General features: G+C 51.9%; 205 protein-coding genes and 3 pseudogenes. 76 read left to right on the top strand and 132 right to left on the bottom strand.

The window, feature by feature from the left end; translation table 11 throughout:
• The 9 genes from BZG73_RS02370 to fkpA all read right to left on the bottom strand — a co-directional run.
• A partial coding sequence (locus BZG73_RS02370) for a GTP-binding protein (RefSeq protein ID WP_131826177.1) occupies positions 1 to 702 on the bottom strand: 702 nt, incomplete at its 3' end.
• Between the two features lie 100 nt (positions 703 to 802).
• Positions 803 to 2,899, bottom strand: a complete 2,097-nt coding sequence (fusA, locus tag BZG73_RS02365) for an elongation factor G (RefSeq protein WP_077667469.1) — start codon at positions 2,897 to 2,899, stop codon at positions 803 to 805.
• A gap of 75 nt (positions 2,900 to 2,974) precedes the next feature.
• Positions 2,975 to 3,445 (bottom strand): 30S ribosomal protein S7, encoded by a 471-nt coding sequence (rpsG, locus tag BZG73_RS02360; protein WP_025673237.1) that lies wholly within the window; start codon positions 3,443 to 3,445, stop codon positions 2,975 to 2,977.
• A gap of 97 nt (positions 3,446 to 3,542) precedes the next feature.
• Entirely contained in the window at positions 3,543 to 3,917 is a 375-nt protein-coding gene (rpsL, locus tag BZG73_RS02355; RefSeq protein WP_025673238.1) for a 30S ribosomal protein S12, read from the bottom strand.
• A 177-nt stretch (positions 3,918 to 4,094) separates the two neighbouring features.
• Complete coding sequence (gene tusB / locus BZG73_RS02350; protein WP_158010016.1) at positions 4,095 to 4,385, bottom strand: sulfurtransferase complex subunit TusB; 291 nt, start codon at positions 4,383 to 4,385, stop codon at positions 4,095 to 4,097.
• A 10-nt stretch (positions 4,386 to 4,395) separates the two neighbouring features.
• A complete protein-coding gene (gene tusC, locus BZG73_RS02345; RefSeq protein WP_077667467.1) occupies positions 4,396 to 4,752 on the bottom strand; it encodes a sulfurtransferase complex subunit TusC in 357 nt (118 codons plus the stop codon).
• Positions 4,753 to 4,759: 7 nt separating this feature from the next.
• Complete coding sequence (gene tusD / locus BZG73_RS02340; protein ID WP_077667466.1) at positions 4,760 to 5,152, bottom strand: sulfurtransferase complex subunit TusD; 393 nt, start codon at positions 5,150 to 5,152, stop codon at positions 4,760 to 4,762.
• Positions 5,149 to 5,838 carry a helix-turn-helix transcriptional regulator gene (locus BZG73_RS02335; protein ID WP_152795982.1) on the bottom strand — a complete coding sequence of 230 codons (690 nt, stop codon included), beginning with the start codon at positions 5,836 to 5,838 and terminating at the stop codon, positions 5,149 to 5,151. The genes tusD and BZG73_RS02335 overlap by 4 nt, the downstream gene beginning before the upstream one ends.
• Before the next feature lie 159 nt (positions 5,839 to 5,997).
• The gene (fkpA, locus tag BZG73_RS02330) at positions 5,998 to 6,780 is read right to left on the bottom strand and encodes an FKBP-type peptidyl-prolyl cis-trans isomerase (protein WP_046074783.1); all 783 of its coding nucleotides are present in this window, start codon (positions 6,778 to 6,780) and stop codon (positions 5,998 to 6,000) included.
• Between the two features lie 126 nt (positions 6,781 to 6,906).
• On the opposite strand from fkpA, the gene BZG73_RS02325 reads away from it, so the two are divergent.
• The gene (locus tag BZG73_RS02325; RefSeq protein ID WP_077667476.1) at positions 6,907 to 7,890 is read left to right on the top strand and encodes a WD40 repeat domain-containing protein; all 984 of its coding nucleotides are present in this window, start codon (positions 6,907 to 6,909) and stop codon (positions 7,888 to 7,890) included.
• Positions 7,891 to 7,902: 12 nt separating this feature from the next.
• Positions 7,903 to 8,124: a SlyX family protein gene (locus BZG73_RS02320; RefSeq protein ID WP_046074782.1), complete on the top strand. Its 222-nt coding sequence runs from the start codon at positions 7,903 to 7,905 to the stop codon at positions 8,122 to 8,124.
• A gap of 52 nt (positions 8,125 to 8,176) precedes the next feature.
• Here BZG73_RS02320 and slyD read toward each other — a convergent pair whose 3' ends face one another.
• Genes slyD through kefG form a run of 4 tightly spaced genes read right to left on the bottom strand, consistent with a single transcriptional unit; the run spans position 8,177 to position 11,305 of the window.
• Positions 8,177 to 8,668, bottom strand: a complete 492-nt coding sequence (slyD, locus tag BZG73_RS02315) for a peptidylprolyl isomerase (protein ID WP_046074781.1) — start codon at positions 8,666 to 8,668, stop codon at positions 8,177 to 8,179.
• A gap of 50 nt (positions 8,669 to 8,718) precedes the next feature.
• A complete protein-coding gene (locus BZG73_RS02310; protein WP_046074780.1) occupies positions 8,719 to 8,922 on the bottom strand; it encodes a YheV family putative zinc ribbon protein in 204 nt (67 codons plus the stop codon).
• A 9-nt stretch (positions 8,923 to 8,931) separates the two neighbouring features.
• Positions 8,932 to 10,731: a glutathione-regulated potassium-efflux system protein KefB gene (gene kefB, locus BZG73_RS02305; RefSeq protein WP_077667465.1), complete on the bottom strand. Its 1,800-nt coding sequence runs from the start codon at positions 10,729 to 10,731 to the stop codon at positions 8,932 to 8,934.
• On the bottom strand, positions 10,724 to 11,305 hold the full coding sequence (gene kefG / locus BZG73_RS02300) for a glutathione-regulated potassium-efflux system ancillary protein KefG (RefSeq protein ID WP_077667464.1): 582 nt from the start codon (positions 11,303 to 11,305) through the stop codon (positions 10,724 to 10,726). Before kefG ends, kefB begins: the two co-directional genes overlap by 8 nt.
• 197 nt (positions 11,306 to 11,502) lie before the next feature.
• On the opposite strand from kefG, the gene BZG73_RS02295 reads away from it, so the two are divergent.
• From BZG73_RS02295 to BZG73_RS02265, 7 genes are all read left to right on the top strand, one after another.
• Entirely contained in the window at positions 11,503 to 13,431 is a 1,929-nt protein-coding gene (locus tag BZG73_RS02295; protein ID WP_077667463.1) for an ABC transporter ATP-binding protein, read from the top strand.
• Positions 13,432 to 13,439: 8 nt separating this feature from the next.
• On the top strand, positions 13,440 to 13,916 hold the full coding sequence (locus tag BZG73_RS02290) for a TIGR02444 family protein (protein WP_101494451.1): 477 nt from the start codon (positions 13,440 to 13,442) through the stop codon (positions 13,914 to 13,916).
• Entirely contained in the window at positions 13,900 to 14,916 is a 1,017-nt protein-coding gene (locus tag BZG73_RS02285; protein WP_077667461.1) for a hydrolase, read from the top strand. The genes BZG73_RS02290 and BZG73_RS02285 overlap by 17 nt, the downstream gene beginning before the upstream one ends.
• 108 nt (positions 14,917 to 15,024) lie before the next feature.
• Positions 15,025 to 15,243 carry a YheU family protein gene (locus BZG73_RS02280; protein WP_046074774.1) on the top strand — a complete coding sequence of 73 codons (219 nt, stop codon included), beginning with the start codon at positions 15,025 to 15,027 and terminating at the stop codon, positions 15,241 to 15,243.
• Between the two features lie 56 nt (positions 15,244 to 15,299).
• Positions 15,300 to 16,169 carry a phosphoribulokinase gene (locus tag BZG73_RS02275; RefSeq protein ID WP_046074773.1) on the top strand — a complete coding sequence of 290 codons (870 nt, stop codon included), beginning with the start codon at positions 15,300 to 15,302 and terminating at the stop codon, positions 16,167 to 16,169.
• Positions 16,170 to 16,418: 249 nt separating this feature from the next.
• Positions 16,419 to 17,051: a cAMP-activated global transcriptional regulator CRP gene (crp, locus tag BZG73_RS02270; RefSeq protein WP_077667460.1), complete on the top strand. Its 633-nt coding sequence runs from the start codon at positions 16,419 to 16,421 to the stop codon at positions 17,049 to 17,051.
• A 131-nt stretch (positions 17,052 to 17,182) separates the two neighbouring features.
• Positions 17,183 to 18,049 (top strand): type 2 periplasmic-binding domain-containing protein, encoded by an 867-nt coding sequence (locus BZG73_RS02265; protein WP_077667459.1) that lies wholly within the window; start codon positions 17,183 to 17,185, stop codon positions 18,047 to 18,049.
• 69 nt (positions 18,050 to 18,118) lie between these two features.
• Here the strand turns inward: BZG73_RS02265 and BZG73_RS02260 are convergent, their stop codons facing one another.
• From BZG73_RS02260 to rpe, 9 genes are all read right to left on the bottom strand, one after another.
• The gene (locus tag BZG73_RS02260) at positions 18,119 to 18,910 is read right to left on the bottom strand and encodes a DUF1338 domain-containing protein (protein WP_046074772.1); all 792 of its coding nucleotides are present in this window, start codon (positions 18,908 to 18,910) and stop codon (positions 18,119 to 18,121) included.
• Positions 18,911 to 18,920: 10 nt separating this feature from the next.
• Positions 18,921 to 20,402 (bottom strand): succinylglutamate-semialdehyde dehydrogenase, encoded by a 1,482-nt coding sequence (astD, locus tag BZG73_RS02255; RefSeq protein WP_046074771.1) that lies wholly within the window; start codon positions 20,400 to 20,402, stop codon positions 18,921 to 18,923.
• Between the two features lies 1 nt (position 20,403).
• Positions 20,404 to 21,426, bottom strand: a complete 1,023-nt coding sequence (gene astA / locus BZG73_RS02250) for an arginine N-succinyltransferase (protein ID WP_077667458.1) — start codon at positions 21,424 to 21,426, stop codon at positions 20,404 to 20,406.
• A gap of 29 nt (positions 21,427 to 21,455) precedes the next feature.
• Complete coding sequence (locus BZG73_RS02245) at positions 21,456 to 22,673, bottom strand: aspartate aminotransferase family protein (protein WP_046074769.1); 1,218 nt, start codon at positions 22,671 to 22,673, stop codon at positions 21,456 to 21,458.
• Between the two features lie 368 nt (positions 22,674 to 23,041).
• Positions 23,042 to 23,617 carry an anthranilate synthase component II gene (locus BZG73_RS02240; RefSeq protein WP_077667457.1) on the bottom strand — a complete coding sequence of 192 codons (576 nt, stop codon included), beginning with the start codon at positions 23,615 to 23,617 and terminating at the stop codon, positions 23,042 to 23,044.
• A 92-nt stretch (positions 23,618 to 23,709) separates the two neighbouring features.
• A complete protein-coding gene (locus BZG73_RS02235) occupies positions 23,710 to 26,052 on the bottom strand; it encodes an ExeM/NucH family extracellular endonuclease (RefSeq protein WP_077667456.1) in 2,343 nt (780 codons plus the stop codon).
• Positions 26,053 to 26,274: 222 nt separating this feature from the next.
• On the bottom strand, positions 26,275 to 27,312 hold the full coding sequence (gene trpS, locus BZG73_RS02230) for a tryptophan--tRNA ligase (RefSeq protein ID WP_201247878.1): 1,038 nt from the start codon (positions 27,310 to 27,312) through the stop codon (positions 26,275 to 26,277).
• Between the two features lie 61 nt (positions 27,313 to 27,373).
• On the bottom strand, positions 27,374 to 28,054 hold the full coding sequence (locus BZG73_RS02225; protein WP_077667454.1) for a phosphoglycolate phosphatase: 681 nt from the start codon (positions 28,052 to 28,054) through the stop codon (positions 27,374 to 27,376).
• A 10-nt stretch (positions 28,055 to 28,064) separates the two neighbouring features.
• Positions 28,065 to 28,739: a ribulose-phosphate 3-epimerase gene (gene rpe, locus BZG73_RS02220; RefSeq protein ID WP_046074764.1), complete on the bottom strand. Its 675-nt coding sequence runs from the start codon at positions 28,737 to 28,739 to the stop codon at positions 28,065 to 28,067.
• A 150-nt stretch (positions 28,740 to 28,889) separates the two neighbouring features.
• Here rpe and BZG73_RS02215 point away from each other — a divergent pair, with 150 nt between their 5' ends.
• Entirely contained in the window at positions 28,890 to 29,078 is a 189-nt protein-coding gene (locus BZG73_RS02215; RefSeq protein WP_046074763.1) for a DUF2970 domain-containing protein, read from the top strand.
• 23 nt (positions 29,079 to 29,101) lie between these two features.
• Here BZG73_RS02215 and dam read toward each other — a convergent pair whose 3' ends face one another.
• The 9 genes from dam to pilM form a co-directional block, all read right to left on the bottom strand.
• Positions 29,102 to 29,932 (bottom strand): adenine-specific DNA-methyltransferase, encoded by an 831-nt coding sequence (gene dam / locus BZG73_RS02210; protein ID WP_046074762.1) that lies wholly within the window; start codon positions 29,930 to 29,932, stop codon positions 29,102 to 29,104.
• A 72-nt stretch (positions 29,933 to 30,004) separates the two neighbouring features.
• Positions 30,005 to 31,639 carry an AAA family ATPase gene (locus BZG73_RS02205; RefSeq protein ID WP_077667453.1) on the bottom strand — a complete coding sequence of 545 codons (1,635 nt, stop codon included), beginning with the start codon at positions 31,637 to 31,639 and terminating at the stop codon, positions 30,005 to 30,007.
• A gap of 11 nt (positions 31,640 to 31,650) precedes the next feature.
• Positions 31,651 to 32,730 (bottom strand): 3-dehydroquinate synthase, encoded by a 1,080-nt coding sequence (gene aroB, locus BZG73_RS02200; protein ID WP_077578255.1) that lies wholly within the window; start codon positions 32,728 to 32,730, stop codon positions 31,651 to 31,653.
• 19 nt (positions 32,731 to 32,749) lie between these two features.
• A complete protein-coding gene (aroK, locus tag BZG73_RS02195; protein ID WP_025739049.1) occupies positions 32,750 to 33,268 on the bottom strand; it encodes a shikimate kinase AroK in 519 nt (172 codons plus the stop codon).
• Positions 33,269 to 33,412: 144 nt separating this feature from the next.
• Positions 33,413 to 35,161, bottom strand: coding sequence for a type IV pilus secretin PilQ (locus BZG73_RS02190; protein ID WP_077667452.1), 1,749 nt, complete (start codon positions 35,159 to 35,161; stop codon positions 33,413 to 33,415).
• A 13-nt stretch (positions 35,162 to 35,174) separates the two neighbouring features.
• Positions 35,175 to 35,687, bottom strand: coding sequence for a pilus assembly protein PilP (locus BZG73_RS02185; RefSeq protein WP_077667451.1), 513 nt, complete (start codon positions 35,685 to 35,687; stop codon positions 35,175 to 35,177).
• Positions 35,684 to 36,295 (bottom strand): type IV pilus inner membrane component PilO, encoded by a 612-nt coding sequence (locus BZG73_RS02180; RefSeq protein WP_077606839.1) that lies wholly within the window; start codon positions 36,293 to 36,295, stop codon positions 35,684 to 35,686. Before BZG73_RS02180 ends, BZG73_RS02185 begins: the two co-directional genes overlap by 4 nt.
• Entirely contained in the window at positions 36,292 to 36,870 is a 579-nt protein-coding gene (locus BZG73_RS02175) for a PilN domain-containing protein (protein ID WP_077667450.1), read from the bottom strand. The genes BZG73_RS02180 and BZG73_RS02175 overlap by 4 nt, the downstream gene beginning before the upstream one ends.
• On the bottom strand, positions 36,861 to 37,775 hold the full coding sequence (gene pilM, locus BZG73_RS02170) for a pilus assembly protein PilM (RefSeq protein WP_077606837.1): 915 nt from the start codon (positions 37,773 to 37,775) through the stop codon (positions 36,861 to 36,863). The genes BZG73_RS02175 and pilM overlap by 10 nt, the downstream gene beginning before the upstream one ends.
• A gap of 142 nt (positions 37,776 to 37,917) precedes the next feature.
• Here pilM and BZG73_RS02165 point away from each other — a divergent pair, with 142 nt between their 5' ends.
• Positions 37,918 to 40,410: a penicillin-binding protein 1A gene (locus BZG73_RS02165; protein ID WP_077667449.1), complete on the top strand. Its 2,493-nt coding sequence runs from the start codon at positions 37,918 to 37,920 to the stop codon at positions 40,408 to 40,410.
• A gap of 86 nt (positions 40,411 to 40,496) precedes the next feature.
• On the opposite strand, the gene oxyR is transcribed toward BZG73_RS02165, so the two are convergent.
• Positions 40,497 to 41,405, bottom strand: coding sequence for a DNA-binding transcriptional regulator OxyR (gene oxyR, locus BZG73_RS02160; protein WP_077667448.1), 909 nt, complete (start codon positions 41,403 to 41,405; stop codon positions 40,497 to 40,499).
• 150 nt (positions 41,406 to 41,555) lie between these two features.
• Here oxyR and BZG73_RS02155 point away from each other — a divergent pair, with 150 nt between their 5' ends.
• The 3 genes from BZG73_RS02155 (at position 41,556) to BZG73_RS02145 (ending at position 44,225) form a co-directional block, all read left to right on the top strand.
• Complete coding sequence (locus BZG73_RS02155) at positions 41,556 to 42,287, top strand: glutathione peroxidase (protein ID WP_077667447.1); 732 nt, start codon at positions 41,556 to 41,558, stop codon at positions 42,285 to 42,287.
• A gap of 52 nt (positions 42,288 to 42,339) precedes the next feature.
• Positions 42,340 to 43,791, top strand: coding sequence for a dihydrolipoyl dehydrogenase (locus tag BZG73_RS02150; protein WP_077662622.1), 1,452 nt, complete (start codon positions 42,340 to 42,342; stop codon positions 43,789 to 43,791).
• A 161-nt stretch (positions 43,792 to 43,952) separates the two neighbouring features.
• Positions 43,953 to 44,225 carry a DUF3624 domain-containing protein gene (locus BZG73_RS02145; RefSeq protein WP_046074750.1) on the top strand — a complete coding sequence of 91 codons (273 nt, stop codon included), beginning with the start codon at positions 43,953 to 43,955 and terminating at the stop codon, positions 44,223 to 44,225.
• On the opposite strand, the gene BZG73_RS02140 is transcribed toward BZG73_RS02145, so the two are convergent.
• The 5 genes from BZG73_RS02140 to argC form a co-directional block, all read right to left on the bottom strand.
• Complete coding sequence (locus BZG73_RS02140; RefSeq protein WP_101494454.1) at positions 44,222 to 45,688, bottom strand: alkaline phosphatase; 1,467 nt, start codon at positions 45,686 to 45,688, stop codon at positions 44,222 to 44,224. The genes BZG73_RS02145 and BZG73_RS02140 overlap by 4 nt on opposite strands.
• Before the next feature lie 214 nt (positions 45,689 to 45,902).
• The gene (gene argH, locus BZG73_RS02135) at positions 45,903 to 47,783 is read right to left on the bottom strand and encodes an argininosuccinate lyase (protein WP_077667445.1); all 1,881 of its coding nucleotides are present in this window, start codon (positions 47,781 to 47,783) and stop codon (positions 45,903 to 45,905) included.
• A gap of 35 nt (positions 47,784 to 47,818) precedes the next feature.
• Entirely contained in the window at positions 47,819 to 49,030 is a 1,212-nt protein-coding gene (locus tag BZG73_RS02130; RefSeq protein WP_077667444.1) for an argininosuccinate synthase, read from the bottom strand.
• A 54-nt stretch (positions 49,031 to 49,084) separates the two neighbouring features.
• Positions 49,085 to 49,864 carry an acetylglutamate kinase gene (gene argB / locus BZG73_RS02125; RefSeq protein ID WP_077578253.1) on the bottom strand — a complete coding sequence of 260 codons (780 nt, stop codon included), beginning with the start codon at positions 49,862 to 49,864 and terminating at the stop codon, positions 49,085 to 49,087.
• A 9-nt stretch (positions 49,865 to 49,873) separates the two neighbouring features.
• Positions 49,874 to 50,884 carry an N-acetyl-gamma-glutamyl-phosphate reductase gene (argC, locus tag BZG73_RS02120; protein WP_077667443.1) on the bottom strand — a complete coding sequence of 337 codons (1,011 nt, stop codon included), beginning with the start codon at positions 50,882 to 50,884 and terminating at the stop codon, positions 49,874 to 49,876.
• 529 nt (positions 50,885 to 51,413) lie between these two features.
• Between argC and ppc the strand changes: the two genes are divergently transcribed.
• The 3 genes from ppc (at position 51,414) to BZG73_RS02105 (ending at position 56,122) form a co-directional block, all read left to right on the top strand.
• Positions 51,414 to 54,047, top strand: a complete 2,634-nt coding sequence (gene ppc, locus BZG73_RS02115; RefSeq protein WP_077667442.1) for a phosphoenolpyruvate carboxylase — start codon at positions 51,414 to 51,416, stop codon at positions 54,045 to 54,047.
• A gap of 184 nt (positions 54,048 to 54,231) precedes the next feature.
• Positions 54,232 to 55,509 (top strand): O-acetylhomoserine aminocarboxypropyltransferase/cysteine synthase family protein, encoded by a 1,278-nt coding sequence (locus BZG73_RS02110; RefSeq protein ID WP_077667441.1) that lies wholly within the window; start codon positions 54,232 to 54,234, stop codon positions 55,507 to 55,509.
• 64 nt (positions 55,510 to 55,573) lie between these two features.
• Positions 55,574 to 56,122: a PadR family transcriptional regulator gene (locus BZG73_RS02105; protein ID WP_046074742.1), complete on the top strand. Its 549-nt coding sequence runs from the start codon at positions 55,574 to 55,576 to the stop codon at positions 56,120 to 56,122.
• Positions 56,123 to 56,182: 60 nt separating this feature from the next.
• Here BZG73_RS02105 and metF read toward each other — a convergent pair whose 3' ends face one another.
• The 3 genes from metF to metB all read right to left on the bottom strand — a co-directional run bounded on the left by metF (position 56,183) and on the right by metB (position 61,014).
• Entirely contained in the window at positions 56,183 to 57,082 is a 900-nt protein-coding gene (gene metF / locus BZG73_RS02100; RefSeq protein WP_046074741.1) for a methylenetetrahydrofolate reductase, read from the bottom strand.
• Positions 57,083 to 57,344: 262 nt separating this feature from the next.
• Positions 57,345 to 59,786, bottom strand: coding sequence for a bifunctional aspartate kinase/homoserine dehydrogenase II (locus BZG73_RS02090; RefSeq protein ID WP_077667439.1), 2,442 nt, complete (start codon positions 59,784 to 59,786; stop codon positions 57,345 to 57,347).
• Positions 59,787 to 59,847: 61 nt separating this feature from the next.
• Positions 59,848 to 61,014 (bottom strand): cystathionine gamma-synthase, encoded by a 1,167-nt coding sequence (metB, locus tag BZG73_RS02085; protein WP_077667438.1) that lies wholly within the window; start codon positions 61,012 to 61,014, stop codon positions 59,848 to 59,850.
• Positions 61,015 to 61,200: 186 nt separating this feature from the next.
• Between metB and metJ the strand changes: the two genes are divergently transcribed.
• Positions 61,201 to 61,518: a met regulon transcriptional regulator MetJ gene (gene metJ / locus BZG73_RS02080; protein ID WP_046074738.1), complete on the top strand. Its 318-nt coding sequence runs from the start codon at positions 61,201 to 61,203 to the stop codon at positions 61,516 to 61,518.
• Positions 61,519 to 61,613: 95 nt separating this feature from the next.
• Here metJ and BZG73_RS02075 read toward each other — a convergent pair whose 3' ends face one another.
• Together BZG73_RS02075 and rpmE are read right to left on the bottom strand one after the other, a co-directional pair.
• Positions 61,614 to 62,867, bottom strand: coding sequence for a malic enzyme-like NAD(P)-binding protein (locus BZG73_RS02075; protein ID WP_046074737.1), 1,254 nt, complete (start codon positions 62,865 to 62,867; stop codon positions 61,614 to 61,616).
• 254 nt (positions 62,868 to 63,121) lie between these two features.
• Positions 63,122 to 63,337, bottom strand: a complete 216-nt coding sequence (rpmE, locus tag BZG73_RS02070; RefSeq protein ID WP_046074736.1) for a 50S ribosomal protein L31 — start codon at positions 63,335 to 63,337, stop codon at positions 63,122 to 63,124.
• Positions 63,338 to 63,553: 216 nt separating this feature from the next.
• Between rpmE and priA the strand changes: the two genes are divergently transcribed.
• The 7 genes and pseudogenes from priA to rraA all read left to right on the top strand — a co-directional run bounded on the left by priA (position 63,554) and on the right by rraA (position 71,290).
• Positions 63,554 to 65,755: a primosomal protein N' gene (gene priA, locus BZG73_RS02065; protein ID WP_077667437.1), complete on the top strand. Its 2,202-nt coding sequence runs from the start codon at positions 63,554 to 63,556 to the stop codon at positions 65,753 to 65,755.
• Between the two features lie 169 nt (positions 65,756 to 65,924).
• Positions 65,925 to 66,935, top strand: a pseudogene (cytR, locus tag BZG73_RS02060) (DNA-binding transcriptional regulator CytR); the annotation flags it as partial.
• A gap of 72 nt (positions 66,936 to 67,007) precedes the next feature.
• Positions 67,008 to 67,565, top strand: a complete 558-nt coding sequence (locus BZG73_RS02055; RefSeq protein ID WP_046074733.1) for an SPOR domain-containing protein — start codon at positions 67,008 to 67,010, stop codon at positions 67,563 to 67,565.
• Between the two features lie 150 nt (positions 67,566 to 67,715).
• A complete protein-coding gene (gene hslV / locus BZG73_RS02050; RefSeq protein ID WP_069361883.1) occupies positions 67,716 to 68,252 on the top strand; it encodes an ATP-dependent protease subunit HslV in 537 nt (178 codons plus the stop codon).
• Between the two features lie 2 nt (positions 68,253 to 68,254).
• Positions 68,255 to 69,586, top strand: a complete 1,332-nt coding sequence (gene hslU / locus BZG73_RS02045) for an HslU--HslV peptidase ATPase subunit (RefSeq protein WP_077606822.1) — start codon at positions 68,255 to 68,257, stop codon at positions 69,584 to 69,586.
• A gap of 160 nt (positions 69,587 to 69,746) precedes the next feature.
• The gene (locus tag BZG73_RS02040) at positions 69,747 to 70,652 is read left to right on the top strand and encodes a 1,4-dihydroxy-2-naphthoate polyprenyltransferase (protein ID WP_046074730.1); all 906 of its coding nucleotides are present in this window, start codon (positions 69,747 to 69,749) and stop codon (positions 70,650 to 70,652) included.
• 119 nt (positions 70,653 to 70,771) lie between these two features.
• Complete coding sequence (rraA, locus tag BZG73_RS02035) at positions 70,772 to 71,290, top strand: ribonuclease E activity regulator RraA (RefSeq protein ID WP_046074729.1); 519 nt, start codon at positions 70,772 to 70,774, stop codon at positions 71,288 to 71,290.
• 40 nt (positions 71,291 to 71,330) lie between these two features.
• On the opposite strand, the gene zapB is transcribed toward rraA, so the two are convergent.
• Positions 71,331 to 71,573 (bottom strand): cell division protein ZapB, encoded by a 243-nt coding sequence (gene zapB, locus BZG73_RS02030; RefSeq protein ID WP_046074728.1) that lies wholly within the window; start codon positions 71,571 to 71,573, stop codon positions 71,331 to 71,333.
• A 291-nt stretch (positions 71,574 to 71,864) separates the two neighbouring features.
• Here zapB and glpX point away from each other — a divergent pair, with 291 nt between their 5' ends.
• The 4 genes from glpX to BZG73_RS02010 all read left to right on the top strand — a co-directional run bounded on the left by glpX (position 71,865) and on the right by BZG73_RS02010 (position 74,956).
• Positions 71,865 to 72,872, top strand: a complete 1,008-nt coding sequence (gene glpX, locus BZG73_RS02025) for a class II fructose-bisphosphatase (protein ID WP_046074825.1) — start codon at positions 71,865 to 71,867, stop codon at positions 72,870 to 72,872.
• A gap of 119 nt (positions 72,873 to 72,991) precedes the next feature.
• Complete coding sequence (locus BZG73_RS02020; protein WP_046074727.1) at positions 72,992 to 73,612, top strand: helix-turn-helix transcriptional regulator; 621 nt, start codon at positions 72,992 to 72,994, stop codon at positions 73,610 to 73,612.
• 9 nt (positions 73,613 to 73,621) lie between these two features.
• On the top strand, positions 73,622 to 74,365 hold the full coding sequence (locus tag BZG73_RS02015) for a ferredoxin--NADP reductase (RefSeq protein ID WP_046074726.1): 744 nt from the start codon (positions 73,622 to 73,624) through the stop codon (positions 74,363 to 74,365).
• Between the two features lie 237 nt (positions 74,366 to 74,602).
• Positions 74,603 to 74,956 (top strand): DUF3135 domain-containing protein, encoded by a 354-nt coding sequence (locus BZG73_RS02010; protein ID WP_046074725.1) that lies wholly within the window; start codon positions 74,603 to 74,605, stop codon positions 74,954 to 74,956.
• A 2-nt stretch (positions 74,957 to 74,958) separates the two neighbouring features.
• Here BZG73_RS02010 and BZG73_RS02005 read toward each other — a convergent pair whose 3' ends face one another.
• Positions 74,959 to 75,321, bottom strand: a complete 363-nt coding sequence (locus tag BZG73_RS02005; protein ID WP_077578242.1) for a 5-carboxymethyl-2-hydroxymuconate Delta-isomerase — start codon at positions 75,319 to 75,321, stop codon at positions 74,959 to 74,961.
• Positions 75,322 to 75,585: 264 nt separating this feature from the next.
• Here BZG73_RS02005 and tpiA point away from each other — a divergent pair, with 264 nt between their 5' ends.
• A complete protein-coding gene (gene tpiA, locus BZG73_RS02000) occupies positions 75,586 to 76,353 on the top strand; it encodes a triose-phosphate isomerase (protein WP_046074723.1) in 768 nt (255 codons plus the stop codon).
• Between the two features lie 56 nt (positions 76,354 to 76,409).
• On the opposite strand, the gene BZG73_RS01995 is transcribed toward tpiA, so the two are convergent.
• The 3 genes from BZG73_RS01995 to BZG73_RS01985 all read right to left on the bottom strand — a co-directional run bounded on the left by BZG73_RS01995 (position 76,410) and on the right by BZG73_RS01985 (position 79,021).
• Complete coding sequence (locus tag BZG73_RS01995; protein ID WP_046074722.1) at positions 76,410 to 76,874, bottom strand: tRNA (cytidine(34)-2'-O)-methyltransferase; 465 nt, start codon at positions 76,872 to 76,874, stop codon at positions 76,410 to 76,412.
• A 63-nt stretch (positions 76,875 to 76,937) separates the two neighbouring features.
• A complete protein-coding gene (gene cpxA / locus BZG73_RS01990) occupies positions 76,938 to 78,338 on the bottom strand; it encodes an envelope stress sensor histidine kinase CpxA (protein WP_077667436.1) in 1,401 nt (466 codons plus the stop codon).
• The gene (locus BZG73_RS01985) at positions 78,326 to 79,021 is read right to left on the bottom strand and encodes a response regulator (protein ID WP_046074720.1); all 696 of its coding nucleotides are present in this window, start codon (positions 79,019 to 79,021) and stop codon (positions 78,326 to 78,328) included. The genes cpxA and BZG73_RS01985 overlap by 13 nt, the downstream gene beginning before the upstream one ends.
• Positions 79,022 to 79,188: 167 nt before the next feature.
• On the opposite strand from BZG73_RS01985, the gene BZG73_RS01980 reads away from it, so the two are divergent.
• The 3 genes from BZG73_RS01980 (at position 79,189) to pfkA (ending at position 81,761) form a co-directional block, all read left to right on the top strand.
• Positions 79,189 to 79,644: a Spy/CpxP family protein refolding chaperone gene (locus tag BZG73_RS01980; RefSeq protein ID WP_077667435.1), complete on the top strand. Its 456-nt coding sequence runs from the start codon at positions 79,189 to 79,191 to the stop codon at positions 79,642 to 79,644.
• Positions 79,645 to 79,721: 77 nt separating this feature from the next.
• On the top strand, positions 79,722 to 80,612 hold the full coding sequence (gene fieF, locus BZG73_RS01975) for a CDF family cation-efflux transporter FieF (RefSeq protein WP_077667434.1): 891 nt from the start codon (positions 79,722 to 79,724) through the stop codon (positions 80,610 to 80,612).
• A gap of 186 nt (positions 80,613 to 80,798) precedes the next feature.
• Positions 80,799 to 81,761: a 6-phosphofructokinase gene (pfkA, locus tag BZG73_RS01970; RefSeq protein WP_046074718.1), complete on the top strand. Its 963-nt coding sequence runs from the start codon at positions 80,799 to 80,801 to the stop codon at positions 81,759 to 81,761.
• 114 nt (positions 81,762 to 81,875) lie between these two features.
• Here the strand turns inward: pfkA and cysE are convergent, their stop codons facing one another.
• The 4 genes from cysE to BZG73_RS01950 form a co-directional block, all read right to left on the bottom strand.
• Positions 81,876 to 82,709: a serine O-acetyltransferase gene (gene cysE, locus BZG73_RS01965; protein ID WP_231637427.1), complete on the bottom strand. Its 834-nt coding sequence runs from the start codon at positions 82,707 to 82,709 to the stop codon at positions 81,876 to 81,878.
• Positions 82,710 to 82,825: 116 nt separating this feature from the next.
• Complete coding sequence (gene gpsA, locus BZG73_RS01960) at positions 82,826 to 83,845, bottom strand: NAD(P)H-dependent glycerol-3-phosphate dehydrogenase (RefSeq protein ID WP_046074716.1); 1,020 nt, start codon at positions 83,843 to 83,845, stop codon at positions 82,826 to 82,828.
• 9 nt (positions 83,846 to 83,854) lie between these two features.
• Entirely contained in the window at positions 83,855 to 84,334 is a 480-nt protein-coding gene (secB, locus tag BZG73_RS01955; RefSeq protein WP_046074715.1) for a protein-export chaperone SecB, read from the bottom strand.
• Between the two features lie 97 nt (positions 84,335 to 84,431).
• Positions 84,432 to 84,893 carry a rhodanese-like domain-containing protein gene (locus BZG73_RS01950; RefSeq protein ID WP_046074714.1) on the bottom strand — a complete coding sequence of 154 codons (462 nt, stop codon included), beginning with the start codon at positions 84,891 to 84,893 and terminating at the stop codon, positions 84,432 to 84,434.
• A gap of 478 nt (positions 84,894 to 85,371) precedes the next feature.
• Here BZG73_RS01950 and gpmM point away from each other — a divergent pair, with 478 nt between their 5' ends.
• Both gpmM and BZG73_RS01935 read left to right on the top strand, forming a co-directional pair.
• Positions 85,372 to 86,910 (top strand): 2,3-bisphosphoglycerate-independent phosphoglycerate mutase, encoded by a 1,539-nt coding sequence (gpmM, locus tag BZG73_RS01940; RefSeq protein ID WP_046074712.1) that lies wholly within the window; start codon positions 85,372 to 85,374, stop codon positions 86,908 to 86,910.
• 7 nt (positions 86,911 to 86,917) lie between these two features.
• Positions 86,918 to 88,051 carry a peptidoglycan DD-metalloendopeptidase family protein gene (locus BZG73_RS01935; protein WP_046074711.1) on the top strand — a complete coding sequence of 378 codons (1,134 nt, stop codon included), beginning with the start codon at positions 86,918 to 86,920 and terminating at the stop codon, positions 88,049 to 88,051.
• 84 nt (positions 88,052 to 88,135) lie between these two features.
• On the opposite strand, the gene tdh is transcribed toward BZG73_RS01935, so the two are convergent.
• The 3 genes from tdh to BZG73_RS01920 form a co-directional block, all read right to left on the bottom strand.
• Positions 88,136 to 89,164, bottom strand: coding sequence for an L-threonine 3-dehydrogenase (tdh, locus tag BZG73_RS01930; protein WP_100297960.1), 1,029 nt, complete (start codon positions 89,162 to 89,164; stop codon positions 88,136 to 88,138).
• 19 nt (positions 89,165 to 89,183) lie between these two features.
• Positions 89,184 to 90,380 (bottom strand): glycine C-acetyltransferase, encoded by a 1,197-nt coding sequence (locus BZG73_RS01925; RefSeq protein ID WP_046074709.1) that lies wholly within the window; start codon positions 90,378 to 90,380, stop codon positions 89,184 to 89,186.
• 193 nt (positions 90,381 to 90,573) lie between these two features.
• Positions 90,574 to 91,242: a TetR/AcrR family transcriptional regulator gene (locus tag BZG73_RS01920; RefSeq protein WP_077667433.1), complete on the bottom strand. Its 669-nt coding sequence runs from the start codon at positions 91,240 to 91,242 to the stop codon at positions 90,574 to 90,576.
• 103 nt (positions 91,243 to 91,345) lie between these two features.
• Here BZG73_RS01920 and rfaD point away from each other — a divergent pair, with 103 nt between their 5' ends.
• From rfaD to BZG73_RS01880, 8 genes are read left to right on the top strand one after another with little or no spacing between them, the layout of a single operon-like run.
• Positions 91,346 to 92,290: an ADP-glyceromanno-heptose 6-epimerase gene (gene rfaD / locus BZG73_RS01915; protein ID WP_077667432.1), complete on the top strand. Its 945-nt coding sequence runs from the start codon at positions 91,346 to 91,348 to the stop codon at positions 92,288 to 92,290.
• A gap of 45 nt (positions 92,291 to 92,335) precedes the next feature.
• Positions 92,336 to 93,316, top strand: coding sequence for a lauroyl-Kdo(2)-lipid IV(A) myristoyltransferase (gene lpxM / locus BZG73_RS01910; RefSeq protein ID WP_046074706.1), 981 nt, complete (start codon positions 92,336 to 92,338; stop codon positions 93,314 to 93,316).
• The gene (gene waaF, locus BZG73_RS01905; RefSeq protein ID WP_077667431.1) at positions 93,313 to 94,338 is read left to right on the top strand and encodes a lipopolysaccharide heptosyltransferase II; all 1,026 of its coding nucleotides are present in this window, start codon (positions 93,313 to 93,315) and stop codon (positions 94,336 to 94,338) included. The genes lpxM and waaF overlap by 4 nt, the downstream gene beginning before the upstream one ends.
• Positions 94,335 to 95,645: an O-antigen ligase family protein gene (locus BZG73_RS01900; protein ID WP_046074704.1), complete on the top strand. Its 1,311-nt coding sequence runs from the start codon at positions 94,335 to 94,337 to the stop codon at positions 95,643 to 95,645. Before waaF ends, BZG73_RS01900 begins: the two co-directional genes overlap by 4 nt.
• 1 nt (position 95,646) lies before the next feature.
• Complete coding sequence (locus BZG73_RS01895) at positions 95,647 to 96,813, top strand: glycosyltransferase (protein WP_077667430.1); 1,167 nt, start codon at positions 95,647 to 95,649, stop codon at positions 96,811 to 96,813.
• Entirely contained in the window at positions 96,806 to 97,708 is a 903-nt protein-coding gene (locus BZG73_RS01890; protein ID WP_158075259.1) for a glycosyltransferase family 2 protein, read from the top strand. The genes BZG73_RS01895 and BZG73_RS01890 overlap by 8 nt, the downstream gene beginning before the upstream one ends.
• Positions 97,709 to 97,723: 15 nt before the next feature.
• Positions 97,724 to 98,506, top strand: a complete 783-nt coding sequence (locus BZG73_RS01885; protein ID WP_077667428.1) for a glycosyltransferase family 2 protein — start codon at positions 97,724 to 97,726, stop codon at positions 98,504 to 98,506.
• A 4-nt stretch (positions 98,507 to 98,510) separates the two neighbouring features.
• Positions 98,511 to 99,545, top strand: coding sequence for a glycosyltransferase family 4 protein (locus BZG73_RS01880; RefSeq protein ID WP_077667427.1), 1,035 nt, complete (start codon positions 98,511 to 98,513; stop codon positions 99,543 to 99,545).
• Here the strand turns inward: BZG73_RS01880 and BZG73_RS01875 are convergent.
• Entirely contained in the window at positions 99,542 to 100,393 is an 852-nt protein-coding gene (locus BZG73_RS01875; RefSeq protein ID WP_077667426.1) for a glycosyltransferase, read from the bottom strand. The genes BZG73_RS01880 and BZG73_RS01875 overlap by 4 nt on opposite strands.
• A gap of 76 nt (positions 100,394 to 100,469) precedes the next feature.
• Between BZG73_RS01875 and waaA the strand changes: the two genes are divergently transcribed.
• Positions 100,470 to 101,729 (top strand): lipid IV(A) 3-deoxy-D-manno-octulosonic acid transferase, encoded by a 1,260-nt coding sequence (gene waaA / locus BZG73_RS01870; protein WP_077667425.1) that lies wholly within the window; start codon positions 100,470 to 100,472, stop codon positions 101,727 to 101,729.
• A 2-nt stretch (positions 101,730 to 101,731) separates the two neighbouring features.
• Here the strand turns inward: waaA and BZG73_RS01865 are convergent, their stop codons facing one another.
• On the bottom strand, positions 101,732 to 102,442 hold the full coding sequence (locus tag BZG73_RS01865) for a 3-deoxy-D-manno-octulosonic acid kinase (RefSeq protein ID WP_077667475.1): 711 nt from the start codon (positions 102,440 to 102,442) through the stop codon (positions 101,732 to 101,734).
• A gap of 119 nt (positions 102,443 to 102,561) precedes the next feature.
• Here BZG73_RS01865 and coaD point away from each other — a divergent pair, with 119 nt between their 5' ends.
• Positions 102,562 to 103,110 carry a pantetheine-phosphate adenylyltransferase gene (gene coaD / locus BZG73_RS01860; RefSeq protein WP_370517151.1) on the top strand — a complete coding sequence of 183 codons (549 nt, stop codon included), beginning with the start codon at positions 102,562 to 102,564 and terminating at the stop codon, positions 103,108 to 103,110.
• Here coaD and mutM read toward each other — a convergent pair.
• The 5 genes from mutM to radC form a co-directional block, all read right to left on the bottom strand.
• Positions 103,105 to 103,917 carry a bifunctional DNA-formamidopyrimidine glycosylase/DNA-(apurinic or apyrimidinic site) lyase gene (gene mutM, locus BZG73_RS01855; protein WP_077667423.1) on the bottom strand — a complete coding sequence of 271 codons (813 nt, stop codon included), beginning with the start codon at positions 103,915 to 103,917 and terminating at the stop codon, positions 103,105 to 103,107. The genes coaD and mutM overlap by 6 nt on opposite strands.
• Positions 103,918 to 103,934: 17 nt before the next feature.
• Entirely contained in the window at positions 103,935 to 104,414 is a 480-nt protein-coding gene (locus BZG73_RS01850) for a hypothetical protein (protein WP_046074697.1), read from the bottom strand.
• Between the two features lie 116 nt (positions 104,415 to 104,530).
• Positions 104,531 to 104,701: a 50S ribosomal protein L33 gene (rpmG, locus tag BZG73_RS01845; protein WP_046074696.1), complete on the bottom strand. Its 171-nt coding sequence runs from the start codon at positions 104,699 to 104,701 to the stop codon at positions 104,531 to 104,533.
• A gap of 13 nt (positions 104,702 to 104,714) precedes the next feature.
• Entirely contained in the window at positions 104,715 to 104,951 is a 237-nt protein-coding gene (gene rpmB / locus BZG73_RS01840) for a 50S ribosomal protein L28 (protein ID WP_046074695.1), read from the bottom strand.
• Between the two features lie 185 nt (positions 104,952 to 105,136).
• The gene (gene radC / locus BZG73_RS01835) at positions 105,137 to 105,820 is read right to left on the bottom strand and encodes a RadC family protein (protein WP_046074694.1); all 684 of its coding nucleotides are present in this window, start codon (positions 105,818 to 105,820) and stop codon (positions 105,137 to 105,139) included.
• 245 nt (positions 105,821 to 106,065) lie between these two features.
• Here radC and coaBC point away from each other — a divergent pair, with 245 nt between their 5' ends.
• Complete coding sequence (coaBC, locus tag BZG73_RS01830; RefSeq protein ID WP_077667422.1) at positions 106,066 to 107,316, top strand: bifunctional phosphopantothenoylcysteine decarboxylase/phosphopantothenate--cysteine ligase CoaBC; 1,251 nt, start codon at positions 106,066 to 106,068, stop codon at positions 107,314 to 107,316.
• Positions 107,317 to 107,512: 196 nt separating this feature from the next.
• A complete protein-coding gene (gene slmA, locus BZG73_RS01825) occupies positions 107,513 to 108,103 on the top strand; it encodes a nucleoid occlusion factor SlmA (protein WP_077578225.1) in 591 nt (196 codons plus the stop codon).
• Between the two features lie 63 nt (positions 108,104 to 108,166).
• On the opposite strand, the gene pyrE is transcribed toward slmA, so the two are convergent.
• Together pyrE and rph are read right to left on the bottom strand one after the other, a co-directional pair.
• Positions 108,167 to 108,808, bottom strand: a complete 642-nt coding sequence (gene pyrE, locus BZG73_RS01820; protein WP_046074691.1) for an orotate phosphoribosyltransferase — start codon at positions 108,806 to 108,808, stop codon at positions 108,167 to 108,169.
• A 95-nt stretch (positions 108,809 to 108,903) separates the two neighbouring features.
• Positions 108,904 to 109,623: a ribonuclease PH gene (rph, locus tag BZG73_RS01815; protein WP_077667421.1), complete on the bottom strand. Its 720-nt coding sequence runs from the start codon at positions 109,621 to 109,623 to the stop codon at positions 108,904 to 108,906.
• Positions 109,624 to 109,783: 160 nt separating this feature from the next.
• Here rph and BZG73_RS01810 point away from each other — a divergent pair, with 160 nt between their 5' ends.
• From BZG73_RS01810 to BZG73_RS01800, 3 genes are all read left to right on the top strand, one after another.
• Entirely contained in the window at positions 109,784 to 110,647 is an 864-nt protein-coding gene (locus tag BZG73_RS01810) for a YicC/YloC family endoribonuclease (RefSeq protein ID WP_069361928.1), read from the top strand.
• Between the two features lie 308 nt (positions 110,648 to 110,955).
• Positions 110,956 to 113,112 carry an ATP-binding protein gene (locus BZG73_RS01805; RefSeq protein ID WP_077667420.1) on the top strand — a complete coding sequence of 719 codons (2,157 nt, stop codon included), beginning with the start codon at positions 110,956 to 110,958 and terminating at the stop codon, positions 113,110 to 113,112.
• Entirely contained in the window at positions 113,109 to 114,479 is a 1,371-nt protein-coding gene (locus tag BZG73_RS01800) for a hypothetical protein (protein ID WP_077667419.1), read from the top strand. The genes BZG73_RS01805 and BZG73_RS01800 overlap by 4 nt, the downstream gene beginning before the upstream one ends.
• On the opposite strand, the gene BZG73_RS01795 is transcribed toward BZG73_RS01800, so the two are convergent.
• From BZG73_RS01795 to BZG73_RS01740, 12 genes are all read right to left on the bottom strand, one after another.
• The gene (locus BZG73_RS01795; RefSeq protein ID WP_077667418.1) at positions 114,463 to 115,998 is read right to left on the bottom strand and encodes a DNA cytosine methyltransferase; all 1,536 of its coding nucleotides are present in this window, start codon (positions 115,996 to 115,998) and stop codon (positions 114,463 to 114,465) included. The two genes, BZG73_RS01800 and BZG73_RS01795, sit on opposite strands and share 17 nt — an antisense overlap.
• A 96-nt stretch (positions 115,999 to 116,094) precedes the next feature.
• The gene (gene gntR / locus BZG73_RS01790) at positions 116,095 to 117,096 is read right to left on the bottom strand and encodes a gluconate operon transcriptional repressor GntR (RefSeq protein ID WP_077667417.1); all 1,002 of its coding nucleotides are present in this window, start codon (positions 117,094 to 117,096) and stop codon (positions 116,095 to 116,097) included.
• A gap of 109 nt (positions 117,097 to 117,205) precedes the next feature.
• On the bottom strand, positions 117,206 to 118,696 hold the full coding sequence (gene gndA / locus BZG73_RS01785; RefSeq protein WP_077667416.1) for an NADP-dependent phosphogluconate dehydrogenase: 1,491 nt from the start codon (positions 118,694 to 118,696) through the stop codon (positions 117,206 to 117,208).
• Positions 118,693 to 119,193 carry a gluconokinase gene (locus tag BZG73_RS01780; RefSeq protein ID WP_077606752.1) on the bottom strand — a complete coding sequence of 167 codons (501 nt, stop codon included), beginning with the start codon at positions 119,191 to 119,193 and terminating at the stop codon, positions 118,693 to 118,695. The genes gndA and BZG73_RS01780 overlap by 4 nt, the downstream gene beginning before the upstream one ends.
• A gap of 79 nt (positions 119,194 to 119,272) precedes the next feature.
• Positions 119,273 to 120,589, bottom strand: a complete 1,317-nt coding sequence (locus BZG73_RS01775) for a TRAP transporter large permease (RefSeq protein ID WP_077667415.1) — start codon at positions 120,587 to 120,589, stop codon at positions 119,273 to 119,275.
• Positions 120,582 to 121,139: a TRAP transporter small permease subunit gene (locus BZG73_RS01770; RefSeq protein ID WP_077667414.1), complete on the bottom strand. Its 558-nt coding sequence runs from the start codon at positions 121,137 to 121,139 to the stop codon at positions 120,582 to 120,584. The genes BZG73_RS01775 and BZG73_RS01770 overlap by 8 nt, the downstream gene beginning before the upstream one ends.
• Positions 121,140 to 121,201: 62 nt before the next feature.
• Positions 121,202 to 122,218: a TRAP transporter substrate-binding protein gene (locus BZG73_RS01765; RefSeq protein WP_046074670.1), complete on the bottom strand. Its 1,017-nt coding sequence runs from the start codon at positions 122,216 to 122,218 to the stop codon at positions 121,202 to 121,204.
• 287 nt (positions 122,219 to 122,505) lie between these two features.
• Positions 122,506 to 123,393, bottom strand: coding sequence for an ABC transporter ATP-binding protein (locus BZG73_RS01760; RefSeq protein WP_077667413.1), 888 nt, complete (start codon positions 123,391 to 123,393; stop codon positions 122,506 to 122,508).
• Positions 123,394 to 123,408: 15 nt separating this feature from the next.
• Positions 123,409 to 124,275: an ABC transporter ATP-binding protein gene (locus tag BZG73_RS01755; RefSeq protein ID WP_077667412.1), complete on the bottom strand. Its 867-nt coding sequence runs from the start codon at positions 124,273 to 124,275 to the stop codon at positions 123,409 to 123,411.
• An 8-nt stretch (positions 124,276 to 124,283) separates the two neighbouring features.
• Positions 124,284 to 126,110 carry an extracellular solute-binding protein gene (locus BZG73_RS01750; protein ID WP_077667411.1) on the bottom strand — a complete coding sequence of 609 codons (1,827 nt, stop codon included), beginning with the start codon at positions 126,108 to 126,110 and terminating at the stop codon, positions 124,284 to 124,286.
• A 46-nt stretch (positions 126,111 to 126,156) separates the two neighbouring features.
• On the bottom strand, positions 126,157 to 127,200 hold the full coding sequence (locus BZG73_RS01745; protein WP_046074668.1) for an ABC transporter permease: 1,044 nt from the start codon (positions 127,198 to 127,200) through the stop codon (positions 126,157 to 126,159).
• A 1-nt stretch (position 127,201) separates the two neighbouring features.
• On the bottom strand, positions 127,202 to 128,227 hold the full coding sequence (locus BZG73_RS01740) for an ABC transporter permease subunit (protein ID WP_046074667.1): 1,026 nt from the start codon (positions 128,225 to 128,227) through the stop codon (positions 127,202 to 127,204).
• Positions 128,228 to 128,906: 679 nt separating this feature from the next.
• On the opposite strand from BZG73_RS01740, the gene BZG73_RS01735 reads away from it, so the two are divergent.
• Positions 128,907 to 130,217 carry an MATE family efflux transporter gene (locus tag BZG73_RS01735; protein ID WP_077667410.1) on the top strand — a complete coding sequence of 437 codons (1,311 nt, stop codon included), beginning with the start codon at positions 128,907 to 128,909 and terminating at the stop codon, positions 130,215 to 130,217.
• A gap of 211 nt (positions 130,218 to 130,428) precedes the next feature.
• Here BZG73_RS01735 and BZG73_RS01730 read toward each other — a convergent pair whose 3' ends face one another.
• Together BZG73_RS01730 and BZG73_RS01725 are read right to left on the bottom strand one after the other, a co-directional pair.
• On the bottom strand, positions 130,429 to 131,532 hold the full coding sequence (locus BZG73_RS01730) for a glycerophosphodiester phosphodiesterase (RefSeq protein ID WP_235606003.1): 1,104 nt from the start codon (positions 131,530 to 131,532) through the stop codon (positions 130,429 to 130,431).
• Positions 131,533 to 131,663: 131 nt separating this feature from the next.
• On the bottom strand, positions 131,664 to 132,581 hold the full coding sequence (locus BZG73_RS01725; protein WP_077578191.1) for a phytanoyl-CoA dioxygenase family protein: 918 nt from the start codon (positions 132,579 to 132,581) through the stop codon (positions 131,664 to 131,666).
• Positions 132,582 to 132,960: 379 nt separating this feature from the next.
• Here BZG73_RS01725 and gmk point away from each other — a divergent pair, with 379 nt between their 5' ends.
• The 5 genes from gmk to recG all read left to right on the top strand — a co-directional run bounded on the left by gmk (position 132,961) and on the right by recG (position 139,000).
• Positions 132,961 to 133,584 (top strand): guanylate kinase, encoded by a 624-nt coding sequence (gene gmk / locus BZG73_RS01720; RefSeq protein WP_077666396.1) that lies wholly within the window; start codon positions 132,961 to 132,963, stop codon positions 133,582 to 133,584.
• 114 nt (positions 133,585 to 133,698) lie between these two features.
• Positions 133,699 to 133,971, top strand: coding sequence for a DNA-directed RNA polymerase subunit omega (rpoZ, locus tag BZG73_RS01715; protein ID WP_046074663.1), 273 nt, complete (start codon positions 133,699 to 133,701; stop codon positions 133,969 to 133,971).
• 27 nt (positions 133,972 to 133,998) lie between these two features.
• Entirely contained in the window at positions 133,999 to 136,098 is a 2,100-nt protein-coding gene (gene spoT, locus BZG73_RS01710; RefSeq protein WP_046074662.1) for a bifunctional GTP diphosphokinase/guanosine-3',5'-bis pyrophosphate 3'-pyrophosphohydrolase, read from the top strand.
• An 82-nt stretch (positions 136,099 to 136,180) separates the two neighbouring features.
• Entirely contained in the window at positions 136,181 to 136,882 is a 702-nt protein-coding gene (gene trmH, locus BZG73_RS01705; protein ID WP_077666395.1) for a tRNA (guanosine(18)-2'-O)-methyltransferase TrmH, read from the top strand.
• 39 nt (positions 136,883 to 136,921) lie between these two features.
• Positions 136,922 to 139,000, top strand: coding sequence for an ATP-dependent DNA helicase RecG (gene recG, locus BZG73_RS01700; protein ID WP_077667409.1), 2,079 nt, complete (start codon positions 136,922 to 136,924; stop codon positions 138,998 to 139,000).
• Here the strand turns inward: recG and BZG73_RS01695 are convergent.
• The 3 genes from BZG73_RS01695 to ompR all read right to left on the bottom strand — a co-directional run bounded on the left by BZG73_RS01695 (position 138,985) and on the right by ompR (position 141,524).
• Positions 138,985 to 139,380: a GntR family transcriptional regulator gene (locus BZG73_RS01695; protein WP_077667408.1), complete on the bottom strand. Its 396-nt coding sequence runs from the start codon at positions 139,378 to 139,380 to the stop codon at positions 138,985 to 138,987. The genes recG and BZG73_RS01695 overlap by 16 nt on opposite strands.
• Before the next feature lie 99 nt (positions 139,381 to 139,479).
• Complete coding sequence (gene envZ, locus BZG73_RS01690) at positions 139,480 to 140,805, bottom strand: two-component system sensor histidine kinase EnvZ (RefSeq protein WP_077578188.1); 1,326 nt, start codon at positions 140,803 to 140,805, stop codon at positions 139,480 to 139,482.
• 2 nt (positions 140,806 to 140,807) lie between these two features.
• Entirely contained in the window at positions 140,808 to 141,524 is a 717-nt protein-coding gene (ompR, locus tag BZG73_RS01685; RefSeq protein WP_046074657.1) for an osmolarity response regulator transcription factor OmpR, read from the bottom strand.
• 221 nt (positions 141,525 to 141,745) lie between these two features.
• Between ompR and greB the strand changes: the two genes are divergently transcribed.
• Positions 141,746 to 142,240: a transcription elongation factor GreB gene (gene greB, locus BZG73_RS01680; RefSeq protein WP_077667407.1), complete on the top strand. Its 495-nt coding sequence runs from the start codon at positions 141,746 to 141,748 to the stop codon at positions 142,238 to 142,240.
• A 90-nt stretch (positions 142,241 to 142,330) separates the two neighbouring features.
• The gene (locus BZG73_RS01675; RefSeq protein ID WP_077667406.1) at positions 142,331 to 144,628 is read left to right on the top strand and encodes a Tex family protein; all 2,298 of its coding nucleotides are present in this window, start codon (positions 142,331 to 142,333) and stop codon (positions 144,626 to 144,628) included.
• 63 nt (positions 144,629 to 144,691) lie between these two features.
• Here the strand turns inward: BZG73_RS01675 and BZG73_RS01670 are convergent, their stop codons facing one another.
• The 3 genes from BZG73_RS01670 to bioH all read right to left on the bottom strand — a co-directional run bounded on the left by BZG73_RS01670 (position 144,692) and on the right by bioH (position 146,467).
• Positions 144,692 to 145,165 carry a hypothetical protein gene (locus tag BZG73_RS01670; protein ID WP_046074654.1) on the bottom strand — a complete coding sequence of 158 codons (474 nt, stop codon included), beginning with the start codon at positions 145,163 to 145,165 and terminating at the stop codon, positions 144,692 to 144,694.
• A gap of 64 nt (positions 145,166 to 145,229) precedes the next feature.
• Positions 145,230 to 145,589, bottom strand: a complete 360-nt coding sequence (locus BZG73_RS01665) for a hypothetical protein (protein WP_046074653.1) — start codon at positions 145,587 to 145,589, stop codon at positions 145,230 to 145,232.
• A 98-nt stretch (positions 145,590 to 145,687) separates the two neighbouring features.
• Entirely contained in the window at positions 145,688 to 146,467 is a 780-nt protein-coding gene (gene bioH, locus BZG73_RS01660; RefSeq protein WP_077667405.1) for a pimeloyl-ACP methyl ester esterase BioH, read from the bottom strand.
• A gap of 39 nt (positions 146,468 to 146,506) precedes the next feature.
• Here bioH and BZG73_RS01655 point away from each other — a divergent pair, with 39 nt between their 5' ends.
• Positions 146,507 to 147,238, top strand: coding sequence for a ComF family protein (locus BZG73_RS01655; protein WP_077666391.1), 732 nt, complete (start codon positions 146,507 to 146,509; stop codon positions 147,236 to 147,238).
• Positions 147,239 to 147,274: 36 nt separating this feature from the next.
• A complete protein-coding gene (nfuA, locus tag BZG73_RS01650) occupies positions 147,275 to 147,934 on the top strand; it encodes a Fe-S biogenesis protein NfuA (RefSeq protein WP_152795962.1) in 660 nt (219 codons plus the stop codon).
• A 56-nt stretch (positions 147,935 to 147,990) separates the two neighbouring features.
• Here the strand turns inward: nfuA and dinF are convergent, their stop codons facing one another.
• On the bottom strand, positions 147,991 to 149,331 hold the full coding sequence (dinF, locus tag BZG73_RS01645) for an MATE family efflux transporter DinF (protein WP_077667404.1): 1,341 nt from the start codon (positions 149,329 to 149,331) through the stop codon (positions 147,991 to 147,993).
• 248 nt (positions 149,332 to 149,579) lie between these two features.
• Between dinF and BZG73_RS01640 the strand changes: the two genes are divergently transcribed.
• Entirely contained in the window at positions 149,580 to 149,828 is a 249-nt protein-coding gene (locus BZG73_RS01640) for a lipoprotein (protein ID WP_046074648.1), read from the top strand.
• Positions 149,829 to 149,832: 4 nt separating this feature from the next.
• Here BZG73_RS01640 and cyoE read toward each other — a convergent pair whose 3' ends face one another.
• The 4 genes from cyoE to BZG73_RS01620 are packed head-to-tail and all read right to left on the bottom strand — an operon-like array spanning position 149,833 to position 152,960.
• Positions 149,833 to 150,735 carry a heme o synthase gene (cyoE, locus tag BZG73_RS01635; protein ID WP_077578183.1) on the bottom strand — a complete coding sequence of 301 codons (903 nt, stop codon included), beginning with the start codon at positions 150,733 to 150,735 and terminating at the stop codon, positions 149,833 to 149,835.
• Positions 150,710 to 151,732, bottom strand: a complete 1,023-nt coding sequence (locus BZG73_RS01630; protein WP_077667403.1) for a COX15/CtaA family protein — start codon at positions 151,730 to 151,732, stop codon at positions 150,710 to 150,712. Before BZG73_RS01630 ends, cyoE begins: the two co-directional genes overlap by 26 nt.
• 2 nt (positions 151,733 to 151,734) lie before the next feature.
• On the bottom strand, positions 151,735 to 152,256 hold the full coding sequence (locus BZG73_RS01625) for a hypothetical protein (protein WP_046074645.1): 522 nt from the start codon (positions 152,254 to 152,256) through the stop codon (positions 151,735 to 151,737).
• Entirely contained in the window at positions 152,253 to 152,960 is a 708-nt protein-coding gene (locus tag BZG73_RS01620; protein ID WP_158075258.1) for an SURF1 family protein, read from the bottom strand. The genes BZG73_RS01625 and BZG73_RS01620 overlap by 4 nt, the downstream gene beginning before the upstream one ends.
• Before the next feature lie 45 nt (positions 152,961 to 153,005).
• Here BZG73_RS01620 and BZG73_RS01615 point away from each other — a divergent pair, with 45 nt between their 5' ends.
• Positions 153,006 to 153,212 (top strand): DUF2909 family protein, encoded by a 207-nt coding sequence (locus BZG73_RS01615; RefSeq protein ID WP_074213800.1) that lies wholly within the window; start codon positions 153,006 to 153,008, stop codon positions 153,210 to 153,212.
• Position 153,213: 1 nt separating this feature from the next.
• Here the strand turns inward: BZG73_RS01615 and BZG73_RS01610 are convergent, their stop codons facing one another.
• The 6 genes from BZG73_RS01610 to lexA form a co-directional block, all read right to left on the bottom strand.
• Positions 153,214 to 154,080, bottom strand: coding sequence for a cytochrome c oxidase subunit 3 (locus BZG73_RS01610; RefSeq protein WP_077667402.1), 867 nt, complete (start codon positions 154,078 to 154,080; stop codon positions 153,214 to 153,216).
• Between the two features lie 10 nt (positions 154,081 to 154,090).
• Positions 154,091 to 154,618, bottom strand: a complete 528-nt coding sequence (locus BZG73_RS01605) for a cytochrome c oxidase assembly protein (protein WP_077606765.1) — start codon at positions 154,616 to 154,618, stop codon at positions 154,091 to 154,093.
• Positions 154,608 to 156,209 (bottom strand): cytochrome c oxidase subunit I, encoded by a 1,602-nt coding sequence (gene ctaD, locus BZG73_RS01600; protein WP_077578180.1) that lies wholly within the window; start codon positions 156,207 to 156,209, stop codon positions 154,608 to 154,610. The genes BZG73_RS01605 and ctaD overlap by 11 nt, the downstream gene beginning before the upstream one ends.
• Positions 156,210 to 156,218: 9 nt before the next feature.
• Positions 156,219 to 157,328, bottom strand: coding sequence for a cytochrome c oxidase subunit II (coxB, locus tag BZG73_RS01595; protein ID WP_077667401.1), 1,110 nt, complete (start codon positions 157,326 to 157,328; stop codon positions 156,219 to 156,221).
• Positions 157,329 to 157,638: 310 nt separating this feature from the next.
• Positions 157,639 to 158,433 carry a class I SAM-dependent methyltransferase gene (locus tag BZG73_RS01590; protein WP_327294138.1) on the bottom strand — a complete coding sequence of 265 codons (795 nt, stop codon included), beginning with the start codon at positions 158,431 to 158,433 and terminating at the stop codon, positions 157,639 to 157,641.
• 120 nt (positions 158,434 to 158,553) lie between these two features.
• Positions 158,554 to 159,180 (bottom strand): transcriptional repressor LexA, encoded by a 627-nt coding sequence (gene lexA / locus BZG73_RS01585; protein WP_046074639.1) that lies wholly within the window; start codon positions 159,178 to 159,180, stop codon positions 158,554 to 158,556.
• Positions 159,181 to 159,393: 213 nt separating this feature from the next.
• Here lexA and plsB point away from each other — a divergent pair, with 213 nt between their 5' ends.
• Entirely contained in the window at positions 159,394 to 161,829 is a 2,436-nt protein-coding gene (gene plsB / locus BZG73_RS01580) for a glycerol-3-phosphate 1-O-acyltransferase PlsB (RefSeq protein ID WP_077667400.1), read from the top strand.
• Between the two features lie 52 nt (positions 161,830 to 161,881).
• On the opposite strand, the gene BZG73_RS01575 is transcribed toward plsB, so the two are convergent.
• From BZG73_RS01575 to BZG73_RS01520, 12 genes are all read right to left on the bottom strand, one after another.
• On the bottom strand, positions 161,882 to 162,181 hold the full coding sequence (locus BZG73_RS01575; RefSeq protein WP_077667399.1) for a PAAR domain-containing protein: 300 nt from the start codon (positions 162,179 to 162,181) through the stop codon (positions 161,882 to 161,884).
• Positions 162,182 to 162,190: 9 nt separating this feature from the next.
• On the bottom strand, positions 162,191 to 162,979 hold the full coding sequence (locus tag BZG73_RS01570; RefSeq protein WP_077667473.1) for a glycosyl hydrolase family 26: 789 nt from the start codon (positions 162,977 to 162,979) through the stop codon (positions 162,191 to 162,193).
• Positions 162,980 to 163,220: 241 nt separating this feature from the next.
• Complete coding sequence (locus tag BZG73_RS01565) at positions 163,221 to 163,520, bottom strand: PAAR domain-containing protein (protein ID WP_077667398.1); 300 nt, start codon at positions 163,518 to 163,520, stop codon at positions 163,221 to 163,223.
• A gap of 9 nt (positions 163,521 to 163,529) precedes the next feature.
• Positions 163,530 to 164,318: a glycosyl hydrolase family 26 gene (locus BZG73_RS01560; RefSeq protein WP_077667472.1), complete on the bottom strand. Its 789-nt coding sequence runs from the start codon at positions 164,316 to 164,318 to the stop codon at positions 163,530 to 163,532.
• Positions 164,319 to 164,559: 241 nt separating this feature from the next.
• Positions 164,560 to 164,859 carry a PAAR domain-containing protein gene (locus BZG73_RS01555; protein ID WP_077667397.1) on the bottom strand — a complete coding sequence of 100 codons (300 nt, stop codon included), beginning with the start codon at positions 164,857 to 164,859 and terminating at the stop codon, positions 164,560 to 164,562.
• Between the two features lie 9 nt (positions 164,860 to 164,868).
• Complete coding sequence (locus tag BZG73_RS01550) at positions 164,869 to 165,657, bottom strand: glycosyl hydrolase family 26 (RefSeq protein ID WP_077667471.1); 789 nt, start codon at positions 165,655 to 165,657, stop codon at positions 164,869 to 164,871.
• Positions 165,658 to 165,860: 203 nt separating this feature from the next.
• Positions 165,861 to 167,486, bottom strand: coding sequence for a hypothetical protein (locus BZG73_RS01545; protein ID WP_077667396.1), 1,626 nt, complete (start codon positions 167,484 to 167,486; stop codon positions 165,861 to 165,863).
• A complete protein-coding gene (locus tag BZG73_RS01540; protein WP_077667395.1) occupies positions 167,476 to 168,273 on the bottom strand; it encodes a DUF4123 domain-containing protein in 798 nt (265 codons plus the stop codon). Before BZG73_RS01540 ends, BZG73_RS01545 begins: the two co-directional genes overlap by 11 nt.
• A 3-nt stretch (positions 168,274 to 168,276) precedes the next feature.
• Positions 168,277 to 170,256, bottom strand: a complete 1,980-nt coding sequence (locus BZG73_RS01535) for a type VI secretion system Vgr family protein (RefSeq protein WP_077667394.1) — start codon at positions 170,254 to 170,256, stop codon at positions 168,277 to 168,279.
• Positions 170,257 to 170,366: 110 nt separating this feature from the next.
• Positions 170,367 to 170,885 (bottom strand): Hcp family type VI secretion system effector, encoded by a 519-nt coding sequence (locus BZG73_RS01530; RefSeq protein WP_077455008.1) that lies wholly within the window; start codon positions 170,883 to 170,885, stop codon positions 170,367 to 170,369.
• A 227-nt stretch (positions 170,886 to 171,112) separates the two neighbouring features.
• On the bottom strand, positions 171,113 to 171,967 hold the full coding sequence (ubiA, locus tag BZG73_RS01525; RefSeq protein WP_077667393.1) for a 4-hydroxybenzoate octaprenyltransferase: 855 nt from the start codon (positions 171,965 to 171,967) through the stop codon (positions 171,113 to 171,115).
• The gene (locus BZG73_RS01520) at positions 171,964 to 172,506 is read right to left on the bottom strand and encodes a chorismate lyase (protein WP_077667392.1); all 543 of its coding nucleotides are present in this window, start codon (positions 172,504 to 172,506) and stop codon (positions 171,964 to 171,966) included. The genes ubiA and BZG73_RS01520 overlap by 4 nt, the downstream gene beginning before the upstream one ends.
• Positions 172,507 to 172,663: 157 nt before the next feature.
• On the opposite strand from BZG73_RS01520, the gene BZG73_RS01515 reads away from it, so the two are divergent.
• Positions 172,664 to 173,080 carry a flagellar basal body-associated protein FliL gene (locus tag BZG73_RS01515; protein ID WP_046074635.1) on the top strand — a complete coding sequence of 139 codons (417 nt, stop codon included), beginning with the start codon at positions 172,664 to 172,666 and terminating at the stop codon, positions 173,078 to 173,080.
• Here the strand turns inward: BZG73_RS01515 and BZG73_RS01510 are convergent, their stop codons facing one another.
• From BZG73_RS01510 to BZG73_RS16300, 9 genes and pseudogenes are all read right to left on the bottom strand, one after another.
• The gene (locus BZG73_RS01510; RefSeq protein ID WP_046074811.1) at positions 173,081 to 173,875 is read right to left on the bottom strand and encodes a DeoR/GlpR family transcriptional regulator; all 795 of its coding nucleotides are present in this window, start codon (positions 173,873 to 173,875) and stop codon (positions 173,081 to 173,083) included.
• An 87-nt stretch (positions 173,876 to 173,962) separates the two neighbouring features.
• Positions 173,963 to 175,324: a glycerol-3-phosphate transporter gene (glpT, locus tag BZG73_RS01505; RefSeq protein ID WP_077667391.1), complete on the bottom strand. Its 1,362-nt coding sequence runs from the start codon at positions 175,322 to 175,324 to the stop codon at positions 173,963 to 173,965.
• 252 nt (positions 175,325 to 175,576) lie between these two features.
• Positions 175,577 to 176,407 carry a rhomboid family intramembrane serine protease GlpG gene (glpG, locus tag BZG73_RS01500; RefSeq protein ID WP_077667390.1) on the bottom strand — a complete coding sequence of 277 codons (831 nt, stop codon included), beginning with the start codon at positions 176,405 to 176,407 and terminating at the stop codon, positions 175,577 to 175,579.
• 20 nt (positions 176,408 to 176,427) lie between these two features.
• A complete protein-coding gene (gene glpE, locus BZG73_RS01495) occupies positions 176,428 to 176,766 on the bottom strand; it encodes a thiosulfate sulfurtransferase GlpE (RefSeq protein WP_046074632.1) in 339 nt (112 codons plus the stop codon).
• A 319-nt stretch (positions 176,767 to 177,085) separates the two neighbouring features.
• Positions 177,086 to 177,937, bottom strand: coding sequence for an RNA polymerase sigma factor RpoH (gene rpoH, locus BZG73_RS01490; protein ID WP_369795704.1), 852 nt, complete (start codon positions 177,935 to 177,937; stop codon positions 177,086 to 177,088).
• 133 nt (positions 177,938 to 178,070) lie between these two features.
• Positions 178,071 to 179,009 (bottom strand): permease-like cell division protein FtsX, encoded by a 939-nt coding sequence (ftsX, locus tag BZG73_RS01485; RefSeq protein ID WP_077667389.1) that lies wholly within the window; start codon positions 179,007 to 179,009, stop codon positions 178,071 to 178,073.
• Positions 179,002 to 179,670 carry a cell division ATP-binding protein FtsE gene (gene ftsE, locus BZG73_RS01480; protein WP_046074629.1) on the bottom strand — a complete coding sequence of 223 codons (669 nt, stop codon included), beginning with the start codon at positions 179,668 to 179,670 and terminating at the stop codon, positions 179,002 to 179,004. Before ftsE ends, ftsX begins: the two co-directional genes overlap by 8 nt.
• A gap of 2 nt (positions 179,671 to 179,672) precedes the next feature.
• Positions 179,673 to 180,392 (bottom strand): annotated as a pseudogene (ftsY, locus tag BZG73_RS01475) (signal recognition particle-docking protein FtsY); the annotation flags it as partial.
• A complete protein-coding gene (locus BZG73_RS16300) occupies positions 180,352 to 180,696 on the bottom strand; it encodes a hypothetical protein (RefSeq protein ID WP_077667387.1) in 345 nt (114 codons plus the stop codon). The gene BZG73_RS16300 and the pseudogene ftsY, both read right to left, overlap by 41 nt.
• A gap of 87 nt (positions 180,697 to 180,783) precedes the next feature.
• On the opposite strand from BZG73_RS16300, the gene rsmD reads away from it, so the two are divergent.
• Entirely contained in the window at positions 180,784 to 181,395 is a 612-nt protein-coding gene (gene rsmD, locus BZG73_RS01465) for a 16S rRNA (guanine(966)-N(2))-methyltransferase RsmD (protein ID WP_077606772.1), read from the top strand.
• Positions 181,396 to 181,405: 10 nt separating this feature from the next.
• Positions 181,406 to 181,672, top strand: a complete 267-nt coding sequence (locus BZG73_RS01460) for a DUF1145 domain-containing protein (protein ID WP_046074561.1) — start codon at positions 181,406 to 181,408, stop codon at positions 181,670 to 181,672.
• A 3-nt stretch (positions 181,673 to 181,675) separates the two neighbouring features.
• Here BZG73_RS01460 and BZG73_RS01455 read toward each other — a convergent pair whose 3' ends face one another.
• From BZG73_RS01455 to BZG73_RS01440, 4 genes are all read right to left on the bottom strand, one after another.
• Positions 181,676 to 181,975, bottom strand: a complete 300-nt coding sequence (locus tag BZG73_RS01455) for a putative signal transducing protein (protein ID WP_046074562.1) — start codon at positions 181,973 to 181,975, stop codon at positions 181,676 to 181,678.
• 1 nt (position 181,976) lies between these two features.
• Complete coding sequence (locus BZG73_RS01450) at positions 181,977 to 182,612, bottom strand: lysoplasmalogenase (RefSeq protein WP_046074563.1); 636 nt, start codon at positions 182,610 to 182,612, stop codon at positions 181,977 to 181,979.
• A gap of 139 nt (positions 182,613 to 182,751) precedes the next feature.
• A complete protein-coding gene (locus BZG73_RS01445; RefSeq protein WP_046074564.1) occupies positions 182,752 to 183,111 on the bottom strand; it encodes a DUF4145 domain-containing protein in 360 nt (119 codons plus the stop codon).
• A gap of 144 nt (positions 183,112 to 183,255) precedes the next feature.
• Positions 183,256 to 184,266, bottom strand: a complete 1,011-nt coding sequence (locus tag BZG73_RS01440) for an acyltransferase (protein WP_077667386.1) — start codon at positions 184,264 to 184,266, stop codon at positions 183,256 to 183,258.
• Between the two features lie 250 nt (positions 184,267 to 184,516).
• Here BZG73_RS01440 and BZG73_RS01435 point away from each other — a divergent pair, with 250 nt between their 5' ends.
• The 3 genes from BZG73_RS01435 to BZG73_RS01425 all read left to right on the top strand — a co-directional run bounded on the left by BZG73_RS01435 (position 184,517) and on the right by BZG73_RS01425 (position 188,182).
• Positions 184,517 to 186,115, top strand: coding sequence for an AbgT family transporter (locus tag BZG73_RS01435; protein WP_046074566.1), 1,599 nt, complete (start codon positions 184,517 to 184,519; stop codon positions 186,113 to 186,115).
• Positions 186,116 to 186,251: 136 nt separating this feature from the next.
• Positions 186,252 to 187,271, top strand: coding sequence for an alpha/beta fold hydrolase (locus BZG73_RS01430; protein ID WP_077667385.1), 1,020 nt, complete (start codon positions 186,252 to 186,254; stop codon positions 187,269 to 187,271).
• A 101-nt stretch (positions 187,272 to 187,372) separates the two neighbouring features.
• Positions 187,373 to 188,182 carry a Cof-type HAD-IIB family hydrolase gene (locus BZG73_RS01425; protein WP_046074567.1) on the top strand — a complete coding sequence of 270 codons (810 nt, stop codon included), beginning with the start codon at positions 187,373 to 187,375 and terminating at the stop codon, positions 188,180 to 188,182.
• A 47-nt stretch (positions 188,183 to 188,229) separates the two neighbouring features.
• Here the strand turns inward: BZG73_RS01425 and BZG73_RS01420 are convergent, their stop codons facing one another.
• Positions 188,230 to 188,685 (bottom strand): EVE domain-containing protein, encoded by a 456-nt coding sequence (locus BZG73_RS01420; RefSeq protein ID WP_077667384.1) that lies wholly within the window; start codon positions 188,683 to 188,685, stop codon positions 188,230 to 188,232.
• 96 nt (positions 188,686 to 188,781) lie between these two features.
• On the opposite strand from BZG73_RS01420, the gene BZG73_RS01415 reads away from it, so the two are divergent.
• Positions 188,782 to 190,284 carry a hypothetical protein gene (locus BZG73_RS01415; protein WP_077667383.1) on the top strand — a complete coding sequence of 501 codons (1,503 nt, stop codon included), beginning with the start codon at positions 188,782 to 188,784 and terminating at the stop codon, positions 190,282 to 190,284.
• A gap of 87 nt (positions 190,285 to 190,371) precedes the next feature.
• Positions 190,372 to 191,061 carry a tRNA-uridine aminocarboxypropyltransferase gene (locus BZG73_RS01410; RefSeq protein WP_077667382.1) on the top strand — a complete coding sequence of 230 codons (690 nt, stop codon included), beginning with the start codon at positions 190,372 to 190,374 and terminating at the stop codon, positions 191,059 to 191,061.
• A 57-nt stretch (positions 191,062 to 191,118) separates the two neighbouring features.
• Here the strand turns inward: BZG73_RS01410 and BZG73_RS01405 are convergent, their stop codons facing one another.
• The 5 genes from BZG73_RS01405 to ftnA all read right to left on the bottom strand — a co-directional run bounded on the left by BZG73_RS01405 (position 191,119) and on the right by ftnA (position 196,651).
• Positions 191,119 to 192,999, bottom strand: a complete 1,881-nt coding sequence (locus tag BZG73_RS01405) for a methyl-accepting chemotaxis protein (protein ID WP_077667381.1) — start codon at positions 192,997 to 192,999, stop codon at positions 191,119 to 191,121.
• A gap of 238 nt (positions 193,000 to 193,237) precedes the next feature.
• On the bottom strand, positions 193,238 to 194,422 hold the full coding sequence (locus tag BZG73_RS01400) for a BaiN/RdsA family NAD(P)/FAD-dependent oxidoreductase (protein WP_077667380.1): 1,185 nt from the start codon (positions 194,420 to 194,422) through the stop codon (positions 193,238 to 193,240).
• A gap of 76 nt (positions 194,423 to 194,498) precedes the next feature.
• Positions 194,499 to 195,620: a mechanosensitive ion channel family protein gene (locus tag BZG73_RS01395; RefSeq protein WP_101494449.1), complete on the bottom strand. Its 1,122-nt coding sequence runs from the start codon at positions 195,618 to 195,620 to the stop codon at positions 194,499 to 194,501.
• Between the two features lie 100 nt (positions 195,621 to 195,720).
• Positions 195,721 to 196,068 carry a universal stress protein UspB gene (locus BZG73_RS01390; protein WP_069361791.1) on the bottom strand — a complete coding sequence of 116 codons (348 nt, stop codon included), beginning with the start codon at positions 196,066 to 196,068 and terminating at the stop codon, positions 195,721 to 195,723.
• A 52-nt stretch (positions 196,069 to 196,120) separates the two neighbouring features.
• Positions 196,121 to 196,651, bottom strand: a complete 531-nt coding sequence (gene ftnA / locus BZG73_RS01385) for a non-heme ferritin (RefSeq protein WP_046074610.1) — start codon at positions 196,649 to 196,651, stop codon at positions 196,121 to 196,123.
• Positions 196,652 to 196,872: 221 nt separating this feature from the next.
• On the opposite strand from ftnA, the gene BZG73_RS01380 reads away from it, so the two are divergent.
• On the top strand, positions 196,873 to 197,298 hold the full coding sequence (locus BZG73_RS01380) for a universal stress protein (protein WP_077667379.1): 426 nt from the start codon (positions 196,873 to 196,875) through the stop codon (positions 197,296 to 197,298).
• A gap of 153 nt (positions 197,299 to 197,451) precedes the next feature.
• The gene (locus BZG73_RS01375) at positions 197,452 to 198,336 is read left to right on the top strand and encodes a carboxylate/amino acid/amine transporter (RefSeq protein ID WP_077667378.1); all 885 of its coding nucleotides are present in this window, start codon (positions 197,452 to 197,454) and stop codon (positions 198,334 to 198,336) included.
• Between the two features lie 83 nt (positions 198,337 to 198,419).
• Here the strand turns inward: BZG73_RS01375 and fre are convergent, their stop codons facing one another.
• The 5 genes and pseudogenes from fre to trxA form a co-directional block, all read right to left on the bottom strand.
• Positions 198,420 to 199,136 (bottom strand): NAD(P)H-flavin reductase, encoded by a 717-nt coding sequence (fre, locus tag BZG73_RS01370; RefSeq protein ID WP_046074576.1) that lies wholly within the window; start codon positions 199,134 to 199,136, stop codon positions 198,420 to 198,422.
• 144 nt (positions 199,137 to 199,280) lie between these two features.
• Positions 199,281 to 200,720, bottom strand: a pseudogene (ubiD, locus tag BZG73_RS01365) (4-hydroxy-3-polyprenylbenzoate decarboxylase); the annotation flags it as partial.
• Between the two features lie 74 nt (positions 200,721 to 200,794).
• Complete coding sequence (locus BZG73_RS01360) at positions 200,795 to 201,814, bottom strand: hypothetical protein (RefSeq protein ID WP_077667377.1); 1,020 nt, start codon at positions 201,812 to 201,814, stop codon at positions 200,795 to 200,797.
• Between the two features lie 136 nt (positions 201,815 to 201,950).
• Positions 201,951 to 203,216 carry a transcription termination factor Rho gene (gene rho / locus BZG73_RS01355; protein WP_077578169.1) on the bottom strand — a complete coding sequence of 422 codons (1,266 nt, stop codon included), beginning with the start codon at positions 203,214 to 203,216 and terminating at the stop codon, positions 201,951 to 201,953.
• 183 nt (positions 203,217 to 203,399) lie between these two features.
• Positions 203,400 to 203,726, bottom strand: a complete 327-nt coding sequence (trxA, locus tag BZG73_RS01350) for a thioredoxin TrxA (protein ID WP_046074579.1) — start codon at positions 203,724 to 203,726, stop codon at positions 203,400 to 203,402.
• 112 nt (positions 203,727 to 203,838) lie between these two features.
• Between trxA and rhlB the strand changes: the two genes are divergently transcribed.
• Both rhlB and gppA read left to right on the top strand, forming a co-directional pair.
• Complete coding sequence (rhlB, locus tag BZG73_RS01345) at positions 203,839 to 205,128, top strand: ATP-dependent RNA helicase RhlB (protein ID WP_046074580.1); 1,290 nt, start codon at positions 203,839 to 203,841, stop codon at positions 205,126 to 205,128.
• Positions 205,129 to 205,158: 30 nt separating this feature from the next.
• Entirely contained in the window at positions 205,159 to 206,673 is a 1,515-nt protein-coding gene (gppA, locus tag BZG73_RS01340) for a guanosine-5'-triphosphate,3'-diphosphate diphosphatase (protein WP_077578167.1), read from the top strand.
• A 68-nt stretch (positions 206,674 to 206,741) separates the two neighbouring features.
• Here gppA and prlC read toward each other — a convergent pair whose 3' ends face one another.
• Positions 206,742 to 208,784 (bottom strand): oligopeptidase A, encoded by a 2,043-nt coding sequence (gene prlC, locus BZG73_RS01335; protein ID WP_077667376.1) that lies wholly within the window; start codon positions 208,782 to 208,784, stop codon positions 206,742 to 206,744.
• Positions 208,785 to 209,067: 283 nt separating this feature from the next.
• Here prlC and gorA point away from each other — a divergent pair, with 283 nt between their 5' ends.
• Positions 209,068 to 210,423 carry a glutathione-disulfide reductase gene (gene gorA / locus BZG73_RS01330; RefSeq protein WP_046074583.1) on the top strand — a complete coding sequence of 452 codons (1,356 nt, stop codon included), beginning with the start codon at positions 209,068 to 209,070 and terminating at the stop codon, positions 210,421 to 210,423.
• Positions 210,424 to 210,458: 35 nt separating this feature from the next.
• Here gorA and BZG73_RS16110 read toward each other — a convergent pair.
• The coding region (locus BZG73_RS16110; protein WP_235606002.1) for a hypothetical protein at positions 210,459 to 210,666 on the bottom strand (208 nt) is incomplete at its 5' end.

Below are 210,666 nucleotides of genomic sequence, written 5' to 3'. Positions count from 1 at the left end.
TTGCTCAACACGACCAGTGACTACAGTACCACGGCCTTGGATTGAGAATACGTCTTCGATTGGCAGGATGAACGGCTTGTCGATCGCACGCTCTGGCTCTGGGATGTAAGAATCCAGCGCTTCAGATAGCTCAACGATCTTCTGCTCCCACTGCTCTTCACCGTTCAGGGCACCTAGCGCTGAACCTTGGATTACTGGGCAGTCGTCACCTGGGAAGTCGTACTCTGAAAGTAGCTCACGTACTTCCATTTCAACCAGCTCAAGCAGCTCTTCGTCATCAACCATGTCACATTTGTTCATGAACACGATGATGTTTGGAATACCAACCTGACGGCCTAGTAGGATGTGCTCACGCGTCTGTGGCATTGGGCCATCAGTTGCAGCAACAACCAGGATACCACCGTCCATTTGCGCAGCACCGGTGATCATGTTTTTCACATAGTCAGCGTGTCCTGGGCAGTCAACGTGTGCGTAGTGACGGTTTGGCGTATCGTACTCAACGTGAGACGTTGCGATGGTGATACCACGATCACGCTCTTCTGGTGCGTTATCGATTGACGCGAAGTCACGAGCAGCACCGCCGTGTACTTTTGCAAGTACCGTACAGATAGCTGCGGTCAGCGTAGTTTTACCATGGTCAACGTGGCCGATAGTACCAACGTTAACGTGCGTTTTCGTACGTTCAAATTTTTCTTTAGACACGATCGTCTTCCTTCCTAGTTGTGAGTTAACGGGCTTGGCCTAGTAACTCAGAAGTCAGTGTTTGATGCCGACCATGATGTCGGCATCTGGACCAAAATAATTAGCTACGCTCTGCGATCAGGGCGTCAGCGATGTTCTTAGGCACTTCACCGTACTCGCTGAACTCCATCGAGTAAGATGCACGGCCTTGTGTTGCACTACGTAGGTCAGTAGCGTAACCGAACATTTCAGACAGTGGAACCTGGGCACGTACGATCTTCAGACCCGCTGGGCCTTCGTCCATACCACCGATCAGGCCACGACGACGGTTCAAGTCACCAACAACGTCACCCATCCACTCTTCTGGCGTGGTTACTTCAACCTTCATCATTGGCTCAAGCATAACAGGTTGCGCGTCGTGAGCACCTTTCTTGAATGCCATTGATGCGGCGATCTTAAACGCCATTTCGTTAGAGTCAACATCGTGGTAAGAGCCATCGAACAAGGTTGCTTTAACGTCAAGTACCGGATAGCCAGCCAGTACACCGTTAGCCATCTGCTCTTCGATACCTTTAGCCACCGAGCTGATGTATTCACGTGGAACCACACCACCAACGATTTCGTCAACAAAGACAAAGCCTTCGTTTGGCTCTGATGGTTCGATTTTCAGCCATACGTGACCGTACTGACCACGACCACCAGACTGCTTAACGAACTTACCTTCAACTTTGGTGCTACCACGGATGGTTTCGCGATAAGCAACCTGTGGCTTACCAACGTTACACTCAACGTTAAATTCGCGACGCATACGGTCAACGATGACGTCTAAGTGAAGTTCTCCCATACCCGAGATCAGGGTCTGGCCAGACTCTTCATCTGACTCAACGCGGAAAGATGGATCTTCTGCCGCCAGTTTACCTAGCGCGATACCCATTTTCTCTTGGTCAGCTTTAGACTTAGGCTCAACCGCGATCTGGATAACTGGATCTGGGAACTCCATGCGCTCAAGGATAACTTTTGAATCTATCGCACACAGTGTATCACCCGTGGTTACGTCTTTCAGACCAACTGCTGCAGCGATGTCGCCGGCACGGATTTCTTTGATCTCTTCACGCTTGTTGGAGTGCATCTGCACGATACGGCCCAAACGCTCACGCTTTTGCTTCACTGAGTTATAGACAGTGTCGCCCGAGTTAACCACACCTGAGTAAACACGCATAAAGGTCAACGTGCCTACAAATGGGTCAGTCGCGACTTTAAATGCAAGCGCAGAGAAAGGTTCTTTGTCGTCTGCATGACGCTCAATTGGGTTACCGTCTTCGTCTTCACCCTTGATTGACTTCACATCAATCGGTGATGGTAAGAACTCGATAACCGCATCCAGTACTGCCTGAACGCCTTTGTTCTTAAACGCAGAACCACAGGTTGCCAGTACGATTTCGTTATCAAGGGTACGCTGACGCAGAGCTGTCTTGATTTCTTCTTCAGACAACTCACCTTCTTCAAGGTATTTGTCCATCAGCTCTTCAGAAGCTTCAGCAGCAGACTCAACCAAGAAGTTGTGCCACTCTTCTGCTTGCTCTTTCAGATCGTCTGGAATTTCTTCATAGGTATAAGTCATACCTAAGTCTTCTTCGTTCCAGTTGATCGCTTTCATTTTGATCAGGTCAATCACGCCCTTGAACTGGTCTTCTGCACCAATGTTCAAGTGAATTGGCACAGGGTGTGCGCCAAGGCGGTTTTTGATTTGATCAACAACACGCAAGTAATCAGCACCCGCACGGTCCATTTTGTTGACGAAGACCATACGCGGTACTTCGTATTTATCTGCCTGACGCCATACGGTTTCAGACTGAGGCTCAACACCTGATGAACCACAGAATACAACCACCGCACCATCAAGCACACGCAAAGAGCGCTCAACTTCGATGGTGAAGTCTACGTGCCCTGGGGTGTCGATGATGTTTACGCGATGTTGTTCAAATTGGTGATCAGATCCGTGCCAGAATGTCGTGGTCGCGGCTGAGGTGATGGTGATACCACGCTCTTGCTCTTGCGCCATCCAATCCATTGTTGATGCGCCATCATGCGTTTCACCAACTTTGTGATTAACGCCTGTGTAGAACAAGATCCGCTCGGTAGTCGTGGTTTTTCCGGCGTCTACGTGAGCACAAATACCGATGTTACGGTAGCGCTCGATAGGGGTTTTTCGAGCCACAATAGTATCCTCTTGCTAAGGTTAACCTTAGAATATGGGTTTGGCGTGCCCCGAGTGGGACACGCCATGAAGGCATTACCAGCGGTAATGTGCGAACGCTTTGTTCGCGTCTGCCATACGGTGAACGTCTTCACGTTTCTTAACAGCAGTACCTTTGTTTTCTGACGCGTCTAGCATCTCGCTTGCTAGGCGCTGAGCCATAGATTTTTCACCACGCTTACGAGCGGCTTCAACCAACCAACGCATAGCCAGTGCGTTACGACGTACAGGACGTACTTCTACTGGCACTTGGTAAGTTGAACCACCTACACGGCGAGATTTAACCTCGACCGCTGGGCGTACGTTTTCAAGAGCTTGTTCGAATACAGCCAAGTGCTCTTTACCAGAACGCTCAGCCATGATGTCTAGTGCACCATAAACGATTTTTTCAGCAGTTGACTTCTTACCGTCAACCATCAGGATGTTTACAAATTTTGCCAGCAATTCTGATCCGAACTTAGGATCTGGAAGAATTTTACGCTGACCAATTACGCGACGACGTGGCATGGATTATCTCCGTTGTCTTCTTCAGGTTTTATCCAAAACTTTTCAGTTTTTTCAAAATTCAATTGTTTGAGTGTTTGGCCTTACTTAACGGAATCCATTAAGACTTAGGACGCTTCACACCGTACTTAGAACGACCTTGTTTACGGCCGTTAACGCCTGCACAGTCTAGTGCGCCACGAACAGTGTGGTAACGCACACCCGGCAAGTCTTTAACACGACCGCCGCGGATAAGCACAACACTGTGCTCTTGCAGGTTGTGGCCTTCACCACCAATGTAAGAGGTGACTTCAAAGCCATTGGTCAAACGTACACGGCATACTTTACGCAGTGCAGAGTTTGGTTTCTTTGGAGTAGTGGTGTAAACACGAGTACATACACCACGTTTTTGTGGACACGCTTCCAACGCAGGCACGTTGCTTTTCGCAACTTGCTTCAAGCGTGGCTTGCGGACCAGCTGGTTAATAGTTGCCATTAAATAGCTCCTGATATTACTTAACGTATAAGTGTGAAAAATCTAGCCCCAATACAACAGGGACGCGAAATTTTAGGCGTCGGGGTATGGGGTGTCAAGATTTATACAGAGATCTTTGCATTGTTTGTTTTTCGAACAGCACGCGGGGGATTTTCACACGCGACAAAGACTAGCCGATTACCATGTCATTTGCGTGACATGTTCAGCACTCAAATCGACCAATTGATGCATATCAATCAGCTCAGCACGAGGGTGTAATGTATCGCCTAGCCCTCGTGCGTCCACATCATCTTTGAGCAAATAAACAGCATGAGTCTCGGTAAACAATCGGGTTGCCCACTCGCTCCCCGCCATCCCGGCGACGACGGCATCACTGATCAAGACAATCGCACTGTTCGACGGCGCGTAGTCTAAGCACTGTGCCAAGGCTTGACGGCTGTATGGTGAGTGTTTGACCAGGTGCAGCACGGCCTTCTCCTTAAAAATGTAAAATGCGATCGCAGCCTGACAGCTGCGTTTTGATTTGCGCGACGGATAACGCTTGAGTTGGCAGCACAGTCGAGGCTTGCTCAAGTCCTCGTGCGGTCAACGAGGCCTGACAGACATAAATCGCTTCGACATCACACAAAGGGAGCATTTTAAAACTGGCAATATAGTCGCGGCTCAAAATGTGGCTCGGTTGCTGCCCTTCAAGTAATTGAAAGACACCGTCGCCGATAAAAAACACCGCAAGGTTGTCAAAAAAGGCGGACGCGGCAAGCAGCGCATCAAGCCCTTCTCGACCACTCGCGCGACCGTGAGGCGCCGAGGAAAACACAAACCCTATTTGCATCACATCCCCCTTAAAACTGCATCACGCGGTCTGCGGTCAATAAAGCTTCCGCTAGCGCTCCGAGCCCCGCTTGTGAAAACCCCGCGGCCAAAGTGCTTTGCGCTAACCCATGTTGTGTCGCTTCCTGATCACTGATCACACCACGGCGCAGCGCCGCCGCCACGCACGTTTCCAGTTGCACCTGATGATCTCGCGCGAGGGTTTGCCATGCTGTCACCATATCAAATTCATCGTTGGCAGGCACCGTGGTCGCCATACCGTTTAACACGCCGTCTTGATAAAAGAACACCTTACTGACCTGATGTCCTGCTTCAATCGCCGCGCAGGCAAACTGATACGCGGTACGTGCCATCTGTGACCCATAAGCCGGCTCAGTCACCACTAACACATACTGCAAACTCATGACTCAGCCTCTTCGGTTTTACGTTGTCTGACGTAAAGGTACACCGTATGTTTAGAGATATTCAGCCGAGCCGCGACCCGATTAATGGCATCCTTGATATCAAAAATGCCTTTATCATAGAGCGCCATCACTATCTGGCGGTTTTTGGTGTTATTAGACACGCTTTTATCCGCGTTGACTTCTTCAACGGTACGCTCGACCGTTTGATCCACCAGCTCGTCAACATCACTGGCAAAGTTAACCGATGAGGCCGCTTGTTTAGCTTGGTCGTCGGGGATGAAGGCTTGCAGTACCTGAGAAAAAGGGGCATCTAAATTGATATTGATACATAACAGCCCAATGATGCGATTGTCTCCATTGCGAATGGCCACCGTGATTGATTTCATCAAGGTGCCACTTTTCGCACGCGTAAAGTAAGCGCGAGAAAAGTTGCGCTCGGACCCTTCGATATCACGTAGCATACGCAACGCTAAATCAGTGATGGGCGAGCCTACCTGGCGCCCGGTATTCTCGCCATTGGCAATTTTTATCGCCGATTTATTTAAATCGTCTAATGCATGCAGCACGATTTCACAGTGCTCACCAATCAAGGCGGCTAGCCCATCAACCACAGCCGAATATGACTGCAATATAATGCTGTCTTGTTGGTTGAGTGGATTGGGCTCAATGAGCTCACTTTCCGTCATAATGTTCGCGCCAAAACCCTCTGTCGGTACCACGTACGCCTATCCTTATTCGACCATGTCTCTTTTTTGTTCTGCGCTCAGTTTAACAGAATTCACGCCGAAAAATGTAAAAAGCCCCGGCTAGGCCGGGGCGAATGCTATACGACAAGACGGGGTGATTTAGCCTTCGCTGGCCGCTTCTTTGTTGCTATCGTCTTTAATTTCAAGTAATTCAACATCAAACACCAAGGTTGAGTTAGCCGGGATCGATGCGGTGTCTTGGTCGCCATAAGCCAACTCTGGCGGCACAACAAAGGTGAACTTAGAGCCTACAGGCATCAGCTGTACCCCTTCAGTCCAACCTGGGATCACACGATTAAGTGGGAACGTCGCAGGTTCACCACGCTCGTACGAGCTATCAAATTGCGTACCGTCAGTCAGAGTACCTTTATAATGCACCACGACGGTGTCTTCAGCTGATGGCTTCTCGCCATCACCCATGCTATCGACTTTGTACAACAGCCCAGAGTCAGTTTCCTTTACGCCTTCTTTTTGCGCGAACTCAGTGCGGTATTTTTCACCGTCAGCGATGGCGGCTTCTGCCTTTTCTTTCGCTTGTTGCTGCGCAAGCTTGGTCACACGCTGATCAAGCGATTGCAGTGCCGCTTGTGCTTGCTCATCGGTTAACTTTGACTCACCTTGAAAGACGTCTTGCACCCCTTGCAATACCACCTCTTTATCCAGTTCGAGACCAATCTCGGCCTGCTGCTCCAAATTGGCGTTGAGGTATTGTGCCAAAGAAGCGCCAATCGCGTAGGCTGCTTTGTCGTCTTCGTTCGCAAACGCTGCTTCGGCTTTTTCAGCCGCTTGGTTCGTTTGCTCTACTTTTGCGTCTTCTTGCTGACAGCCGACGGCAAAGGCAACGGTTGCCGCGAGTAGCGACATCTTCATTACTGATTTCATTGGGTACTCCGTTGATGGTAAGGATTAATCCTCGTATTGTATTTACTGACGCATCAACCATGCGAAAGCCTGTTTCTATCCATATACTCGTGGTTATATGGCTGCACACACTGGAACTCAAGTATGATGCCCAAAATCCGCCACATTGTTGGCATTTTTATTGTTTTAAGCACCCTGTTCGGCTGTTGGCAGTCTGGCAAAGAAGCCCAGCGCTGGTCAATCCACCCTAAGGGCGCCACCAGCTTTAGCCTGAGTCGAGACGGGCGATTTGCCCTACTCGCCTCGGACGAAACCGATATTGTGCTGTGGGACCTTGTCACCAATCAGCAGTTGGCGGAGCTGGGGCCGCAAGACCCCAATGCGAACCCCGTCGTGGTCAGCCATATTTCCGATAATAAACGCTACGCTATCACCGCAACGGCACAAAATTTTGCCGTTTGGGACCTGGCTTGGAGCCAGTCTCAGGGACTTTGGTCCATTTCTGACGGCATCATTCGCGATGCTGCGATCAGCAACAATGGTGAAAAGCTGGTGCTTGCCATGTCTAACGGCAAAGCATTATTCATCGACTTAGGCACGGGGAGGCGCCTAGAGTTCCTCGCGCATCGCGATAAAGTCAATGCGGTCGCGATTTCCCCCAATGGTGCTTACGTCCTGTCAGGCGGTAATGACCATCATGCCTACTTTTGGGATGCCGAGTCGGGACAAATTATCAACGACTTCGCCTATGATCAACGGGTTAAGCAAGTGGCCCTGCATCGTGACGGGCAATACGCGTTCGTCTCTGATGGCGGCAACCGCGCCGTGATTTGGGCCTTACCCAGTGGCGAGAAGGTGAGTGAGTTAGATATTTTCGCTCGCCAAGCCATATACGCCAGTGCCCGTTTTTCCGATGATGGCCGTCAGTTGGCGACGGGCACGCCTTCACAGCGGGTCGAGTTATGGGATGTACAAAGCGGTGAAAACATCGGCCGCTGGCAAGCCTTGGCACAACCAGACACTCGCCCGCCGAGCGCAGTCGTGTATGATGTGGCTATCGACCCCACCGGGCGAGTGATTTCCGGGACATCCGCCGGTATCGCCCAAGCTTGGTTAACCGACGCGCAATAGCGAGAGAGCAGTATGAGCGAGATTGATAAGTTACAGCAGCAAATCGACGACCTGGAATATAAGGTCGCTTTTCAAGAAGACACCATCGAGCAGCTCAACAGCGCGTTAACCCAGCAGCAGGGGGATATTGAGCGTATGACAGTGCAAATTCAATACTTAGTCAGTAAGTTAAAAAACATAGAGCCGGAAAACATTGCCAGCCAAGCAGAAGAAACCCCGCCACCACACTACTGATACGAAAAAGGCGCCATTCGGCGCCTTTCATTCACCACAGACGGATACCGTCTTAGTGGTCGTGACCACAGCTTTCACCGTCTTGGTGAATATGACCGTGAGACACTTCCTCTTCTGTCGCTTCGCGAACGTCAACCACTTCCACAGAGAAAGACAGGGTTTGACCGGCTAGCATGTGGTTAGCGTCAACCACCACTTCTTCACCATCAACTTCAGTCACTTCAACTGGGATTTGGCCTTGGTCAGTTTCTGCCATAAAGCGCATGCCCACTTCTACTTGGTCTACGCCTTGGAATACGTTAGCAGGTACGCGTTGTACCATGGCTTCTTGGTAGTCACCATAGGCTTCGTCTGGGCCTACAGTCACGTCAAAGCTCTCACCTTTTTCGCGGCCTTCCAGCGCGTTCTCAAGACCTACAATCAGGTTACGATGACCGTGCAGGTATTGGAGAGGCTCTTGTGCTGTTGATTCGTCAACAAGTGCACCATCTTCATTTTTTACTTGGTAAGCCAGGCTGACTACCACATCTTTTGCAATTTTCATGCTCGCTCCGAGACCGGAAGGTAAATGGACTGCCGATGATAACGGATCCCCTACTCCGGTTTAAAGATCCCAATGACATTCTCTGCTGACTCGGCACCAGAGTGTGACTGTTGTGCCGAATCAGGCAACCGACTATCATGATAATCGCAGCTGACACATTCTACTTTGTCAATATTATTTTCGCGCCACACTCGTAACGTATCGAGCTGTTGGCACGCTGGGCAAGCAGCCCCAGCAATGAAACGTTTTTTCACTTCAACACCTTACTCATCTCGGTTCCAACTTTGGTGCCGCTCACTATCACCGCGCATTTCTCGGTCAAAAATTTCTTCTAATTCTTTGCGCGCTTCCTTCACTCGAGAAGCCGTGGCCAAGTCTTCGCTGTGTTGCGGCAATAGATCTTGCAATACCCGCATATCCAACTTACGAAATAGAATTTCGGCTCGCTTGGCTTTGTACGGATGCATACCCAGTGACTCTAGCGTCTGTCTCCCGAGCTCAAGCGCCCCCAAAAAGGTTTCACGCGAGAATTGATCCACGCCCTGCGCCATCAATTGATAAGCCTCTACACGGCTCCTTGCCCGCGCCATTACTTTAAGGTTAGGGAAATGGCGCGCACAAAGATCAACAATTTCCATCACCTCATCAGGCGAATCAGTACAAATCACAATCGCTTCAGCGGTATGCGCCCCTGCCGCCCGTAATAAATCGAGCTGAGTTGCATCGCCATAATACACTTCATAGCCAAAGCGACGTAGCAGCTTAATTTGCGTCGGATCACGTTCTAATATGGTCACCCCAATTTTATTGGCGAACATCAACCGGCCCACCACCTGACCAAAGCGACCAAAACCGGCAATGATCACGCGCGCATCAGCTTGCTCAAACTGTCCTTGGGGCGGCGCCTCCTCTGGCTCGTTGAACGTGCGGGCAAACCAGCGTTGTTGAAGCGTCAGCATTAAAGGCGTGGTCATCATCGACAAGCTGACCACCACCAACAAAAACGCGTTTAACTCTTGGTCAAGCAAACCCTGGTTACGCGCCGCATTGAAAATGACAAACGCAAATTCTCCCCCTTGGCTGAGTAATACCGCCATTTGACTACGCGCTTTCGGTACGACCCCGAAGGCACGCGCCAAGCCATAAAGCAGCAAGGTCTTCACCAAAATTAACGCCGCAACCGCTCCCAGAATGGCCAGTGGATAGTCGAGCAATAAACCAAGGTCAACGGTCATTCCCACCGCAATAAAGAACAGCCCGAGCAACAAACCTTTAAAAGGCTCAATCGCGGTTTCTAATTCATGCCGGTATTCACTTTCAGCCAGCAGTACCCCAGCAAGAAAAGCACCTAGCGCCATTGATAACCCTAACGCTTGCATGGCGAGGGCAATCCCAATCACCAAGGCCAATGAGGTCACTGTAAATAGCTCGGTAACACCGCTCATAGCCACTAGACGAAACAGTGGGCGCAGCAAGAAATGACCGCCCACCAGCAAGATACCGATGCCAACAAACATCCATAATACGTCGAGCCAACTGCCAGCGCTGCCACCGGCAAGCGCAGGGATCATCGCGAGCATCGGGATCACCGCAATGTCTTGGAAGAGTAAGACCGCAAACCCCGCTTGCCCGGTTTCGCTGCGCATCAGGTGTTGATCTTCAATAATCTTCATCGCAATCGCGGTTGAAGAAAGCGCCAAGCCAACCCCAATTACCAACGCTTGCGAGAGTGTCAAGCCTGCCAATGCGCAAATCACACCGATAAACAACGCTGTGACCACGACCTGACTGCCCCCAAGCCCGATAATCGGCCGTCGCATCTGGAGCAACTTTTTGGGGTTCAACTCCAAGCCAATCAGGAAAAGCAGCAGCACCACGCCGAACTCCGCAAAATGGAGAATCGCATCCACATCACGGACTAGGCCCAGCCCCCAGGGCCCGATCACTATGCCTGCCAGCAAATAGCCAAGGACAGAGCCCATGCCCAAGCGCTGCGCCAACGGAACCGCAATCACCGCCGCCAATAAAAAGACAAAAGCCACCGATAAGAGGTTGTTATCCATCCTCTCCTCCTTGTTGCACCAGCGGATCGGCGAGCCAATCGGCATAAATCTCGGCAAACGCCTCGCGATCGGCATCGCCAACGCGACGCGCCCAGTGCAAGACCAACGGTGGGATCCAATACATCCGACATAATGAGGCGGTCAATTCAAAGGGTTGCAAGAGTTCAGCCATCGAATATTTATTGTAACCTTGTTGGCTAAACGCTTCGGCCGCCCCCCCGGTGGTCACTACAAAGCGACAGGTTTTACCTGCCAACGCATCCCCACCTTGACCATGTGCAAACCCTTTCCCTAGCACCACATCTATCCACTCTTTTAACAGCGCCGGACAGGAATACATTTGCAGTGGATGCTGAAAGACCAACACATCGGCGTCAGTGACCAACGCGCGCTCATAATGGACGTCCACCACAAAATCAGGGTATGCAGCGTAAATATCGTGCACGGTGACATGGGCCAGCGGAGTAATGGCCTCAATTAAACGACGATTAGCAACGGATTCATCGGGGTCGGGGTGAGCAAAAATCACCAGTACCTTGGGAAGAGAGGGGCTTTCAGCCTTATCTCGGGGCATAGGCTTCCTTGTCTTATGATTATGGTCAGAACGCAATCTGTTCATTTATTCCGTGTTTTTAACTTTAACACACAAATATGCCCCGTCTGTGTCTGACCAGTAGGATGACACGGTAGAATTTGGCAATCCCCGTATCAAGCTGGTATAACGACCGCGCAACAATGCGCATCCATCAACCCGAGACAGACTGAGTAATCATGATTCGCTTCTCCGACATTCAACTGCTTCGTGGTGGTAAGCCCCTGCTTGACCACACTTCAGCCACTATCTCACCAGGCGACAAAGTCGGCTTGGTGGGCAAAAATGGCTGTGGCAAATCTAGCCTGTTTGCCTTGCTCCGCCACCAATTATCCCTGGATGCCGGCCGTTGTGATTACCCAAGCCAATGGCAAGTGGCTTGGGTAGCGCAAGAGACCCCCGCACTTGATAAAAGCGCCCTTGAATATGTCATTGATGGCGACAGCGAATACCGCGAGCTCCAGCAAGCCCTACTCGACGCCGAAGCCCGTGATGATGGTAACGCGGTGGCGATGTTACACGACAAATTGGATGCCATTGGTGGCTACACCATTGAAGCTCGCGCCGCGAGTCTGCTTGATGGTTTGGGCTTTAGCCAACCCCAAGTCCACTGGTCACTCACCCAATTCTCAGGGGGCTGGCGAATGCGACTGAACTTAGCACAAGCGCTATTATGCCGCTCTGATCTATTGTTGCTGGATGAGCCTACCAACCACTTGGATCTCGATGCGGTGATGTGGCTGGAAAAATGGTTACAACAATACCCAGGCACCTTGGTGTTGATCTCCCACGACCGGGACTTTTTGGATCCTGTCGTCAACCGGATTATTCATATTGAGCATCAACAACTTAATGAATATACCGGTAATTATTCTGACTTTGAGCAGATGCGCGCGCAAAAATTGGCCCAACAACAGGCGCAGTACGAAAAGCAACAAAAGCAAATTTCCCACATGCAATCGTACATTGACCGCTTTCGCTACAAAGCGACCAAAGCCCGCCAAGCGCAAAGCCGGATTAAAGCGCTCGAGCGCATGGAGAAAGTGTTGCCCGCGCAATACGATAACCCGTTTAGTTTTACCTTCTTCACACCGGATGCCTTACCCACTCCCATTTTAATGATGGACAAGGTGGCGGCCGGTTATGATAAGACGCCCATTATTGAAAACATTCGCCTTAACCTGGTGCCGGGGGCGCGCATTGGCTTACTGGGGCGCAATGGTGCGGGTAAGTCGACCCTGATTAAACTCCTCGCGGGCAGCTTACCCGCCATGGCGGGCGAATTAACCTATTCACAAGGGGTGAAAGTTGGCTATTTTGCCCAACACCAACTCGATACGTTACGCATCGACGATACACCACTTCAGCACTTAAACCGATTGGCCCCCACCACCGCTGAGCAAACCTTGCGTGATTTTCTCGGCCGGTTTGGCTTTCAAGGCGACAAGGCGCTCGAGCCTATTGGCCCCTTCTCTGGCGGAGAAAAAGCCCGCCTTGTGCTCGCCTTACTGGTCTGGCAAAAGCCGAACTTATTGTTACTTGATGAGCCAACCAACCATCTGGACTTGGATATGCGCCAAGCGCTGACACTCGCTTTACAGTCCTACGAGGGCGCGATGGTGATTGTCAGTCACGATCGCTTTTTGCTGCGCGCCACCACCGATGATTTGTACTTGGTCGACAATGGCGCAGTGCTACCCTTTGATGGAGACTTGAGCGATTATCATCGCTGGCTGACCGATCAACAGCGCGCCGATCGCGCCGAGACCAAAAAACAAGCGGCCGCGGAGAAAACAGCGCCGCAACAAACACAGATGGATCGCAAAGCGCAAAAACGCCGCAATGCCGAGTTACGCAAGCAAACCGCGCCTTTGCGGAAAAAAATTGACAATCTCGACACACAGATAGAGCAACTCTCTGCCATTATCACTGACGCAGAAAATCAGTTGGCGGACCCTGACATTTATCACACTGATAATAAGGCGCAACTCACGGCGCAATTGCAACGTCAAGCGGATGCCAAATCGACGCTCGAAGAGGTGGAACAAGAATGGATGGAGCGACAAGAAGAGCTGGAAGCCCTGGAGGCGACATTCAATCAAAATTAACCCCTGGGATGGCGAACCCCGCCGACCTATGGCAGTTTTGTTTACATCATTATGGCAAGCCAGAGGTGAAGCAAGCTTGCCTCAGGCTCCAAGACGAGCATCAGGGCAACGTCAACCTTGCCTTATTACTCGCCTGGATTGAACAGCACGGCTATGGTCTTGCGCCCGAGAGCCTCACACAACTGAAGCACGCATTGAGCCGCTCTGAGCACTTACTGATTGCTTACCGTCATTTACGGCGTGACATCAAGCCGCGTGTCGGGAGTGGGCAATATAAAAAAATGCTTAACTTCGAGCTCAGCTTAGAAAAATTCCAACAGCAAGATTTAGTCGATGCCCTGAATCGTCAAACCTGGCTCACGGACACCGCCTCTCCTCTCGCCTACTATTGCCGTCAGTTGTCACCATCAGCACGCAACCTATACACATCACTGAAGGTGACACCCGCCGAGGAACAGGAAAGCAACCATGATGACACCGTTTAAACCCATTCCCAGCGCGCGGAATGCGCACCTGCAAACCTTGTTGCCTCGCTTTCTGCGTCGTGCCCCGCTTTTCACCCCTCGCTGGCAGCAATTTGACCTGCCCGATGGCGATTTTGTTGATCTGGCGTGGACGCATCAGCCGCAACCTGGACAGCCGATTGTTGTTTTATTCCATGGCTTAGCAGGCAGTTTTGACAGCCCGTATGCCAACGGCTTGCTCGCGGCCTTCCAACGCCAAGGTTGGTGCGGCGTGGTGATGCACTTTCGCAGCTGCAGTGGCCGCCTCAATCGTGCCGCGCGGACCTATCATTCGGGAGAAACCCAGGACGCACGCGCCTTCTTAACCCATTTGCGTCAAACCTATCCAGAGAGTCAAATTGGCGCGGTCGGGGTCTCTTTGGGGGGAAATATGCTGGTGCGTTACCTGGCCGACTATCACGATGACCCCATCGTGACCTGTGGTTGCGCCGTGTCACCGCCACTTGATCTTGCCGCGTGCTCGATGCGTATCCAGCAAGGCTTTTCCCGTGTTTATCAAGCCTATTTATTGCGCTCGATGCGACAAACCCTGGCGGAAAAGCTCACACGGCATCAGCAAGTAGGCCGATGGCACGCGGGGGAGCGCCCGGCGATAAACACCCTGTTCGAGTTCGACCAAACCGTCACCGCTCCGCTTCATGGCTTTGACGATGCCCACCACTATTATCGCGCCTGCAGTGGTTTATCGGTGCTCGACACCATCAAGGCCCCACTGGCGATTATTCATGCCAAAGACGACCCTTTTATGACCGACGCGGTGATCCCTACGTCCCCGTTACCCGCAAACATTGATTACCAACTCACTGAGCATGGCGGCCATGTTGGCTTTGTCGCCGGTAGTTGGCGACAGCCACAGTTTTGGCTTGAGCACGCCGTCCCCCACTGGCTTGCCACTTATCTACCCGTACAATCACCTCATTCGGATCGTGTGAGTGACACGCGCACGATCAAGAAAGCGTAGAGAACCACTGCATTACGCGGAATGATCGGGTAAAATGCGAGCCAATTCACAACATTCACATCAGGCACCCTAGCATGCCATCCTGAGATCGATAAAAGGTGATGTAGTATGATGGTTCCATGGCAATCGATTCCCGACGAGACACTCACAGGTTTAATTGAGCATTTTGTGTTACGGGAAGGAACCGATTATGGTGAGCAAGAAGTCAGCTTTGCACAAAAAGTGGAGGACGTTCGCCAACAACTGCAATCCGGAGAAGCCGTGATTGTGTATTCTGAGTTGCACGAGACAGTGGATATTCGTCGTAAAGCAGCACTCGGATCCTAGCATCGCAGTACTCGCCGTATCGCGATACAAATTCAGACTGAATGACAGGGCGCGTCATGTCGGCTAAACATCCAATTATTGCGGTCACCGGCTCGTCAGGGGCCGGCACCACCACCACCTCGGAAGCCTTCCGAAAGATGTTCCAAATGATGAACATCAAAGCGGCCTGGCTAGAAGGGGACAGTTTTCATCGCTTTACCCGTCCCGAAATGGACGTCGAGATCCGTAAAGCGCGTGAGCAAGGTAAACATATCAGCTATTTTGGCCCCACCGCCAACGACTTCCCTCGGCTGGAACAGTTTTTTCGTGAATATGGTGACCAAGGCACCGGGAAGTACCGCCGCTACTTACATACCTTTGATGAAGCGGTGCCCTATAACCAAATGCCTGGTACCTTCACGCCATGGCAAGACTTGGCCGACAATACCAATGTATTGTTTTACGAAGGGTTGCACGGCGGCGTGGTCGACGGTGACGTCAACGTTGCGCAGCACGTCGATCTCTTGATTGGTATGGTCCCCATCGTCAACTTAGAGTGGATTCAAAAATTTGTCCGTGATACGCGCGATAGAGGCCATTCTCGTGAAGCGGTGACCGACTCGATTGTGCGCTCAATGGATGATTATCTGCACTATATCACCCCGCAGTTTTCTCGCACCCATATCAACTTTCAGCGCGTTCCCACGGTAGATACCTCAAACCCATTAAATGCCAAAGGGATTCCGTCTTTGGATGAAAGCTTTGTGGTGATCCGCTTTCGTGGCATGAAAAACGTCGACTTCCCTTATCTGTTGCAAATGATCACCGGGTCGTTTATGTCGCGCCATAACACCTTAGTGGTGCCGGGAGGAAAAATGGGCTTTGCAATGGAATTGATCATACGTCCATTGATCCAGCAATTGATAGAAAAAGGCAAGATTGGCTGAGGCGTAGCGCATTCATGATGTATTACTTCTCAAGCCGTGATCTTAGCCACGTTTTTGCCAGTTTTTTAGGCGGTTGGCCTAGATCAAAATCAAGAAATCACCAACAAAAAAAGATACACTCTTGTTAACATACAGTGAGCTTGTAGCCCGCGTTCAGACTTCGTATTCTGTGCAATGATCTGATGGGTTACCCCTCAGACAAAGATAGGACGTTGTTGCCGGGCAACACATGCAGAGGAAATAAGTTATATGGTTCCAGGAAAACCTCAAACAGACCCTACACTCGAGTGGTTCCTTTCACATTGTCATATTCATAAGTATCCGTCGAAAAGCACGCTTATCCATGCTGGTGAAAAGGCGGAGACCTTGTATTACATCGTGAAAGGGTCTGTGGCCGTACTGATCAAAGATGAAGAAGGCAAGGAAATGATCCTGTCTTACCTTAACCAAGGTGACTTCATCGGTGAGCTCGGGCTTTTCGAAGAAGACCAAGAGCGCACTGCTTGGGTACGCGCCAAATCACCGTGTGAAGTGGCAGAAATTTCATTCAAAAAGTTCCGCCAGCTTATCCAAGTGAATCCTGATATCTTGATGCGCTTGTCCTCACAAATGGCGCGCCGCTTGCAGGTAACGAGCCAAAAGGTGAGGGATCTTGCCTTCCTGGACGTCACAGGGCGCATTGCGCAAACCCTATTGAACTTGGCGAAGCAGCCTGATGCCATGACGCATCCTGATGGTATGCAGATTAAGATCACCCGTCAGGAAATTGGCCAAATCGTTGGCTGCTCACGCGAAACAGTGGGACGTATCCTTAAAATGCTGGAAGAGCAAAACCTCATTTCCGCACACGGTAAAACCATCGTGGTATACGGCACACGCTAATCGCGCCGCTCTCTGTATCACCAACCGACGCCCTGGCGTCGGTTTTTTTTATCTCCATTATCTGGCAAGCACGCGGATTGCTTCTACACTCAAAACGACATGGTTAACATAAAATTAACAAGGTGTCGTTTATGAAAAAACTCATGGTTACCCTCACCGCCTTCGCGCTCTCTGTGTTTTCAGTCCATGCTGCGTCCAATACGACGATTGTCCACCCCGAGCCACGCGCCGGCTCGGCGCTTGATCTCTATGCCATTGAGCTCATCGAGTTTCTTGCCGAAAAGTCGGGAGGATCTGTTACCTTACAAGCCTTTGACGGCCAAATTGGCTCTCAATCTCGTAAGGTGGAAATGCTCAAGCAAGGCAAGCTCACCGTCGACTGGCTTGGTGCCGACCGTACGCTGGAAGCTGAATTGATCCCCGTTCGCTATCCCGTGTTTCGTGGCTTACTCGGCCACCGCCTGTTTATTACCAACCAAGCCACCGAGCCCCAACTTGCTCAGATAAGTAGCGCGAGTGACTTGCAGTCTCTGACTATGATTCAGGGACAAGGTTGGGCCGACGTCAAGGTGCTTAACTCAGCGGGATTTCGCGTACGTGAAATATCGAGCTTTGAAAACATTTTCAAAGTGGTTGATACGGGCCGGGCCGATCTCTTCCCTCGTGCCTTGATTGAGCCTTTTAGTGAATTAGCCGAGCGGCCGCAATACGGTAATCTGTTAGTTGACCCACACCTGATGCTGATCTATCGCTTCCCAATGTTCCTGTTTGTGTCTCCGCAACATGCTGACGTCGCCGAGATGTTAAATGGCGCTTTTGAAGCGGCGTATCAAGACGGATCATTTATCGAGTTTTTCAATAATGCCCCTTTAGTTAAGGAAACCTTTGAAAAGGCGAACATTGGTGAGCGTACTGTCATCCGAGTCGACAACCCGCATTTAAGCAACGAAACACAAGCGATTCCAGACACGTTTTGGCTCGACATCGAGGCTCAATAGACGATAAAACAAAGGGAGCGTATCACACGCTCCCTTTTCCCATGATGTCGATAAGCAATGCGTGACGCACTAATGGGTGCTTTCAAAGATTTTGTCTGCCGAAGCAGCCACAAAACCTTGGTAGAGTTCACCATTGGGCAACACATACCGCTTAGCAAACTCGTAAAAGCCACCCGGGATGGTTTGCGTGCAATCGGAGAAAGTAACGGGCACGCGGTCAGCCATGGTGGAGGATTGCTCCAGATACACAGATGCATCCCCTTTGACTTCCCCACCTGACTCGTTAATCGCAAAGCCATTATCGCGCAATCGGTTGTTCACCGAGAGGCAATCATCATGCGCATTCAGCTGATTCACACTCACGGTAAAATGGTTCGCACCATAACCGTGTGCCGCCACCCAAGACGCATATTCACTCTCTTCGGCAAGCGTTTGATAGGTTGCCCAATCAATATCCCATAGGCGGCCCTGATGGAGAAAATCGCTGCCTGTAAGTGACGACGCATCAACTTGTGCCACCAGCTTCTCAACAATCGCCTGAAGCGCGGGCGAGCATTGCTCGACCATCAACTCACTGATAAAGACTTTCGGCATCAAGGGATCGGGGTGCTCAAAATGGCAAGCATTGAGCTTTTTCGCTTCAAAGGTATAGTCACCTTTTTGCTGATACCCCAAGGCGAGAAATGGACGCGCGAGTACCTTTAGTCCAACCTTAGGCAAACCAAATGTCCGTAAGGCAATATGATCATTGATCAAAGGTTGCCCTTCCTCTAATAAGGCATGCACCTTATGTGCCGAAGGGCACAGGCGGTTGATGTAGTCCTGCCACAGTTTGTCGAATAACGCTTGGCCACTGTCCATGTTGCTCTCCTTAGTCCTGTTGAGTCGGTATACCGGGGGCGAACGTCTCGGGAAGCATCACCTGCTCGCCCTCCATGGATGCCATGGGATAAGCACAATAATCTGCCGCGTAATACGCGCTAGGGCGTAAGTTCCCCGAAGCACCTGGCCCACCAAATGGCGCATCGCCACTGGCTCCGGTCAGTTGACGATTGCGGTTAACAATCCCTGCACGAATATGGTCAAGGAAATACTGCCATTCACCATCGTCTTCACTGATAAGCCCGGCAGACAATCCATAACGGGTGTCATTGGCTTTGGTGACCGCATCGGCCATATCCTGGTAACGCTGCACTTGCAACAACGGGCCAAAATACTCTTCATCCGGTAAGTCTTGGATACCACTGACATCCAAGATCCCTGGCGAGATCACCGCATCATGCTGATGTTCACACTCAATCACTGGCTTCGCGCCCAGATCAACAAGCTTTTGTTGTGTCGCCAGGATGCCTTCCGCTGCCGCCACTGAGATCTGTGCGCCCATAAACGGAGCCGGATCATCAAACTGACCGCCTACACGCACGGTTTTTGTCCATTGAGCTAGGCGCGTCAAGATCTTGTCTCCCACTTCACCCTCAGGCAACAGCAAGCGGCGCGCACAGGTACAGCGTTGGCCGGCGCTAAGATACGCTGACTGAATGATGGTATACACGGTGGCCTCTAAATCACCAAACTGGTCACTGACCACCAAGGGGTTATTTCCCCCCATTTCAAGTGCGAGCATCTTATCAGGCTGACCGGCAAACTGGCGGTGGAGAATATGGCCAGTATTGGCGCTACCGGTAAATAGCAGTCCGTCGATGCCGCGCGCTTGCGCGAGTGCCTCACCGGTATTACGGCCACCTTGCACCAAATTGATAAGGCCATGTGGCAGCCCCGCCTCTAGCCAATACGCCAGTGTTTTCTCCGCCACTTTCGGCGTCAACTCTGACGGCTTGAATACCACACTGTTACCGGCCAGTAACGCGGGGACAATGTGACCATTGGGCAGATGACCCGGGAAGTTGTAAGGACCAAAGACCGCCATCACACCTAACGGGCGGTGGCGCAACACCGCTTGCGTGCCATTGACGTCCTTCTCGCGTGAGCCCGTTCTCTCGTGGTAAGCGCGTAATGAGATCGCCACTTTTCCCACCATGGCACCGACTTCGGTTTTGGTTTCCCAGAATGGTTTGCCCGTCTCTTCCGCAATGGTGCGCGCTAAATCATCCGTATTCGCTTTCACTATCTCGGCAAAGCGCTCAACCAGCGCTTGACGCTCGGCAAATTCAGTATTACGCCAACGAAGAAAGGCTTCACGTGCGGCGCTAACCGCTTGTTCAACCTGGGGGCGCGTCGCTTCTTCACCTTGCCAAATACACTGACTATCAAAGGGATTTTGCGAGGTCATCACCTCGCCCTCGCCTTTCACCCATTCACCGTTAATCAGATGGCCTGCTGATTGCTTTGTCATCTTATCCCTCCATGGCAATCAAACGCAGCTGATCGCCTTCTTTTACATTCAATGCGTCTGCTACCGCGGGGCTGATCACCACCTGATTGGTTTCATGATCCACCGCCGCTTTCGCCGCCGTGGCGCGGAAACCGGCAAAGTCCGTGTTCGATATCAAATAGTCCTGCGCGCTGCTGTGCTCTCTTACGCTTGCCAAGGCGTTAAAAGAATGACGCACGGATTCGATATTGTGACGTAAGCATTCCACCGTGGGGCCGGCATCAAAGATGTCGACATAACCACGGCACGAAAAGCCTTCTTTTTCCAACAAGCGCAACGCTGGGCGGGTATTTGGGTGCACTTGCCCGATCACCGCTCGCGCCTCCTCACTAAGCAGGCTCACGTAAATCGGCAGTTTTGGCATCAGGTCAGCAATGAAGCCTTTCGCCCCAATCCCGGTGAGGTAGTCAGCCAACGTGAAGTCAATGTTAAAGAAGTTATCCTTCAACCATTGCCAAAACGGCGAGTTCCCCTCGTCGTCAGACACACCACGCATTTCAGCAAAGACCACGTCTGCGAAACGCTCTGGAAATTGTGCCAACATCAAAAACCGACACTTGGACAAGAGCTTGCCGTTTAGGCCGCCACGAAACTCAGGGCGCATAAACAAGGTGCAGATCTCTGTCGTGCCGGTGTAGTTGTTGCCAAACGTCAGCACTTCCACGATGTTATGCACATTCAGTTTGCGCGACGAGTGCACCACCTTCGTCAGGTGGTAACTGTAAAATGGGTTGTCAAGGCCAATCGCGGCCTCGATGCCTGTTGTCCCAGCAATTTCACCCGTTTCTACATCTTCAGCGACCATCAAGTAGCCTTCCGGGCCAGGCTCTGTCACCTTTTTGGCAAAACTTTCTAGCGAATTATCAATTCGCCCTTGTAGCAAATCGGCATCCACCGGCAACGAGGTAAACCCATGGCCGGACGCTTCCGCACACAACATCAGTGCATCAAAATCTGATGCACGGATAGGCCGAATAACTAACATCTCAAATCCCTCCGAGTGTATGAGGTCGCTTATCCTGCAACGACCTTCGCAATCGCGCGCTCTAGACGTGCCATCCCTTCTTCAATATCAGCTTTGGTAATCACCAATGAGGGGGTAAAACGCACCACATTTGGGCCGGCGACTAATACCAACAGGCCTTCTTCACCCGCGGCAACCAAAATATCGCGGGCACGGCCTTCCCAGTCTTGGTTCAGTGCCGCACCGAGTAGCAAGCCTTTGCCACGGACTTCACTGAAGATACCGTACTTATCGTTAATCGCTTCTAAACCGTCACGGAACCATTGCTCTCGCTCAATCACACCGTCTAAGACTTCAGGCTTGGTCACTTCATTGACCACCGCTTCTGCCACGGCACATGCCAGTGGGTTGCCGCCATAGGTAGAGCCGTGAACGCCTGGTTTCATATGTGCCGCGAGACGTTCGGTGGTAAGCATGGCACCAATGGGGATCCCGCCACCTAATGATTTAGCCGTCGCCAGAATGTCCGGCTCGACCCCTGATTCTTGATAGGCATAGAAGGTGCCAGTACGGCCATTACCGGTTTGGACTTCGTCGAAAATCAACAACGCATTGTGCTTATCACACAGCTCGCGCACGGCCTGCAAAAAGCCTGCCTCCGGTGGCACGATGCCGCCCTCACCTTGCAATGGCTCCATCATCACCGCACAGGTGCGATCGGAGATATGGTCGGCCAATGCGGCGATGTCGTTGTAGGGAAGGTGGGTCACATCGCCAGGCTTGGGGCCAAAGCCATCGGAATAAGCGGGCTGTCCCCCTACCGTGACGGTAAAGAAGGTACGACCGTGGAAACCTTTGGTGAACGCGATGATTTCACTTTTGTGCTCGCCGTGCTCTTCTTTTGCCCAGCGACGCGCCAGTTTCAGTGCGGCTTCGTTCGCCTCGGCGCCTGAGTTCGCGTAAAACACGCGGTCGGCGAAGGAAAGCTCGGTGAGGCGTTTAGCAAGGCGCAACGCAGGGGCATTGGTCATCACATTACTCAGGTGCCACAGCTTCTGTGCTTGTTCGGTCAGTGCATCCACCATTACCGGATGACAATGGCCTAAACAGCTCACCGCGATACCACCGGCAAAATCGATATACTCCCGACCTTCCTGATCCCAGATGCGCGACCCTTTACCATGATCTGGGATCATCGGCATTGGGTTGTAACATGGCACCATGACTTCATCGAAGAGTTTACGTTCTACTTTGTGCTCCATTGTCATCACTCAATCCTTCTGTGTTTTATCTATGACGCATAGTATTTACATTATTTTAACCGCGGCAATAGCAGATTATGTTTTGTTTTCAGCAGGGTAACCGATCTTATGCAGTTTACAGAGATAGTTATGCATAAACTGTGAGCAGAGAGAAGCGCAGAGCGAGCAATGCTATGATGCCAAATAGGCAAGACTGAAGGGAGACAACACCCAGGCTGCATAAGGTTGCAGCCATTGATAAGGCAGTCAAAAATCGCGAAATGTAAAATTAGTGATAAAGATCGCCATTTTGTGCAATAGTGTGTAATAGTGGGCGCGACTGGGATGCCCCGAGGTAATGGCGCTTAAACTGTCGCGCCTTTATCCTGTCGGCTTTATTGCTGGAGAAAGTTAGCCAGTAACGCATGTCCCTCTTGGGTGAGGATGCTTTCTGGATGAAATTGGACCCCTTCCACCGCGAGTTCTCGGTGTTTTAACCCCATGATGATCTCACGTCCATCCGCCTCCGTGGTGGTCGCTGTTACCATCAAACAAGCAGGTAAGCTGTGTGGATCCACCACTAAGGAGTGATATCGCGTGACGGTAAGCGGGCTTGGCAAATGCGCAAAGACACCTTGTCCTTCGTGATCAACGGGCGAGGTTTTACCATGCATCACTGCCTTCGCGCGTATCACCTTAGCACCAAATACTTGTGCTAGGGCTTGGTAGCCCAGACAGACACCTAACAAGGGGATCTTTCCCACAAAGTGCTCAATCACCGCCAGCGAGATCCCAGCCTCATCTGGGGTACACGGGCCTGGCGAAACCACGATATGCGTGGGTGCCATCGCCTCTATCTCCGCCAAGCTAATCGCATCATTGCGTTTGACGCAAACAGACGCGCCCAATTCACAAAAGTATTGATACAGGTTGTAGGTAAACGAGTCGTAGTTATCGATGATAAGAAGCACTGTGCGCGGCCATGCGATTGAAAACCGGCATGATGCTAACACAGTGCTTATAGGGCGTCATCCTAGCGTGAGCTAGGGACGACGCTTATTGGTTAACGATTTAACTGACAGCGAAAGCCAGTGTATGTCACTGTCATCGGTGTATCAGCGGGGGCACTGCCACAGTATACAGGGAACAACCCCAAGGCTTTCACCGCAACCGCAATACGATCATCTGCGCTTAACGCCAAGGATTGCACCAAAGGGCTGGCTTGGTTGAACGTGCGCGTCGCGCGCCATTTCATCCACGCATGAACCGGGCTTTTCTGTCCGTTAAGCAGCGGCACAATCGGTAAAATGCTGCGATTGTTCACGGTCACAGAAACCGGCACCACAGGCTCTGGGTAGTCAAGCGAGATCAAGACAGGGTCGTGGTCGGAGGATGAGAACGCATTGTCCGATTTCACCAAATCACCCGTATACTGGCGGCTATATTCAAACAGCGTGCTTTCTACCGAGTTAATGTGCCACTCTTCTACGCCAACCACTTTGCTTGCCAAGCTGGCATTGGCCAAAGCATGATCTAACGCACCCAGCTCTCCAGAGAATGAATACGAATAGGCTTTGTCCCCTAACCAGTCGGTGGCCAAATTGGTATACCCCAATCCTTCTTCCACGGGTTGGCCGGTCGCATGCATAGGCACACCACGAATTTCCGTGCCCGCAGCGGTAAGAATATCGCGCTGACCCTCGCGACGCTGATAGTCCGTCAGCACACGAACAGGATCTTCTTGCGCGTACGCATTCAAGTCACCTAAGATCAGGACATCACCCTCTACGGTGTTTAATCGGTCACGTAATGCCACCGCCGCCGAGACGCGGAACTCATTACAACGGCCCTGCAGGTCAGCCGTTTCACTATCAAACTCGCCGGCAACCCAATCTTCATAACAGCCCGAGCCTTTTGATTTGAAGTGATTCACCACCACACTAAGAGGCTGATCATTAATCATAAAGCGTTGGATCAAGCTATCACGCTGGTATTTGTCGAGTGCCTTGGTTTCTCCGTCTGGGCTTTCGCCACTGATATGCTGCTCGGGCATTGGGATAGCCTGGGCATTGCCTGCTAATGCCACTGTCGCAGGACGATAAATCATGCCTACCATGATGGCATCAGAGCCAAAGTAAGCGCCTTGATTTTTCTCCGCCTCACTCGGTTCAACAAATTGGTAGTGATCACGGGGGTCAGCAAACTGGGCGTTGAGTTGAGTCACTAGATCATCAATGGCACTACCCGCTGCAAAGCCGTTGTTTTCAATCTCCATCAACCCAACGATATCAGCATCCATTGCCGTCAATGCGTTAACGATTTTCGAGCGTTGCAGTTCAAACTCAGCCGCGGTTTTTGCGCCACGATTACAGCCACGGCTCGCATCCGCGTCGGCTTGATCTTCACAGGTCACATTGAGTGGGCCACCGACCGCACTGGCGCTAGTAAAGTAGTTAAGCACATTAATGCTCGCGACCTTAATATCTGTGCCAGGTACCGTCTTAGGCGCCGGTTGACGGTCATTGCGATGCACAATATCCCCAGCGGTGATCGTGTTAGTCGCCACCAGACGATACTGGCTGTAGCTATAGCCCAGCACACCACTCAACCGTTCGATGCGATCGCCAATCCGCAAATATCCTTGCTCAGCATCGAGGCCAGGGAAGTACGGGATCTCGCCATCTTTCGCTTTCTGGTCGGTTTCAATATAAAGCTGGTTTTGGGCATTTTTCTCTGCCAACGCCGCAGCGCCTGGTGTTAATGCTGGATACAATTGTGTCGGTTTATACAAAGGTGCCTGATGCGATAACACCATGTTGTTACGGAACGCATCGTAGTCAAAACCAAAGTTACGGGTGATCACTAATTCACTGTCAGCGTCCATGGTCACCTTCATGCCTTCATAGCGCTCCAGTGCCTGATCAAGGGTTTCTTCTGCCCTCACACGGATGGCAGTGGGTAGCACATCACTTTGGTAAGGCCCTTTTGCCACCTGTCCATCCGTGACGCCTAGCTGGGTATGCCCGTAGTACTCTTTAATTTTACCGCTGGCACAAAGGGTATCGCCGGGCGCCAACGCTAAGCGTTGCGCGTCACGCAAATAGACAAACAACCCGTCAGACGTGGCAGGGTTGCCATCTCCTTGCGGATCTTGAATCCAGACCCCTTTATAGAGGCCTTGGGTGACAGCCGTCACCACGCCTTTTACGGCATAGGTTTTGTCAGAACTGTATTTGCCATCAGGGACGAGCGGGCTCCGCGCGCCATCACCTTGAATGTCATAAATGGGGGTCGGGGTCGTCACCCCACATTGGTAGCTCTCGGTCAGTGGCGCTGTCGCCGCCGCGGGCAGTGCAATCCCCGCCATTACCAGCGCAAGCGGTGACCACATCATTGGCTTTTTCATACCTGTTCCTTCACGTAATTGAGTGTTTACTCGAAAATCGAGTGTATTATTCATGATAGGTACAGGATATGACGTGATATGAATCGCACCGGAATCAGCGATTATTGATGAAGTAATTAGAAGTGAGAAGCTGGTTCAGTTATGTTAAAAAAAAAGCAGCGAGCTTTCACCCGCTGCTTTTTTGTACTGTTAAATTCGCTTGCTCACAAAATTATCGGCTAATTATATATTTTGTTCCATGAGACAGCGACGGGGTGGTACAAAACCCACTGCGTCGTAAACCTTACGCAAGGTTTGCTGCGCGCGCGCCGAAGCATGGACTGCCCCTTTTTGCATCACGCTATCAAGCAATGCGCGATCGGCACGGTACTCGTGATAACGCGCTTGCAACGGCTCAAGCATAGCGACCACCGCATCGGCTGTATCTTTTTTCAAATGCCCGTACATCTTGCCCTCGTAGGCTTGCTCGAGCGCGTCAATCGACTTACCCGTGGCGCCCGACAATAACCCAAGCAGATTAGACACCCCTGGCTTTTGCGCAATATCGAAACGTACACGGGGTGGCTCTTCAGAGTCAGTCACCGCACGTTTAATTTTTTTCGCGATCGCTTTAGGGTCTTCCAGCAAACCAATCACATTGTTGCGATTATCGTCCGATTTAGACATTTTCTTGGTCGGATCTTGTAAGCTCATTACCCGGGCATTCACGTCGGGTGTATACGGCTCTGGGAGCACAAATACATCGCCATAACGGTTATTAAAGCGGGTCGCCACATCACGCGCCAACTCTAGGTGTTGTTTTTGGTCATGACCAACCGGAACCTGATTGGTTTGATACAACAAGATGTCCGCCGCCATTAACACTGGATAGCCAAACAATCCCGCATTAATGTTCTCAGCATGACGTTGCGACTTGTCTTTAAATTGGGTCATCCGGTTTAACTCACCCATTTGGGTGTAGCAGTTAAGTACCCAGCTCAACTGCGCGTGCTCAGGCACGTGTGATTGCACAAACAGGTTACTTTTTTCTGGGCTCACCCCCACCGCCAAGCAAAGCGCTAAGGCATCAAGCGTGGCTTCGCGTAACGCGTCTGCATCCTGGTGGACGGTGATCGCATGTAAATCCACCACGCAATATTGGCAGTCATAATCATCTTGCATCTGTTCCCACTGACGCAACGCGCCCAGATAGTTACCAATACTTAGCTCGCCAGAGGGTTGCACACCACTCAATACAATGGGTTTTGAAGATTGACTCATGATGATTTGATTCCTTTACATATTGCCCGTGGGGGCGGTCTTAATTTGCTTATTAAACGCGTTACTCTGGGTGGTTAGCAACCACAGAGACTAATTCACTAAAGTGATCCAATATATAGGTAGGGCAGCTGTCACTGATAGGCTCACCATAGTTGTAGCCATAAGTTAGGCCGACGGAGGCGATTCCGGCATTCTGGGCTGCCAAAATATCATTTTTTGAATCACCGACCATCAACATCTGGGCATTGGTGAGTCCGTGTTTATCGCGCAGTCGATGTAAGCCTTCGGGATCGGGCTTACTGGTCGACAAACTGTCGCCGCCAATCACATCGGTAAATAATTCGGCTAGGCCTAAATCGGCTAAAATCGCTGGCACAAAGGCGTAAGGCTTATTGGTGACCACACCCAGTTGATAGCCTTGCTGGTGCAAGTGGTTCAAGGTGTCTTTGACCCCCGCATACAATACTGTCTTTTCGTGCCCATTGTTTTCGTAATGGAAATTGAAGCGCTCTCTGGCTTGTGCCACCAGCGAGGGATCTAAATCGGGGTCGTGCGCGTGAGCGCGCGACAAGGCACGACGGATCATGATATCTGCACCATTACCAATCCAGCCGGTGACCTCCGCAACGCTCACTGTGGGTCTGTCCAAATCGGCTAACATCATCTGCAGCGCTTGGGTCAAATCTGGCACGCTATCGACTAAGGTGCCGTCTAAATCAAATGCAATATAACGCAGGCTCATACTACTTCAACTACCTTTCTACTTTTGCCAGTTCGGCACGCATTTCATCAATGGCGGCCTTGTAATCTGGCTGACCAAAAATGGCGGAGCCCGCCACAAACATATCTGCGCCTGCCTCAGCAACCTCAGCAATGTTGTTCGCTTTTACGCCACCATCGATTTCGAGACGGATGTCTCGACCGCTGGCATCAATACGCTGTCGAACGGCTCGGAGTTTATCAAGCGTGGTGGGAATGAACGACTGCCCCCCAAAGCCTGGGTTGACCGACATCAGCAAGATCATATCCAGCTTATCCATCACGTAATCGAGATAATGCAACGGCGTGCCCGGGTTAAAGACTAAGCCCGCTTGCATGTCATGCTCTTTAATCAACTGCAAGGTACGATCGATGTGCTCACTGGCTTCTGCATGAAAGGTGACCATGCTGGCGCCCGCTTTGGCAAAATCAGGAATAATCCTGTCGACGGGTTTAACCATCAAGTGGACATCAATGGGGGCGGTAATGCCATAGTCACGTAACGCCTGACAAACCGGGGCACCAAAGGTGAGATTGGGGACATAATGATTATCCATCACATCAAAATGGACCACGTCCGCCCCCGCGGCGAGCACCTTGTCCACTTCTTCACCCAGTCGCGCAAAATCAGCAGATAAAATCGATGGCGCGATCAAAAAATCCTTCATAGCACGGTCGCCTCAGTTACCAAAAAGTTGCCGCAATTCTACCCGATTTTGGCCACGAAGTCTTACCCGTTCACGGTTTTCTCCTCGCTAACACTGACAAGTTATCGTGGCTTGACTAGAGTAAACAGAGGCGCCAAAAAAGGAGGCATCATGGACAGCAAACCTAGACTCACTGACGTTATGAAGAGCGTCATCGCGGCATTGTTTGGCGTCCAATCGCAACAAAATCGCGAACGAGATTTTGGCCATGATTCGCCGGCGGCGTATATCATCACCGGTGTGGTGATGATTGGGATCTTTGTCGCTGCCTTGCTGGCGTTAGTCAGTGTGTTGACCTAATGGCCCAAGACGGATGAGAAGCATCACAGAGTAGGCGATGGCGGGTCGAACAGTGCCAGTAGCTCGTCCACTTTATTCCGGCCTTGTCCATTACGGCTAATGGTACGCTTGACTTTCACCACGTTAAACGACGCGCCACGGTATAGCCGACGCGTGTAAGGCGTATCATGGTTGGAGATAAGAACCGGGATCCCTTGGCTGACAGAGGCCTGTTCAGCGTGTTCGGCCAGTAAGGCTTGATCGTCCAGCGTAAAGCCATTGGTAGCATAGGTGGTAAAGTTCGCCGTGGCGGTAAGCGGCGCATAGGGCGGATCACAGTAAATCACGTCGCCCAACTTGGCGCGGGCAAAGCTTTCCGCATACCCTTCACAAACAAACTCTGCCCGTTGCGCTTTTTCGGCAAAAACCGCGAGCTCTTTTTCCGGAAAGTAAGGTTTTTTGTAGGAGCCAAAGGGCACATTAAAGCCACCCTTTTTATTGTAACGACACAAGCCATTGAAGCCGTGACGATTCATATAGAGGAAAAACAACGAGCGTAAGTAGGGATCCGTGGTGAGATTAAACTCACGGCGCACATCCAAATAACGCTCTTTTTGGTTGTACTCTTGGCAAAAAAACGCGCGCGCATCAGCCACAAACCGCATCGGGGTTTGCTTGATAATGTTGTATAAGTTGATCAGATCGGGATTGATGTCCGCCAAGATATAGTGGTCATAATCGGTATTGAGAAACACCGATCCGGCGCCAACAAAGGGCTCTATCAGCGTGTTCCCCTCAGGAAGATGACGACGAATGTCATCGACCAGTGAGTACTTACCTCCCGCCCACTTTAGAAACGCGCGATGCTTTCTCATTGCCCCTAGTCTATCTCTGCGGTCTGAAAAGGGGCGGATTGTACCCTATTTTGCTTCATCAATCAGCGGATTTTACTGGCCATTTGCTCGGTTAATTTCGCGATGGATCTGACTGAATGATTTCACAAAAGGCTGCAGTGCACGGACATTATCCGCCAAGTTTAGTTCAGCACGACGAGCCTCAGTCACACTGGCATAGTCACCCAATAGCACCATATACCAAGTCGCATTATTGCGCTGCGTTTGGTACACCTGCACGCGATCAGCCAATTGATAATCCTCAATCAAGGCAACCGCATCTTGCCGAGATTGCAGGGCGGCCAATTGCAGGGCATAACGCTGGGCAGGGATATTGAGCAAAGCTTGTGGCGCTAAAGGCAACCCATTTCGCCCACTCTCATTTTGGCTAAGAGTGTCTTGGCTGCGATTGCCTGAATCGGCATTTGTAGCCGATGCCGTTGCGCCCTCATCGGTTGTTTGACCCGCGTTCGCGACGTCATCCGCAGCGGTTTGTGGTGCCGCAGGCGCAGGCACCGCCTCACTGATTTCGCTGGCTAATGGCTCATCAACGGCGTCAGTGCCGTCTCCTCCAGCATCTTGTTCGTCAATAATCGCATCGACCACATCATCGGGCACCACAACACGCTGTCCTTCATCACTGCGCCCAACAGTCAGCCCTTCACCATTAATATCGTCTGGTAGGGTCGCCTGATCTTCCGTTACCGCACCATTATCGGCTGATGGCGACGTCATCGTCTCGCTCCCCGCATCCGCGTTAGACGCACTAGGTTGTGTGCCTGTTTGGGTCGCGGTTTGCGGATCAGTGATCGCTTGCTCCTCTTGTTCACTGAGCAAATCATCTAAATTCTTGAGCCCTTCAGGAAGCACCGCTTCTGACGCAGCGTCACCTTGCTGGCTTGGAAATACCCACCAAATCACCCCCGCGCCGACGATCATCAATACCACCGCAAGGAGCAGCATTAAGAAGGGTTTGTTGTTTTTAGCGGGCTTTTTCTTATCTTTACTCACAGCGCCTGTCTCCTGATTGTCCTTTCCCATAATGGTGCCGGGGTAAACGGTTTGATTGGCAAATTTGGCTAACCACTGTTTCTTTTTCTCGCCACCGATGCGCTGGGTGACCGCCAGCACATCAATAAACATCTCAGCTTCTCCCTCGTTGAGGGGAGAGATTTCGAGCTCCAGGGGTTTTTGCTCGTGCCCGTAAGACACCTGGCCTAGCCACTTGTTCAACTTTCCAGGTAGCGAGAAAAGCACCACGTTGATACGCCAATTGGCTTGGTGCTGGGCGTGCTGTACCAAGGCCCACAACTCTGACAACAAGCCGGGGGTCAAACGATGCGCATCATCAATCACCAATAAGGCATCACACCCACCACCATCGAGCATCATGGTGAGACTATCAATGAGCGGGTCGGCTTCGTTAAACACCCCATCTTTAACAATTTGCCGCAGCAAGATAGCGCGGCGCTGTGCATCGCTCTGAGCGGTGTGGCACGCCAATAATGCATGAACATGGGCATCTGCCCACTGCTCCATATAGCGCTCACTGAGCCAGGTTTTACCCGCCCCCTCAGGCCCAGTCACTTGGATCAAGTTGGCACTAAAGCGGGTAATAAATTGCAGTCGAGAAAGGAGCTGGGTTTGGCTTTCCAGATCCAAGGTTAAGGTATCAAAAGTGTCTGTCATGCATCCAATGGTTAACCGGCATCAATCACATCAGCAATACACTGATGGGGCACATCTGCAACCACTTGAGCCTGGCCTATCGCTGTCGGCAAAACCAGGCGCAACTGTCCTGAAAGCACTTTTTTATCACGCATCATGTGCTTAATAAAAGCATCGTAGTTCATCTCACTGGGTGCCTGTATGGGAAGATCAGCACTTTCCAGCAAGGCAGTGATGCGTGACACAGTTTTTGGCTCAATCAGACCGTGTTGCTGTGCCGTTTTAGCCGCCAACACCGTCCCTGCTGAGACCGCTTCACCGTGCAGCCAGTTGCCGTATCCCATTTCTGCCTCAATGGCATGGCCAAACGTGTGGCCCAAGTTTAAGAGTGCACGGACACCCGCCTCGGTTTCATCTTGTGCGACCACATCGGCTTTTATCTGGCAACAGCGGCGAATCGCATAACGTAGCGCATCCGGCGAGAGCGCTGTCAGTGCAGCCATTTCGCTATCGAGCCAATCAAAGAAAGGCGCGTCGGCAATAATGCCATACTTAATCACTTCGGCCATGCCCGCGGCAAATTCACGACGCGGTAAAGAGCTAAGCACCTGCGTATCAATCACGACCGCTTGAGGCTGATAGAAAGCCCCAATCATGTTTTTACCCAGTGGATGATTAATGGCGGTTTTGCCACCAACCGACGAGTCCACCTGCGCCAGTAATGTGGTGGGCACTTGGATAAAGTCTACCCCGCGCTGATAACAGGCGCTGGCAAAGCCAACGATGTCACCAATCACGCCGCCGCCCAGTGCAACGAGTACCACATCACGGTTGTAATTGTTTTCTAATAGGAAGGTGTTAATGGTGTTAAATGTCTCTAAAGACTTGTAAGCCTCACCATCGGGTAGGCTCAAGCGAGCGACATCCGCCGCGCCTGCCTGTTTTAAGGTTGAGACCAGTGCGTCGCCGTATAACGGCATCACTGTCTCGTTGCTGATGACAGCAACCCGACGCGAATGGACGCTCCCAAATAGGCTAGCATCAGCTAACAGCCCTTCACCGATCGAGATAGGGTAGCTACGTGCCCCTAGGTTAACGTCTATCCGTTCCATGGTCGGGTCCTGTGTTTGGTTATTGCTGCTCTAACAGAGCCATGATTTGATTGGCCACCACTTTGGCACTTTGATCGTCAGTACGTACAACATAATCAGCAATTTCTTGATAAAGAGGATTACGCTCTTCCGCTAACGACTCAAGCACTTCACGTGGTTGGTCAGTTTGTAATAATGGTCGTTTCTTATCGCGTTGGGTGCGTGCCAGCTGCTTCTCGATGGTGGTTTCTAAATACACCACAACACCACGAGCAGAGAGACGGTTGCGGCTTTCTTTGCTCATGATCGAGCCACCGCCAGTCGCGAGAACGATACCTTGCTCTTCAGTGAGGTCGTTTATCACGTTTTCTTCGCGTTTACGGAAACCTTCTTCACCCTCAACGTCAAATACCCATGCAATGTCTGCTCCAGTACGATCTTCAATCACTGAATCAGAATCATAGAATTCCATATGAAGTTGCTGAGCGAGATGACGACCAATTGTGCTTTTACCAGCCCCCATAGGGCCTACCAAAAAGATGTTTCGTTTTTCAGCCATTTTAAGCAATTTTACGCGCGGTTAAATAAGACAACACCGCCCGCAGGCTTAATGAAAAAAGCCCGAGGCGCCAATTCCTCACAGATATTTCGTGATCAGATTAAAAATTATCTCAGGACAGTGACCCCTTTGGCAACACCTAACCTAGTCTGTGACGATTTTAGGGGTCACAAAGATCAGAAGTTCGCGTTTTGCATGGTCTTTTAATTGGTGCTTGAACAAGTTGCCAACCAAGGGAATATCCCCCAGCAGCGGCACTTGGGTCTCTTTATTGATCATGGTTTGCTGAAAGATCCCCCCTAAGACCACGGTTTCACCATTTTCCGCCAGCACTTGGGTATTAATGCGCTTGGTACTGATCGACATCGCTTCGCCTTTCCCGGCCACCACGGCTTTTTCGGGCATGTCTTGGGTTAATTTTAAATCCAAAACCAGCGTATTGTTGGGCGTGATTTGTGGGGTCACCGATAAACTCAGCACTGCTTTTTTAAAAGACACCGCCACCGCACCGCTTGAGGACGCCTCAAGGTAAGGTAGCTCAGTCCCTTGTTCAATATAGGCCGCTTTTTTATTGGTGGTGATAAGTCGGGGGCTCGATACCACTTCTGCTTTCCTCTCGCTTTCAAGCGCAGACAGCTCCAAGTCGAGCAGAAGATCATTGCCAAGCTTCGCCACTTGCAAGGCCATGCTCGAGGCCGAGGGGTTAGCAGCGGCCAGGTTCACGCTGAGGAAGTCGCCAATATTTGCGCCGTCTGTCGCCGCATCGTTTAAGCTTTCAGGTCCTTGCCCGGTGACATTGCTATCCCACATCAAATTACCTTCCACAGACGGGCCAACCGTGGTTGAGCCATTTCGATTCAACAGTCCCCAACGCACGCCTAATTCGTCCACTGAACCTTGCTCGACCGTCACAATACGTGCCTCAATTTCGACTTGCTTAACGGGCACATCCAAGTGACGAACCAAGGTGCGAATGCGGGCTAAATTCTTTTGATTATCTTTAATGATCAACGCATTGGTTCGCTCATCAAGCGATACCGCCCCTCTGGGCGACAGTAAACTGACCCCTTCGCCTTGTCCTTTAATCAGTGCGGCGATATCGCTAGCTTTGGCATAGTTCACCGTGAGCACTTCTGAGCTCAGTGGTAGTAAGGCGTCCGCTTGCTGACGCATTTCGAGCGCTTGCTTTTCTTGTGCCATGAGCTCTCGGCGAGGGGCAACGAGCATCACTTGCCCCCGTTGGCGTTTATCCAGCCCCTTTACGCGCAAAATCACATCCAATACATCTTGCCAAGGCACACCATCAATGCGCATGGTGATATTGCCTTGCACCGAGTCCGAGGTCACCAGGTTAAAATCATTCTGCTCAGCAATCAGCTGCAACACCGTACGGACCGGAATATCTTGGAAGTTAATCGAGATCGCCGCTCCTTTTTGCGCTAAGGCCGTCGCGGAAGGCGCTTTTTTTGCCGCAGAGACGCGAATGGTCAACACCTTTCCTTGCTGCTGATAATCAAAATCCACAGCCTGCTCAGCACGCAGTACGATGCGGGCACGCTCAGGTGCCTGAAAGGTTTCAATCTCAGTCACGGGCGTCTGACGACGGCGAGTATCGAGGACCGCCAGCAGTGCCGGTTTAAGCTGCACATTCGGCAAACGTAGCATGACTTGCTGAGGCGTCGGTTGGCGAAAGTCAGCCGCTACCGCGGCGTCAGAAAACGTCAGCGAGACGCTAGCATCACCATTGTCGAGGCGCTTCACCGCGATATCGGTCAGCGTACTCTTTGCGGCAACCTGCGCCGAGCCAACGCTTAGTATCAGTGTCAGTAGTATGAGCCAGACTGAGCGAACGCTTGGCGTAAACGTGCGGGAAAGGTAAGGGCGTATTATCATATTGGTATCCTAACTACGGCAAAGTTGCTTCCATCGACAAGGTGACAGTGCGAAGCTGCCAACACCCCAACCCATCCGGCAGGGCTTCTTCAATCGCGATCTGATTTGCATTCACGGCCACTACACGGCCACGGTTTTCGCCTAAATGCGCACCTTCACTGACTTGATTGATGGTGCCATCAGGACGGGCAATTAAGGCTTGTTGCTGTGCGCCTTTGGTTAAGCTGCCTTTCATGGCAAGGCTTGCCAGTGGAAATTGCTCAAGCGGCTCTAAAGGCCGTTGTAAATTGGGCTGCCAACAGTCGCCCGTTGAAGCCTGCCCACCAACATTGATTGCGGGTAGCACAAAGGGATCCCGCTGATCGGTGATAAAGGCTATCGATTGGTAATTCGGCGAAGGGGGGATGCGGGTCGCATTGACTTGCGCACTGGCTTGAGTTTGTTGCATAAACTGTTCGATATCACTGTGGTATCTATCACAGCCCACCAAGCTCAACCCAAATAACAACACCAAAAGACGCTTCACTGTACGAACTCCTTATCAGTGGCAATACCTTCACCGGTATAGCGATATGTGGTCGCCGACACCGACAGCAGCAAGGGCGCATGAATGTCATCGTCCTCAGTACGGGTTAAGACAAAATCTTGCAGCGACACCAAGCGAGTCATGGCGGCAATATCCGCGCTAAATGCACCAATAGAGGCATAATCCCCGGTCAAGACAACCGTCATCGGGATCGCATCGAGCCAACTACCATGCTTTCTTGGCTGCCACTTCAGTGTGTTGAAACCTAACTGATGACGGATCCCAACTTCATTAACCCCGGCGAGTAATCCCGAAAGCTCTTCTTCTTCCGGCAGTTGGGCAATCAAGGTGGCATATTGCTGATTTAACGCGCGCATTTGTGCCTCCACATCGGGCAGAGCGGCGACGCGATTGGCCAACAACCGATACTCGGCTTTGAGTTGTGCTTCGCGCTGAGTCGCTGCCTCCAACGCCTCTTGGTTGGGCAACAAAATCATCAGGGCTGCGAGCATCGATAGCGCAATCGCGCCCACCGCCCAAACGATAGCGCGGGTGGCGAGTGGCGCACTGGGGAGTTTTTGCCAATCCCATGCAAAAGCGCTAATCATGACTGCACGCCTTGGGGCTTGGGTAACTGCGGTGTGACGTAGTCGGTCAAACGAAAGCTTAAAGTGAAGCGTTTGTTGGCGCGTTGCGATCCTGATTCGGTGATCACAGTGTCAATATCAACGTCGGTGGCCAACGCACTTTGCTCTAACGCTGCCAATAAACTTGCCATCTCCGCATTGGATGTGACCCAGCCTTCGACCGTGACACGCCCCCGTTGCTGCGCCAAACGACTTAAATACGCCCCTTCAGGCATCACGGTTGGAATGAAATTCAGCAATGCGGTGACATTATTGCGCTGTTGCTGTAACGCGTTGACCAGTTGTAAGCGCGATTGTAGCGCTTCACGCTTTTTATCTTCGCGCTTAAAAGCTTGTAAGGTGGCACGAAAATCGTTCACCCCTGCGGTTAAGCGTTGATTGCGTGCCTGCTGCTCAGTCAGCCAGTGCTGCTGGACCGCGTTCACGGCACTGACCATTAACACCACACCCAGCAGTACCAAACCACTATGGACCATAAACGTTTGACGCTGCGCGCGGCGCGCTTTTTCTCGCCAAGGGAGTAGATTTATACGCATGAATATTCTCCCCGCAGCGCTAACCCCAAGGCAATAGACGCATCATCGCTGATGTTCGGCGCCGTTTGATCCAACATCGCCACTGGATTGAATCGCGTGATGGTAAGGTGCTCAGACGCTAGCGTGGCCGGCCAAGCGCCGCTAATCCAAACCGTGCTCAGGGGCAAGAGTCGATTATGCTCACGCGCTCGATGACAAGCCTGATCAAAGTGCTGCTGCACCAAGGCGTTGGCCGCTGACTCGCGGTGTTCATAGCGCTCTCCCTCCCCCAAACGGCAGCGATGCTGATAAACTTGCCCATCAGGATAAAGACGAATCGCAGTCAGCAAGCCGCTGTGATAGTGCAGCCACAATGGCCAGTGGTTCGCCTGCGCAACAGGGCGGAGTGCTTGATAAACGCCGACTAACGCTTGGCTGTTGATGTCTGCCACCGTAGGCGATAACCCGACCCGCTTGAGCGCGTCTAGGGCCGGAGTGAGCGCATGACGCCGGCATGCCACCACTTGATAACAGACTTGTCCCGGCTGAACAGTCACGCCGCTCATAACCGCAAAGTCGTAATATAATGTATCCATGTCCATATTGAGGGCGGCACTCAGCTTTTGGCCGATCAAAGCTTCTTGCTCAATCTCGTCGTCAATCAGTGGCGCCGTCATTTGCTTGGTGATCACAGCCTCTTCATCGACCCCCACCACCACAGAGATGTGTAGACGCTGATACCAAGGTAAACACGCGAGTAATCGTTTTTTTATCTCGGTAAGCGGGACACAGAGATCGTCAGTCGCGCGATACGGTACCCGATGATGGCCTGCCACCTGAATACCTTGTCGATGTGCACGAACCACTATGGCGTGAATGATATCTCGGCCGATATCGATACCTAAAACTGCCGAACTTCGCATCATTTCGTGTTAGGCTCCCAACGTCAGCGTGAAGTCAGTATTTACAAAACTGGCCTCATCACGGGTTATTTTTAATGCTGGTGCCTTTATACTACTCACGTATGATTATTGAACGGCTCAACGGCAACAGAACGGGAAATCTCAGGTGAAGTTCATAAAGCGTTTGCTTATCTTTGCACTGGTTTGCACAGTGCTTGGAGTCACTACAATCTTTGGGTTTTACCTGTATGTAAAACCTGACCTCCCCGATGTAGCGACACTAAAAAGTGTCGAACTGCAGACTCCGATGCAGGTCTATAGCGCCGATGGTGAGTTGATCTCCCAGTTCGGTGAAAAGCGTCGCATCCCGGTCATGCTCGAGGACATCCCTCAGCCCATGATTGATGCATTGATTGCCACAGAAGACAGTCGCTTTTATCAACATCCAGGGATTGACCCTATCGGCATTGTCCGCGCCGCGGTGGTGGTGGCGATGTCAGGTACGGCCAAGCAAGGGGCCAGTACTATCACGCAGCAGCTGGCAAGGAACTTCTTCCTCTCTAACGAAAAACGCATTATGCGCAAGATAAAAGAAATTTTTATCGCCGTGCATATCGAACAGCTGTTGAACAAAGAAGAGATCCTTGAACTCTATTTCAACAAAGTATTCTTAGGCTATCGTGCATACGGGGTTGGCGCAGCTGCCCAGGTGTACTTTGGCAAAACCCTCGATCAACTCACCTTGAGTGAGATGGCGGTGATTGTCGGATTACCCAAAGCGCCCTCCACCATGAACCCGTTGTATTCGCTGTCGCGCGCCACCGATCGCCGGAATGTGGTGCTGGGGCGCATGCTTAAAGAGGGATATATTTCCAACGCCGAGTATCAACAAGCGAAGAACGAGCCGATCGTAGCCCGCTATCATGGGGCTGAAATTGAACTGTCCGCACCTTATGTAGCAGAAATGGCACGCGCATGGGCCGTTGAGCAGTTTGGCGAAGACGCTTATACCTCGGGTGTGCGTATTTTCACCAGCGTCGATGCCGATATGCAACGCGCCGCAAATGAGGCGGCAGTAGAAAACGTTCTCGCCTACGACCGTCGCCATGGGTTCCGTGGGCCAGTTGCCACGCTATGGCAAGCCCCTAGCCAACGTTGGCAACACCAGCGCATCGTTGATCACTTGGCCAAGCAACCCAGCTACGGCCCGCTAGAGCCCGCCGTCGTGATTGATGTCCAAGCTAAATCGGCGCAGGTTGTCGGACCCAATGGCCGTGAAATCGAACTGCCTTGGGAGGGACTTGACTGGGCGCGCCCTTATATCACCGATAGCCGTCAAGGTCCGGCCCCTCAACGCGCCGATGAATTCCTTGCCAGTGGCCAACAAGTGTTTATTCGCCAAGTGGGTAACAGCTGGCATTTAGCCCAAGTCCCGACGACCAATACCGCACTGGTTTCCATGTCCCCCTCAACCGGAGCAATCAAAGCACTGGTGGGCGGATTTAATTTTGTCCATAGCAAATTTAACCGTGCCACACAGTCAGTACGTCAGGTGGGCTCGAGCATCAAGCCGTTTATTTATTCCGCGGCAGTGAATGAGGGCATGACACTCGCCACCCTGATTAACGACGCCCCCATTAATCGCTGGGATCGCAGTCAAGGCGTGGCATGGCGACCGAAAAACTCGCCACCACGTTATGAAGGGCCACTGCGGGCGCGACTGGGTCTGGCACAGTCGAAAAACGTGATGGCCGTACGTGTCCTGCGTCGGGTGGGATTGGATGACGCTCTCGATTACCTCACCCGCTTTGGCTTTAAACGAGATGATTTACCGCGTGCAGAAGCCATTGCGCTTGGTGCGGGAAGCTTGACGCCGGTTGAAATGGCACAGGGCTTTAGCGTGTTTGCCAATGGCGGCTATTTTATGGAGCCCTTTATCATTGATCGGGTCGAAACCCCCTTTGGCGAGGAAATATATCGCGCCAATCCACCCATCATTTGTGATAACTGCGAACAAAAAGCAGAACAGGCCGATCCGTTTAATGAGCAGAATTTGCTAGAGAACAACGACACCACCACACAGCGTCATGCCAAACAAGTCATTGATGAGCAAAATGCATTTTTGGTACGCGAAATGATGCAAAGCAATATCTGGGGTGGCGGTGATTGGCGCTACGGGACAGGCTGGAATGGTACGGGCTGGCGCGCACAAGCGCTCAAGCGACGCGATATCGGCGGAAAAACGGGGACCACCAATGACTCCAAAGATACCTGGTACACCGGCTATGGCCCAGGGATTGTGACCACTGTGTGGGTGGGCTTTGATGATCACTCCCGTAAACTGGGTCGCACGACCCGTAATGCAAACTTAGGCGACGAGCGTCAGCCTATCCGCGGCGCGGAGTCGGGGGCCAAAACGGCGGAGCCAGCATGGATTGATTTTATGCAGCATGCACTCGCGGACGTACCTGAGCAGAATAAAACCGTGCCACCGGGGATCGTCAAAGTGCGCATTGACCGCGAAACAGGGCTGTTAACCAGAAAAACCGATCATACTTCGATGTTCGAGTACTTTATAAAAGGCACCGAGCCAACCGAGTATGTGTCATCGCAATCAGATGGCAACATTTATGAGTCAGGCACAGAGTCGCTGTTCTAACTCTGTTACATCGTCAATAGCCGCGTAATATCAAGACGCCCGCATCACGATGCGGGCGTCTTTTTATCTACGCGTCACACGACACACTAGTGGCGAGCCCGATCATTCATCACGGCCGTCATTTGTTCATGGATGGCATCAGCCAACTGCTCATAACGGCCACGTAATGGCGAGCCAGGACGGTAGTCGAGGGTGATTTGTCGCGACGGCGTCGGCGAGGTCGTCGGAATATACACCACACCATCTCGCTTATCAGCAGGCACGGACAATTGAGGCAACAAGGTGATTCCACTCCCCGCCGCAACCATGTTGCGCAAGGTCTCTAAGCTAGTGGCACGAAAGCGCTGATCTTCGCGCGCGCCCACTTTAAAGCAAAAACCCATCGCTTGGTCACGTAAGCAATGGCCATCGCCGAGCATTAACAAGGTTTCGCCTTGCAATACATCTAACGCCACCTCGGCACAATCGGCGAGGCGATGCTTTTCATTAACCGCAAGCAACATCGGCTCACTGTAAAGTGGGAGCTCTTTTAAATGCTGGGTTTCTTCTACAGAGGCCAAAATGATGCAATCGAGTTTGCCCTCTTCCAGTTGCTGCACTAACTGCTGCGTCTGTCCTTCGTGAATAAACAGCTCCAGCTCAGGGAAACGATCACGCAGTAGCGGGATGATTTTAGGCAGCAGGTAAGGCCCGACCGTAGGGATCAGACCGATATGCAAAGGGCCGGTCATACTTTCCCCTTGCTCACTGGCCAATTCGGTCAAAATTGTGACTTCCCGCAAGACGTTACGTGCCTGTTGTACTAACCTCATACCGGCATCGGTGAACAACACACGACGGCTGGTTCGCTCTAACAAACTCACACCCAGCTCATCTTCCAACTTGCGAATTTGCCCGCTTAAGGTCGGCTGGCTAACAAAGCAGGCTTCGGCCGCTTTACGAAAATGTCGATGTTCGGCCAAGGCGACCAAGTACTCCAAGTCACGAATGTTCATCTTTGTCTCTTCTATAGAGGATAACTATCAAAACCATAGCATTAAGCGATTAGAGCTATCAATTGCAATCGGTAATACTGATCCCATCAAAACGCGGCGAAGCACTCGCCCATTCACTTGAATCAATACTTGAATAAAAAGGACATCACCATGACAGCAACAAAAGAAGGTCAGCCAGTACCACAAGTTACTTTCCGTACTCGCGAAGGCGATCAATGGAAAGACGTCACCACCGATGACATTTTTGCCAACAAAACCGTGATTGTATTCAGCTTGCCAGGTGCATTTACCCCAACCTGTTCATCCTCGCACCTGCCACGCTATAACGAGCTGTATCCGGTGTTCCAACAGTACGGCGTCGATGACATTGTCTGTGTGTCCGTCAACGATACCTTTGTGATGAATGCATGGAAAGCCGACCAAGACGCTGACAACATTCATGTCCTGCCTGACGGCAATGGTGAGTTCACTGATGGCATGGACATGCTGGTCGACAAAAACGATCTTGGCTTTGGCAAACGCTCATGGCGCTACAGCATGCTGGTGAAAAACGGCGTGGTCGAGAAAATGTTTATCGAGCCTAACGAACCAGGCGACCCGTTCAAGGTCTCTGATGCCGACACCATGCTGGGCTACATCGCCCCTGAGCACAAACTGCAAGACTCGATCACCGTGTTTAGTAAGCCAGGCTGCCCATTCTGTGCCAAGGCCAAACAAGCCCTGATCGACGCAGGCCTTCAGTTTGAAGAAATCATCCTCGGTAAAGACGCCACCACGGTTTCTCTGCGTGCGGTGAGCGGTCGCGCCACCGTGCCACAAGTATTTATCGGTGGCCGTCATATCGGTGGCAGTGAAGAGCTCGACACCTATCTAAATCAGTAATCCGCTGTTTGGGCGGCCTCTTTGCCGCCCGTTATTTTCCCAGGAGAAAGCAATGAAAACATTAACGGTTGATGTGGCTGTGATTGGTGGCGGAACTGCCGGACTCGGTGCTTATCGCGCAGCCAAAGCACATACGGATAACGTGGTGATGATTGAAGGCGGTCCCTATGGCACCACGTGTGCGCGAGTTGGCTGCATGCCTTCCAAACTGTTAATTGCGGCGGCTGAAGCGGCGCATCATATCGACAAAGCGCCCGGCTTCGGTGTGTACCCCGGCGGCACCACGGAAATTAATGGCCGTGAGGTGATGGATCGGGTGAAACGCGAGCGTGACCGTTTTGTCGGCTTTGTACTGGAAAGTGTCGATGACATTCCCGCTCAAGACAAAATTGATGGCTATGCGCGCTTTGTGGATGATCACACCTTAATGGTCGACGATCACACCACTATACACGCTGATCGCATCGTGATCGCGACAGGTTCGCGCCCAAGCTGGCCGTCTGCTTGGGATCACCTTGGCGATCGTTTAGTGGTCAATGATGATATTTTTGAATGGGACGATCTGCCTGACTCGGTTGCGGTATTTGGCCCAGGCGTGATTGGCCTTGAGCTCGGACAAGCGCTGCATCGCCTCGGGGTCGAGATGACCATGTTTGGCGTCGGCGGCCAAGTAGGCCCGCTGACCGATCCGGACATCATGGCCTATGCGGATAAAACCTTCAGTGAGGAGTTTTATCTCGACGCCGATGCCAAGGTGGAAGAGATGGTGCGTGAAGGCGATAAGGTGCAAATCCGTTATCGTGATAAAGAGGGCGAAAGCCAACTGCGCTGGGTCGACTATGTAGTTGCCGCCACCGGTCGTCGCCCCAATGTCGACAAGCTAAACCTCGATGCGACCAGCATCAAAGTGGATGCCCGCGGCGTGCCGGTTGCCGATAGCTACACCTTGCAAACCACGGCACCGCACATTTTTATTGCCGGTGACGCCAGTAACCAAATTCCGTTGCTGCACGAAGCGGCTGACCAAGCGCGTATCGCCGGTGACAACGCCGGACGCGGCAAAGATATCCGTGCCGGATTGCGCCGCAGCAAGCTCTCCGCAGTCTTCTCCGACCCACAAATCGCAATGGTGGGCGAAAGCTACAAAGCGATTACCGACCGTCTCGGCCCCTGTGGCTGCTTCGAAACCGGCGTGGTGTCGTTTGAAAATCAAGGCCGCTCACGGGTGATGCTACGCAACAAAGGCTTGTTGCACGTTTATGCCGAACAAGGCACAGGCCGTTTCCTTGGCGCCGAAATGATAGGACCGAACGCCGAACACTTGGCCCACTTGTTAGCATGGGCACATCAAAACCAAATGACCATTTCGCAAATGTTAGATATGCCCTTCTATCACCCTGTGATTGAAGAAGGGGTACGTACCGCGCTGCGAGATGTGAATGCCAAGCTCAAACTCGGCCCTGAAATGATCAAACACTGCATGGACTGCGGCCCAGGCTGCTAATCCACTGCTCTTTTCGCCGACGATCGGCGCTTTACAGGCGCTGCCTGTTGCTTCCCCAAGCACTTGCTTACCTTTTGCCCTCCTCGTTGGAGGGCTTTTTTGTATCCGGCGGCCCACTGCGCCACAATAAGCTATCGCCATTACCGACCAAGAGACACCGCATGGCTTGCAAATACTGTCAGTCCGCGATTTGGCAACAAAAACTGGGACGCTGTACCCGTTGTATGAAACAACTGGCCGCCATGTGCGCGCTACTTTGGCCACTCTGGTGGTGGGGCTATGCCGACACGCCACGGCAAGTGGAGTCAATTGCATTGTTATTCGCCGCCGGCAGTGCCAGTGTGCTACTCACCCTGCATGTGGTGATTTATCCGTTTCGGCGCAATAAAAAACCCGCGCCGGAGCGCGGGTCATCAGACACACCAGACGATTAATCAGCCAGATCCGTGGCTTCGTTAATCACGTGGAAAATGTAGTTTTGCTCCACGGCCCCTTGGAACAACCACGCCATTGGACCACGCGCCATGATGGCCACATCTTCACCGGAGTGGGTTTCCGAACCGAGCTTAATCAAGGATTGCTGTTTGTAATCCAGCTTACGCACCTGCCCTTCTTGCAAGTTTTCACGCTCACCTTTCACCGCACCCGGGCCGTTGCCATAAGTAATCGTGGTATAGGTTTTACCAAAATCATCCTGATTCAAGCGCCCTTTTTGACGTGACAAGCCGAGAATAGGATTGCCCCGCTCCGCATAACCGTTCATCACCATGGTGTGGGCATGATCGGCGGTGACAATAATCAGGGTGTCTTCTGAGTTGGTTTTCTCTAAGGCCACTTTGATGGCATCGTCGTAAGCCAGCGTATCTTCTAACGCTCGCGCAGCGTTACCCGCATGGTGAGCATGGTCGATACGTCCGGCTTCCACCATCATCACATAGCCGTCCTGGTTGCGGCTGAGCATATCAATCGCCTTGCTGGTCATTTCCGCCAATGACGGCTCATCTTGGCTTTCACGGCGATCCGCTTCATATTTCATGTGGCTGCTTTCAAACAAACCAAACACGCGTGAGGTGGTCGCAGGATCGATGGCATCAAAACCGGATTTATCGAAAATGTATTGACCATCAGGGTGACGGGTTTGCCATGCCTCAATCAGGTTGCGTCCATCTTTACGCTTGCCCTTTTTGCCCTCAGGATCGACGCTATCGGCAGGAATAAATTCACGCCGTCCACCGCCGAACGCCACCTGAAAACCCTCCCCAGCATCAAAGTCGACAAATTGGCTAGCTATATCAGTACAGCCTTGGTTTTTGGCAATGTTGGGTAACTTGCTATCGTTCTCCCAATTGCGATCCGCACTGTGCGCGTAGGTGGTGGCCGGGGTGGCGTGGGTTAAACGGGCGGTTGAGATTAATCCTAATGCTTTGCCCTTCTCGCCCGCCATTTCAAATAGGGTTTTCGCTTCGTTACCTTTTGCGGTGCTGCAAAAACCACGCTGAACGTTATCGTCAACACTGATGATCCCGGCTTTGGTTTTCACCCCAGTGACCATCGCCGTCGCGGTCCCGGCCGAGTCAGGGGTTTGCATGTCGGTATTATAGGTTTTTGCTAGTGCAACATGCGGCAGGCTTTCCATGCCAAGGCGGTTTTCCTCACCGGTTTGTCCTTGCTGCTGCCCCTGATAAATCCGCGCCGCGGTGATTGTCCCCACACTCATGCCGTCGCCGACAAAGAGGATCACGTTTTTGGCTTTGCCCGTAATAGGTGGGTTCGCTTTAGCGGCCGCCAAGGCGGCTTGCGCGTCTTGGTACCAGACATCGTTTTGTTGAGGCACTGCTGCGTGTGCAGTTGCCGCTAATAAGGCTGAGGCCACCGCGGCCGTAAGGATTGTCTTCACCACAAAATCTCCATTATTAACGAGAAAACGCGGGCATGATGGTCATTGCGCGTGACGCTTCTGTGACAAACCGTACAATGTAACAATTTGTAAGCAGCTAATTTTGATGAATTTTTTATGACGAGGACACAAAAAAGCTGCGACTTAGTCAGCACGCAGCCTTAAGGAGAGATAACGACGACGCTGATATCGTCAGGCAATAGACGATGTCACCCTACTCCAGCGTAGAGAAGGTCGAGATCGTGGCTGGCCCGGCAATGTTATAGGTCAGTGCCACTTCGTCACAGGCGTGGAAGCGCGGACAGATTTCACAATCTTTCATCACTTTCTCAGGCAGTTGCGATTTCGATACCGGGGTAAAGCCTAATTGAGTGAAAAACTCGGGCACCCGGGTGAGGACAAAGACTTGCTCAATCGCCATTTGCTTGGCTTTTTTAATCAAGTGCATCATCAGCGCCGTACCGTGACCTTGGCGCTGCCAGCCAGCCTCGATGCCTAAAGAACGAATTTCTGCCAGCCCTGAGTCGTAAATATAGAGCGAGCCGCAGCCGGTGAGATCCCCTTGGTGCTCGGATACCGCAAATAGGCCGATATTACGCACCAATTCATGGCGATCACGAGGTAAGTTCTCCCCCAATTTCGCCCAATACACCACCATGCCTTCGATGGTATCGAGGTCGGTGAGCCTTGCCGAGCGCACCGTGACTTTGGGGGTAAAGCGCTTATCTAAACGCTTTTGCGCCTCTTGAATGGCAAAGCTGACCTGTTCAGGCGCTACCCCACCCAGCGCCCGACGTTGGGCCAAGCAAGATTCGATCGTGAGCATCGCATACACATCGTCTTCAATCACTGGTGAGAATTGCTGCAAGGTGGCAAGCGGCAGCGCTTCTAATGCACAACCTTGCTCAATGGCGGATACCACCGCCACGCCCACAATATGGTGTGCTTCACGGAACGGGATCCCTTTGCTCACCAAATAATCCGCGAGCTCGGTGGCGTTGGCATGACCTTGCTGCGCCGCCTGCAAGGTTTTATCTTTGTGAATGGTGATACCTTCAAAACACAAGGCGGCCATATCCAAGCAATCATGCCAAGTGTCCATGGCATCGAAGAGCCCTTCCTTATCTTCTTGCATATCCTTGTTATAGGCCAGAGGCAAGGCTTTCACCGTCATCATCATCGCCGACAAGGTGCCATAGACGCGGCCGGTTTTACCGCGGATAAGCTCTAGCGCATCGGGGTTTTTCTTTTGTGGCATCAGCGAGGAGCCTGACGTCACCGTATCGGCCAGCTCGATAAACCCGGATTCGCCCGAGTTATAGAAGATCATATCTTCGGCCATCCGTGATAAATGCAGCATTGATATCGACGCCGCAGACAGCATCTCCATCACATGATCACGGTCCGAGACTGAGTCAAGGCTGTTACGGGTGGCCCGTTCAAAGCCCAGTTGTTGTGCCAAGGCATCGCGATCAATCGGATACGCCGTGCCTGCCAGCGCCCCAGATCCTAACGGACAGGCATCCAGACGATTAAGCGCATCTTGTAAGCGGGTGGTGTCGCGCTCAAACATCTCCAGATAGGCCAAACACCAATGGGCAAAGGTCACTGGCTGCGCACGCTGCAAGTGGGTATAGCCGGGCAGCACGGTATCATGGTGTTGGCTGGCCACATCCACCAGCTGCTGCTGAAGCTTGTCGAGAGATAGCAAGATTTGCTGGCCTTGTTGGCGACACCAGAGCTTGAGATCCGTGGCGACCTGATCGTTACGCGAGCGTCCGGTGTGCAGCTTTTTGCCCAAATCCCCGACTTTGTCGATCAGTTGCTGCTCGACCCAGCTGTGAATGTCTTCGGCCTCTGAGCGTAAGATTTGCTTCGGGTTTTCCATCACCGACAGCTTGAGTTCATTGAGCGCGAGCTCCAATTGCTGTTGCTCGTCATCACTCAGCACGCCCACCGAGCGCAAGGCTTTGGACCAAGCAATGGAGCCCACAATGTCTTGCTCTGCTAAGCGATAGTCAAAGCGCAGTGAATCGTTAAACGCTTGAAACCGTTTGTCTGCTGCCTGACTAAAGCGTCCGCCCCATAATGCCATGCTGTCTCTCCTTACTGCTCACGATACTTTTTTAATTAGGATTGTTTTTGTTTGTTCAGCGTCCGAATCCGGCTCGACAGCGAATACAAACGGATAAAGCCTTCGGCATGGCTGTGATCGTAGACATCGTCATCACCAAAGGTGGCAAAGTCTTCCGAGTACAGGCTATTGGTTGAACGCTTTTGGATTACAGTCGCTTGGCCTTTATAGAGTTTGATCACCACCTCGCCCGTTACCGGCGCGGCAAGAGAATTGGCCGCGGCAACAATCGACTGGCAAAGCGGGGTAAACCAACGCCCATCATAAATCAGGTGAGACGCTTTTAAACCGAGCTCCTCACGGAACTGATAACTCTCTTTATCCAGCACCAATTGCTCAACGCCACGCAGCGCTTCCATGATGATGGTGCCACCCGGGGTTTCATAGCAGCCGCGGGATTTCATCCCCACCAAACGGTTCTCAACAATATCAATCCGTCCCACACCATGTTGGGCGCCTTTGTCGTTCAGCAGCGTCAGCACGTCATAAGGCGACATGGACTCACCATCGACCGAGACCACTTCCCCGCTTTGTACTCCCAAGGTGACAAACTCGGGCGTATTGGGCGCCTCTTCTGGTGCGACGGTCCATACCCAGCAATCTTGATTGGCCGCGGTCCAAGTATCTTCCAGGACACCACCTTCGGTAGAAACGTGCCAAGCATTGGCATCACGTGAATAAATTTTCTCAAGGCTCGCCGTACAAGGAATGTCACGGGCGGCCAAGTAATCGAGCAAGGCTTCACGACTGGTAAGATCCCACTCCCGCCACGGCGCAATCACTTTCAGTTGCGGCGCCAGCGCGGAGAATGTGCTCTCAAAACGGACTTGATCGTTCCCCTTGCCGGTACAGCCGTGGCAAAGTGCATCCGCCCCGACCTCAAGGGCACATTCGACCTGCGCTTTGGCAATGATAGGACGTGCCATCGAGGTGCCCAGTAGATACTTGCCTTCATACACCGCACCGGTTTTCAGGCTGGGGTAAATATACTCCGCCACCATTTCGTGTTTCAGATCGGCGATAAAACACTGTGATGCCCCCGAGGCAAGTGCTTTTTGCTCAATGCCTTCGAGCTCTTGTTCGCCTTGACCCACGTCAGCGACAAAGGCCACCACTTCACAGTCATAGTTTTCTTTTAGCCATGGAATGATGGCCGAAGTATCCAATCCACCCGAATAGGCCAGTACAACTTTATTTACCTTACTCATCTTGCTCTCCTTAAATCCTAAATCGACGGTTTCGTCGCGTCGTTATACGTCTAATTAACTGGCGCTAAACCGGGTGCCGATTTGCTGGCCATCGAATAATTGCGTGAGTTTTTCTGGGTAACGCCAGGTGGCAATCTCAACCGGTTTACCCAGTTCACGGGCAGCGGCAAACGCCGCGTTGACCTTGACCACCATGCCATCGGTGATCACCCCTTTTTCCATTAAGTGCTGCGCATCTAACTCGGTGAGGCAAGGCAGCAAGTGTCCTTTGCCGTCTAATACGCCGCTGACATCCGACAGCAATACCAGCTCCGCCCCGAGAGTGGTTGCGACCGCTACCGCCGCTTGGTCGGCATTGACGTTCATCAGCTCACCTTGGTCACTGATGCCAATCGAGCTAATAATAGGAACACAATCCGCGGCCAGTACCGCTTGCAGCAGACTCGGATCACCGGCGCTGGCTTCCCCCACTGCCCCCAGTTCAGGGTCCAGCTGGCTGACCTGACACAAGCCACCATCGGCCAAGCTCAAGCCGCAGCTTTTAATCTTCGCCTTACGCGCCTCAGCTAACAGCAGCTTATTGGCCGTGCCGGCGAGGGCACCGGTGACATAATCAATCTGGTCGACTGGCGTGACCCGTAAGCCTTGTTTTTTTACACTGGTGAGACTGAGCTTTTTAAGTAGATCATCGACCAAATAGCCGCCACCGTGCACCAGCACTAGCGGCCGCTCAGCCTCACTGCGATAGGTGTTCATCGCGCCGAAAACCTTGGCGAGGGTCTCGCTGCAGCTCAGTGCTGCGCCGCCTAATTTAATCACTAATGGCGTTTTCATCCGTTTCTCCTAGACAATCGCTGTGGTTTCGGCAAAGCCAAACTTAAGGTTTAAACACTGCACGGCTTGGCTGGCCGCGCCTTTAAGTAAGTTATCGATCGCACTGGTAAGGATCAGATGCCCATCCGCGACCTGATAGCCAATATCGCAAAAGCCGGTATGTTGCACCGCTTGCAGCTTGGCCACCTCACCGGCAGGAAGTACCCGTACCAGCGGCGCATCCTGATAAGCCTGGTTCAGTACCTGCCCCACCTCGGCCTCACTAGCACCTGGCGCTAATTTGGCGGTAATGGTGGCAAGAATGCCGCGTTTGTAACTGCCAAGGTGTGGGGTGAAAATCACCGGCGTATCTAGGTGTGCAGCAATCTCTGGCTGATGACGGTGAGAAAACACCCCGTAGGCATGCAAGCTCACTTCGCAAAAACTGTTGGTCAGGCTCGCTTTGCGCCCCGCGCCCGTTACGCCACTGGTGGCATTGATCACCGGCCACATTTGTTTATCCAACAAGCCTGCATCCAGCACAGGTTTGAGCGCTAATTGGCTGGCGGTCGGGTAACATCCCGGCACGGCGACCAGCTGCGCTGCAGATAATGCTTCCTGTTGCCACTCCGCCAAGCCATACACAGCTTGCGCCAGCCATGCCGGTGACTGGTGCGAAAAGCCGTAATGGGTAGGATAAAAATCCGCTTGATTGACCCGATACGCCCCCGACAAATCAAACACCACGCAACCTTGAGCCAGAAAAATCGGCGCTAATTCATGACTAACCGCATGCGCAGTGGCTAAAAACACTACATCGGCTTGCTTGGCCACATCCTGTGGCGAGGTCAAAGGCATCAGTGGCATATCCACTACACCACGCAATTGGCCGTGCAACGCGCTCACGGGGCGGTTGGCGTCTTCACTGCCTGCCGAGACATATAAACCGGCCAAGTGCAGTTGCGGATGGCGATGGACAAGGGCGACAAGCTCGGCTCCTGTGTAGCCACTGGCACCGACAATAATGGTGTTACGTGTCATGGGTGTCTCTCTTTATGGGTGTTTACGGTGTGCTGCGGGGCAGCAGAGTATCGAGGGCGTAGCCAATAGCCACGCAAGGCAGGCTAGCGTCGTCGAGCAGAAAGGGCGTTGTATGTGGTGGCGAGTGGCATCATGGGTCAACTCTCAAAAATATTTTTATTCATAAATAGTGAATGGTTATTTTTTATCGTATTCCCGTTTGGACGTCAAGCCCTAAAAGCGTAAAAAGTCACTTTTTATGTCTATTCATTCATAATAGAGCAATAATTCTATCTAATCATGCAAATCACCCTATCGCGATTCACGAGAAAGTCGCGATATAGCGGGCGCGGAGAAGCCCTCGGGAGGATGGCAAACCTGAAAGCTGAAACTTTTTTTCAGCTTTTGGGGTAGCTCTATGATAAGCATCAAATCCGGCGGCCAGTTTTCGCGCTAATTTGCGGTTAAGTTGACCCGATCGCGCAATATTCGCTAGATTGGTTCTTTACAGTCACAGTAGGATGTAACTTTGTTACAGAATGGATACGCTATGAACGAAAAGTACTCTGCCTTAAAAAGCAATGTCAGTATGCTTGGCCGTCTGCTGGGTAACACCATCCAAGATGCCCATGGTCCAGCACTCTTAGAAAAAGTTGAGGAAATTCGTCAGCTCTCAAAATCGGCTGCCGCTGGCAATCAGGACGATCATGCTAAGCTGAAAACCGTGCTGCAAAACTTGCCGGCTGACCAACTGCTTCCGGTCGCCCGCGCCTTTAGCCAATTTTTGAATCTGACTAATATCGCCGAGCAATATCACACCGTCTCGCGTCAATGCGACGCGTTGGAGTGCAGCCCGGACGCTATCGACGATTTACTCCGCCGTGTCAGCCAAGGTGAGATTGATGCCAATGACGCGCAACAAGCGATCGCCGATTTAAAAATTGAGTTAGTGCTGACCGCTCACCCGACCGAAATCGCACGCCGCACCACCATTCATAACTTGGTGCAGATTAATAAGTGCTTATCGAAGTTAGAGCTCAGTGAACATTTGGGGGCGGCAGAGCGTGCCAAAACAGAGAAACGTCTTGAGCAGTTGATTGCACAAGCATGGCACACCGATGTGATCCGCCAAGAGCGACCTACCCCACTTGATGAAGCCAAATGGGGCTTCGCGGTGATTGAAAATTCACTGTGGCAAGCAGTACCGGCGTTTTTACGCCAATTTGATCAGCAGCTTGAAAGCCATCTCGATATCAACTTACCCATTGATGCCAAACCGGTACAAATTTCCTCTTGGATGGGCGGCGACCGCGACGGTAACCCGTATGTTACCAGCGAGGTTACCCGTGAAGTGATGCTGTTATCACGCTGGAAAGCAGCGGATTTGTATTTGCGCGATGTGCAGGATTTGATCAGTGAACTGTCAATGACACAGTGTGATGACACAGTGCGTGAAATGGCCGGCGAGGCGCACGAGCCGTATCGCGCTATCCTCAAAACCATGCGCAGTCAGCTGACCCACACCTTGAACTACTTGGATGCCAAACTGAAAGGCGAACGCGCCTCATCACAAGGTATCCTGACCGACACCCAGCAATTGTGGCAACCATTACTGGCGTGTTACCAGTCTCTCCATCAATGTGGCATGGGCATTATTGCCGACGGCAAGTTGCTTGACCTACTTCGCTGCGTGCAATGCTTTGGCGTGCACCTGATCAAGCTCGATATTCGCCAAGAAAGTACCCGCCATGCCGATGTGCTCTCAGAAGTAACCCGTTATTTGGGGATGGGCGATTACGCCCAATGGAGCGAGCAAGACAAGCAAGCCTTCCTGACTCGCGAGCTGGCGTCTAAGCGTCCGTTGTTGCCACGTGATTGGTCACCCTCGCCTGAGGTACAAGAAGTGATCGACACTTGCCGAGTGATCGCCGAACAGCCGCGTGAAGCCTTGGGCGCCTACGTCATTTCGATGGCTCGCACCGCTTCCGACGTGCTGGCCGTGCATTTATTGCTAAAAGAAGCTGGCTGTCCATTCCGCATGGATGTGTGTCCATTATTCGAAACCCTGGACGATCTGAACAATGCCGAGGCGGTGATTGGTGAGCTGCTGGCCATTGATTGGTACCGAGGCTTTACCCAGAACTTCCAAATGGTGATGATCGGTTACTCGGACTCCGCCAAAGATGCTGGAGTCATGTCCGCGGGTTGGGCGCAATATCGCGCCATGGAAGCCTTGGTCAATTTGTGTGATGAACAAGGGGTTAATCTCACCCTTTTCCATGGCCGTGGCGGGACGGTTGGCCGGGGAGGTGCCCCTGCCCACGCCGCCTTGCTCTCACAGCCACCTCGCAGCCTAAAAGGTGGCCTACGCGTGACCGAACAAGGCGAGATGATCCGCTTTAAATTGGGGCTGCCTGGTGTCGCCGTTAACAGCTTAAACCTGTATACCAGCGCGATTTTGGAAGCGAACTTGCTGCCACCGCCCGAGCCTAAGCAGGAATGGCGACAGCTGATGGACACCTTGAGTGACATCTCCTGCCAAGCCTACCGCGATGTGGTGCGCGGCCATGAGCAATTTGTGCCTTACTTCCGCTCCACCACCCCTGAGCTTGAATTAGGCAAACTACCACTGGGGTCGCGCCCTTCTAAACGCAACCCCAACGGCGGTGTGGAAAGCTTGCGCGCGATTCCTTGGATTTTCGCCTGGAGTCAAAACCGTTTATTGCTACCGGCTTGGCTGGGGGCTGGACAAGCGATCGATCACGCCATTGCAAAGGGCCACAAAGCCCAGCTGGAAGAAATGTGCCGCGAATGGCCGTTTTTCTCCACCCGTCTCGGGATGCTGGAAATGGTGTTTACCAAAACCAACCTAGACATTGCCAAGTACTATGATCAGCGCTTGGTCGATGAAAGCCTCTGGCCGCTAGGTGAATCCTTGCGTGAGCAATTACGCCAAGATATTCAGGTGGTGCTGGCGGTGGAAAACAGCGATAACCTGATGGAGCAAAATCCGTGGGGGGCTGAAGCGATTCGCTTACGTAATATTTATGTCGAGCCGCTCAACATGCTGCAAGCCGAACTGTTATACCGCACGCGTCAGCAAGAGGATCCGGACCAATCACTCGACGATGCCTTGATGATTTCCATCGCGGGGATTGCCGCCGGCCTACGTAATACCGGTTAAATCACCGAGTACCAAGCCGTACCTCAGGGTACGGCTTTTTTGTTTCCGTATCGATTTGTCGTGTCACGGCAACCGCTGCTCGTTTTTTTTAGCTAAAGCGTCAGCGAATGCTTGCTGTTGCATTGATAATATTATTACTATTGAAGGTCGCACTGACGCGACCCAACAACGCAAAGGAATTGCCATGAAAGACGAAACCCTCTCGATTCATCACGGCTACCAGACCGACCCCACCACCAAATCGGTGGCGACACCTATCTATCAAACCGTCGCTTACGAGTTTGATAATGCCCAACACGGCGCTGATCTATTTAACCTCGATGTGCCAGGCAATATCTACTCACGGATCATGAACCCGACCAACGACGTGTTGGAACAACGGGTGGCGGCATTAGAGGGGGGTATAGCAGGGCTTTGCGTCAGTGCCGGTGCAGCCGCCATCACCTATGCGATTCAAACACTTGCCAAGGCCGGTGACAACATCGTCGCCACGCCACAGCTTTATGGTGGCACCTATACCTTGTTTGCCCACATGCTCCCCGAGCAAGGCATCGAGGTGCGTTTTGCCGCGAGTGACGACGCCAGTGCGATTGAGGCGCTGATCGATGACAACACCAAAGCGGTGTATTGCGAGTCGATTGGCAACCCTGCTGGCAATATCGCGGATATACCGGGTTTTGCCAAAATCGCACACGCGCATGGTATCCCTTTGGTGGTCGACAATACCGTGGCTACGCCCGTTTTGTGTAAACCCATTGAGCATGGCGCCGATATCGTGGTGCACTCGCTGACTAAATACATTGGCGGCCATGGCACCACCCTTGGCGGCATGATTGTCGATGGCGGTACCTTTGACTGGGTGGCACATCAAGCCCGCTTCCCGCAATTCTCACAACCGGAGCCGGCCTATCACGGCGTGGTTTACAGTGAGACCTTTGGCCCAGCCGCATTTATTGCCCGCGCACGTACGGTACCGCTGCGTAACAGTGGCGCAGCCCTCTCGCCGATGAATGCTTTTATGTTGATGCAAGGCTTAGAAACCTTAAGTCTGCGGATGGAGCGCCACTGCGAAAACGCCAAAGCCGTGGCCGATTACCTTGCCCAACACCCCGCCGTCGCGTGGGTGAACTACGCGGGTCAGTCCGCTCACCCACATTATACCCGCGCCCAGTCACTGATACGCGGTGGGCTGCCCGCGTCATTGCTGTCATTCGGCTTAAAGGGTGGCTTTGATGAAGGGGTGAAATTTTATGATGCGCTTAATCTGTTTAAACGTTTAGTGAATATCGGTGATGCTAAATCGCTGGCTTGTCATCCTGCTTCGACCACTCATCGTCAGTTAAACGAGCAGGAGCAGGCCGCGGCCGGCGTCACACCAGAGATGATCCGTCTTTGTGTCGGCATTGAGCATATCGATGACATCATTGCCGACTTGGAACAAGCCTTGGCGACGGTGAAATAGCCCAAAGAAGGCTAGCCGCTGCCAGGAAACAATCGTTGTACAAACAAAACTGTGGATATAAGAGATGTCACTCCCCCATGTAATACTGACAGTGCTAAGCAACTGCGAGGCCACGGGTTACGATATTACCAAGGCGTTTTCCACCACCATCAGCAATGTGTGGAAAGCCAGCCATCAACAGGTATATCGTGAACTCAATAAGCTCGCCGATCGAGGTGCTGTCACCTACCGCCTGGAGCCGCAAGTCGGTAAACCCGATAGGAAGGTCTACGCCATCACACCTGTCGGCACTGAGATGCTTGAGGCGTGGTTTATTCAAACACCCAAGTTAGCCCCACCACGTGACGAGTATGTCGCCAGACTACTCAGTTGTGATGTACTCGATCCAGCTCCCATGCTGGATCATGTGAATAACTTGATTGCCGAGTCTCAGCAGCTGCTTAATCACTATACGCTACTGGAACAGCGTGAATATGGCCAAGTCACTCTGCTCACGTCACAACAACGTTTAATGCGCCTCGCACTGCGACGCAGCATCCATCAACGTCGTGCATGGATGGCATGGGCGCAGGAAGTGCGCGACGAGCTCACTATGCTCGCCGCCAGTGCTTAATCACTACAACAAACACAACACGCAACCTAATACGCCCCGACATAACCGGGGCGTATTTTTTTAAGGCGTGACCGCAAGCGGGCGAACCCCTAAGGTATGGCACAGGGCATAGGTTAATTCCGCACGGTTGAGGGTATAAAAGTGAAAATCTTTCACGCCTTCACGGCTTAGCACTCGCACCATATCAAGCGCAATAGAGGCGCCCACCATCTGACGCGTGACAGGATCATCCTCCAGCCCTTGATACTGTTTGTGCATCCACTGCGGCACACGCACATTGGTCATCTTGGCAAAGCGCGACGCCTGCTTAAAGTTAGAGACGGGCAAAATCCCTGGGACAATTTCCACGTCAATCCCGGCGGCAACACAGCGATCACGAAAGCGTAGATAGCTTTCGACATCGAAGAAAAACTGCGTAATCGCCCGGCTAGCACCAGCATCCACTTTACGCTTGAGGTTAATCAAATCCGCCTGCGCGCTTTTCGCTTCTGGGTGCACCTCAGGGTAAGCGGCAACCGAGATATCAAAGTCATGCTCTTCTTTGAGCAAACGGACTAAATCGACCGCGTACATATCCGGCTTCTTCTCCGGCGATGGCAAGTCGCCACGCAACGCCACAATGTCACGGATGCCATTTTGCCAATAATCACGGGCAATATGACGGAGCTCATCTTCAGTGGCATCAATGCAGGTTAGATGGGGTGCTGCCGCGATACCAGTCTGGTCATGAATGCTTTTCACGATGTCATGGGTGCGATCACGCTCACCGGAGTTGGCGCCATAGGTTACCGACATAAACTTAGGTTTGAGTGCTTTTAACCGATGTACTGAGTTCCAGAGGGTTTCTTCCATACTTGGGGTGCTGGGAGGAAAAAACTCAAATGAGACGTTAATATCGCCATCTAAGTCAGCAATGTTCTGATTGAGTGCATCAATGTGGCCTGCGTGTGTGTAGCTCATATCCTCTCCCTGACACCGAACGACGCTGTTCAGTCTGCCTGTTTCTGCTCTGCTTTTGATTTATACGTTTAGACGTCCATATGTCTAAAGATTGTCGTGATTCGGCTAAAATGTCAACGATGCAAGCCATGAAAAAAACTCATGGTGTTATGAAGATAGACGACACAGCCATCAATGCACACCTCACAACGCGGGTAACGGCACAAAAAAAAGCTGCCTACGCAGCGCGCAGACAGCTTGATCACGGTTATCCATTAGCGGGTTAGTGAAGGCGACTTATCAAGCGATTTAGATCGGATTGAATGGCGCCTGCGGTGACATCGCGTCCCGCCCCTGGTCCACGAATGACCAAAGGATTCTCGCGATACCATTGGCTTTCAATCGCAAACACATTGTCACACGGTAATAGATGCGCAAGTGGATGCTCGCTGGGTAGGGTTTCTAGGCTCACATGGGCGTGACCGTTAACTTCCAAGCGCGCCACATAACGTAGCACTGACCGATTTTTATGCGCTTTGTCTAATCGCTCTTGTAGCGGTTCATCCATTTGGTGTGCATTATCAAGAAAGGCATCCAAAGACAGATCAGCCAGTGACTTAGGCACCAAGGACTCAACCTTTACCTGCTCAGGTTCGAGGGACATGCCCGCTTCACGTGCCAAAATCACCAATTTACGCACCACGTCAGCCCCAGAAAGATCATCCCGTGGGTCAGGCTCGGTTAGGCCTTGCTGCCAAGCCTGCTCAAGCAGGACGCTAAAGGGGACCTCACCACTGAATTGCAAAAACAGCCATGACAAAGTGCCAGAAAAGATCCCAGACAGTGCAACAATCGTGTCACCACTTTCACGCAGATCTTGCACCGCGTAGTTAATCGGTAACCCGGCGCCCACGGTCGCATTGTAGAGCCAATGGCGCCCGGTTTTGCTAAACGCCTGCTGAATCGCGTGGTACTGCTCGGCGGGTGCGGCGCCCGCCTCTTTGTTGGCGGAGATTAAGTGAAAGCCATGCTCGGCAAGTCGCGGATACAAGTACGCTAATGACTCACTGGCGGTGACATCCAACACAATCACATCGTCATACGGGTGATTCAGTAGACGAGTGAGCCACTCATCATCAAAATAAGGCTCGCAACGCTCGTCAAACCCATCCAACACATGCGTGGCATCAATACCGGCAAAATCAAGCCATTGGTTGCGGCTGTCCACCACTGAAATCAGTGAGACTTCCTTACCATGACGCTTTTCCAAGTGTGCTTTTTGCTCGGCAAAAAGGCTTAGCCAACGGGTACCAATATTGCCTTTGCCCACCAACACCAAGCCGATACGGCGCTGAGCTTGAAACAAGGCATCATGCAAACTGGCAACCAGTGCCTGAGTGTGGACGTGGCGTAGGATAGCAACCAGGCTCAGCCCAGAGGCCGACTCACTGATAAATTCCACCGGCTGTGATTTGAGTTGCTGATAGAAGCCATGGCAGTGTACGGGGTTGTTCACCACGCCTGCCCCAACCGCCGCCACCATGGTAAAGCCTTCACGCAGTTTGAGTTCAGCTGGGAGGCCGGCGTCTTGAATTTGCGCCATTACCAATGCCACGACTTCCGTGGTAAACGCTAACAAAATACGGTACTGGTCGTCTTGGTAATCCGTTGCTAATGGCTGTACTTTTAGCTGTGACAAAATCCGGCTGAGCTCTTGTTTTATCGCTTGAAAATCTTGTCCTCGCGCAACATCAAACTGGAGCAAGCTCACCTCATCCAACGCCGTAATGATTTTTGCCCCGCGCCCGGTGGCTAACACGCGCTCAATACGTGTTGATCCGCTATCCGGCGCTTGGGTGCAGCGCAACGTCAGGTCGGTCGCACTTTGCGCCACCGGCTGTAAGGTTCGGCTATGCAGCACGGGAGCGGCGAGTCGCGCCAGCTCGCCCGCTTCGTCGAGACGAATTAAAGGCAGCAAACAGGCATTATCAACATGGCGTGGGTCCGCACTATAGACCCCGGCGACATCACTCCAAATGGTCACACGGCTCACGCCTGCAAGCGCCCCCAAGACAGTGGCCGAGTAATCGGAGCCATTGCGCCCTAACAGCACTGTTTCTCCCGCTTGATTTTGTGCCATAAAGCCGGTGATCACCACATGCGTATCGCCATGCTGAGAAAGCTGATTTTGCAATAAAGGCCAAGACGCCCCGCGATCTACTTCCGGCTGAGCGGCGCGCTCGGCGCGCAAACATTGGCGTGAATCTAACATCACCGCGGCACGTCGATGCTGTTTCAATAACTGGGCCAACAGGCGCGCCGACCAGACCTCTCCAAAACCTTGCACGTACGCTTTGTCGCTCTCGTTCACGCCCTGATCGCCCAACGACGCAATGGTTGCGATATCGGCATAAAGCGCATCCACCAGCTGCTGCTTGGGTTCACCATCAATCAAGTTCTCAATCAAGTCTTGCTGAAAGGCGCGCACCGCTTGCAAGGTCTCATGCGCCACTCGTCCATCCTTGTCTAACTGTGCTAACCACATGATCAGCTGGTTAGTGGTTTTTCCAGCCGCGGACACCACGATTAAGTCTTGCTGGCTCGCATGCGCGGTCAATACATCGACCACACGGCGATAGCAATCAGGGCTCGCAAGGCTACTGCCACCAAACTTGTGCAATTGGCGTGGTGACTCGGGGGACGTTTCCGTCGGTTGCGCATGCATGGCAAGGTCTCTCTTAATGTCTATCGATCTCGGTAAAGCGGCGCGCACTGAAGCGCAGCCTCTATGGGGTGTCACCCTCTAAACGGGCAAAGGCGTTCGCCAAATCGGCAACCAAATCTTGCGCATCCTCTAATCCAATGGAAAAACGCAACAAGGTCGGTGCGATGCCCGCCTCCGCTTGCGCGGCGTCACTCATGGCTCTGTGTGTCATCGAACCAGGATGCGTCACCAAGCTTTCTACCCCCCCGAGAGACTCGGCGAGGGCAAATAACGTGAGGCCATCAATAAATCGCGCCACACCGGCTTGGTCTGTATCCAATTCTAAGCTCAGCATGCTACCAAACCCCGCTTGCTGGCGCGCAGCAATTTGGTGGCCAGGGTGAGAGGCCAATCCGGGGTAGTAGATTTTCCGCACTGCCGACACCGTTTGCAGGTAACTGAGTACCGCTTCAGTGTTATGTTGGTGTTGTTTAACGCGTGCACCCAATGTGCGCAACCCTCGCAGTGTCATATAACTGTCAAATGCATTGCCCGTCGCCCCTAAGCAATTTCCCCACCAAGCCAATGTCTCGGCAAGTTCACTGGTCGCGGCGATCACCGCGCCACCGACAATATCAGAATGGCCATTAATAAATTTGGTGGTCGAATGCACCACCATATCCGCGCCCAGCGCAAAAGGCGTTTGCAAAGCTGGCGATAAAAACGTGTTGTCGACCATCACCCAAGCCCCCACTTGATGGGCTTTTTGGCATATTTCTGCGATATCGACCACGCGTAAGAGTGGATTGGATGGGGTTTCCACCAGCACGAGCTTGGGCTGTTTAGCCAATGCCTGGTCCAACGCATCATGGTCCGATTGATCGACAAAACTTACCTGCCAGATCCCTTGTTTGGCACGCGATTCGAGCAAGCGATAGGTGCCGCCATAACAATCATGTGGGGCGACAATATGCTCGCCAGCCTCCAACAGAGATAGCACCAAGTTTATCGCCGACATCCCGCAGTTGGTCACCACCGCACCTGCGCCCCCTTCTAAGTCAGTCAGCGCTTGTTCGAGCTGCGCACGCGTTGGGTTGCCGCCTCGCGCGTAGTCGTAAGTAGGCACATCACCCAGTGCCGGGAAACGGTAATTGGTCGATAAGTACAGGGGAGGCACCACCGCATGGTGCTGGGTGTCAGTCCCAATCCCGGTCCGAACGGCGATAGTGTCGGTTTTTTTCTCAGTCATGATCTATCCTTGCTAGTCTGGTTTGCGCATGGTGGGCGTGATCCAGGTTTCATACTGCCACCTTACCCTGTGCTTTTTGGGACGTCAACACTTCTAGACGTCTATACTCCTTTGCATGTGGCGGTTAATATAGCTAAAATCTCCGCAGCATCATTCTGGGTATTCCATAATCAAGATAGGTGAGACATGGCGCAGTGGAACGGCGACTACATTAATCCGTATGCCGAACATGGTAAAAAGAAAGAGCAGGTAAAGAAGATCACCGTCTCTATCCCATTAAAAGTACTAAAAATTCTTACCGACGAGCGTACTCGTCGTCAGGTGCAAAACCTCCGTCATGCGACCAACAGTGAGTTGTTGTGTGAGGCATTTCTTCATGCCTACACCGGCCAACCACTACCAACCGATGACGATATCCGTAAGGATAAACCCGACAGCATTCCCGCTGAAGCACGTCGGATCATGGAAGAGCTTGGTATCGAGTTCGACGATAGCGAATACTAAAAAAACCCGCCGATTGGCGGGTTTTCTGTAATGATAGGTGCTCAGCACAGCCTTCTCAGGCTCTATTCCACCGCGCTTTTCCTAACGCTCAAGCATTACGCCTTGTCGAGCATATAGTTTTCTGGCATCTCGATACGAGCCACGCCGGTTTCCACGGCGGCCAGCGCTACCGCGCGGGCGACCTTAGGTAATAAACGCGCGTCCATTGGCTTGGGAATAATGTAATCTGGGCCAAAGCTTAGCGAAGACAAACCGGCGGCGTCTAATACCGTTTGTGGGACAGGCTCTTTGGCTAGGCTGCGAATGGCCTCTACCGCTGCCAACTTCATCGCATCGTTAATTTCACTGGCACGTACATCCAATGCGCCACGGAAAATAAACGGGAAGCAGAGCACGTTATTGACCTGATTCGGGTAATCCGAACGCCCGGTTCCCATGATCAGATCATCGCGCACTTGATGCGCCACATCCGGATGAATTTCAGGATCTGGGTTCGAGCAGGCAAATACCACGGGTTTATCTGCCATCAGCTTCAAGGCGTCGGGTGAGAGCAAGTCTGGACCGGAGACGCCAACGAACATATCCGCGCCCTCAATCACATCTTCGAGGGTACGCTTATCCGTGTTATTGGCAAACAGCTGCTTGTATTTGTTGATGTCGTCACGACGCGTATGAATCACGCCTTTACGATCCAACATATAGATTTTTTCCCGCTGAGCGCCACATTTTATTAATAGCTCCATACAGGCAACAGCCGCTGCGCCTGCGCCCATGCACACCACCGTCGCCTCGCGGATATCTTTGCCTTGCAGCTCAAGCGCGTTAAGCATGCCGGCAGCGGTGACGATGGCCGTGCCGTGTTGATCATCATGAAATACAGGCACTTCGCAACGTGCAATCAATTGTTTTTCAATCTCAAAACAGTCTGGGGCTTTGATATCTTCGAGATTGATACCGCCAAAGGTATCCGCGATGTTCGCCACGGTATCCACGAATTCATCGATAGTACGGTGTTTGACTTCAATGTCGATCGAGTCCAAGCCAGCAAAACGCTTGAACAATAAAGCTTTACCTTCCATGACAGGCTTAGAAGCCATGGGGCCTAAATTTCCTAGCCCCAAAATCGCGGTGCCGTTTGAGACCACCGCCACCATGTTGCCTTTACCCGTATAGCGGTAAACCGCATCCGCATCTTGCGCTATCTCACGCACAGGCTCAGCAACGCCAGGACTATACGCCAACGCGAGATCCGCGGCCGAGTCAGCAGGTTTGCTCAATTCAACAGAAATTTTTCCGGGAGTAGGGTATGCATGATAATCCAGCGCTTGCTGGCGTTTATCGTCCGACATCTAGTGTTCCTAATTATTATCGTGAAGGGGAAACTAATATCGACAGGGAAGCGTCACCGATATTAGTCAGACACTCTACAAACCACACAGGGAAGGTTTGTATAATAAAAAAGATGGTAACGCAGGGAGCAAACGTCCACCAGTACTAACAGCGCATTCGCGATGATGCTCGGACCTGTTGTCCGATGACAGGGACGATACGATCAAAAAAGGGACGCTGATGCGTCCCTTCTCTGTATTCGGTCAATAGCGGCTTATTTTTTGCTGCTAAGGGCACCGAAACGCTTCTTAAAGCGGTCAACACGGCCACCGGTATCAAGGATACGCTGCTTACCAGTGTAGAATGGGTGACACTTGTCACACACGTCTAGGTAAATGTCTTTGCCTAGGGTTGTGCTGAACGCGAATTCGTTACCGCAAGAGCATTTTGCTGTGACGGCTTTGTACTCTGGATGGATACCAGCTTTCATAGGGATAACCTCATCTTAAAGGCCGTGTCGCTCTCCCGATCCTAAGCCGGGCACCACACGTCGTTAACAAACATTTTCTAAGGCGCGCAATTCTAATCAAGCGCCCTCTTTTTCGCAACTTTTTTGTGCAATCCGCGTGTCTCTTACGGTGCAACAAGGCTTTGCCAACGTGTGGCTAACCGTTACACTGACATTCCTTCTGGCCAATAAGATGTTGTGATGGAACAGTTTGCTCAGGTGGCTTTGCCTGTCCCTTTGCCGAAAACCTTTGATTACCGTATTGCTGACGATCAGCATCCGATCATCGGAGGGCGCGTCAAGGTGCCGTTTGGACGCCAGCATAAAGTTGGCATCGTTACCGGCTTGTCGCCAACGGCCAGTGTGGAAGCCAGCCAACTCAAAGCGATTGATACCGTACTCGACACGCAGCCGGTTTGGACCCCCGCGGTATACAATCTCCTGCAATGGGCGAGCCGTTTTTACCATCATCCGCTAGGGGATGCGATGGGGGCGGTGATGCCAACCTCGCTGCGCAAAGGACGCCCTGCGACATTGCAGCAACAAAAATGGTGGCAAATCACCGAGTCAGGACAAAACCAACCTCTATCAGGTCTGAGCCGCGCCCCCAAACAAGCCCGAGTGTTGCAGCTTCTCACGCACGGTCCAGCCACTCAAGCCGACTTGATGGAACAAGACATCGGCACGCCGGTGCTAAAAACAGTGGCAGAAAAAGGCTGGATCGCGCCCTACTCGCCCCCTTCTCAGGCCAATGCTTGGGTAAAAAACTTTGCGGTGACCGAAGAAAAGCCGACGTTAAACCACGAGCAAGCGATGGCGGTTGCCACCCTCAATGCTGGCGATGGTTTTGCCTGCGCGCTATTAGAGGGGATCACTGGCTCAGGCAAAACCGAGGTGTATCTCAATGTGCTTGAGCCGGTGCTCGCACGTGGCCAGCAAGCGCTCATCTTGGTGCCAGAAATTGGCCTGACACCACAAACCATTCGCCGTTTTGAGCGCCGCTTTGCTGTTCCTGTGACCGTGATGCATTCAGGGCTCAGCGATACCGACCGTCTCAACGCCTGGCTGGCCGCACGGGAGAATCAAGCCGCGATAGTGATTGGCACACGCTCAGCGCTTTTTACCCCCATGGCAAAGCTTGGCATCATCATTATCGATGAGGAACACGACCCTTCCTATAAGCAGCAAGATAGCTTTCGCTATCACGCCCGCGATCTGGCTGTCATGCGGGGGCATGAAGAACAAGTGCCGGTGATCTTGGGCTCGGCAACGCCATCACTGGAGAGCTTACACAACGCAAAAACCGGCAAATACCAGTACCTTAAGCTCACGCAACGCCCTGGTAACGCGGTCACCGCCCGGCAAGGGATACTCGATATCAAAGGCCATCACCTCGAAGCTGGCTTGTCGGCGCCGCTGATTGCTGAAATGCGTCAGCACCTGCAACAAGGTAACCAGGTGATGCTGTTTTTAAATCGCCGCGGTTATGCGCCCGCGATGATGTGTCACGAATGCGGCTGGCTAGCGAACTGCCAACGCTGTGATGCCTACTATACCCTTCATCAACAACACCAAGAGTTGCGTTGTCATCACTGTGGCCACCAAAAACGTGTGCCTCCCCAATGTGGCGACTGTGGTTCTACCCAGCTTATTAGCGTCGGTGTCGGTACCGAGCAACTCGAATCCCAGCTTGGCACCTTGTTTCCCGAATACAATACCGTTCGCATTGATCGCGATAATACCCGGCGAAAAGGGAGCCTTGAAGGTTACTTGGCCGACATTGAAAAGGGTGAGTATCAAATTCTATTGGGCACACAAATGCTCGCCAAAGGCCATCACTTTCCTAACGTCACCCTGGTCGCCTTAGTCGATGTTGACGGGGCTCTATTCAGTAATGACTTTCGTGCCCCTGAGCGTTTGGCCCAATTGATGGTGCAAGTCGCCGGGCGAGCGGGCCGCGCCAGTAAGCCGGGTACCGTGTTATTACAAACCCACCATCCAGAGCACACCCTGATCCAATCTTTAGTGCATAAAGGTTATCAAGCCTTTGCCGAATCTGCGTTAAATGAACGGCGTCAGGCGTGGCTGCCGCCTTACACGTTTCTTAGTCTCTTTCGCGCCGACGGGCATGAAGAAAACAGTGTCCAGCAGTTTTTACAACAGGTGCGTCAAACGCTGACTACCTCACCGATTCAACAGGATGAATGCCATATTATGGGGCCTATGCCCGCCGCCATGGCGAAACGCGCGGGTCGCTATCGGTGGCAACTCCTCATTCAAGCGCCCAGCCGAAAAATCATGCAGCAATGGCTCCAAGTGGCGCTCCCGGCCATCCAACAGCTCCCTCTGTCGCGTAAAGTGAGGTGGTCATTAGATGTCGAGCCGCAAGACCTTTCTTAACATTCCCTTGCAGTAAAGCGACAGCAATCACACTTTCATTGCAATAAGTGTTAGCTTGTCCGTGTTTAAATCGGACAAGGCTAGGTAGAATAAGGCCGCAATTGGCTAAGAGAACAGGTCAGACGAGCTAATAACTGTCTGATCTCACAATACAGATAACAAGAGGACTGTCATTATGGCGACAATGAAGGACGTTGCCCACATTGCCGGTGTATCCACAGCAACCGTCTCTCGCGCGCTGATGAACCCTGAAAAGGTCTCGGCCACAACCCGTAAAAAGGTTGAGCAAGCGGTCGTAGAAGCTGGCTATTCCCCTAACTCACTTGCACGTAACCTACGCCGCAACGAGTCCAAAACCATCGTCGCGATTGTCCCAGACATCTGCGATCCTTACTTTAGTGAGATCATCCGCGGGATCGAAGAAGCGGCGATGGAGCACGGTTACCTGGTTTTGCTCGGAGATAGTGCCCAACAACACCACCGCGAAAACTCATTCGTCAACTTGGTTTTCACCAAACAGGCAGATGGCATGCTCCTACTGGGCTCCGATGTTCCCTTTGATGTCAGTAAGCCCGAGCAGAAAAATCTCCCTCCGCTTGTGATGGCGTGTGAGTATGCCCCGGATCTTGAATTGCCGACGGTGCATATCGACAACCTGACTGCCGCTTTTGAGGCGGTCAATTACCTCACCCAAGTCGGCCACACCCGTATTGCCAATATTACTGGGGTGCCGGAAACCGCACTGACGCAATTCCGCTCACAAGGCTATCAGCAGGCCCTGCAGCGCGCGGGGATTACAGTCAACCCAGCCTACAGCGTGGTGGGAGATTTCAGTTTTGCCTCTGGCGCGCGGGCGATGACCAACCTACTCTCATTGCCCGAGCCACCGACCGCCGTATTCTGTCATTGCGATGTGATGGCCGTGGGCGCGATGCAGCAGGCAAAACGCTTAGGCATGCGCGTGCCGCAAGATATTTCGATTGTAGGGTTTGATGACATCCAATTCGCCGAATATTGCGATCCTCCCCTGACCACTGTCTCTCAACCTCGCTACGATATTGGTCGTCAGGCGATGTTAATGCTGCTCAACACCTTGCAAGGGCGTGAAGTGAATGCAGGATCACGACTTTTAGATGCCAAGTTAGTGATCCGTGAGAGCGTTGCCCCACCGTCTCGGTAGTAAGACTGGTCAGCACGAGTCGAAGCCAGTAACATGAGCGCTTTACTGGCTTTTTGAAATTGAATATTTGCTGTGGCAACTCGTGACTACGTAAAACGTGGTAAAGCACCACGTAAAAAAAATACCCGCCGCCAACCACCCAAAGCGCGTGCTCGTTTCCCATTAAAATGGGCGTTGCTTGCTGTCTGTTTGGTTGGCGCGTTTGGTTATGGCCTGTACCTATTGAGCAATACCGACGCACCCGCGCCTAAACCGGCAACAGACGCACAGCCTCAGCCTTCCACGCAGAGCAAGAAGGCACATCTGCCTAAAAAGCCTGAAGAAAAATGGAGTTACATCGAAGAGCTGGAGAGTAAAGAGGTAGAAGTGAAGGCCAAAGCATTGCCGCAATCCACGCGTCCTTACCTGATGCAATGCGGTGCGTACCGCAGTCAAGAGCAGGCAAATGAACGTAAAGCGATCATCGCTTTTCAAGGGCTAGAAAGCCAAATCAAGATAAGCCAAGGGGAAAAAGGCACCTGGTACCGGGTGGTGTTGGGTCCTTACCCTCGCAAGCGTCAAGCAGAGCGTGACCGTAATATGCTCCGCCGCGCCGGGGTTGAGCCTTGTGCTATTTGGTACTGGGAATAACAGCGCCGCGTTTTATCGGCTGGGCCAAGTCTATTCCTTGCCCAGCCTTGATTGAAATCCTTCCTTCTCCCCTTGAAAAGTGAGCGGCAAAGCCCAACCTCTTACATTAATCACCCACCTGGTGTACCAGACACAAAGAAAGAGGTTCCCGTGACTACAATCGTTTCCGTTCGTCGCGAAGGTAAAGTGGTTATTGCTGGCGATGGCCAAGTGTCACTCGGCAATACCGTGATGAAAGGCAATGCCCGAAAAGTACGTCGTTTGTATAACGGCCAAGTTCTCGCCGGATTTGCTGGCGGCACTGCTGATGCCTTCACCTTATTTGAGCGCTTCGAGCGCAAGCTTGAATTACACCAAGGGCACCTAACCAAAGCGGCCGTTGAACTGGCTAAAGAATGGCGAACTGATCGCGCGCTACGTCGATTAGAGGCCCTACTGGCGGTCGCCGATGAAACCGCCTCATTGATCATTACCGGTAACGGCGATGTGGTTGAACCAGAGCGCGACTTGATCGCCATTGGCTCTGGCGGCAACTATGCCCAAGCCGCCGCCGTTGCTATGCTTGAAAACACGGCGTTAGATGCCCGCGAGATCGCAGAGAAAGCGCTAACCATCGCCGGTGATATATGTGTGTTTACTAACCAGCAGCACACCGTTGAAGAACTCGAGAGTAAGAAACAGGATTAGTGATGTCTGAAATGACTCCACGCGAAATCGTGCATGAGCTTGACCGTCACATTATCGGTCAAGACAATGCCAAACGTGCGGTGGCGATCGCACTGCGAAACCGCTGGCGCCGAATGCAGCTTGCCGAAGAGCTGCGTGCGGAAGTCACCCCGAAAAACATCTTGATGATTGGTCCAACCGGTGTGGGTAAAACGGAGATCGCTCGCCGGTTGGCACGCCTTGCCAACGCGCCTTTTATCAAGGTGGAAGCCACCAAGTTCACCGAAGTGGGTTATGTCGGGAAAGAGGTGGAAACCATTATTCGCGATCTGGCGGATGTGGCGATGAACATGACCCAGCAGCAAGCGATGGAAAAGGTAAAATTCCGCGCTGAAGAACAAGCTGAAGATCGTATCCTCGATATCTTGCTGCCACCAGCACGTGACGCATGGGGCCAAAATGAGGCCAGCCAAGAGGACTCTTCAACACGGCAAAGCTTCCGTAAAAAATTACGCGAAGGCCAGCTTGATGATAAAGAAGTGGAAGTCGATGTCGCCGCCCCACAAATGGGGGTGGAAATCATGTCGCCGCCAGGCATGGAAGAGATGACCAACCAGCTTCAAAGCATGTTCCAAAACCTCGGTGGCAACAGCACCAAAAAGCGTAAGATGAAAATCAAAGACGCCATGAAAGCGCTGACCGAGGAAGAAGCCGCCAAGCTGGTTAACCAAGAAGAAATTAAAGAGCAAGCCATCCACATGGTGGAGAACAACGGCATCGTGTTTGTGGATGAAATCGATAAGATCTGTAAGTCAGGTAACACCAGTGGTGGCGAGGTGTCTCGCGAAGGGGTGCAACGCGATCTCTTGCCATTGGTCGAAGGCAGCACAGTGTCCACCAAACACGGTATGATCAAAACCGATCATATTCTGTTTATCGCCTCAGGCGCTTTCCAAGTATCACGTCCGTCTGATCTGATCCCGGAACTGCAAGGGCGCTTGCCCATCCGTGTTGAGCTTGAAGCGCTATCCACCGATGACTTTAAGCGGATCCTCACCGAGCCAAATGCGTCGCTCACTCAGCAATATACCGCACTGCTAAAAACCGAAGAGATTGATCTGGCGTTTGAGGAAAGTGGTATTGATGAGCTGGCCTCTGCCGCGTGGCGGGTGAACGAGAAAACCGAAAACATCGGCGCCCGTCGCCTGCATACCTTGATGGAACGCTTGATGGAAGAGGTCTCATACGACGCCAGCGAACGCGCCGGTCAAAGTGTCACCGTTGATGCGGATTATGTCCGCCGCCACCTCGAAGAGCTGGTTGATGACGAAGACTTGAGTCGCTTTATCCTCTAAACGAGCTCGAGACCGCAACACTAGGGCAGCAAACGCTGCCCTTTTTTGCATCAAAATTTGAGCTAGCGCAACAGCAAGTCGGATTTCAGCCGACAATGGGTTACTCCTCCCCTGGCTTGCGCAATAATGGTGACATCGTTTTTTCGTCTTGAGGATCGCTATGCGGCCTTCTACTCTCGCGATATGGCTGGATGCGGCGCGACCTAAAACGCTACCGCTGGCCGTTACCTCGATTTTGTCCGGCAGTGCTGTCGCTGCCTCGCAAGGGAGCCTGTCATGGTCAATCAGCTTGATGGCGCTCGTCACTGCCCTATTGCTGCAGATCCTGTCTAACCTCGCGAACGACTATGGTGATGCGATAAAAGGCACGGATAACGCGACGCGTATCGGTCCCATGCGCGCGATCCAATCCGGCCACGTCAGCCTGACCACCATGCGCCGCGCGCTCATGCTTAATATTGGTTTAACCCTACTCAGTGGTGGGTCACTGATTGCGATTGCCTGCCAACAGCCGACTGACATTATTAGTTTCTTGCTGCTCGGTGTGATGGCGATTGTCGCGGCCATTACCTACACCGTGGGCAACAAGCCGTATGGCTATCGCGGTTTAGGAGATGTATCGGTGCTGATCTTCTTTGGTTGGCTCGGGGTGGCAGGCACTTATTATTTACAGGTCGGCCACATTGATTCCTTGGTCATTTTACCCGCGACGGCTTGTGGCTTATTAGCGGTCGGCGTTCTCAATATCAATAACCTACGAGATATTGATAACGATCGCGCGTGTGGTAAGCATACCTTAGTGGTGCGTTTAGGCCCGGAGCGCGGACGTCAGTACCATGTGATTTTACTGGCCGGGGCGGTTGCGTGTTATTCCTTATTTGCCGCCCTCACCTTGCAAGCCTGGTTGGGTTGGTTGTTCCTTGCCAGTGTGCCCTTACTGGTGCGCCATGGGCGTGACGTTTACCAAGCCACCAATGCCAACGCCCTGCGTCCCATGATGGGAACCATGGTGCGTTGTGCACTGATCACCAATGGCCTGTTTATGACCGGTATGCTGTTAGTCTAACCAGGCCACAGATTGTCCGCTTTAACATTGCAAACCCTTATGGGCTCGTTATACTTGGACTTGCCATGTTGGCAACACTAGCTTGCCAGCCTTTTTCTGCCTCAACAAGAAGTTAGACTATGGAATATAATACCTCGGAACTATGCGACATGTACCCCGAACACGTGGATGTCGTGGAGCCAATGTTTAGCTCTTATGGGGGCCGCAGCTCGTTTGGTGGCCAAATTACCACAGTAAAATGCTTTGAGGACAATGGGTTAATTCGTGAGATGGCCGAACAAGACGGCGAGCAGCGAATTATGCTGATTGATGGCGGCGGTTCGTTACGTCGCGCCCTTATTGACGGCGAGATTGCGCAGCTTGCCGCTGACAACGACTGGGCTGGCATGATTGTTTATGGGTGTGTCCGTGATGTCGATACCATTGATGAAATCGATATCGGCATTCAAGCACTGGCTTCAATTCCTGTGGGGGCTGACGAGCAAGGTGTCGGTGAAACAGACGTGCCAGTGAACTTTGGCGGCGTTACCTTCTTGCCTGATGATCATGTCTATGCCGACACCACCGGCGTGATCCTTTCACCTGATGCGCTGACCATGGCAGACGCGGACATCGATGAGGCGGAAGACGACGACTGACACCGAATAGCAAAACAGAGCCAATTGGCTCTGTTTTTGTTTATTCGACGTTCTCAATCTTACCTAACAAGCTCCGGATGCGATCTTGCCATGCTTGCTGCTCGTCGCGCAGTTTGGCGTTTTCCTGCTCAAGCTGCTCACGGCGCTCTTTTTCCGCGACGGCATCTTGCTCGAGTGACCCGTTCTTTTCTTTGAGTTCTTCGATTTCCATTTGTAGCAGCGAAATGGTATCCACCGCCATTTGTACTTTAGCTTCGAGTTGTTCTAATACTTCCAATGACATCAAGGCCACCTTATTTCTGACGATTGATCCCGTTACTGCCTAATGCGCAGCAACCCGTGCAACTGAACGTGCACCCCGGCTTTATTGTACTCAGGTGATACCAGACTGCCACTGTTCTCGCTACCTGCCCGCGTACAAGTGCGCAAAAATGCAGCGCCTTTTGTCATCACCGTTTCATATTCGGCAAAAACACCCGACCTGACCCAACGCAAACGTTTTCTCTTTCTGGTAGACTTTCGCGCAAATTGGGCTAAGGCCTGTCTTAATGTGGCTGACATTTCCGGAGTACTGATGAAACGTGATCTCGCATTGGCTTTCTCGCGTGTGACCGAAGGCGCAGCATTGGCTGGGTACAAATGGCTGGGACGAGGAGACAAGAACGCGGCCGATGGCGCGGCTGTTGAAGTAATGCGCACCTTACTTAACCTCACCGATATCGACGGTGAAGTCGTGATAGGGGAAGGTGAAATCGATGATGCCCCGATGCTCTACATTGGCGAACACGTCGGGTTGGGTGGCGATGCGGTCGATATTGCCGTTGACCCGATAGAAGGCACACGAATGACGGCTATGGGGCAAGCCAACGCGCTCGCGGTGCTCGCCGCCGGCGAGAAAGGCAGCTTTTTGAAAGCCCCTGATATGTACATGGAAAAACTGGTCGTCGGCCCCGGCGCCAAAGGCGCGATTGACCTCAGTAAACCTTTAATCGATAACCTTGAGCGCATTGCGGTGGCGCTGGATAAAACACTCGATACCTTGGTGGTGGCCACCTTGGCCAAGCCACGCCATGATGAGATCATTGCCACCATGCAGGCGAAAGGGATCCGCGTCTTTGCGTTCCCCGATGGGGATGTGGCGGCCTCCATTCTGACCTGTATGCCTGAAAGTGAAGTGGATGTGATGGTTGGCATTGGCGGTGCGCCAGAAGGCGTGGTGTCCGCGGCCGTGATCCGGGCGCTGGGCGGCGATATGCAAGGGCGATTGCTACCACGCCACGACGTGAAAGGGGATACCCCAGACAACCGCTTGCTCGGTGAACAAGAAATGACACGATGCACGCAAATGGGGATTGCCGCTCATCAGGTGTTAACGCTATCGGACATGGCCAGCAGTGATAATGTGGTATTTGCGGCGACCGGGATCACTAAAGGCGATCTGCTCGATGGCATTACCCGACACGGGGATTTAGCCACCACTGAAACCTTGGTGGTACGCGGACAGTGCCGCACCATTCGTCGGATCCGCTCGACCCATTATTTAAGCCGCAAAGATGCGGCGATCAAACCGCACATCCTGTAACCTCAGTGGCCGTGAATACGGCCCTTGACTGGTCAAGCCCGTCGATTTCGATTACCCTTTTATAAATAGTTTACTTTATTTATTTGCGACGACACGATTGGGGTAATCGAAATCGAATCATGAAGTCCACTGACCGCATTCTACACACCATCAAACGCGAAGGCAGCGTAAGTGCGAAAGCCTTGGCTGATGAGCTTGGCATGACCACCATGGGCGTACGTCAACATTTGCAAAGCTTAGAGCGCGATGGCTTGGTCGACTTTGAGGATATCCGCGCCAAAGTGGGCAGACCTTCTCGTCATTGGTCCCTAACCGCCCATGGTCACCGCCGCTTTGCCGACAGCCACCATGATTTATCGATTACCCTTATCGATTCCGTGCAAGACGTGTTTGGCGAGCAAGGTGTTGCAAAAGTCATTGCTCAACGTGAAGCCGCCACCTTTGCCCAATATCAAGACGCGCTCAAAGATTGCGATAATTTAGAGGCTAAATTGCGAACCTTGGCGTATCTTAGAGAGAGCGAGGGATATATGGCCGAGCTTCATCAAGACGGCACCGACTATATACTGATTGAACATCACTGCCCTATCTGTCATGCAGCGAAGTCCTGTCCGGCATTATGCCGCTCAGAAATCCAGTTATTCCGCCACCTACTCGGTGAGGCCTACCGGGTCGAACGCGAAGAGCATATCGTCTCTGGACAGCGCCGCTGCACATATCGTATTGGAGAGAAGACGTGAGGAGGTAATATGGCCACTTGGATCAAGGCTGAGGTAGTGGAGAACCAACATTGGACAAAGGATCTCTTCAGCCTGGTGTTATCCGCCCCTGTCGAGCCGTTTAAGGCAGGCCAATTCACAAAACTCGGCATGGAGATCGATGGTAAGTTGATCCAGCGTGCCTACTCGTTCGTGAATCCTCCACAAAGTAAATACTTAGAAGTCTATGCCACGCGTGTCGCCGACGGGATAATGTCACCCCGCCTCCATGCACTCGAGCCAGGCGACAGCGTGATGATCACGCAAGATCCGGCCGGCTACTTTACCCTCGATGAAGTGCCACAAGGCCAACACCTTTGGATGTTTGCCACTGGGACGGCAATCGGCCCTTACATCTCACTGATGGAACAAGGCGATCTGTGGTCACGTTTTCGTAAAGTGATACTGGTGCATGCGGTACGCTTCGCGGCCGATTTAACCTACCAAGCACGCATTAACGCGCTGCAAGAGCAATACCCTGACCAACTAGTGGTGCAGCCATTTGTCAGTCGTGAGCCGACCGCGGGTGCGCTCTCAGGACGTGTGACCCACGCACTGGAAGATGGGCTACTCGAACGGGTGGTTGGTCTGCCCCTCACGCCTGAACACAGCCAAGTGATGCTGTGTGGCAACCCCGCCATGGTCAAAGAAGTGAAAACACTCTTGGAAGGCAAAGGACTCAGCAAAAACCTGCGCCGTAAGCCAGGCAACGTCACCACCGAGCACTACTGGTAAGCTGCTCCCCTGCTTTGCTGACACGCATACGGTAAAGCAGGGCATTTTTATCGACGAGAATTAACCACAAAAACCAATTCGGATTCAGTCGATTGCCCCCGCCTCCGTCTGCATCTCCATTCAGGCCGTCAATATAGCCAGACACCGCTTATTTGATCCCCTCCAGCCCCCGGCTCATAGTTAGATTAACGCTTTGGTAACACGATCAGATGATCGGCGGCGTGTAAGGAGTAAGCGATGAAGACCCTACCCTCTTTTGACGAATTGGCGGCACTGGCTGAGTCAGACCCGCATGCATTAGAAGCGCTGAGACTGACAATGAGTGAAGATGTTATCGCTAATGCCTCATATGCCACCCAGCCTCAACTCCACGCGATGTTAAGCCACATCAATCGAATGATTGACCATGGTAAAAACCCGCTTCACGTTAACATGATGTTGTTCCGGGCACTCACGCGCCAGTACTCACGCTTTGCCACCGCCTTTACGGCCCCGGAAGAGTTGCGCAGTCATCAAGCAGACATTATGGACTTTCGCGTCGGCCAAGCCGCCAGAAAAGCGACAGCCGATGCGCCCGAGCGTCCAAGCTAGGTTTACATCGCTTGCTTGTCGCCCACCCACTTACGGTAGCTGCTGGTGTCCATATCACGCACTTCTACCGTTAGGCTGCTCACATGACCGGCGTGCTCGCGCAATGGGGCTGTTAGGGCGTCACTGATTGCTTCTTTTTGCTGGGCACTGCGCCCCGCGAGTAACCGAAATTCAACATGAACAAACTCGCTACGATCTGCCTGCGCCCCGACACGCCACACACCGCAAGGCACCGCGCGTGATTTTAAGGCCTCGGGATCGAAGCTTCCCGTCGCAATCGCGGCACGATGAAGATCATCCACCAGTTGATCTATGTTGACGCGCTCTGCCAGTGCGTCTGTGTATTCCATCACCAGATGGGGCATAAAACCTCCCTTCATTATCATCGCCAGCCTGCATAGTGCCGAAACGTCGCGTATTGCACGAGCGCATGGCTCACACTTTCGTCCGTCTCTCGCCGCCATTATGATGAAAATTTACTACCTTAAGGTTCCCTTTTACGCCTAAAACGGGTAAAAACGAAAGCATTCTCACCATTCTATGATTTTAAACAGAGAAGGCCGCGCTACAATAGACTACCTTCTTTACATCTTTTGACTTCAAATCAACTAAACCGCGGAGGAATTCCTATGCGCCGTCCATTGGTAATGGGTAACTGGAAACTCAATGGCAGCAAAGCCATGGTCACTGAACTGCTTAACGGCCTGAACGCCGAACTACAAAATGTTGAAGGCGTCGACGTTGCCGTTGCACCACCGGTGATGTATTTGGCACAAGCCGAGCAGCTGCTGGCTGACAGCGCCATTAAACTTGGTGCGCAAAACGTAGACATCAATAACAGCGGCGCATTCACTGGTGATATCTCTGCAGACATGCTGAAAGACTTTGGTGCCACGCACATCATTATCGGCCACTCCGAGCGTCGTGAATACCATCAAGAGTCTGACGAGTTTGTGGCAAAGAAATTTGCTTTCTTGAAAGAAAATGGCCTCACGCCTGTATTATGCATTGGTGAGTCTGACGCACAGAATGAAGCGGGTGAAACGCTGGCCGTTTGTGCTCGCCAACTGGATGCAGTGATCCAATCACAAGGTGTTGAAGCCTTGAACGATGCCGTGATCGCTTACGAGCCTATCTGGGCTATCGGTACGGGTAAAGCGGCAACCGCGCAGCAAGCACAAGATATCCATGCTGCAATCCGCAAGCACATTGCATCTTACAGTGAAGATGTCGCAAGCAAAGTGGTGATTCAGTACGGCGGCTCTGTGAAAGCAGGCAACGCGGCTGAGCTATTCGCGATGCCGGATATCGACGGCGCGCTAGTTGGCGGTGCAGCACTTGACGCCGCTGGCTTTGCGGCGATTGCCAAAGCCGCGGCTGAGGCGAAAAACGCGTAAATTACGCGCCGAAGACACAAAAGACCCACGCCCTCAGCCATCGCTGGGGGCGTTTTTTATTGCGCGCCATTAAAACCAAACTGTCGCCACGCTTCATACCCAATAATCGCCACGGCGTTAGAAAGGTTAAGGCTGCGTGCCTCTGGCTGCATCGGAATGCGTAACCGCTGCGCGTCGGGTAACGCTTGGATCAGCGCATCGGGTAACCCTCGGGTTTCGGGGCCAAATAGCAACACATCACCCGCTTGGAATTGCGCCTGAGTATGAAATTGGGTTGCTTTGGTGGTACACGCAAAGATCCGTCGGCCAGCCATTGCTTTTGCAAACGCCGCATAGTCCTGATGACGCGTCACACGCGCCAGATCGTGATAATCCAACCCTGCGCGACGAACTTTCTTTTCGTCAAGATCAAAGCCTAAGGGCTCAATCAGATGTAAGTGCGCGCCGCAATTAGCACACAGACGAATAATATTGCCCGTATTCGGTGCAATTTCAGGCTCATAGAGCGCAATATCAAACATGGCAGTGACCTGCAAAATCCAGCAAAGGCGGTATTGTCGCAACCGCTTGTCGATTGCGCAATATTAACTACATGGCCAATATAAACACACCGCCAGTCCACCTTGTGGGCGATTGGCCGCGTTAACCTGCCCACCGTGCTGTTGAATGGCTTGTGCGGTAATCGCCAGCCCAAGTCCTGAGCCGCCACTTTGGCGATCACGCGCGGCCGATACCCGATAAAACGGGCGAAAAATGTCTTTTAACATGCTGTCTGGCACCCCAGGTCCATCATCGTCAATGGAGAGGCAGAGCTGTCCCTCGTCTCGTTCCATGGTGATGCGAATTTGTTGGTCGGCATAGTGAATGGCATTGCGTAATACGTTATCTAAAGCACTACGCGCCAGGCGCACATTAACGGTCAGCATGGCATCTGGGATCCCATTGCTGGTGACCTGCTTACCTTGTTGGCCTGCTTCAAATTGGGCATCCTCTATCACTGTTTGCCACAAGGCATCGGCACTGATTCTTTCTCGCTCGAGATGGCCTTGGGATTGTAAACGTGACAAGGTCAGTAACTCGCTGATCAGCGACTCTAGTTGGCTCGCCTCTTGCTCAATCCGCGCTAACGCCTCGCTGTCCCCCAGCTCACGTACCGCCAAGGCACGCGCCATCTGCAGACGGGTGAGTGGCGAACGTAACTCATGGGAAATATCTGAGACCAATTGCTGCTGTCCGGTCACCATCTGATTAAGCGCGGTGACCATTTGGTTAAACCCCCGCCCTGCGTCGCGAAACTCCCGCGGACCTCGCTCAAGATCAGAGTCTGTCACCAATTCACCGTGCGCCACCCGTTGACTTGCCGCCTGAAAGCGCCGAGCAGGGCGCGTTAAAGTATACGCTAACCACAATAATAAAGGCGTGCTCACCAACATGGTCACACCCAATAGATGCTCCGGCTTTTCCAATATTTTGAGAACAAAGGGCAACCTAGGTTGCCAGCGTCTGGCGTGGTAAAAACGGCCGGCTTCACGTGAAGTCACAATCGGAAATGGCCCCGCCAGCATGTAACGATGATAGAGGCGTTGCAAGGGCTCGGCAGTGTCTGACGTCCGTGACATAAAGTGACGTAACTCGCGAGGAAGCGAGTCGAGCGGTGCGCTGTCAGGCACCCAGTAGAGCTTGTAGGGGGTGCGACGGTGTCCATGATGTTGATTTTGCCGTGCAACCAACACGGAAAGCGGTATATCGCGACCTTGCGCGACGGCCATCAATTTCTCAATCTGAGCTTGTATGCGCGCCTTTTCTGGGGACGGGATCGCATGCAGGCTACGCGGATCACCACGCTGCGCCCACATCACTGCGGCTAATACCACCAGCAACGTAAGCCAGAAAATAATAAAAACCCGACCGTATAAGCTGCCGAGAAAAGGCACCCGCGCCCAACGTGCCCCGGCTCGTTGTCGCCACGTCACTAATCGACCCATAAGTAACCCTTACCTCTCAAGGTCTTGATCCTTGGCTTGCCATCAAGGCGCTCAGGCAGTTTTTTGCGCAGATTGGAAATGTGTACATCGACTGCCCTATCAAACGGCATTAAGCGTTTACCGAGCACTTGTTCGCTGAGCAAGGCTTTGCTCACCACTTCGCCTGGGTGATGAAGTAAACAAGCGAGCATTTCGGTTTCCATCCCCGTTAGCTCCACGGGTCTGTCTTGACAGAGGGTTTCCAGCCGGCGTGGGTAGACCCGCACGTCATGATGGGCGAGGACAGGTTCTTCGTCCGATTGCGTCGGCTCGACACCCTCTCCCTGCGTCCGGCGTAAAATCGCTCGCATTCGGGCAAGCAGTTCACGATCACTAAAGGGTTTAGCCAAATAGTCGTCCGCGCCTAATTCTAGCCCCATCACACGATCCACTTCCTCACCTCGCGCAGTGAGCATCAAAATCGCCACGTTTGAGGTCGCGCGTAGCTGACGCAAGGTTTCCATCCCGTTGAGCACTGGCATCATCACATCTAGCAAAATGATATCGGGCGGTGACGCATTCGCCATCTCCAAACCCACTTGGCCGTTATCCGCGCAGCGCACCGAAAACCCCTCCAAGGACAGCAGTTCGCTGAGAAGGTCCGTTAACGCTGTGTCATCATCGATGATTAAAACCTGATACATGCTTTTACACTCACTCCCAAGGTGGCGTGTTTGTGACACCGAACAGGGTGTATTTTTATCATAGCGGCTCACACACATGCGTGACTTTACCCATCTTTACACCCAATAACGTCACTTTACATCCAAGTACGTAGGCTAACAGGGTAAACATTCCATTCAGGAGAGAGATGATGAAACGCTTTACGATTGGCTTAGCACTTGCGGCAGTGACCCTTCCCACCTTGGCTGCCCCGCACTTTAGTGGTGGCATGGACCGCAGTCTGTGGCGCGATCTGGATTTAACTGATGAGCAAAAAGCGCAAATTCAAGCGCTTCGTGATGACTATCGTGCCCAGCGTCAACTGGCACGAGACGATTTCCATGCCAACATGCATGCTTTACTCACCCAACAGACGTTCGATGAAGCGGCAGTGCGCGATCTCTTGGCGTCTCAACCACAGCCAAATCTTGAGCGTCGCGTTAAGCACGCCCGCCATCAGCATGCGATGTTACAAGTGCTGACCGCTGAGCAACAAAGCGCCTTTTTTGATGCGATGATGGAAAAACGGGCGCAACGCGGTCACAGTCACCGAGGTAAAGGGCAGCATCACCAACCGGGTCAAAAAGGTGACTGTTGGCGCTAAACCTGCGCCGTGTCATACGTTTGCCGTCAATGGCATATATACTTGAGGGCAGTGTTGATTAACCGACTGCCCTCTGTATGACAAAAAAGTATGCGTTTTGGGTCGAAGCCGCGGCGTGGGCAGCCACCTGTGTGGCGGCCCTCCTCCTATTAGCCAAACTCATCGCGTGGTGGCTCACCGGCTCGGTCAGTGTGCTGGCCTCGTTTGTTGACTCATTGCTCGATTTGCTCGCCTCGCTCACCAACTTACTCGTGGTGCGCTACGCGGTTCAGCCCGCGGACAGTGAACACAGTTTTGGTCATGGTAAAGCGGAATCATTGGCCGCCTTGGCGCAATCCACCTTCATTATTGGCTCCGCCTCCTTCTTGCTGCTCAGTGGACTCGAACGTTTGTTCAAGCCCGTACCGATTGCCGCCCCTGAACTTGGCATTATGGTCAGCGTTGGCGCTACCATGATCACCTTCGGCTTGGTGTTGTTTCAAAAATGGGTGATCCGCAAAACCGCCAGTCCCGCCATCGCCGCCGATACCCTTCACTATCAATCTGATTTGTTAATGAATGTCGCGATCATTATTGCCCTTGGACTGAGTTGGTACGGCTGGACACAGGCCGATGCCTGGTTTGCGATTGCCATCAGCCTGTTTATTTTATCGCAAGCACTTAAAATGGCTTACGAGGCCATCCAATCACTGCTCGATAGGCAGTTACCGCTTGAAGAGCAAGAAAAAATAGCGGTGCTCTCGAGCTCAGTGGTAGGGGTGCATGGCATTCATCAACTGCGCACTCGTCAGGCGGGCATGACAAAGTTTATCCAATTACACATAGAGCTTGATGACGAGCTACCCTTAGTGGATGCACATACTATTGCCGATGAAGTGGAAGATAGATTGCTCGTCGCCTTTCCTGGGGCAGATGTGATCATCCATCAAGACCCCAAATCCGTGGTGCCAAAGGAGGCAAAAGCGTGAAGGGCGGCATGAACAAAAGCTCATCGGGCTGACATGTATCAACTTTTTTTCTATAGCAATTGTAATACTATTACAGAAGTAGGAAAATTACAGTTTAAGCGATCGTCATTGCGGGTTCACTGGGGCAAGCAGGTTGCCATTACCGCAATCGGCACGAATTAAGTGACGAACAGTTAGAGGGTAACCATGGTTAGAAAAATTGGTGTTTTGACCAGTGGCGGTGATGCGCCAGGTATGAACGCAGCGATTCGCGGTGTGGTTCGCAGCGCGCTCAGCGAAGGCTTAGAAGTATATGGTATTTATGATGGTTTTCTCGGCCTGCATCAAAACCGCATTGAGCGCCTCAATCGCACAAGCGTTTCTGACGTGATTAACCGCGGCGGCACCTTCCTAGGTTCAGCGCGTTTTCCTGAATTTGCCGACGAAAAAGTGCGTGAGCAAGCGATTCAGAACCTGAAAATGCACGGCATCGACGCCTTGGTCGTCATTGGTGGTGACGGCTCATTCATGGGGGCAAAGAAACTGACCGAAATGGGTTACCCCTGTATTGGCCTGCCGGGCACCATTGATAATGATGTTGCGGGGACGGACTACACCATCGGCTATATGACGGCGATGAACACGGTGATTGACGCCATTGACCGCCTGCGCGACACCTCGTCTTCTCACCAGCGTATCTCTATTGTTGAAGTCATGGGCCGTCATTGCGGCGATCTGACCCTGATGGCGTCGATTGCTGGTGGCTGTGAATACATTATTACCCCAGAGATTGGGCTGGATAAAGACAAGCTACTCGCCAAAGTGAAAGAAGGCATCTACAAAGGTAAGAAGCACGCGATCATCGCGATCACGGAGCTGATGACCGACGCCAATGAACTCGCGAAGTTCATCGAGAGCGAAACCGGCCGCGAAACACGCGCGACCATTCTTGGCCATATTCAACGTGGCGGCCAACCCGGTGCCTTTGACCGCATTCTTGCCTCGCGCATGGGCGCTTACGCCGTTGACCTTCTGCAACAAGGTGAAGGTGGCCGTTGTGTCGGTATTCAGAATGACAAAATGGTGCATCATGACATCGTTGACGCGATTGAAAACATGAAGCGCCCATTCCGCGACGACTTGTACGAAGTTGCCGAAAAACTGTTCTAACTCGCGGCCAAGCTTTCATCTATTGCTAAAAACGGAGCCCACGGCTCCGTTTTTTATTCTGAGATAGCTTGGGTGCAAGCCGCACTTATGCAAGCCGCGCTTGTGCAAGCCGCATTAGATCCCATCTCCCGAGATAAATGTCTTGTGCGAGCCATTAAATTCTTGATCCATATCCAGCGATGGCATGTGCGAGCTGGGTCGACCCACAATCTTGGCCGGCACGCCTGCCACCGTGGTGTGAGGTGGAACAGGGTTAAGCACCACAGAGCAGGAGCCAATTTTCGCGCCTTCACCGATATCAATATTACCCAGTATTTTCGCCCCTGCACCAATCATCACACCAGTGCGGATCTTCGGATGGCGATCGCCGCCCTCTTTGCCTGTCCCGCCCAAAGTCACATCTTGCAGAATAGACACATTGTCCTCGATAACGGCCGTTTCACCGATCACGATACCCGTTGCATGGTCAAACATAATGCCACGACCTATACAGGCAGCGGGATGAACATCCACTTGACTGGTCACCGAGATTTGGTTTTGCAGATAGGTCGCGAGTTCTTTTCGTCCTTGACGCCATAGCCAGTTCGCAACCCGAAAACCTTGTAATGCATGAAAGCCCTTTAGGTACAAAAGTGGCGTTGAATACAGCTCAACGGCAGGATCACGTTCAACGGTGGCACAAATATCGCACGCGGCTGATTCCGCCACGCAAGCATCATTGGCATACACTTCTTCTATCACCTCTCGCACCGCCATTGAGGGCATCGAGGGGGTGGAAAGCTTGTTGGCGAGAATATAGCTAAGCGCACTGGCTAAATTGTCGTGCTTAATAATGGTGGCATGGTAAAAACTCGCCAACATCGGCTCACGCTCTGAATGCTCACGCGCTTCTTTTTTCACTGCTTGCCAGACACGATCTTGTTGGCATTGTTTTTTGGCCTGATTCACTGCCTTCATCCTTATCCCAAATGATCTACCACTCAGGCGACAACACCGCCTCACGCCAGTGTATAAAAAAAACGCGCGGTTCTCACCCCGCGCGTTACTCTCTTCGATTTTTGCTGTTATTCGGACTTCTTGTCTCGTGCCAGCAAATCGCGCGCGGCATGATGGGCCAATTTACCTTGATAGAGCACTTGATAAATCTGCTCCACAATAGGCATCTCGACGCCCGAGCGCTGGGCCAGTGCCCATACTTCTTTGGTGTTGCGATACCCCTCGACCACTTGGCCAATGTTGTCTTGGGCACCTTGCACATCCTCACCTTGGCCTAATGCCAGGCCAAAGCGACGGTTACGCGACTGGTTATCGGTGCACGTCAGCACCAAATCTCCCAAACCCGCCATCCCCATAAAGGTATCACGGGACGCACCCAGCGCTTCACCTAGCCGGGTCATTTCCGCCAAGCCCCGCGTGATCAAGGCCGTCCGTGCGTTGGCGCCAAAGCCAATGCCATCGGAAATCCCTGCGCCAATGGCAATCACATTTTTCACCGCGCCGCCAAGTTGCATGCCGATAAAATCATGATTGCCATACACACGGAAGCTATGTTGGCAATGAATGATTTCTTGTAAATCACTCACGAACTCTGCGTCAGGCGAGGCCACCGAAATCGCGGTAGGCATGCCCGCGGCAAGTTCTTTAGCAAACGTAGGCCCCGATAACACCGCGAGCGGTATATCGTCGCTTAATTGTTCACGTGCCACGTCTTGCAATAGACGACCAGTTTCCGGCTCTAAGCCTTTAGTCGCCCAACACACACGAGAGTCGGCCCGTAAGTGAGGGCGCACTTGGCTCAGCACATCACCAAATACATGGCTGGGGACGACCACAAGCAAATCGCGACTGGCATTAACCGCAACAGATAGATCCGCACAGAGCACTAATGAGTCTGGAAACGCCACATCGGGAAGAAACGCTTGGTTAGCGCGATCAATTTCCAGCTGTGCGATATGACTCGGATCGTGCCCCCATAACACCACGTTGGCACCATTTCTGGCCAACGAGATTGCCAGCGCCGTCCCGTAAGAGCCGGCGCCCAGTACCGTAATGGCCGCATCTTGAGTGGGAGCAAGATCTGTCATCATCACACCTTACGCTTGCGCGTCTTCTTCGCTAGATGTTTCGCCCGCCTGCTGCTGCAGGTAGTTCATGAACAAGGCATCAAAGTTAACCGGTGCCAGGTTCAGTTGCGGGAAGGTCCCTTTAACGACCAAGCTCGAAATCGTTTCACGCGCATAAGGGAAGAGAATGTTAGGACAGAAAGCGCCCAGGCAATGTGCCAATTGAGGCGATTCCATGCCTGACACAGAGAAAATACCACCTTGCTGCACTTCACAAAGGAAGGCATTACTTTCTTGGTTTTTCACCGTCACGGTCAAACGCAAGATCACTTCATAGATGCCTTCACCCAACTCGCGGCTTTGCGTGTCCAAATCAAGGTTAACGTCTGGCGCCCAATCTTGTTGGAACACTTCTGGCGAGTTTGGCGCTTCAAAAGACACGTCCTTGAGAAAAACGCGTTGAATGGCAAAATTTTGCTCGGCTTGTTGGTTGTTTTCGGCTTCAGCCATGATGGTTCGTCCTTATTTAAAAAATTGCAAATGCGCCTGGCACATTAAAAAATGCGAGCCACCGCGTCATGCGGTCGCTCGAGAATTGAGTGAAGGATCACTTTTTCTTTTTGCTCTTGCCCTTACCGCTTTTGGCACGGACCAGCGGCATTTTGGCATCGTTCCAAGAGGTCAAACCGTCTTTAAGAATATAAACGGACTCGAAGCCTGCTTTTGCCAGTTGATTGGCACTGTCTGCCGCCGTTTGACCGGTTTTGCATACCACAATGATGGGGTCATTTTTGTGTTTTTCAAGCTCACCAAACGACTGTGATTTGATTTCACTCGGCAACACATTAATCGCCCCCGTGATGTGGCCGGCGCGAAAATCATCATGGCCACGAATGTCGACGAACACCCCATTTTCTCGGTTGTTAAGGATCGCCGCGTCATTAGGGCCTACCACTTTATAGGCAGCCGTTTTTTGTTTAATCAGCGACATCAGTAAAGCGGCCGCCAAGCCTACCCAGACAAGGGTGAGAATCATGTTATTGGAGACAAAATCAATATATTCCTGCATAACCTTTGCTCTATACTGCTTGCTTGTCTCGCCGAGGGCGAGAGTCCATCAAGGGGTGAAAATGGTGTCGAGTATAACCTGCTCGCCATGGTTTTACAGCCTGCCGAGACGAAATCGCGCGTTTGCTCACTCATACGCACGTCCCCGCGTTTTCACCTTCCGCTCAATAACTTGAAAAGAAAGAAGGTTTCATCAATCGCAGAAATCGAGCCAAGCCATTCGCGCACAGCGGCGATCTTCGCCATAATGAGGGGAGTCAAGGGTCGAAGGCAAGTGAACCAAGGCTTGCTGGTTAACTTGTCAGCTGGGATAATTGATCTTAGCCTACATATCAGCCCGTAAAATGTTGTAAAATTACGCACACACTGAGCCCTGAAGCTAGCCATGCATCTGGCTCCATGCCTCAGTGGTTGCTCCATGACATCCAATGTCATTGGCATCCAATGTCAGTCTTTTGCTTGAATTAAGAGGACGTAACATGTCTGCGAAAAAACCACTTGCACTGGTGATTCTCGATGGCTGGGGTTATCGCGACCCACAAAGCGATAACGCGATTACCAACGCCAACACCCCTGTGATCGACAGCCTCATGGCCGAGAACAGCACACTGATTTCAGCGTCCGGTTTCGATGTGGGTCTGCCTGATGGGCAAATGGGTAACTCAGAAGTTGGCCATGTCAACATCGGCGCAGGTCGCGTGGTTTACCAAGACTTGACCCGCATTGGCAAATCCATTGCGGACGGTGAGTTTAACCAAACCCCAGCACTGACGGCCGCCGTTGATAAAGCCGTTGATAAGGGCAAAGCCGTGCATATTATGGGTCTGATGTCGCCTGGCGGTGTACACAGCCATGAAGATCATATTGCCGCCATGGTTGAACTGGCCGCAGAGCGCGGTGCCGATCAGATTTATCTACACTGCTTCCTGGATGGCCGTGATACGCCGCCACGCAGTGCAAAAGCATCGCTAGAGCGCTTCGATGCCCTGTTTGAAAAGCTGGGTAAAGGCCGTACCGCATCACTGGTTGGTCGCTACTACGCCATGGACCGTGACAACAACTGGGACCGTGTCGAGCGCGCTTATGATTTGCTCACCCAAGCGCAAGGCGAATTCACTGCGACCAGCGCTGTAGAAGGCTTGGAAGCGGCTTACGCACGTGAAGAAAATGATGAATTTGTCGCCCCAACAGAAATTTACCGTGACGGTGACAACAAAGCGACCATTAACGATGGCGATGCGGTTGTTTTCATGAATTTCCGTGCCGACCGTGCTCGTCAAATGACGCGCGCCTTTATGCCGGATTTCGATGGCTTTGCGCGTAAAAAATACGCGGAACTGTCTGACTTTGTGATGCTGACAGAATATGCAGCCGACATCGATACCACGGTGGCCTTCCCACCTGAAAGCCTCTCCAACACGCTTGGCGAGTGGCTATCAAAAAATGGTAAAACTCAGCTGCGTATCTCTGAAACCGAGAAGTACGCACACGTGACTTTCTTCTTCAACGGCGGTATCGAGACCGTGTTTGAAGGCGAAGAGCGTGCCTTGGTCGCCTCACCGAAAGTAGCTACCTATGATCTGCAACCAGAAATGAGTTCAGAAGAGCTGACCGACAAGCTCGTTGATGCGATTAAGTCTGGTAAGTTCGATATGATCATCTGTAACTATCCAAACGGCGACATGGTTGGCCACACTGGGGTGTATGACGCTGCAGTACAGGCCTGCGAAGCCGTCGATCACTGCATCGGCCGTGTCTTGGAAGCCATCAAAGAAGTCGATGGTCAGATGCTGATCACGGCCGACCATGGTAACGCTGAGATGATGGTCAACGAAGAGACCGGCGGTGCGTATACGGCACACACCAACCTGCCTGTCCCGCTGATGTATGTGGGGAGTCAGCCGGTAAGCTTGAAAGAAGGCGGTAAGCTCTCTGACCTGGCACCGACTATGCTGGCATTAACCGGTATGGAGATTCCTGAAGAGATGACTGGCAAGCCACTGTTCGATCTGAAATAATCCCCCTATGCGGGAGAAACGAACACGCTTAAGCCAAACCCTCCGCGCCAGTGCATTATGCACTGGCGTTTTTCTCTGCCTGTTGATTGGCTCAGCCAATGCCAACTCTGAGCTAGAGGGAGTGAGCGATGAAATTGCCCGCCAGCAATCGCAATTGGCGGCGCACAATAAAAAGCTCAATGCGTTACAAAGCGATCTAAAAGCACAGTCGAAACGCATTGATACCCTGTCTAAGAAAACGCGCCAAGCCCAGCAAACGCTGCAGCAGACTGATGCTCAAATCACGCGCCTAAGCAAAAAGCAAGCGCGACTCAAACAAGAGATGATTGCCCAGCAGGCACAGTTAGCCGAATTGATCGACGCCCAATATCGCCAAGGCGAGCATGATCAGCTCAAACGTCTACTTAGCCAAGAGTCACCTACCAAGCTCGACCGACTCACGAAGTATGCTGAAGTGCTAGCAAGCACCATGCAGGAGGCGATCGAATCATTAGCTGCGACCCGCACCGATTATCAACTCACGGCCCACCAGCTCAAACAACAACGTGATAAGCAGGCTAGCTTGGTGGCAGAGTTAACCGAGAAAAAACAAGCACTGGAGCGGGAGCAAGCCTCGCAAAGCCAGACCGCGAAAAAAATCCGGGCCAAAATTGCCAGCGACAATGCTTATTTAGCTGAGCTCAAGACAAACAAGCAACGGCTGCAAGAGCAAATTGCCGCGGCCGCGCGCCGTGCACAAGTAAAAATGGCGGGCATTGGAAAAGCCAAAGGCAAACTTCACTGGCCCACCCAAGGGAAGCTGCTCCACCGTTTTGGTGAGCGTCAGTCAGGTGAAGTCTCGTGGAATGGTATCGTAATTGGGGCCAAACGCGGTACCGAGGTCAAAGCGGCGCATGCTGGTAAAGTCGTGCTTTCTAGCTGGCTACGCGGCTATGGGTTATTGATTGCCGTTGACCATGGCAAAGGGGACATGACCTTGTATGGCTACAACCAAGCTTTGCTAAAAGACGTAGGCGATACGGTCACTGCCGGGGAAGCTATCGCCTTGGTCGGCGATAGTGGTGGACAATCCACCCCTTCTCTGTATTTCGAAATTCGCCGTAAAGGCAACACTACCAACCCTGTGCCTTGGCTGGATTAAACACGCCCACCTCATCGGCGGGCGCGTTTGTCATCTAACAGAGCCCATCGCCATGGTTCAACATGGGCGCGGCAATCGTGGCATTTAGTTCTGCCAATCGAGGATCACCTTGCCTGATTGGCCTGAGCACATCACATCAAAGCCTTGTTGAAAGTCATCCACGCTGTAGTGATGGGTGATGATCGGGGTTAAATCCAACCCTGATTGGATTAACGACGCCATCTTGTACCAGGTTTCGAACATCTCACGGCCATAGATACCTTTGATCACCAAGCCTTTAAAAATCACTTGGTTCCAATCAATCCCCATATCACTGGGTGGGATCCCAAGCAGCGCTATGTTGCCACCGTGATTCATGGCCGTCAGCATGCTATTAAACGCCGCCGGCACACCAGACATTTCGAGGCCAACATCAAAGCCTTCACTCATCCCCAGCTCTTCCATCACTGATTCCAGCGAGGTATTGGCGACATTGACCGCACGGGTCACCCCCATTTTGCGGGCAAGCTCGAGGCGATACTCGTTCACATCGGTGATCACCACATGACGCGCCCCGACATGGCGCGCCACCGCAGCGGCCATGATCCCAATCGGACCTGCACCGGTGATCAGCACATCCTCGCCCACCAAATCAAACGAGAGCGCGGTGTGGACGGCGTTGCCAAACGGGTCAAAAATCGAGGCTAAATCATCCGAAATCTCATCGGGGATTTTGAACGCATTATACGCAGGGATTACCAAATACTCGGCAAACGCCCCTTCGCGATTGACCCCCACCCCGACGGTATTACGACATAGATGGGTACGACCGCCACGGCAGTTCCGGCAGTGCCCACAGGTGATATGGCCCTCACCAGAGACACGGTCCCCCAGTGAAAAGCCACGCACTTCTTGACCAATGCCGACGACTTCACCGACATATTCATGGCCGACCACCATAGGAACAGGGATGGTATTTTGTGACCACTCGTCCCACTTATAAATATGCACATCGGTGCCACAGATGGCCGTTTTACGAATTTTGATCAGCAGATCGTTATGCCCCAGCTCAGGAAGCTCGGCCTCCGTCATCCAAATGCCGGGCTCCGCCTTGAGTTTGGCCAAGGCTTTCATGGTTGTTTGTGTCATGACATTACCCAATCAATTTCATCTCTTTGCCCACTTTGATGAAGGCATCAATGGCACGGTCCAGTTGCTCACGCGTATGCGCGGCTGACATCTGGGTACGAATACGTGCTTGCCCTTTGGGCACCACTGGGTAGGAGAAGCCCACCACATAGACACCCTCTTCCATCATCCGCTCGGCAAACTCACTGGCCACTTTGGCATCACCGAGCATCACGGGAATAATGGCATGATCAGCGCCCGCTAAGGTAAAGCCAGCTTCCGTCATGCGTGCACGGAAGTGTTGGCTGTTGTCCCAAAGCTGCTCACGCAAGTGATCACTTTCGGCCAGCATATCCAGTACGCGAATAGAGGCAGATACAATCGCCGGTGCCAGCGAGTTGGAGAAAAGGTAAGGGCGCGAACGTTGACGCAACCAATCAATCACCTCTTTTTTGCCTGAGGTATAGCCTCCTGACGCGCCGCCCATGGCTTTGCCCAAGGTACCAGTGATGATGTCGACACGATCCATCACTTGATGATATTCGTGTGTGCCTCGACCGTTCTGGCCCATAAAGCCGACCGCGTGAGAGTCATCCACCATCACCAACGCACCATATTGCTCCGCCAGATCGCACACAGCCGGCAAATTCGCTACCACGCCGTCCATCGAGAAGACACCATCTGTCACAATCAAGATATTCGCCACACCGGCCGCTTTCGCCGCTTTTAGCTGGGCTTCCAACTCGTCCATATCGTTGTTGGCATAACGGAAACGCTTGGCTTTACATAAGCGCACGCCATCGATAATCGACGCATGGTTTAGCGCATCAGAAATAATGGCATCGTCTGGGCCGAGAATGGTTTCGAATAATCCCGCATTGGCGTCAAAGCATGAGGAATACAGGATGGTATCTTCCATCCCGAGAAAGTCAGATAACTTGGCTTCCAGGGTTTTGTGCGCATCTTGCGTCCCACAAATAAACCGTACCGACGCCATACCAAAGCCGTGCTCATCCATGCCTGCTTTGGCAGCGTCCACCAACTCAGGATGGTTAGCGAGCCCCAAATAGTTATTGGCGCAAAAGTTCAATACCTGCTGTTCATGATTGACGGCCACACTGGCCGCTTGTGGTGAGGTAATAAGGCGTTCACTTTTGTACAAGCCATCAGCTTTAACTTGCTCAAGCTGATGACGGATTTGCTGGTAGAAGGCAGCCGTCATCGCAATCTCCGTGCTGTGATGATTACTTTGGGAAGGCCGCCGCACACATTGTGTACGACGAATGAATGCTTGCTATCATGGCACGTTCGCGCGTTTTGTGCCAATAAGGGGCGCGAGACAGTGATTCATATCGTGTAATCACTGACAAGCTGGGCGAATATCGCGCAATGCCACCACCGCCTAGAGAGATAGCTCAGTTCAATGTGTCCAGCGAGCGTGAGTCTTGGCGAACTAACTGCTGCTCGTAGTGGTCTATTAACGCAGTGATGGCCATTTGTCCCTGTGCCGATGTCAGAGGATGTAACAATGCCAGCATCTGCAAAATACCTTTGTAGATCACCCCTGCATGAATTTGCGTTTGGGGAGCTTGTGCACTTTGATAAAAAATCCAGCTCGACGCCACTTGCTTAAGCGTTTCTCCGACCGCAGACAAAGTACTGTCATTGAGACTCAGCCAACCGGCTTGACGGTAATGATGCAAAATGGTCATCAAGTTGGTTTGTAGCTGTTGCTGCGCCCCAAGATATTTTTGTTGCAGTGCTTCGTCACGACGCAAAATGTCCGGCAAATTGGCGTAAAAAAACCGATAACGCCACATCAAGCTAAAGGTCGCGTCCAAGTAATGCTGCAGCAAGGCTTGGGTATCATCACGAGGCTGACTAGGATCAAAGGCAAGGGCAAGATCTTGCGCGTATTGGTCGAATATACTGTGTATAATCGCTTCTTTATTACGGAAGTGATAGTAAAGGTTGCCCGGGCTAATCCCGAGTTCTGCTGCGATATGGTTGGTGGTGATATTCGGTTCACCATGTTGATTGAATAAAGCCAGTGCAGCATGGATAATTCGGTCTCGGGTTTTCATGTATGGTTCAGTCCTCTGCCCGGTTGATGCTTGACCATACTATCACAGTCAACAGTGATGGCGACGGGGTCTGTCGTCAGATAGAGATGAATTAGGTAACGATATGATTTTTGTGACTGGTGGTGCTGGCATGATTGGCAGCAACTTAGTAAAAGCACTGAACGAGCAAGGCTACCGTGACATCGTGGTGGTCGATAACCTCAAAGACGGCACCAAATTCGTTAACCTGGTTGACCTCGACATCGCGGACTATATGGATAAGGAAGATTTTCTTACCCAAATCATGGCCGGAGAGAACTTCGGCCCGATCGAAGCCATTTTCCACCAAGGCGCTTGCTCAGCGACCACAGAGTGGGACGGCAAATACATGATGCTCAACAACTACGAGTACTCGAAAGAACTGTTGCATTATTGTATTGACCGCGATATCCCCTTTCTCTACGCCTCGTCAGCAGCCACCTATGGCGGCCGCGACAGTAGCTTCATTGAAGCGCCAGAGTATGAAGGCGCGCTGAATGTCTATGGGTATTCCAAGCAGCAGTTCGACAACTATGTCCGTCGTGTGAAAGAAGATGCCAAAGCCCATGGCGAGACACTGCCACCGATTACTGGCTTCCGTTATTTTAATGTGTATGGTCCGCGCGAACAGCACAAAGGCAGCATGGCGTCAGTGGCTTATCACCTCAATCAACAAATTCTAAAAGGCGAGAACCCCAAACTTTTTGAGGGCAGTGATACCTTCAAGCGTGACTTTGTCTATGTCGGTGATGTCTGCGCAATGAATATTTGGTTCTGGCAGCAACAGATCAGCGGGATCTACAACTGTGGTACCGGCCGCGCCGAGCCCTTTAGTGCGGTTGCCAATGCGGTGATTGATTTCCACGGTCAAGGAGAGATTGAAGAGATCCCCTTCCCCGACCACCTAAAAGGTCGCTACCAAGCGTACACACAAGCCGATCTGACCAAGGTACGTGAAGCGGGATACACCGCCTCCTTTAAGACCGTGGCTGAAGGTGTCGCCGCTTACCTAGCCGAAATCAATCGCTAATAAAAGCAATTCGTCCCCCTTGATAGTGGGACGCGAGAAAGAGCAATGACAAAACAGCGACACGACTACGACGCGCACGCGTATAACCCAGAGTTCTCTCGTGCTTACTTAGCGCCTAAATACTGGGGCACGTGGCTGATGCTACTCATCGCAATGCCTTTCAGCCTTCTGGTGCCGGCGCGCGGTAAGCATCGCTTCGCACAATGGGTGGCGCGCAAACTGGTTAAAAAGAAAAAAGGCACGATCCTTAACGCCTGGCTTAATTTGGAAGCCTGCTTTCCCGAGAAATCCGCGCAAGCACGCGAAGCCATATTAGTCGACACCTTGACCACCGCAGGGGCTTTTTTGCTGAGCTTTCCGCTGATCACCTTGCGCAGTCGCCAGTGGTTTCAACACCACTGTGATGTGACTGGCATGGAACATATCACTCGGCACACTGATAACGACGAAGCGGTGATCCTCTTTGTGCCCCATACTTGGGCCATCGATGCAGCCGCGATTTTATTTGCCTCGCAAGGGCTCCCCGTGGCGGCATTCTCAAAACGACAAAAAAACCCGCTACTAGACTGGCTGATGCATCGCCAACGCGTACAATATGGCGGTAACTGTTATGAGCGCGAAGCAGGGATTAAGCCCTTTATCCGTGCAGTTAAGCGCGGATTTTTGGGATATTACTTGCCCGACGAAGATATGCGAGATGAGAGCAGCGAGTTCGTGCCGTTTTTTGCCACCACCAAAGCGACCTTGCCGAGTCTAGGCAAGTTAAGCAAAGTCACCCGCTCGCATATTGTCCCTGTGCTGTCAGGCTTTGATGCCCAGACGGGTCGGTTCGTCATCGAGGTTCACCCTGCGTTTAACGACTTCCCAACGGGAGACAGTCGCACCGACGCACGCATGATGAACCAACAAATAGAAACCATGCTCGACGGTCAGCTGGATCAATACATGTGGATCTTGCAGCTACTTCGTACCCGCGAGGACGGCCGTAATATCTACCAAGAAGCAAAGAGGAAACGGGCATCATGACCAGCGTATTAATTATTGGCCCATCATGGGTCGGCGATATGGTGATGTCGCAGTCTTTGTATAAAACCCTCAAGCAACAGCACCCGGATGCCAAGATTGATGTGATGGCGCCCGCTTGGTGCGCGCCGATTCTCGCGCGCATGCCCGAGGTTAATCGCAGCATTGAAATGCCACTCGGCCATGGCGAATTGGCACTTGGTAAGCGCTACCAACTGGGGAAACGCTTAGCAAAGCACGGTTATGATCGCGCCTACGTGTTGCCTAATTCCGCTAAATCCGCACTGATCCCGTGGTTTGCGGGGATCCCGACGCGTACGGGTTGGAAAGGTGAAATGCGTTATGGCTTGCTCAACGACCTGCGTCCCAACAAGAAAGCATTTCAATACATGGTTGAGCGTTATGTTGCCCTCGCTCACCCGCGCACCGAGATGCAAAGTTCTGCCTCGCTGGGCGGCCTAGACAGCCTCCCTAAGCCGGCGCTAGACATCGACCCAGACGCCCAAGCGGCCGTCATCGCCAAACTGGGATTAAATCAAGACAAACCTGTGATTGGTTTATGCCCGGGTGCCGAATTCGGGCCCGCCAAAAAATGGCCTGAGCAGCACTATGCTGAAGTGGCACGCCAAGCGCATCAACACGGCTACCAAATCTGGCTATTTGGCTCAGCAAAAGATGTTGAAACCTGTGAAAAAATTGCCGCTCTTGCAGAAAACGCGCCTAACATTCATGTATTGGCAGGCAAAACCAACTTAATCGAAGCCGTCGACCTCTTGGGTGCGTGCCAAACCGTGGTCAGCAATGACTCGGGGTTGATGCACATCGCCGCGGCAGTCAACTGCCAAGTAATAGCCATCTACGGCTCAACATCTCCCGATTACACCCCGCCGCTGACCAGTAAGGTCGATATTGTGCACACGGATATCGAGTGCCGTCCTTGCTTCCAGCGCGAATGTCCCCTAGGGCACTTAAAATGTTTAAACGATCTCGCCCCGAGCCGAGTTGTAAAAAGGATTCTACCGTGAGCAGTATCAGCATGGCATCATCCAGTTCTCGTTACCTGAGTCATCAGTTGTATTACCAAATTACCCGCTTTTTCCTTTTTGGTTATGCCTTGTGTGCGATCGCATTTCCTGACGCAGGAGAAGTCTTTCGTGCAGGCTTTTTGCTATTGAGCCTGCCCTTGCTTTATACCCATTGGCCACAGCTTAAGAAAGACCCCATTGTCTGGGCATTTTTTGGGGTGATTATCGTCCAATGCCTGAGCTGGGCAAACAGCTTGATGCATATTCCTGACATTGCCAATAGCTACCCACATGTCGACCGGTTAGCAAAACTGTTTTTGCTCGTCCCCATTGGCCTCGCCTTACAAGGGCGCAAGGACGCTGTGATCACGCTCGCTGCTTGCTTTGTCTTGGGCGTGTTTATCGCCTGTTACACACAAAGCGACTTTGCAAACCAAATTCATAAACTGCTCCACACACACCGCGTCGACTTTGGTTTAAAGAATGCGCAGTACACCTCGATGCTGGGCGGTGTGATCGCGATTATTTCGGCGTTTAGCTTTTGTCTCGTCGACAAAAGCCGCTGGACGACGCGTACTTTTTTTGCACTTTCAGCCAGCTTGGGACTTGCTCTGACACTGGTCAGTCAATCACGACAAGTCTGGCTTGCCCTGGCGATCGTCATCGCATTAACACCGGCGCTGATGTTTATGGTTGGGCTCATTAAAGGGAAGACAAAGTTACTCCTTGGCTATGCGTTTGTCTGCGTCACTCTATTTGCAATCAGCCAATCTGACTATATTCAAAACCGCGCGTTAAAAGAGAGCGCGGTTATTTCGAGCGTGGTCCAAGGCAACCTTGATAACATCCCGATGACCAGTGTTGGTGTCAGGCTCAACTCATGGTTAGCCGCTTGGGATGTCTTTCAAAACACCGCTTTAGTCGGTTTGGGTGAAAACGGAATTGGGTATGTTATCTCTTCTTCCGAGAAACTCTCAGAGCTGAAAAAAACGGTGCCTATGTATAGCAACCTATCGCACTTACATAGCAACCATGTAGAAACTCTGGTCGCCTATGGCTTGGCAGGCTTTGCATTGATTTTATTTACCTACTTCCAACTTGCTAGGCGTTGCTTTACCTATCGTGATGGTGCCGACAACAACAAAGCACTAGCATTCTTCTGCATCGCCTTTTTTATCTACTGGCTAACCATTAATGCCTTCGAAACCTTTAACAGCCGAAGCCTTGGCGTGTTTGCCTTTGTCATAATATCGGGCTGCTTTTACTCACTGGCTAGCACAAAAAACAATACACAGGGTGAAGACTGATATGCGTGTCGCGATTGTCGTCAATTGTCTCAAGCTCGGTGGGATGGAAAGGGTAGCGGTAAATTTATCCGATGCATTCACCGCCAATGGTGACGATGCCACGCTAATCTATCTTAAAAATCGACCACAAGACATAAAGCCGACATCGGATGTGGACGTCCGCCTGTTTGATATTAAAAAATCAGTATTAAAAACCGGCATAGGTGCGCTTTATTACTTTATTTGTAAGCTGGTTAATGCGCTGGTCAGCAAAACGTTCCCGCTGCTCTTTGCCTATCCCAGTGCTTTTTTCTTCGAGCGAAAACTCAGACAGCTCGAGGCGGAAAAAGGACAATTTGATCTGGTCATTTTTCGCGGCCAAGGCACCTTTGAACAACTCTGGCCGCTGCATGATGACCGCTTTATTTATGTCTGTGAAAACATTATCAAGCCACAGCAATATGGCGTTTTATCCGGTGTGGTTTACCGAGCATTGTTCGACAAGAAACGTATTGTCTGCGTCTCAGATGGTACCTACAACACGTTCCAATCTCTAACTCAAACACATGCCATCACACCATGCCAAGCCAGCGTGATTAGCAACCCTAATAACGAGGTATATATCCGTGAGCAGGCGGACAAGCCAGAGCCCGACATGCACCCTCGGCCTTTTATTCTTGGCTTGGGTAGGCTTACCCAGGTAAAGAACTTTACATTATTGGTCGAGGCATACGCGCACCTTGTTGAGACATATGATATTCCGCACGATCTGGTTATCGTGGGTGAAGGTAAAGACAGAGACAATATCGAGGCGTCGGTCAAAGCACTCAACATTGGACATCGGGTGTTTTTCAAAGGCGCGCGCAAAAATCCCTTCCCATGGTTTAAACACGCTGATCTTTTTGTATTGAGCTCAAGATTTGAAGGGCTCGGCATGGTATTGCTTGAAGCACTGGCCTGTGGCACGCGCGTCGTCTGTACGGACTCTCCTGGCGGTATTCACCAAATAATGGATGGCGAGCTGGAGAAATACCTTAGCGAACAAGAGCCTGAACCGCTCGCCGATAGTATGTACAAGTCCCTCTCCTCGTCATGGTCAGTTGCAGAGCAAAACTACGTTGATGAAAAGTTGGCTGAGTTCAGCTGTGAGAAAATTGTGTCTGAGTATAAAAGGGCGTCTCATGTATAACCCAAAAGTAAGTATCATTATTCCTGTCTATAACGTTGAAGCTTTTATTGCTCAATGCTTAGAGTCAGTGCTCAATCAGACATATGAAAATCTCGAGATTATTTGCATCAATGATGGCTCTACTGATAACAGCCTTCATATATGTAGATCCTTTGCGAAGCAAGATAAAAAACTCCATATTATAGATAAAGATAACCAAGGAGTTTCTGCGGCACGCAACACTGGGCTTTCTCTTGCAACTGGCGAGTTCGTTTTTTTCATCGATGCTGACGACTGGCTAGCTCAAGATGCAATATCTATTTTGGTCGCTAATTCAACAGAAACTGACGTTGTGGTTGGAGGTGCAATTGTCTATCACCAGAGCACCAACCGCTACACCCCTTATAAGAAAAAGCGGCATAAACACGTAGACTTAAAGAAGAACTTCTTTCAACTCGAACTGGTCGTCTGGAACAAACTCTATCGCTACTCCTTTATCAAAGAAATCGCATTTAAAGAAGGGATTATTCATGAGGATGAGGAATTCTACTGGAAGGTGTTCGCCCTTGGGCCAAGGATCAAGATAATAGATGACAATATCATTTACTACAGGGTCAGAAACGACTCTATTACTAATCAAGTTTCGTATGGTGTAGAGCATCAGCTTAACTATATAAAAATTGTCGACTCTATCTATACCATCTCTTCTGGTAAGTATTGTCTATATTACCCGTTCAAAAAGTCTTGTTATAAGTATATTCAACATCTGAAAAGGAAAGGAGCTCCCTCCGACTTATATGAAAGACACATTAAGGCCAAGTATGGCGTAGAAGACTCTCATACATTCAAGCTCAAACTGAAAGCTCTAAAACTGTCACATTGGTGTGCGTCACGCGTGGCTCGTTTCCAGTATTAATTAATAGAGGTCATCATGATCACAGGCGTCGTCATTACGCTCAACGAAGAAAAAAACATCAAAGCGTGTATCGAGTCACTTCAGCAGGTGTGTTCTGACATTGTGGTGGTTGACTCGCAAAGCACGGATAGCACGCTTGCCATTGCAGAGCAACTCGGTGCTACCGTGGTCACTCAAGCTTACCTCGGTGATGGCCTACAAAAAAACGTTGGCTTGGCGCACACTGACAATCAATGGATCCTGAGTATTGATGCTGATGAACGTCTCACCGAAGAAGCGGTGCAGCAAATCCAAGCGCTAGATTTAGTCAATACAGCGCATGATGCCTTTGCCTTTCGTCGCCGTAACCACATCGGCAGCCGCTGGATCAAACAGTGCGGCTGGTATCCAGACTACTGCATTCGCTTGTATAACAAGTCAAAAACGCGGTTTGCCGAAGTTAAGCAACACGCGGCCGTTGAGGCCAAAAACCCAAAACAGCTTGATTGCGATCTCATCCACTATTCGTTTGAGAACCTCGGCCAGCTGTTTGCCAAACCGGGGCGTAACTTTAGTGGCCGCGCCGCGAAGATCATGTATCAAAAAGGTAAGCGCGCCAACGCATTTTCACCGTTTATACACGGGCTCAATGCCTTTATTCGCAAATATCTGTTTCAACGAGGGTTTTTGGGAGGCGTCGATGGTATGACAGTCGCTTTGAGTTCAGCCGTCAATAGCTACCTTAAATATGCCAAGCTCTTGGAATTTCAACGCGACCCTAAAGTGCTAGAAAACGAAGACTTCAATAAGGTGTGGTGACAATATGCACATTTGTCACGTCAATCTCGCGTCAGGCTTTAGTGGTGGGGAACGCCAAACCCTCACCTTAATCCAGCAACAAGCCCAAATGGGCTACCAGCTCACGGCGGTGGTGAACCCTAAAAGCCAGCTGCTCGACGAGCTTCGCGCGATACCTCAATGCCAAATCGTGCTTTGTCCGCACTACACTCGGCAACATGGGCGCTCAATCACTGCGACATGCGATCTGATCCATGTTCACGAAGGCCGTGCCATTTATTGGGCACTGTTTCAACACCTATTGCACCGCGTGCCCTACATAGTGACACGCCGCATTGATAACCCTTTAAAGAAAAAGTGGTTATCTCAACTGGCGTACCGCAAAGCCAGCGCGCTGGTCGGTTTGAGTTCGGAGATCATCCATCAACTAGAAAAACGCCACCCTGATGCCAAGTTAGTCAAAATCCCTAGCTCTCCTGTCACCTACCCTGTCTCGCAAGATAAGGTTGAGCAAATCAACGCGCACTTTCGTGGCAAGTTCTTGGTGATTCATGCCGCCAATATGTATGCGCATAAAGGCTTTGATGTCACGATTGAAGCTGCACGATTACTGGCTGATACATCACCTGACATTCAGTTTTGCTTACTCGGTGACGGCAAAGAGCGTGACGCTTTAGAGGCGCAAGCTCAGGGGCTCACAAATGTGCAGTTTATGGGTAAACAAGCCAATATGGGAGATTGGTTCGCGGCGGCCGATTTGCTCGTTCACCCGTCCTATACAGAGGGATTGGGCTCAGTCATTTTAGAAGCGATGGCGGCAGGGCTTCCCGTGATAGGCGCTCGCGCGGGCGGGATCCCTGATATCATTGAAGACAGCATTAGTGGCTATTTAATCACACCAGGGGATAGCGCATCTCTCGCTGCGAGAATTCACAATATCAGCAAAGATGATGTCACACTTTCCTACATAAAGGAAAACTCCGAAACGAGGATAGGCCAGTTTGGCATATCTGAATGCGCTAGAAAATATGAAGTTCTATATAAAGAAGTAAAGGATTAGCTTTTCAGCTTGTCGAGGCCATTGGAAGCCCAAAACGCTTCTTCTTGAACGGTTTTATGATAGATATCTTTGTTAGTTGAAGACCTCGGTAATTCGTGGTGATACATGTGTAACAACGCTGCGCCAAACTTGATAGCCTTGGTTCGTACGCCCACACCTTTCAGTCTGAATTCTATATCAGTATCTTCACCCACTGCTGGCGCCTCATAGTTCATATCAAAACCGTTTATCCTTTCTAGGTCTTTCTTATGTATAGAAAAATTACACCCTATAATTGATCTTGGCTTCGAGGAAATACTCATTAAACGTTGTAACCAAGGCAAACACAGGCCATTTTTAAGGTGTTTGCCCGTGTACTCTGTCGTGTTTTTCTCCCTTCGATTAACTAGATAGTCAACTAGCATGGATAGCATATACTTATGACTAAATGTCGACTTTTTATTAGTTTTCACCAGTAAATCCGTGTACTTCTTAGACAGCTCGACTCTACGTCCACACACCACGGTCCCCCGTTCAGCTGCTTGCAGATGATCTCTGACAAACCCATGCTGAGGAACACAATCACCATCAATAAAAATCAAATAGTCACTTTTTGAGGCGAGTATCGCCTTATTAAGAATTCTGTTTTTCCTAAACCCCTTATCCTCATGCCAAACATGTGTAACAGAAAATGGCAGTTGTTCTACTTTTACAGATAGCCAATTTTTCACCTCTTCTTTCGACCCATCATCAGCGACCACAACATTAAAATCATGATTCCACTGCTCAGTCAGCGACTGAAAAATCAACTCTAAAGCGTTTTTGTTATTGTAAAAGGAAATAATCAAGGTGGCAGATTTACTTTTCATAAAGAGCGCTGTTCAATAAATGCTGTGACAACTGTATCATAACACTCTTATTTGTGGTCAGTTCGAGAGCCAACTTGTGCGCTGGATATATACACTCTTACTCACGCTTGCCGCCCCTTTTTTGCTTATTGGGCTGTACCGTAAACGGCCTGGTAAGCCTGCTGTTGGCGAGCGATGGCGTGAGCACTTTGGCGGTACGCCCAACGTAGACGGTCAGCCTATTTGGCTCCATGCGGTGTCGGTGGGGGAAGTTCTCGCGGCAAAGCCGGTGATCAGCGCGCTGCAACAAGCCTATCCAGACGTGCCGATCCTGGTCACCACCACCACCGCCACCGGCGCAGAGCAGGCCAGGCGTCTTAATGGGATCATACACCGCTATATGCCGGTTGATTTTCCTTTTTCGGTAAAACGTTTTCTCCGCGCGGTGTCACCACGGGTGTGCGTGATCATGGAAACTGAGCTTTGGCCAAATACCTTGCATCATGTGGGTCGAGCGGGCATTCCCATTACGGTTATCAACGCCCGGCTTTCTCAAAAAGCTTGCCAACGCTATCAGAAAATCGCACCGCTCTTTCGAGCCATGAGTAAACATATCGACTTAATCGTTTGTCAGCATCAAAACGACCAAGCGCGCTTTGCAAGCCTCGGTGTCGCTGACGACAAGCTTGCGGTGGCTGGCTCGGTGAAATTTGATATTAAAGCCGTGGATCCGGCGTTGGGTGCCACACTTCGCCAAGCGCGCGGTGATCGCCCTTGCTGGATAGGTGCCAGTACTCACGCGGGAGAAGACGCCACCTTGCTCGCCGCTCACAGTGTATTACTGCGCGATTATCCAGACGCGCTACTGATACTGGTCCCTCGCCACCCTGAACGTTTTGATGATGTTGCCCAGCAAGTGGCTAGCCAAGGCCTCAGTGTGCAACGACGCACCGAGGGTGAGCCGCTGGCACTCAGTACTCAAGTTTATCTTGGCGATACCATGGGAGAGATGATGACCTACCTTGCTAGCGCAGACGTGGTAGTGATGGCGGGCAGTTTTCTGGGTACCAAAGTGGGTGGGCATAACCTGCTTGAACCCGCGGCGTTAGGCAAGCCCCTTTTAACAGGCCCAAGCTATTATAATTTCCAAGTGATTGGTGATGCTCTGATTGACGCTGGCGCCCTACAGGTGTGTAACGACAGCCAAGATCTCGCTGCCAAAATCGGGGCTTTTTTCAGTGCCCCCGCCCTTGCCGCACAGGCCGGCAACGCTGGGCTCTCTGTGGTAGAGCAAAATCGCGGCGCGGTCGAGCGCACTTTGCAGGCGATCGCGCCCTGGCTTAATCATCCACGCTAGTGCTACTTGCGGATATGGTTGTAGCCTTTTAATACGGCAGCCCAATCCTCGGGTTGCCAACGAATCTGACGCTTCTCTTTTTCTTTTTTAAACGAGCGATGAAGGCGGGCAAGGTTATCCTCTTTCCACTGTTCGCCATCGCGCTGTTGGCACTTATCGAAGTCAATCAGCCACAGCTTTCCCTTTCTATCACGCAAAATGTTGTGGATATTCAGATCGGTATGGCACACGCCTGCGTCGTGTAGGCGGCGAACCAAACGACCAATAGCACGATAATCATGGGCAAGTAAGCTATTTTCACTCAAGATAGCAACCAGATCGCGCGCGCCTGGAATTTTCTCCACTAAGATATCAGCACGATAAGTACGGCCGTTTTTTACCGCGCGTGCAGCAACAGGACGAGGCACAGGCATTTTCTTCTCGCGAAGATAGGCCAGTAAGTTGAGCTCAGCGCCACAACGGGTCGCCTCCCATCCTTGAAACCAATACTGATCCTTCACGAATTTACCGAACAAACCACCGCGATAGTAATGACGTAACGCCATCTCCATTTTCGGCCCTCGGATAAAGAACGTGGTACCGCGCCCTTTGGCTGAACCGGTGACAGCGGCTTGCTGGTGCCAAAAATGAATATCAAAATACTGGCGAGGGTCGCCCTCTACTAAGGCCGGATCGTACCAAATACACTCGTTTTCGCATTGCTCTACTTCTATACTCACGGTTTTTCCTGTTTGCGCACTCACGCTAGCGCATATTAGTGTACCTTGCTCGTCAATGGATTCACAGGCGAGAGGTCACGGGACCGTAAGAACAATGCGTGATGGACAAGGATTTGATAACCTCTTTCCAGATCAACGTTTTTAAGGAAAAGCTCGTGACACACAAACAGCATACACGCGTGATTTACCCAGGCACATTTGATCCCATCACGAATGGTCATTTGGACCTGATTGAGCGGGCAGCAAGGATGTTTGATGATGTGATTGTGGGGATTGCGGCTAGCCCAAGCAAAAAACCATTGTTCGATCTGGATGAGCGAGTGGCACTCACGCAAGCGGTCACCGCGCACCTTCCCAATGTCTCTGTGGTTGGGTTTTCAGGGTTGCTGGTCAATTTTGCCAAACAGTACCAAGCCAATATTCTGGTGCGCGGTTTGCGTGCGGTCTCCGACTTTGAGTATGAATTCCAACTCGCCAATATGAATCGTCGACTGATGCCCGCACTGGAAAGCGTCTTTCTGACTCCGTCAGAGGAGCATTCGTTTATTTCTTCTACCTTGGTCAAAGAGGTCGCGTTGCACGGCGGTGATACCAGTGAGTTTGTCGCGCCTAGCGTGCTAACGGCCTTACAAGAAAAGCTGCAAGGCAAGACGTCGTCATAAGGGCTGGCATTGTGGGCAAAAGACAGTTGCCCGCTGGCCGATGACTATGCGCTCAAGGGTCGTGTCACAGGCTGGACACGGCTCACCCGACTTTCCGTAAACGCGTAGCGCTTGAGCAAAGTAACCGGCCTTCCCGTCTACCTGCGTAAAGTCTTTTAACGTCGTACCGCCTTGCGTGATCGCCGCGGCCAACACCGTTTTTATCTCATCCACCAGCGCCGTCGCTTCTGTTTGCGTCAGGCTACCGGCAGGACGTTTAGGGTGGATTCCAGCACAAAACAGCGATTCGTTGGCGTAAATATTCCCCACGCCCACCACGACGCCGTTGTCCATAATAAAGCTTTTCATCGCCATTTTTTTGCCTGCCGCCTTGGCCAGCAAATAATCTGAATTGAACGCATCGGTGAGTGGTTCAGGGCCGAGCTTTCCCAACACGGGATGCGGCAAATCTCCCTCCTGCCACAACCAGGCGCCAAAACGCCGCGGATCGTGGTAACGAATTAAGCGACCATTGCTGAGTGTCACATCAACATGATCATGCTTTTCCGGTGCCAGTGACGTGGGCAGCACCCGCAAACTGCCTGACATCCCCAAATGCACAATCGCAGTACCGACATCCGTCTCCAATAAAAGATACTTGGCGCGACGCGTGACGCGACGTATCACCTGGCCTTTCAACTGTTGTAACGTTTCGGGAATGGGCCAGCGTAGCTTGGGCTGACGAATGGTAATCTCGGTGACCGTTTGCCCTTCGACATACGGCATGATACCTAAACGGCTTACTTCTACTTCAGGTAACTCGGGCATAACACAGCTCTTAATATTTACGACTTTGATAGCGGGAAAAGATACCGACTATCCACTGACACAGCTAACCATTGGCCGTGTTCGTTTTGCATCAACCAAAACTGGGGTTGTTGATAATAGGTAATGCGAATGGGCTCTTGGTCGGGGCTGCGAGTAAGCTCCAACGTACGGGGAGACGTTAATTGGGGTCGCAACGACTGCAAGGTGGTGTCATCGATTTGTGTCCCAGTCAGCCCCAACCAGCGCTGAGCGAGCTCTGTCGGACTAATTACCAGGGGTTTATCCGATTGCCACCCCTCTAACGTACGCGTCAGGGTTAAATGGGAGAACCGCAACGACAGCACTTCACTGCGCGATTCAACCAGCGCGATTACCCCCTCAGGCGTCGCCCTTGCTTGGCGTTGATGGCGCAAATAATCTGGCAGCAGCATTAAGCCAAAAAAAACCACCACTGAGAAAATCAGGATGTTATTCCATGTCTGCCGCTTTAGCTTCATGTCGGTTCACCTGAGGACGTTACGCGTGTCCTCCGCAGTATAACCGCAAATGCGGCCAGATTTTAGTTATAAAAAAACCCAGCCGAAGCTGGGTCTTTCTCAAAGCGTCGATCAATTTACTTGATTTTGGCTTCTTTATACATAACGTGCTTGCGAACTACAGGATCAAATTTTTTGATCTCGAATTTGCTAGGCATGTTACGTTTGTTCTTGTCTGTGGTGTAGAAGTGACCAGTACCTGCAGAGGATACTAGACGAATCTTCTCACGAACGCCGTTTTTAGCCATTCTCTAATTCCTCTTATACGTTCTCACCGCGGGCACGCATTTCTGTAAGTACAGAATCAATGCCTTTTTTGTCGATGATGCGCATACCTTTAGTAGATAGACGCAGTTTAACGAAGCGTTTTTCGCTTTCTACCCAGAAACGATGAGTTTGCAGGTTCGGCAGAAAACGACGCTTGGTGGCGTTATTAGCGTGAGAGCGGTTGTTACCAACTACAGGACGCTTGCCAGTTACTTGGCATACTCGTGACATGAAAGTCTCTCCAAAATCGTTTCGGCTCGATATCAACCTTGTCCGCCAGTCCTGCATCGTTAAGGTCAGGTCGAAGGTCAAGGCTATCAAAGGTGGCGCATTATACTAACTGAATTCACATTGCTCAAGTCCCGAGCAGATCCTTTTATGCGCTTTTTGATCGTTTTTTTCGCCAATGGCGATCCTTAAGGGGATAACAACCAACCTCGCTCGGCGAACGATACCACATCTCCGTCCCCAATCACTAGGTGATCAAGCACGCGAACATCCACTAATGACAAGGCATTAGCAATTCTATCGGTAATATGTCGGTCTGCCTGGCTCGGCTCTGCCACGCCCGATGGGTGGTTATGGGCCAAAATCAGTGCAGCGGCATGCAATTCGAGCGCGCGGCGAACAATTTCTCGTGGGTAAACACTCGCCGCATTGTGCGTGCCTTCAAAAAGTTGCTCATCGGCTATCACGCGATGCTGATTATCGAGAAATAAAACGTAAAACGCCTCGCGAGGCCGGTCGCGCAGTAACGTCGAGAGATAACGGCGAGTATGGTCCGGGCTGGTCAGTGCGTCAGTTTTGCTTAAGGTTTCTTTTAAATAGCGCCGGCTCAGCTCAAGCACAGCTTGAAGTTGGGCATATTTGGCGCTACCCAGTCCTTTTCGCTGACAAAACGCCCCTTGGTCGGCGCCCATCAGCGCCCGGAGCGAGCCAAAATCCTGCAACAGGTGGTCAGCCAGCGCTACCGCACTCATCCCTGTGACGCCGGTGCGTAGAAAAATCGCCAACAGCTCGGCGTCCGATAAGCTTTCCGCCCCTCGCGCTAATAAACGCTCTCTGGGGCGACAGTCTTGCGGCAAGGTTTTTAGGCTCATGGTGATCCCTCTTCAACGTTGCCGCCAGTTAAAGTAAGCCTCCTCCACGCCGCAATAGCTTTTCCATGTAACTGCGGCGCGCTCGTGGTTTTATCATGTGCCACCGTCAATGCTTTCAGCCACGCGCTAGCCATATCACATCCAACGCACGTCACACCCCATACGGATTCATGCGCTCAAACAAGCTTTTTGCGCTAAGGATTATGGTATGGTTTCGTCATTGTCGTTCAAACACACAGAGCATTATGGCCAATAGTTCACAGCAGCCAGCCCAGACGCTGGCCGGTAAACGTATTCTGCTTGGCATGGGTGGCGGGATTGCCGCATATAAGTGTGCCGATCTCACCCGCCGCCTCATCGAGCGTGGAGCCACCGTCAAGGTGGTGATGACCCATGCCGCAAAAGAGTTTATTACGCCATTGACCATGCAAGCCGTTTCTGGGCATCCCGTGTCTGATAGCTTGCTCGACCCGGCTGCCGAGGCCTCAATGGGACACATTGAACTGGCTAAATGGGCGGATCTCGTGCTGATTGCCCCGGCAACTGCCGATTTGATTGCCCGGATACACGCAGGCATGGGCAATGATTTGCTCACCACCGTGTGCTTGGCCACCGATGCGCCTCTGGCGATTGCGCCAGCAATGAACCAGCAAATGTACCGCGCCCAAGCCACTCAGGTGAACTTACGTGGACTGCGTGCACGCGGATGCTTGATATGGGGCCCCGACAGTGGCGCGCAAGCTTGCGGCGATGTGGGCCTTGGGCGCATGCTCGAGCCGCTGGCTTTAGTGGCTGAATGCGAACGCTGGGCCGGCCCCAAACCGCTTTCAGGCAAGCGCGTGATGATTACCGCCGGTCCTACCCGCGAAGCCTTGGACCCTGTTCGTTATCTCTCTAACCATAGTTCAGGGAAAATGGGCTATGCCCTCGCCGAGGCGGCAGCCAGTTTAGGGGCCGACGTCACCTTAGTCTCTGGCCCGGTTGCGCTGTCAGCGCCAGCAGGAATCACGCGTATTGATGTCACCAGCGCCCAACAGATGCATGATGCGGTGCATGAGCGCATCACCGACCAAGATATTTTTATCGGCTGTGCCGCGGTCGCGGACTACCGTCCACAGCACATCGCCGAACAGAAGATGAAAAAGCAAGTGGATAAAGACGCGATGACCGTCACCATGGTAAAAAATCCCGATATTATTGCTTCGGTAGCGGGCTTAACGTCACATCGTCCATTTACGGTCGGCTTTGCCGCCGAAACCCAAGATGTCGCGACCTACGCGCGTGACAAGCTGGCGCGCAAAAAGCTTGATATGATTTGTGCTAACGATGTGTCCCAATCCGATCAAGGCTTTAACAGCGATCGCAATGCCTTACATCTGTTCTGGCCTGGCGGCGATCAGGCGCTGCCCGTCGAGGAAAAACGCTTATTAGCGCGCAATGTCATGGCACACATTCACGCATGCTATTTACAACAAACCTGTCAGAAGCAACCCTGAACCACACAATACAAACAGCTTATATTGAGCGAAAATACAAGTTCAAAAGCGTGCGCCATGGCCACGCTTTTTGCTTTTAATACAGAGACCTCGTCGCTAAGATAGGAGGAAATACTCACACTGGGCGGCACCTCTCCATGATGCCTCCTTTACTGGTCGCCAGTGTGATAGATAAAAAGACAAAGGAATCGCACCCATGGCAGCCCCAAAAAAAAGTAATCGCCGCGAAGAGATCCTCCAAGCGCTCGCGCAGATGCTGGAGTCAACCCAAGGCAGCCAACGCATCACCACGGCCAAACTCGCCGAACAAGTCGGGGTGTCTGAGGCGGCACTCTATCGCCACTTCCCCAGTAAAGCGCGGATGTTTGAGGGGTTAATCGAATTTATTGAAGATTCACTGTTATCCCGCATCAACCTGATCATTGAGGAAGAAAAGGATACCTTGGTGCGCCTCAAACTGATCTTGCAATTATTGCTGGCCTTTGGTGAGCGCAACCCGGGGCTCACGCGCATTATGACAGGTCATGCATTGATGTTTGAGCAAGATAGGTTGCAAGCGCGTATCAACCAGCTGTTTGAGCGCGTCGAGGCACAGCTTAAGCAAGTACTGCGCGAGCGTCGTTTACGTGAAGGGAAGGGGTTTCCATTGGATGAGGCGGTGCTTGCCAGCCAATTGATTAGCCAAGTAGAAGGCGGCTTTTGTCGCTACGTACGCTCGTCATTTAAACAGCTGCCGACCGCCAATTTCGAGCAATACTGGCAACTGCTCACCAATCAACTGCAGTGAATAGCAGTGCAACGAGCGTAGTGCAGCTGGCGCACTCAAGTCAGCCAGCTGCACACCTGTAACTTAAATCCCGTAGCTCGCCTGGTACGCTTTCACCGCCGCTAGATGAGCCGGATCCGCTTGGCTTTGCTCCAAATAGGCGACCAAGTCCGACAAGCTGATAATGGAAACCACCTGACAATCGAAGTCACGCTCCACTTCTTGAATCGCCGACAGCTCACCTTGACCACGCTCTTGGCGGTCAATCGCCACCAACACCCCAGCAAGCTGCGCCCCTTGCGCCTGAATCAGTGTCATTGACTCACGGATAGCGGTACCTGCAGTGATCACATCATCCACCAACATCACACGGCCACTCAGCGCGCTGCCTACCAAGTTGCCGCCCTCACCATGGTCTTTGGCTTCTTTACGGTTGAAGCAATAAGGCGTATCCACATTATGGTGCGCAGCAAGTGCTACCGCGGTGGTGGTCGCAATCGGGATCCCTTTGTACGCAGGACCAAACAAAACATCGTAATCAATCCCTGCATCCATCAACGCGGCCGCATAAAATTCACCCAGTTTTGCCAAGTCACGCCCGGTGTTAAACAAGCCGGCGTTAAAAAAGTACGGACTTTTCCGCCCTGATTTAAGCGTAAACTCGCCAAACTTTAATACCTCTCGCTCAAGGGCAAACTCAATAAACTGGCGCTGATAGGCTTTCATTCGTTCCTCTCTTGGTTGTCTTGGTGACACGCCACATGTCACCCGGGGTCGGATAGATAAAAAAATAGCCCCCGATGTGGGAGCTATTCAATCTGTTATGCGTCGGCGAGTGCCGATTTTTGCGCGACGACAATGTCATCAATGCCCTTACTGGCCAACGCGAGCATCGCGTTTAGCTCATCGGGGGTAAACGGCTCCGCTTCGGCGGTGCCCTGCACCTCAATCATGCGGCCATCTTCGAGCATCACCACATTCATATCGGTATCGGCCGCCGAGTCCTCCACGTATTCAAGGTCACAAATCGGCGTTTGATGATAAATACCCACTGATACAGCGGCCACATGCCCACGCATCGGGTTAGCCGCAAGCTTGCCATCACGCACCAGCGCGTTAAGCGCGTCTGCCAGGGCCACGCTCGCCCCCGAAATGGACGCCGTGCGCGTGCCGCCGTCGGCTTGAATCACGTCACAGTCAACGGTAATGGTGCGTTCACCCAGTGCTTTTAAATCGACCGCGGCGCGCAAGCTGCGGCCAATCAAACGTTGAATTTCGACGGTACGGCCACCTTGTTTACCGCTTGACGCTTCACGACGGTTACGGGTGTGGGTTGCACGTGGCAACATGCCATACTCGGCAGTCACCCAACCTTGGCCCTTGCCTTTTAAAAAGCGCGGTACGCCCTCTTCAATCGTGGCATTACAAATCACCTTGGTATCACCAAAGCACACCAACACAGAGCCTTCTGCGTGGGCCGTAAAACCGCGGGTAAAGCTAACGGGACGAATTTGGTCGAGTGCTCTTCCACTTGGGCGCATGCAAGTTACCTTATTGACTGACAGAATGTGGGCGCGATTATACGTGTTTCTCCGCCCGCTTGCGATCCCTGTCCGCCCGACAGACCAAGACAGCTGACGACAGGGGCGTGGATGCGTATAATCTTTGCCATTCACCTTCAGCACACAAGAGCAGGTACACATGATCCACAGTATGACCGCCTACGCCCGTCAAGAACTCAAGGGCGATTGGGGCAACGCGGTTTGGGAAATCCGCTCCGTTAACCAGCGCTATCTCGAAACCTACATTCGCATGCCTGAGCAGCTACGTAGCCTTGAGCCTGTGGTACGCGAGCGTTTTCGCAAGCGCCTAGCCCGCGGCAAAGTGGAATGCAACCTGCGCTTTGATACCTCACAAGCCAGCCAAGATAAGCTCACCATCAATGAAGCCTTGGCCAAGCAAGTGATTCACGCCGCCAAATGGGTGAAAGAGACCGCGGGTGAAGGCAACATCAATCCGTTTCAGGTCCTGAACTGGCCAGGGGTGATGGAAGCGCCGGAGCAAGACACCGACGAGCTACACCGCGCCTTATTAGCTGGTCTTGATGAAGCACTCGATGCCTTTATCGCCGCACGTGCCAGCGAAGGTGAGAACATGAAAGCCCTGATTGAGCAACGACTCGATGCCATTAGCGCCGAAGTGATCAAAGTGCGTGAAAAGATGCCCACGGTGATTGAGTGGCAGCGTGAACGTTTAACCACGCGCTTAGAAGAAGCACAAGTGGAACTCGACCCAGCCCGCGTTGAACAAGAAATGGTGATGCTGGCGCAAAAAGTCGACGTCGCAGAAGAGCTTGACCGCTTGGACTCACACGTTTCAGAAGCACATAAAATCCTCAAAAAAGGCGGCGCCTGCGGCCGACGCTTGGACTTTATGATGCAAGAGTTCAACCGCGAAGCCAACACCCTCGCCTCCAAATCAATCAGCACCGAAATCACCGCCTCCGGCGTCGAGCTCAAAGTGCTTATCGAGCAAATGCGCGAGCAGATCCAGAATATTGAGTAGCCTATCCTTTATCAGTCTTCTAGTTGTAGCCCCCATATAGCGGGGCTTTTTTGTATCTAAACACTATTGATAATTTTGAGTGGAGCCACATTTGTCTCTGTCACTAGTGTGATAGATTACTGGATGTTATAAACTAAAAATCTATATCATTAGCTTTAAGTAGCCACAAAAATTGGTCAGTTATGTTAAAGCTTTCTACGCATATTTTCTCAAGGACTCTAGAATAATCTCACAAGATTCTTTTAACTAGTACCCGTGTAGCTAAAGACTATAGACATTAACAGACCAATAACGCTTTGAGAGGAAAAATGGAAGATAGCAAGGCAATAACTCAGCCGTTTAGAGCAAACGCTCATTTGCTTAAGCTACTAGGTGATGAGCTAATCGGGGATGACCGCTTAGCCGTCTTTGAGCTCGTGAAGAATGCATACGATGCTAATGCTACAAAAGTAGACGTTACACTTAACTTAGAGGACGAAAATCCACATATTATTATTTGGGACCACAATGGTTTTGGAATGACTAAAAATGACATCCTTAATAAGTGGATGGAAGTAGGGACCAATAGCAAAAGAAGTCAGAATAAGATACGAACAAAAAAACTAAACCGGCTACCTTTAGGAGAAAAAGGCGTAGGACGTCTTGCGGTTCACAAACTAGGTAACCAACTTACTATCAACACTAAAGCTGAAAACTCTCCTGAGTATAAGATATCGATTAATTGGCCCATTTTAATCAAAGAAGCAGAGTACATTGAAGACACGCGTGTCTCGATTATTCCTCTTGATGAACCAGAATTCTTTCCTAACGAGACAGGAACTAGAATAGAGATTGGTTCTTTAAACAATACAAACTGGACCAGGGGAGACTTGAGGCGCCTAAAAAGACTACTAACCAGTCTTATATCTCCATTCAAAACTGTATCTGATTTTACCGTCAGTTTAAATGTTCCGGGGAGAGAGAAGGATATAGCTGACTTACTTGAAGCCCAAGACATTGTTGAAAAAGCTCTATGGACATATGATTTCATTATTGACGAAAATGGTAAGTTTTCTTCTACCTACACATTTAATCCACCTCAAACTTTTAAAGAGCTAGCTTCATCGCACATAGAGACAAAGGATGATACCCTTGAGCTTCTACAACCGAGCAAAGAAGAAGAGCTGGCTCGAAATAAAAACGTACGTGAATCCTTATTATTGAAACCAGAAGACCTCAAAGAAATAGGTCCGATATCTGGAACACTTTATATTTTTATGAAATCGTCTGCAGTACTTAGTGCAGTTGGCTCTCCTCAGCTTATAAAAGAATATTTAAGAGAGCAATCAGGTATTCGTGTATACAGGGATGGTATACGGGTTTTTAATTACGGAGAAACTAATGACGATTGGTTAGGTTTAAACGCAGGACGAATCAACATGCCTGGTCAGAAGATTGATACAGGCATGGTGATAGGAGGGATTGACTTAAACCTTGAAGATAGTGAAGGCCTCAAAGAGAAAACTAACCGAGAAGGCTTCGATGAGAATGACACATATAAGCGTTATCGATGGATCGTAGCCAGCATCATTGAGGACTTTCATTTAAAGCATCGAAAAGACAGAGAGAGTGTCGATAATTATATTAAAGGTGATGTAAAAGATGCCTCACCGGCAACAACTCGTTTTTCTCAAAGTATCGAAGACATCAAGAAATCAATAAAGAAACATAATCTTGAAGAAGAAATGGGTGGCAAGGTTGCGCAAATAGAATCAGACTACCTTCAAATGCGCGAAGTCACCTTAAGCTCTGGCATAGCGGGAATTAACTTAGCAGTAATATTCCATGAGGTCGAAAGAGGAGTGGACGACCTAAACACCTCTATTCGCCAATCTGATGATTACGAAACTCTTCTCAAAAGAGCAGAACATCTTTCTGAACTACTCGAAGGCTTTGCTCCATTGCTTCGCCGTAATGAGCAGAAAACATTTGACATAAAAGCTCTCACTCAAAAAATCGTAAAATTAAACGAGCATCGTTTTGAGCATCATAAGATTGTTTTCTCATGTCCAATAAACAGTGATGAATCAGAGTCTTTTAAAGTTACAGCACCATTCGGTCTACTCCAGGCAACACTCACGAACCTCATTGACAATTCAATCCACTGGACAGGCCTCAAGGCAGAGAAAGAAGGAAATAATTATAAACCAGCCATCCGTATAGATAGTTTAATTGATTGGTTTAAAGAAGGTCCAGCACTTGTAATTATGGATAATGGCCCGGGGTTTAGCTTGACACCAGAAGAAGCAATTCAACCTTTTAAAACTTCTCGGCCCGGAGGGATGGGAGTTGGCCTTTACTATTCAGACAAAGTAATGGAGTCAATCGGAGGCAGACTCCAAATATGTCATCCAAAAGATTTGGATCTTCCTGACGTATATCAGGGAGCTGCCGTTGTAATTGTATTTTGTCAGGAGAAAAAATGATAATATTTCCCAGCATTGTCCTTATAGATGATAAAAAAGAGGACTTGGACTCTATTCAAGATAGCCTTGTAAGAGCGGGATATCCTTGCTTTCCTATTCACTACAAAAAAGATGAACCAAGTAATTTGTCTGGCGTTGACCATATTAATTTTGATAAGGTTCACCCCCGGGTAATAATTACTGATCTTAACCTCCAAGAACTACAAGTTAACGCCAAAAGTTTAGTAGGACCAATAGCTGATATCTTGAGAAAGATCACTATTGATGGCCCTTATTTACTTTTCTTCTGGTCTAAAAACACAGGAACGGTTAAGGAGGTTATGGACCTCATTGAGGAGAGATATGCTGATATTCCATACCCCATTCACTGGGGAGTATTGGATAAAGCACAATTTAATACTCCCAGATCAAACCTCAAAGATGAGGTAGTAGGTATTTTATCAAGCAATCCTATATTTGAGTCCTTGTTTGGATGGGAAAACAGGGTCTCATCTGCGGCACAATTGACCACTGACTCATTATTTAGACTTGCTCGCTCTCGAGAAAATAATATAGAAAAATTTCAACATCAGACAACAGAAAACCTCAAAACCATGCTAGGTATAATCGGCAATGAAACTCTAGGGTTTAAAAATGCTAGAGAAGAGCCAGACGTAGCAATCGAGTTGGGTTTGGAGCCAGTGCTTCATAACCATATACGTTCTAATCACAATAAAGCTGAGCACTCTAGTTGGGTCAATGCATCTAAAGGAATTGGTCAGAAGCCAGATAATGAATCCTACCAAGATATAAAGGCTTATCTAAACACGTTCTATCACATTGATGAGCTATCAAATGGCTCTTTAAAGAATAAGCGTGGCACTTGGATTGAGTTTAATAAAACTTACCTAGATGAAAATGAACTTAAGGTTGAAAGTAATCTAGGAAGGAATATTAAGACAGTTATGAATGAAGAGTTTCTAAATTGTAGAAAGGGGACGAAAAAAGAAAGAAGTGTTGTTCGCGAAGCAACTCAACTAGGATTTATTGAACTATCAGCGGAGTGTGATCAGGCACAACGTAAAACTAAGTTAAATCGCTACTTCTTGTCAGCAATGATCCCAAAAGAGCATGAGAAGTTTACCTTTTTTGGAGATCAAAGTGGTCGCGACACTGCTCATGCAGGTATATATAGACTTCCTAACGTTATAATTAAAAATGAAGAGTATATCGTAAAAGTAAGCTTCATGTATCAACTGGGAGCAAGGCCAGACGTTAACAAGTGGTTAGGAACTCCTATATTTAAGCTGAAAGACCAGATTTTATCAGACATCAGCTTTAGGGCATCACAGCATGCTGCGCGACCGGGTATTATTCGTTTCGATTGAATAGATCCAAAACAACGTTTCCGATTTGCTGTGCCAAATATGGTGGCACAGCATTTCCTACCTGTACATATTGCTGCGTTCGATTCCCTTCAAACTTGTAGTTATCTGGGAAAGTCTGTAACCGCGCGGCTTCACGCACGGTTAAGCTACGGCATTGTTTAGGATCATAGTGAATAAAATAGTGACCATCTTTTGACATGTGGCTCGTTACCGTTGTGGAGCACTTATTAGCTGCTTGAGTACGGAACCTATCTTCGTGCGCGCCAGTTTTCCAGTTACCATGAGCAGGGGCTAACTGATCTGGAAAGCTCTTAGATTTTGGTGAAGAGCCACCACTGAGACAGGTATATGCAGAGCTATATGCATAGCGCAACAAGTCACTCTCCATATGGGCGCGGGTCTCATGATTTAGAACACATTTGGGTTTATTATCTGTATACCAATCCCTTAGGTGCCTTGGGACCTTTGGATCCACACCAGCAATATCCTTACTGCTTCGTGATAAACCTTTTCTCGGCTTTAAATCTAGCTCTTCTGCATTAGAGAAGGATTTACTAAGGAGCCGCTTGGCTGTTTTGGCATGCCTTTCAACGATCCTCTCCCAAGCCTTGTTGTCATCTTTTTGCTTAGATAACCCACTTCTTAATTTTGGCAAGTCAGAAATTGCCTGCTCAACGGTAACGTGTTCACTACTAGGCAACAAAGTGTCAGGATATTTATCAATGTCTTCTCGCACGCCCAGTAAAATTACTCGATGTCTCGCCTGAGGCACACCATAGTCCTCTGCCTTAATAAGAAAATCGCTCGTCTTATCATAGTCTGGGTTGGCAGGATCATTAGCAGGCTTAACTAGGGAGTAAACGTTATATTTCGCTCCATGTATGGCCGTCACTTGCTCAGGGTTACGTAAGTCTTCAAGCATCTGGGGGAATATTGGTTTATCTTTAACCTTGGCAGAAAGGATCCCCCTAACATTTTCCATGACGAATACATCCGGCTGGGCTATTGATAGCACTTTCAAGTACTCTTTGTACAAAAAGTTTCTCTTATCAGTCTCAGCGTTATAGTCTTTTATTCCCGCATTTCTTGAGCGCCCGACCAACGAGTATGCTTGACAAGGCGGCCCCCCAATAACGATTTTGGGCCTATTACCATGAGCATTGACTAACTTTTTAATTCTTTCGTGAATAAACTCGTTATCGTCACCCAGTGCTCTTGGTTTGTATAGTGTCTCAGTTCGAGCGGCTTCTGCTTCTTCAGGGTACTGATCAAACAGCTCTTCGCGCGTTATTTGACCACATAGGTAATCATGATAACTCTGTAAACCCTGTTTATTCTCTTTAAGTTTCCGATATAGTGCGCGCGTTGTTAGCGTCAAATGAGCCGACGACTCTTTTTCCACCGAGAGACCGATTTTAAAAGGACGATATCCATTTTCGTCTGTAACAGAAGAGATCCCCTCGCCAAGCCCTCCAGGGCCAGCAAACAGGTCAATTACAAGAATTTCATCGGCTCTCATGATGTAACACTACTACAAGTAAAAATGCCCGAGAATAATACTAGGCCACTCGATATAAACAACCGCTTTATACTCCCTTTTCTGCCACGCTTCATCTCAAATACTTTCCCCGTGTTCGATGCGGTAGCCAAGATCGATGTGGCTCGGCCAGGTGTCGGCGCCGCGGAGTCGGGCGATAAGCTCAGTGGCGGCGACGCGGCCGATTTCTTCTCGAGGGGTGATCACTGTCGCCAGTTTGGGGAGCATGGCTTGGCTGATGTCGTGGCCGTGAAAACCGGCAATCGCCATGTGTTCCGGCACCTTGATCCCGCGTCGTTGGCACTCATATAAAGCGCCAATCGCCAAGTCATCGTTGGTGCAAACAATGCCATCCACCTCGGGATGTAATTCAAGGATCTGGCCGAGTAACTTGGCTCCTAAGGTAAATGACGAGGCGTCTTCAGTTTGCAGGCTGATCGGCGTTTGCTGGGTTTGAGCAATCGCTTGATGATAGCCCTCAAGCTTTAACCGCGTGCGCTCATCCATACGGGCAGCAAAATACGCAATACATCGGCGCCCTTTTTCAATCAGGGCGTTGGTCATATCGCGCGAGGCTTTGGTGTTGTCAAAACCAACCGCTTGCTCGAGGCGTGGCGACACGCTGTCCATGATTTCAATCACCGGAATCGAGGCGGTTTGCAGCATTTTACGCGCTCTATCGGTATGGACATTTTCGGACAAAATGATCGCATCGACGTTATACGAGAGCAAAGACTCAATGCTCTGCTCCTCAAGCGCGGCGCTGTAGCTGTAGTGGGCAATCATGGTTTGATAGCCCTCTGGTGAAGTGACGGATTCAATCCCGCGGATCACTTCGGCAAAAACTTGGTTGGTCAGGGAAGGCACCAGTACGCCAATTGCATGGGATTTTGCATTGGAGAGAATATCGGGGGCGCGGTTGGGAATGTAACCCAGCTCCTCTACCGCCAATTGGATTTTTTCACGGGCGGCGTTCGAGACCATCGCCGGGTCGCGTAAACAGCGGCTTACTGTCATTTTGGTGACGCCGACTCGATCGGCAATGTCTTGTAATGTCGGTCGCTTTTTCTTATTCGCCATCTGGGTCTTTCATTGATGCAGTCTTGTTTTGGCTCCATCATACCCACTCTTTGGTCCTTTTTGTTGTTACGTGTAACAAAAAGGCGCGCCCATCACAGCGCGCGTTGGCTTATCGTGTTTGTTGTCGCTTTGGCTGCTCACTCCAAGTCAAATGGTACTGGCGTGACCCATCATCATCGACACGTGCATAACCATGGGCGCCAAAATAGTCGCGCTGAGCCTGAAGCAAGTTAGCGGGTAACACCTCGCTATGAAGAGCATCAAAATAGCTCAATGACGCCGCCATCGCGGGAATAGGCACCGCCGCTTGCGCGGCACTGGCAACGGTCGCACGCCAGCCGGGAGCTTGGCGGCTCACCGCCTCGGCAAAGGGCGCGACGAGAAGCAGGTTAGCGACATCTGGCGTCTGTTGATACGCGCTGGCAATCTCGCTTAAACATTGTGCGCGGATAATGCACCCTGCGCGCCAGATCTTGGCAATTTGCGCAAAGTCTAGTGTCCAGCCTTGTTGCTGCGCGGTGGTGTTGATCAGATCAAATCCTTGGGCATACACCGATAATTTGGCGCAATACAGGGCGTCGTGTAGGTTTTCAAGCTGCGTATCAATATCATCATACGCAACAGACGCTGAGTTGGTACGGGTTTTCGCTGCCGCCACTCGCACCGCTTTTAAGCCACTTTGGGCGCGTGCAAACACCGCCTGGGCAATGGTCGGGGCCGCGACACCAGTTTGCAGCGCATTCACTGCCGTCCACATGCCTGTTCCCTTTTGGCCGGCTTTATCCAGCACCACCTCGACGAACGGCTTACCTGTGATAGGGTCTGGGGTTTGTAAGATCTCGGCGCTGATTGCCATCAAGTAGCTATTGAGCGGCCCTTGGTTCCAACGAGCAAAACATTGGCCAATTTCTACCGCCGACAGTCCTAGTGCTTGCGACATAAAATGATACGCTTCCGCAATTAACTGCATGTCCGCATATTCAATGCCGTTATGTACCATCTTGACATAATGACCCACACCCGCCCCGCCTAAATAAGCGGCACACGGCTCCCCCTGCTCAAACTGGCCCACAGGCTGACCGGCGTGATCCACTTTTGCCGCAATCGCCAACCACATGGGTTTAACCTGCGCCCACGCTGACGCATCGCCACTGGCCATCAGCGAGGGGCCGGTACGCGCGCCCACTTCCCCACCGGAGATGGCGGTGTTAAAAAAGCGCAACTGCCCTTGGTAGTCGCGGGCGCGCCGCTCACTATCTGTCCACAGGCTGTTGCCGGTATCGATAACAATATCGTCAGGTGCCAGGCCCGCCGCCAACAACTCATCGATCACCCGATCAACAACTTCGCCGGCGGGCACCGACAAGGCGATAACACGCGGCGTTTGCAAACTGGCCAGCAGCTGAGATAGCGAATCGACCACCGTTAGCTGGCCTTTTCCCGAGACCTGATTGAGGGGCAGCGCGGCCTCGCGCGCCGCTTGCCGGTGATGCGGATCAATATCAAAGCCTGCGACGTTAAAGCCATGATCGACAAGGTTTAAAGCCAGGCTTTTCCCCATCACACCTAATCCAACCAGACTTATCTGTGATGGCATCATGACTCCACCTCCTTTATTTGTTGCAACGCGTGCGCGACCACGGTGTCGACGGGGTAAGAGATATCGACAAACAAGGCCTCTTCGGCGCTGGGCTCAACCAAGGCGTCAAATTGGCTACGCAGCATGGCTTCACCATGAAAATAGTGGTTAGCCCGTTTTTGTAGCCGTGACCAAATCGTGGCGTAATCCCCTTGCAGGTAGACAATCACTAACTCTGGGTTGTTTTGTCGCAGAACGTCACGGTACTCCGGTTTTAATGCTGAGCAGGCAATCACCGCCGCTTCGTTGTCGGTGTACAGACGGTTCAAGGTGCGCAACCAGCCACTACGGTCAGCATCAGTCAGTGGGATCCCTTGCCGCATTTTTTCTACATTGTCAGCGGGATGATAATCGTCACCGTCATAAAAAGGCAGGTCGAGTGCACGGGCAATTTCACTGCCAATCAGGCTTTTGCCGCACCCTGAAACCCCCATGATTAATAGTTTTTTTACTTTCATTACACACCACAACCCTTAGCCAGGCCACACGCCAGCGATAACACCTTGAGAACTCGATATTGCTGTTTTAATACCATGATCATTGCCACCACATTGCCAACTCAGGGAAGATAATCACCAATGACAGCACGAACACTTGCAGAGCGATAAAAGGCAGGAGTGAGGTAAAAATCTCACCAAGACTAATGTCTTTCGGGGCGACCGATTTAAGGTAAAAGGCAGCGGGTCCAAATGGTGGCGAAAGGAACGACACCTGCATGTTGAGGCAGAACACCACCCCGAACCAAATGGGGTCAAAACCAAGCCCGGTGATGATGGGCACAAAGATCGGCATGGTTAACAGCGCCACCCCGACCCAGTCTAGAAACATCCCTAAGACGAGTAAGATCACCATCATGATAAGCAAGGTACCTATCGCACTGCCGCCACTTAGGCTCAGGATCACTTGTTCAACAAAATCAATCCCGCCCATCAGGTTATAGATTCCCACCAGGGCGCTGGCACCAATGCCAATCCACATGATCATCCCGCAAGTGCGCATGGTGGCAATCGCGCTCTCTTTGAGCATCGAAAGGTTCATCTCACCACGGACAATCGCAGACAGCATGATCCCCACCACGCCAAGCGCCGAGGCTTCAGTGACCGACGCCACCCCGGTGTAAATACTGCCAAGTACCACCGCTACCGAGAAAAGCGGGAAAAATAGCGCCTTAAAATAGCTCACTTGCGGCTCCTCTTCTTCGCCGCTGTCGCTTGGGATCGGTGCCAGAGATGGGTTTAACTTACAGCGAACCAACACATAAGCGATGTAACAGGCGGCAACAATAAAGGCGGGGAGAAAGGATGCCTTGAACAAATCGCCAATCGATACACTGGCGGTCATGCCGTAAATAATCAGTACGATACTGGGCGGCAGCATGGTCCCGAGCGCGCCCCCGGCACAGGTGGTCCCGATCGCCAGTTTGCGATCATAACCAAGGCGGAGCATTTGCGGTAACGCCAAGATCCCCAATAACACGGTTTCACCGCCAATCACGCCAGACATAGAAGCCAGCAACACCGCGACTAAAATGGTTTGTACCGCGACCCCGCCTCTCACCTTGCGCCCTAGGGACTTCATGGCATCGAAAAGATCTTTGGCAATGCCTGAACGGTCAAGCAGTGCTGCCATCAACACGAACATCGGCACGGCTAAAAAGACGTAACCAGAGGCAAAACTGTAGGTACGGCTGGCAATTAATGGCATCGCCTCGGGGCCAAACCAAAAGAGGGTAAAAAAGATCGCCACAAACCCAGACACAAACGCCAATTGCATCCCAGTGAGCAGCAGTCCAATCAGCATCACCAGCATGAGCAGGCTTCCCCATGCCAGTCCAATCGAAGATAAATCAAACATCGTCTTTGTTCCTCAGTCCCATCAGTTCTTGGATGAGATGCAATACAAACTGGATCACGAGAATACACAGCGCGATAAAAATCAGCCCTTTAAGCAGCGCCGGATAGGGCGCATTAAGCACAGATCCCGAGGTCTCAAGCCGTAATTCGCCCCAAGGTGCAAACCAGGCTTCCTTGGCAAGCGAGTAGGATGAATAAGCCAGCATACTGGCAAACGCGAGCCCCACGAGGTGATGAACCAGGTTGAGGTATTTTCGCGTTTGTGACGACACCGCGTCGTAAACCAGGACGACACGCACATGGCGATTGGCCGCGAAGGCATAAATCCCACCGAGAATGAACAAAGAGCCGCCGATAAATGAGGCCGTTTCATGCACCCAGGTGGTGGGCGAATCAAACAGGTAGCGCATCACCACTTCATAAAAAGAGATAAAGACGGTGGCGATAAACAACCAACTTAATAGGTGGCTCACCTTAATGATCGCTCTATCGAGTACGTTTCTTGGGTGCTCGTCGGGCTCGGGCGGGGTATGAGGTGTTTGTTCAGTCATAAAATAGGTCCACAATCAGGAGGGCGATGCCCTCCTATCACTGACAAGACAAGGATGAATGCTTACAACAAGCCATTGGTTTCTAAGAACTCGGTCACTGAGTCATACACTTTTTGTGCATTCGGTGAGCGCTCGGCAAACACTTTCCATTGGGTTTTGGCAATTTCACGAAACTTCTTGCGCTCTTCGTCAGACCAATCGTGGATCGTGATCTCTGGGTTGGCTTTGGCCTCTTTCACAGCTGCCATATCTGCCATTTTCAGTTGGGTGGTCATGTCGTAAGAAAAGTCACGAACAGAGGTTTTCAAAATGGTCTGCAAGTCTTCCGGCATCTTGTCCCATTTTTTCTGCGCAATAGAGATATCAATCAGTGGCAGCGAGTGGAAGCCTGGTTGCACTGGGTGCGGTGCAATATCATTCATGCCCGCTTTTTGGTTGGTGGAAAACACGGTGTAATCGGCCGCATCAATCACCCCTTTACTCAGACCGGTAAAGACTTCCGAGCCCGGCAAGTTAACCGGTGTGGCGCCAGCAGCGGCAAACACTTGCTGCACCAAGCCTTCCGGGGCACGCAATTTGAGCCCTTTCAGATCAGCCACGCCATCAATCGGTTTTTTGGAAATAAACGACTCAACGCCTGTGGTCGATGCGCCTACAAACTGCACGCCGTACGGAGCGTAAAGCTCAGTCATCAGCTCATTCCCGCCACCGTAATTCATGTATTGCAGCAGCTGGGTGGTATCGGACCAGGCACCGACCATATTACCAATCAAGCCAAAGGCCGGATCTTTGCCCGAAAAGTAGCCCGTGGCGGTGACATGGCCGTCCAGGATCCCCATTTTTATCGCCCCAAGGGTCTCGGTGTGTTTCACCACAGAGCCGACAGGCAATAAATCGATATTGATTTGGCCATCAGACATGGTCTCAACACGATCCGCCCAGCGCTGCTGAACCTTAAAGTTGAGATCACCTGAGGGATCAGAGGATTGGATTTTCAGATTAAAATCCGCCGCCATCGCTGACACAGAGAACAAGCCAGAGATAGAGGCAGCGAGCAGGGTTTTCGTTATTGCTTTCATAGTAGGATGTCCTTGTTTTATTTCCACTTATTCCAAAGTCCTGGAATGCGATTGGTCGAAACACTGGATGTAATAGTTATGTTACCAACGTTCTACGTCGTAAAGTTACCGGTAACACTGATACATGAACAGAGATCGCACTCACAGTTATTGATTAATTTGTCACAAGGATAAAGCAAAGAGGAAGAAGTGTGAGGCACACCACATTGGCGGTTGTCGTGCTAGCGTCCTCGGTAAAAAGCGTAAGCATGAGCCGATGCCACCCTGAAACAGAGTGGGAAACGGTGCTAGCGGGTGGTTTCAGGCTTTTTTTCGCCCACCGACTCGTGCTGAATGTCCGCGTCAGCGGCCGGCTGCTCAGCACGGCGTTTGTGTTTGCGGTATTTGGGATGGGTGATCGGGATCGCGGAGAGTAGCGTTTGCGTGTACTCGTGCTGCGGCTGATGGTAGACGGTTTCGGTCGGACCCTCTTCCACCACATGACCAAAGTACATCACCGCCACCTTATCGGAGATATGACGAACCACCGATAAGTCGTGGGAGATAAAAATCATCGCCAAGTTCATCTCTTGCTGGAGCTTCAACAGCAAGTTAAGAATCTGTGCCTGCACCGACACATCCAAGGCAGAGACGGATTCGTCACAAATAAGCAGCTTCGGTTTAAGGGCAATTGCCCGTGCAATACCAATCCGCTGGCGCTGACCGCCCGAGAATTCATGCGGATAACGGTTAACCGCATCGTGGGGCAAGCCGACTTTATCTAATAGCTCAAGTACCCACTGGCGACGCTCTTTCACGGTGCCAATATTGTGAATAATAAAGGGCTCTTCTAAGATCCCGCCGATGGTATGGCGCTGGTTGAGCGACTCGAGCGGGTCTTGAAAGACAATCTGCATGTCTTTACGCAGTGGCCGCATCTGACGTGGCGATAAATGCGTGATGTCTTTGCCTTCAAAGAAAATGTTCCCTTCGGTCGGCTCAAACAGCTTAAGCATGGTACGGCCAAGGGTGCTTTTGCCACACCCCGACTCACCCACCAACCCGAGCGTTTCGCCTTGGGATACCGAGAGCGATACGCCATCGACGGCTTTAATGGTATAGCCTTGACGAAGCAGGCCCTTGCCCGAGACAAAATACTGCTTCAGGTTTTCTACTCTGAGGACTTCCTTGCTCATCGCGTTCTCCTGCAACTACGTGGATGATGGCGCGGCATCAAACTCTTCCAACGGCCGAATATCAATCATCTGTTTGGGCTGATGGTGACGCCCCGGCATTAATCCCAACAACCGCTTGGTATACGGATGGGCTGGATGATCAAAGAGTGTGAAAATATCTGCCCGTTCGCGAATTTGGCCGTCGTACATCACCGCCACATCGTCACACACCTCGGCGACCACCCCCAGATCGTGAGTGATAAAAATCACCGCCATGCCGGTTTCTTCTTGTAGCTCGTTGATCAAGTCCAAAATCGAGGCCTGCACCGTTACATCTAGGGCGGTGGTTGGCTCATCACAAATTAAGATATCGGGCTTGCAGGCCAGTGCCATCGCGATCATTACCCGCTGACGCATCCCGCCGGATAGGTTATGCGGATACTCGTTCAGTCGCTTTTCTGGCATCGGGATTTTCACCTTAGCCAGCATGTCGAGCGCACACGCCGCGCGGGCTTTTTTGTCGAGCTCTGGACGGTGTAGCGTCAAGACTTCATTGATTTGCCGGCCAATGGTGTGCACAGGGTTCAGCGCCGTCATCGGGTCTTGGAAGATAATCGAGATCCGATTGCCGCGCATCGCATAGCGCTCTTTGGCGGGCAAGGTCACCAAGTCGGTCCCGCGGTACAAGATTTTACCGCCCGTCACCCGCCCGTAAGGCTTAGGCAGTAAGCCCATGATCGACATCGCTGTAACACTTTTGCCGCTGCCCGACTCGCCCACTAAGCCGAGCGTACGCCCGGCTTTCACCTCAAAGCTTACCCCGTGAAGTACCTCACGGGGGCCATCGTCAGTGGTAAAATTAACGGTCAAATCCTTAACCGAAAGAATGACATCCTGGGTCATAACCGCCTCTACAGCTTGTATCTGTCATCAATGATGGTCACCGGCTCAAAGGCTTTGTCCTCGTCCATGGCCTCTTCGGTGGCGTCTTTCATCTCTTCATCAATCCAGAAGGTGCCAAAGCCCATCACGCGGCCGCTGGTCACCATCTTCTCGGTGCGCTTGGTCATCGCGTTATCTGGGATTTGCACATAACGCCAAAAACCTTGACGCACATAGGGCACCATGTACCCGGGCACAATCACACTAGCTTCTGAGATCTTAGCGCGGATCTGGTGCGACAGCTGGTATTTCTTCGCCATGTCGAATTCGGTCTTGTACGCCATGATCAGCTTATCCAGCGCCGGGGAGCTGTAATTGGTGTGGTTATTGGTTTGCTTTTTATTGGCGTTATCCGAGTGGAAGTACTCCCAATAGGCCGGGGTTTCTGAGGTGCCCATATTGAGAAACGCCAACTGATGCTTTTTCTCCAGTATGTATTTAAACGCCGATGAGCCATCAACCAGGTGAATGGTAAAATCCAACCCCGCTTTCTTCGCTTGTTCTTTTAAGTAAGCAATACGTGGGGTGTGGTGCTGATACCCATAAGTAATCGCAAAGCTTAAACGCTCACCTTTGTCATTAACACGAATACCGTCGGGCCCCACTTGGTCAAAGCCGGCTTTTTCGAAATAGCTGATCGCTTTTTCAGGGTCAAACGGTGGTGGCGTCGCACCATCGTTGTCGTACTCACCATGACCATGTCCCATTGCATGCGGCTTGCGTGAGTAATCACCGCGGGTAATGTTTTCAATCATGCCATCAAAGTCGGTGGCATAGATGATGCCTTTGCGCACATTGATGTCATCCAGCAGCGGCATGGCGGTATTCATCCATAAACCACCCGCGCCAACCGGCACCTCGTTGTGGCCCCAGAATTTGGTGATATAGCCTTTTTTATAAGGTTCAGATTGGGTTTTGTCGTGCCACACATCCGGTAATAGCAAGTCGAACACATCCAAGTTGCCTTTTTCAAAGTGCTTCATGGCGATGTCGTTATCCCGGATCACACGCAGGCGAATTTTGTCGACGTTATAGCGGTGCTGATAATAGGGGTTGGTGTAGCCCCACCAGTCATCGACATGCTCAAAGGTGACGCTGCGGCCTTTTTGCACCCGCGCTAATTCGTACGGACCCAGGGTGGGCGTCGCTTTGAAGTTATAACGGCGCACAAAGTCGTCGGCAATGCCGTCTTGGTTTTCATCTTTACGCGGATTGGCGTAAAAATGCGCGGGACGTGGGACCAAACTACCCAAGGTATACATCAGATCTTCGTCACTTTTCTCTATCGCGGTCGAGATCGCAATGGTGTGTTGGTCAATTTTCTCTACCCCACCAATGGTGTTGGTGTAGTAGTCGTTGTACCAAGGGGCAACAATGTCTTTCGAGCGGTAGAACTGCATCATAAAGACAAAATCATCAGCGGTGACGGGCTCACCATCCGACCAGGTCGCCTCTGGGTTCAGTTTAAAGTAGATGGTTTTATGGTCGTCGCCATAGGCCCACTCGTTGGCCAAATCCGGGATCCATTCCAGCGTGTCAGGGTGGCGCTTTACCAATGAGGGCATTTCATCGAGAAAATAGCTGCGCAGGCCTGAGTTGGAGTCTGGGCCAACCGTGCGCAGCGTCTGGGGAAAGGAGCTTAAGTGTGAGCGCAGAACGCCGCCGCGCTTGGCGTCGGGAGAGCCGATTTTAGGCGCATCCCAGTTGGTTTGCCAATTGAGGTTTTCAGGCAAATCCGCCGCCCAGCCAGTCAGGCTAAACATTGAGATTGAGGTCGCAAGGATCAGTTTTTTCATCGTGATTTCCTTATCGTGATTCAAACATTGCACATTGTGTTTAACGTTAGTCGTAACGGGTGAATTTTTTCGGGTCGAAAGCAGCGCGAACCGCTTCACCAATGAAGGTCACCATCACCAATACCACCACCAGTGAGGTCACCACGGACGCAACAATCCATGGCGCGTCCAAATTTGATTTGCCTTGCTGCAACAGCTCGCCCCAACTTGGCGTCGGCGGCATCAGTCCTAGGCCGAGATAATCCAGCGCCGTTAGCGCGGTAATATTGAGTGCGATGGTAAAGGGCGCCAAGGTCACAATCATCACCATGGTATTGGGCAAAATGTGACGGAATAAGATCCGGCTGGTCGAGGCACCGAGTGCACGCGCGGCCATCACATAATCACGCGCTGACTCTTTATAGGTCATGGTGCGCATATACCAGGTAATCGCCATCCAGCCAAACAACACGTTAATCCCCACAAACAGAGCAAACGTGGGCTGGAGAATCGAGACCAAAATCATGATCACGTACAAAAACGGCACCATCGACCAGATTTCGATAAAGCGTTGGAAGAAGAGGTCAAACTTGCCGCCCCAAAAGCCCATCGCACAGCCGACAGCCGTGCCAATCGCATAGGAAGCGGCCATGGTGAGCAACGCAAAGCCCATGGCAATACGAAAGCCGTACACCAAGCGGGCGAGGATGTCGCGACCAATCTCATCAGTGCCAAGGTAATGCTGATGCTCAGCGCTGGGCGCTGTCGGCGGGAAGTCACCGCTAAAGTCTTGCTCAAGCGGGTTCCACGGCACTAGGGGCATCACCACATAATTGTCACCGCCTTGCGCGGCAAAGGCTTTGGCGAGCTGACGATAGTTGGCCTCACTGGTTCCTACCTGCCCAAAATCGCTCGCCAAGTACACATCACTCAGTACGGGGAAATAATACTCGCCGTCGTATTTGACCATTAACGCTTTACTGTTGATAAAAAGCTCGGCAAACAGCGACAACACCAGCATGGTGGTCAAGATGATAAACGACCAGTAACCACGTTTAATTTGCTTAAAGCTGCGGATTTTCTTTTGAGTTAAAGGGCTAAACGTCAACATATCAAGATCCAAACTTCACGCGAGGGTCAACCAAGGCAACACAGATATCAGAGATAATGTTGCCGGCCAGCAGTAAAAGCGCATTGATGGCGACAATGCCCATTACCACCGGATAATCGCGCTCCATAATCGACTCATAGCCAAGTAAGCCAATGCCGTTGATGTTGAAAATCACTTCAATCAAAAACGCACCAGTCATAAAGAACAATAAGGAGTTGCCAAAATGGCTGGCTATCGGAATTAAGCTGTTGCGCAGCGCGTGTTTGCGTACTGCCGAGCGGAACGGTAACCCTTTGGCGATAGCAGTACGGATATAGTCCGCCGACAAGTTTTCCATCAGGTTGTTTTTCATCGTCATGGTCAGAGTGGCAAAGTCACCAATCAGATAACAAATCAGCGGCAGCACCGCATGCCACATCACATCTTTGGCGCGCTCCCAAAAACTGGTGGCATCGTAGTAAGCGTCCCCCACAAAGCCCCCCATCGGAAACCATTCGAGGTGATAGCTAAATAAGGTGATCAGCAATACCCCCACCACATAGCCGGGTAAGGCAAAACCAATAAAGATCAGCACAGAGGAGGACGAATCAAACACCGAGCCGTGTTTGAGGGCTTTGTAATAACCAAGCGGAAGAGAAATGAAATAACTGATGAAGAAGGTCATCCCGCCATAAAACAAAGAGACGGGCAGACGCTCGGCAATCATGTCGGTGACCGGCTCGTAGTAGCGGGTCGACTCGCCCAAGTCCAAGTTGGCCAGTTTGCCCAGCCAATCAACATAGGCTTCTAGCACGGGTTTATCGAGGCCGTAAAATGCCTTGAGTTCGGCAATCTGATCGTCTGATAACGCTGAGCTATCGCCAGCACGCTGCAAGCTCGAGCCACCATCGGCTTGAGCCTGCATTTGCGTCATCATCCGTTCGACCGGTCCACCTGGTACTAGGCGGGTAATACCGAAAATCAAAATGGTAATGCCGAGAAACGTCGGGATCACCAACAGTAACCGGCGTAAAAAGTACGACAGCATAGTCCACTACTCCCTGTCCACTGTCTGATATTTTTGCAGAGCACTGCGCCTGCCGTTGCATTCTCTTGGCCATCCTAAGCACTGAAAGCAACAATACGTATTACACACTTATATAAAGTGGTCTATATTTATCTTGAATTTTGGTCACGATCAACGATAACACGCTGTCAAAAGTCATTTTTTTGCGACAAAACAATGACGTTATTCCGGCACTAATTACTGTGTTGTGCTAGCTTGCTTATCGCTAAAAGCAATAAATATTTCAATCAATAGTTAAAAAGGTTTGGTTTAAAATGCAATAAAAATGACATTTCATCGAAACCTTGTATCTTCTCGTGATTGCACGCACCGAAAACCCACCACAGTGCCTGCCTTGATAAACAGACAACCATCCTCCCGCTCCATCCTCAATCTCATATTCATTCATCAGGATCAGTGCAACAGTGATAGTGACTTGTTTCACTATAAACCAGAGCTACCAGTATGAATCACTAACCCCAATGATTGTGTGCAGTCGCCCCCTGAACGTCCATCGCATCGCTAGGGTCTGGCTCTCTGACACTGAATAACCGTATTTATTAGGGGTTGGTAATTTTTAGCAATCCTCTACAATTGGTTGAGTGATGCCGAGCCTCTTCCTGCTCGGCTTTTTTTCATCCAATTAAGCAAAGAGTGCCTGATGGAGTCTGCTTCTCGCGCAAAGCGCTTGTTCTCGACCACCCTACCCATGCTGTTTGGCGTACTGTCACTGATGAGTTTTCAGCTCGTTGACAGTGCTTTCATTGGTCAGCTGGGCGTGTTTCCCCTCGCCGCGCAAGGCTTCACCTTGCCGATTCAGATGATCATTATCGGCATTCAAGTCGGACTCGGGATTGCGACCACGGCGGTGATCTCGCGCGCGCTCGGTGCCGATCAGTGCCGTTACGCCAAACAACTCGGCGGTTTAATTTTATTTATCGGCACCACAGGGGTCGCCTTGTTCGCCGGTTTACTCTATGCATTACGCCACCCCATCTTGCAGCTGCTGGATGCACCGGATAATGTGTTTCCGGTAATTGATAGCTATTGGCAAATTTGGTTAGTCAGTGCCTGGACAGGCGCGGTACTCTACTTCTTTTATAGCCTAGCACGCGCCAACGGAAACACCATGTTGCCCGGCTCCATGATGGTGGTGACCAGCTTATTAAACCTCGCGCTCGATCCGGTGTTTATCTTTTGGCTCGATTGGGGCATTAATGGCGCGGCCGTCGCCACCTTAATTGCGTTTGGCTCAGGCATCGCCATTGTCGCGCCCCGCGTGTTTGGTAAAGGTTGGGTTTCGTTTGACTGGCAAGACTTAGACATCAAACACAGTGTGGGTTCGATTGGGCATATTATGGGGCCGGCGATGATAAGCCAACTGCTGCCGCCGGTGTCATCTATGCTGGCGACCAAGCTGCTCGCCAGCTTTGGTTCAGCGGCAGTGGCTGCCTGGGCGCTGGGTTCACGCTTTGAGTTTTTCGCCATTGTCTCGGTGCTGGCGCTGACCATGTCAATGCCCCCCATGGTGGGTCGTTTGCTGGGTAAAGGCGATTTGACCGAAGTGCGGCATCTGGTCAAGTTAGCCTGTCAGTTTATTCTCGGCTTTCAATTGCTGATAGCACTGGTCACCTGGCTTGCCGCCGCCCCCTTGGCGGACTTGATGACCAGCGATCAACAAGTCACCGATATCTTGTACACCCACCTCACGCTAGTGCCATTTAGTCTTGGCGCTCTGGGGGTGTGTATGTTGATGGTGTCGATTACCAATGCATTAGGTCGCTCATACACCGCCCTAACCATTTCTGCGCTCCGCCTATTTGCGTTTTTCCTGCCCTGCCTCTGGCTAGGCGCACAAATTGGCGAGCTGTTTGGCCTGTTTGCCGGTGCCTTAATCGGTAACCTACTCGCAGGCGCCGTGGCTTATGCCATGTACCGACGTACGCTAGCCAAACTGATGGCGAGCGAATAGAGAGCCAAAACGTCAACCTTGGGGCATCGGCTCAGTTCGCACACAGACACGCCGTCAATCCTTCCCTGGAGGCTCCGCCGCGCCATCCATGGCGCGGAGGGTCTGCTTAGCGAACTAAGCCGATCATCAAACCCTCCAGCGTTCGCCCCCAACTAAAAAGCCCACCAAATATAAGGCGGGCTCAAAGGATAAAAACGGTTAACGCGCGGGGTTAATAACCCAGTTGCGTTAAGGTCGCTTCAATGTCTTTACCGTCACTGTCGGTTAAGGCTTTAACCGCCACGTTAGGACGGTTGGTAAAGAAGCCATCCACGCCACGCTCACGGTAACGAATCAAATCTTCGCGATCGTCCAAGGTGTACATGTGCATCAATAAGCCTTTTTCATGGCTCATGTCCACCATCCAGGTCTTCGCCAGGTCCATATAGCTAAATTGGCTTGACCAGGCATCATCGAAGTTGGCTTGCGTGCCCGACGGGCCTACACCGATGGCACCGTGCTCCTTGGCATAATCCAACCACTCTGCGTAGTCGGCTTTCGAGGCCACTTCTTGGCGCGCATAGTACTGAGCGTAGGACTCATCATCCGCTTTCGGCGCGCTGTCTTTGGTCGGAATGTAGCCATCGCCTGCCCATAGCAGCAAGATTTTTGGCACGTTTGGCATCACATCTTGCAATGCTTCAAGGCTCGATTTATTAAAAGTCTGCAGGATCACTTTGCCTTTGGCGTCGTCATCTAACCAACCATGCTCGGTCAAGTCTTGCTTCAAATCCTGCTCAATCCCTGGGAAGAACTCCGGCACCTTGGTTTCGATATAAAGTCCTGGCTGATGGGCACAGTCTTCAGCGATTTCACGTACCTGATCCAGCGTCACTAGCTTCAAGCCGCGGAAGCTCTCACGCGCACGCTCTGGGTATGACTGATTAAACCAGCTGCCCGCATCCAGCTTTTCCAGCTCTGCCCAAGTAAAGGTATTGACCGGGTCGTCGGCACGCTCAGGATAAACTGTCTCAATATTAGTGTTGCGCTTAAGGTTGTCGTCATGCACCGCAATCAGTTTGCCGTCTTGAGTGCGTTGCAGATCAAGCTCGAGATAATCGGCCCCCACTTCACACGCAAGTTGGTAGGCCGGCAAGGTTGATTCTGGTGCATTGTAAGAATCACCACGGTGGGCAATCACAGCGTGATCGGCAATCCCAAGTTGTTCGCTGAGCGCACTGTCACTGGCTTGGGCAAAAGAAGGATAAGATAAGGCACTGGCCACACTCAGGGCAGTGGCCGTCACGCTCAAGGTCGCTTTTAATGATGTGTTCAACGGAAACTCCTTAATGTCGTTGAAATTGGCGAGATAATTAAACGCTTGTTCAATTATCGAGACAGCATAGCAAAACCCTGATTTAAAGAGAAAAAATAAAAACGCCCACAACTACGTGGGCGTTAGTCGGGCTAGGAAGCTAGCGGCCAGAGTGACTCAACCGCCTGCAGGGGGCGTTGGTCGGGATTGGATAAATAGTGGGGGCGCGGTGACAACCCACTAAAGGGCGTCACCGGTTTATTCTCCACACTGTTATAGACAAACATTAAAATTGAGCGTGGGTCGTTGGCGATATTATCGGGTGAACCATGCATCAAGTTACAATCATGGAACACCAAGGTACCGGCTTGTCCCGTTACCGAGGCAATGCCATTGTCTTCTAACAATGCCTCCATGGTCTCTGGCTTGGGCACACCCAGCATTTGTTTTTTCAGCGATTGCTGATAGTTTTTTTCGCCGGTGTTGCCTTCACAAGACGCATAGTGATGGTGTGAGCCGGGGATCACATACAAAGGCCCATTGTGCTCGGTGTTGTCAGTTAGCATTAACCATACGGTCACGGCTCGCATCCGTGGCATTCCATCCTCAACGTGCCAAGTCTCGAAGTCAGAATGCCAAGGAAACGACTTGCCTTTAAACGCAGGCTTAATATTGACGCGCGATTGCATCAAATATGCGTCCGAGCCCAAAATTTGCCGCACTTTATTGAGAATGCGCGGATCGCGTGAGAAGCGATCAATCAAATCACTGTAGGCAAAAGGTTTGAAAATGGTGCGCAGCTCGTCACTATCCGGCTCGGTGTATAGCTCTTCATAGCCGGCCATATCATCGCGTAAACGGGTTATTTCACGTTTAAGCGGTGCCACCATTTCCGGCATGTAATTATCCATCACCAGAAAGCCTTGGCGCTCGAACGTATCCAGCTCGTGCGAGCTTAAGCTATGCGGTACCTCTGGCTGCACACTGCCGTACACAACAGGGTCTAGACGTGGGGAAAGCGTTTCTTGTCCATTGACGCGTGAGGGATACAAATCGGGAGTACCTTCCATTATTGACACCTCCTTCATGTCGTTCGTTTTTTGGTGATATCTTCTCGCTGTTTAAGGCCCTAAAGGGCGTGAATTGAACACAACACAGGTGTGGGCGGCCAATCTAAAATCAACCCCCAGACGCGTGCGATGCATCTTCTCGGATAACTGCGAGCTACCCTATCAGCTCAGCATCGAACAGTGAACCTTTGTCACCACAACGTCATTATGCCTCGTGAGCGATCCAGCGGTTCGCTTTCACACCGATCCCGTTCAAATCCTCATTGGTTCGTGCTACCCTGCGCGCCTCCCACGGGGAACAACTATCTATTCGTCGATCGACGCCTGTACGTGTACGCTATACTGCGGATGGGCATCAGCCAGTGAAAGTGATCAATCCATGAGCCAAGGTACGCTTTACATTGTTTCCGCCCCAAGTGGTGCGGGTAAATCCAGTCTGATTTCAGCGTTGCTGAATGATAATCCTCGCTATGACATGAAAGTGTCAGTCTCTCACACAACGCGCGCCATGCGTCCGGGTGAAGAAAATGGCGTACACTATCATTTCGTCTCGGTGGAAGAATTTCAGTCACTGATTGCACAGGAAGCGTTCTTAGAGTACGCGCAAGTGTTTGGCAATTATTACGGCACCTCGCGCGTATGGATTGAAAAAATGCTTAATAATGGTGTCGATATTTTTCTCGATATCGATTGGCAAGGCGCTGAGCAAATTCGTCAGCAAATGCCGAACAGCAAGAGTATTTTCATTTTGCCACCAAGCCGTGAAGAGTTAGAAAGACGCCTCACGACACGTGGCCAAGACAGTGAGGAAGTGATTGCGCAACGCATGCAGGAAGCACGCTCCGAGATCTCTCACTATGCTGATTATGATTACCTGATTATTAATGATGACTTTGATGTCGCATTGATGGATATTAAGGCCATCATCCGTGCCGAGCGGATGGCACAAGCCAAACAAGCCAGCAAGTATCATGCAATGATCGACGAACTGTTGGCTGACTAACCACCACATTGAGACGTGGCCATTGCCCCAGCCAACGCTGGCAATAGGTCGCGGCCTTTTGTATACTTTTCGGTCATTTTGAATGACCTATTGATGACATAGCTGGAGTCCTTCATGGCACGCGTAACTGTTCAAGACGCCGTTGAAAAAATTGGTAACCGCTTCGATCTCGTTCTGGTTGCGGCTCGCCGCGCCCGTCAAATGCAAACGGGTGGCAAAGATGCCCTCGTCGCAGAAGAAAACGACAAGTACACAGTGATCTCTTTGCGTGAAGTTGAAGAAGGACTGATCAACAAAGAAGTCCTCGACGCGCGTGAGCGTCAGGAAAAGCAAGAGCAAGAAGCCGCTGAAATGGCCGCGGTAAGCACCATTTCGGGTCAACGTTAAACGCTGCATTTATCAGGGACAGGCCGTTTGTATCTATTTGATAGCCTGAAAGAAGTTGCTAGCCAGTATTTGCCGGAGTCACAGCTTGAAGCGCTTCGGCAAGCCTACCTAGTAGCCAGGGATGCCCACGACGGGCAAACTCGCTCAACCGGCGAACCTTATATCATTCACCCCATCGCGGTGGCACGGATCTTGGCGGAAATGCGCTTGGACTGTGAAACCCTGATGGCGGCATTGCTGCATGATGTCATTGAGGACACTGAGGTGACCAAAGACGATCTGCAGCAACGCTTTGGTGATGTGGTGGCTGACTTGGTCGACGGCGTCTCTAAGCTTGATAAGCTTAAATTTCGCGACCGTAAAGAAGCCCAAGCCGAGAACTTTCGCAAAATGGTCATGGCGATGGCCCATGACATTCGCGTGATCCTGATAAAATTGAGTGACCGCACCCACAATATGCGTACCTTGGGCGCCCTCCGCCCAGACAAAAAACGCCGTATTGCCCGTGAAACGCTAGAAATCTTCGCCCCTCTCGCCCACCGCTTGGGTATCCATAATATAAAGGTGGAGCTTGAAGAGCTCGGCTTTGAGGCCTTGTACCCCAATCGCTACCGCGTCCTTAAAAAGGTGATCGCGCAAGCGCGGGGCAATCGCAAAGAGATGATCCAAAAAATCCATGCGGAAATTGAAGGTCGTTTGGAAGATGCCGGGATTAACGCCCGTGTGCTGGGCCGAGAGAAAAATCTCTACTCCATCTATAACAAGATGAAGAATAAAGAGCAGCGTTTCCATACCATCATGGATTTATACGCGTTTCGAGTGATTGTGGGTGATCTTGATACCTGCTATCGCGTGCTAGGGCAAATGCATAACTTGTATAAGCCACGCCCGGGCCGGCTCAAAGACTATATCGCGGTGCCTAAAGCCAACGGGTATCAATCACTGCACACCTCTATGATTGGCCCACATGGTGTCCCGGTGGAAGTACAAATTCGTACCGAAGACATGGATCAAATGGCCGACAAAGGGGTCGCGGCACACTGGGCGTATAAAAGCGGTGCCGACAGGCCCTCTGGCACCACCGCACAGAAACGGGCGCAGCGCTGGATGCAAAACATTATTGAGCTCCAACAAAGTGCCGGTAGCTCGTTTGAATTTATTGAGAGCGTCAAATCGGATCTCTTCCCCGATGAGCTGTACGTCTTTACCCCCAAAGGGCGGATTGTCGAGCTCCCTGTCGATGCCACCGCGGTCGACTTTGCCTATGCCGTCCATACCGATGTGGGCAATACCTGTGTCGGGGCGCGGGTTAATCGTCAACCTTACCCGCTAAGTCAACCGCTCAAAAATGGTCAAACAGTAGAGATTATCACCGCACCCGGCGCGCGCCCCAACGCGGCTTGGCTTAACTATGTAGTGACCGCGCGGGCCCGGACGAAAATTCGTCAAGTGCTGAAAACCATGCGCCGTGAAGAGTCGGTGACCTTAGGGCGTCGTCTGCTCAATCATGCGCTTGGAGAGCAAAACCTGCCGGATATCAACCCTGAGCGGGTTGAGGCAGTACTGAGTGACTTAAAGCTGAAAACCAGCGACGACTTACTGGCGTCGATTGGCCTTGGCGAACTCATGAGCGTAGTGATCGCACGTCGCTTGCTAGATCAAGACCCGGCGGCCCCCACCGAGGGCAAAATGCCTATCCGTGGTGCCGATGGTATCTTGGTCACCTATGCCAATTGCTGTCGCCCAATCCCAGGTGACCCGATCATTGCCCATGTCAGCCCAGGTAAAGGCTTGGTTATCCACCGTGAAACCTGTGCTAACATCCGCGGCCACCGCCAAGAGCCGGATAAATATATGCCGGTCGAGTGGGCGGACGATTTTGAACAAGAGTTCAGCACACGGGTGCGTGTGGATATGCAAAACCATCAAGGGGCGCTGGCAGATTTAACCAATACCATTGCATCAACCGGCTCCAATATCCAAGGGCTAACCACCGAAGAGCGCGATGGCCGCTTGTACACTATCTTTGTTCGCCTAACGACCAAAGACAGAGTGCACCTAGCCAATATCATGCGCCGCCTGCGGGTGATGCCTAACGTGGTGAAGGTTAGCCGCCAGAAAAACTGATCGCCTCAATACACTATTGCCCGTCGCCCGTCCTTTTTGGCGGGCGCATTTGTTTTTCGTCTGCCATTTACGGAATTGAATCATGACCCCTGAACGCTTTGAACGCATTCATCAGGTCTTGGCCCAACGCCAGCCTGATCTCACTGTCTGCATGGAGCAAGTTCATAAACCCAATAATATTTCCGCTATCATTCGCACCGCCGACGCTGTGGGGATTCATCGCATGCATGCCGTGTGGCCAGAAGGCACCAAGATGCGCACCCTCGGGGGCACATCGGCCGGTTCACGCAACTGGATAGATGTGGTGACTCACAACACCACGGAAGAAGCGTTTGATACCATGCAAGCCCAAGGGATGCAGGTGTTAGTCACCAACTTATCGGATACCGCGGTCGATTTTCGCGAGATTGACTACACCCGTCCGACTGCCATCGTGCTGGGGCAAGAAAAACAAGGCATCAGTCGCGAAGCACTGGATAAAGCAGACCAAGACATCCTCATTCCTATGGTGGGTATGGTACAGTCACTTAATGTGTCAGTGGCCAGTGCCTTGATTTTGTACGAAGCACAGCGCCAGCGCCAAGCGGCTGGCATGTATCAACAGGATAAAACCCGCTTACCCGAACACGAAGTCCACCACATTTTGTTCGAGCGCGGCCATCCGGTACTTGCCCGGGTGGCAAAACAAAAAGGTTTGCCTTATCCGCCTTTAGATGAACATGGTCAAATCGTGGCGGACGAGGCGTGGTGGGCACAGATGCAAGCGGCTAAACACGCACGGTAGTCATGTACAATAGCCAGCGCTAACCAAATAGAGAAACGGATGCGATCTTCCATGCTGAGTGCCGTTACTGTCGATACCTTAAGCGGTGTTGGCAATAAGATGGCAGAAAAACTGGCAAAAGTTGGCCTGCATACAGTGCAGGACGTGTTGTTTCACCTGCCTTATCGCTATGAAGATCGTACCCGTGTCTGGCCGGTCGCTAGCCTCTTACCTGGCCAACATGCGACTATCGAAGGTGAGATCACCCACAACGATACCGTATTTGGTCGCCGCCGGATGCTCACCGTCCGGGTGCAAGATGGCAGCGGCGCGTTAACACTACGGTTTTTCAATTTTAATGCCGCGATGAAAAACAGTTTAGCGGTCGGCAAGCAAGTGAAAGCCTACGGCGAACTCAAACGCGGAAAGCACGGGCTGGAGATCATTCACCCCGAGTATCAGGTGTTTTCTGAGCCCACCGAATTGGTGATGGAAGAAACCCTGACCCCCGTGTATCCCACCACGGAGGGGCTGCGCCAAGCGACCCTGCGCAGCCTGACCGATCAAACGCTGGCGTTGCTGGATAAAAGTGGCGTCGACGAGCTGCTGCCCGAAGGCTTGTACGATCGACAACTCTCATTGCGCGAGGCGTTGCACCTATTACATCGCCCACCGCCAGATACCGCGCTAGAGGATCTATTAACCGGTCAACATCCCGCTCAGCGGCGCTTAATCATTGAAGAGCTCCTTGCCCAGCACCTGTCGATGCTGTCTGTGCGCCACCAGGCACAGCAAGTGAAAGGGTTTGCACTCGCGCCCAGTCAGTCACTGGGACAGCGTCTTTTAGATAACCTGCCTTTCACTCCCACCGGCGCACAAACCCGAGTGGTGAGCGAGATCAGTACCGATTTAGCCAAACCATTTCCAATGATGCGCCTCGTGCAAGGGGATGTCGGCGCGGGTAAGACCTTGGTGGCCGTCCTCGCCGCCTTGCAAGCGATTGAGCAAGGCCATCAAGTGGCATTGATGGCACCGACCGAGCTCTTGGCCGAGCAACACGCCACCAACTTTGCCCAGTGGCTTGAGCCATTGGGAATTCAGGTTGGTTGGCTGGCTGGCAAGTTAAAAGGAAAAGCACGCGAAGACACCCTGGCACAAGTTGCAGATGGCAAAACACAAATGGTGGTCGGTACTCATGCGTTATTTCAAGCCAGTGTCCGGTTCCACCGCTTAGCACTGGTGATTATTGATGAGCAACACCGCTTTGGCGTTCATCAGCGTCTTGCGCTGCGTGAAAAAGGCGAGCAACAAGGTGCGCATCCACACCAGTTGATCATGACCGCGACCCCCATTCCTCGTACCTTGGCGATGACCGCCTATGCCGATTTAGAAACCTCAGTGATTGATGAGTTACCCCCAGGTCGTACCCCCATTCAAACCGTTGCCGTCCCCGACACCCGCCGTGACGATATCATCGCCCGCGTCAGTGCCGCCTGTGCCGCCGGTCGACAAGCGTATTGGGTATGCACCTTGATTGAAGAGTCCGACGCCTTAGAAGCGCAAGCCGCCGAAGACACGGCCACCGCACTCAAAGACGCCCTACCCAACCTGGAAATTGGTTTGGTTCACGGGCGAATGAAAGCGACGGACAAGCAAGCGGTGATGGACGCTTTTAAGCAAGGCGAACTGCAGTTATTGGTAGCGACCACTGTGATTGAAGTGGGAGTCGATGTGCCCAATGCCAGTTTAATGATCATTGAAAACCCAGAACGGCTGGGGCTCGCACAGTTGCACCAGTTACGTGGCCGTGTCGGCCGAGGCGCAGTCGCCAGTCATTGTGTGCTGCTGTACCATGCACCCTTATCTAAAACCGCGAGTCAGCGGCTTGGGGTACTGCGCGACAGTAATGATGGCTTTGTTATCGCCCAGCGCGATCTCGAAATCCGCGGGCCGGGTGAACTATTGGGGACTCGGCAAACGGGCTTGGCCGAATTTAAAATCGCCGACTTGGTGAGAGACCAAGCGCTGATCCCTGAAGTACAAAAACTGGCGACCCATATCCATCAACATTACCCACAACATGCGGATGCGATTATTCTCCGCTGGCTGGGGCATAAAACCCATTACTCCAACGCCTGATCACCGCTATAACGCTCCCAATGGGTCATGATCAGCGCCATGGCTTCTGACTTACTGTAGCCTGCTTCGCTGGTCGCATGAATAAATTGCGCCAGCGTTGCTTCAACATATTGCAAACGCTGCTCGGGCTCAGCCGGGCGCATGGTTTCACTCACCTGCATGCCCACACCGGGCAAGCGCTCCAGCCAGCCCTCGTCGGCCAACTGTTGATAGCTGCGCGACACCGTCATTGGGTTCATCGCCAATGTTTTGGCCAGTTGCCGCACCGAGGGAAGGCGCGCGCCGGGGTAGAGGGTGCCGCTGGCAATTTGCCGTTGAATTTGATCAATCAGCTGCTGAAATTTAGGCGTCGGATCCTGACTGTCTAGCGATAAACGCATAGCCTTTTCCCAGTGTATTGAATCTCTATGACAGTATGGCCTAACGCCCGCATTCCGCGACTTCCGCCGCTAAAAACGTGGTCACACGCACACGAGGGGTTATTTTTTATTGCCCACGGGAAACGTCATTTGAATTCTCAGCCCGCCTTCAGTACGTGAAGAAAGACGAATATCACCATGGAGCTGTTCCACAATGCGTTTGACGATAGCCAGCCCTAAGCCTGTCCCTTCACTACCGCGTGCGGTGTCGCCGCGTGTAAAGGGTTGAAATAGCGAGTTTTCTAAGTTGGCATCGATCCCCGGGCCATTGTCTTCCACTTCCACCCACTGATAGGTGTGATCGGCATTGCTGCCACAGCCGAGACGGACCCAACCGTGTCCATAACGCACCGCATTGACCACCAGGTTGGTCACCGCACGCTTTAAGGCCACCGAGTTGGCAAATAACTCTCCGTGCAACGCCCCTAAATCGAGTTCAATATCGACACCGACTTGCTGCTGATTACTCGCCACATCTCGGCAAATACTGGCTAAATCAACCGGATCAGGATCTTGTTGCTGCACCGCGCGCAAGTAGTCCATAAATTGGTTGATGATTTCATTACACTCTTCGGTATCTTCGGTAATGCTATCGGCCAAGTAGGCATCATCTGATGACATCATTTCAGTCGCAAGGCGAATGCGCGTCAGTGGCGTGCGCAAATCATGGCTCACCCCGGCCATCAGCAAAGCGCGGTCTTCTTCGAGTTTGCGTATGCCGGCCGACATCTTATTAAACGCCACCGTCACCGCCTGAATTTCCGACGCCCCTCGCGGGGGGACAGGATCGGGAAAACGGCCATCCGCCACATCTAACGCCGCCCGCTCAAGAGCCACGAGTGGACGGTTTTGCATCTTGATAAATAGCCACCCGCCCGCAATCACCAACAGGGCAATCACCAAGCTGTATTGAAACAAAGGCGCGAAGTCGTCTTGATGCAGTTCCGATAGCGGGATCCGCATTAAAAAGTCGTCAATCTGGTCAAACTTCAGCCATAGCACATAACTGTCTTCGCCACTGACCAAGCGTACTTCGGTTTGCGTGCCCAGCTCTTTGCTGATGTGCTCGCTTAAGTAATCAATCTCCATCGCGTCTTTAAACGCCGCCGCTTGGTCACTGTTGGGCGCATGCAAGGTGACACCAATCTGCTCCAATAGCTGCCGCCGCACAGGTTCACCAAGGTGAAGGACTTCACCATCCTTAAGATACCAGTCTTCCTCCAGCATCAGGCGTACTTCGAACGCCAAGATTTTGTTGAACTGCTGCAAGCTGGGCAGTAAGGCATAATTGACGATGGTCAGATAAGAAAAAACTTGGCTGGCAATTAATAAGCCAGCCAAGATAAACAAGGTACGCGCAAAGTTAGTCCGCGGTGACATCCGCATCGCTACACCTCTCCATCCGGAACGAACACGTAGCCGAGCCCCCATACGGTTTGAATGTAACGCGGTTTGCTCGGGTCTTCCTCTATCATGCGGCGCAACCGCGAAATTTGCACATCAATCGAGCGCTCCATAGCCGAATACTCACGGCCACGCGCCATGTTCATCAGCTTATCACGTGACAAAGGCTCTCGCGCATTGGTCACCAAGGCTTTAAGCACCGCGAACTCGCCAGATGTAAGCGTCATGGGCTCATCATTGCGAAACATTTCTCGCGTGCCCAAGTTGAGGCGAAACTCGCCAAAGGTCACCGTGGTTGAGTCTGCACTCGGCGCGCCTGGCGCTTCAATGGTCTGCCGGCGCAATACCGCCCGTACCCGCGCCAATAGTTCACGCGGGTTAAAAGGCTTGGGCAAGTAATCATCGGCACCCACCTCTAAGCCAACAATGCGGTCAATCTCATCGCCCTTGGCGGTCAGCATCAAAATCGGCAACTGGTTATTCGCTTGACGCAAACGGCGACACACAGACAGGCCATCTTCACCTGGCAACATCAGATCCAGTACCATCAGGTGAAAGGCTTCACGCGCGAGTAAGCGATCCATTTGCTCGGCATTGGCCACACTGCGTACCTGAAAACCTTGCTCGGTCAGGTAGCGTTCCAGTAGCGAGCGCAGACGCATATCATCATCCACCACTAGAATTTTATAGTTCTCTTGCATGCTAAGCCCTCAATGCTGATCGTTGCCCGGCCATGGATTGACCGTCACTTATATCATACTGAATTTTGCCACAATTGAATGTCAGACCGCGTGTTTGTCTGTCACCACATGCGGAGTAAATTGTTACCGAGTGTTGCCTCGACAAGCTTGTCCGCTTCTTGTAGTTTCCTGAACAAGGTTATATCGCGCGACGCCGAATGGCTAGCGAAAGGAGAGGTAACGTGAAAACCAAATTGGTGACCCGAGAGGGGTTTAACGCGCTCAAAGCCGAGCACGATTACCTGTGGCACGAACGACGCCCAGAAGTGACCAAAATTGTCAGCTGGGCCGCCAGTTTAGGTGATCGCTCAGAAAACGCTGACTACACCTACAATAAGCGGCTGTTACGTCAAATTGACCGTCGCGTCCGTTATCTGCGCAAGCGCCTCAATGACTTAACCATTGTTGATTACGCGCCAGAACAAGAAGGGCGGGTCTTTTTTGGCGCCTGGGTGGAAATAGAAAACGAGGCCGGCGACACCAAGCAATTTCGAATCGTTGGCCCTGATGAGATTTATGAACGCAAAGATTACATTTCTATCGATGCCCCTATGGCGCGGGCGCTATTAAAAAAAGCCGTTGATGACGAAGTGGTGGTCTCAACCCCTGAAGGTGAAAAGCAGTGGTTTGTGAATACCATTACCTACCCAAAGCCCAATGACACCGACGCTAAGTAATCACGGAGGGAACCTTCGCCTCCATCGCGGTCAAAAATGCTATCCCTTGGCAGGGTATCCCCTGCCGTGCTTGTAGAGAAAAGGAAACACATGCACACATCCATTACGCAAACCCTGGCGCACGAACTCAATGTCGCACCAGGTCAAGTTAAGACAGCGGTTGAGCTGCTTGACGATGGTAACACTGTCCCTTTTATCGCTCGCTATCGTAAAGAAGCGACCCAGGGCCTGGATGACTCGCAGTTGCGTACCCTAGAAACGCGATTGGTCTATCTTCGCGAATTGGATGCCCGGCGCGACACCATCCTCAAATCGATTGACGAACAAGGCAAACTCACCGAGAGCCTGCGCCGCGATATTCTCGCCGCGGAGAGTAAAAACCGCCTAGAAGATCTCTATCTGCCTTACAAACCCAAGCGCCGAACCAAAGGACAGATCGCGATTGAAGCCGGCCTCGCCCCCTTGGCCGACACCTTATGGCAAGATGCCTCGCACGACCCTGACACGCTTGCCGAACAATACATCAATGCTGAAAAGGGCGTCGCCGATACCAAAGCGGCACTCGAGGGGGCCCGCGCCATCATGATGGAACGCCTCGCTGAGGATGCGAGCTTACTTGAGGCGCTGCGCCAATACCTTAAGCAATATGCGGTGCTACGCGCCACTGTGATTGCGGGTCAGGAAGAGAAAGGGGCAAAGTTCAAAGACTACTTTGCCCACCAAGAGCCGATTGCCAAAGTGCCCTCTCACCGCGCGCTGGCGATGCTACGTGGTCGCAATGAAGGCGTACTGCAGCTGGCGCTGGTTGCCGATCCCGACCAAGCACCAGACAGCAAGCAAAGCGTATGCGAAACCATGATTGCTCAGCATTACCAGCTGTCTTTAGGCACCGCACCGGCTGACCGTTGGCGCAAGCAGGTGATTGCCTTTGCGTGGCGGGTAAAAATCTTGATGCACCTCGAGACAGAGTTCATGGCCAATCTGAAAGAGCGCGCGGAAAATGATGCCATTGATGTGTTTGCGGCGAACTTAAAAGATGTATTGATGGCTGCACCGGCTGGCCCTCGCTGCACCATGGGGATAGACCCAGGCCTACGTACCGGCTGTAAAGTGGCGGTGGTGGATGGCACGGGCAAACTGCTCGACACCGCCACGATTTATCCCACCGCGCCTAAACACGATATTGAAGGGGCAAGCAAAACCCTGCGCCGTTTTATTGATCGCCATGGCGTGAACTTGATTGCCGTCGGCAATGGCACCGCCTCGCGTGAAACGGAACACTTTGTCACCACCATGCTCAAGCAAGCCGACTTAAGCATTCAAACCGTGATGGTCAGTGAAGCCGGTGCCTCGGTTTATTCGGCGTCAGAGCTGGCAGCCAATGAATTTCCCGATCTCGATGTCTCGCTACGTGGCGCGGTTTCCATTGTCCGTCGCTTGCAAGACCCCCTCGCCGAGCTGGTTAAAATTGATCCTAAATCGATTGGCGTCGGTCAGTATCAGCACGATGTCTCTCAAAGTCAGCTTGCCAAAAAGCTCGATGCCGTGGTGGAAGACTGTGTGAACGCCGTGGGGGTTGATTTAAATATCGCGTCCGCACCACTGCTCACCCGGGTGGCAGGCCTTAGCCAAACCATGGCACAAAACATTGTTGCCTTTCGCGACGAAAATGGCCGATTTGGCGATCGTAAAACCCTGCTGAAAGTGCCGCGCCTTGGCCCGAAGGCCTATGAGCAATGCGCTGGCTTTTTACGGGTGATGGATGGCGCTAACCCGCTGGATCGCTCAGGTGTCCACCCAGAAACCTACCCTTTAGTTAAACAAATCGCCCAAAAGACTGGCAAAGCCATCGATGCCTTGGTGGGCAATGCGGGTATGCTACAAAGCTTAAACGCAAGCGATTATGCCACCGAGACCTTTGGACAGATCACGGTCACCGACGTACTGAACGAGCTGGTCAAGCCGGGCCGCGATCCGCGTCCTGAGTTTAAAACCGCCACCTTTGCCGAGGGCGTGAATCAGATCAGTGACTTAAAACCAGGTATGCAACTCGAAGGCGTGGTCACTAACGTCACGCACTTTGGCGCATTCGTCGATATCGGCGTCCACCAAGATGGCCTCGTGCACATCTCCGCGCTATCAAACCGCTTTATTAGCGATCCCCGCGACGTGGTGAAAGCCGGTGATGTGGTGAAAGTGAAAGTCATGGAGGTGGATGCGCCGCGCAAACGCATTGGGTTATCGATGCGCCTTGACGATACCCCAGCCGCCAGCGAAACCACAGTTGCCGCCCCTAAGCAGCGTGAGAAAAGTCCGAAAAAGCGCCAGGAAAAACCCGCCACAATGGGCAGCATGGCGGATGCCTTTGCCCGCGCCAAGCGCTCTTAGCCAAGCAAAAAGCCCCGCGATAATACGCGGGGCTTTGACGTCAATCGGCTCAACGGAAAGCGCTTAAATCACGATCAGCACTTCTGAGGGCATATTCGCCACGGTCGCTTGCTGATAACGCATGGCGACGACTGCACGCGTTTGCTCGAACCTTTTCAGCTCTTCCACTTTTTCAAGCACTTCTTCCGGCATTTTCAACCCCAGCGGGTAGCCGTTGTCTTTACGTGCTTGCTCTCCAGGCTCGGTACGTGCCATGGCGTCGACACGACCGGCAATGTTCGCCCCATCGTAATCAGCGTCAGACAAAGACTCGCGACTGTAGTCGAGCGAATAGTTAGGGTGCTGTGACGGATCCCAAGATGAGCGGCCGAGCTGCTTGCCTTGATCGGTGGCCGCTTTGCCGTGTTCTGGCTCTGGGGCTTGCTTGGTGGGGACGATTTTTTCGCGCATGCGATTGTCCCGCGCAACTTGCTCGGTTGGCGGATTCACCGATGGCGCGACAGTTGGGATACTGACGCTTGCTGGCGATATATTCATCTGATGCTACCTCCCAACATCAGCTGAAGGCCTAATTGTCAGTGCGGCCTCATCTCCTTATAGTTTAGACGACAACCGCGAGTATGGTGCCTATTGTGCCCAACGCAGACAAAAATTGTCCCGCACTATAGGCCGTATCATCGTTTTCTTTCACTTTTTCCGGGTGGTCCATGCCCAACGCACCATAGGTAAAGGATTCAACCGATGATTTCTCTTCTGGCTTTTTAACACCTTCAGCGTTTTTCGCTGCTTTCACATCTTTGCTTTCTTTTGCTGCCTCAGCAGCAGAAAGCTTTTCAACAGGCTTCGCTTCTTTCGTATCTTTGGCCGCGTTGTCCGCATTTTGTTGCGGCTGTGTCGGCGCTTTTGGCTTCATCGTTTGTTGATGATACGCCTGAGACTGCCCAACGTTACCTACGTTCATTATGGTCTCTCCTAATGTCAGAGCAAGTGACATAGTTAACTTATCGGCAGAACCATGACAGGATTTAGTCAATTCTACCAAAAAACGATCCGCGCACACTATTTGGGCGGCAAGTTTTTGCCTAAAAAGGCAAGTAGCTTGTCCACCACTTCGTCAGGCTCCGTCACAAAGGGGGCATGAGCACTGTGTGCTAATACCTCGCATTGTGAGTGAGGCGCCAACGCAGACACCGCTTCCGCCACCGACGCAGGCACCAAACCGTCTAGCCGCCCGTATAACCGCAACCAAGGCACAGTGATCGCCTCACACTGTTGGCGAAGATCCGTGGTTGCCAGCATCGACAATCCATCTGCCAAAGCACGAGGGTCGGGCGCCGGCCGCGAAAACACCGCTTGTTTGAGCGCTTTCACATCTTTTCTCGCCGTGGGTGATCCCATGGCTTGCAGCGCCATGAAGCGCTCCACCGTTTGCGAAAAATCACGCTCAAGTTGGTCGGCAAAGTCGGTCAATACTGCCGGCTTGATTCCGCGCCATCCTGGCTCTGCAACAAACTTGGGTGAACTGGCCACGGTGACTAAACCACTCATACGCTGTGGCGATAAGTATGCCGCCTGTGTGGCGACTAACCCGCCCAGCGACCAACCGATCCAAGTTGCATGCGCTGGTGATTCTTTAAGCAACAGTTGTGCCAGTTTCTCTATATTAAGATCCGGTTGGTGGGCGCTGTGGCCGAAACCTGGTAGGTCAACACAGTGAACACGGTAATGCGCGGTCAGGTAAGGCAGTAACAGCGACCAAACAGCACTGTTCATCCCCCAGCCGTGAATGAGAACCAGATCGGGGCCTTGACCATAAGATTGCCAATCACATAACGCCATGCTTTACACTGCCTTGGTTGCTTTTCAATCAAGGTGCCTATGATACCAGCAATCAACCCACGGCGCTTGACGCGTTGGCTGACCCATTGGAGAGGCAAGATCTTGCCCTTGCAATGCCCTGTTTGCCACTTATCACTGGCGACCACGTCGGTGGGGGCCACACAGGCTTTGTGTTGCGACGCATGCTGGGACGCCCACTATCAATATCATCTTTGCCAGTGTTGCGGTTTGCCGGTGACCGACTCCCAAGCGCGATGCGGTGCCTGCCTGAGCCACCCACCGGCGTGGGATCACCTGTTTGCCATCAGCGCTTACCATGATCCCTTGCCGCAACTTGTCCATGCATTCAAATACCAGCAGGCCTTCGAGTTGGCCTTGCCCTTTGCACGTCAGTTAAGCGAGCGTATCCTTCACCCCGCTCCCGTGCTGCTTCCTGTCCCTCTCCATTGGCGGCGTCGCTGGCAACGCGGCTTTAATCAAAGTGTGCATTTAGCTTGGGCGCTGGCCGACCACCTTGATACTCAAGTTGTCGATAACGTTTTAGTCCGACATCGCCATACTGCGCCACAACAGGGTTTAAGCCGACAGGCGCGGCTCTCTAATCTGAAACATGCGTTTGCGATCAGGGGCGAGCTGCCAAGTTCTCATGTGGCGATTGTTGATGATGTGGTCACGACTGGACAAACGGTGTCACAACTGTGCCGGTTATTACGCCGTGCGGGAGCAGAAACGATCGATATTTACTGTTTGGCACGTACCGATCTACCCTAACGGAAAGCGTGCTATCCATGCTCATAAAGTAGCCACATGCTTCAAGGGGTGATAGCCAACGCAAACCGGAGTACACTGTATAAAACACACTGGATTAGTCAGGTATTTGTCGTGTCAGAAGTCAATATTTCAGAAAATGCACAAAGCCACTTTGTGAAGCTGCTTGAGCAGCAGCCCGAGGGCACCAATATTCGCGTGTTTGTGGTTAACCCAGGCACGCCAAACGCCGAGTGCGGTGTTTCTTATTGCCCACCCGAAGCGATAGAAAGCAGCGATACCGAACTTAAGTTCAACGGCTTTTCTGCCTTTATCGATGAGATGAGCCTGCCATTTTTAGACGAAGCGGAAATCGACTTTGTCACCGATAAAATGGGTTCACAGCTGACGCTGAAAGCACCGAATGCGAAGATGCGTAAAGTCGCCTCCGATGCCCCCTTGATGGAGCGGGTTGATTACGTGATTCAAAGCCAAGTTAACCCACAGCTTGCCAGCCATGGCGGCCATGTGAACTTGATTGAAATCACCGATGATGCGGTTGCGATTTTGCAATTCGGTGGCGGCTGTAATGGCTGCTCGATGGTGGACGTTACCCTAAAAGAAGGGATTGAAAAGCAGTTGCTGGCTGAGTTTAGCGGCGAGTTAAACGGCGTGCGTGATGTAACTGAGCATGCCCGTGGCGATCACTCTTACTACTGAGACGCTGTCCCCTCCATCGCAAAAACAGGCCAAATGGCCTGTTTTTTTGATTGCTTTCAGTGCGTGACGTGAAAAAAGCTATCTCGTCGCCAATGGTAAACAAAGCACACCGCGAGACTGAGCCCTCTTAGCGCCATAAAAGTAAGCATCGCTAACCACAGTGCATGATTGCCCCACCCTTGCGCTAACCACCATGCCGCAAAAAAACCTGCGGTGGCGACAAACATCCCATTGCGCATGTCTTTACCCCGCGTGGCACCAATAAAAATACCATCCAGCAAAAAGCACCACATCGATACCAAAGGCATGGCCACCAGCCAAGGTAAATAGCGTGCCGCTTGGTCACGCACCGCCTCGATATCGGAAATCAGCGCAATAATGTGATGGCCTGCCACGCCAAATGCCAGCGTGATCGCCAAGCAAATCACCAACGACCAAAAAGTGCTGCCTATGAGTGACACTAACAGCTCAGACTTGCTCTGCGCGCCAATCGCTCTACCAACCATCGCCTCCATCGCATAGGCAAAACCGTCCATCGCAAAGGAAATCAGCATCAGAAAGCTCATCAACACCGCATTGGCGGCCACAATCTCGTCACCAAGCGTAGCCCCTTGGAAGGTCATGAAGGTAAACGCCAACTGCAAGCTAAGGCTACGTAAAAAGATGTCTCGATTAAGCTTTAGCAAGCGGCTCATCCCAGTCAGCCCGCGCTCAAACACCGACCGAACGGTCGGTAACTGACGCGACTGCCAGATACCTTTGACAAAATAGAGCCCCAGGATGAGGCCGAGATAATCGGCAACCACACTCGCCGCTGCGGCCCCTTCAACTTTCATATCGAGGCCCACCACAAACAGCAGATCAAGGATAATATTGGCACTGTTAACCACAATCAGTAGCCACATCGGCTGGCGCGCATTTTGCGCACCCAGTAGCCAGCCCATGATCACCAAGTTCATCAAGGTCGCAGGTGCACTAAAGATCCGAATGGAGAAATACTGGCTCGCATAGTGTTTCACCTCAGCGCTGGCATCACTAAAGTGCATCACCCCCTCTAAAATAGGCACATGCAGTGCGATTAAGAGTACAGCCAGCAAGCCCGCTAAGGTCGCCCCACGCACAAAGGTCGCCGCCAGCTCACGGTTATCACTCGCGCCATAGGCTTGCGCGGTAAACCCGGTGGTCGCCATACGCAAAAAGCCCAACAGCCAAAAGGTGACATTTATCATGGTGCTGCCAACCGCCACACCACCTAAATACCATGCATGGTCTAAATGGCCGATCACCGCGGCATCCACTAACCCTAATAACGGAACGGTGATATTGGAGATCACCATAGGTAAAGCCAGCGATAAGACCCGCCAGTGAAGCTCACGCTGGGTTAAAGACTGCCACATACTTCCTCGATTTGAATTTTAAATGATCTGCACTGCGTTTGAGAGATAGTCTATTTTTGATAAAGAACACGATTGCATCGACGAGCGATAACATCCTTGGGTAGCCCTTATGGGTGCAGCAGTGTACCATTGCGACAATCTCATCGACGAGCGGCCATTGTATTGCGCCAGTGACACGACGTCAGTTGCACTGCGCCAGTTGCACTGCGCTAACTAGCGCTCATCACCTCTGTGAAAAAGGAAAGGTTATGCGTGTATTTTTTGCCTGTGTGTTGGTGGTATTGCTAGCGGGTTGCTCGAAAGTGACCAAGCAAAACTACGATCAGCTCGAAGTGGGCATGAGTTATGACGTGGTTGTGAGCCACATTGGCGAGCCTAGCCAATGCGACGACACCATGGGCTTGACTCACTGTGTATGGGGCGGCGATGGTAAACATATCAAAGTCTCGTTTGTCGCCGACAAAGCCACCGTGTTGTCGGCGCAAGGGCTAAAGTAGCCTCTCAATAGCGCAACGCGTGGTCGGCAAGCAGCACCACAAAGGTCGCGAAGATATGCCATATCGAGAACTTAAAGGTCTGCCACGCGATGCCTTTTTGCGACTGGGTTTTCAGTCGCCACGCATAGCCGACAAAGACCAGATTTAAGGTGGTCGCCCCCACCAGATACAGCCAACCACTCATCCCGGTCAGCCAAGGTAAAATGCCCACGATGACCAGCAGTAGGGTGTAAAGCAAGACCATGGTTTGGGTAAACCCTACCCCGTGAGTGACAGGCAGCATCGGTACATCGGCTTTGGCATAGTCATGGCGGCGATGTATTGCTAACGCCCAAAAGTGCGGCGGCGTCCAAGTAAAAATGATCATCACCAACAGCAGCGCGTGCGCGTGGATCTCTCCGGTCACCGCGGTCCAGCCAAGCAATGGCGGCATCGCACCGGCCAAACCGCCAATCACGATATTTTGCGGGGTCGCAGGTTTAAGCCACTGGGTATACACCAACGCATACCCGACCAGGCTGGCAAACGTTAACCAGGCGGTAAGCGGGTTCAACCACCAGCAAGCAATAAAACCGCTCACCATCAGCACCACGGCAAAGGCCAACGCGGCACCTTGACTGACTCGCCCCTCAGCAACGGGACGATGGCGGGTGCGCTGCATTTTCGTATCAATTTTCCAATCGATAACGTGATTAAACACCGCCGCCGCACTGGCTTGCGCACCAATGCCAAATAATCCCACCAGCACCGCCGACCAAGGTGGCCAACCTGGGGTTGCCAAACACATGCCCACCAACGCGGTGAGAAGCAACATGGCAACCACACGCGGTTTGGTCAGCTCGTAATAATCACGCCAATTGGCGCCAGCAGGTGTCGAAACACTAGCGGTACGTTGAAACTGTGCCATCACGGGCTCCTTGTCGGGTCGACGGAGAAAGACATAAAAATCGGGTGAGGAGTAATGTGGCCAACAGCGACAATCCACCGAGATTATGCGCCACCGCCACACTCAGCGGCAGTAGCGCGACCACATTGGTCACCCCCAGCGTAATTTGAATCGCCAACACACCACTCACCGTCATTGCCAGCGCGCGCGCCCCAACACGCCACAGCATCCATGCCCAAGCGAGCACTAATGCGGTAACCACCATGGCGCCAAGACGGTGGGTGGCATGGATGGTCACCCGCTCGGCATGGTTCAGCACGCCAAACTGATAGGTGTCGCTAAGCGGACTGACAGGGTGAAAGGCGGAAGGGGTGAAAAGCTGCCACCAAGGGCTTTCGCAGATAGGTAGCTGGGTGCACACAGTGGCGGCATAGTTGGCGGAGGTCCAACCGCCGAGCCCGATTTGAACAATCACCGCCACCAAAGCTAAAGTGCCCACTCGGCGCGCGGATGACGACATTGCAATCACCGGCAACCGGCATGCGCCTGTCGCCACCGTCAGCCAAACCAGCAAGCATACGGTAGTAAAACCACCGAGTAAGTGCGCCATCACCACCACCGGCATTAAACTTAGGGTCACCGTCCACATCCCTAGGGCCGCTTGCGCGATGACTACCACACTGAGCAAGGTAGTTAGAGCGCGGAACGCCCGATAGTCAGGACGTCGCCAGCTGATCCAGGCCAACGCAAAAATCGCCAGCCCGAGGGTGCCGGCCACGTAGCGGTGCAGCATTTCATTCCATGCTTTATTGATATCGATGGGCGCATCTGGGAAACGCGACATGGCGACCGATTGCGCGCTTTCACTGGCGGGCACGGCCAAATGGCCATAGCATCCGGGCCAGTCTGGACAGCCAAGCCCCGCTTCAGTGAGGCGGGTAAACGCGCCGAGGCCGACCACCAGCACAGCCAGTATCAGTGTCGATAAAACGGCGAGTTGGTAGCGACGCGTTGCCATAATCAGCCTACCTTTGACAATTTAAGGAGCCGTTTGAGGTCGCGTAACAAGCCTTTGCCTTGCGCGACCCACTTGGTTTTATCATCACTGACCGGATAGGCCAGCACCACATTATTCATCGGATCGCTAAGATAGATGGTATTTTTATCAAACGCTTGCTGCTGCCATGCCCGCGCTTGCTCTGTGGTCAGGGTTTGCCATGTCAGTACCTCCGGCGCTTTCGGGGCGGAGCTCGTCAGTGCCACGCTACTGACCCGATCGCGCTCTTTGCCGACCGCAATCGGAATTTGTGTTAACTGAAACAGCGCTTGCTCGCACACAGAGTCACATTGCTCTGGCACCCGATAAATCAACCGCCACTGGCCTTGCTCAGGTAACCAATTCAAGGTCGCCGGCTCAGTGAGAAACTGTCCGTAATTGGTGACCCCTTTTTCATACCAACTTTGCTCCAACACCAATTTCGCCACCACCACGGGCAGGACAAAGATGCCAATCAAAGCCACGAGCGTCATGCGTCCTTTCACACCGCTTCCCTCTGTTTAGTTTTGTACCACCAGATGCCCGCGCCAATACTGACCGCGAGCGCCATTAACGCCCACTGCAAGGCATAGCCATAATGTTTTACTGGCGGCATCACCACCGGCTGCCACACCGGTGTCACCCCCGCTTGCGCCAAGGCATCTGTGCTCGGCGTGGTCACATCCACCAGTTTTTCTGCCCGTATCAACCACTGCGCCTCCAGCGCGGGCATTTGAGCCTTAAGTGCTTGTAAGTCAATGCGCTGCACCCGAGCGGGCCACTTATGCGATGCCGTTTCTTTCTTGAGCACCACCCGCCTGGACGGTGTATCAATAAAGCCAGACAGCTGATAGCGCGACGCCAACGCGGGTACCGCCGGCAAGGCACGCACAGCAGGCGCGGCCACCCAACCCAATTCCACCAGCCACCATCGCGATGGCTGCTGGTTTGGAATGAAGGGAAGAAAAAGGCGATAGCCTACGCGACCTTGGTGGGTCTGATTATCGAGCCACACGGCAAACTCGGGGCGAAACTGGCCATCGATCGCCAGAAATTGCCCTTTTTGCACCGCGCTTGCGAGTGAACCTGGTGCTTGATTGGCCTCAAACTGTGCCAGATGTTGGGCTTTTTGCTCGCCACGCGTCCATTGCCAATGGCTTAACTTGACGAGCAGCAAGACCACAACCACAGTCAATATCAGAAACCCCATTCGCCGTCCTTGTTTCATGCTTACCTATTGCGCTAAGGAGCGCTTATGTTGGTCAAAGCCATTCTGATTTGTTTACTGATTTTTATTCTGTTTAATCTCTTCCGTGCCTTGCCCGTGCTACTAAAAGGCGATAGCGCTGTGCCTTTGTCACGTTATCTCGGTCGGCGTGTGCTGTTTTCCGTGGTTGTCTTCGTGTTATTGCTGATTGCGCTATCCATGGGCTGGATTGCCCCCAACCCGCGCCCTTACTGAGCTACAAGATATACACAAAGACAAACAGGCATAGCCAGACCACATCGACAAAGTGCCAATACCACGCACTGGCTTGAAAGCCAAAGTGATGTTCAGGGCTAAAATGCCCACGCATCACACGCAGCCACACCACCAACAGCATAATGGTACCCAAGGTCACGTGTAGGCCATGAAAGCCGGTTAATAAATAGAAGGTATTGCCATACACCCCGGAGTCGAGACGCAGATTCATTTCTTGATAGGCGTGCACATACTCTTCGCCTTGAAAGAACATAAACAGCGCCCCAAGCAGCACCGTTACCAGTAAAAAGCCTTTCAATCGCTCACGTTGATTTTTTTCAATCGCGGTATGGGCAATATGGAGCGTGACCGATGAGGTGAGTAGGATCAGCGTGTTAAGTAAGGGCAGTCCCATTGCCGGCATCGCAGTGGTTTCAACCCCTCCAGGCGTGAGGGTCAACGGCCACTGGGCGACAAAATCTGGCCACAGCACCGCCGCGGTCATCGCGTTATTGCTCGCACCACCCAGCCAAGGGACGGCGATAAAGCGGGCATAAAAGAGCGCGCCGAAGAAGGCACCAAAAAACATTACCTCAGAGAAAATAAACCAGCTCATTCCTTGGCGAAAAGAACGGTCCATTTGCGCTGAGTAAAGCCCTTGCATGGATTCGCGGATCACGTCGCGAAACCAGCCAGTGAGCATAATCAAAATAAGCACAGTGCCAGCCAGTAACAGCCAAGGACCGTTGCCACCAAATAAACCGCCCACCGTGGCACCTGCACCAGCGGCAATCAAAAACAGCGCCACCGCACCCACGATCGGCCAAATACTCGCGGCAGGGACATAATAACGTTCAGGCGTCGCCATGATCGCCTCCTTATTCCTTGGCGCTGGCAGTCACATCAAACAAAGTGTAAGCCAGCGTTAAGTGGTTAATATCGTCCGGCAACTCAGGATCCACGTAAAAGATCAGCGGTAAAGAGGCATCCTCGCCACGCGGCAATGGCTGACGGTTAAAACAAAAGCATTCAATTTTGTTTAAGTACTGTGCGGCTAAACCCGGCGAGACCGAAGGCACGGCTTGGCCAATGGTGTCATAGCGTGCGTTGTTCGTTGCGAGATAATTAATCGTGTGGGTCTCACCCGGGTGCACTTTCATCTGGTTGACTTGGGGCTCGAACGTCCAGCGCATCCCCGGGTTGATATAGGCGATAAACTCGATGGTCACCAAGCGGTCTTGGTCAATGCCCGCACTGGATGCGGCCGCCTCGTTATCGGTTTTGCCGTTGATCCCTGTCACCTCACAGAACACGTCATACAAAGGTACTAAGGCAAACGCAAAGCCAAACATGGCCACCGCTAACAACAATAATCGACGAGCGGAGCGGGTTGATTTAGTGACCATCTCGCACCTCCTTGAGATCAGGCGGTGTCTCAAAGGTGTGATACGGTGCGGGCGATGGCACGGTCCATTCTAGCCCTTCGGCGCCATCCCAAGGCTTGGCAGCCGCTGGGGCGCCACCACGCGCGCACTTAACCACGACGACCAAGAAGATGAGTTGCGATAAACCAAAGGCAAAGCCACCGATGCTGACAATGGCGTTTACGTCCGCAAACTGCAGGGCATAATCGGGGATCCGGCGCGGCATCCCCGCCAGCCCCAGAAAGTGCATGGGGAAGAAAAGCACATTGACCGAAATCACCGAACACCAGAAGTGCCACTTGGCCAAGGTTTCATTAAACATATGGCCCGTCCACTTAGGGAGCCAGTAGTAAGCCGCGGCCATAATCGAGAACACAGCGCCCGAAACCAGCACATAGTGGAAATGTGCGACCACAAAATAGGTGTCGTGATACTGAAAATCGACCGGGGTGATCGCCAGCATCAAGCCAGAAAAACCACCGATGGTGAACAGCACAATAAAGGCAATCGCAAACAACATAGGCACTTCAAAGGTCAAGGAACCCCGCCACATGGTGGCGACCCAGTTAAAGACCTTCACCCCAGTGGGCACAGAGATCAGCATGGTACAGAACATGAAAAATAATTCGGCAAACACCGGCATCCCGGTGGTGAACATATGGTGCGCCCATACTAAAAAGCTTAACCCCGCAATCGAGGCGGTGGCGTATACCATCGAGCTATAGCCGAACAGGCGCTTGCGCGAGAACGCAGGGACGATTGCCGAGATAATGCCAAAGCTTGGCAAAATCATGATGTAGACCTCGGGGTGACCAAAGAACCAGAAAATATGCTGGAACAAAACCGGGTCGCCGCCCCCCGCGGCATCAAAAAAGCTGGTACCAAAGTACTTATCGGTCAGCACCATGGTGGCGGCCCCTGCCAATACCGGCATCACCGCAATCAACAAAAAGGCCGTGATTAGCCAAGTCCAAACAAACAGCGGCATTTTCATGTAGGTCATGCCCGGCGCGCGCATATTGGTGATGGTGACAATCACATTGATAGCGCCCATGATCGAGCTTATCCCCATAATATGCAGGGCAAACACAAACAGGCCGGTACTGTCTGGGCTATAAGTGGTCGACAGCGGCGCGTAAAACGTCCAGCCAAAGTTAGGGCCGCCACCTTCCATAAACAAGGAGCCAATCAGCAGTAAGAACGCAAACGGCAGGATCCAAAAGCTCCAGTTATTCATCCGTGGCAGCGCCATGTCCGGAGCCCCTATCATCATTGGCACCATCCAGTTAGCCAAACCGGTAAACGCGGGCATCACCGCGCCAAACACCATGATCAGGCCGTGTACTGTGGTCATTTGGTTGAAAAAGTTAGGCTCAACCAGTTGCAGGCCGGGCTGGAAAAGCTCAGCGCGGATCACCATCGCCATCGCCCCACCCAGTAAAAACATGGTGAAGCTAAAAATCAGATACATGGAGCCAATATCTTTGTGGTTGGTGGTCAACACCCAACGCATGATCCCACGCGGTTTATGGTGATGATCGTCATGCAAGGTATCTGGGGTAGTATCTGTCATCACGCGCTCCTAAAGATCTTCACCTGACTTCACCGCGTTGATTTGCGCAGCTTGTACGGTATCACCGGTGTCATTGCCCCACGCATTGCGCTCGTAGGTCACCACCGCCGCCAATTCTTTGAGCGACAGTTGCGGACCAAACGCTTGCATGGCGGTGCCTGCCTTACCGTTGACGACGATATCGATATGGTCGACCAATCTATCCGGCTGAATGGCAATCTCAGCGCCGGCCAACGCAGGGAACACGCCCGGCATCCCTTGTCCTTCGCTTTGGTGACACATGCCACAGCGGCTGTCATACACCTGCTTGCCTAGCGCCATCAGCTCATCCATCGGCATTTCCATGTCCAGCAAGCGTTGCTCTTCTTCGCGCGCTTTCTGCTGCGCTAGGGCCGTTTTTTGCACCCAAGCATCAAATTCCTCTTGAGGCTTGGCGATCACCACAATCGGCATAAAGCCGTGGTCTTTACCGCACAGCTCTGCACATTGGCCGCGATAAATGCCGGGCTTATCAATTTTGGTCCACGCCTCATTGATAAAGCCGGGGTTAGCATCTTTTTTCACCGCAAAGGCAGGCACCCACCACGAATGAATCACATCTTGCGAAGTAATCAAAAAGCGCACCTTACGCCCAACTGGCAACACCAGCGGCTGGTCGACCTCGAGCAAATAGGTGTCCCGCTTTTGTCTCTCATTGCGGATTTGTTCAGGACTTGAGGCAAGCAGTGAAAAGAAGGCAACGTCATGGTCAAAATAGCGGTAATGCCACTTCCATTGTGATCCCGTTACCTGCACGGTGAGTTCCGGCTCGGTAGTGTCTTCCATATCGAGTAACACCTGGGTGGCCGGAATCGCCATGCCTACCAAAATTAAAAACGGCACGAGCGTCCACGCAATTTCTACCTTGGTACTTTCATGAAATGAGGCAGGCTTCGCGCCTTTGGATTTACGGTGACGGATGATGGCCCAAAACATCACCCCAAACACCAGTACGCCAATCGCGACACAGATGTAGAAAATGGTCATATGCAGGTCATACACCTGCTGGCTGATGGCCGTCACCCCTTGGGTGAGATTCCAGCCTTCGCGCTCTGTGGCTACTGCACCGCCACTGAACATTGTTAAACTCAGCGCTAGGATTCGTCTTTGGTGCCTCAGCACGGCTCCCTCCTGCCTCACGGCATCAATGCAAAGCCTTACTGCTTGTCGCCACTTATCAACGTCGTACGCTGTTATAGCGGTCAGAGTGGCGATATCAGCAAGCCGTCGTTAAGGAAAAACCTCGATACAGCTGGTCACAACCATTAACGTTTTATTTACATTCAATTTAGGAGAGGTTTGCCCAAAGGACAAAAAAACAGAGGGAAAAAGATTGTGATGCCAAGCACATACTGATGCTCAACACAGTAAGCAGGGGGCCGCCATGGCATCAGATTTCGATATGTAGCACCACCGGCGTAAAGCGAAGGCGATAGCGAGGCATCGCGGCCAGTGCACGCTGCCATAGACGCCACCGTGGGCACGGCTTATCGAGCGGAGACTTTTCTTCCACGCGACACGCCCAAGGTAACGCATTAATAATCGCCATTCTGGGGTCGGTGAACCCATGTTGATAGTGCTCACAGCCGAGTTTTTGACCCATTCGGGTATGACATTTATCCCCCGCTAAGACCAAGCAAGCCTCCAGTTGAGGAAAATAACGGCTAATGTGGTGGCAAAAGGCAGAAATTTCTTGGTTAGTGCACTCTAACAAGGCTTGATCGCAAATCAGCATGGTGGGATGACCTGCCGGCACCGCCAACTGCGCCAGCCAATCAAGCTGCTTGACCGAGCCTTGCACCATGCGAAAACGCTCACTGGTATGAAACAAGCGCTCTCGCCAGAGCAGGGTTTCGTCTACGTCCACTTCCAACCAGCGACAGCGGCCGTTATCTAGTCGATAAAAACGGGTATCGAGTCCGCCACCCACGTTAATAATCCACGCAGTGGGATGCTGGGCTAAGAATTGTTTTACAATCGCGTCACATTGACTGGTAAGCGTGGCATAAAGCAGCTGGGTTTGATCTAGGTTGTGCCAATCGCATTCAGGCTGCAACACGCACCCCTGGCAGGCAGCCGCCGCCATGGGATCATAGATCACGCCGTCGTCAGTCAGGCTCTCACGACTGCGCAGCCACATTGGCTTAAATAGCTTACTGGGAACAGAATGCTGTTGTGTACGCACGGACACCTCCACACACGATAATCACTGATGATAATAATTATCGTTTAACTGAGCAAGAATGCAAAGGTGTTTTTTTAACCGCGTTCCAATGGCGGACGCTATCGCCCGCCAAGGTCAAGATCACATCCAGTCGGTATTACGGATCACCCCCACAGCAACGCCTTCAATCGTCAGCGATTGTGCGGTCAAATCCACCGAAATTGGCATAAATTCATCGTTTTCAGCATGAAGTACCACTTGTGCGCCTTTCTTCTCAAGCCGTTTAACCGTCACATCATCATCGACACGGGCAACCACCACTTGGCCGTTATGCACATCTTGCGTTTTGTGGACGGCGAGCAAATCACCGTCGAGAATACCAATGTCTTTCATGCTCATGCCATTGACACGAAGTAGGAAGTCAGCATTGGGCTTGAACAGAGCAGGATCGACCTGATAGTGGCTTTCGACGTGCTCTTGCGCCAGCATCGGCTCACCGGCAGCAACACGCCCAATTAAGGGCAGCCCTTGCTCTTCCGGCGTCACCACCTCTTCTTCACTGATCAAACGAATACCACGTGATGCCCCTGGAATGATTTCCAACACACCTTTACGGGCCAAGGCTTTTAAATGCTCCTCTGCGGCATTCGCCGAGCGAAAACCCAATTGACGGGCGATTTCGGCACGGGTCGGGGGCATTCCTGTTTCTTCAATGTGGGCTTTAATCAAATCGAAGATTTGTTGCTGTCTCGCGGTTAACGGCTTCATGCTCTTACCTGTCTTTTTATACAGTTAACTGTGAGTATATCCAGTAAAATGCAGCTTGAAAAGCACTAATTAACGCCACGAGAAGCCGATCTCATTATCGCGAATATCGTCGATTACGCGCAGGCTAATGGCAAATCTCGACCTTTGTTTGCAAGTTCGCGGCACTTTTCTGCTATCCTTGGCGCGCATTTTGAATTTGAGGCACTGACAATCATGGCTCTCTGGCAAAAGATTTATTACAAGCTATTGAATTTGCCGCTTTCTGCCTGGGTAAACACCCAATGTATTCCCTCTGAACCGGTCGAACAGCTTAATCTGTCACTCGCACGCCCTATTGTGTATGTGTTGCCGTTTCAGTCTCACACCGATTTATTAACCTTACGGCGCACCTGCTTACGCCAGGGGTTGCCCGATCCGTTAACGCCCTTGACCATTGGCGATGTCACTTTGCCGCGCTACGTGTTTATTAGCCACGGACGCAAGGTGTTTTCTGGGGATGACGATCTGCCTGCGCGCTCGCTCGCGCATTTTAAAGACTTACTTCACTTACACCGCCAAGATAGCGAATTAGATATCCAGCTCGTCCCAGCCTCCGTGCTATGGCAGCGCGATCCGGGCAATGAGACCCAGCGTCACCAAGCGATTCTGCGGGCGATGAATGGCCCCGAGAAGCTGTGGACCATCCTCACCCGTGGCCGCGATGGCATGGTGCGACTTAGCCAAGCGGTATCGCTACGCTACATGGCCGATAAGCACGGCACCGACCAGGCTATCGCCCATAAACTGGCGCGCGTGGCGATGATCCATTTCTCACGCCAAAAGCTCGCCGCTTCAGGGCCGCGCTTGCCCAACCGTGGCTTACTGTTTAAGCGGCTGCTTGCGTCGAAAGCCATCGACAAGGTGGTGCACGATGAAGCGCAAACGCGCGATGTGTCAGTAGACAAAGTGCGCAAAGAAGCGGTCGATATGATGGAGGAGATCGCCGCCAACTTTTCCTATCGCTTGATCCGTTACAGTGACCGCATTCTTACTTGGCTGTGGAACAAGCTCTATCAAGGCATTCATGTCAACAACGCCGAGCGTGTGCGTCAACTCGCGCAAGATGGCCACGAGATTGTCTACGTGCCCTGCCACCGCTCGCACATGGATTACCTGCTACTTTCATACGTGTTATACAAAGAGGGCTTGGTGCCACCGCATATCGCCGCCGGTGTGAACCTCAACTTCTTCCCGGCCGGCCCCTTATTCCGCCGTGGTGGTGCCTTCTTTATTCGCCGCAGCTTTAAAGGCAATCGCCTGTATTCCACCGTATTCCGTGAGTATCTCGCAGAACTGTTTGCCCGTGGTTACTCGGTCGAGTACTTTGCCGAAGGCGGCCGTTCTCGTACAGGCCGCCTACTGCCAGCGAAAACCGGGATGCTCGCCATGACCCTACAGGCGATGCTTCGCGGCCAACAACGCCCTATTACCTTGGTGCCTGTCTATATCGGCTATGAGCACGTGATGGAGGTCAACACTTACGCCAAAGAGCTCCAAGGCCAGCGCAAAGAGAAAGAAAGCGTCGGCCAAGTATTAGGGATCGTGCGTAAGCTGCGTAACTACGGCTTGGGTTACGTGAACTTTGGTGAACCCATTGCGCTCAACCAACATCTCAATGAGCAAGTGCCTGACTGGCACGATTACATTAACCCGATGGAGCCGCAAAAACCGGCGTGGATGAATCCGGTCGTCAGTGATTTGGCGACCAAGGTAATGACCCATATCAACGATGCCGCCGCGACCAATGCTCTCAACTTGTGCGCCACCGCGTTGCTGGCCTCACGTCAGCGCGCCTTAAGCCGTGAAGCGCTCGAGGCCCAGTTAGGGGTGTATCAAGCCCTGCTGACACAGGCTCCCTACTCGGCGAGCAGCAGTGTGCCTCAAGATTCACCGGCGGATCTGGTCGATCACGCGTTATCACTCAACAAATTGGTGGTCGAAAAAGACACCATGGGTGAAGTCATTTCTCTGGATCGCCAGCAAGCGATCTTGATGACCTATTATCGCAACAATGTCATTCATCTGGTGGCGCTGCCGTCGCTGATCGCGCAAATATTGGTGACCCACAAATCGATTAGCCGATCCGGCTTGCGCGCCTGCGTGCAGCAATTGTACCCCTTGCTCAAAGCGGAACTCTTTATGAGCTTTGACCAAGCCGGCCTTGAAAGCTACTTCGAAGCCTTACTGCACGCAATGCACGACCAGTCGCTGCTGTGCTGTGACGATGGCAAAGTGACCATGAATAATGCCAAGCTCGGTGAGCTGCAATTACTCGGCCGCACCATTGCCGAAACGCTACAGCGCTACGCGATTACGCTCACCTTATTCAGCCACCAGCCGCATATTGATAAGCGTGATTTGGAAAAACACAGCCAGATGCTGGCGCAGCGACTTAGCCGTTTGCATGGGATCAACGCCCCTGAGTTCTTTGACAAGCGAGTGTTCACCATTTTTGTCGACACCTTGCGCGAGCAAGGCTATTTGGACGATGATGCCAAGGCCAATGCAGAGCGTATCGCCGCGCTCAACGATCTGGTATGTGAGTTGATTTCCCCCGAGGTGCAATTGACCATTCAAGCAGTGCTTAATCAGCCATTAGGAAAGTCATAACTTGAAGACACTTATCAATACTGTATGAGACGAATGAGAGGCATTGCCGCCTCTAGCCAATGATGACGTCCCCGGAGCCTGAGACCAATACGCCACCACAATTGAGCGCATCGCCAATACGGGCGGCGGGTTTACCATCAATCACTACTCCAGTTGAGCCCGCAGCAATCTGGCGACCATGAAAGCCATGTGGCGTTTTCGGGCACGGGCAGCCGTGTGGCGCCGCTGCATCCCCCACTCTTGCCGCCGGCTTGCCATTAATCATCACCCCAGCGCTGGCGCTGGTCACTGCGGTGGGCGGAAAGCACCCATGCCCACCAGCGGTATCGCCTAATCGTGCTGCGCCTGGCATAGCGCCTCCTTAACGTGCAATCACCATACGCCCATCAATGATGGAGAAATAAGGGGTTTGCGTATTGATTGTATTTTGTTCGATAGACAGTATTCTCAGTGGAGAGTGCCCTCGCTCATCCTCTAATTTGACCAGTCGTCCACCCATAACACTTATTACTGTGTATTCGTGCCATTCGCGTCTTGGTTGCACCTCAGCATCTTCAGCACGCTCGAACATATCTGGGAAGTCAATAACATCAAAAAACTCATCCGGCTCGGTCATATAGGCCTCCGCTTTCGCTTTCTCTCGATTCGAGAGTGACCACGCCATTTTTAACCCTTCAAAGTCACGCTTTTCGAGCAAGGTGATAAGGTGGCTGTAAGCGCGGTGCAGCATTTTCATATGACGCGGGTTGTTTTTATCAAACGGTGTCGCGTCCACCCAGCGCCAACGTGGCAGGGTTTTGATATGAATAGGGCGTGAAAACTCAGTCAAATAGCCACGCACACTACCATCCACATTCACCAGTGGTGACTGGTGATTGGCCGGATAGGTGGTAGAGTCTTTGATCGTCGGCTTACCGTCTTCTACGGTGACCGTCAAGTTGGAGATTTCTTTTTTAGTGCCGTCTGGAAAGACACCATAAAGGGTGACTTCACAGCTGTCATCGTCGCGATAAGTCAGATTATCGTCGTAAACGCCCGATGGCGCTACGGCAAGCTCTAACTGGTTTTCCCCCGGCTGTAAGTACGCGGTGGCGTTAAACCCCGAAGAGAAGGTGGCAGCGCTCGAGCTTAAGTTATCAATAGCCTCGATACCGTTGATTAGCCCACCACAAAACATAGTCTTTGAGCTGATATTGGCGGTGTACAACACAGGCGGATTCTCGCCCTCATTATCAATCTCGATATCAACGGTTGAAACCTGCTCTCTTGCTTGCATCATTTCTGCATCACTCCAACAGCCAGTCAGTAACAACAGGCAGAGTACAGCGGCTATCTTTTTCATCTCGACTCGCTTGTGTCTGATAATGAAGTAGTTAGAGGCATTGCCGCCCCTAGCCAATGATGACATCCCCGGAGCCTGATATCAGTACGCCACCACAGTTGAGCGCGTCGCCAATACGGGCGGCGGGTTTACCATCAATCATTACCCCAGTTGAGCCCGCGGCAATCTGGCGACCATGAGAGCCATGTGGGGTTTTCGGGCACGGGCAGCCGTGTGGCGCCGCTGCATCCCCCACTCTTGCCGCCGGTTTGCCATTAATCATCACTCCAGCGCTAGCGCTGGTCACTGCGGTGGGCGGAAAGCACCCATGTCCGCCGGCGGTATCGCCTAATCGTGCAGCCCCTGGCATAGCGCCTCCTTAACGTGCAATCACCATACGGCCATCAATGATGGAAAACAGCGGTAGAAAACTATTTATCCAGCCAGACTCTTGAGAGCTGATACGAAGTGGAGAATGCCCTCGTTGGTCTTCTAGCTTCACTAGCTTTCCGCCCATGTAGCTTTTCACTGTGTACTCATGCCACTCTCGTCGTGGAACAACCGCTGCGTCCTCTGCACGCTCAAAGTCACCAGGTATATCCATCACATCAAAAAACTCATCCGGCTCGGTCATATAGGCTTCGGCTTTTGCCTGCTCACGCCCCGCTAATGACCACGCCATTTTTAACCCTTCAAAGTCACGCTTTTCGAGCAAGGTAATAAGGTGACTGTAAGCACGGCGCAGCATTTTCATGTGCTTGGGGTTATCTTCATCGAACGGGGTGGCATCCACCCAGCGCCAACGCGGTAATGTTTTGATATGAATAGGACGAGAAAACTTAGTCACAGGGCCACGAACTGAGCCATCGACATTCACCAGTGGTGATTGGTGGTTGGCCGGATAGGTGGTGGACTCTTTAATCGTCGGTTTGCCGTCTTCTACCGTGGCCGTCAGGTTGGAAATCTCTTTTTTAGTACCATCCGGAAACGCGCCATACAGGGTGACCTGGCAGGTATCGTCCGCGCGATAAGTAAAATCGTCCTCGTACGCCCCCGAAGGTAAAACTCGCATGTTTATTTGATTTTCACCCGGCTGTAAGTAGGCGGTAGCGTTAAACCCCGAGGAGAAGGTGGCCGCGCTCGAGCCTAGGTTGTCTATGGCATCAATACCATTAACCAACCCATTGCAGTACATGGTCTGTGAGCTGATATTGGCGGTGTACAACACAGGCGGGTTCTCGCCTTCATTATCAATCTCGATATCAACAGTTGAAACCTGCTCTCTTGCTTGCATCATGTCTGAATCACTCCAGCAGCCAGTCAATAAAAACAGGCAGAGTACAGCAGCAATCTTTTTCATCTCGGCTCGCTTATGTCTGATAATGAAGTAGCTAGAGGCGTTGCCGCCCCTAGCCAATGATGACATCCCCGGAGCCTGATATCAGCACGCCACCACAATTAAGCGCGTCACCAATACGGGCGGCGGGTTTACCATCAATCACTACCCCGGTTGAGCCCGCGACAATCTGGCGACCATGAGAGCCATGTGGCGTTTTCGGGCACGGGCAGCCGTGTGGGGCGGCGGTATCCCCCACTCTTGCCGCCGGCTTGCCATTAATCATCACCCCAGCGCTGGCGCTGGTCACTGCGGTGGGCGGAAAACACCCATGTCCGCCAGCGGTATCGCCTAATCGTGCTGCCCCTGGCATAGCGCCTCCTTAGCGTGCAATGACCATACGGCCATCAATGATGGCGAAAAACGGATCCAGACTAGTAATTAAATCTAATTCATCCGAGCCATATCTGATTGGAGACATACCACGTTGATCCTCTAATCTGACTAAACGTCCATTCATAAGGCTCTTTAATGAGTATTCATGCCATTCGCGCCTTGGCTCTGCTTGGACATCAGAAGCCCGTTCAAAATCTCCAGGCAAATCCATTACATCAAAAAATTCATCAGGCTCGGTCATATAGGCTTCGGCTTTCGCTTTTTCTCGATTCGAGAGTGACCACGCCATTTTTAACCCTTCAAAGTCACGCTTTTCGAGTAAGGTGATAAGGTGGCTGTAAGCACGGCGCAACATTTTCATGTGCTTGGGGTTGTTTTCATCAAACGGTGTCGCGTCTACCCAGCGCCAACGCGGTAAGGTTTTGATATGAATAGGGCGTGAGAACATGGTTAAATGACCATCAAGCGTTCCATCCACATTCACCAGTGGTGACTGATGATTGGCCGGATAGGTGGTGGAGTCTTTAATCGTCGGTTTGCCGTCTTCTACGGTGGCCGTCAGGTTAGAAATCTCTTTTTTGGTGCCATCCGGAAAGGCGCCATACAGGGTGACCTGGCAGGTATCGTCCATACGATAGGTAAAGTCATCCTCGTACGCACCTGATGGCACCGTGCCGAGCTCTAACTGGTTTTCCCCCGGCTGTAAGTAAGCGGTGGCGTTAAACCCTGAAGAGAAGGTGGCAGCGCTCGAGCTTAAGTTATCAATAGCTTCGATACCGTTGGTTAACCCACCACAAAACATAGTCTGTGAGCTGATACTGGCGGTGTACAACACAGGCGGATTCTCGCCTTCATTATCAATCTCGATATCAACAGTTGAAACCTGCTCTCTCGCTTGTCTCATTTCTTTATCTCCAAAACATCCGGCTAATAAAATGACAGTTAAAATTAATGTTATGGCTCTCATGGTATCCTCTGCTAGTCGCCACCAAATAATGTGGTGCGGTATGGAGAGTCCTCCGTACTTAAGGGGTCAACCCACACCCACTCTTGTGTTTCTTCTTCACTTGTTTTTGCCTCACTATCGGCTCGCCAGCCGCCAAGGCCGCCTTGGTTGTTTGAACTCTTCTCGTTGGGGTTTTTCGTGCTAAACGTGACCTTCATTTTGACATAAGCCTTAATGCCTTCATGGCAGAAGATAAGCTCGGTTTTACCCTCTCCGCCTTTAAGTACACACTTGGCATTGGCGACAATACCGCCTGTCAATTCAAACAGCCCCTCTAATACCCAGACGTTAACGCCACTTCGTATCCCTATCTCGGTGGTCATTGTGACAGCCTGCTCGGCATCAAAGGCATACGTCGGCGACTTATTAGGCACACATTCAATGCTGCCCTCGGTTTTGATGCTGGTGGCGGCCATGACAAAAAACTCAGCGCCAAAGTAGGCGCCTTGCTGACCGGCTTTCACCTTGTCTTCCAGCTTTTTCGCCTCTTCGCGCAGCTTTTGCACCAGGTTTTTGATTTTAAAATACGCGGCTGCCGCGAGTATCACATCCAAGGTGATTGAAAAGTCAAATAAGGGGTCGAGACCCAATGTGGTTTTACCCATGGTAATGAGCTGGCCTTTATCACTGAGTGTGGTGGTTTTACTGCCCCCCAATTTGAGCACCGGCGGTTTAAACTCCCAAGTCACCAGCTTAATGTCTTCTTCGCCCGTGTCTCGATACATGCCTGACTTGATCATACCGACGGTATCGATAATGCTGGAGATGAGTTTTAATTGGTCACGTATATTTTCAAACTCATCTTGCACGTCACGCGTATGTAAGTAGTTGCTATTTTCGTACGTTAACCCCGTGCCAAATTTCGTTTCCGTGCTGCCTTCTTTGATCGAGAGGCTGCCCTCCAGCGAAAACTTCTCTTTGATTTCACTCTTGGGGATCTCGGTGCGGTGATGCGCTTCCGCGCCGCCGTTTCTAAGATATTCCTCGTACCGCGCGGTGCGCTCGTCATAACGCTCTTCATCCGATTTTTCTTCTGTCTCTTTTTTGTAGGACAGCGTCAGTTCACTTTTTAGTACGACTTTGGGGTAAACCTTAAAAGACAGGCTGTCATTCGACAGTACGCCGACGACCGCTTTGGCAATGCTACCAATCAAGGGTATATCATAGATAAGGTGGGTTTCTTCTTGTGGCTGGCCATCACATTGCGTCACGCATATCTGATAGGTTTTATAAGGCAACGCATCTTGGGTGTCTTCCGCCAACATCAGCATGAAGGCATCCCACAACCCAAAGGCGCCCGTCTGTGGGGAGCGCACAGTAATGCCACTGTTCTGCCCAACCGATAAATCTTTCGCAAAGTTTTCATTATCAGTCACATAGCCGTTCGGGCAGGTCGGTTTTGCGTCTTGGCAACTCCCTTCAAGGGTAATGTCAACCTCTGCGCCCTCGCCTTCATCAATCACAGCAACAGGCTCGCCTATCACTTCGCCACCACGATATTGTTGTGTGCTATCGCCTGCGGTCACCGCATAACCAATCAGGCAAGGCTCGGTGCGATTGCAATGACACGCCTCGCCGGGGGGATGATTACAGCTCATGTTGGCCTCCTAATTTGGCTACCAATGTTTTCACGCGGTAGCTGCCAGGTAGTTGGGAATGAGAGAGCTCGGCATGCCATGCGGCGGGCAAGGCCTCCCAATCGGAAACATTGTGTGAGACACACAAGGACGCGATGGTTTTGATATCGGTCACGACGGTGACGCCCCATTTCGTTAATTGCGTCACTAGGGTATCGGCGAATACGCCTCTGTCTGGGTCACCGTCTGAGGCAGGTGTGGGTAGCGCCTGTAATATCTCTTGCACATCTTGCTTGAGGTTAACCATGCACTGGTCGAGTACCGCTTGATATTGCGTGTCAGATAAGACCAATTCGGTCAGCGGGCGATGTACTTTAATGGGCGTGAGCGCCATTTCACGCGCCTGTGGGTACCCGGTTTGTATCGCTGTCATGGGACCAAACACATAGTACTGTTGCGGTACCTTGCAGACATCTAACAGCGCCCAGATGATACGCGGATCGTAGTAGCGACAGAAAATGGGGGCCGGATTGCCTTCTTTGTACACCGAGAGCAAGGCTCTTAGGTGGTTGAGCACAACCTTCGCTGGTTGCTCGGTGGTAAAGATAAATCCCCACGGCTCACGGCGCGCTTGCAGGTCATCCTCAAGCGCAGGAGGAAGCTCGACCAAATAAGGGGCAACCTGGGCAAAGGCGTCATCCACCGGAGGCTGAAAAACACACCATGACGCGGCCTCATGGTCGTCGGCTAAGGAGAGGATGTGAGGCACCACCGCACGGTCTACCACTGCATACCGGTATTCGCTCATGGCTTAGCCCTCACTTGGCGGACAATTCGCAACAAACGCACTGCCTTCTGCGGCCGCGGCGCTGAGGGTAGCCGGACTGGAAGGCAGAGGGATCCCGCCTGGTGAGCCGCCTGACTTGATCAGGATTTTGGCCCCATCAATGGCCACACCGCTGCTATCAATCACCACAAAACTGCCGCCCACTTGCAGGGTGATTTTAGCGCCGCTTTTAATGGTGATGTCGCCGTCGGCATTAAAGCCAATCGCACTCGCGACTTTGGCCGCCCAGTCGCCATCGACTTTTTGGTGCTTATCGCCGTTGACCTCGCTCACATGACTCCCTTTCGTGGCATGCGATTGTGACCCTTCTACGGTTAACGTGCGATCGTTGGCGACCACGTGGTTTTCATCATGACCAATGTCGAGCTTGTGATCATAATTAACACGGATCTGCTGTGAGTTGCCGACATCGACTTGATTGTCTTTTTGTGCTTTTAGGTACACACGCTCACTGTCGGCTTGGTCTTCAAAACTGAGCTCGTTGTAGCCTTCGCCTTGATGGCTGTCACTGCGCCATACCGTTTTGGTTTTAAACTCAGGGAGTGGATACGGTGGCGTGTTGGTGGCGTGGTAGGTACGCCCGGTAATAATGGGCTGGTCAGGGTCGCCATTTAAAAAAGATACAATCACTTCATGGCCAATACGCGGGATGGCCATAAAGCCGTACTGCGCCCCGGCCCAGCCTTGCGACACGCGCACCCAGCACGAGCTATGTTCATCTCTTTCTGACTCTCTGTCCCAGGGGAAATGTACCTTCACTCGACCATGTTCATCACAGAAGATTTCTTCACCTTCAGGGCCCACGACCGTGGCCATCATTGGTCCATCCACCTGGGGTTTAGGCTGTGGCGTCGCCCGCCAAGGCGTGGCGGCAGGCACGACTTTAAATTGGTTAGAGTAGGTGGTTTGCCCTGTGCTGCCGGCCTCTTCTAGCGCCTGGGATTGCTCCCCCTTATGCGTGATAGAGACCACCAACCAATCGGCGTTCATCTCATCGGCTAAATGCTCACTGAGTGTGAACTTAGTACCTGCACGCAGCAACGGTTGATTGCTTTGCCCGGTAGCCAGGCGCGCATCACGGCGTAGATAATCGAGCCTTGCTTGGCTAAAGGCGCGACCGTTGGCATCATCTTTATAACGGCCTGGCGCATCAAAGTGTTGATAAGTCTGCCGCTGGTAAGCCATATCATCACCGACCTGTTGTTGCATAAAGCTATAGGCAGGCTTTTTGAAGCTATAGTCTTTAAGATACACATCAGAGACCGCGGTTTGAGTTTGCTTGGAGAAAGACCAGATATAAGGCGTATCGGCTTCACCACCCGCGGTGCTGTTATAAATGATCGGGGCTTCGAGGGCGGTCAGTGCGCTGTTGTCATCACAAAAGATGAGCATGTGCTTGTCTTGGCTATGCTCAAAGTAGTAAACCAAGCCCTCTTCGGCGGCAAGACGCTCAATAAACGCTAAATCCGTCTCACGATACTGGACACAGAACTCACGCTCTTCAAGCTTGCGAGACAGGGAGAACTGGTGGTCTTCCACCCCCATTTCCAGCAGCAGCTCAGCAATAATGTCTTGCACCGTCTTATGCTGAAAAATACGGCTGTTATGACGAAGTGCAAGTCGCTCGAGGGCTGGGACCAAGGTGAGCGAGTAAAAGGTATGGTGGTGACCAATATCGCCTTGAGTGAAGCGCTTGACAACACCATGAAAGCGCTGCGCCACCTCACCATTGCGGTACATAGTGAGTACTGCCGTTGCATCAATCACTTGCTCCGGTTTTAGGTCGGTATGTCGGCTTGCCAGCTCAATATCGTAGCGAAAGCCGTGGCACCCTCCATCAACGCGGCTATCATCAGAGAGGACTTCTTGGCCCTCAAACCCTCTCACGACAAAGCATTCATCCGCTAGGCCTTTAATACTGAATGTATAATGAAGTGTTGCCATCACTTACCTTCCTTTCTGTCGAAACAAGTCGATACGCTCAATGCGCACATGGCTGAACGCGGTGCAGCCCGCCCAATAGGCAGGCTGCGGTTTCCTCACCAAGGTGAGGATTAAGCTTCGATAGGCTTGCGCCAGTCGTCTGAGCCAGATGTGCCCGCGTTAACGTGCTCCCAGATAACTTTACGGTATGACATAGAGACCGTAAGGTTCTGAGTGAAATCAGACTTGGCAGGGTCTTGGCAGTGTGGCATTTCGCAATGGATGTCTACGATAGAGGCGCTTTCTAGCTTAGTGGTAAAGAAGTTTTCTTGTTTGCCCTCAATCGAGGTGCGGTACCACTTCAGCTCGACGGTAGACATTTTTTCACCTGAAGACAGCGCGTTATAAAGCAGCGGCACCGCTTTGTTGAGCGCAACAGTGAATTTGAATGGCTTGTGAACACGTTGGCCAGAAGGCTGGCCTGACTGCGGGTCAGTAGGCACCGTCACATTATGGTCAAACTGCTGAACCAGCATTTCATCTTCGTGACCTTCAACAAACGCATCACCGATGGAGTCTGCGGTACACGCACCAGCAGTAATCAGTCCCTGGGTTTCCCCTTCAATCGAGATATAACATGGCGTTGGCATAATCGCTCCTATAAACGTTTAATCATTAAGCACAGCCTATTGACTGTGGTAAAGGTTAAATAGCGAAAAGCATGCCAACTTTTATTTTGTTATTTTACAGATAGTTACTAATTTCCAAGCAACTTTTTGCTCGGTCGCAAGCAAGAAGTTGCCAAGCTGAGCAAAAAGTTGCTTGGGAATAAAAGTTAACTCACCCACCCAGCACGTTTGTTGTCAGACCCACGACACTAGCCGTATATACCGGCCAATACACCAATAAAAATCACTAGGCCGACATAGTTATTGTTCAAAAAGGCTTTAAAGCACGCCATTCGCTCGCGCTCTCTGGCGAGGTATTGCTGATAGACAAACAATGCAAAGGCGGCCAATAAGCTCCACTGATAGGCTGGCGACAGCGCTAACCACTGCCCGGCGAGCATCAGCAGCCCGAGGGTTAATAATTGTAAGCCACCCACCGTCGCTTTATCCCAGCGGCCAAATAGAATCGCCGTCGATTTGATACCAATTTTCACGTCATCGTCTCTGTCGACCATGGCATACAAGGTGTCGTAAGCGATGGTCCAACAAATATTGGCGAAAAACAGCAACCAAACCACTGGTGGCAGCGCATTTTGCGCCGCCGCAAACGCCATGGGGATCGCCCAGCTAAACGCCAGCCCTAATACTAACTGAGGCAGATGGGTGTAGCGCTTCATAAAAGGATAAATAAACGCCAGCGCGACGCCGACAAAAGAAAGCTGAATGGTCAAACGATTTTGGGTGAGCACCAGCAAAAACGCACCGAATACCAACATAATAAAAAAGCCGAGCGCTTCTTTTTCGCTGATCCGTCCGGCCGGTAAGGGCCTGTCTTTGGTGCGCTTAACATGGCCATCGAAATGGCGATCCGCATAGTCGTTAATGACACACCCGGCGGCACGCATCATATATACCCCGAGCACAAAGACCACCAGGGTTAGCAGTGACGGCATGCCATCGGCAGCGAGAAACAAGGCCCATAAGGTTGGCCATAACAGCAATAGCGTGCCTATGGGCCGGTCTAGACGGGCCAGCTGTCCGAAGGCGGCCAGTTTTGCGCTCATGCAGGGATCTCCTTTCCATACACAGGTGAGCTAGGCAGAAATAATTCCGCCACTAGCATGGGGCGATTGTGGAGCCAAAGCCGAGAGCGACGCGCATGCAACTGATGGGACAGACACGCCACATTAGCGGTTTCAATTGCATCTCGCCGTGAGGCGCGCTGCTTAAAGACATGTTGGCCTAATGGCTCTGTTCCCAAGGCATGCAAGTGTCCCCCTTGCCCTTCTAAGGTGGAGGCCGGCATCAAGGTACGCGCGCACAACCAAGGAAGTCCATCGCCTTTTAATACCACTTCACGCACCACACAAGCCTCTTGGCCAATCAGCGCCGCTTCGCTGTCGGTCAGTTTGTCTGGGGTTAATTGATAAACGGCAATCACATCCACGTCAAAGTCATGACAGTGCTGCTTCAACCTTGCTGTCATCGAATGTGATTCGAGTAACCAACTGCCTTCTGCGGTGCGCTTTAGCGCCGCAATATCTGGTCGCTCCCAGCGTGCCGTTTGCAGCGCTTCTAAATAGGTATGATTTAATTCCGACATTGTTTCCTGTGCCACATCGCGCAAAATTCGCCTGTCCTTACCGCTAAGGGGGGGACAATGTTGCTATACTCGGCTGGTAATTGTATCAGGCTGGTTGCGTTTGGAGAATGCGCTCAGCCTATCCCTGTCACACCATGAACGGAATAACTGGGTCACTATGAGTAAAAAACAACCCCTATTAATGGTCGTACTGAGCGTGTTGTTCTGGCTTAGTGCCGCCGTCCATGCACAAGAAGAGGGTGAGGGTAACCCCAAATACAGTTACTTTTCCTTAGAGCCTGAGATTACCACCAACTATGTCACCGAAGGTCGTCGATTAGGTTTTATCAAGGTGAAAGTCGAGTTGATGGTCGATAACCCCAAACTCGTCAGTGAGCTGGAGTATCACTCTCCCCTGATCCGCGATGTGATTATTGAAACCCTAAACCAGCAAACCGCCACCCAGATAAAGTCGTTGTCTGGCCGAGAAACGATTCGCAAAACCTGTTTAGAGAAAGTCAACGAGCACCTACTCGCCGAAACCAATCGCCGCATGCTCACCGACCTGTTATTCACAAAATACTTATATCAATAATCACTCAGCCGTGACGTTAGCGACGGGCTCAGGGTGGCTAATCACCTCAAGGTGGCTTCCCTGTGCGCTCAGCATGTCACGGATCTGAGCTGGTGGCGTTGCGTCAGTAAAGACCATATCCAGCTGGGTGATATTGCCCAAATTCACCATGGCATTGCGGCCAAACTTGGTATGGTCTGCTGCCAGCATCACACAACGACTGTTATCAAGAATGGCTTTTTTGACGCGCACTTCATGGTAGTCAAAGTCGAGTAATGAGCCATCATCATCAATACCACTGATGCCAAGAATGCCAAAGTCGAGCCGAAACTGAGAGACAAAGTCGAGCGTTGCCTCACCGACAATCCCCCCATCGCGATTCCGTACCTCGCCGCCCGCAATAATCACCGTAAAGTCCTGCTTTGGCATTAAGATCGCGGCCGCATTCAAGTTGTTGGTCACCACGCGCAGGTTATGATGGTCTAGTAGCGCGCGTGCCACCGCTTCAGGTGTGGTACCAATATCGATAAACAAGGTCGCCCCATCAGGAATATGTTTGACCAAGGCCTGTGCGATGGTGTCTTTTTCTTGCTGCTGAAGCACCTTACGGGTCGCATACGCGGTATTTTCTGAGCTGGACGGCACCGTCGCGCCACCATGATGACGACGAATGTGGTTCTCTGCCGCCAATTCATTGAGATCGCGTCGAATCGTTTGCGGGCTGACATTGAAGCGCTCAACCAAGTCTTCCGTGCTCACGTATCCTTGTGACTTAACCAGATCAATGATTTGCTGATGACGTTTGTTTTGCTTCACTGCTTCTCCCCTTACAAAAAAAGCCCCCGCGATCACGAGGGCTTCCTAGTTTACGCATAGCCACTAGGCGATGCCAAGACAGATCACTTAGACAGCGTGCACAGCTGTGTCACGACGCACGCGATGCTCCCCGACCCATGCCAAACACAGGAAGAAGATAGCCAACCCACACCCGCCGGTGAGCAGCATAAAGCCACCATCCCAGCCAAAGTGGTCGACGGTATAGCCAAGCGCAATGTTCGCGACAACCGCGCCACCCAGATAGCCGAATAAACCGGTCAGGCCGGCCGCGGTGCCCGCCGCTTTTTTCGGTGCCAGCTCCAATGCATACAGGCCAATCAGCATCACCGGCCCGTAAATCAAGAAACCAATCGCCACCAACGCTACCATATCGATGCCCGGGTTGCCGGCTGGGTTAAACCAGTACACCAACACTGCCACGGTCACCAGCACCATAAACAACACACCGGCAGGTGCTCGCGCCCCTTTGAAGAATTTATCAGACATCCAGCCACATAATAAGGTGCCTGGGATCCCCGCCCATTCATAGAGGAAGTAGGCCCAAGAGGATTTATCCACGGTAAAGCCTTTCGCTTCATCAAGATAAACCGGTGCCCAATCGAGTACGCCATAGCGAATCAAATAGACAAAGGCATTGGCAATCGCGATATACCACAGCAAACGGTTCTTCATCACGTAGGTGACGAAGATATCTTTGGCGGTCATCTCTTTTTCAAACGCTTCCTCGTCATAGTTCTCTGGATAATCGTCTTTATACTCCTCAATCGGTGGCAAGCCACACGATTGTGGGGTGTCACGTAGCGTTAACCAGATAAACACCGCGACCAATGCGGCAAAAAATGCAGGTACATAAAAAGACGCACGCCAGTCATCATTAAACAGCCACAAGCCGAGCAAGAATAGCGGCCCAATTAAACCACCCCCGACGTTATGCGCCACGTTCCAAACCGACACCAGCTCACCACGCTCTTTCCGTGACCACCAGTGCACCATGGTGCGCCCACAGGCAGGCCAGCCCATACCTTGTACCCAACCATTAATAAACAGCAGGATAAACATGATGGTAATGCTGCTGGTTGTCCAAGGAAGTAAACCAAAACTGAACATCACCAACGATGACATTAACAGCCCAGCACTTAGGAAATAACGTGGGTTTGAGCGGTCAGAGACACTGCCCATTAAGAATTTTGATAAGCCGTAAGCAATGGACACAGCGGCGAGCGCTACCCCCAAATCACCACGGCTAAAGCCATATTCATCAATCAAATACGGCATGGCCAAGCTAAAGTTTTTACGCACGAGATAGTAGCCGGCATAGCCGATAAAAATCCCGATAAACAGTTGCCAGCGCAGTCGAGTGTAGGTGTCACCGATCTGCGCTTGAGGCAATCTTTGCCGGTGAACAGCCGGACGGAAGATTCCAAACATGAGAGGGTCCTCAGTAAGATGTACGCGATGGATTTATAAAAGGATAAAAATCAAAGAAGTGAGCAATAAATTTTCGTATTCGCTCAACGGGTAGAATAATTACTCAAACTGAAAACAAAAACCGTGAAAGCGAACATAAAAACATAGATCTGACGCAATAAAATTGCGCTTACGAACAAAAAAAGAGCAGTTACCTGCTCTTTTTTCTTTACGCGATAGAGATAATGCGATGTAGACAGAAGTACCGATCCGCTAAGAATGGCGTTTCGCATCCCACAGAGCGAGCAAACAGCCAATGATCAGACCAAATAAATGCGCCATATTGGCGATGTTCATGCCCATCGGCTGGAAAAAGCCAATCACCAACCACGCCAGCATAAAGACAACATATGGCTTTTCGACCGTGAGGCCACGCGAGGGCGCCAGCCAAGTCATCCACCATAAATAGCCTAACAGCGCGTAAACCACGCCCGAGAGACCACCAAAGTAAGGCCCTTCCAACCAATACTGACCGAGTCCCGAGAAAAGCGCGGCGAATAAAAAGATTTGAACCAGCTTACTGCTACTGCCGAGGCGCTCGATGCGACCACCAAGCACCCACCACCAGAGCAAGTTGAAGATAATATGCAAAGCGGAAAAATGCAGGAGCGCATGGCTGAATAGACGCCACAGCTGCCAGCGCTGACCACTATTAGCCGGAAACAGTAAGCTGCGTACGACAACCTCAAACCCGCCCAGCGTCATCAACGCAAACAACACCACACTGGCGCACATCACCGCCAAGGTCACCGGACCAGATTTATCTTTGACCGTTTGCCATAACCCTGAGGAGGGGTAGTGAAAACGGGCATGGCGGGTTTCTGCCACCTGCCAAGACGCCGCTTGATAACGGCTATGCATGGGGTCAGCGATAAACCGCTCCAGCTCGCTATCCACCCAGGCTTTATCGTTGTCGTTCACCAACCAAATCGCCACCTGCGTTTCCGGCTCAGGGGCGAGTTCAAGAGTGACGTGATGCGCTGCCGCATAATCGACAAATGCCTGAGCCAAGCGCGCATTTGGCAGTACCGCGATTTTTTGCATGAGCTGTCCTATTGAGGCTCCTATTTAAGATCGATACCCGACGCGGTGGGAAGGGCTTGACGTTGCCAGGCTTCAAACCCGCCATCGACACTATATACCGCATCGAAGCCTTGATTGATCAAGTACTGCGCCGCGCCTTGGCTGCTGATCCCGTGATAACACATCACCAGCACCGGCTGATCAAAGTCAACCTGATCCATAAACGCCACCAAGGTATCGTTCGTTAGGTGATACGCATCTTGAGGGTGCGCAACCTGAAACGTTTGTGGATCGCGAATATCCACTAATACTGCATTTTGCTGATCATCACGCAGCATTTCCCACGCATCGGTCACAGAGATGTGTGCAAACTGATCCATACCTTTTACCCCTTCACTCACAAAATTATTCCCAGCTGACGTCACACGAGGATAACGTGCTCCTCGAAACAAGTCCGCATTGTACCTGAGTTTGATCTCACACGTCTGCTTCCCCCCGCCAACAGTGTTCGTTTTTTAGTCGACTGTGGAAAAAGGTGTGGATTGCGTTGATAAGCGATGATCGTTATACCGGATCCACTAGATGTAGTAAGGATCCAGGATAAGCTGTGAATAACCTCTTCAACACTTTTCTTTTTCCCTGGCAACAGGCATAAAAAAACCGGCCTCATGGCCGGTTCAGCTTTGATCGAAGACGATCTTACAGCGCATCACCCATTGCTTGTTTAAGCTTTTTCATCGCGTTCTTCTCTAGCTGACGGATCCGCTCCGCCGACACTTGATAATGATCCGCGAGATCTTGCAGCGTGGCTTTGTTGTCGTCTAACCAACGAGAACGGACAATATGTTGGCTGCGCTCATCCAATGCGGATAGTGCACTGGCCAATCGGCGGTTTGCGTGCGACTCCCAGTTTTCCGCCTCTAGCGACGCGGCAATATCTGAGGTTTTGTCCTCCAGATAATAGACAGGGGCCATTGGACCGCTTTCGCGCTCATCGTCGGCATTCGCCGGCGCTTCAAAGGTCGCATCCTGTGCGGCCAACCGAGCTTCCATTTCGCGCACCTCAGACGCTTCCACGCCGAGTTGCTCTGCGACCATATTCACTTCGTCGTTATTAAACCAACCCAAGCGCTTTTTGTTTTTACGCAAGTTAAAGAAAAGCTTACGCTGCGCTTTGGTGGTTGCCACTTTAACGATACGCCAGTTACGCAATACGTACTCGTGAATTTCAGCTTTGATCCAATGGACAGCAAAGGACACGAGGCGCACGCCAACTTCTGGGTTGAAGCGCTTCACCGCCTTCATCAAACCAATGTTGCCTTCTTGTACCAAGTCTGCCATCGGGAGACCGTATCCGGTGTATCCACGGGCGATATGAACAACAAAACGCAAGTGAGATAGGATCAGCGACTTCGCCGCCTCCAGATCACCATGATAATGGAGACGCTCGGCCAGCGAATGCTCCTCTTCAGCGCTGAGCATAGGGTGGCTGTTTACCGCTTGCAGATAACCGTCGATGTTATCTTGAACAATCGGTGCCAATGCGTTCATCTCTTTTGTCATTCAAACCTCGTTTCCGAATCGTCGAAGACCGAATTGCTGATTAAGCATGCAAAAATATACCCAAGCAGGGGCAAACTGCAAGCCTTTATCTGTCTGTTGTGAGTCTATGACCGTATTAACCCTACACAGGTTCAATTTCTTTTAAATGTCGGCGCGTCGCCAGCAACGCCGCCAACACTCCTAGTAGGATTGAGCCCATTAACAATAGCAAAGATTCATCCCAATTGAGTCCGCTAAGGGTAAAGGGACTGTCATAAAGCTGTGCAAATTGCCGCACCGCCCCATCCATCAACCAGGTGTTTAACCCGGTGAGTAACCACGCGACGATCGCCGCCAGTCCGCCCAACCATGCGCCCATATAAAGATAAGGCCGTAAGATAAAACGGTCGGTGGCTCCTACCATTTTCATCACTTGGATCCGTGCACGATGATGGAGTACCTGCAACCGCAAGGTATTCCCCACAAGTAGCACGACAGCTGCCAACATCAACCCGGAAAAAAGCCAAGCAAGTGTAATGGCCAGTGTTTTGATCGCGTCCAAACGTGCCAGCCAATCAGTATCTAACCGCACTTCCTCGACTTCAGCCAGTGCCGAAAGCTTGTCGGACAAGGCTTCCACACGCGCGGTCAAAGAGGTGGCGTCTTCTCCATCTGCGGGGGTCACGTCAGGCACCACCACCAACACAGCAGGCAGTGGATTATTATCTAACAAGCTCACCGCTTGATTAAAGCCTCGCTGCTGTTTTAGCGACGCCATACCTTGGTCAGGCGAGATGTATTCAATGCTATCAATGGCGGGCCACTCCCTCAGCTGCTTAGCCAGTGCTTCACCTTGCTGCGACGATTGATCCGGCGTTAAGAACACATTGAGCTCAGCAGGGCTATGCCACTGCGCGCTCACTGTTACCACATTCTTGGCCAATAAGTAAAACGTCGCGGGTAAGGAAAGTGCAACCGCTAACACCATCAAGGTGAGTAGATTCCCCATCGGGCGTTGAAACAGATCCCGCCAAGCAGTGGAGGCATGACGCTTTTGCGTCTGCATAAAAGATTCAGCCATGACTGACCTCCGCCAAACTGCCTTGCTGGAGATCAAACCGCCTAAGGTGGCGGTACTGCTCAAGCAAGCTGGTGTCATGGGTCGCCATAAGAATGGTCACGCCCACTTGGTTGAACAGGCGAAACAGCTCCATAATCTGCGCTGACAAAGCGGCATCGAGATTCCCCGTTGGCTCGTCCGCCAACAGGACTTGCGGGCGATTGACCACCGCCCGGGCAATCCCAACGCGCTGCTGCTCCCCGCCTGATAATTGAATCGGGAAACAACGCGCTTTATCCAACAGCCCCACTTTATCTAACGCCGCAGACACGCGTTTTTTGATTTCACCTTCTGGCTGCTGCTCAATACGCAGCGGTAACGCCACATTCTCGTAGACAGTCGCGTCCATCAGCAGGTTATGATCCTGAAAAATAATCCCTAAATGGCGCCGTAGAAACGGAATGTCTTGGCGCGGAATGCGGGAAATATCATGGCCATTGAAGTAAATCTGCCCATCACTAGGACGTTCAATGGCGCAGATCAGTTTCAGCAGCGTACTTTTCCCGGCGCCAGAATGGCCGGTTAACAACGCCATATCCCCTTTGGGAAGCTCAAAGCTGACTTTTTGCAGCGCCTGACGGCCACCCCGATAGGCTTTGCTTACCTGCTGAAACTGAATCACGGTTATTCCTCCCGGCTAAAGAGCGCCTCGATAAAGTCGTTGGCGTTAAAGGTGCGTAAATCTTCAATGCCTTCACCGACACCAATATAGCGAATCGGAATATTAAATTGTTCTGCCACAGCAAAAATCACCCCGCCTTTGGCAGTGCCGTCTAATTTTGTCAGCGTAATCCCCGTTATCGGTGCAATTTCATTGAACAATTTCGCTTGGCTGATGGCGTTTTGTCCGGTACCGGCATCCAGGGTCAGCATCACTTCATGTGGGGCACCCACATCCAGCTTTTGCATCACGCGCACAATCTTGCGCAGCTCTTCCATCAAGTTGGCTTTGTTCTGCAAACGTCCTGCCGTATCCGCAATCACCACATCGACGTTACGCGCTTTGGCCGCTTCAATCGCGTCATACAACACAGAAGCACTGTCTGCACCCGTGTGTTGCGCGACCACGGGCACCTGATTGCGTTCGCCCCAAGCTTGCAGCTGCTCGACCGCGGCCGCACGGAAGGTATCACCGGCAGCCAGCATCACAGATTTACCTTGAGCTTGGAACTGGCGTGCTAATTTGCCGATGGTGGTCGTCTTGCCCACTCCATTGACCCCGACCATTAAGATCACGTAAGGCTTTTGGTCAGTCAGCACCAACGGTTGCTCGACCTTTTCCAGCATCTGCGCCATTTCTTGTTTAAGAATGCCATACAAGGCTTCGCCATCTTTCAGGCTCTGGCTCTGGCTCTGGCTCTGGCTCTGGCTCTGGCTCTGGCTCTGGCTCTGGCTCTGGCTCTGGCTCTGGCTCTGGCTCTGGCACGGTATTGACTTCGCTTTCGCTATCAGATGCAAGGGTTTCTTGCGGTTGTTGCGAGTTCGCCTCATCAATCGATGTTTCTACCGATGTGGTTGACTCTGCCGTCTCTTCCGCCACGTCTGGCGCAGTCGTTGGTGACGCTTGTTCTGGTTCAGGCTGTGTCTGGTCTTTTTTCCGACCCAGACCCAACCATGACATAAATCCACGTTTCTTTTTTTCTGCCATTGGCAAATCCTAAAGCATGCTTGATACAATCAGCGGCTCAATACCGAATCGGCATAGTCTATCACCTTCTTTACGGTCAAAAAATCTATGGTTAAACGCGCCAACCGCAAATCTTCATCAGCTCACGCTTCCCGTGGGGCTGGAGCTGTTCGTATCATTGCTGGCCGCTGGCGTGGCCGTAAGCTTGTCGTGCAAGACGCACAGGGGTTACGCCCCACTACCGACCGGGTGAAAGAAACCGTATTTAATTGGCTGGCGCCCCATCTTCCGGGAGCGCGCTGCTTGGATGTGTTTGCGGGCAGTGGTGGACTGGGCTTTGAAGCGCTCTCTCGCGGCGCGACTTGGACGCAGTTTTGCGAAAAAAACCCCGTAGCGGCCAAACAACTTCGAGATAACCTCGATCAGCTTGGCGCAGAGAATGCGCAAGTAGATAGCACAGATGCACTGACTCTACTCGCCGCGCCACCGCAAAACGGCCCGTTCGATGTGGTCTTTGTCGATCCCCCGTTTCATCAAGGGTTGCTTAACGACACCTTGGCTGCGCTCGCAAACAACGGATGGCTCGCACCTGGGGCATGTATTTACGTTGAAGCGGAAAGTGAGCTGGATGACTATCACGTCCCAGGAAACTGGCACTGTCATCGTGAAAAACGTGCAGGACAAGTCAACTTCCGTCTATATTTCAACGACCAAACGTAAGAGACACACTATGAAAGGACTAATTCTACTCGCCAAAGCGGCCATCGCCTTTGTTTGGATCGTCTTACTGGCCAACATCGTTCACCCGTTTCCAGGGGTGGCCGCCATGGCGCTCTATATCATGACCGGCTTTTTGTTGGTGATGCATGGGCTACAAATGCTGATTTTCTTAGGAGCATTTGGCGACAAAATTACCATGACGCGCTGGGAAAAATGGTCAATCCTGATTTTTGGGATTTTTGCGCTGCTCGATATTCGCCGCAAGCATATGATGTAAGTGTCATTCGCGACTATGCTGGCATTGCCAGCATAGTTCAAAACTGCCGGCGTTCTCTTCTCCACAGTGCTGGCATACCCAGTGTGTCTCGCTTTGCTCTTCATACGCCTGCAGTAATTGCCTTGCTTGAGCGACATTTTCTGGGGCAACCCATAAGGTTACGCCTTGCACATCAGTGGGTAACTCGCCCACTGCCGCACTCAGCGCTTCGCCTTTCAATACACAATCAATACGATGGCTGGATAACAGGCCTTTTAAGCTGTGCGCCTCCAAGGTGTTCATCGCTTGATAGACTTTTTCCATCTCACCCTCCTTGGGCGATCACCACCGAGGCACTGATCAGTGCTTGCGCTAAAAAATAACTCGACATCACCATCGCTTGTGCCGCACGAAATTCGCCCTTAAAACGCGCAAACGCCAGCACGGTATCTGACACCATAAAACAGATAGCACCGGCCAGTGCGAGTGCCGCCGCGGGGGAGTGAGTATTGAGCCAGTATTCACCGGCCGCCCATACCATCTGGGTGATCACGGCAATATACACGGCCACAGGCAGCGCGAGCTGCCCTAAGTTTGGGAGCAGTAAAAGAAAGACGATAATGCCCAGGCCAGACAACATGGCGGGCAGCCACCATACCATATGGCCGTCAAATTGCGCCCAAAACGCGAAGATATAGACCAGGTGTGCGAGTAAAAAACTGGTTAACCCCTGCACAAACCTGTCTTTGGGGAGCATTAAAAAGACATCGCCCACCACAGAGAGCAATAGCGCGACGAAGACCCATTGCGCATAATGAGAGACGCTAATGTGAGTGCCCACTATCGCCATGAGCATCACAATAGTCAGCGGTTTAAAAAGATAAAACTGCCAACGTGGGCCCCGGTAGGCTGCGGAGATATGCAGCAGTCCAGAACAACAGACAGCGAACCAGCTCCACATGAGTATCATTCCTTTCAAGACAAGGACGCCAAGTCTAGGCTGGCTGGCGGAGATGTCCAGCGTCCCTTGATGAGAACAAGATCCAGTTTAAAAAAATCGTAACGTTAACCGTGGGGTGACAACCGATTATTGTGGTTAGCTAGCCACTCCATTGCGGCCACACTTGCGCGTAAAAACCAATTGCCCCCGCGGTAAACAGCAGGATAAGCCCCGCGGCAAGCCGCCAAATCAATCGGTTGCTTCGCGGTACTAATTCTGACTCACAATACTTACTCACCGATATAAATTCACGTATATCGTCCACTTCGTAACCCTCTTCATGAACGACCTTGTTACGAATAGTGGCGACAAAGCGCAGCTTTTTGATCACATCATGCGGCAGGCGTTTTTGGCTACTGTCGATGAGCTGATGTAGCCCCTTCCCTTCGGCGTGATAGTGCTCACGCAGCAAGCCTTCTAGGCGCTTACTGTGCTTAATCACGACTGCGACGTCATCCATGCTCTCTCTCCTTACCAGCTCCCATTTTATGAGTATGGTGGTTTTTATACCATTTAGGGGCATCAGGCTTCATGATTGCGATCTGATCCTGTCATCCTATATTCAATCAGTTATGACCGCCGTTGTCGTCAAAAGTGTCATCATTTATGGCACCAACCACGCGGTGGCGCGATATCGTTGCAATACAGCAGTGGTCAGCGCCGCCCCCGCAAAGGCATATAGCGTCAGCAAGGGGATCCAAACCAGAGCGGGCGATAAAGTGGGCCAGTAAGCCCTGACGGGCCAAAGGAACACTGGGTGAATCAAGTAGATCCCTAGGCTATAACGACTCAGGGTTGCAACCCACGATGGTGTCGCTTTATTCGCTCGCCAATGTTTGACGGCAAGGAAAAGTGCCGCACTAATCAGCACCGTGTTGATCGTGGTATACGATAACCAACCCTCAGTGATATAACGCTGATGTGCAACACTGGTGGTTAACACGTGATACTCGGTCATACCCAAAGCCAGTAAGCCCAGCGCCCACCACAGTAACAACGCACGTGGCGCTTGGTGTAGCCAATAGCCTAACCATAAGTAGCCGCCATAGAGGATAAAATCATTCCGCCACCAGCCATGCGCGCCGGTTAAATACCAAGCCGTTAAGCTTATCCATGCTAATCCGATAAAAGCCACTGACCATGACGGTAAGCGTGGCATTAACGGGCGTAGCAATGGCACCCACAGCAGCAACGGGATGTAATAGTAGAAAAAGCCAAGGTGATAATAAGTTTCATGCTGAGGGGCCGCGCCCAATGTTTGGGTGACGGTCTGCCACGAAAAACCATCCGGCGTCAGTCCAGACAGACACGCAAACGCGAACGACCACACCAGAAAGGGCACCACCACCTTAACCACGCGGCGACGGATAAAATGGCGCAAGCGGAAAGGCCGCGTCGACGAGAGCAGCAGTAAGCCCGAAATCATAATAAAAATCGGCACCGCCCAGCGGCTTGCACTGTTTAGCCCTACCGCGACCACCCAATCACTCAGCGCAATATCACCAATTTGAAACCGATACGGACCCAGTACATGAATCGCCACCACGAAAAAGGCAGCGAGGACACGCAATATGTCGAGGTAATCAATATGTGTCTGTGTTTCAGTCTGTTGCATTTGTTAACACTTTTAACCAGTGACCGGATCGAGCACGCATCCATCATACGCCAACTTCGCGTCAAATGATGTCCGTTAAAGTCATTATCCAGTCAAATATGTTTCTTTTTTGCCTCATTAGCAGCACGTAGATCGAGTTTTACGCTCACTAACTAGCTTTTAATCTTGCTATTTAAGTTAAAAAACAATTAACATTCGGCCTCCTTTTCCCATAGACGGGAAATGCAGTACAACGAAGGAGACCAACCCCATGCACTCAAGTACCACAGAGCAACAAGGTGGGCCGCACAAGCGCACACTGTTTACGCGCTTTCTCGATACCGTCGAGTGGCTCGGCAACCTGCTCCCTCATCCAGTGACCTTATTCGCGATTTTCTGTGTCGCTATCCTGATCGCCTCGGGTGTCGCTGGCTACTTTGATGTGTCTGTCGCCGATCCTCGCCCAGAGGGCGCAAAAGGACGTGCGGCAGATGGCATGATTTATGTGCAAAGCCTGCTCAACGCCGAAGGCTTGCAAATGATCGTCACCAACTTGGTGAAAAACTTTACCGGCTTTGCCCCACTCGGCACCGTGCTGGTGGCCATGCTCGGTGTGTCGGTCGCAGAACATTCAGGACTGCTGTCAGCCTCCATGCGCGGCCTGGTAATGGGCGCGTCGCGCCGTACCGTCACCTTTACCATTGTCTTTGCCGGTATTATCTCGAATACGGCTTCAGAGCTCGGTTACGTGGTTTTAATCCCGCTTGCCGCGATGATCTTCCATTCATTAGGCCGTCATCCATTAGCCGGGCTTGCCGCAGCGTTTGCCGGGGTATCAGGCGGTTACTCTGCTAACTTGTTGTTGGGAACTGTCGACCCCTTGCTGTCGGGGATCACCGAGTCAGCCGCGCAAATGATTGACCCAGACTACATCGTTGGGCCCGAAATGAACTGGTACTTTATGTTCGTTTCTACCTTCTTCATCGCGATTGTTGGTGCGTGGATCACCGATAAGATTGTCGAGCCTAAGCTGGGCCAGTATGACCACGACCAAGCCTCTGAAGATGTCGCCGCCGCCTCCGCGAGCAAGCTTAATGATGACGAGAAACGCGGTCTTCGTAATGCCGGGATTGCGGTGCTGATTGTCAGCGGCATTTTAGCGCTCACCATCGTCCCAGAGTGGGGACCACTGCGTCACCCCGAGACCAATGAAGTGGCAGGCTCGCCGTTTTTGAAAGGCATTGTTGCCTTTATTATGGTGTTCTTTGCCGTTCCCGGTATTGTGTTTGGCCGTACCGTCGGCACCATCAATAACGATCGCGACGTGATTGATTCGATGTCTAAGTCGATGAGCGCCATGGGCATGTATATCGTGCTGGTGTTTTTCGCGGCGCAATTTGTGGCGTTCTTTAAATGGACCAATTTTGGCCAAGTGATTGCGGTCGGCGGCGCTGACTTTTTGCAAACCATCGGTTTAACAGGGCCAGCATTATTCTTTGCCTTCATCTTGATGTGTGGCCTGATTAACCTCTCGGTCGGCTCGGCATCGGCGCAGTGGGCCATCACCGCCCCCATCTTTGTACCTATGTTGATGCTGGTCGGTTATGCCCCAGAGACGATTCAATCAGCCTACCGGATTGGCGATTCAGTGACCAACATCATTACCCCGATGATGAGTTACTTCGGGCTGATTCTGGCGGTGGCGTGTCGCTATGTGAAAAACCTTGGCATAGGCACCTTGATTGCCACCATGTTGCCTTATTCGATGATCTTTATGGTGGGATGGAGCATCCTATTCTACGTATGGGTTTTCGTGCTCGGTCTGCCCGTTGGCCCTGGTGCAGAAACCTACTACAACTTCAACCAGTAACGTATCGTTATTCGGTGTTAAGGCAAGCGCTCGCGCTTGCCTTTTCTTTTTGGCGCGGCGCTTTTCCCATAAGTGTCATTTTCATCCATCCTTTAAGACGGTTATAGTAAACCTATCTCAGTGATGGTAAACCAAGATGACAGATCTCGCCGACAGTAAGGATCAGCCGGCTTTTGACGCGCACTCTCTCGCCCGTGAAGCAGTGCTGAGCGACGCATTTAAGCACCACATAACACCTTTTTGGCAACAGCGTGAACAAGGCTACTTCCACGGGGAAGGAGGGCTACGTTTACACTGGTGCAGCTTTACCCGTCCGCAGAATAGGCAAGCGGTCGTGGTGGTCAATGGCCGCATTGAAAGCGTGATGAAGTATCAAGAGATCTTTTATGACCTCGTTCAGATGGGCTATGACGTTTACAGCTTTGATCACCGCGGCCAAGGTTTGTCCGAGCGGCTCGTGATCAAACCGCGCGATCTGGGTCATGTCGAACGCTTTGACGACTATGTCACTGATCTGGCGACCTTCATGCAGTTTATCGGGGCGCACCGACAGTACGACCATACCTTTATGCTCGCCCACTCTATGGGCGGGGCCATCGCCGCACTCTATGCGCATCGATTTCCCCACGCGATAGACGGGCTTGCAATGACCGCGCCGATGTTTGGCGTGCACGTCAGCCCGTGGCTTGGACGTATCGCGCCTTGGTTGTGTCGTTCGCTGGCGCGCTATCAGCATCCACCACGGTTTGGGCCCGGACAAGTTGGCTATCGTCATGTGCCGTTTGAGCAAAACCGCCTGACCCATTCTCGCGCACGGTATGCCTGGTTTCGTCAGCTCTACATCAACCAACCTCAACTGCAGATCGGCGGACCTAGCGCTCGCTGGATTGCAGAGGGAATGGCCGCAGCCCAGCACTGCTTAGCCATCGCCCCCCAATTGGCCACTCCGACACTCATTTGCCAAGCTGGCGGCGAGCAGATTGTGTCTAATCCCGCGGTGGCCGAGTTCCATTTTTTACGCCGGCAAGCCAATCAGCCGAGTCAATGGCAGTTTTTTCAAGGCTCACGACATGAAATCTTGTTTGAAACCGATACACATCGGCTGGCAGCGTTCACGGCCATCGATGATTTTTTTCAACGTCAGAGCCAACACTAAAAGCGGAAATCGCTCAGTGAGAGGGTTCCCTTTTTCACCGTCGTCAGTTGCAGTAGACTCAAACATACTGTGATTGTGATCGCCTAACTAATGAGGACATGATGTACAAACTCGTCGCTTCCGATCTCGATGGTACCCTGCTCACCCCAGAGCACAGTATCGCGCCCTATACCAAACAGGTGTTGGAACAACTGCACCAGCAAGGCATCCATTTTGTGTTTGCCACGGGTCGTCATCATGTTGACGTAGCGAGCATTCGTGAAACCGTTGGCATTCCTGCATACATGATCACCTCCAATGGCGCACGCGTGCATGACAGTGATGACAACTTGGTATTCCAACACAATGTTGACCCTGAGATTGTTGCCAACCTGATTAACGAGGTGAAGCAGGATCCGACCGTCACCATTCACCTCTACCGCGATAATGACTGGCTGCTGAGCAAAATGGATGAAGAGCTCGCCCGCTATCATAAAGACTCTGGCTTTAACGCCCAGGAGTTTGATGTGGACAACCCACCGGTCGATAACATCGCGAAGATTTTCTTTATTCGCCACGATCACGACCATCTACTCAAATACGAGCATCAGTTTTTGTCGCAGTATGGCGAGAACATCAGCGTGGCATTTTCGACGCCATTCTGCCTGGAAGTAATGGGCAATGGGGTGTCCAAAGGCGCCGCGTTAGAGGAAGTGGCGCGTCGTCATCAGCTCAACTTGGCAGACTGTATCGCGTTTGGCGATGGCATGAACGATGTCGAAATGCTACGTGCCGCCGGACAAGGCTTGGTAATGGCCACCGCACAAGCGCGCGTCAAGGCCACCCTCTCAGATAAAGCCATTATTGGTAGTCATGCTGATGAAGCGGTGGCGCGCTATTTGAAAGCGCACCTATTAGACTCACTTTTATAAGCGACCTGGCTCACACCGTGAGCCAACAGGCGCCTGATGGCGATGCACTATTCCCCCGCCATCGCCAGGATCGCCTGCCATTGCGCTGCGGTAACCGGCATCACATTCAGTCGGTTACCTTTTTTCACTAACGGCATCTCGGCCAGCGCCGGGTTTTGTTTCATTTCAGCCAACTTAATCAGTGGCACATGACGCTGATATTCCACATCCACCATAAACCAACGTGGGGTTTCAGGTGTGGCTTTCGGATCAAAGTAGCCGCTATCTGGCTCAAATTGGGTATGATCGGGATAACGGGCGCGGACCACGGTCGCCACACCGGCGACACCCACTTGTTTGCACGAGGAATGATAAATCAGCACCTCATCGCCCACTTTGACCTCATCACGCAGCATATTACGCGCTTGATAATTGCGCACCCCTTCCCAGCATGAAACCTTTTGCTGTTTTAGTGTGTCTATCGAAAAGGTATCTGGCTCTGTTTTAAATAACCAATAACTCATGCTAGCTTGCTCTTAATCGGATGGTGGCGGCAATCTTGCCCTGCCTGCATTCAGGGCGCAAGCCTGCCTACTCTCGCTCAGTACAAGGAGTTTTTCGTGCCATCTCTTCGTCCCCTTATCATCGCCTCGATGAGTTTGCTTGCCCTCGCCGGGTGCGGTAGCACCTCTGGTCCGGTAGAGCTGGGCCATCGTAGCGACAAGGTTTCAACCGGCTTGGTTCACACGCCGCAACCTTTTATGCAAACCGGCCGCATCTCTGTCAGCCCAGAAACGGCCAGCTTCACGCCGTGCGGCAGTCAAAAACAGTACTGGCTTGATTTAACCGCTGACCAACGCGCGACCTTATCGCAGCAGTCCGGTCCGGTATACAGTGAGTTTGAGGGCTATTTCACACCTGTGTCACGCCGCGGGTACAGTGCCGACTACCCTGCTGCGGTGACCATGACCCGCTTAAATATGCTCACCAGCGAATTAGAGGGATGCGCACAACCGCGTAATACCTTGTTGGCGGAAGGCCAGACCCCTACCACCTGGTCAGCCGCTGTCGGCCAAGGGCATCTGGCATGGGAAAGCGAGCAAGACTCACAAGAGCGCCCGCTCAGCGGACAAAGCATGAGCCAAGAGCAGGCACAATTCCATGCTCAACAAGCCGCTTTAACGCTTAGCGCCCAAGGCTGCCAACAAAGCGCCAACACCCTCTATGGCTGGCAAGCACGCTTAAAAACGGCGAAAGGCACTTACCAAGGGTGTGCGATCTTACCTTCCGTGGATACCAGTCAGCATTGGGCGGGAGAATACCAAGGTACCAGCCAGTCGCCCGGCCAACCGACACTGACCACCAAACTGACGTTGCTGCCCGATCATAGCGCCATCACCAGCTACCACCCACAAGGGGAAGCGGTGACCAAAGAAACCGGGATTTGGCAGCCAGTCGGGGAGAACCAAGTCCAGGTACTCACCACCCGCAGTGGCGAGCAAATGGTGGTGTCTGAGCGCATATATACACGTAACGGGTTTACCCTCTCCGCCTCCGAGGAAACCTTTAATGGCAACACCTACTCATTAGGTCACGACGGCTTAACGCTGAGGCTCAAAGTCGGGGATGCCGTGAACGTATCGAACCAAACCGGCATGAAAGGCAGCGCCGAGAAAAACCCGCGCGTTGAGAAAGCACTCAAAGACTACCTTAGCGATAATGGCCAAACCGGCCCTCTCACTTATCGCTGGCTTACCCACGACCTCAATCAAGACGGGCAAGCTGAGCTATTGGTCTTGACCGACAGCTGTGGCAGTGGCGGCTGCACCTTATTGGTGTTTAAAGGCGACGCGCAAGGCTGGCAGTTTAATAGCCGCATGACACTGGTGCATGTGCCCCTTTTATTAGCACGCAGCCAAAACAAAGGTTGGCATGATTTGGTCGTGCCGGTCGGTGGCGGTGGTGCGCCTGCCGGCCACCATGTGATGCGATTTGATGGGCAGCGTTATCCACTCAACCCCAGCACTGCGCCTCGCGCACCTAAACCGGATGGCTCAGACATGCCCTTGTTTGCCGATGGCATCTATGCCACCCAACAAGGGGCGGTATTGGGAGAAGAATAACGTAGACGCGCGCGCCCTTGGCACACGGGCTCGCATTCCTTGTCGGACTTGCGCACAATAGCAACCTGACACCTTGAGGAGAGTCTGATGGCCCGTTTGCCCTGCCGCCAATGCGGTTTTACCTATCACTGTATCTGTCACTGCTATTGGCTGCTGGAAAGCCAATTGCAATGCGTGCTGGTGATGCACGAAAACGAAGCGGCGCGCCAATCCAACACCGGCAAACTGGTTAAAGCGGCGCTGCCCCACACTCAGATAGAGATTTGGCAACGCAAACAACCACCGCAAGCCTTGCTCGACAGCTGGGCGCGCGGTGATGTGTCACCTTGGTTGTTGTTTCCCTGTGATGATGCCGTCCCCGCCGATAGGCTATTTGCTGACGCGGTTCGGCCTGTCTCTTGCGCGGATAGTTCAGCTTCTTGCGCAGAGACGTTAGCCGCCACCAATGCACCTCGCGCGCCGTTACAGTTTGTGGTGCTGGATGCCACTTGGCAGCAGGCGCGAAAAATGCTCAATAAAAGTCCGTGGCTCAATGGTCTGCCTCGGGTCAGTTTGCCGTCGACAGCCGACTCGCAATATACGCTCAGGCGCAACCAGCCACCGGGACACCTGTGTACCAGTGAAGCGGTGAGTGCATTACTACGAAGCCAAGGCGACGTGAACGCCGCTACGCAGCTGGACCATTTTCTTGCCCACTTTATGGAGAGTTACGAGGCCGATCGCCACCATCACACCACACCGCTCCCCGCCCCCAAGATGCTGACGTCAAACGCGTGAACAAAAAAACGCCGAGCACAGCGCGCTGCCATGCCCGGCATTTACGTCGTTTATGGGTTACAGCTTAAAGCGGCTGATCTCTTGCTCGAGGCTATGAGAAAGCTCGGATAACGTCGCGGCTTGACGCGCGGCTTCATCCGCTTCGGTCGATAGCTCATTGGACACATCGCGAATGCCCTCTGAGTTACGGGTGATCTCCGCGGTGACGCTCGATTGCTCTTCCGCTGCCGAAGCAATTTGGGTGGCCATATCGCTAATTTGGCTCACCGCCGCGACAATCTGGCTCAAGCTTTCGTTCGCCGCACTGGCATCTTCCACACTCGCATGCGCACGTTGCTGGCTATCTTGCATCATAGTCACCGCGCGACCGGTTGCCTGCTGCAAGGTATCAATCATTTGCTGAATTTCGGTGGTTGAAGCATGGGTACGCTGGCTCAATATCCGTACTTCATCGGCTACCACCGCAAAGCCACGGCCATGCTCACCGGCGCGTGCTGCTTCAATCGCGGCATTCAATGCCAGCAGATTAGTTTGCTCGGCCACTTCTTGAATGGTCGACAAGATGCTGGTGATGCTGTGCGCATGCTGATCCAGCTCACCAATCACACCGGTCGCCGCTTCTACTTCACGGGCAAGCTCGGTGATCGAGTGCTTACTTTGCTCCACTTGCTGGCCGCCATCGTTGGCAACGCTTTCAGTCTCTTGGGCGGTGCGCGCGGTATTATCGGCATTGCCGGCAATATCTTGGGTCGCCGAGGCCATTTCATGGATAGCGGTCGCCACCATATTGATTTCATCTTGCTGATGACCAATCCGGGTGGAGCGCTCTTCCGCTTGTGCTGCGGTCAGCTCGGCTTGTTGCTTGAGCGAGCCAGACAGCTGACGTAAGTGCGACACCATAGTGTGCATGTTGCCGACAAAGCGATTGAAGTTGTTAGCAAGTTTGCCAATTTCATCATTACTGTGTGGCTCAAGGCGCTGGGTTAAGTCCCCTTCACCGGAGGCAATTTCTTCTAGCGCGGCGGATACATTGAGCAAGTCACGGAACAACACGTGCATCAACCACGTCACGGCACCGGCCACCAGCAAAGTGATCACCACCGCGGTCAGCATCAGGTCGAACAAGGTATCACGCTGGCTGGCGTATTCAGTGCGCTTATCCAGCTCAATCGCCAGTACCCAATCGGTGTTAGGAACCGAGGCAAAATAAAACAGTTTATCAACGCCATCGACAGGCAGTTCCACCAGCGATTGCTGTGCCAACGCCTGACGCACGCGGTTTTCATTCAGCTCAGGAGACAGGCTGCGATACGGTTTTAGCAGGCGCGCTTTGTCTTTGTGAGCGAGAAAAGTGCCATCAGCACCTAGCAGCATCGCATTCGCATTTTTGCCCACTTTTAATTGGGTCACGTCACGGATCAACTGGTCAATCAACACATCTGCGCCCACCACACCGATTAATTCGCCATTACGACGCACCGGCTCGGCCAAGGTCACCAGCATCGCACCGGTAATCGCATCACTGTAAGCAGTGGTAATAATCGGGCTACCTTCGCTCACCGCTTGCTTGTACCACGGGCGGACGCGAGGGTCATAATCATCGCGGTTGCGCTCAGGACGCGAGCGATACATGGCACCTTTGGGGGTGCCAAAGTAGATATCGTCAAACCCACCGGCCTCACGCGCTTGCTGCAAATAGCTCACACGACGGCTACTGCTGGTGTAATCGGTAAAGGCACTGGTGATATCAGCACGGATTTGCACCCAACCGCTGATCGATTCGGTCGCCGCATCGGCGATACCACTGACGCGGCTATAGATGCTCGACTGGGTTTGGGCTTGAATTTGGCTTACAGCAAGCCAGGTGAGAAAGGCGGCCATCAGCAATACAGCAGATAAGCATGCCCCAATTAATTTTTGTTTTAGTGATAACTGCATGGGAACGGCTCTCAAAGCAACGACAGGTTAATTCCAAACTCCCCGATAACCGAGGTAGCAATAGTGAACAGCCGTCACCCCGTCCCTAGGGTACCGCGAGCCCTTCCAGCGCGTCGCGGGTTCACAGCGCCGGATAATTTTTATCCGACATGGCAAGCGCGCTAATGTATCAACACTGAGACAGGATTGCTATTTTTAAGTTAAAAAACAGTCAACTAGAGAGCGCTTAAAATCAAGATCACACATGCTGTCCGGCTACCCAGCCGGAGCTCCAGGCCCATTGGAAGTTATAGCCGCCGAGCCAGCCGGTGACATCAAGTACTTCACCGATAAAATACAGGCCGGGAATATCTCGCGCTTCAAGGGTTTTCGAGGAAATCGCGTGGGTATCTACCCCACCAAGCGTCACTTCTGCAGTGCGGTAACCTTCGGTGCCGTTTGGGGCAATGGACCACTGGTGAAAGTAGTGATGCAGTTGATCAAGCTGTTTGTCATCGAGCTGCTTGAGCGGTTTATCTGGCAAGCTATCGCGCGCAATCAAGACCTCGACCAAACGTTTGGGGAATAGGCGAGACAGTGATGTTTTTAAGGTTTGGTTGGGGTGCTTATCACGCATCGCCACCAGCACCTCTTTTAGCGACTCACTGGGGAGTAAATCGATGGTGACCGCTTCGCCCGGCTGCCAAAACGAGGAGGTTTGCAACACCGCCGGTCCCGATAAGCCGCGGTGGGTAAAGAGCAGGTTCTCGGTAAAACACACACCCGATTCGGTGGTAATCGAACACGGCACCGACACCCCAGAAATATCGGCAAAACGGGTTTTGTCTTCTTGGTGCAAGGTATACGGCACCAAGGCGGCGCGGGTGGGCAGTACTTTTAAGCCAAATTGTTCGGCAAGCTGATAACCAAAGGGGGTGGCGCCGAGCTTGGGCATGGAAAGGCCGCCCGTGGCGACCACCAACGACTGGCAGCGCACCGGCTCGCCATTGAGTTTAAGGCGAAATCCGGCTTCTTCTTGTTCAATATCATGCACTTCACAGCGATAGCGTTGACTGATGGTGGCTTGGTCGCATTCGGCCAAGAGCAGGTTGACGATATATTTGGCGCTGTCATCACAAAACAGCTGGCCGTGGTCACGCTCGTGATAGGCCACACCATGGGTGGCCACCAGACCAATAAAGTCCCATTGGCTGTATTGCGCCAATGCGGATTTGACGAAGTGCGGGTTTTCACACAGGAAGTTATTGGCGGTGACATCATAGTTGGTGAAATTGCAGCGTCCGCCGCCCGAGATCAGGATCTTGCGGCCCGGTTTTTTGGCATGATCCACCACCAAAACACGGCGGCCACGTTGGCCTGCTTGTGCTGCACACATCAATCCTGCCGCACCGGCGCCAATCACAATTACATCATACTCAGTCACACGCTTACCTGTTTATTCTCTGCTCACCCTGTGGGAGCGGCATTGTAGCAGCCCGCACGTGAGCGGCAAGCGCGATTTAACGCGCCTGCGCTTCAGGCGGTGGCACCATGGCATCGGCACCCTGCGCCATCAGGCTTGGCTCCATATGCAGTGTACGGGTTGGAAGAGCAATATCCGCACCGTGCTGATGAATAATACCAATCACTTGCAGCAATACATCTTGCTTCACGCGGTGATAGCGTTGCCAGTTCACCGTTTTGGTGAAGGTGTAAATAAAGAAATCGAGCGAGTGTGGGCCAAAGCTGTTGAAGTTCACAATCAAGGTTTGTCGCGTTTCGATGTCTGGGTGAGCCTCAAGCATGGCATACACATCATCAATCACCGCGCTCATTTTATCGGCGTCTTGGTAACGTAGTCCGATAGTTTCATAGATGCGGCGGTTAAGCATCCGCGAGGGGTTTTCCACCACCACGTTGCTAAATACCGAGTTGGGCACGTATAAAGGACGTAAGTCAAAGGTGCGTAACACCGTCATGCGGATACCAATTTTTTCTACCGTGCCTTCGATATTGCGATCCGGCGAGCGTACCCAGTCGCCGACTTTAAATGGGCGATCAAAGTAGATCATCACCCCGCCGAAGAAGTTGGAAAGCAAATCTTTGGCGGCAAGACCGACAATTAAGCCCCCCACACCACCAACCGTGAGTAACCCGGAGACACTGACACCCAGGCTTTGTAGCAGCGTAATCACGCCAATGCAGACGGCGAGTGCGCGTAAGACGTTACCAATGGCGTTAATCGTGGTGTGATCACGGCGCCCTTCGTCAAATAACAGCTGCTCTCCACTGTTGACCAATCGGAGCAAAAACCAGATCAATAAGAACACGACCAGCAGCTCTCTGATCACGCTCACCCAGCTTAAATTCAAGTGACCTGCGGTATTATCAAGAAAAATTTCTAGCGCATGAAACGCAGGCCAGCCCCAGATTAAGAGGGAAAATGGCGTATCAATCGCGGGCCACAGCACATCATCCCAACGTGTTTGCGTGCGCTCTGCCAGTGCCTTTAAGCGCCCCATCAACACACGCCATAGCGCCCAGGCGACGGCTCCAAGCCCCATCAAAATGACAATATCTGAGATCCAGTCCCACGCGGCGGCTTGATAGAGTGATTGCCACCATTGGATTAGGCTTTGCATGCTTCCCTCACGATTACGGTGTCTAGGCGTTTATGCTTGTCAGACTAACAAAAAAAATGCTGACCTCGGTCAGCATTTTGTCGAAATTATTGGCGTCCGCTTACCAGCCCGCAAAAGCGACGAGAAAAAAGGTCGCGAGCAAGGCACCAGACAACGCAGCGTTAAGGATGAACAAGTGGCGTACTTTGTTGCATTTTCCCACGAATACTTCATCGTGATGATGCAGATACTCCTGACTACGAATGTACTGGTACAAGCGTTTTTGCCGAGAGATATCGCCTTGGGGTGAGAGTGAGAAAAAGTTGTTATCGCCACGACAGATTTGCTGATAAAGCAGCGGATTGGCGTCGCGTAACATCACTACCAGTGCACGCAATGAAGATAGGTAGCGCGCGAAATTGACTAGCATGACAGTAAATACCGCCATGATCAGGATATCACCGTTCATAGACCTCTCCCTCCGCTACGCCGGATAGCGCTCAGAGGGAGAGGTAAGTCGATTACTGCCCTGCTGAGCCGTCCATCACTGACGTAGACTCTTCAACTGCCATCGATGCCAAGTCTTTGTCGATAAAGAACAGCGCCTTGCCATCTTCGCCGACTAACTCGATCTTATCGAGTATGCCTTTAAACAGCTTCTCTTCTTCATGCTGCTCCGCTACATACCACTGCAAGAAGTTAAAAGTTGAATAATCTTGCGTGGTAAACGCAACGTGCGCCAAGCTGTTAATCTTTTCCGTAATCAAGCGCTCGTGTTGATAGGTTTCACGAAACACTTCGCCCAGTGATGCAAATTCGTGACGCGGTGCATCAATCGAACCCAAAATAGGCATCGCCCCTGTCTCACTGACGTAAGTAAACAGGCGCTGCATATGCTGCATCTCTTCTTGTGCGTGCTTATGCAGGAATCGCGCGGCTCCTTCGAAGCCTTGATCCTCACACCAAGCGCTCATTTGTAAGTATAGATTTGATGAGAAAAACTCCAAATTTATCTGCTCATTGAGCCTGTCAACCATGGCAGGTGCTAGCATATAAAACATCCTCTTTATTTGGGGTTAGCTGCCATTCTGACCAGCAGCACGTTGGTTTTCAAGCGGATCACGCCGACTAACGGCATCGATACCGAGTCTTGTATCGAATTTATGACTCGTGTCATCGTCGAATTCTTAATCGGAATGCGATCACAGTGACGGATTTTACCTCTCAAGCTGGTTAAACTGCGTTTACAACCTCGTATAAAAAGGATAATTCTATGTCATACAAGCATATTTTGGTTGCTGTCGATTTGTCAGATGATAGTGAACGCCTGCTCAAGAAAGCCGATGTCTTAGCCTGTGCCCTCGACGCCCAACTTTCCTTAGTCCATATCGACGTTAATTACGCCGAGCTCTACACCGGGCTCATCGACATTAACTTGGTCGAGTCGCGTAACCGTGTGATTGAAGAGGCGCAGCAAAAGCTGAATCAACTGGCCAGTGACGCGCAAAGTCCAGTGACACATACCTTGGTCAGCAGTGGCGATCTTGCCGAAGAAATCACTGAATCGATTCAAAATATGGGGATCGATCTGGTCGTGGTCGGCCATCACCAAGACTTTTGGAGCTCGTTGCTCTCCTCCACCAAGCAGTTACTCAATAAAACACCGGTGGATCTGTTGATGGTGCCTATCCGCGACTAACAGAACCACTTTCTTCCCCCGCGAAGGCGGTGATTCCGCCTTCTTGCTGCCATCATCGCTTTATCTGCTACCCACACCAAGATGAACCGATTGCGTCCCCGCGATGAAACGGTACACTGCCCTTTTTACCATTTTATCGAAGGAACCGAAGTCATGGGGTATCTTAGCGGCGTCACACTGCTGTGGGCCTTTTCATTTAGCCTGATTGGCGTGTATCTCGCCGGCCAAGTAGACAGTTATTTTTCTGTGCTGATGCGCATTGTATTGGCTGGACTGGTGTTTTTGCCCTTTTTGCGCCCTCGCCAAGTGCGCCCTGCCTTTGCCGCAAAATTGATGCTGGTCGGTGCATGTCAACTCGGCATTATGTACTGCTTTTTCTATCAATCCTTTTTATTTTTGTCGGTACCAGAGGTGCTGCTGTTTACCGTCTTTACCCCACTTTACGTCACCTTGATTTACGATGCCTTAAAACGCCAGTTTAGCGCTTGGTATCTGCTCACCGCCGCGATGGCGGTGCTCGGTGCCGTGGTGATCCGCTATGCGACCGTCAATCCTGACTTTTTAATCGGCTTTTTGGTGGTACAAGGGGCGAACCTTTGCTTTGCGATTGGCCAAGTCGGTTACAAGTACCTGCTTGAGAAAGAGCAAACTCAGCTGCCTCAACATGCGGTATTCGGTTGGTTCTATCTTGGCGCTTTAGTCGTGGGCGTGCTGGCTTTCGCCTTGCTCGGCAACAGTGACAAGCTACCCACGACACCCACCCAGTGGGGCGTGTTAATTTATCTAGGCACCATCGCCTCGGGGCTGGGCTATTTCTTTTGGAATAAAGGCGCGACGCTGGTCAATGCGGGGGCCCTCGCGGTGATGAACAACGCTTTAATTCCAGCTGGGATTGTGGTCAATGTACTAATCTGGAACCGCGATGCAGATCTGCTGCCCTTACTCAGTGGCGGGGTACTAATTTTAGCCGCGCTGTGGTTTAACCAAACCTGGGTCAAACGCCACGTTGCCGCCCAACGGAATGCTACCCCACGGTAGGCCGCCCCACGGCCTCTGCCACCCAAACACAAAACAGGCAGGGAAATCCCTGCCTGTTTACTTATCCGAGAGAGAAGACGCGATCAGATAAAGGCAAACGCGTCTGAGTAAAGGTGATCGCGGCTCACGCCACGCTCTTTGCAGAACATGTCACGCGCCACACCCGCCATTTCAAAACGGCCAGCGATATAGATGTCGTAAGCGCCCAGGCTGACAAAATCTTCCATCACCGCTTCCAATACATTACCCACTTTGCCGCGCCACTCGCCTTCGGCTTGCTCCACCACTGGCATAAAGGTGATATTGCTGTGTGACTCAGCCAGTGCTTGCAGCTCATCATGCGCATAGAGCTGACAAGGGGTGCGGGCGCCCCAATAAATAAAGATCGGAGACTGTATACCTTGGCTAATACAGTGATCGACCATGCTGCGCACGTAAGAAAAACCAGTACCACCGGCAATCAGCAGCAAAGGACGCTCGCTCTCACGTAGCCAAGCATCACCGGCAGGCTCAGTAATTTCAAAGTCCGCTTGACCACTTTCTAACGCGGCTTTGGCCTTTTCAACCACTTCTAAGGCAAACGGGTTTTCATCCGCCGCGCCAACGTGCAGCTCAAGCTCTGCACCCGCTTCGCGACATGGGCTGCTTGCCAGCGAAAACGGGCGCTTATCTTTTTCACCCATCACCGCCATCACGTATTGCCCCGGCTGATAGCTCACCGCCTGCTGCGGCTTTAGGATAATGCGGTAGGTGTGACACGCCAACGGCTCAACGGCGGTCACTTCACATAGTATCGACATTCTGTTCCTCTGTTTGTTATTGCTACAGCCGATGAGGTTATTAGAGGCGGCATCACTACCGCCTTTGGCTGTGTTTGTATCGTTAACGGTGAATGCTAGCGCATTCCAATAGGATTAGTCTAAGATCCCTAATTCATCCCAAATCGCGTCGACACGTGCGACGACCTCTGGATCTTTAGCAATAGGCGTCCCCCACTCACGGTCGGTTTCCCCCTGCCATTTATTTGTGGCATCGAGGCCCATTTTCGAGCCGAGCCCAACCACGGGAGAGGCAAAGTCAAGCGAATCAATAGGGGTATTATCCACCATCACGGTATCGCGCGACGGATCCATACGCGTGGTTATTGCCCAGATCACATCATTCCAATCACGCGCGTTGACGTCGTCGTCACACACTATCACAAACTTGGTGTACATAAACTGGCGCAAGAACGACCACACGCCCATCATCACCCGCTTGGCATGACCGGGGTATTGTTTTTTCATGGTTACCACCGCCATGCGATACGAGCAGCCTTCAGGCGGTAGGTAGAAATCGACAATCTCTGGGAACTGCTTTTGCAAAATCGGCACAAACACCTCGTTGAGTGCCACGCCTAACACGGCAGGTTCATCGGGTGGACGTCCTGTGTAGGTGCTGTGATAAATCGGTTTTTTACGCATGGTCAGATGCGTCACAGTGAACACATGATGACGCTCAACCTCATTGTAATAACCGGTATGATCGCCATACGGCCCTTCATCCGCGTACTCATTAGGGTCGATATAGCCTTCCATCACAATTTCCGCACTGGCCGGTACATCCAAGTCGTTGCTGATACATTTGGCCACTTCGGTTTTACTGCCCCGTAATAAGCCGGCAAACGCATACTCGGACAAGGTATCCGGCACGGGCGTCACCGCGCCTAGAATGGTGGCAGGGTCAGCACCATAGGCCACGGTCACTGGGAAAGGTTCATTGGGATGGGTTTGCATCCAATCATGTAAATCTAACGCGCCACCGCGATGGGCCAGCCAACGCATGATCACTTTGTTTTTGCCAATCTTTTGCTGGCGATAAATACCCAAGTTTTGCCGCTTTTTGTTAGGGCCACGCGTGATTGTCAGTCCCCAGGTAAGCAAAGGTGCCACATCACCCGGCCAACAGCGCATCACCGGAATGGTATCCAGGTCGACTTCATCGCCGCTCAGCACCACCTCTTGGCAACGAGGGCGGCGTACGGTTTTCGCCGGCATGTTGAGCACTTGGCGAAAAACGGGCAGTTTATCGAGTGCATCACGAAAGCCCTTGGGCGGCTCTGGCTCTTTGAGATAAGCAAGCAATTTGCCGACTTCACGTAGCTCGAGGACGTCGTGACGCCCCATGCCCAAAGCAACACGCTTGGGGGTACCAAACAGGTTCGCCAGCACCGGCATGTCATAGCCCACGGGATTTTCAAACAACAGTGCGGGACCACCAGCTCGTAACGTGCGGTCGCAAATCTCGGTCATCTCAAGATCGGGATCAACCGGCTGGCTAATGCGTTTTAGCTCGCCTTGGGTTTCAAGATAGTCAATAAAATCGCGCAAATCGGAAAGTTTCATATCAGACTCAAGGAGTTAATGGTCGCCTCTATGATACCAAGTTAAGCGGTATCCGGATCGGTAAAGGCTCGACATTAGCGCGACGGTAACGCAGATGCAATGTGCTGTTGGCCAAGCGGCCCGAGCTGGTCTTGTAATCCGCTCAACCAATCCCCCTTGCCCGCTTCCACCAGCAGTTGTGCCACTTCTTTACCTTGACGCAACGACAGCTGTGTTAGCAAAAAGTCGGCAACGGGTGCAGGTAACGGCGACAAATTGGCCAGTTGTCGAATCGCAGGTCCTCGCAGCGAGGGGTTGTCAGCCGCCGCCATCATTTGCCGCAGTGCAAAGGGGTCAGTTCCCCGCTCACGCAGCGCGTGCAAGGCCGCAAGGCTATACTGATCGGTGCCTCGGCGCCACAATCGCTCATACAGCGCAGAACGCTCAGTGGCTTGTGCCAACGCCGCCAAAATAGCATTGTCGGGCATCCACATTAAGGTCGGATCATTGAGGTACTGATCGGCCAAATACGCTAAGCCATCGGCGTCATAATCGGCAATCATGGTCACCAAGGCGTCACGGCGTTGACGATAGTCGGGCTGATCGGGGTCAATCCATTCGGCCATCACTAATTGGCGATAGCTCAATAGCATGCCGAGCTCTTGGGTTAATTGCTGCTGACGATAGCGATTTAGCTGCTTGCGGGCCGCGGCGGCATAATGAAATGCTGGCGTGGTCACCCAGTAACCATCTTGTTGATGACGCAATAAGAAGTGCGGCTGCTGCTGACTTAAGGTGACGAGATACTCGCGCCATTTCTCGTTATCAAGCCGCAACGGTGAAGAGAGCAGCCGATACAAGGTTGCCTCACGCGTCAGAGGAGGGAGCTGGCGAATGTGTGACTCAAGCGCATTGATATTGCCGTTGGCTTGGAGGGTAAAGGCAGTACGCATCGCATCCGCCGTACTGGCTTTATCTAGCACTTGCTCGATAAAAGGCTGCGCTACGATTTGTCCATCGGCCGCTGGCTCGTTGGATGCCGACACCGTGGAGGAAACAAAGCCCACGATCCCTAAGCATATCCCTGCTAGCTTGATGCGAAAACGTCTTGCCATCCGTTGCAATCCTATCTTCGGTGTCACGCGTCCTGCGTCACCTTTCCTTGGTGACTCGTATTGTGCGAGCTCCGTATACGCTGAGCAATAAAAAAGCACTGCGAATGCGCAGTGCTTAACACTATTGCGTCACCAATTACGAGTTTTGCCGACGCATGGCATCAAAGAACTCGTTGTTAGTTTTGGACATCGCCAATTTACCAATCAAGAACTCCATGCCTTCCAACTCGCCCATTGGATGCACAATCTTGCGCAAGATCCACATTTTTTGTAGTTCATCGGGCTTGGTCAGCAACTCTTCACGACGGGTACCAGAGCGGGTGAAATCGATGGCAGGGAAAACACGTTTTTCAGCAATCTTACGCGACAGGTGTAATTCCATATTACCCGTGCCTTTAAACTCTTCGTAAATCACTTCGTCCATCTTCGAGCCTGTGTCCACCAGCGCAGTGGCAATAATGGTCAAGCTGCCACCTTCTTCCACATTACGCGCCGCACCAAAGAAACGCTTAGGACGGTGCAAGGCGTTGGCGTCAACACCACCGGTCAATACTTTGCCTGACGACGGTACAACCGTGTTATAAGCACGCGCCAAACGGGTAATCGAGTCCAGCAAGATCACCACGTCTTTTTTGTGCTCCACCAAGCGCTTGGCTTTTTCGATAACCATTTCAGCCACTTGCACGTGACGGTTCGCTGGCTCGTCAAAGGTTGACGCGACCACTTCACCCTGCACCAAGCGCTGCATCTCGGTCACTTCTTCTGGGCGCTCATCAATCAAGAGCACCATCAGTTCACAATCCGGATGGTTGAACGCGATGCTTTGCGCAATGTTTTGCAGCAGCATGGTTTTACCCGCTTTTGGCGGTGCCACAATCAAGCCACGTTGCCCTTTACCAATCGGCGAGGCTAAGTCGAGTACACGGGCGGTGATGTCTTCGGTGGAGCCATTCCCACGTTCCATCACCATGCGCTCGCTGGCGTGCAATGGGGTCAAGTTTTCAAACAGGATTTTGCTGCGAGCATTGTCTGGCTTGTCACTGTTAACTTGGTTAACTTTTAATAGCGCAAAGTAGCGCTCGCCGTCTTTTGGCGGCCGAATTTTACCCGCGATGGTATCGCCTGTGCGCAGGTTAAAGCGACGAATTTGGCTTGGCGATACATAAATGTCGTCCGGGCCGGCCAAATACGAGCTGTCTGCGCTGCGCAAGAAGCCAAACCCGTCTTGAAGAATTTCCAGTACGCCATTGCCGAAAATATCTTCACCGCTTTTTGCGTGCTGTTTGAGGATCGAGAAAATGATGTCCTGTTTACGCAAGCGAGCCAGGTTTTCAAGTCCCATGCTTTCGCCAAGCGCAACCAGCGTCGAGACGGGTTGAGTCTTCAGTTCGGTAAGATTCATAGTGGTGAGTGTCTTGTTTGTCAAAGTTGAGGTCTGAAATTAGTTAGCGTGTCGAGACCAGTGGTATGTTCGAGAGATGAACAGAAGTACAAATTCCGTGCAATAAGGTAGCACCTAAATGGGGTATCGTCTAGTTAGCAGAAAAACAACCGCCGCTGAGAGGCAGCGACGGTTACTTTAGCATTAGAGGTTGGCGTCAAGAAACTCTTTCAACTGAGTTTTTGACACTGCACCAACCTTGGTTGCTGCTACGTTGCCATCTTTAAAGAGCAGCAACGTTGGGATACCACGGATGCCGAACTTAGGCGGTGTACCTGCGTTCTGGTCAATGTTCAGTTTTCCGATGGTGACTTTACCTGCGTATTCTTCAGCGATTTCGTCCAGGATTGGCGCGATCATTTTGCAAGGTCCACACCATTCTGCCCAAAAATCTACCAATACAGGCCCTGCAGCTTTTAGAACGTCTGCTTCAAAGCTGTCGTCGGTTAGCTGCATAATTTTGTCGCTCATCTTCTACTCCAATACATGTTTTTGTTACTGGCTAAATTGCGACCAGTAAATTATGGGACTATTTGACTGGATTCGCTTCCGTATTGCAAGCCTAAGCTGATATTCTATCCGGATGAAAATGACGCATATCACAGAGCAGAAATTTGCCGAGCTCGGCTTGCACGCCGATGTTCTTAAGAGCTTGGAGGCCAAAGGGTTTACTCAATGTACCCCAATCCAAGCCTTGGCATTGCCGGTCCTGCTCACCGGCCAAGACATTGCAGGACAGGCGCAAACGGGGACTGGCAAAACCCTGGCGTTCCTGGCTGCGACGTTTCATCACCTCCTTACAACCGATGCCCCTGCATCGCGTAAAAAGAATCAACCGCGTGCCATCATATTAGCTCCTACGCGTGAATTAGCGATTCAGATCTATAATGATGCGGAGCCGCTATTAGCCAATACGTCGATCAGCGCAGGACTTGCCTATGGTGGCGAAGGCTACGACAAACAGCAACAAACACTTGAACAGGGTGTCGACATTTTAATCGGAACCTGTGGTCGAATCATCGATTTTTACAAAAAGAAAGTGATTGATTTGCATGGTATTCAAGCCGTAGTGCTTGATGAAGCCGACCGTATGTTTGATCTCGGTTTTATCAAAGATATCCGCTTTTTGTTTAACCGCATGCCCGCCCCCGATCAGCGCTTGAACATGCTGTTTTCGGCGACCTTGTCGTATCGCGTTCAAGAACTGGCCTTCGAGCACATGACGAGCCCAGAGCATGTGGTGGTCGAGCCCGAACAAATTACCGGCCATCGCATCAAAGAAGAGTTGTTCCAGCCATCGAACAAGGAAAAAATGCCGCTGCTGCAAACCTTGATCGAAGAAGACTGGCCTGAACGCGCGATCATTTTTGCCAACACTAAGCATCGCTGCGAATCGATTTGGGCGCATCTAGCCGCCGATAACCACCGTGTAGGCTTGCTTACGGGTGACGTGCCGCAGAAAAAACGGGTTAAAATCCTCGAACAATTCACCAATGGTGAGCTGGATTTGTTGGTGGCGACTGATGTCGCGGCGCGCGGCCTGCATATTCCGCAGGTGACCCATGTGTTTAATTATGATCTCCCAGACGACGCACAAGACTACGTGCATCGCATTGGCCGAACGGGGCGTGCAGGCGCCAGTGGTAGCTCCATCAGCTTTGCGTGTGAAGAATACGCCGTCAATCTCCCCGCGATTGAAGAATACATCGAACACAGTATTCCAGTCAGCGAATTTGACCGCAGTGCACTGCTAAAAGATTTGCCGCCGCCGAAGAAAATGGCCAAGCGCCCCAATACGCAGCGTCGCAGCAACAACAAAGGTGGCGGAAATAACCGTAACCGCCAACGTCGCCGTCCGCAAAAGTCGGCATAAGGTTTAACGGCACATAGGTCAGAGCGCATCATGAGTGGTCACGGACATCCCACATCGACCCCGTCGCTGTACGCCGCGATTGATTTAGGCTCCAACAGCTTTCATATGCTGGTGGTGCGCCAAGTGGCAGGCAGCGTGCAAACGCTCGCGAAAATTAAGCGAAAAGTTCGTCTCGCCGCAGGTATGGACGATCAACAACAGCTAAGCGACGAAGCCATGCAGCGTGGCTGGGATTGCTTGGCCTTGTTCGCCGAGCGCCTGCAAGATTTCAACACCGACAATATCCGTGTCGTCGCCACGGCGGCTCTACGTCGCGCAAGCAACGCGGATGCGTTTTTAGCCCGAGCTAACAAACTGCTTGGCCACCCGATTGAAATCATTTCGGGGGAAGAAGAGGCGCGTACCATCTACCAAGGGGTCGCGCATACCTCTGGCGGAGCGGGCAAACGCTTGGTGGTCGACATCGGTGGTGCCAGCACCGAGCTCATCATCGGCGAGCAATTTGAACCTACCTTACTGCAAAGCCTCAATATGGGCTGTGTCACCTTTTTAGAAGACTATTTTGCCGATCGCGTGCTCAATCAATCGGCGTTTGATACCGCGATTGCCGGCGCCAAAGCCGAGTTAGCCCCGCTGATTGCGCAATATCGTGCGCTCGGTTGGGACTGCTGCGTAGGTGCCAGCGGCACCGTGCAGGCACTGCAAGAGATCATGGTCACCCAAGGCATGGATGAAGTGATTACACTCGATAAACTGCATCGTTTGCGCGATCAAGCCATCGCCTGTGGGCAAATGGACGCATTGGATATCGAGGGGTTGACGTTAGAACGTGCGCTGGTGTTTCCAAGCGGCTTATCGATACTGATCGCTATTTTCGAGTGCTTAGAGGTGACACGCATGACCCTAGCGGGTGGGGCCCTGCGAGAAGGCTTGGTGTATGAAATGATGACCGCGATGCGCCATAGCGATATTCGTGCCCGCACCATTGCCAGCATCCAGTCGCGCTATCAGCTGGATGAAGCACACGGTATCAATGTCGCCGACACCGCCTTGGAGCTGCTCAATCAATGTCCGGCATCCTGGGTACCTGAGCCGGAAGCACAAAGCTTGCTCCATGCCGCCGCCTGCGTGCATGAAATTGGTTTAAGCATTGGCTTTAAGCAAGATGGTGATCATGCCGCGTATTTGATCACCCATCTCGATCTGCCCGGCTTTACGCGAGCACAGAAACAATTGGTCGCCACCTTACTCCGCTACTATCGAGAGCAACTGGTGCTCATTGATGGCCAGCACGCGCTGTCTACCACCAGCGCCAATCGTCTGTTGCGCCTGCTGCGAATTGCGGTGATCTTATGCCATCGACGCGACAGTCGCGTCCGACCGATGCTAGCCCTCACTGCCGAGGAGGACGCCCTTACCCTCCACTTGGACACCACATTACTCGAGGCCAGCCCCTTGTTGCGTGCCGAGTTAGAGCAAGAGGCCTTGCGCCAATCAAGCCTTGGATTGCCCCTAGTGGTGCTCACTGACGAGACTCGCATCTAACACCGGCGATGAATAAAAAAGCCCGCACCAGTGATGATGCGGGCTTTTTTTATTGAAGATCTGCGACACTACGCGGCGGTGATCCCGCTATGACGCAATAAGGCGTCAGGGCTTGGTTCGCGACCTCTAAAGCGCACAAACAAATCTTTCGGTGCCTCACTGCCGCCACGGCTGAGAATATGATTCAGGAAGTCCTCGCCGGTGTCGCGGTTAAAGATCCCTTCTTCTTCAAAGCGCGAGTAAGCATCGCTCGATAGCACTTCTGCCCATTTATAGCTGTAGTAGCCTGCACTGTAGCCACCGGCAAAAATATGGCCAAACGCGTGCGGGAAACGGTTCCACTCAGGCGCGGGAACCACAGAGACCTGCTCACGCACCGCACTGAGTGTTTCCATGATCCGCGGGCCGACCTCTGGGTCAAACTCACTGAACAAACGGAAGTCGAATAAACTGAACTCAAGCTGGCGCAACATCGCCATCGCCGAATTAAAGTTCTTCGCGGCGAGCATTTTTTCTAGCATGTCTTCCGGTAAGGCTTCTCCCGTTTGGTAATGCCCCGAGATAAAGCTCAGTGCCTCTTGCTCCCAGCACCAGTTCTCTAAAAACTGGCTTGGCAGCTCAACCGCATCCCAAGGCACACCATTGATCCCTGACACATCCGCTACTTCGACTTGCGTCAACATATGGTGAATGCCATGACCAAATTCGTGGAATAAGGTCACCACTTCGTCATGGGTAAACAGCGCAGGGTCATCGCCCACCGGTGGGTTAAAGTTGCAGGTTAAATACGCCACTGGCGTTTGTAGCTCACCGTCTGCTTGACGACGACGAACGCGACACTCATCCATCCATGCGCCGCCACGTTTGTTTTCTCGCGCATACAAGTCAAGGTAGAAGCTACCGCGCAGGGTGCCTTGGCTATCATGAATATCATAAAAGCGCACACTGTCATGCCAGGTGTCAATGCCTTTACGCTCGGTAATCGTCATGCCAAACACACGATGCATCACTTCAAACAAGCCGGAGAGTACACGTGCTTCAGGGAAGTAAGGGCGAAGCGTTTCGTCAGAGATGGTGTAGCGTGCTTGCTTGAGTTTTTCACTGTAATAAGGGATATCCCAAGGCTCGAGGGCATCAACCCCAAACTCTTCTTTGGCATAGGCTTTCACTTCCGCGAATTCACGCTCGCCTTGTGGGCGCGCTTTATCGACCAGATCATTCAAAAAGCCCATCACCTGGTCTGGGGTTTCCGCCATTTTCGTGGCGAGGGATAGTTCACTGTAGTGATTAAAGCCAAGTAGACGTGCTAACTCATGCTTGAGGCGCAGCGACTCGTTCATCAGCTCAGTATTGTCCCACTGCCCCGCCTGCGGCCCGCGATCAGAGGCGCGCGTGGTAAAGGCTTCGTACATTTCCTGACGCAGCGCTCGGTTATCACAGTACATCATGACGGGCAGATACGAAGGGATATCCAGGGTAAATAAGTAACCTTGTTGTGACTTGCTCTCGGCTTGCGCTTTTGCCGCGTTGCGCGCCGATTCGGGTAACCCCGCTAAGTCACTTTCATCGCTAATCAGCTTGCTCCACCCCATGGTGGCATCGAGCACATTGTTGCTAAACGATGATGACAGCTCCGACAACCGCTTTTGAATCTCACCAAAGCGGTGTTGCTGGTCGGCTGGCAAGGCAATTCCGGACAGTTCAAAGTCTTGCAGCGCATCGTTAATCGCTTTTTGCTGTGCCACATCGAGGGCGGAAAACTCAGCACTGTCTTTCATCGCTTTGTATGCTTGGTATAACCCCTTGTGCTGACCACGCCAGGTGGAGTATTCCGACAGTAACGCCAGGCAGCTTTCATACGCCTCACGCAATGGCTGACTATTGACCACCGCATTCATATGGCTCACCGGTGACCAGATGCGGCCAAGTCGATCTTCCGCCTCTGTGACAGGCACACTGACCGAATCCCAGCTGGGTTGCTCAGTCGCCGCCGCGGCATCTACCGCTTGGCGACAGTCAGCAATCGCGGCTTCCACTGCTGGTTTGACATGCTCTGGCTTAATGGCGGAAAACGGAGGTAAATCCTCAAATTGAAGAAGCGGGTTGGACATAGTGCCTTCCTTTTTGCTGATAAGGCGCTCGCATCGCGAGCCCCGGGCAGATAAGTAACCTTATCTATATGCCGTCTCTCTATACGCTTTTCAATCCCTCCCCGTTTAGCGGGGTGTATTGCGAGCGTTACAAAATGATTCTGAGACTGCTGCCGCACTGTCGGTTTGGTATGCTATGTCTGTAGGGGTCAGAGATAGTGGCTTTACAAGCGACGCCAAACACGACAAGCTGACCTCGATATCAATGCCAGTGGCACTCAGTGCCTATAAGATGGAGAAAGACATGGCGAAGCATTTCGACTACATCTGTATCGGTGGCGGCAGCGGCGGTATTGCCTCAGCCAACCGTGCCGCGATGCACGGTGCTAACGTCGCCCTTATTGAAGCAAAGCACCTTGGTGGCACCTGCGTAAACGTAGGCTGTGTCCCTAAAAAAGTCATGTGGCACGGCGCTCAAGTAGCCGAAGCCCTTAACCTTTACGCATCAGACTATGGCTTTGATGTGGACGTGAAAGGCTTTAATTGGTCGACCTTAGTGGATAACCGTGAAGCCTACATTAGCCGCATTCATAAGGCTTACGACAACGTTCTGGGTAAAAACAATATCGATGTCATTCGTGGTTTTGCCCGCTTTGTCGATAACAACACGGTAGAAGTGGATGGCGAGCACTACACCGCCGATCACTTTCTGATTGCCGTGGGGGGCACTCCCACTATTCCGAACATTCCAGGCGCAGAGTTGGGGATTGACTCCGATGGCTTCTTTGCCCTCCCCGAGCAACCTAAACGCGTGGCCGTGGTCGGTGCGGGTTACATTGCGGTCGAAATCGCCGGCGTACTGCATGCTTTGGGCTCTGATACCCACTTATTTGTGCGTAAAGACCGCCCATTACGCACCTTCGACCCTATGGTCACCGACACCTTGGTCGAGGTAATGGAAAAAGAAGGCCCCACTCTTCACACCCAACATGTCCCCGTGTCGGTCACTGAAGAAAGTGATGGTAGCCTGACTCTGGCCTTTGAAAACGGCACCACCCACAACACGGACACCCTGATCTGGGCGATTGGCCGTCACCCGACGACCGATAAAATCAACCTCGGCGCCACCGACGTGCAGACCACGGCCGATGGCTACATCAAGGTTGATCCCTATCAGACCACCAGCGTCCCACACATTCACTGTGTCGGGGATATCATGGATGGCGGGATTGAGCTGACGCCTGTCGCCGTCAAAGCTGGACGTCTGCTCTCAGAACGTCTGTTTAACGGCCAAACGCATGCCAAAATGGACTATGATTTGGTTCCCACCGTGGTATTCAGTCACCCACCCATTGGCACCATTGGTTTGAGCGAACCAGAGGCGCGTGCCAAATACGGCGATGACAATATTAAAGTCTATACCTCCAGCTTTGCGGCCATGTACACCGCCGTCACTCAGCACCGTCAACCCTGTAAGATGAAACTGGTTTGCGCGGGCGATGAAGAAAAAGTGGTCGGTCTGCACGGTATTGGCTTTACCGTTGATGAAATGATTCAAGGTTTTGCGGTAGCGATGAAGATGGGCGCCACCAAAGCGGACTTTGATAGTGTGGTCGCGATTCACCCCACCGGGTCAGAAGAGTTTGTTACCATGCGCTAAACCGCGCGAAATGGGCTCACATCAAAACGCCGTGTTCAACACGGCGTCAGATTGCTGACGAACCCCGCCTTTTTAGGCGGGGTTCTTTTTGATAAGCGGCCGTAGGCCGCGATCGCGATATTTTTTGTTAGAGAGTGGTCGCTACCGACCAACGCCCAAATTGGCGGATAGAAGCCAATTTGCCTTATATCCGCCATGTTAAAGCCGCATTTTCTTAGATAGCTCACCACTAACGCTATCTTC

Source organism: Salinivibrio siamensis (genome assembly GCF_001996005.1).
Lineage (GTDB): Bacteria > Pseudomonadota > Gammaproteobacteria > Enterobacterales > Vibrionaceae > Salinivibrio > Salinivibrio siamensis.
This window is presented reverse-complemented; position numbering and strand designations above follow the sequence as displayed.

What these genes read in the sequence shown, in the direction of transcription:
- rpsG (WP_025673237.1), bottom strand. Translation starts at nt 3,445, where the DNA reads ATGCCACGTCGTCGCGTAATTGGTCAGCGTAAAATTCTTCCAGATCCT.
- rpsL (WP_025673238.1), bottom strand. Translation starts at nt 3,917, where the DNA reads ATGGCAACTATTAACCAGCTGGTCCGCAAGCCACGCTTGAAGCAAGTT.
- tusD (WP_077667466.1), bottom strand. Translation starts at nt 5,152, where the DNA reads ATGAGTTTGCAGTATGTGTTAGTGGTGACTGAGCCGGCTTATGGGTCA.
- BZG73_RS02335 (WP_152795982.1), bottom strand. Translation starts at nt 5,838, where the DNA reads ATGACGGAAAGTGAGCTCATTGAGCCCAATCCACTCAACCAACAAGAC.
- fkpA (WP_046074783.1), bottom strand. Translation starts at nt 6,780, where the DNA reads ATGAAATCAGTAATGAAGATGTCGCTACTCGCGGCAACCGTTGCCTTT.
- BZG73_RS02325 (WP_077667476.1), top strand. Translation starts at nt 6,907, where the DNA reads ATGCCCAAAATCCGCCACATTGTTGGCATTTTTATTGTTTTAAGCACC.
- BZG73_RS02320 (WP_046074782.1), top strand. Translation starts at nt 7,903, where the DNA reads ATGAGCGAGATTGATAAGTTACAGCAGCAAATCGACGACCTGGAATAT.
- slyD (WP_046074781.1), bottom strand. Translation starts at nt 8,668, where the DNA reads ATGAAAATTGCAAAAGATGTGGTAGTCAGCCTGGCTTACCAAGTAAAA.
- kefB (WP_077667465.1), bottom strand. Translation starts at nt 10,731, where the DNA reads ATGGATAACAACCTCTTATCGGTGGCTTTTGTCTTTTTATTGGCGGCG.
- kefG (WP_077667464.1), bottom strand. Translation starts at nt 11,305, where the DNA reads ATGCCCCGAGATAAGGCTGAAAGCCCCTCTCTTCCCAAGGTACTGGTG.
- BZG73_RS02295 (WP_077667463.1), top strand. Translation starts at nt 11,503, where the DNA reads ATGATTCGCTTCTCCGACATTCAACTGCTTCGTGGTGGTAAGCCCCTG.
- BZG73_RS02290 (WP_101494451.1), top strand. Translation starts at nt 13,440, where the DNA reads ATGGCGAACCCCGCCGACCTATGGCAGTTTTGTTTACATCATTATGGC.
- BZG73_RS02285 (WP_077667461.1), top strand. Translation starts at nt 13,900, where the DNA reads ATGATGACACCGTTTAAACCCATTCCCAGCGCGCGGAATGCGCACCTG.
- BZG73_RS02280 (WP_046074774.1), top strand. Translation starts at nt 15,025, where the DNA reads ATGATGGTTCCATGGCAATCGATTCCCGACGAGACACTCACAGGTTTA.
- BZG73_RS02275 (WP_046074773.1), top strand. Translation starts at nt 15,300, where the DNA reads ATGTCGGCTAAACATCCAATTATTGCGGTCACCGGCTCGTCAGGGGCC.
- crp (WP_077667460.1), top strand. Translation starts at nt 16,419, where the DNA reads ATGGTTCCAGGAAAACCTCAAACAGACCCTACACTCGAGTGGTTCCTT.
- BZG73_RS02265 (WP_077667459.1), top strand. Translation starts at nt 17,183, where the DNA reads ATGAAAAAACTCATGGTTACCCTCACCGCCTTCGCGCTCTCTGTGTTT.
- BZG73_RS02260 (WP_046074772.1), bottom strand. Translation starts at nt 18,910, where the DNA reads ATGGACAGTGGCCAAGCGTTATTCGACAAACTGTGGCAGGACTACATC.
- astD (WP_046074771.1), bottom strand. Translation starts at nt 20,402, where the DNA reads ATGACAAAGCAATCAGCAGGCCATCTGATTAACGGTGAATGGGTGAAA.
- astA (WP_077667458.1), bottom strand. Translation starts at nt 21,426, where the DNA reads ATGTTAGTTATTCGGCCTATCCGTGCATCAGATTTTGATGCACTGATG.
- BZG73_RS02245 (WP_046074769.1), bottom strand. Translation starts at nt 22,673, where the DNA reads ATGACAATGGAGCACAAAGTAGAACGTAAACTCTTCGATGAAGTCATG.
- BZG73_RS02235 (WP_077667456.1), bottom strand. Translation starts at nt 26,052, where the DNA reads ATGAAAAAGCCAATGATGTGGTCACCGCTTGCGCTGGTAATGGCGGGG.
- trpS (WP_201247878.1), bottom strand. Translation starts at nt 27,312, where the DNA reads ATGAGTCAATCTTCAAAACCCATTGTATTGAGTGGTGTGCAACCCTCT.
- BZG73_RS02225 (WP_077667454.1), bottom strand. Translation starts at nt 28,054, where the DNA reads ATGAGCCTGCGTTATATTGCATTTGATTTAGACGGCACCTTAGTCGAT.
- rpe (WP_046074764.1), bottom strand. Translation starts at nt 28,739, where the DNA reads ATGAAGGATTTTTTGATCGCGCCATCGATTTTATCTGCTGATTTTGCG.
- BZG73_RS02215 (WP_046074763.1), top strand. Translation starts at nt 28,890, where the DNA reads ATGGACAGCAAACCTAGACTCACTGACGTTATGAAGAGCGTCATCGCG.
- dam (WP_046074762.1), bottom strand. Translation starts at nt 29,932, where the DNA reads ATGAGAAAGCATCGCGCGTTTCTAAAGTGGGCGGGAGGTAAGTACTCA.
- BZG73_RS02205 (WP_077667453.1), bottom strand. Translation starts at nt 31,639, where the DNA reads ATGACAGACACTTTTGATACCTTAACCTTGGATCTGGAAAGCCAAACC.
- aroB (WP_077578255.1), bottom strand. Translation starts at nt 32,730, where the DNA reads ATGGAACGGATAGACGTTAACCTAGGGGCACGTAGCTACCCTATCTCG.
- aroK (WP_025739049.1), bottom strand. Translation starts at nt 33,268, where the DNA reads ATGGCTGAAAAACGAAACATCTTTTTGGTAGGCCCTATGGGGGCTGGT.
- BZG73_RS02190 (WP_077667452.1), bottom strand. Translation starts at nt 35,161, where the DNA reads ATGATAATACGCCCTTACCTTTCCCGCACGTTTACGCCAAGCGTTCGC.
- BZG73_RS02180 (WP_077606839.1), bottom strand. Translation starts at nt 36,295, where the DNA reads ATGATTAGCGCTTTTGCATGGGATTGGCAAAAACTCCCCAGTGCGCCA.
- BZG73_RS02175 (WP_077667450.1), bottom strand. Translation starts at nt 36,870, where the DNA reads ATGCGTATAAATCTACTCCCTTGGCGAGAAAAAGCGCGCCGCGCGCAG.
- pilM (WP_077606837.1), bottom strand. Translation starts at nt 37,775, where the DNA reads ATGATGCGAAGTTCGGCAGTTTTAGGTATCGATATCGGCCGAGATATC.
- oxyR (WP_077667448.1), bottom strand. Translation starts at nt 41,405, where the DNA reads ATGAACATTCGTGACTTGGAGTACTTGGTCGCCTTGGCCGAACATCGA.
- BZG73_RS02155 (WP_077667447.1), top strand. Translation starts at nt 41,556, where the DNA reads ATGACAGCAACAAAAGAAGGTCAGCCAGTACCACAAGTTACTTTCCGT.
- BZG73_RS02150 (WP_077662622.1), top strand. Translation starts at nt 42,340, where the DNA reads ATGAAAACATTAACGGTTGATGTGGCTGTGATTGGTGGCGGAACTGCC.
- BZG73_RS02145 (WP_046074750.1), top strand. Translation starts at nt 43,953, where the DNA reads ATGGCTTGCAAATACTGTCAGTCCGCGATTTGGCAACAAAAACTGGGA.
- argH (WP_077667445.1), bottom strand. Translation starts at nt 47,783, where the DNA reads ATGGCATTATGGGGCGGACGCTTTAGTCAGGCAGCAGACAAACGGTTT.
- BZG73_RS02130 (WP_077667444.1), bottom strand. Translation starts at nt 49,030, where the DNA reads ATGAGTAAGGTAAATAAAGTTGTACTGGCCTATTCGGGTGGATTGGAT.
- argB (WP_077578253.1), bottom strand. Translation starts at nt 49,864, where the DNA reads ATGAAAACGCCATTAGTGATTAAATTAGGCGGCGCAGCACTGAGCTGC.
- argC (WP_077667443.1), bottom strand. Translation starts at nt 50,884, where the DNA reads ATGACACGTAACACCATTATTGTCGGTGCCAGTGGCTACACAGGAGCC.
- ppc (WP_077667442.1), top strand. Translation starts at nt 51,414, where the DNA reads ATGAACGAAAAGTACTCTGCCTTAAAAAGCAATGTCAGTATGCTTGGC.
- BZG73_RS02110 (WP_077667441.1), top strand. Translation starts at nt 54,232, where the DNA reads ATGAAAGACGAAACCCTCTCGATTCATCACGGCTACCAGACCGACCCC.
- BZG73_RS02105 (WP_046074742.1), top strand. Translation starts at nt 55,574, where the DNA reads ATGTCACTCCCCCATGTAATACTGACAGTGCTAAGCAACTGCGAGGCC.
- metF (WP_046074741.1), bottom strand. Translation starts at nt 57,082, where the DNA reads ATGAGCTACACACACGCAGGCCACATTGATGCACTCAATCAGAACATT.
- BZG73_RS02090 (WP_077667439.1), bottom strand. Translation starts at nt 59,786, where the DNA reads ATGCATGCGCAACCGACGGAAACGTCCCCCGAGTCACCACGCCAATTG.
- metB (WP_077667438.1), bottom strand. Translation starts at nt 61,014, where the DNA reads ATGACTGAGAAAAAAACCGACACTATCGCCGTTCGGACCGGGATTGGG.
- metJ (WP_046074738.1), top strand. Translation starts at nt 61,201, where the DNA reads ATGGCGCAGTGGAACGGCGACTACATTAATCCGTATGCCGAACATGGT.
- BZG73_RS02075 (WP_046074737.1), bottom strand. Translation starts at nt 62,867, where the DNA reads ATGTCGGACGATAAACGCCAGCAAGCGCTGGATTATCATGCATACCCT.
- rpmE (WP_046074736.1), bottom strand. Translation starts at nt 63,337, where the DNA reads ATGAAAGCTGGTATCCATCCAGAGTACAAAGCCGTCACAGCAAAATGC.
- hslU (WP_077606822.1), top strand. Translation starts at nt 68,255, where the DNA reads ATGTCTGAAATGACTCCACGCGAAATCGTGCATGAGCTTGACCGTCAC.
- BZG73_RS02040 (WP_046074730.1), top strand. Translation starts at nt 69,747, where the DNA reads ATGCGGCCTTCTACTCTCGCGATATGGCTGGATGCGGCGCGACCTAAA.
- rraA (WP_046074729.1), top strand. Translation starts at nt 70,772, where the DNA reads ATGGAATATAATACCTCGGAACTATGCGACATGTACCCCGAACACGTG.
- zapB (WP_046074728.1), bottom strand. Translation starts at nt 71,573, where the DNA reads ATGTCATTGGAAGTATTAGAACAACTCGAAGCTAAAGTACAAATGGCG.
- glpX (WP_046074825.1), top strand. Translation starts at nt 71,865, where the DNA reads ATGAAACGTGATCTCGCATTGGCTTTCTCGCGTGTGACCGAAGGCGCA.
- BZG73_RS02020 (WP_046074727.1), top strand. Translation starts at nt 72,992, where the DNA reads ATGAAGTCCACTGACCGCATTCTACACACCATCAAACGCGAAGGCAGC.
- BZG73_RS02015 (WP_046074726.1), top strand. Translation starts at nt 73,622, where the DNA reads ATGGCCACTTGGATCAAGGCTGAGGTAGTGGAGAACCAACATTGGACA.
- BZG73_RS02010 (WP_046074725.1), top strand. Translation starts at nt 74,603, where the DNA reads ATGAAGACCCTACCCTCTTTTGACGAATTGGCGGCACTGGCTGAGTCA.
- BZG73_RS02005 (WP_077578242.1), bottom strand. Translation starts at nt 75,321, where the DNA reads ATGCCCCATCTGGTGATGGAATACACAGACGCACTGGCAGAGCGCGTC.
- tpiA (WP_046074723.1), top strand. Translation starts at nt 75,586, where the DNA reads ATGCGCCGTCCATTGGTAATGGGTAACTGGAAACTCAATGGCAGCAAA.
- BZG73_RS01995 (WP_046074722.1), bottom strand. Translation starts at nt 76,874, where the DNA reads ATGTTTGATATTGCGCTCTATGAGCCTGAAATTGCACCGAATACGGGC.
- cpxA (WP_077667436.1), bottom strand. Translation starts at nt 78,338, where the DNA reads ATGGGTCGATTAGTGACGTGGCGACAACGAGCCGGGGCACGTTGGGCG.
- BZG73_RS01985 (WP_046074720.1), bottom strand. Translation starts at nt 79,021, where the DNA reads ATGTATCAGGTTTTAATCATCGATGATGACACAGCGTTAACGGACCTT.
- BZG73_RS01980 (WP_077667435.1), top strand. Translation starts at nt 79,189, where the DNA reads ATGATGAAACGCTTTACGATTGGCTTAGCACTTGCGGCAGTGACCCTT.
- fieF (WP_077667434.1), top strand. Translation starts at nt 79,722, where the DNA reads ATGACAAAAAAGTATGCGTTTTGGGTCGAAGCCGCGGCGTGGGCAGCC.
- pfkA (WP_046074718.1), top strand. Translation starts at nt 80,799, where the DNA reads ATGGTTAGAAAAATTGGTGTTTTGACCAGTGGCGGTGATGCGCCAGGT.
- gpsA (WP_046074716.1), bottom strand. Translation starts at nt 83,845, where the DNA reads ATGACAGATCTTGCTCCCACTCAAGATGCGGCCATTACGGTACTGGGC.
- secB (WP_046074715.1), bottom strand. Translation starts at nt 84,334, where the DNA reads ATGGCTGAAGCCGAAAACAACCAACAAGCCGAGCAAAATTTTGCCATT.
- BZG73_RS01950 (WP_046074714.1), bottom strand. Translation starts at nt 84,893, where the DNA reads ATGCAGGAATATATTGATTTTGTCTCCAATAACATGATTCTCACCCTT.
- gpmM (WP_046074712.1), top strand. Translation starts at nt 85,372, where the DNA reads ATGTCTGCGAAAAAACCACTTGCACTGGTGATTCTCGATGGCTGGGGT.
- BZG73_RS01935 (WP_046074711.1), top strand. Translation starts at nt 86,918, where the DNA reads ATGCGGGAGAAACGAACACGCTTAAGCCAAACCCTCCGCGCCAGTGCA.
- tdh (WP_100297960.1), bottom strand. Translation starts at nt 89,164, where the DNA reads ATGAAAGCCTTGGCCAAACTCAAGGCGGAGCCCGGCATTTGGATGACG.
- BZG73_RS01925 (WP_046074709.1), bottom strand. Translation starts at nt 90,380, where the DNA reads ATGACGGCTGCCTTCTACCAGCAAATCCGTCATCAGCTTGAGCAAGTT.
- BZG73_RS01920 (WP_077667433.1), bottom strand. Translation starts at nt 91,242, where the DNA reads ATGAAAACCCGAGACCGAATTATCCATGCTGCACTGGCTTTATTCAAT.
- rfaD (WP_077667432.1), top strand. Translation starts at nt 91,346, where the DNA reads ATGATTTTTGTGACTGGTGGTGCTGGCATGATTGGCAGCAACTTAGTA.
- lpxM (WP_046074706.1), top strand. Translation starts at nt 92,336, where the DNA reads ATGACAAAACAGCGACACGACTACGACGCGCACGCGTATAACCCAGAG.
- waaF (WP_077667431.1), top strand. Translation starts at nt 93,313, where the DNA reads ATGACCAGCGTATTAATTATTGGCCCATCATGGGTCGGCGATATGGTG.
- BZG73_RS01895 (WP_077667430.1), top strand. Translation starts at nt 95,647, where the DNA reads ATGCGTGTCGCGATTGTCGTCAATTGTCTCAAGCTCGGTGGGATGGAA.
- BZG73_RS01890 (WP_158075259.1), top strand. Translation starts at nt 96,806, where the DNA reads ATGTATAACCCAAAAGTAAGTATCATTATTCCTGTCTATAACGTTGAA.
- BZG73_RS01885 (WP_077667428.1), top strand. Translation starts at nt 97,724, where the DNA reads ATGATCACAGGCGTCGTCATTACGCTCAACGAAGAAAAAAACATCAAA.
- BZG73_RS01880 (WP_077667427.1), top strand. Translation starts at nt 98,511, where the DNA reads ATGCACATTTGTCACGTCAATCTCGCGTCAGGCTTTAGTGGTGGGGAA.
- BZG73_RS01875 (WP_077667426.1), bottom strand. Translation starts at nt 100,393, where the DNA reads ATGAAAAGTAAATCTGCCACCTTGATTATTTCCTTTTACAATAACAAA.
- mutM (WP_077667423.1), bottom strand. Translation starts at nt 103,917, where the DNA reads ATGCCCGAGTTACCTGAAGTAGAAGTAAGCCGTTTAGGTATCATGCCG.
- BZG73_RS01850 (WP_046074697.1), bottom strand. Translation starts at nt 104,414, where the DNA reads ATGAAGCTAAAGCGGCAGACATGGAATAACATCCTGATTTTCTCAGTG.
- rpmG (WP_046074696.1), bottom strand. Translation starts at nt 104,701, where the DNA reads ATGGCTAAAAACGGCGTTCGTGAGAAGATTCGTCTAGTATCCTCTGCA.
- rpmB (WP_046074695.1), bottom strand. Translation starts at nt 104,951, where the DNA reads ATGTCACGAGTATGCCAAGTAACTGGCAAGCGTCCTGTAGTTGGTAAC.
- radC (WP_046074694.1), bottom strand. Translation starts at nt 105,820, where the DNA reads ATGAGCCTAAAAACCTTGCCGCAAGACTGTCGCCCCAGAGAGCGTTTA.
- coaBC (WP_077667422.1), top strand. Translation starts at nt 106,066, where the DNA reads ATGGCCAATAGTTCACAGCAGCCAGCCCAGACGCTGGCCGGTAAACGT.
- slmA (WP_077578225.1), top strand. Translation starts at nt 107,513, where the DNA reads ATGGCAGCCCCAAAAAAAAGTAATCGCCGCGAAGAGATCCTCCAAGCG.
- pyrE (WP_046074691.1), bottom strand. Translation starts at nt 108,808, where the DNA reads ATGAAAGCCTATCAGCGCCAGTTTATTGAGTTTGCCCTTGAGCGAGAG.
- rph (WP_077667421.1), bottom strand. Translation starts at nt 109,623, where the DNA reads ATGCGCCCAAGTGGAAGAGCACTCGACCAAATTCGTCCCGTTAGCTTT.
- BZG73_RS01810 (WP_069361928.1), top strand. Translation starts at nt 109,784, where the DNA reads ATGATCCACAGTATGACCGCCTACGCCCGTCAAGAACTCAAGGGCGAT.
- BZG73_RS01805 (WP_077667420.1), top strand. Translation starts at nt 110,956, where the DNA reads ATGGAAGATAGCAAGGCAATAACTCAGCCGTTTAGAGCAAACGCTCAT.
- BZG73_RS01800 (WP_077667419.1), top strand. Translation starts at nt 113,109, where the DNA reads ATGATAATATTTCCCAGCATTGTCCTTATAGATGATAAAAAAGAGGAC.
- BZG73_RS01795 (WP_077667418.1), bottom strand. Translation starts at nt 115,998, where the DNA reads ATGAGAGCCGATGAAATTCTTGTAATTGACCTGTTTGCTGGCCCTGGA.
- gntR (WP_077667417.1), bottom strand. Translation starts at nt 117,096, where the DNA reads ATGGCGAATAAGAAAAAGCGACCGACATTACAAGACATTGCCGATCGA.
- gndA (WP_077667416.1), bottom strand. Translation starts at nt 118,696, where the DNA reads ATGATGCCATCACAGATAAGTCTGGTTGGATTAGGTGTGATGGGGAAA.
- BZG73_RS01780 (WP_077606752.1), bottom strand. Translation starts at nt 119,193, where the DNA reads ATGAAAGTAAAAAAACTATTAATCATGGGGGTTTCAGGGTGCGGCAAA.
- BZG73_RS01775 (WP_077667415.1), bottom strand. Translation starts at nt 120,589, where the DNA reads ATGTTTGATTTATCTTCGATTGGACTGGCATGGGGAAGCCTGCTCATG.
- BZG73_RS01770 (WP_077667414.1), bottom strand. Translation starts at nt 121,139, where the DNA reads ATGACTGAACAAACACCTCATACCCCGCCCGAGCCCGACGAGCACCCA.
- BZG73_RS01765 (WP_046074670.1), bottom strand. Translation starts at nt 122,218, where the DNA reads ATGAAAGCAATAACGAAAACCCTGCTCGCTGCCTCTATCTCTGGCTTG.
- BZG73_RS01760 (WP_077667413.1), bottom strand. Translation starts at nt 123,393, where the DNA reads ATGAGCAAGGAAGTCCTCAGAGTAGAAAACCTGAAGCAGTATTTTGTC.
- BZG73_RS01755 (WP_077667412.1), bottom strand. Translation starts at nt 124,275, where the DNA reads ATGACCCAGGATGTCATTCTTTCGGTTAAGGATTTGACCGTTAATTTT.
- BZG73_RS01750 (WP_077667411.1), bottom strand. Translation starts at nt 126,110, where the DNA reads ATGAAAAAACTGATCCTTGCGACCTCAATCTCAATGTTTAGCCTGACT.
- BZG73_RS01745 (WP_046074668.1), bottom strand. Translation starts at nt 127,200, where the DNA reads ATGTTGACGTTTAGCCCTTTAACTCAAAAGAAAATCCGCAGCTTTAAG.
- BZG73_RS01740 (WP_046074667.1), bottom strand. Translation starts at nt 128,227, where the DNA reads ATGCTGTCGTACTTTTTACGCCGGTTACTGTTGGTGATCCCGACGTTT.
- BZG73_RS01735 (WP_077667410.1), top strand. Translation starts at nt 128,907, where the DNA reads ATGGAGTCTGCTTCTCGCGCAAAGCGCTTGTTCTCGACCACCCTACCC.
- BZG73_RS01725 (WP_077578191.1), bottom strand. Translation starts at nt 132,581, where the DNA reads ATGGAAGGTACTCCCGATTTGTATCCCTCACGCGTCAATGGACAAGAA.
- gmk (WP_077666396.1), top strand. Translation starts at nt 132,961, where the DNA reads ATGAGCCAAGGTACGCTTTACATTGTTTCCGCCCCAAGTGGTGCGGGT.
- rpoZ (WP_046074663.1), top strand. Translation starts at nt 133,699, where the DNA reads ATGGCACGCGTAACTGTTCAAGACGCCGTTGAAAAAATTGGTAACCGC.
- trmH (WP_077666395.1), top strand. Translation starts at nt 136,181, where the DNA reads ATGACCCCTGAACGCTTTGAACGCATTCATCAGGTCTTGGCCCAACGC.
- recG (WP_077667409.1), top strand. Translation starts at nt 136,922, where the DNA reads ATGCGATCTTCCATGCTGAGTGCCGTTACTGTCGATACCTTAAGCGGT.
- BZG73_RS01695 (WP_077667408.1), bottom strand. Translation starts at nt 139,380, where the DNA reads ATGCGTTTATCGCTAGACAGTCAGGATCCGACGCCTAAATTTCAGCAG.
- envZ (WP_077578188.1), bottom strand. Translation starts at nt 140,805, where the DNA reads ATGCGGATGTCACCGCGGACTAACTTTGCGCGTACCTTGTTTATCTTG.
- ompR (WP_046074657.1), bottom strand. Translation starts at nt 141,524, where the DNA reads ATGCAAGAGAACTATAAAATTCTAGTGGTGGATGATGATATGCGTCTG.
- BZG73_RS01675 (WP_077667406.1), top strand. Translation starts at nt 142,331, where the DNA reads ATGCACACATCCATTACGCAAACCCTGGCGCACGAACTCAATGTCGCA.
- BZG73_RS01670 (WP_046074654.1), bottom strand. Translation starts at nt 145,165, where the DNA reads ATGAATATATCGCCAGCAAGCGTCAGTATCCCAACTGTCGCGCCATCG.
- BZG73_RS01665 (WP_046074653.1), bottom strand. Translation starts at nt 145,589, where the DNA reads ATGAACGTAGGTAACGTTGGGCAGTCTCAGGCGTATCATCAACAAACG.
- bioH (WP_077667405.1), bottom strand. Translation starts at nt 146,467, where the DNA reads ATGGCGTTATGTGATTGGCAATCTTATGGTCAAGGCCCCGATCTGGTT.
- BZG73_RS01655 (WP_077666391.1), top strand. Translation starts at nt 146,507, where the DNA reads ATGATACCAGCAATCAACCCACGGCGCTTGACGCGTTGGCTGACCCAT.
- nfuA (WP_152795962.1), top strand. Translation starts at nt 147,275, where the DNA reads ATGCTTCAAGGGGTGATAGCCAACGCAAACCGGAGTACACTGTATAAA.
- dinF (WP_077667404.1), bottom strand. Translation starts at nt 149,331, where the DNA reads ATGTGGCAGTCTTTAACCCAGCGTGAGCTTCACTGGCGGGTCTTATCG.
- BZG73_RS01640 (WP_046074648.1), top strand. Translation starts at nt 149,580, where the DNA reads ATGCGTGTATTTTTTGCCTGTGTGTTGGTGGTATTGCTAGCGGGTTGC.
- cyoE (WP_077578183.1), bottom strand. Translation starts at nt 150,735, where the DNA reads ATGGCACAGTTTCAACGTACCGCTAGTGTTTCGACACCTGCTGGCGCC.
- BZG73_RS01630 (WP_077667403.1), bottom strand. Translation starts at nt 151,732, where the DNA reads ATGGCAACGCGTCGCTACCAACTCGCCGTTTTATCGACACTGATACTG.
- BZG73_RS01620 (WP_158075258.1), bottom strand. Translation starts at nt 152,960, where the DNA reads ATGGGGTTTCTGATATTGACTGTGGTTGTGGTCTTGCTGCTCGTCAAG.
- BZG73_RS01615 (WP_074213800.1), top strand. Translation starts at nt 153,006, where the DNA reads ATGTTGGTCAAAGCCATTCTGATTTGTTTACTGATTTTTATTCTGTTT.
- BZG73_RS01610 (WP_077667402.1), bottom strand. Translation starts at nt 154,080, where the DNA reads ATGGCGACGCCTGAACGTTATTATGTCCCTGCCGCGAGTATTTGGCCG.
- BZG73_RS01605 (WP_077606765.1), bottom strand. Translation starts at nt 154,618, where the DNA reads ATGGTCACTAAATCAACCCGCTCCGCTCGTCGATTATTGTTGTTAGCG.
- ctaD (WP_077578180.1), bottom strand. Translation starts at nt 156,209, where the DNA reads ATGACAGATACTACCCCAGATACCTTGCATGACGATCATCACCATAAA.
- coxB (WP_077667401.1), bottom strand. Translation starts at nt 157,328, where the DNA reads ATGTTCAGTGGCGGTGCAGTAGCCACAGAGCGCGAAGGCTGGAATCTC.
- lexA (WP_046074639.1), bottom strand. Translation starts at nt 159,180, where the DNA reads ATGAAGCCGTTAACCGCGAGACAGCAACAAATCTTCGATTTGATTAAA.
- plsB (WP_077667400.1), top strand. Translation starts at nt 159,394, where the DNA reads ATGGCTCTCTGGCAAAAGATTTATTACAAGCTATTGAATTTGCCGCTT.
- BZG73_RS01575 (WP_077667399.1), bottom strand. Translation starts at nt 162,181, where the DNA reads ATGCCAGGCGCAGCACGATTAGGCGATACCGCTGGTGGGCATGGGTGC.
- BZG73_RS01565 (WP_077667398.1), bottom strand. Translation starts at nt 163,520, where the DNA reads ATGCCAGGGGCTGCACGATTAGGCGATACCGCCGGCGGACATGGGTGC.
- BZG73_RS01555 (WP_077667397.1), bottom strand. Translation starts at nt 164,859, where the DNA reads ATGCCAGGGGCAGCACGATTAGGCGATACCGCTGGCGGACATGGGTGT.
- BZG73_RS01545 (WP_077667396.1), bottom strand. Translation starts at nt 167,486, where the DNA reads ATGAGCTGTAATCATCCCCCCGGCGAGGCGTGTCATTGCAATCGCACC.
- BZG73_RS01540 (WP_077667395.1), bottom strand. Translation starts at nt 168,273, where the DNA reads ATGAGCGAATACCGGTATGCAGTGGTAGACCGTGCGGTGGTGCCTCAC.
- BZG73_RS01535 (WP_077667394.1), bottom strand. Translation starts at nt 170,256, where the DNA reads ATGGCAACACTTCATTATACATTCAGTATTAAAGGCCTAGCGGATGAA.
- BZG73_RS01530 (WP_077455008.1), bottom strand. Translation starts at nt 170,885, where the DNA reads ATGCCAACGCCATGTTATATCTCGATTGAAGGGGAAACCCAGGGACTG.
- ubiA (WP_077667393.1), bottom strand. Translation starts at nt 171,967, where the DNA reads ATGAGCGCAAAACTGGCCGCCTTCGGACAGCTGGCCCGTCTAGACCGG.
- BZG73_RS01520 (WP_077667392.1), bottom strand. Translation starts at nt 172,506, where the DNA reads ATGTCGGAATTAAATCATACCTATTTAGAAGCGCTGCAAACGGCACGC.
- BZG73_RS01515 (WP_046074635.1), top strand. Translation starts at nt 172,664, where the DNA reads ATGAGTAAAAAACAACCCCTATTAATGGTCGTACTGAGCGTGTTGTTC.
- glpT (WP_077667391.1), bottom strand. Translation starts at nt 175,324, where the DNA reads ATGTTTGGAATCTTCCGTCCGGCTGTTCACCGGCAAAGATTGCCTCAA.
- glpG (WP_077667390.1), bottom strand. Translation starts at nt 176,407, where the DNA reads ATGCAAAAAATCGCGGTACTGCCAAATGCGCGCTTGGCTCAGGCATTT.
- glpE (WP_046074632.1), bottom strand. Translation starts at nt 176,766, where the DNA reads ATGGATCAGTTTGCACACATCTCTGTGACCGATGCGTGGGAAATGCTG.
- rpoH (WP_369795704.1), bottom strand. Translation starts at nt 177,937, where the DNA reads ATGAACGCATTGGCACCGATTGTTCAAGATAACATCGACGGTTATCTG.
- ftsX (WP_077667389.1), bottom strand. Translation starts at nt 179,009, where the DNA reads ATGGCTGAATCTTTTATGCAGACGCAAAAGCGTCATGCCTCCACTGCT.
- BZG73_RS16300 (WP_077667387.1), bottom strand. Translation starts at nt 180,696, where the DNA reads ATGGCAGAAAAAAAGAAACGTGGATTTATGTCATGGTTGGGTCTGGGT.
- rsmD (WP_077606772.1), top strand. Translation starts at nt 180,784, where the DNA reads ATGGTTAAACGCGCCAACCGCAAATCTTCATCAGCTCACGCTTCCCGT.
- BZG73_RS01460 (WP_046074561.1), top strand. Translation starts at nt 181,406, where the DNA reads ATGAAAGGACTAATTCTACTCGCCAAAGCGGCCATCGCCTTTGTTTGG.
- BZG73_RS01455 (WP_046074562.1), bottom strand. Translation starts at nt 181,975, where the DNA reads ATGGAAAAAGTCTATCAAGCGATGAACACCTTGGAGGCGCACAGCTTA.
- BZG73_RS01450 (WP_046074563.1), bottom strand. Translation starts at nt 182,612, where the DNA reads ATGTGGAGCTGGTTCGCTGTCTGTTGTTCTGGACTGCTGCATATCTCC.
- BZG73_RS01445 (WP_046074564.1), bottom strand. Translation starts at nt 183,111, where the DNA reads ATGGATGACGTCGCAGTCGTGATTAAGCACAGTAAGCGCCTAGAAGGC.
- BZG73_RS01440 (WP_077667386.1), bottom strand. Translation starts at nt 184,266, where the DNA reads ATGCAACAGACTGAAACACAGACACATATTGATTACCTCGACATATTG.
- BZG73_RS01435 (WP_046074566.1), top strand. Translation starts at nt 184,517, where the DNA reads ATGCACTCAAGTACCACAGAGCAACAAGGTGGGCCGCACAAGCGCACA.
- BZG73_RS01430 (WP_077667385.1), top strand. Translation starts at nt 186,252, where the DNA reads ATGACAGATCTCGCCGACAGTAAGGATCAGCCGGCTTTTGACGCGCAC.
- BZG73_RS01425 (WP_046074567.1), top strand. Translation starts at nt 187,373, where the DNA reads ATGTACAAACTCGTCGCTTCCGATCTCGATGGTACCCTGCTCACCCCA.
- BZG73_RS01420 (WP_077667384.1), bottom strand. Translation starts at nt 188,685, where the DNA reads ATGAGTTATTGGTTATTTAAAACAGAGCCAGATACCTTTTCGATAGAC.
- BZG73_RS01410 (WP_077667382.1), top strand. Translation starts at nt 190,372, where the DNA reads ATGGCCCGTTTGCCCTGCCGCCAATGCGGTTTTACCTATCACTGTATC.
- BZG73_RS01405 (WP_077667381.1), bottom strand. Translation starts at nt 192,999, where the DNA reads ATGCAGTTATCACTAAAACAAAAATTAATTGGGGCATGCTTATCTGCT.
- BZG73_RS01395 (WP_101494449.1), bottom strand. Translation starts at nt 195,620, where the DNA reads ATGCAAAGCCTAATCCAATGGTGGCAATCACTCTATCAAGCCGCCGCG.
- BZG73_RS01390 (WP_069361791.1), bottom strand. Translation starts at nt 196,068, where the DNA reads ATGAACGGTGATATCCTGATCATGGCGGTATTTACTGTCATGCTAGTC.
- ftnA (WP_046074610.1), bottom strand. Translation starts at nt 196,651, where the DNA reads ATGCTAGCACCTGCCATGGTTGACAGGCTCAATGAGCAGATAAATTTG.
- BZG73_RS01380 (WP_077667379.1), top strand. Translation starts at nt 196,873, where the DNA reads ATGTCATACAAGCATATTTTGGTTGCTGTCGATTTGTCAGATGATAGT.
- BZG73_RS01375 (WP_077667378.1), top strand. Translation starts at nt 197,452, where the DNA reads ATGGGGTATCTTAGCGGCGTCACACTGCTGTGGGCCTTTTCATTTAGC.
- fre (WP_046074576.1), bottom strand. Translation starts at nt 199,136, where the DNA reads ATGTCGATACTATGTGAAGTGACCGCCGTTGAGCCGTTGGCGTGTCAC.
- BZG73_RS01360 (WP_077667377.1), bottom strand. Translation starts at nt 201,814, where the DNA reads ATGGCAAGACGTTTTCGCATCAAGCTAGCAGGGATATGCTTAGGGATC.
- rho (WP_077578169.1), bottom strand. Translation starts at nt 203,216, where the DNA reads ATGAATCTTACCGAACTGAAGACTCAACCCGTCTCGACGCTGGTTGCG.
- trxA (WP_046074579.1), bottom strand. Translation starts at nt 203,726, where the DNA reads ATGAGCGACAAAATTATGCAGCTAACCGACGACAGCTTTGAAGCAGAC.
- rhlB (WP_046074580.1), top strand. Translation starts at nt 203,839, where the DNA reads ATGAAAATGACGCATATCACAGAGCAGAAATTTGCCGAGCTCGGCTTG.
- gppA (WP_077578167.1), top strand. Translation starts at nt 205,159, where the DNA reads ATGAGTGGTCACGGACATCCCACATCGACCCCGTCGCTGTACGCCGCG.
- prlC (WP_077667376.1), bottom strand. Translation starts at nt 208,784, where the DNA reads ATGTCCAACCCGCTTCTTCAATTTGAGGATTTACCTCCGTTTTCCGCC.
- gorA (WP_046074583.1), top strand. Translation starts at nt 209,068, where the DNA reads ATGGCGAAGCATTTCGACTACATCTGTATCGGTGGCGGCAGCGGCGGT.